Origin of the sequence: Niallia sp. Kr1, assembly GCF_050389805.1 — a bacterium.
Classification (GTDB): Bacteria; Bacillota; Bacilli; order Bacillales; family Cytobacillaceae; genus Bacillus_BD.
The window spans coordinates 682421-913106 of record NZ_CP130945.1 but is presented as its reverse complement, the minus strand read 5'-3'; the positions used below and the strand labels follow the sequence as shown (position 1 = coordinate 913106).

Below are 230686 nucleotides of genomic sequence, written 5' to 3'. Positions count from 1 at the left end.
TAATCCATGTTGATTCAACTGCTAACAATAGAATATCTTTTGATAAATCGGGTTGGATCAGCCCTTCTAACACTTGTTGGATTGTAGCCATCCCTCCAGAATGAACGAGATCATCACCCCAGTTTACTGCAAACAGACTCCATATAAAGATAAGGATAAAGACAAGAGTTAAAATGTTCTTCCGTTGTAGATCAAGTGTATGTTTAAGATTCATGAAGTTCCAACTCCTCAAGGGAATAAAGTTCTACAAGAATTGGATCCGTCACTTCATGAACGGGCAAATCGAAGAAAAGCTTGCCATTTTTAATGGCAATGATTCTGGTGAAATATTTCCGAGCATATTCCACTGAATGGAGGCTTGTGATTAATGTCTGGTTTTCTTCTTGGGTAAGCTTCGTTAGCATAAAAAGGATATCTTCAGCCCTGGCTGGGTCTAAAGAAGCAACCGGTTCATCAGCTAGAATGATTTCAGGTTTTTGCAAAAGCAGTCTTGCAAGTGCTACACGTTGCTGCTCTCCTCCAGATAGTTTTGACGTTTGTTCTGTTATTTTATCAGCAAGACCTACTTTCTCTAAAGCCTCACGTGCTGCTTGTTTTTCCTGTGGTATAATAAGCGACCAGAGAGATTTAAAAAATCCCCAGTCTGCTAAACGTCCAGCTAACACATTATGAATCACCGGAAGTTGACCAACAAGATCAAATTGTTGGCGAATCATTCCCACTTTTTTTGCCAATTCTTTACGATTAGTCAATTTGGACGCTGGGATGCCTGCAAGGGTGAGTTCTCCCTCATCTGGTTTAATCAATGTGGCAAATGTATTCAATAACGTCGTTTTTCCCGCACCACTTGGTCCAATTAAAGCAACCCTTTCCCCCTTTTTTATAGAAAAAGAAAGGGAAGATAAGGCTATCTTCCGCTCGTAAAATTTTGATAGATTTCTCATTTCTATCATATTCTGTGATGTCAATTTCTTCACCTTCTATTTAATAATCCCAATTTCCCTTGCTACATCTTCAATCGCTTTGTAATTTTCATTATTCGTTTCGATGAATTTTTCGGATTGGAATAATTCCATAATTTCTGGTTGGTTAGAACTGTTAACGGAAAGAATGGCATCTTTAATCTTTTCTTTCGTACCTTCTCCAAACTTTTCATCTACTTTATTAATGGTCCAGTTGTAGTCATAGTAACTTGGAGTGGTGTAGAATACGTTTACTTTACTTGTATCGACCTTTTTCTCCGCAACTGCTGATTCCCAAACCGATACATTCAAGGCACCCGCATCAAAAGAGCCTGATTCAACTAATTTATACGTTTTATCATGGGATCCAGAATAGTTTGGCTGTCCATCAAAGTCAGCTTCAGGGTCAATCCCTTCTTCCATTAAGAAATATCGCGGCATTAAGTGTCCAGATGTTGAACTTTCACTTCCAAACGTAAAACTTTTTCCCTTTAAATCTTTAAGGGACTGAATTCCTGTATCAGCACCCGCAATAAAAACAGAGTGAAATTCTTCATCCATCGGTCGTTGAGCAAAGGCTTCAGCTTCTGGTACTCTATTTCTCGCTTGCACACCTGTTAATCCCCCAAACCAAGCTAAATCGATCTCATTGCGTTCGAAGGCTGTAACAAGGGCTGAGTAATCAACAGATGGAACATATTCTGCTCTAACGCCTGTTTCTTCTGTAATATATTCTGCTAGTTTACTTAAGCTTCTATTTAAATCCGATGCATTTTGGTCAGGGATCGCGCCAATCTTTAACACTTGATCCGTGTTATCTGTTGCAGCATCTGATCCAGTTGAGTCTTCTGTTTTCTCATCGGTTCCCCCAGAGCAAGCTGCTAAAAAGAGAACGAATAAAGCAAAACTAATTGATAGTATTTTTTTCATATTTTCCTCCTACAATAAATAAACATGTATTAGTTAAGAATTATTAAATTATACTATAATAACCTATGTAAAAGATAAGGATTAACTATACATATTTCAGATAGTTCCTTCACTCTTTTATTCATTTTTTCGATACAAGCTTCATACCATTTATATGTAGGATTTAACTAAAAAGGCAAAAAAAAGAACGCTAGGGGAACTAGCGCTTCTAAAAATATTTATTAAAGGGGGTCAATTTCTATTCTTATCATAACGTATTTATATTTCATTCTTGTTACATTTCCGTTAAAACCTAATAAATTTTACCAAATTACAACAGGAAATAAGATCCCCTACGCCAAAAACTATAATTTGATTTTTAGCTCTTCCATTAATTCTTCGATATAATGTTGAGCACTTGATGCAGCAATACTTCCATCACCAGTTGCTGTTACGACTTGACGGAGCGTCTTATCGCGGATATCACCTGCTGCGAAAATACCTGGTACTTTTGTTTCCATTACTTCATTGGTAACGATATACCCATTCTCGTTTGTAATTCCTAGGTTTTCGAATGGTTTAGAAAGTGGATTCATTCCAATATAGATAAAGACACCATCTGCAGTAAGTTCTTGCTCTGAGCCGTCTTTTGTTGAAACAAGAGTGACGCTTCCAACCTTACCGTCATTTTCGTTGATTTGTTTTAATGTATGACTCCAAATGAAATCTACCTTTGGATTATCAAAAGCACGTTGTTGAAGAATTTTTTGTGCACGTAATTCATCTCGACGATGAACAATGGTCACCTTTTCAGCAAAGCGAGTTAAGTACACGCCTTCCTCAACAGCAGAGTCTCCACCGCCAATAACGAAAAGTTGTTTGTTCTTAAAGAACGCTCCATCACAAACGGCACAATACGAAACACCTCGGCCACCTAACTCTTTTTCACCAGGTACGCCAATTTTCTTGTATTCTGCACCAGTTGCAATAATAACCGCACGAGCTTTGTATTGTTTGGATCCGGCTACAACGGTTTTGTATTCTTTACCGTCAATGATTTCTTTAATATCACCATATGCATATTCGGCACCGAACTTCTTTGCATGTTCAAACATTTTTGTTGAAAGATCTGGTCCTAAAATGGATTCAAACCCTGGATAGTTTTCAATATCCTCTGTGTTCGCCATTTGTCCACCAGGAACTCCTCGTTCGATCATCAATGTAGATAAGTTAGCACGGGATGTATATACGGCAGCTGTCATTCCACCTGGACCTGCACCCGCGATAATTACATCATAAATTTTTTCTTCAGTCACGCCATTTTCACTCCTTCTGTTTTAGCGTGTTTCATCTTACATAATCAAATTCGCCTGCCGAATTTGCACCCGGATTTTTATCGAGCTTGCTCGATAAAATACATCTAAAAAATCCGAGGCATCCGCCGGAGGCTTAACTTCATTCAACCGGTGATTAAACCAAACTGAAATCTGAAAACCTTTATCCCTTTATCTCCCACTTATAGTAGTAGAAGGACCTCTGCTGAATGAAGTTAAAAAATAGGATATAGATAAAACAGCCATAATCTCTTTTTAGTATGACCTTTTATCCATATCCTATAAAAGAACGTTCTTTAAGTCCATCAATCTGCTCAATTAAAGATATTCATTAATTAACTTTACGTATTTCTGTAATGTCGAGGAAGAAAGTCCATACTGATGAGCTATCTGTTGCTGGGAACATTTTTCTCTTCTTAATTTTTTCCAAATATAATCCATAGCCGCTGCTAAGGCTTTTTCATTTTTAAGTGAAACCTTTGCCTTATTTAATTCGGTAAATACAGAAAACCATAGTAAATATAGGCTTGCTTCTACGGTACCAACAGGATGATGATATTGGTACAATAGTTGAGCTGTTTCGTGGGCCACAACCATTTGACCATCATCTGCTTGTTTATCCTTCACAAAGGATACGTATTGATTCTCTAGTTTAGAAAATTTTTTATTCTCACGAACTTCTGTCTTTGTAAGGATGGATTCCTTGTGATCCGATTTTGATAATAGAAAAACCGCAAATAATCTCTCTTCAATCAAATCACTTTCCAAATACTTCAAAATCCATGTATCATATTTCTCAAGTCCGTTTATATGTGCATTTTCGTTATTCCATGGCGCTAAATCCTTTTTTTGCGGATTGATTTGAAGGACCTTATCCCATAAGGAATGTGCCAGCTGTTCTCTACCTGTAAAGTAGGATGCATAGGAAAACCAATAATAAAAAGGACCATCCCCATTAAAACCTTGCTTATAAAGTTTATGAAACCAGCCATAGGCTGCTTCATATTCACCAATTAATGCAAAAGTGGCACCTAGTTTAAATTGATGTTCAGATGACATTGGCTTTACTTTTTTCAGAAGTGATGAGATTTCCTTCACCTCTTGAAAATCCTGCTGGAAGAAAGCAAATACAAGTTTGTTGCATACAGCATGTAGATTGCCTGGATTTTTCTCCATGACTTGATCCAACACGCCAGCTGCTTTTTCAATTTCTCCTAAATAAAAATAGGCTAAGGCTAAATTATTATAAGCTGACCAGTATTCGGGAAAATCTTTGATGACTGACTTTAATAGCTTAATTGCTTTTGAAAAATCGCCAGATTCAAGTAATTCTTTAGCCTGTTCCTGCTTCATAATTAAATCATCATGCTCATAGGAATCTTCGTCTAATACATCTTCTTCAAGTGTAAGAATTTCAAGAAGATCTTCTGCTTCATGGATAAAATCCCCATTCGGATCATTTTCTAAATAAATGGTTAAATGAGTATAAGCATCTTTAAAGTAGCCCATATGTGCATAGTTATTCGCAAGAAAGTAATGGCACTCGATCATTTCTTCATCAAGTTCTTCAAGTACTGAATGTAGGAGGTCATTCGATTGTTGAAATTCACCAATTTCTGTATAAATAATTGCCAACTGACACACAATCATCGGTTCACCCGGTTCTAGGTGCATGGCTCTTTTTAAATATTTAATCGCCTTTTGAAATTCACGACGTTGGAATGCTTTCAAGCCTAATGTGAAATAATATTCACCAGTAGGAATAAACGTCAGCAACTGTCCTTTTGTTTTAGCGTGAGCGTTTTTACTCATGAAACCCTCCATTTTATTTTCTTATTGTTCTCAACTAAACAATTATACCACAAATAAATGCTCTCCAAAAGACCATTCCTTGTATATTTGCTATGTTAAGAATTCAGATTGGCATTGGTGCTTACAGAATTATAATTGAATGAGGGCTGTGGTTAGATCGGGGCTTTAGTATTAGCTTTTACTTTTTACTGTCCTTCTGCTATCCATATTAGGTTGATTTTGGGATCAGAAGCTGGATTATTTCCTTTGCTGTCTGGATCAGACTCCCTTTCAGATTCCACAAAAATTGACACTCCAAAAGTTTCTTTTGGAGTGTCAGGCATAGTTTTTATTTTTCTTTTGTTAGATGTCGTTCTTCTAAAACCTTCAATATCTCTTTAAAGGGTAGGTCTTGTTCGCGTAGTAAAACCATAAGGTGATAGAGTAGATCAGAAGCTTCCCATTTTAGTTCTTCCTTGCTGCGATTTTTCGCTGCGATGACAACTTCGGTTGCTTCTTCCCCGACTTTTTTTAGGATCTTATCGACTCCTTGTTCAAATAAATAAGTCGTATAAGCTCCTTCTGGACGTTCTTTTTCACGTTGTGCGATTACTTCTTCAAGAGTAACCAAAATTTGATAATCAGATAAGTTTGCACTCATGCTTGCTGCACCTTCTTTGGAATAAATAGATTCATTGAAGCAACTAATTTCACCCGTATGACAGGCAGGTCCTGCTGGATTTACAAGGACGACGATGGCATCTCGATCACAATCAAGTTTCATTGAAATGATTTTTTGTGTATTCCCGCTTGTTGCTCCTTTATGCCACAACTCTTGACGAGAACGGCTGTAGAACCAAGTTTCACCCGACTCAATGGACTTTTCTAATGAAGTCCGGTTCATATACGCTAAGGTTAACACTTCTTTCGTCGAAGCATCTTGAACAATCGCTGGAATTAACCCTTTTTCATCAAATTTAACATCTTCTAGGTTCATCTTACATTCACACCTTTATCCCTTAGGTAGGACTTAACTTCATTGACTGAGGTTTCTTTATAATGAAAAATGGATGCTGCTAAAGCTGCGTCAGCCTTTCCTTCAACGAAAGCTTCTACAAAGTGTTCAGCATTACCGGCCCCACCTGAGGCAATCACAGGAACTGAAACGGCTTCACTTACTGCTTTTGTTAAAGGCAAATCAAATCCCTTTTTCTCACCGTCAGAATCCATGCTTGTTAGAAGAATTTCTCCAGCTCCTCGTTCAACCACTTCTTTTGCCCACGTAATAACCTCTTTATCAACAGGGGTGCGACCTCCATGGGTATACACACGCCATGACCCCAATTCCTCATCCCATTTTGCATCAATTGCCACGACAATACATTGGGAACCAAAAAAATCGGCTCCTTCTGTAATCAATTCAGGATTCATAACAGCTGCTGTATTTAATGATACCTTATCTGCACCAGCACGTAAAATTCGTTTCATATCTTCAAGTGAGTTGATCCCACCGCCAACCGTGAAAGGAATTGCAAGTTCTGAAGCAACTGACTTTACGACTTCTACCATTGTTTTTCGACCTTCATGGGAAGCAGAAATATCAAGAAATACAAGTTCATCTGCGCCTTGTTCATCATAAAAACGTGCTAATTCCACTGGATCCCCTGCATCACGAAGCTCCACAAATTGTACACCTTTAACAACACGTCCTTCTTTGACATCTAAACAAGGAATAATACGTTTTGTGATCATGATTCTCCCACCTTTTTCAATGCGTCTGCTACTGTGAAACGACCTTCATAAATGGCTTTTCCAACGATTGCTCCGCTAACCCCTTGAGAATCATACTCTTTTAGATTAACCAAATCTTCAAGGCTACTAACTCCACCAGAAGCAATCACATTTTTCCCTGTTTCGATCGCCATTTGTTTAACGGCTTCAATATTCGGACCAGTGAGCATACCATCTGTAGCAATATCGGTGAAAATAAACGTTTCACATCCAGCGTCTGCAAATCTTTTCCCTACCTCAATAGCTTTTGCTTCTGATGTGTTCAACCAACCATGTGTAGCTACGTAACCGTCCTTCGCATCAATGCCAATGGCAATTTGTTTTCCATACTTTTTGATCATATCAATCGCGAACTGGGGATTGGAGATGGCCATGCTGCCAATAATGACCCTCGTTACGCCATTTTGTAAGTAGTGAACAATATCTTCTTCAGTTCGGATGCCGCCACCGATTTGAACATTAACGTTTAGCTCTTTTGCTGCTTGAACGACAAATGTATCATTAACCCGTTTTCCATCTTTTGCACCATCCAAATCCACCATATGTATCCAACTTGCTCCCGCTTCTTTAAAGGACTTTGCCATATCAAAAGGAGAATCCCCATAAACCGTTTCTTTATTATAATCCCCTTGAATCAATCGAACACATTTTCCACCCCGCATATCGATCGCAGGATAAATTGTAAATGCCATCCTATCCACTCTCCTTCCATTGTGAAACATGGGGACGGTTCTCGTGTTCCATTTTTATAACACGGACCATACCCATGAATGATTTATTTTTCAAACAAGAACGCCGCTTGAAACATGAGAACCGTCCCTATGTTTCAAATTAATTTTGTAAAATTAGTAAGTAGCTTTACACCTAGTTTACTGCTTTTTTCCGGGTGAAATTGCATGCCATAGATGTTTTCTCGACCAACTACTGCTGGGACCTCTTCATAGTAAGATGATTTACCAATTAAAATTTCTTCATTGTCTGTTTGGACATAAAAAGAATGAACGAAATAAGCATAATCCTCTTCCAATTCTTTTGTGATTGGAGAGGGATTTACCCACTCTAGACGATTCCAGCCCATATGAGGCACTTTATATAATCCCTCGCTACCTGACTTGCCGGGAAAGCGAACGACACGTCCTGGTAAAAGACCTAATCCCTTTGAAAAACCACCTTCTTCACTTTCTTCAAAAAGAAGCTGCATTCCAAGACAAATGCCAAGGAGTGGTTTTCCTGTTTTTACATATTCATGAATAAAATCAGCCAATCCTGACTCATTAAGAAGAACCATCGCATCTTTAAAAGCACCAACACCTGGTAAAATCAACCCGTCCGCTTTTGCTAACTCGGTTGGTTCTTCAGAAATGAAATAAGGTACTTCTAAACGTTTCAATGCTTGACTCACACTGAATAGATTCCCCATTCCATAGTCTACAACACCAATCATTTATAGCATCCCCTTTGACGATGGAACCCCTTTAACCCGTGGATCAACGGTAGTGGCTTCATCAAGTGCTCTAGCCAATGCTTTAAAGATGGCCTCAATAATATGATGTGTGTTTTGCCCATAATGAACAATAACATGTAAATTCATTCTTGCTTCAACGGCTAATTTCCACAAGAACTCATGTACAAGTTCCGTATCAAAGGTTCCTACCTTTTGGCTTGGAAAATCCGCGCGCATTTCAAAATGGGGACGGTTGCTTAAATCAACGGCAACCGTTGCAAGGGTTTCATCCATTGGAATAGTTGCGGAGCCATATCGTTTAATCCCTTTTTTATCACCTAAAGCTTCTCTTAAAACATGTCCAAGGCAAATTCCGATATCTTCAGTTGTATGGTGATCATCAATTTCGATATCACCATTTGCATTCACTGTTAAATCAAATTGACCATGCTTGGCAAACAGATCCAGCATATGAGTTAAAAAAGGAACCCCTGTTTCTAAATCCGATACACCGGTTCCGTCTATATTTAATGACAGTTCAATATTGGTTTCATTCGTTTTTCTGCTAATAGAAGCCGATCTCGACATCATTCAACTCTCCTTTTTGAAACAAGGGACGGTTCTCCTTGTTTCATTATTACTAAAAATGTGTAATTCATTTATCAACATTTAATTTAACCATACAATGTGAAACAAGGAGAACCGTCCCCTTGTTTCACTTATTTTCCTCGAGATTCTATCGCTCTCGCATGGGCTTCAAGTCCCTCAAGTCGAGCAAATGCAGCAATTTTCGCACGGTTCTCGTTAAAAGCTTGCTCACTATACATGATTAGGCTTGATTTCTTTTGGAAATCATCAACATTTAATGGGCTTGAAAACCTTGCAGTCCCATTTGTAGGTAATACATGGTTAGGACCAGCAAAATAGTCGCCTACTGGTTCTGAGCTGTATCTTCCGATGAAGATGGCACCCGCATGGCGAATACGACCGACCTTTTCCATAGCATTTTCCATTATAATTTCAAGATGTTCAGGCGCCAATTTATTAACCGTTTCAATTGCCTCGTCTACTGATTCTGTAACATAAATAACCCCATAATCATTTATGGACTTTGAAGCAATCTCTTGACGCGGCAAGGTAGCTAATTGCTTCTCCACTTCTACTGCGACAGCCTCTGCTAAGCCATATGAAGGGGTAACAAGGACACTACATGCACGAGCATCATGCTCAGCCTGTGATAATAAATCTGCTGCTACTTCATTAGGGTAAGCTGTATCGTCAGCTAAAATAGCAATTTCACTTGGTCCGGCAATCATATCAATATCCACATCACCAAAGACTTCACGTTTTGCTAACGCAACAAAAATATTGCCTGGTCCAGTGATTTTATCAACGGACTGGATGGTTTCTGTTCCATAAGCTAGAGCAGCAATCGCCTGCGCTCCTCCAACCTTATAGATTTCCTTAACACCTGCTTCTTTAGCCGCTACCAATACACCTGCAGGTAGTTTCCCATCTTTTCCTGGTGGGGATACCATGACAATACGCTCTACACCAGCCACTTGAGCGGGAACCACATTCATCAATACAGATGAAGGATAGGCTGCTGTACCACCAGGTACATAAACCCCAACTGAATCAAGTGGAGTCACTTTTTGTCCTAACATTGTTCCGTTTTTGTCTGTTGTCATCCATGAGTTCCTAAGTTGTTTTTCATGGAAGAAGCGAATATTAACTGCTGCCTCTTTGATAATTTCAATGATCTCATCTGAAACTAGATTGTAAGCCTCTTCGATTTCTTCAGTCTGAACGACTAATGAATCTAATGACACTCCATCAAACTTTTCAGTATAGAGTTTTAGTGCTACATCGCCTTCATTTTTTACTTTTGTAATGATGTCTTTTACAATAGCTCGTTGATCTTCGGTCCCATTGTCTACAGATCTTTTTATTGAGATATCCTCAGTTACCTTTATGATTTTCACCGTTCTCATCCTAACCTTAGTAAATTCTATAATGTGAGCCTTTTGATTCGATTTTCTAGGGTTCCGAACGGTTCGGAACCCCTCTTCGAAAGCATTATGATCACATTCCGAAGGTTTCGAAACCCCCTTTCGAAAACTCTTTTATCCATTCCGAAGGTTTCGGAAGCCCCTTTTGAAGACACTAAAATATTTTTTGGACATGGTACCTGTCCCTTTGTCTCATTAAGCGATTGTTGACTTTGCTTCTAAAACCTTTGCAATCCGTTCAACAATGTCACTTATGCGTTCATCCTTCATGCGATAGCTAACTGGATTCACAATTAAACGAGATGTGATGTCAACGATCCGTTCATATTCGACTAAACCATTCTCAAGTAACGTACGTCCTGTTGAAACAATATCAACAATTCGATCAGCCAAGCCGATAATCGGAGCCAGTTCAATGGACCCGTTTAATTTAATAATTTCTACTTGTTCACCTTGTTCACGGAAGTAAGTCGATGCAACATTCGGATACTTTGTTGCAATTTTTGGGGCTACATCATTCATTTTTGTATTTGGTAAACCCGCAACTGCTAAATAACATTCGCTAATTTTTAAATCAAGTACTTCATATATGTCACGTTCTTCCTCTAGCATGACATCCTTCCCTGCAATTCCGAGGTCTGCAACACCGTGTTCCACATAGGTTGGGACATCCATAGGTTTGGCAAGGATAAAACGAAAATTTTCTTCTTCCACATCAATAATAAGTTTTCTTGAATCATCAAATTCTGGTGGCAGTTGAAAGCCTGCTTCTCGAAGCAATGCAGCAGCTTCTTCAAAAATCCGGCCTTTTGGCATAGCGATTGTTAACGGCTCCTTCATCGTGCTGACTCCTTCCCTGCTTTTCCAACTAGCATCATTACTTCTTCGTAAATTTGCGTACAAGCGTCAATGTTTTTGACACCATTGATATCTTGTAACACGACTTTATTTCCAGCTTTTCTGTTTTCGGCAGCTAATTTAAAGGCCTCTTTACGTCTCTCACCACTAAAAATAATGCATTTCACGGGTTCATGTTCTTCAACGTCTCCTAAAGCTTCTAAAAGTCGATCCAATCTAATGGCAAATCCTGTTGCACCAGCGTCTTTTCCAAATTGGCTCAAAAGGCGGTCATATCGTCCTCCACTTGCAATCGGAAATCCAACTTGATCGGCATATACTTCAAATAAAATCCCCGTATAATAACTCATATGACTAACTAGGGTTAAATCAAATTTCACCCTTTTACCGACTTCACCGTAATCTTTTAGAATTTCCCACAATTGTTTTAGATCTTGTAGCGCTTCAATTCCTTTATTATTTTCTAAAAGACGGGATGCTGATTCAATGACCTCTTCTCCCCCTCTTAAGCTTAAGAAATCAATTAAACGCTGTTTATCAATCGACGATAGTGGGAGCTGTTTCACATGTTCACGATATCCTACATAATTTTTTTCATATAAAAAGGTAGTTAACGTTTTTACCCGTTCTTCTGTACCTAATATATCAATAAAAAAATCCTGAATAAAGCCGATGTGTCCCACAGATAATTGAAAAGATTCTAGTCCAGTTTCCTCAAGTGTAGAGATGAGTAAAGCAATGCCCTCACCATCTGCGCTGATCGTTCCATCACCAATACATTCGACACCGATTTGCTCAAATTCGGCTGGTCGACCACCTTCTCTTTGTTGAGCCCGATAAACATTTGCACTGTAAGCAAGACGAAGCGGTAATTCTTCTTTTAACAATTTTGAAGCTGCAACCCTTGCAATTGGTGACGTCATATCAGGTCTTAACACAAGAGTATGTCCCTGCTGATCTAAAAGTTTAAAAAGCTGTTGTTCTAAAATCGCCGAAGCGGCACCAACGGTATCATAATATTCCAATGCAGGTGTCTCAATAAATTGATATCCCCATTTTTTCATTTCTTCGCTAATCAGAGAACGTGTACGATGTTTCATTTCATACAGTTCTGGTAATGTATCTCTCATTCCTAACGGTTTCTCAAACATAAATAAACGACTCATCTGGTAGAACACCTCTGTTCCTTTTTACTTTAGTTCGCTAATATGGTAGTAAGTTGAAGTTATTGTATCGCTCCTATTCTTCTTTGTCAAGGAAAAATAAAGAGTTGAATTCAACTATTCGAAAATTTCTATCATCTATATCCCTTTACTCTATTATACTATTCTTCATTGGAGTATAAAAAATGACAGTCACATGAAATGCAACTGTCATCTTTTTTCTTGATTAAATATTTCATTAACATCTTGACGAATCAATACCATTGGATTACCGCCTACAAAGGCACCTGGAGGGACATCGCGATTTACAAGGGTGCCAGCAGATACAACTGCACCATCTCCAATGGTCACCCCTGGCAGAATCGTGGAATTTGCCCCTATCATGACTTCATTGCCGATGATCACATCTCCAAGACGATACTCCTTTATTAGATATTCATGAGCCAATATCGTTGTATTGTATCCAATAACCGTATTTTTTCCGACTCTAATTTTTTCGGGAAACATAATATCAAGCATTACCATTAGACCGAAAGAGGTTTGTTCACCCACCTTCATCTTTAATAGATGTCGATAGAGCCAGTTTTTTAAACCAAGAAAAGGACTGTACCGAGCCAGCTGAATCACAATGAAATTCTTGATAACTTTCCAAAATGGCACGGTTTTATAGACATGCCATAATGAATTGGCTCCTTCCACAGGATAACGATCCGTTTTTCTCATTATTGTTTCACACCAACAATTGGTAAAATATCCGAAATATGTTCAAGCATATAATCTGGCTCAAACGAGCTCACAAACTCTCTTCCTTTAATCGACCAAGAAACACCAACTGTTTTCATCCCTGCATTTTTTCCAGCTAAAATATCAGAACCATTATCACCAATCATAATGGATTCACCTGGAGTCGAACCTAGCTCCTCAAGCGCTTTAAAAAGCGCTTCTGGATCTGGTTTCGGCTTTTCAATATGTTCAAATGCTACAATCGTATCAAAAAAGGAATCGATCTTTGTTAATTTCATTCCCATCATTGCTACATCGGACATTTTCGAAGTCACAATGGCCATTTTAAATCCTGATTCCTTTAACGTTTTCATCGTGTTATACACACCTGGAAATTCTGTGACGAGTGAATCATGTTCTGCTTTATTAAAAGTTCGATACACATCACACATCTCATCTACTTTATCAGGATTAAGAACCGAAAATGTATCTGTTAGCGTTGGTCCCAAAAATGGCAGTACGTCATTACGTTGATATTTGCCAGGAAAATATTGCTCTAACGTGTGAAGAAATGATTTAATAATCAGTTCATTTGTATCAATTAATGTACCGTCTAAATCAAATAATAAGGTTGTAATTTTATTGTCCATAGGTGACTTCCTTTCCCCTTGCAATTTCGCTTTTTTTCCATATAATGGCTACTGTTACGGTTAATAAGACCGCGATTCCTAGTCGGATGATGAAAAGTGGGAGAACAGGGATTCCCAACGGAACAAAGATAAGTGTGTCCTCAATGATAGCGTGGCATGCACCCAAGAAAATAAAGGCTATGGTCAAATCCTTCTTCGAAACCCCTTCCTCTCTTGCTGCTTGAATCATCACCCCGGCACCATAAGCTAGACCAAAAAACAATCCAGCTGTAAGGGTTGTTGACGTATTTTCACTCATTCCTAACGTACGAGTAATCGGGGACATTTTTTTCGAAAAAATACGAATAAAATCTTTATCCTTTAGAACTTGAATGAAAATCATAAGCGGGATAACAATCAATGCCAATTGAAGTACACCCATGAAAGCTTGTTGCAATGCATCAATTGAAATTGGGATCCACCCTGTAATAACCTCTGTCTGAGGAGAATTAGAGGTAAATCCAAATTTAGCTGGTTCTGCCCCTCCCTGCCAAACCAAATTTACGAGAATTCCAGAGAGGAACGCGAGTCCATATCGTACAAGTAGAACAATCCATAATTTCACGCCCACCTTTATGGCGACCCCACACTCAATTAACAAACTATGGGCAAACCCGAGCATCAGAGCAATCGTGAATACTTCTTTTACGGTTAAATCCAACGTTAAAATAGCACCAATTCCGGCATATAAATTGAGTACATTTCCTAGCACAAGTGGAATAGCCGCATCCCCTGATAAACCAAAAATCCCCATAAAGGGTGCAATCAAATCAATTATCCATGGTAGAACAGGTGTATGCTGTAACAATGCTATTATTAATGTAATTGGAAATATAACTTTCCCTAATAGCCAAGTTACTCTTAACCCATCTATAAGCCCCTTTTTAAAAGAAACCAGCATAACAATCCCCTTTTCGCATTGATGTCAAACCACCCTTTGTTTTTTCTTGTTGCTCTGGGCTTTTCTATCTACTAATTCTTTTTCTTTTTTTTCTTTGTTGTCTTAGATTTCTTCGGTGGAACTTCTTGATCTAGATAACGAATGTTCGCATAGCCCTTCACACGTCGATAAATGAGTACAGCTACTGCGCCAATAATGAGCATGACGGAAATCAGTTGTGCCATTCGAATACTTTCTGTTAGCATTAAGCTATCCGTTCTCAAGCCCTCGACATAGAAACGACCAATGGAATACCAAATTAGGTATGTAAGAAATAGCTCACCCTGACGTAAATTCACTCTTCTAAGTAAAAGTAATAAAATAAAACCAATTATATTCCAAATAGATTCATAAAGAAAAGTAGGATGATAATAAGTCCCATTTATATACATTTGGTTGATAATCCAATCAGGTAGAAATAACCCTTCCAAAAACTCTCGAGTAACTTCCCCACCATGTGCTTCCTGGTTCATAAAGTTTCCCCATCTTCCAATTGCCTGGCCTAAAATTAAACTCGGCGCTGCGATATCAGCAACTTTCCAAAAGGAAACACCCCGTTTTTTCGTGAACACGTAGGCTGTAATAACGGAACCAATTAAAGCCCCATGGATGGCAAGTCCACCCTTCCAGATGGCAATGATTTGTCCTGGATTTTGTGAGTAATAATCCCATTCAAAAATAACATAATAAGCGCGTGCTGATAGAATCGCAATTGGAATGGCCCATAATAACAGATCTGTAAATAAATCTTTTTCAAGTCCCCTTTTATCAGACTCCCTAATAACTAAATACAACCCTAATGCAATAGCAGCGCCAATAATGACTCCATACCAATGAATTTGGATGGGACCAAGCGATAGCGCAATAGGATCAAGTGGCTGAATATTCTCCTCCATTTCGACAACTCCTTTAACTGTTTGTACCCATTGGACTATACTGAATGAACAAAATATAGACATGACGTAAATCAATTTTAAAAAGAATATGAAAAATACCTTTACTTATTAACTTTCTGATTCATCCTGACCATGATCAACGATCACTTCATTCAGCCTTTCTGTAAAGTTTTCCGCAGCATTCATTCCCATTCGTTTTAAACGGAAATTCATGGCTGCCACTTCTAAAATAACAGCTAAATTTCGACCAGGTCTAACAGGTATAGTGATTTTTGTAATGTCTGTATCAATGATTTTAATTTTTTCCTCATCAAGCCCTAGGCGGTCATATTGTTTATGTTGATCCCAAATCTCTAGGTTGATGACAAGCGATATTTTTTTACTTGGAAGAACAGAGCCTGCCCCGAACAGAGTCATGACATCTATAATTCCTAGTCCTCGAATTTCTAGTAAATGCTCAATTAGCTCTGGTGCAGTACCGACCAAAGTATTTTCATCTTCTTGACGGATTTCAACACAATCATCTGCTACTAAGCGATGCCCACGCTTTACCAATTCCAAGGCGGTTTCACTTTTACCAACACCACTTTGCCCCATAATCAATACGCCTACGCCATACACGTCAACAAGAACACCATGAACAGCTGTTGTTGGAGCTAACTTACTTTCAAGAAAATTCGTAAGTAAGCCTGAAAACTTTGTTGTATTTTGTTTTGTTCGCATAACAGGTACGGATTCCCGCTCAGAGGCTTCAATCAATTCTTCTGGAACAGGCATCTCCCTAGAAATAATGATCCCAGGGGTTACATCGGTACAAAGCCTTTCCATTCGGTAAGCCCGATCTGGTTCTGATAATTTTGCCGCAAACGTTAATTCGGTTTTCCCAATCAATTGGATCCGATTTGCCGGGTAAAAATCAAAATAACCAGCAATCTCGATCCCTGGTCTTGATATATCACTCATCGTGATAGGGCGATTGATTCCCTCTTCCCCGCTAATTAAATCAAGGTTGAACTTCTCAATAATATCTTTCGTACGAACTTTAACCACAGTGTTCCTCCTTTTTTTCAGTAAGGTAAAGTGTCCTATATTAAAAAACTATAAAAAGTACATGGTAAAAGGAAAGTTCGAGTTTTATTTTATCATTTTTTCTGATTAAGATATACTCTCATACTTTTAAATTTGAAAACAATATAGAGATGAATCAAAAAAAGGGATCCAGCACTACCTTTTGACAGTAGTTTCCAGATCCCCATTAAATGAACCACTTATTTAATTTTGCTTTTTTGTAGGTGTCAATTGATTTTGGATAATGAGATTCACAATCGACATCATCACTGCTATTAAAAGAGCCATACCAAAACTTTCAATTTCAAAAGAGCTCCCCATAATACGATCCGTTAATAACAATGTTACCGCATTAATCACAAAAAGAAACAATCCTAGTGAAAGAATCGTAACAGGCAATGTTAGAATGATCAAGATGGGTTTGACAAAAATATTGAGTACAGACAGTACAAAGCTTGCTCCCAACGCAGCCCAAAAACCTTCAATATAAATGGAGTTTTCGAAAAAGCCAGCTAAAGCGATAAATAGAACAGCATTGATGACAATTCCCAGAAACCATCTCATCATAACCACCTCCCATTCTTTCATAAGGATTTATTCTATACCGCTTGATCGTCCTATTTTTTCTCCTATAATCTATGCTTTACGTACAGCAATAGAACCTGTTTTTGTTTCAGCAAATAATCGTAAAGGATGGGACGACTCTTGAATCGATTTAAAGCCAAGATTTTTTTGTATCAGCTCATTTTTCTCCTCAACAATTTGAATTCCATCTAAATCAACGGTGAAATTCCCTAGATTAGATTTTAAGTCTCCATTCACAGAATACGGTTCTGGAATGACACATTCAATCGCTCCAGTTGTCGTTGTTGCTTCCAACCATTCACAAGTAGCGCCTAGAATTTGAGCAGATATGTCCCCATTAAAGGATTGCAACTCCAGTTTACGAAAGTCTCCCTCCACTTGGATGCCACCATTTAGTGTTTCAGCTTCCAATTTTCCAATTTGACTTCCGATAAATTGAATGCCGCCGTTTGCCGTTTCTGCTTCTACTTCTTCACTTCGTATATGATCGATTGTGATTTTTCCAATTGCCGTTTTGATTTTCGTTTGTTTAACGTTTAACTCTTTCCCCTCAATTGAACCATTAAACATACGAATATCAAATTGATCATATTCTTGCTGTGGAATATAGACTTTTGCCTTTAGCTTGATGGACTTTTGACCAGTCGTAAAATATAGCCGCTGTCCTCGCACTTCAAAGGTAATTTCCTTTAAAAAGTATTCTTTGGCTTCTTCTTGGGATTCCCCTTTATACACTTGCGCTTCGCATTCTACACGAATATCCTTTTGATCCCATGGGATGATCGAAACATGACCATTTGCAATATCTATATCCATATACTTTATGTCAGCTTCAGTCTGTTGAAAAATATGAGAAACCTCTGCATGCTTTCCAAAATTCAAATCAAGATCAAATTCTTTTATCTTTTTAACCGCACTGTCTACAAAGTCAAAAAACTTCTCCTTTGTTGATTGAAACGTATCTTGAGATTTATACTCACTTTTTTGTTTTTGTTCCTCAGACTTTACCACTGTTGAAAGCTCTGTAACCCATTGTTCCTGCTTCTCTTCCATCGCTTTTGATGATTTATCTAATTCTTCTATTAACGTGAGAGCTTCATCAACCGTTAGCTTCCCTTGCTCGACCATTTTCAGGATTCGTTTACGTTCTTCTACCATTTTGCATTCCTCCCAGATAAAGTGAAGCTTCTCCAAGAAGCTTACTTCTTTTATGACATGAGAAATATCTTCCAAAGAACTATACGAATGGAACAATCAGTTAGTTTCAATTTTTTTACACATTCATCTGTTCTTTCATCCGGTTATAATCACGATCCAAAATGGGCTTTAAATACTTTCCAGTGTACGACCCTGGCACTTCTGCAACTTTTTCTGGTGTTCCAGTGGCTACAACATTTCCCCCTTTTGCACCACCTTCAGGACCTAAGTCAACGATATAATCAGCTGTTTTAATCACATCTAGATTATGCTCAATAACTAGTACCGTATCACCATTTTCTACAAGTCTTTTTAAAACAACCAGCAATCTAGAAATATCATCAACATGCAAACCCGTTGTCGGCTCGTCCAAGATATAGAAGGTTTTTCCGTTTGAGCGTCTTTGTAATTCTGCCGCCAATTTTACCCGCTGAGCCTCACCGCCAGATAAAGTGGTAGCAGATTGTCCAAGCGTAATGTATCCCAAACCGACATCAAATAAAGTCTGTAACTTCCTTTTAATTTTCGGGTGATTTTCAAAGAACGCCAAAGAATCTTCAACAGTCATATCTAAAATATCGGAAATACTTTTTCCTTTATATTTCACCTCAAGGGTTTCGCGATTATATCGTTTTCCATGGCAAACTTCGCAAGGAACATACACATCTGGTAAAAAGTGCATTTCGATTTTGATAATTCCATCCCCACGACAGGCTTCACAGCGTCCGCCTTTAACATTAAAACTAAAGCGACCTTTTTGATAACCACGTACCTTCGCTTCATTTGTTTTAGCAAAGACATCCCTTATATCATCAAAAACTCCAGTATAAGTAGCCGGATTAGATCTTGGCGTTCTGCCAATCGGAGCTTGGTCAATGCTAATGACCTTTTCTAAATGCTCTAATCCTGTAACAGAACGATGAGCCCCAGCAACTGTTCTCGCACGGTTTAGTTTATTTGCAAGCGTCTTTTGTAAAATTTCGTTTACGAGTGTACTTTTACCAGATCCTGAAACACCTGTTACGGCAATAAACATCCCTAAAGGAAATTTAACATTAATATTCTTTAAATTGTTTTCCTTTGCACCTTTTATCTCCACCCAGCGACCGTCTGATTTCTTTCTTTCAACTGGAAGCGGAATATACTTTTCCCCTGATAAATACTGACCTGTTAAAGAATTCGGATTTTCCATAACTTCTTCCGGTGTTCCAGCGGCAAGAATTTGACCTCCATGAACCCCTGCACCTGGTCCAATATCAATGAGATAATCAGCCGCCATCATGGTGTCTTCATCATGTTCTACAATAATTAATGTATTTCCAATATCCCGCATATTTTGTAGTGATTCAATGAGAAGATCATTATCGCGTTGATGAAGTCCAATAGATGGCTCATCTAAAATATACAGAACCCCCGTTAATCGCGAACCAATTTGCGTCGCCAAACGAATCCGCTGCGCTTCCCCTCCGGATAAGGTTCCTGCTGTACGACTTAATGTTAAATAATCCAACCCTACATTTACAAGGAAGCCAAGTCGCTGATTAATTTCACGAAGAATTAAACGAGCGATCTGCTCTTCTTTTTCAGATAAAGTAAGGGTATTGAAAAAGTTCAAAGCATCAATGATAGAAAGATCTGTTAATTCTCCAATATGCCTTCCATCCACTTTGACTGCCAGTGATTCTTTGCTTAACCGATGCCCTTTACAGGTCTTACACGCACGCTCAGTCATATATTTTTCCATTACCTCACGAATAAAATCGGAGCTTGAATCGCGATATCGACGTTCAATGTTACGAAGGACACCTTCGAACTCAACGAGATTTTCGCGCACTTGACCATAATCATTTTCATAATGGAAAAGAATTTTTTCTCCACCGGAACCATTTAAGATTTTATCCATTTGATGTTCTGGGAGATCCTTCACAGGAGTATCCATATCAATTCCATAGTGGGTACAAATGCATTCTAAAAGTTGTGGATAATATTGAGACATTTTCCCTTCCCATGGAACAATCGCATTCTGTCGTAATGTTACATCCCAATCTGGAATGACCAAGTTGATATCTACTTCTTTCTTTGCTCCGAGCCCATCACATTCTGGACAAGCCCCAAATGGATTGTTGAAAGAAAACATCCTTGGTTCAAGAGAGTTAATGGCAAAACCACAAATCGGACAGGAGTGATGTTCACTAAAAAGAAGTTCTTCTTGACCCATAACATCAATCATGACTCGTCCTTCACCAAGTTTTAAGGCTGATTCAAGGGAATCCGCAAGCCTTGATGCAACTCCTTCTTTGACAACGATACGGTCAATTACCACTTCGATATTGTGTTTTTTATTTTTATCGAGTTCAATGTCTTCCCCTAAATCATACATCTCTCCATCAACACGGACCCTCACATATCCCTGTTTTTTTATATCCTCTAGGACCTTTATATGAGCACCTTTTTTTCCTGAAATAACAGGAGATAGCACTTGAATTCTGGTCCTTTCAGGATATTCCATAATCCGATCAACCATTTGCTCGATCGTTTGTGAAGTGATTTCAATTCCATGAGTCGGACAAATCGGATGACCTACCCTTGAGAAGAGCAAACGTAAATAATCATATATTTCCGTTACCGTACCAACTGTTGATCGAGGGTTATTGCTTGTTGTCTTTTGATCAATGGCAATAGCTGGTGATAGACCCTCGATAAGATCCACATCCGGCTTATCCATTTGTCCAAGAAATTGTCTCGCATAGGCCGATAGGGATTCTACGTATCTTCGTTGCCCCTCTGCATAAATCGTATCAAACGCAAGGGAGGACTTTCCTGACCCGGAAAGTCCCGTTATGACAACAAGCTTATCTCTCGGAATTGTGACATCAATATTTTTTAAATTATGGGCTCTGGCACCCTTTATAACTAGCTTATCCATCGCCATGTGGTCGTCATCCTTCCGCTTTCAATTCTAATAATATATCACGAAGCTCTGCGGCTCGTTCGAAGTTCAAAGCTTTGGCCGCTTCCTTCATTTCGTTTTCCATTTCGGCAATTACCTTTTCGCGTTCTTTTTTCGGTAGTTTTGACAAATCTTCTGTTGGGTTGTATTGCTCTTGTTCCTCCGCTGCGTGTGTTGCACGGATGACCTCATGTATCTCCTTTACAATCGTCGTTGGTGTAATGCCATGTCTTTCATTGTACTCCTCTTGTATGGCGCGACGACGTTTTGTTTCTGAAATGGCTACTTCCATCGAATGCGTCATTTTATCAGCATACATAATAACACGTCCATTCGAATTACGTGCCGCCCGACCAATGGTTTGAATCAAAGAACGTTCAGAGCGTAAGAAGCCTTCTTTATCCGCATCTAGAATGGCTACTAAGGATACTTCGGGAATATCCAATCCTTCTCTTAAAAGATTGATTCCAATTAATACATCATACTTCCCTAACCGAAGATCTCGTATAATTTCTGTCCGTTCTAACGTTTTTACTTCAGAGTGAAGATATTGTACTTTGATGCCGATCTCCTTTAAATAATCAGTTAAGTCTTCTGACATCTTTTTCGTTAATGTTGTTACCAAGACACGCTCATTTTTTTCAATTCGTTCATTAATTTCACCAATTAAATCATCGATTTGTCCTTCAATTGGACGAACATCAATAATCGGATCAAGCAATCCAGTTGGACGAATAATTTGTTCAATAACGTCTGGTGCATGCTCCATTTCATAGGGACCAGGAGTGGCAGAAACATAAACAATTTGATTAATATGTTTTTCAAATTCCTCAAATTTTAATGGACGATTGTCTTTTGCTGAAGGCAAGCGGAAACCATAATCAACCAATACTTGCTTTCTCGCTTGGTCTCCGTTGTACATCCCGCGAACCTGTGGAATCGAAACGTGGGATTCATCGACAATCATCAGAAAATCCTTTGGAAAATAATCAAGCAATGTGTACGGTGTTGAGCCTGCTGTCCGTAACTCAAGATGACGGGAGTAGTTCTCAACTCCAGAACAAAATCCCATTTCCCTCATCATTTCTAAATCGTAGCGAGTCCTCTGTTCAAGACGTTGTGCCTCAAGGAGTTTTCCGTCTTCTCGAAGTTCTGAGAGTCTCTCTTCCAATTCCTTTTCAATATTGGCAATGGCTACTTTTAGTTTTTCCTCACGAGTAACGAAGTGGGATGCCGGATAGATGGCGACATGATCCCGGTCGCCGAGAATTTCGCCTGTCAGTGCATCCACTTCTCGAATTCGATCGATCTCGTCACCAAAGAATTCTACTCTAATGCAGTGCTCATCTCTTGATGCCGGAAGTATTTCCACGACATCGCCACGAACACGGAAGGTACCACGAATAAAGTTCAAATCATTTCGGTCATATTGGATGTCGACAAGTTTACGTAGAAGCTGATTTCGCTCCACTTCCATCCCGACTCTTAAAGATAGAACTTGCCTGCTATATTCTTCCGGCGAACCTAAACCATATATACAAGACACACTCGCAATAATAATGACATCATTTCGCTCAAATAATGACGAGGTGGCACTGTGTCTCAATTTATCAATTTCATCATTAATACTCGCATCCTTCTCAATAAAGGTATCTGTTTGAGGGACATAGGCTTCTGGTTGAAAATAATCATAGTAACTGACAAAATATTCAACAGCGTTATTGGGAAAAAATTCTTTAAACTCACTGTATAACTGACCAGCAAGAGTTTTATTATGAGCCAACACTAATGTTGGTTTATTAATTTGTTGAATGACATTTGAAACCGTAAAGGTTTTTCCTGTTCCTGTAGCACCGAGCAAGGTTTGATGTTTCTTTCCTTTTTTTATGCCATCCACAAGTTTTTCGATTGCTTGAGGCTGGTCCCCTTGTGGTGTATACTTTGATACTAATTGAAATTGGTTCTCCAAAATATTGCCTCCTATTCCTTTAAACAATCCCACTAATTTGTTAACCTTGTCCGTTCAATCATTATTCCCATTTTACCACAACTACTTCTACAATAGCCACAAGGATCCGAACATACATTCTTTTAATTTTAATGAATTTCGCAAAAAACTCAAAAAAACCTGTCATCCATTAAGCATTAAGACAGGTTTTCGATTTTGTTCATTTTACGTTTAATTTGGGTGGCGTACCAAAATCCAACCGTTAAAGATAAAGCATCGACAATAATTAGCCATAGGGTATCTGTGTAACCTTTATATGCGGACGCTGCGATTAACGCCACCGCTAGGAAAAGCGCAAGGACTCGGTTATAGGTAACTCTTGAAAAAAACACAACTAATAATCCTGGTAAAATAAGGGCTAATAAAAACTTCGTAAACAACCCCTCACCCTCTTCTTTCCATTCAACTTATTCATTATTCTGAGTAATTTATATTGTAAACCTCTATCAACTTAAAATAAAGTGATTAGTGTTTTCTTAAGCACAAAAATCATTGGCTATTATTTAAATCCTTCCGTCGAGTTTGTGTCCGGATACAATCCATGAGTTCGAGAAATTTCCATTAAAAAAACGAGAATCCGATCACTGAACTCTTTAACTTCATTCAACCAAGTTTAGAACCGCCACTGAAAAAGCTTACATTCATCTCGTACCTATCATCGTTAGAGACTTCTGCTGAAGAGAGTTACAGCAAGCCATGCACTTCATTATTTTAACTATATGTCGTATGTTTGCAATCATTATATTTCCCACACCAATTATCCCCAAGAATATTTACATTCCTCCTATTAATAATAAGAGAGAAAAGGGTTGTACCTATAGGAGGTTGAAATGGATCACTCTACATATAAAAAAGCCGAACGTGGTGCTTGGTTAAGTATTGGTTCTTATATACTTTTGTCGGGTATTAAAATTTCTGTGGGTCTAATCGGAAAGTCAGAAGCATTACAAGCTGATGGATTAAACAATTTAACAGATATCATTGCTTCAGTCGCAGTTTTAATTGGCTTAAAAATCGCGCAAAAGCCACCTGATGAAAATCATCGATACGGACATTCAAGAGCAGAAACCATCGCTTCGCTTGTCGCTGCTTTCATCATGATTACAGTCGGTATTCAGGTTATAATGGGCTCTGTTGAATCCGTACTAAATCCAAGTGAAACTAGTCCAAATATCATGACTGCCTTTGTAGCTTTTTTCTCTGCCATTTTTATGTATGGAATCTATCTATACAATTTAAAGTTATCTAAGAAAGTGAACAGTAAATCCCTGTACTCTGCAGCACAAGATAATCGTTCGGATGCTCTAGTTAGTATTGGCGCCATGATTGGAATTATTGGGGCTTATTTTGGAATTAGTTGGCTAGATCCTGCAGCCGCCTTTATTGTAGGGATCGTGATTTGCAAAACAGCTTGGGAAATCTTTAAGGATGCTGCACTTGATTTAACTGATGCCTTTGAAGTTGAAAAGTTAAAGGAGATTGAATCGACTATTCGTTCAACGCCTGGCGTGAAATTAGTAAAGGATATTAAGGCTAGATTACACGGGAACCAACCTATTGTCGATGCCACCATCTTTGTTGAACCTACCTTAACAGTTATAGAAGGTCACCAAATTGCTGAAAATGTGGAGGAACGTTTATCCCAAACCCATCAAATCAACCATTCCCATATTCATATTGAGCCTCAGGTAAATTAAATATAAATACATTTCATGTTGTGAACTAAAAAGTCAGGTCATTGTTGAACCTGACTTTTTTATTTCATTTTATAAATGTTTACCCCAGAACTGTCGTATGATTATTATATGTACCATATTCGTAGGGAGACTAGGTCCTTAACGATTCCCTTTGCGATTTCTAAAAGACGAAAGCCAGATTCATTTCAAAATCCAAATGGGAATATTTTGATCGGCTAAATCATGAGAGTGAATTTTGTTTTATAATAAGGTAGGTTCCATGATAGGAGGCGTAGATAAAATTGTCCACACAACAATATGCAGTAATAGGGTTAGGTCGATTCGGTACTACAGTAGCTGAAAAGTTATATGAGGCTGGACAAGAAGTTCTAGGCATTGACATAGAGGAAGGTAAAGTTGATGATGCTCTTCCTTATGTAACCCATGCGATCGTAGCCGATTCGACGGATGAAAAAGCCCTGACTTCTGTAGGTATTCGTAATTTTGAAACAGTCATCGTGTCGATAGGAGATGATATGCAATCAAGTATTTTAACCGTGTTAATCCTTAAAGAACTAGGCGTCAAAAAAGTAATTGCGAAGGCATTAAGCAAGAGACATGGGAAAGTCTTGAAAAAGGTCGGTGCGGATACCATTATCTATCCTGAAAGAGATATGGGTGAGCGGTTAGCCAACCTTCTTCTATCACCTAATACGTTAAATTATATTGAACTATCAAAAGAGTTTAATATAGAAGAAATTATGATTCCATCAAGTATGGTCGGAAAAAGTCTACGGCAAATAGATTTACGGGCGATATACAATATCAGTGTTATTGCTGTGGTACGAAATAAAGAAATTATTATCACTCCCTCCCCAGACGAAGTATTTCTTGAGGGGGATATCCTAGTAATGATTGGCAGGGCTGCAGATCTAACCAAATTTTCTCAATTATAATTTGGAATCTGCTAATCTACTCATTTGACAAATTGCAATTTAAAAAATGGAGCAGACTTTCATGAATACGGATCGGTTCGGACTGTGTTTGATCGTAAAGTTGAGCTTGTTTCCGTATACTGCTGGCTTTTGGAAAAGAATCGGTACAAAAGCTAGCAGTATTCCAAATCAAAACAGCTTTTTGTAAATGTCCTTAAGCTTCTTCCACTTGTCGTTTTTTGTTCTAAATTAAAAGGATTAATTCGGCTCTACGTGTACGTGAACATCATAAACTTTATTATCCTTTATTAGTTTATCTTCTACTTTTGTCGCAATATCGTGGGCACTTTTTATATCTAAATCAGAGTTTACTAGAATGACGACATCAACAACGACGTTATTTCCATAATTCCTCGCTTTAATGTCTTTAATTCCCTTCACTCCATATATGTTCTGAATTGTTTCTTCATACGTTTTGATTTCTTTTTCATCGAATCCATCTGTTAACGTATGGGTGGCATCATGGAAGATATCCCATGCGGTTTTACAAATAATAAAGCCGACGATTAAGGCCGCTAACGGATCAATCCATGGCAACTGAAACTGTGAACCTATAATTCCAACTGCGGCACCTATACTCACCCATGCATCCGATAAGTTATCCTTTGCAGCGGCCATGACAGACTGACTATTAATCTCAGTTGCAAGCGCTTTATTGTACCGATAAACAAAATACATAACAACAGCACAAAATAGACTGGTCCACACAGAAATGATATCTGGTGTTTTATGTACTCCATTAAAAATATTAGTGATGGCGTCAATAATAACCTGAATCCCAACCACCATCATAATAAAAGAAGCGATCAATGAAGCGATGTTTTCAGCCTTCCAATGACCATATGGATGATCATGATCAGCAGGTCGCTGGGATAATTTCAACCCAATTAATACAGCAACTGAAGAGATAATATCCGTAGCGTTATTTAAACCATCCGCTTTTAAAGCTTCTGAGCCTGAGAGAATTCCAACAGTTAATTTTAGGATAGACAAACAAATATAAGCGACAATGCTAATGATTGCTCCACGTTCGCCTCTTTTCAGATCTAAATACGCTTGTTCTTCCATCTATACCCCCACTTTTCCCCTCTGTTATCTTTATTATGGAGGATAACCTCCTAGTGGGTCTAGAGAAACCTTTTTACCTTTAGGGAACTTAGTGTGATCAAAGAAAAAATGTTTCCTAAAGGAAACATTCGTTTAATTCGATATTCACTTTTTATAGCATTCCCATTAAGCAGTGCATTTACCTTCTAAAAAATAGACGATTTCAGTGAATGAAATCGTCTTAGTCCTTGCAAATGTTTAGGTTGCTTTACTGTCACTCATTGCGCTGGTTGTTTGTACTCCAACCTTTTTTGTGAGAAAAAACGAAATGATTAACCCTGTAAATGCCATGATTCCCGCGACTATAAAAGCGGCATGAATTCCATCTAACATAGACGTTGCTTGATTTGTAGCTGCTGATCCTTTTCCCGATGTACTCATGACAGAGATTAGTATGGCCGTACCGATCGAACCGCCGACCATGCGAATGGTATTGGCCATAGCTGTTCCATGTGGGATTAATTCAAAAGACAATGCATTAATTCCCGATGTCATTAATGGAGTCATGAGTAACGAAATTCCTAGCATTTTAATTGAAAAAATAACGGTTATAAAGAGAATCGGCGTATCAATTCCAATATTCATATAAAGGATGGTAGCTGTTAACATGAATGTAAATCCAATAATAGCCATTCCTTTTGCGCCAAATTTATCAAACATTCTTCCAGCAATAGGTGACATAGCACCTGTAATGATGGCACCTGGTAATAGCATCATTCCAGATTGCAGCGCCGTACCTCCTCTAACATTTTGTACGTATAAAGGTAAAAGTGTTTCAATCCCAATCATTAAGGCAAACATAATGACAGACAAAATGGTAGTAATTGTAAATTCCTTTGATTGAAAAACTTTAAAATTGAGCATCGGATTTTCTAAGCGGTTCTGTCTGATGATAAAGAATACAAGAGTAACGGCACCGACCAAAATGGAAACAAATACAACAGGATTTCCCCATCCAACAGAACCTACCATACTGAACCCATACAACAATCCACCCCAACCGAAGGATGATAAAATAATGGAAAGGAAATCAACATTTACCTTTTTCTGATCGGTTACGTTCTTCATTAGAAAGAAGGCTAATATAAGGACCACTACTGTAATTGGGAAGACCGTATAAAACAAAAATCTCCAGGAAAAATGATCAATGATCCACCCACCTAATGTGGGTCCAATTGCTGGTGCAAACCCAATAACTAAACCACTCATTCCCATGGCTGCACCACGTCTTTCTGGTGGAAACACCGTCATCATGACCGTTTGCATTAATGGCATTAAAATTCCTGCTCCCATCGCCTGTATAACCCTTGCCACTAAAAGAATTTCAAAGCTTGGAGTAATAGCCCCGATAAGAGTGCCTAAGCTGAAAATACTGATTGCCGAAATTAAAAGAGCTTTGCTACTAAACTTTTCAATTAAAAACGCTGTAATCGGAATCATAATTCCATTCATTAACATGAATACGGTAGTCACCCATTGGGCCTGATTCGGATCAATTCCGAATTCCCCCATAATAGGTGGAATGGCGACAATTAACAACGTTTGGTTCAAAAGTGCTACGAATGAAGCAGCCAATAAAACACTCACAATAACAGTTCGATTAAAGGATTTTTCGTTCACGTTCCTACCCCTTTAGGAAAAAATGTATTACATTGCTGTAACTAATCTATCATGAATATTTCTATTTAGCTATTATTTTACTAAATATTAGTAAAAATCAGAAATATAGTTGGAAAGTACTTGATTTTCACAACATAAAAAAATGGACTACTCAGGTAGTCCATTATTAGTTCGTATTTATTTTTCATCCAAAACAAAAAGTATCCCTAGTTTAAAAGGGTCGCCTTCATAGAGAGCTCTTTGTACATAGCGAATTTGATCGTTGACATCAATAATCTCCATTTTACAATGGGCACGATTTTTTTCCAATGCCGTGTAGAATGAATCCTCACTATTCACTTGAATTCCATTCACCTTCATGACAAGTTCACCAACCCTAAGTCCCATCTTATCCGCTGGAGAATCGGGAATAACGCCAAGAATCATCACCCCTTGTTGTTTTCTTGAAAAGTAAAGCGGGCGATTCTCTTCTGAAAGACGTTGACGTAACGATAAGAATTCTCTAATAATGATGGCTAAAGCGACTACAATAATCGAAGCAAGTGGATACCAGTAGCCAATTAAAGATAATAAGGTTAAAATCACACCTAATGTGATGATTTTTTTACCAAATTTCTTCACCGCTAATTCTGGAAGCATGCTTTGAATTTGCTGAGCAAACCCAATCGCAAAGGGGACAAGGAAAATCGAATAACTTTCACTGCCGATTGAAAACACAGGCCACCATTCAAAAGGCGATGTAAGGATTTTGCTAGGGTATACTAAAAACACAGGTAAAAGCCAAACTCTTTTTACCTCATGAATTCCGACTCTAAGACCTCTTTTACTTTTGATTATTTTCGGCGATGTACCTTTGTTTCCATTTTTTAAAATAAAAATCCCTTCTGCAATGACCAATAAGCAAAGTAGAATGGCCATTGGTGGGAGAAGATTCAAATTCCATTCTGGTGTCCGACTTTGTATAAGAGGAAACTCCCAATTTTGACTCAGAAAGAAAAGAGTAGCAAAAAAAGCAAGACCCACGGTAAATACCGGTGTAAGCCAACGAATTTGTCTTGTAAAGCTTAAGATAAACGTAAATAGGGTTATAAAGATGATATACTCAATCGGTATAACAATTCCTACCACAACCATGATAATCGATAGGATCAATCCAATAACAAGCCCTATTGGAATCAATTGCTTCAGCTCATAATAGGCATTTTCGGCACGAACATGAAAATCCTCTCTTTCTCTCTTTACCCTTGAAACCCCAAGCACAGCAGCGAGAATAAAAGCATAATAAAATATCGGATGTAGGAATAATTTTCCAAATCCTTTCAATATCTCAAAAACCCATTCAAGAGTCAACCCTGCCACCAACCTCTATCCTTCAAATTCTTCCAATCCTTTAATCTACTTAAACTATTCTATCAAATTAATCGCAGTAAATGAAGGTAGAAGATGCAGAAAGGACGAATCAGAAAGGGTGACAGGCACCTTCCAGTAACTGGAAGGTACCTGTCACCCTTTTTTATTTTTGAGCTACGTATTTAATAGCTGCTTGTAGTTGGATGTCATTCTCTTCTTTTTTGAGTTCTTTGATGACGGCTTGTTCGAGTTTGGCGGCAGTTTTTTCATCTATTTTCCCATTGACCGCTAAATCATTTTCCTGTTGAAATGCTTTGACTGATGTTTCTGTACTATCACTAAAATAGCCGTCCGTTCTGCCTGGTTCATAGCCAAGCCCTTTTAAAATCATTTGAGCATTTTTCACTTGCTCATTATTCATATCCTTTTCAAGCGGCTCTGACAGTTGAATCGGATGCGTATGGAAAAGATCGGATTGACCTACCTCCACATCGGGTTTGATTCCTTTTTTGTGAATCCAGTTTCCATCTGGTGTCAGCCATTTGAATAGCGTTAACTTTATATTGCTGCCATCCCCCATCGGAACCGCCTGTTGTACAGTTCCTTTTCCAAAAGTGGTTTCGCCAATCAATGTATAGCCCTCCGCTTCTTGCAAGGCACCAGCTAAAATTTCAGAGGCAGAAGCACTTCCTTTATCAATTAACACAGCAACCGGATAGGGTTTTTCGTCCTTTAAAGATGTATAAAATGGATCACGCTCCCCATTTCGCTTTTCAATTTGTAAGTATGGTTTTTCATTTGAAACAAACTCTCTTAAAATATCCTCCACACTTTCCAAAAGTCCGCCTGGATTGCCTCGTACATCGACCACGAGCCCCTCGATATCTTTCTTTTCTAGCTCCTTCAACTGCTTTTTAAATTCAGAAGCGGTTTCTTTGGAAAATGAGGTGATCTCCATATAACCTACTTGCTTTCCATACTCCTCTTTTATCTCTGAAAACACCGTGATTTGTGGAATTTCATCCCGTTTGACATTAACCGAAATCGGAGCCTTTACCCCTTTTCTCGCAAGCTCCAGCTTGACGATTGTTCCTTTTTCACCACGTATTTTCATCGTGGTTTCATATAAATCAAGCCCATCAATGCTTTCCCCATTTATTTTTAAAATTTGATCGTTTGGTTTAATACCCGCTTTTTCTGCTGGTGAATCTTTTAATGGTGAAACAATGACAATTTTACCATCATTTACACTAATTTCGGCTCCAATTCCTTCAAATGAGGAATCCAATGCTTGGTTAAATTGTTCTGCCTTCTCCTTATTCATATAGACAGAATAGGGGTCATCCAGTGTTGTCAACATCCCCTGAATAGCTCCTTCAACCAACTGTTCTTCTTCTACTTCTTCAACATAATTCCCTTTAATGAGTTGGAAGGCTTGTACTACTTTTTCCATATGATTTTCATCCATTGCTACATCTAATGGAGGGGTAGCTTGTTCCTTCTCGGAAACTTCTCCATCATCAGGAAATACCCACGTAGTTGCCGCATATGATCCAGCTGCACCTGTTAACAAAGAACCTGTCATCAGTAGTGCGATCCATTTTCGGTTCATCCTCACATCTCCTTCTCTGTCTTTACTATGAACCTTGTCCGTATTTTGGCAGGAGGTTTAGACCCGTTATCAAAAAGCAAATCGTTTAAGCCATTTTCAGCACTTGTCCATATTTCTCCTAGTTCAATATATGCGACGCTTTATGAGATATGAGAATTTCATCTATTTTGAAAAGAATTTTTTCCATTAAAAAAAGGAAGAATTCCCTCTTCCTTTTAATCTATCAATCTATTATATTTTAAAAATTCACGACACTAGCTGGGTTTATTGCATTTGATTTTGCTGAGTTCCAACGTCCGTTATGAACTTCGAAATGCAAGTGTTGACCCGTTCCAATGCCTGTATTACCCATATATGCAATATACTGTCCTTGAGATACAGTTGTCATTGTACCTACTCCAAGGTTTCTTAAATGCGCGTAAAGTGTTTGATAGGTTTTACCATTGATTGAATGAGTGATGATGATTACATTTCCATAGCCACTCATTTGTCCAGAGTATGATACAACGCCATCAGCTGCAGCTACAACTGGGACAGTCCCTGATTTTGCAATATCTATTCCACTATGAAACTTCTTTGTCCCATAAACTGGATGGATACGATATCCAAAAGGTGATGTCACATAACCTTGTGTTGGGCGAATAAACGTACTTGATGAAGTCTTCACAATTTGGTTGTCATTGCTAGTTGTGCTGCTAGAAGTATTGCTAGCGGTGCTGCTCGATGCTACTTGACTTGATGAAGCTTCTTGCTCGCGTTTTTTCGCTTCCTCTTCTTGTTGTCTTTTCAATTCAGCTTGTTTTTCTAATTCAGCTTGTTTTTGTTTTTCCAATTCAATTGATTTTTGAATGGCTGCTTCTTGGTTTTGAACTATGTGCATTTCCTCTTCAGCACTTATTCGAACTTGTTCAGCTTCCGCTATTTCTTGATCAAGCATGGCCTTTAAATTACTTTGTTCTTGTTTTTGAACATCTAAGGTAGCCTTTAACGATTCTAGTTCTTTTTGCATTTTTTGTAATTCTACTAATTCATTTTCGATCGTTGCTTGTTTTTCTTCAAGCGCTAATTTATCCGCATTATGTTCTTTTATAAGCGTTTGGTCGGCTTCAATTATCGTTGTTACTGCTGAGATTCGATCGATAAAATCACTAAAACTTTTAGCACCGACTAGCACTTCAAGATAGCTAACAAATCCACCGCCTTCTTGGTAAGATCTAGCTCGCTCTTTTAGCAATTCATTCCGTGTTTCAATCCGAGTTTGAATCTCTTCTAACTCGATTTTCAACTGTTGAATCTCTTCATTTTTTTTATCAATTTGCTGATTTTTTTCAGCAATTTTAGTCGTTACATCGTTCATTTCAAGTTCGATTCGGTTGATTTCATCTATTACTTGGCTTCGCTCAGCTTCTTTTTGACCAATCTTTTCAGTGGTTTGATCGATTTGTTGATTCAGCTCAGTTTTTTGTCCACTGAGTTTCTCTTTTTGTTGTTCTAATTGATTGAGAGATTCCGCTGAAACGGGTCCACCCGCATAAAGAGAACCTAAACCTAGTGATGCTACCACAGACAATGTTACCAATCTTTTTTTCAATGGATCTTCTCCCCCTGCCTCATTTAAACTGTACATTTCGCTATTTTCATAGAGTATATCTATTAAAATGGAGAATACCAGTCAATTTTCATGTATATATGTATGTATTTAATTTCAAAAAGACTCTAGCACCAATGAAGAATCCCGATCTATTGGCACTAGATCCCTTCTTATATTTTTAAGAACTTACGAACAGACATTAAGCTTCCCCAAACTCCAATAACAGCACCCATTAAGAGTAGTAGACCTGAGATTTGGAAAACAAAAGGACCAAATGGAAGTAATTGTAGGAAATCTCCCGCAAGCTTTTCCGAGATAAAGTCATGAGAATAATAGTAGGTGATCGTAATGATAATAATTGGAACGATCGATCCTAACACCCCAAGGGAAAGACCTTCTAAGAAAAACGGCCAACGGATAAATCCATTTGTTGCCCCTACTAATTTCATAATCTCAATTTCTCTTCTTCTAGCAAAAATAGTAATTTTAATCGTATTTGAAATTAAAAACATTGCTGTGAACAAGAGTCCAATAATCAATATCGTCCCAATAATTCGACCTGTATTGGTCACTTCGAATATTTTCTCAACACTACCTTGTCCATATTTTACCTTTGAAGCGAAATCCATTTTTTCAATTTGCTTCGCGACAGACATAATGTCTTGCGGTTCTTTCGTTTTAACTACTAAAACGTCATTAAGAGGATTATCCTGCTCGAACATGGCAAAGGCTTCGCCTTCTTCACCCATACTGTTCATTAATTGATTCAGTTCTTCTTCCTTCGATGAATAAGCTACTGAATCTACTCGATCTAATTTTTGAATCTGATCCGCTAGTGCTTTTTGTTCCTCTTCTGCGGCAGCAACATCAATATGAACACGTATTTCAACATCGTTTTCGATATTGTTTGCCATATGATTTAAATTCATCATAATAACAAAGAAGACACCGACTAATAGCAAGGTAATCGTTACTGCACTGACGGATGCAAAAGTCATCCAGCCATTTCTCCCTAAACTTTTAAAACTTTCTCGTACATGCCGTCTAAGTGTCCTAGCCTTCATATCCGTATTCACCTCTCTGTTCATCACGGACAATCTGACCAGCCTCGATGGCAATAACCCGATGTTTAATGGTATTAACAATTTCTTTATTATGAGTGGCCATCAAGACCGTTGTCCCTCTTAAGTTGATTTCCTCAAAAATGCTCATAATATCCCAAGATGTATCAGGATCAAGGTTTCCCGTAGGCTCATCGGCAATCACTACTTTTGGTGAATTAACAATCGATCTCGCAATCGATACACGTTGCTGCTCTCCACCTGAAAGTTCATTTGGAAACATACGTGCTTTGTGCTTAATCCCAACAAGGTCTAGTGTTTGCATGACTTTCTTTTTGATTTGATCGGGATGCTCTTCAATTACTTCTAAAGCAAAAGCGACATTTTCGAAAACAGTAAGTGAGGGAAGTAACTTAAAGTCTTGGAAAATGACACCCATCTGACGTCTTAATAAAGGAACTTTATTTTCTTTTAATGTAGTTAATTCAATTCCGTTAATTTTAATATTACCTTTAGTGGGTACTTCTTCTCGATACATCATTTTTATAAAAGTGGACTTTCCAGCGCCACTTGGACCCACAACATAGACAAATTCGCCCGGTTCGATGTTTACACTAATTCCGTTTACTGCAACAACACCATTCGGGTATTTTTTATAAACATCCTGCATTTCTATCATGTTATCACCCAATGTATTTTGTGTTAGAAAAATAAATAAATCGTCCTCGACAAAATCCAACAATTTTTTTATTGTTTTCCACACTTCCCATTATAGCATCATATTTCGCTATGAAAACCTAAAAATATATTACAGTTTCTTTTCAATTTCGATAAAAATTGATTAAAACTGTCATATAACCTCTCTTACAAAAGGAATCTAGCATTCGTTAATTGTTCTAAATCTATATAATTGGTACTTAATTGGTATATTGGAAACTCTAGGGGGGAATTGAAGATTTTAAATATAGTGGGAAATTGTGGTTATACAAACTTTTCGATTAGTAGTAGAAGATGAGAAAAGAAAAATGACCCACTGATAGAACATTAGCGATCGTTCAGTGAGTCATATTATATTTATTTCTTTGTGGCTAACCACTGTGCTACAGCTGATGCCTCTTCACCTTGAATAAGTCCTGGTGGCATGGCTCCTTTTCCTTCTAGGATGGTTTTCTCAATTTCTTCCTGTGAAAGTCTTGAACCTACAGTATTAAGTTCTGGAAAATGCCCTTGTCCTTGTAATTCCACCCCATGACAAGAAGAGCATTTTTGTGTATAAATTTTTTCTGGATCGCCAGCAGAAACCGTATCCCCAGTGGCCTCCTCATTTCCTCCACATGCAGACAAAACGAGCACGGCACCCATCAACAATGTAACCCATTTTCCTCTCATCAAATCATCCCCTTTATAACTTCACACTTGCCTTATATTATACCATAATAATAATATTAAAACCCTTTTTAATATTCAAATTATTAAAGAGGTGACAGGCACCTTCCATAAAGTGGAAGGTACGCTGTCACCTCTTTGGTTTTATGAAATTCGCAAACGAAGATAGGCGTCGATAAATTCATCGATGTCTCCGTCCATGACGGCACCGATGTTTCCAGTTTCTGCATTTGTTCGATGATCTTTTACCATGGAATAAGGGTGGAAAACATAAGAACGGATTTGACTTCCCCAACCAATTTCTTTTTGTTCACCACGGATTTCTGCTAATTGCTCTTCTTTCTTTTCAACTTCTAATTGATAGAGCTTTGATTTTAACATTTTCATTGCGGTTTCACGGTTTTTAATCTGTGAACGCTCCGATTGACAAGCAACAACAACCCCTGTTGGAATATGGGTAATCCGGACAGCAGATTCCGTTTTATTAATATGCTGACCGCCTGCACCACTGGCGCGATACGTATCAACTTTTAAATCTTCTGAGCGTACTTCGATTTCAATATCATCATTAAATTCAGGCATGACATCACAGGAAACGAAAGAGGTATGGCGACGTCCTGATGAATCGAATGGTGAAATACGGACGAGGCGATGTACACCTTTTTCAGCCTTCAAATAGCCATAAGCATTATGACCTTTTATGGCAAGGGTAACACTTTTAATTCCCGCTTCATCTCCAGGTAAGTAATCCAGTGTTTCTACCTTAAATCCTTTTTTCTCTGCCCAGCGTTGGTACATCCTTAATAATAATGATCCCCAATCCTGTGATTCGGTTCCACCTGCACCTGGATGTAATTCCAATATCGCATTATTTTTATCATAAGGCTCACTTAAAAGAAGTTGAAGTTCAAATTGATTCAACCGAGCTGACAATGCAACCAATTCTGTTTCAAGGTCAGCACGTAAATCAGCATCATCCTCTTCCTTCACAAGCTCATACGTTATCTCCAAATTTTCATACTCATCGAATAGCTCTTTGAACTCGTTTACCTGATCTTTTAGTGCATTGGATTCGTTAATGACACTTTGTGCCTTTTGCTGGTCATTCCAGAATTCAGGCTGAAGCATAATATCATCGAGCTCAGCCATTCGGGCTTCTTTATTTTCTAAGTCAAAGAGACCCCCTAAAGTCAGCTAATTTCTTTGCCGTATTTTCTAACTCATGACGTATTTCTGCTAATTCCATTACTTAATCCCCTTCATTTATAAAATCGTATAAACATCAAATGAAACATGACCTGTTTCCTATATTAATAATATGAGTACTACATGATTCAGTCACTATTTGTCATCAAAGAAAAGGACAAAACAACGTTATTATTTTGTCCTATTTCTACATAAATTAATTTCCTGCCGCTCCATGGCAGTTTTTATACTTTTTCCCGCTTCCACATGGACATGGATCGTTACGTCCGATTTGAACTCGTTTCACAACCGGTTTTTTCTTTACTTGACCGCCGTCTTCTTTTGGGTTAACAGCCTGTCCTTTTGCCACTTCTTCACGTTGAAGGTTTTGGCGGATTTCCGCTTTCATGATGTATTTCGCAACATCATCTTCAATCGACTCTACCATGGCTTCAAACATAGCAAATCCTTCTTGTTGATATTCACGTAACGGATTAATTTGACCATATGCACGCAAATGAATCCCTTGACGAAGTTGATCCATCATATCAATGTGGTCCATCCATTTGGAATCAACCGCGCGTAAAACAATAACTTTTTCAAACTCACGCATTTGTTCTTCGCTTAGCTGTTCTTCTTTTGAATTGTAATTCTCCATTACTTTGACCATAATGATCTCAGTAATTTCTTCAGCACCTTTTCCACGAACATCTTCTACTGTGATTTCACCTTCATGGAGTAGATTTCCGTTGATATAATCCAGTAAGCTTTGATAATCGACTTGTTCTGGATCCCCCGCAACATGTGCTGCAACATTACGTGTTATGGATGATTGAATCATCGTTTCTACAATGCCTCGTAAATTCTCAGATTCTAAAACTTCATTACGCTGCGCATAAATGACTTCTCGTTGCTGACGAAGTACATCATCGTATTCTAATAAGCGTTTACGAGCATCAAAGTTGTTCCCTTCTACACGTCTTTGTGCAGATTCTACTGCTCTTGATACCATTTTACTCTGGATTGGCTGTGTATCATCCATTCCAAGTTTGCTCATCATATTTTTCATATTATCTGAGCCGAAACGTCGCATCAATTCATCTTCCATGGAAAGATAGAATTGTGTTACCCCTGGATCTCCTTGACGACCAGAACGCCCACGAAGCTGGTTATCGATTCGTCTACTTTCATGACGTTCCGTACCAATAACAGCAAGGCCACCTACTTCTTTTACCCCTTCGCCAAGCTTAATGTCTGTACCACGACCAGCCATATTTGTGGCGATAGTGACAGAGCCCTTTTTACCTGCTTCTGCAATAATCTCAGCTTCACGTTCATGGTTTTTCGCATTTAAAACATTATGACGAATACCCTTTTTTAGTAAATAATTCGATATGATCTCAGATGTTTCGATCGCGACTGTACCAACTAACACGGGTTGTCCATTTTTGTTACGTTCAGCTATGTCTTCAACTACAGCTCTGAATTTCCCATCCATGGTCGCATAAATTAAATCCGCTCTGTCGTCACGAGCAATTGGTTTATTAGTTGGAATCACGACGACACTCATATTATAGATATTACGAAATTCTTCTTCTTCTGTTTTGGCTGTTCCTGTCATACCAGACAATTTTTCATACATACGGAAATAGTTCTGGAACGTAATCGTTGCTAAGGTCATGCTTTCATTTTGAATCTCTACGGCTTCTTTTGCCTCAATGGCTTGGTGAAGACCGTCGCTAAAGCGGCGCCCTTTCATTAAACGACCTGTAAATTGGTCTACAATGACAATTTCTCCGTCTTGTACGACATAATCCACATCACGGTGCATACTAGAGTGAGCTTTAAGCGCCTGTGTGATATGGTGATTTAACGTAACATGACTAATGTCAAATAGGTTTTCAATCCCAAAAGCACGTTCTGCTTTCGTCATCCCTGATTCTGTTAATTGAACACCCTTTGTTTTTTCATCATACGTAAAGTCTTCATCTTTCGTTAACGTGTTGACAAAGGCATTGGCTTGTATATAAAGTTGAGTAGATTTTTGCGCTGAACCAGAAATAATCAATGGTGTACGAGCTTCATCGATTAAAATCGAGTCAACCTCATCAATGACGGCAAAATATAGTGGTCGTTGTACCTTCTGTTCCTTATAAAGAACCATGTTATCACGCAAATAATCAAAACCTAATTCATTGTTTGTACTGTATGTAATGTCACAAGCATACGCTTCTTGCTTTTCTTCTTTTGACAAACTGTTTACGTTCAATCCAACCGTTAAACCTAAAAAGGTATAGAGCTGTCCCATTTCACTAGCATCACGGCTTGCTAAATATTCATTCACCGTAACAACATGAACCCCTCTACCTGTCAATGCATTTAAATAGACGGGCATGGTTGAGGTTAAGGTTTTCCCTTCCCCTGTTTTCATTTCTGCAATATTTCCTTCATGCAAGGAAATACCCCCCATTAACTGAACAGGATATGGATACATTCCTAAAACCCGTTTAGCTCCTTCACGTACAACAGCGAAAGCTTCAATTAATAAATCATCTACCGTTTCACCGTTTTGGTATCGTGACTTAAATTCTTCTGTTTTGCCTCTGAGTTCATCGTCGGAAAGTTTCTCCATATCTGGGGCGAGAGCATCAATTTGCTCAGCCATTTTTGTCAGGCGTTTGATCTCCCGCTTATTTGGATCAAACACTTTACTTAAAATCCCCGCCATACAAACGCTCCTTTATTATGTTTCAAGTCTATTTTAATGACAATATTGTGAGTCTCATTTTTTCTAATTTATGAAAAAAGATTCGCTCATTTTGCTACATACCCTTATCGGGCAAAAGACAATTTTCCTTTATAATCATAACACTTCCACAAATCAGTGACAACTTGTTAGTTAAGTGGGTATAAAGAGTGGAGTGATTTATTGATGAGGTTAAACGGTTACAGTAAGATTGTTAAAAAGATACTAAAAACGCAGCCCCTTTTAATAAGAGCTGCGTCCTTTTTATTTCAGTATTTATTGTGCTTCAATTAGACCGTAACGTCCATCTTTACGCTTATAAACAACGTTTGTACGGTTTGTTTCAGCATTTGTGAAAACATAGAAGCTGTGTCCAAGCATATTCATTTGTAAAATAGCTTCTTCACTATCCATCGGTTTTAAGTCAAAGCTTTTTTGACGAACGACTTCTAAATCGTTTTCCTCTTCAACAGGTTCACCTGGTATGTCCGCTACATTATTAACAAATAGTTCATTAATTCCGCCTTTTTCACGAGCCTTACGGTTTACCTTTGTCTTATATTTTCGAATTTGACGTTCTAATTTATCAGTAATTAAATCAATGGCTGCATACATATCATTATTTACTTCCTCAGCACGTAATACTAAATGTGGCATTGGAATTGTTACTTCAACTTTAGCCCTTTTATCATTGTATGTTTTTAAATTTACATTGACGCTTGAATCAGGCGTTTCGGTAAAATAACGGTTTAACTTACTGATCTTTTTCTCAACATATTCTCTAATTGCTGGAGTTACCTCAATGTTTTCACCACGAATGTTGTAGTTCATAAGTGAACTCCTCCTTTTCTTTATTCAAACGGGATAAAAAGGATTAGATGAAGGTAATCCACCTTACCAATGGTGCAGCCTTATAAAATCCCGTTGTTTAACTTAAAAGCTTATAAGAATATATTTCTATTTTACCCTGGAAAACTCCTGCTAAATCATCAAAATTTTTCAAAATATGTCGAATTATTGACAATTATAAAGAGAGTTTATTTGCAGGGCCTTCTTTTTCCATGCTCTATTATTTCCTTTTATCATAAAATATACCATCTATTGTAGATAATGATTCATAAGGGTTGTTGTATTTCGCAGCTGATTTTTCCTGTTTTTTCAAGTTGTGCAAATCAAGTTGAATGGCTAGTTTTTCTTTAACTAGTAGGGCGTTTACCTTTTGATTCATTTCAATCAGTTTTTTTCCTAGTTCTTGATCCTCTTGAGAAAAAGGGGGTTCCATTTTATCCATGAAACCCTCTCTAAGTTCTAATAATGTTTGGATTTTGTTTATTTTTTGATCACGATTTTTATTGGTATCCTTTTCTAGTAACGTGAGTAATTCCACCGTCACTTGATAAAAATCCTTTACTGTACTCAAGCTTGTCCACCTTCAGCAAATTGTTTCTGGCGATTAAGTTGGATCACTTGCTTCCACGTATCACGGAACTCTGTTACCAATTCTTCCACTTCATCTAAAATAGCAGGATCATTCTTCGTATTTGCTTCAATTAAACGACGAAGCATATAGTCATACAAAGTCATCATATTTTGGGAAACAGGGATATCCATGTTTAAGGTAACCATAAACTCTTGAATAATTTTCTGCGCTTTAATTAAGTTTGTATTTTTCTCTTCTATATTCTTCTCTTGTATTGCTTTCTTAGCCATTTTTATAAATTTTAAGCAACCGTTATAAAGCATGAGCGTCAAATCTCCAGGTGATGCTGTGTTAACGGAGTTTTGCTGATAGGATTGATAAGGATTGGTAATTGCCATTGAATTTCTCCCTTTCTATAAAACCATATATATTACACTTTAGAAATTAAACATATTATTCATAATATAGGCTGACTGTTGGTTGGCTTGTTGGATCGCCTTTTCCATAGCGGTAAATTGTCTGTAGTATCGATCTTCCAGCTGAATCATCCGATCTTCAAAACGGTCGATTTGATTTTCCAAGTTTTTAAGTTGTCGTCCAATCGTAAATTGAGCACTGGTTGAGAAGCTTTTACCAGCCTTTTCTGTTATTATATCCATCGTTCTTCCAACCGTATCATAAAGCCGTTGAGCAATTCCTCTTTGTCCATTGGTTGTTCCTGTCGCGTTAAATAACTTTTCGACAGATAAGGGATCTTCTTCAATCGCTTTTTTAAGTTGAGCTTCATTGATCTCCAACTTCCCGCCTTCTAAATAGTTCGCGGTAGTTTTGATTCCGATTTTCGCTAACTGATTAAAAAGAGGACTGATATCCTCCGATTCAACACTACCGTAAAAATCAGTACGCATGGAACTGAGTAGGCTTGATAAAGCAGAATCCCGACGCAATAAACCACTTTTCGCCTTTTCTTCCCATTGTTCTTGCTGCTTATCTGATAAGGACTCTCGTTGTTCATCTGTAAGCGGTGCATAATCACGGAACCGTTCTTCCTGGATTTTCTTTTGGATTTTTCCAATGAGTTCATTGTACTTTTCGATAAACCCTTTTATATTTTCGAAAACGGCGTTTGAGTCGTTGTTGATGGCGATGGTGACGGGTGGTTCAGTTGCTTCAAATGTTTTATTTAATGTGAATGAAACACCGTTTATATCAAAGGTATTGGAAGTTCGATTTGTTTCTAGTCCATTAACAGTAAATATCGCATTTAACCCTTGTACCTTAGCCGCAGCATTTGGATCAAACTTTAACATACTAGTTATAAATAAGCCTGAAAATGTTGTATCTGTTTTATTTGGATCATTATTAAAATCACCAGTTTCATTACGAGTCATCGTCATCTGTCCAGTAACTGAATCATAGAACATATTGACTCCAACACTAGATGAATTCACTTGATTAATAACAGAATTAAGTGAATCACTTGCCGATACTAGAAAAGTATCATGACGGTCACCTTTTGATGTATCGGTATCAATCGAAAACGTTGTATATTTATGGTCATAGGTGACTTCAAAAGACATAGTTGTTTTAGAGTCTTTTTCTGGTCTCTCTAGGTTTTCATCTAAACTTATTTCCCCTGTAGCCTTGTTTAAAGTACCGTACGACTTTCCAGATCCGTCAGTTATTAAAAATAAGTTATTACCTAAATCATTTAGATTTAAATTAATTGGTTCTTCCTTTACTCCATCAATTGTCTTAATAAATTTAATGCCAACACTGTCGATTGCACCTTTGTTTAACTTTAATGTGTCCCCAGTGGTTGGTATATTAAGAGTATCAGTCCGTTCATTGGCAATATAATCAACCTTTACAACGCTATCTTTATTAAGAGTTTTACCAAAAGTAAGATTTCCACTTTGGTCTATTAGAACTTCTTTTTCTCCTAATGTTTTCGTTGCATCAGTGACAACCTTATAGCCAACTCCATTGACTTTCACACTCCAAGTACCTTGGGTGTTTGCTTTTATATTACTTAGTTCTGTTTCAACAGTATTTCCTCCATTTTTTACAGAGATAGACTTACTCATTACTGCTCCTGTTGTCTGCCATGCAAATCCTGTCGAATCTAACTTAGCTTGTTGATCAAACATGCTCTTATTTGGATCAAAGGAAGAATCATTATAAATACTACCACTGTTTACTAATGTCTCAGCTGATGCCAACTGTGTAACACTAGAAATCGAAAACGACGATAGCGCCGCCGCACTCGAAGCAGTCGCCGTTACCCTTGAATCGTCCGTCGTGGTTGTTGTACGTGTTCGATATCTTGTTGTTAATTTCATTTGTGTGAGTTCGCTTCGGAAATCAAGTAGAAGCGTGTTCATCTCACGATAATCATCACGTTGCCATTCCATGACTTGCTTTTCTTGCTTGAGTTTATCAAGCGGCATTCTTTTTATTTTCATCATATCTGAAACGATGGAGTCAATATCCATTCCACTCGCCAGACCGCTAATTCTTAGATTTGCCACTTCGGTTCACCTACCTTAAATCTTCTTATCGACCAACAATCCCACAAACTCCATCATATTTGCATACGTATCTAATAGCTTCTTAGATGGAATTTCCTTAATAACCTCTTGTGTTTTGTCGTCAACTACAGTGACATAGTAATCATTTAATTTATCATGAAGAACAAACTTAATCGAAGTGTTGACAGGGTTTAAAAAGTCATTCATCCCCTTAACAACTTCCTCCATCTTTTCCTTATCTACCTCATAGGAATTTCTAGACTGTTGTTGATCAGGCTTTGTTAGGGCTTCCTCAGACTCTCTCGCCGGAGTGACTTTTTCTACTGCTGTTACTTTTGCAAGATGGTTAAAATTTTGATTATGAACTCGCTCTATCATTATCAAACACGTCCTTTATGCAAATGTCTGCCTACTCTTTGTATCGACAGAAATATCAATATTTTAATAGTCATTTTGCATAAAAAAACGGCAAGCTTCTGCTCACCGTTGATTTAAACATATTGATCCCGTCCTGCCCAAAATCCAAAAACGATATTAATCATACCGACAATCATCATTGTAATAATCGGTACTGTCCATGTATGTGTAAAGTCATAAATCAAGCCAATTGCAATTGGACCGATTGCTGCCAAAACATATCCAACAGACTGGGCCATTCCTGATAAATCAGCTGCCTGTGTAGCAGTCTGACTGCGAAGACCCACGAGAGCCAAGGCCAGAGGGAAGGTTCCACCGAGACCGATCCCAATAAAAATAATACTAATGATCATTGCAACATCATTTGTTCCAAATAACAACAATGCACTAAAACCAGAAACCGTCGATAAACCCAGAACTGCAGCAAGTCCTTTTTGATTACGCAAGCGACCTGCAAGGACTGGAGCAATAAATCCAGCGGGTAACCCAATTAACTGAGTAAAAGAAAGCAGCCATCCAGCAGTTGTTATATTTGCGCCCAAACTTTGTAGAATTTCTGGTAGCCATGTAATCGTGACGTAAAACATTAAAGATTGACAACCCATGAAGAAGGCAATTTGCCAAGCAAGCGGTGAACGCCAAATCAATTTTTCACTTTTTGTTACAGCTTTTCTTTCAATTGCCTGGCTTTTCGACTTTTTCGTTAAATATATCCAAAGGATGATCGCAAAAACGACTGGAATCCCCCAAACAAATAGTGCGATTTGCCAACCAAGATTCAGTCCACTTGTTAATGGGACACTTATTCCTGAAGCGATCGAAGCCATAATTGACATAGCTGTGGAGTATACGCTCGTCATAAGACCAAATTTTAATGGATACTTATCTTTAATGACAACAGGTAATATAACATTACAAATGGCAATTCCACTGCCAATTAAAAAGGTACCGAAGAAAAGTAAAAAGGTAATGGCAATTGTACGGATCCCGATACCTGTAAGAATCAAGACCAACCCGAATAATAACGTTTTTTCATTTGTTAACCGATGAGCTAATTTCGGTGCAATAGGTGAGATCACAGCAAATGCAATTAATGGCAAACTCGTTAATAAACTAACACTCCAATACGCTAAACCTAGATCTTCTTGAATTAGGCTAACTACTGGGCCGATTGATGTAATCGCGGGTCTTAAATTAAAGGCTACAAAGATAATCCCTGCAATAAATAAATATGTATATAATGGTTTTGCTTTCACCATTGAACTTTGCGACAACACACTATCCCCTTTCAGAAAAAACCTCTTCTACTATAGCACATCGAATTTACTTTTTATAGAAAAACAGAAGCAGGGTGACAGGCACCTTCCAGAAACTGGAAGTCATCTTAATTGTGTTAATATTGTTAAAAATTAATAGACAAATTGTGTAGTTTATGTGTGTATCTATTGAACAAAGTTAAATTTAAAGGATAAATCTACCGTTTTTAATTGAAAATTTATAAGTAAATATCTATAGTTCAGCATCTCTATTTTTTCTCTTTATTCCCCTTTCCAATATTTGGGTGATATTCCTCACTGATGTAAACTCCCAAAAAGGGCTACTATTATAATAGTTAATAATGTGAAATTCATCACATTATTAATTTTTTATCAAACAAAAACAAACAACAACAGAAAGGATTGAGACAAAATGAAATTTGGTAAAAAAACAATGACAGTATCAATTGCCGTATCCTTAGCACTATTTTTAGGTGCATGTGGAAACGAAACGGAAACAGCTACCGAAGAAGTAAAAGAAGAAACAACTCAAACTGCTTCACAAGAAAAACCAGAAGCTCAAACTGAGGAAAAAACAGAAACAACGGAAACAGTTGCCATTCCAGGTCTTATTGCTGGAACCCCAATGAAAGATGGTACATATACATTAACAGAGAAAGAATATAAAAACGGATACAAGGTTAACTTTGAAATAAAAGTAAAAGACGGCAAAATCATTGAGTCCAATTATGATAATGTGAATGAAGAGGGCAAATCAAAAATGGAAGATGATGAGTACCAAAAAAATATGTCTGAAAAAACAGGCACAGGTCCTAAAGAATTCATCCCAGCATTTAACGAACAATTACTCGAAAAACAAAATGCAGGAGATCTAGAAGTTGTAACTGGTGCTACTCATTCTTTTGATAGTTTCATGAACTATACTCAGCAATTAATCCAGGCTGCTCAAAAAGGTGATACAACTCCAATCGAAATTGATAGTCAAGCCCCATTAAATGACGGTGAATATTCACTCACTGAAAAAAATGAGAAAAATGGATATAAGGTAAGCTTTACCATGACCGTAAAAGACGGCAAGATTACTGAGTCTAATTATGATAATATCAATGAAGCGGGTAAATCAAAGGTCGAAGATGAAGAATACCAAAAAAATATGTCTGATAAAACAGGAACAGGTCCTAAAGAGTTTATTCCAGCATTAAACGCAAACTTTGTTAAAGCACAAAGTGCGGGAGATGTTGAAGTAGTCACAGGTGCCACTCATTCTTGGCACACATTTAAAATTTATGCTGGTCAATTAATCAATGCCGCACAAAAAGGTGATACAACTCCAATTGAAGTAGATAACTTTATTTTTGAGAAAAAATAAGCATGTAACGGTGAAGCACCTTCCATTTTGGGGGGTGCTTCAATTTTTCATAAATAACATAAAATTGATTTTTCAATCCAATACATAAATTGAGTTTGAGGACTCTGCTTTTCGTATTCTTTCATTTTTAAATACAACTGGATTCCATCTGACACATCGTGCCATAGATCGGTAAAGACGAAATCAAATGTGCCTGGATTCATGTGATTTTTTGCAAATTCAAAAGCATCCGCCTTGATCACCTTAATCTTTTTACGATTTGAAAATTGCGGCAGGATATATTGATTAAATAACTGGATCACATCATCATTAATCTCGACAACCGTAACACTGTCAACGGCTTCCTTTTCTGAAACCATATAAGCATAGTACCCCATTCCAAGCCCAAAGGTTAGTACATGACCATGAGCCCGTTCAACTGCTTCTTTCATGGTTTCAATTTCATTCGGGGTAATTGTCATCCAGATTCGATTATTTTCTAAAATAGCTGGATATTCAAATTCCTCATCAAAAAATCCGATTTGTGGGATTTGTCTTCCCTCACTATTTTGAATAATGTCATCACACACAAACCCTTCATAAGGCATATATGTTTCATATTTTAATTCGCAGTTTCCTATTTTAACGGCTGGTACCCGAATGTTTTTATAATAAGGGTTGTTTTCATATTGATTTTTATTTAATTGATGGAACATATTCTTGAAATATTGGTTGAAGAATTCCTTATCCTTCCTGTTTTCCACAATATCAAGTCCAAAAGTAGCTGCTAAAATGACAGCAAAAGCATATTCCTTAGATACCCCATATTGAACTAAATCATCCACTTCATCCTTTTTGATAAGATCTGAAGCTTCATTCAAATAACGACTTAATAAAGCAAATAATTTATAATTATCTTCTTGTACTTCATGTTTCACCATTTCACCTATTTTCATAAACCTTATATTATGCTGTTCATTTTACCATATTTTGACGGGTGACAGGCACCTTCCAGAAACTGGAAGGTGCCTGTCACCCGTTTTGACTCATACTAATGTTGGTGATGTTAATGTTTTGTCAATCGAGTGATGAACTAAATGAGTTAGTCATTGAAGCTAAGAAGTGTGTGAAGCACGGAAAAGTTGCAGATTATATTCCTGAATTAGGGAAGGCGAATCCTAATGAATTATCAATCGCCATTTATTACCCGAATGGAAATTGTATATCTGCTGGAGATATCGAACGTAAAATTACGCTACAAAGTATTTCAAAGGTCATCAGTTTAGCGCTAGTACTCATGGATAGAGGCACTGACTATGTCTTTAAGCATGTTGGAATGGAGCCAACCGGTGACCCATTTAATTCAATCGCTCGCCTGGAAATGATGGATGTGGCGAAGCCATTGAATCCTATGATCAACGCAGGGGCATTGTCCGTAACCCATATGATTCAAGGAGAAGATGTAAAAGAGAGACTTCAGCGATTGCTTACCTTGATTCAAACAATGACAAATAACTTCGAGATTAACTATAACGAGAATGTAGCCCAATCTGAATTTGATACAGCCTATTTAAATAGATCTTTAGCTTATTTTTTAAAACAACATAGGATTATTGATGAAGATATTGAACAATTGCTCGACTTATACACCAAACAATGTGCAATTGAAATGAACTGTCTCGATTTAGCCAGAATTGGATTAGTATTTGCAATGGATGGTATAGATCCAGATAATGGCAAGCACATTCTTCCTGCTGATGTGGCTCGTATTTGCAAGACATTTATGGTCACATGTGGAATGTACAATGCCTCTGGAGAATTCGCTATCAAGATAGGCATTCCAGCTAAAAGTGGGGTTTCTGGGGGTATTATGGGAGCTGTGCCAGGGAAATTTGGAATCGGCATATTCGGACCCTCACTTGATCAGAAAGGGAATAGTATCGCAGGCATTAAATTATTAGAGTTATTATCGAAAAATTATCGACTTAGTATGTTTTAAGTTCTGCTATAAGAGTGTCGTTTCAATATACATCCTCATCTGTCATTAATAAATATTTATTCAGAATTAGAACTTTCATTTTTTTAGACGATCCTTACACCATTGTCTGACACCTGTCATGACACCATTGTCATATTTTGAGAAGTTTTGTCATATCTATTCCAATTTTGATTGAAATTTTGCATAATATTTGTTGTGTGTTTTAAACGGATATGATTAAAATTATAAGGGTGTATAATTATGCGTTTGAATTTAAATATTGATGAGTTAGAGTATCAAATTAATCGGATGAGAAAGAACTTAATTTTGATTGCATTGGAAACCGGCATAGATAGTGATGACACCCTTAGTTATAGTCAAAAGTTAGACAAGCTTATCGCCCAATATCAAAAAATACAGCTAGAAACGATCAATACCGATTCAAAACAAGCATATGACAATAACGGTTTAGCAAGTTCACATGAAAGCTAAACCGTTTTACATGATGATAAAGAATTAGGTAAAGTATCCTCCCACCACATTATAGAATGATCCACTGAGGACATAATTCGTCCAAAATTTGTTGATTGACTGACAATTAATGTTATCCCCTTTTCAGCAGCTGAAATCATTAGAATTCATTCATCATACCTATATTTTGTTATTAATGGTTTCATGATAGAAATCGATTAAAAACTCCTTTAGTATCTTTTCATAAAAACGAACCACTTTTTCCGAGAAAAATATTTAATCAATTTAACTAATACTTGATAGACCTACTGTTTACATTTACTGATTGTAAAACAGTGTATGAGGTTGATTTTCATCCATTGTCGCTTTATACAAGATGATATTGCCCGTTTTTGGTAGGGACGAATCGGATTGGACTTGATAATCTGCTCCTAGGGCGATTGTCCAAGCGGCTTTATTTCCCTTCATTAACACGACAGCAAGTGTTCCAAATTGCACCATGTTATCCCATTGAAAAGTTTCAGGGTTTCCATGATCGATTATTGTTATTCCATCCGAATTACCGATAACCTTTATATTGCTTCCTTTCCACAAACCATGTATTTCAGCGCCAACATAGTAATAAGATCTACCACCACCGCGATCACCATACGTCCCAATAAATTGATGAATGTTTTGATTCTTGTCTTTATAAGTAACTGCGGCAATATCATTCTCCAACCACTTTACTTTGAAATCACCATTTGTTTGGTAAGGCAACCTCTCTTTTGGTACAGCAAAAATACCATAATAAGATCGGTAGTAAACCGTATCACCTTGGGACCTGTTTTCTTTCATCACCAATAGATGGTTATAATCTGGAGAAATACTAATGATAGAATTGATTTCTTTGTTACTAGAAACAAGAAATATAGTATTTGCGGCAACCATAATTATTACAACAGAAGCCCCTATCCATTTTTCGTTTTTTTTGAGTTGAAGCAGGAGTAAAATGGAAGTAAACAAAAGCAAGACACAAAATAGGTTGATGATATAAAATAGTCGATGATCAATATACTCTATTCCCATCCGATTTTTTAGAAGGAAATAACCTATTTGTATAATGAATAGTCCTATTGCTCCTAAAAACAGCAGCCACCCAATCCAGCGAACCCACTTATTCTGCATTACCCGCTACCTCCTGCTGATACCCCCATGTTTTTCCATTATCCCTTGAAATAAATTTCCCTTTCACTTCTCCACCTTTATAGTCGCCGTTTGGTCCTTGGTTAAGTAATACAGCCAAATAATCGTCTTCTTGAAATGGAACTTCTGTAGCTGCAAAAATGCGCTTAAACTCCTCTGGGATCTGAAAAATAGCTTTTGTCCATGAGTTTCCACCATCTTGCGTAACGTAGAAATCAGGTTCCTCGGGATTAATGATTCCAAAAGATAAAAATCCAGTTTTATCATCAACAAACCCACCATCATAAATTAACCGAGTCACTCCTGAATTGTCCGCTTCCGACCAAGTTTGTCCACCATCATGAGTTAAAAAGACAGTTGAGTATTCTTGGGACATGGTTCTCCCTCCAGAAACAATCACATAACCGAAGTTCTTATTGAGAAAGTCAACTTTACGAAATCTTAGTGCCGCAAAGTTTTCCGTTATCACGGTTTTCTCCCATGTTTCTCCTTGATCAAAGGAATATGTTAATAAAAGTTGTTTTTGGTCCCAATCAGGTCCTTCCGTATATAAAAATGCGGCTATATCTTTAGTTAAAATATAACTATGTTCAATCAGTTCTTGTTTGTTTCCATTATATTCTCCTTCAAATAAAAGATCCTTTTTAACCGGAACGGTTACCCAAGTTTCACCATCGTCATATGTAATGTTTAATTCATCGTTTTGCAACGAATAGCCCATGTGATCGTTTACATAAATAGGCTGTAGTGGAACGGCAAGAGGGCGTTCATTCTCATTTTGCTGTATCTCAATCAATTCTTGAGTTGTTAGGGTTTTGGTTTGTTTTCCTAAAAAATACATAGCTATCATTAAGCAGAGGATCATGACACTACTTACGATTAAGATTGCTTTTTTCACTAGTACATCTCCTCAAATGGGTAAAGTTACTTCTATTATAAAACAAGGTCCGATACGAATGACATACCGAGTTCAACTCAATGTGAGCTTTTTTCGGACGCAATTTTTTACAGACAGCTAGTTTTTGCTAGGACTTTTACTAGGTTACAAAAAAATTCTTTACAGGAACCAAATAATATTGATCTTTTTTAAAATTTGTATCACGAATAATAAAATTTGGTTAAATGATTTGTAATATCATATAATTCGACATTTATTATGCTAATGTTTTTGTAATATATGTTCATAAGGTTTATGTAATTACGTATTTTATAAAACCTTAATAAGGAGGTATAGTTTATGGGTTTTTATGAAAAATTACCGACTGATCTACTTATCACTTTTTATTGCGAAATAATGAAAAAGATTGAAAAGGAAATATTGTCAAAAAATATGTACTATGAACTAGGCTTAATTATCTCGGTTGCAAATCGAAGGGGGATAAAATTGAACAAGCCAGAAGATTTTAAACAAGTGGTTAATCCAAAGATATTAAATGAATTTATTCAAACAGCATAATTCCTTAATAATTGCTCTTAAATAAAATGCCAATAACAACGACATAGATATGATTAGAAAGGGAGAAAAGGCAATGAATCAATACATTTGGAATGTATTTACAAAAACCGGTAGTGTACACATTTACTTACTTCTTAGGGAATTTGAAGAAATAGAATCTATATAATTTTCTTTGTACTACGTTCAATAACTCTTTTCTTAGTTATAAATGGAATGATACGAGAAAACCCCGGTTTTCCTATTAAGGAAAACTGGGATAAAATTGAACAAGATTGGAAATCTGAAATCGTTTATTTTAGTTATTAGATTATTTTTCGGTTACAGTTTTAACTCCAACTTTGTAACAACTTCTACATTTGAAGTCTGTGGAAACATATCAACCGGTTGAATATATTCGACCCCATACCTCTTTGATAAGACTTGAATATCTTTAGCTAAGGTTGAAGGATTGCATGATACATAAACGATTCTTTTTGGTTTTACCTTTAAAAGGGTGTTTAACAATTGTTCATCAAGTCCAGTTCTTGGGGGATCGACGATGACGACATCAGCAACCCATCCTTCTTTTGCCCATTTAGGTAACACTACTTCCGCTTTTCCAACTACGTATTTTGCATGGTTCATTCCGTGTCGTGAAGCATTCTTTTTTGCATCTTCAATTGATTCACGGATAACGTCCATGCCGCGTACTTCTGCTGCCTGATCGGCAACCCAAAGCCCAATTGTACCTACTCCGCAGTAGGCATCAACCACTTTTTCTTTACCTGTAAGTGCTGCCGCTTTTTTCGCTTCATTGTATAGCGTAACCGTTTGTTCTGGATTTAACTGAAAAAAGGTTCTTGCAGAAAGCTCAAAACTTAAATCCCCTAATGTTTCTTGAATAAAGTCATTTCCTTCTAAATTGAATGTTTCATTTCCAAAAATCAACGATGTTTTTTCACCATTGATGTTTTGCATGATTGACTTTACTTCAGGTAATCTTTTTTTAATTTCCTCTACAAACAATTCTTTTTTTGGTAGTTCCTTTTTTGCCGTAATCAAAACAATCTGCAATTCACCTGTCTGAACTCCTACTCTAGCAACAATCGTCCGAACAATCCCTTTTCTTGATTTCTCACTATAAATCGGGATTTGCAGCTTTTGAAGAATCTTTTTCACGGTTCCAACTGCTTTATTGGTTTTTGGATGTTGCACGACACATTGATCGATATTTATCAAATGATGAGAATTCATTCCGTACAAACCAGCCAAGATCTTTCCATCCTTCTGCCCTACCTGAAACTGGCTTTTGTTTCGGTAATTCCATGGATTTTCCATCCCGATCGTTTCGCGAATATCTAACCGATCTAATGGAAGTTTAGTGTGTCTTTCTAGCGATTGGATGACAATATCTCGCTTTTCTTTTAACTGCTGATCATAGTGAAGATGCTGGAGCTGACAGCCCCCGCATTCTTCGTACACAGGGCACTGTGGCTCAATTCGGAATTCCGATTTCTTACGGATCTTTTTAATCTTTGCTTCCGCAAATTTAGGATGGACCTTTGTGGCTTCAACCACAACTTCCTCACCTGGCAGTGCACCTGGAACAAATACAACCTGTTTTTTAAAATATCCGACTCCTTCCCCATTGATCCCGAGTCTTTTGATGGTTAATGGAAAGGTTTGGTTTATTTGTACTTTAGCCTTTTGATCATTTTGCATTCTTCATTTTTCTCCTTTTTCAATGCTTCTCCACAAATAAAGGGAGGCATAACTTAAATAAGGTTCCCAATCTTTTTTGTATTCTTCCATATCTGATACGCTAGGTTTATCCTTCAAATCAAAGTGTTTTTTTAATGCATTTTGGATCCCGATATCGGCAATCGGAAATAAGTTTTTACGACCTAAACCAAACATCAGAAAGTTTTGGACAGTCCACGGTCCGATACCTCGTAATTTTATCAATTCATCATGGATCTCTTGATTCGATTGATGTTTCATTTGATCAAAATCAAGTTCCCTCTTAGATACCTTTTCCGCAATCCCAATAAGATACTCAGCTTTACGACCGCTAAACTGTAATTTTCGAAGCTCGTCCACCGTCAAGTTTGCGACAATCTCAGGGGATGGATAAAACCAGACACCCTCCACTTCAAACCCATATGTTTTTACAAAGCGTTCCGTTAAACTATGCGCAAAGGCAGTATTCAATTGCTGATGGATGATACATTTTAACAAACATTGATAAGGACTAAAATCTAGCACAAGCGCTGTACCATAGTGTTCTTGGAATATCCTCTTTAGCGTCGTCTTCTGGAAATGAAGATAGATTTCCTCTAAATCCGTATCCCATTGAAAAATCTCACTTAATCTTTGGATGCCTAAATCATTTGTACCTGTAATGTCAAAAATAGGATTTTCCGTTGTTCCAACTGCACGAACGGTGGCAACATGTGGAGTTTTCTTATTATTGAGGGGAACTTTTACCGTTCTCTCTTGAAGATTAACACCATGAAGAGGATCTCTCATAAGCCGATCTAATACTGCATCAAAATGATAGGGTCCTGTAATTTGCAGTGTTTTCAAATTCATCACTTCTTACTATTTTTTCGTATTATAACATATATTACTGATTATTTTATAGGAGGATAAAACGAGTGGTTCAGTTTATTTCTAGCCTACATAGAAAAAGGGACAGTTTTATAGCTGCCCCCCTAATATGATTGATTACCCTTCTTTATTAAATAAACGCTCTAAAATCGGATCCTTATCGCTCTGCTCGCCTACTTGTAGATCATCCAGACTCTTAAACTTATAGCCATTCTTTTTCAAGTCTTTAATCACATCTTCTAAAGCATCTGCATTATCCTTTGATACGGTATGCAGAAGAATAATCGCACCTGGATGGATTCTTCCCATAATATTATCATAAGCATATTGGGCACCTTTTTGTTGATTTGTATACCAGTCAACATAGGCTAATGACCAAAAAGCATGGGTATATCCATGTTTTTTAGCAAGATCCATTGTTCTTTCACTAAAGACTCCTCGTGGGGGTCTAAGATATTTCATTTCTTTATTCCCTGTGATTTCCTCTGTTTTTTTACGTACTTTTTCTAGTTCTTCTACAACTTTTTCATCACTTACCTGTGTTAAGTCAGGATGACTCCACGAATGATTTCCAATGATATGACCCTCTTTTGCCATTCTTTCAACCAGGTCTGGCGCTGAGTCTAAATAATGTCCCGTCACGAAAAAAGTAGCTGGAACTTTTTCCTTTTTTAAAACATCGAGGATTTTATCTGTATAACCATTTTCATACCCGTTATCGAAGGTTAAATATATTTCCTTTTTATTCGGATCCCCTTTATAGAAAGCACCGTGTTTCTCTAAGATTTTATTCCATGTTTGTCCAGCATCGGGAGGAATTTCATCCTTTGCTCTCGGTATCCCCCAATGAATGGCTTGATTCGAATAGGTTTCTGCAGAGGCAAATGTTCCCGTTATAAAAAAAAGCAAACAAAGAACGATGGTTTTTTTGAAAAACTTCATTTTGAATTGACTCCTTTCTATATGTACTTATTTTAGCTTTGGAGTACAATTCAATTCGTAAATCTAATTGGCAAAAATAGGATTTGCTGCAGTCCCCTTATCGTGTTTTTAGTTGTCCGATGAAGATCCGTTGCTTCATTTTTTGATATGTTCGGTCTTCATCTGTGAAGTGCAGCCCCCTTATTTCACTTGTTCTACGATTTTGGAATTCATCCGGTGTATGAAGACCTTTTGACTTCACTAGTACCACGATTTTGGCCTTCATAGCAGTTGAAGACATAATTCAACGAAAAAATGTCCTTCATTAACCTGTAATGAAGGACATTTAAAAAGTTATTTAAAAACCGGATCTTTAAATTGAGCTAATTTTTCAAGAGAGGATTGGTCAACGTCTTTATGAAGACTGTTTCCATGGGAATCCATCGTGACAACGGCAGTAAAACCTTCTACGGTTAAATGCCACATAGCTTCTGGAATTCCAAATTGTGTTAAATCAACACCATCAACGGATTTAATACAATCTGCATAATATTGTGCTGCACCACCGATTGCGTTCAAATAAACACCGCCGTGTTCCTCTAACGCTTCTAATGTTTTGGGCCCCATACCACCTTTACCGATGACAGCACGTATCCCAAAGCGTTTCATAATATCTCCTTGATATGGCTCCTCACGAATACTGGTTGTTGGTCCTGCTGCTTTTACATGCCATTTGCCTTCATCATCTTTTAACATTACAGGACCACAGTGATAAATAATCTGTCCATTTAGGTCTACTGGGGAGTCATTTTCAGACAAATATTTATGAATTGCATCGCGTCCTGTATACATTCTTCCAGAAATTTTAACAACGTCTCCAACCTTTAATTGACGAATTTGTTCTTCGGTAATTGGCGCTTGTAATTCAACCACATTGACACTCTTTTCAGATGCTGCGGCTGTTTCCTTTTCTGCTTGTTCAACGCCAAAATCTATTTTCTCACCTTCTTGGTACATCCATTCTTTAATCGTTCCTGTTTCAACATTAACAGATACTCCTAAACGACGGAATGCCCAACAGTTATAAGCAACGGAAACAAAGAAGCTTGCTGGAATACGGTTCATGACACCCACTTTACATCCTAACAGTGTCGTTTCACCGCCGAACCCCATTGTACCAATTCCCAATTTATTGGCATTTTCCATTACATACTCTTCTAATTTACGCAGGTCTTCATTCGGATTTACATCATCAACAGAGCGGAAAAGTTGTTCTTTTGCTAAATCATATCCAGCGGAACGATCCCCGCCAATCCCGACTCCGATAAAGCCAGCGGAGCAACCTTGTCCTTGGGCTTGGTAAACAGAGTGCATAATACATTTACGAATTCCATCCAGATCACGACCAGCACGTCCTAAGCCTTCTAATTCACATGGGAGACTGTATTGAATGTTTTTATTTTCACATCCACCGCCTTTTAAAATTAAGCGGACTTCAATATCATCCTGTTCCCATTGTTCAAATTTAATAACCGGTGTGCCGCCCCCTAAATTATCTCCACTATTTTTCCCAGTTAGTGAATCTACAGAGTTTGGGCGAAGCTTCCCGTTTTTCGTAGCTTCGGCAATGGCATTATAGATCGCCTTTTTTAGTTGGATTTGATTTACGCCTACAGGAGTTTTGATTTTGAACGTTGGAAGACCTGTATCTTGACAAATAGGGGACACATTATCATCCGCCATTTTGATATTATTCGTAATCGTTCCAAGCGCCATTGCTGATCTCGTGCCCATATTTTCGTTTTCCTTAGCTGCTTTAATGGCTCTACGCACGTCTTTAGGAAGTTGTGTGGACGTTTCGACAATAAGCTCATACATACTCTCTTGAAATTTCTCAATATTCATCGGTTCTTTCTCCTCCCCATTTATGTAACCCTACTTTGTTTTTAGACTATTTAGACAGTTTTATTATACTAGCAAAATCACGATTTTAAAAGTCAAAGACATTACGATGGGCGGATGCCCTTGTACAGCTCATATATAGGAATGACTTGCGCAGAATGTGCATGTCATTGACGTTTAACATAAGGGCTTCAGCCCCTAGTAAAATCATTTCCTTGAGATAAAGGAAACTCAATGAGCACATAAGTGCGAATCGATATAGGAGCTAGGCGCTGGAGTTAACCATTAATCCAAGTTCAATTTACATAAAAAAGAGCCAATAAAGATTGACTCTTACACTTCACGGTGTTTAAATTCCTGAACTGTTGATTCTAATTCATCGACCATTTCAATTAATCGATCAATATCCTCAAGATCCGTTTCCTCTGGATCGATTGCATCTAAAGTTTCAAGAAACATATTTAATCGTTGTTTTAAAAAATTCACCTGCATGTTTTTATCAAGAATCGGACTACCCAAAAGTCACTCTCTCCTTTCAATATCGTATTCATCCTATCGAAAATTGACGAAGAAGGCAATACATTTTCACAGATCACTCTCTTCCCCTATTATCATTACCACAATGCTTAAACTTTTTTCATTGACACACCTAATAATTAATACAATAATGACTAGGGATAAACAGACATATGTATAAATAAATACGTTTGAAGGGAGATTGAAATGGTTTCTGAAAAAATGACATTAACACCACAGTACGACCCATGGGAAGCCTATATGGATGTTGAACAATTTGGAAAATTAACCTTATCTAATATAGAATTTACCACCACTTATTTGTGCAATATGAGATGTGAACACTGTGCGGTCGGAGATACCTTACAATCCAAAAATCCAGATGCATTACCAATCGATTTACTTATTAGTAGGCTAGATGAAATTCCACATTTACGTACATTAAGTATTACAGGGGGCGAACCTGTACTATCGCGCAAATCAGTCGAAAATTATGTTGTGCCATTGTTTAAGTATGCTCAGCAAAAAGGTGTTCGCACCCAAATAAATTCAAATTTAACTTTGGATTTAGAACGATACGAACCCATTCTACCGTATTTAGATGTCCTCCATATTTCTCACAACTGGGGTACTGAAGATGATTTTATTGAGGGTGGCTTTGCACGAATGACACAAAAGCCTTCTCGTGAACAACGGAGAAAACTATTTTACAAAATGATTGAAAATAGTAGGGCAATTGCTGAAATGGGAGTCCTCGTTTCCGCTGAAACGATGCTAAATAAACGTACAGTCCCTCATCTAGAACATATTCATAAACAGATTGTTCAAGAGATGAAATGCCAGCGCCATGAAATTCATCCGATGTATCCATCATCCTTTGCAGCTTCGCTAGAAACACTAAGCTTAGAAGAAATCCGAGCTTCTATTCATCATCTACTGGAGATTCGTGACCAAGATATATGGATGTTATTCGGTACACTTCCCTTCTATTCTTGCAGTGGAAACGAAGAAGATTTGCGGCTAATCAACAAGTTACGGGAAGCGAAGAATGTGACGGTACGCAATGATCCCGACGGTCGCTCTCGCTTAAATGTCAATATCTTCTCTGGCGATGTCATTGTTACGGATTTTAACAATACTCCGCCACTCGGAAATATTGTAACCGACCGACTCGTTGATGTATATGAGGAATGGATGCAGTCCAAGCTTGCCCAATCCTTAAATTGTCATTGCCCGAATGTTCAATGTCTGGGCCCTAATGTATTAGTAAAAAATCAATATTATTCAGATGTTAATTTTCAGGAAAAACAATCGATTTTATAAATAAAATGCACAGGAGGTCGGATTCTCTTGTGCATTTTTTATTAGTCATTTTGGACACGCTTATATAACATTCTCTCTTATTCTTTTCGAGATTTTTTAGCATGTCCTTATGAAAATCAGTTTCATTCTTTTTCTATACTTTTGGTCTTCATTACCCTTATGAAGACCAGTTTCAGTACTTCTCTATCCTAATTTGGTCTTCATTACCCTTATGAAGACCCATTTCAGTACTTCCTTATCCTCTTTTGGTCTTTACCCATCCAACCTTCTGACTATTTCCAACCGTTTTATTACTTACTCCCACCCAGTTTATTGTGGCTTCTCGCTTGCACTGAACCCAAAGGATACATGATCTTGAATTGGGATCCAGGCACTGATTCCTTGGGTTGTTACATTTTTAACTAAAATAGATTTTTTCCGACCTTTTAACAGGAGATAGACTTCCCCATAAGTAATTTTACCTTTTTCGTTAATCGCAGGGGCATATCCATGTAAATAACCGAGCATTTTTGGATTTACATTATAGACTTGATCTTTTTTTGTACCCGCTCCAATAATGGTTTCAAAGGCTAATGGCAAATTTGTCTTCTGCATCGCCTTCATCAGCATCATATCTTTCACTTGGTCTGTATTAGCCACCTTTGCCGTTAAACCACCACGTACGAGTTTTTGTACTTCTTGAACATAATGAATTTGATAAGCTGCATTTCCGCCACGATTATCGAAATAGTTTGTATTAATCCTTTGATATTCCCAATTCGGCGTGGTTTCAACCGATTCATAATTCAGTGGCCATTGTCCAAGGTAAACGATCGCCTTATATCCTAGAGCAAATGGGGTACTATTAACGGTTGTTTCATTTAGCATACGAATAAGTTCAGGATTATCTATTTTTATTTTAGAAGTGTCGATAAGGTCTTTTGTGAGATCACTTGGTTCCAATCTGGGCATATCATTCGTTGGATTTGGAAAAGTATTTTCCTTTGCTATGTTCATCACCGAATTTGGGACCGTAATCGTTTGTTTAGGTGGCTCCTCCTTTTTTTCAGGTTGCTTCTCTGCTTGGGCTAAAGGGAGAAAACTCATTGTAAACATAAGCCCAATAAGTAAATAAATAACCTTAATCTTCATAATGAACTCCTTTCAATCATACAGGTTAATTCTTCATCATATATTGTTTTCGTAGTTATGTAAGATTATCCATCTAAGAAAATAATTTATCATTTCTGAGCAACTTTCTTTTCTAATGAAGGATTCTGTGTTAATTTTAATAAAACTAATATAAGTAAAATTTTTGCTGTCACCCCCGGGTGGCAGCTTTCGTGCTTTTTAGGGGTAATGATTTTGATTCTTTTTCTCAATTAGAAAATTTAACACTATAGAAATGTTAGAAAAAAGGAGGAGTTGGATTGAATCCAGAAGTTCAAGTTTTAGAAGGAAAACAAGAGATAGCACAAGAAAAAGAAAATCTATGGACCAAACTCAAGGTGAATGGTGAATTAGTAGCTGCGATTCTCTGTGGTGTGTTTATTTTAGGAGGATGGTTATTAGCATATACCGAACGCCCGACCTTGTCGGCTCTTATCTATATTCTATCTTTTGTAATTGGGGGCTTTGCAAAGGCAAAAGAAGGGATTATCGATACCATTGAGAATAAACAATTAAATGTAGAAATTCTCATGATACTTGCGGCAATCGGTTCGGCCATTATTGGTTACTGGACAGAGGGAGCCATTTTGATTTTTATTTTTTCATTAAGTGGCGCTTTGGAAACCTATGCCATGAATAAAAGCACAAAAGAAATCTCTTCTCTAATGGATTTACAGCCTCAAGAAGCGCTATTGGTCACAAATGGAGTCGAGAAAATCGTTAATGTGTCTGACCTTAAAATAGGAGATCTTATTCTTATTAAACCAGGAGAAAGAATACCTTCAGATGGAAAAATTGTAAAAGGTACGACAACCATTGATGAAGCAGCGATCACAGGAGAGTCAATCCCTGTAACGAAAGGCATAGAAGAAGAAATATTTGCGGGAACTGTCAATTTAAATGGTTCCATTACGGTTGAAATCACAAAGCTTTCAGATCAAACCCTATTTCAAAAAATTATTGACTTAGTACAATCTGCTCAAAGTGAAAAATCTCCATCTCAGCTTTTTATAGAGCGGTTTGAAGGTAATTACGTTAAGTTTGTCTTAGTCGCAGTCGTACTCATGATGTTTCTACCTCATTTCTTACTGGGCTGGAGTTGGACAGAAACCTTTTACCGTGCGATGGTGTTGCTTGTTGTTGCATCCCCATGTGCGCTTGTAGCGTCGATCATGCCCGCAACTTTATCGGCCATCTCTAACGGGGCCAAACATGGAATCTTATTTAAAGGTGGGGTTCACTTAGAGAATTTGAATCATATCAAAGCGATCGCATTTGATAAAACAGGAACCTTAACAAAGGGGAAACCTGAAGTAACGGATGACTTGGTAGAAGAAGGGTTAGATCGGAACGAAGTACTACTTTATGTAGCCTCGATTGAAAGTCACTCGAATCACCCGCTAGCCAATGCGATTGTTCAATTTGTTAAAAATGATTTAAACGTAGAACTCATTCAACCTGAAGGAATAGAGGACGTTGCTGGTTGGGGAGTGAAAGCGACCATTGGAAATGATGAATGGAAAATCGGAAAGTCTGGCTTTGTTGGTTCAGAATTGGCGGAGCAATTTTCACAAGGAGCCTACAATAAACTTTCAAGCGAAGGAAAGACAACTGTATTTGTCCAGAAAAATGAAAAGATCATTGCCGTAATTGCCTTGAAGGATCAAGTCAGAGAAGAAACCAAGCAGGCGATTGATCAATTAAAAGCACAGGGGATCTATACGATCATGTTGACAGGAGATAGTTCGACTACAGCTCAGGCTATTTCTGCAGAATGTCATGTCGATGAATTTATTGCTGAATGCTTACCCGAGAACAAAGTCGATCATTTGAAAGCATTAAAAGAAAAATACGGCACCGTTGCCATGGTTGGGGATGGAATTAATGATGCCCCTGCACTTGCTACAGCTCATGTCGGAATTGCCATGGGTGGTGGAACAGATGTAGCGTTAGAAACGGCTGACGTTGTTTTAATGAAAAATGATCTTCCTAAAATTTCGGAAGCGATCCGACTTTCTCAACGTATGAATAAAATTGTTAAACAGAATGTTGTTTTTTCAATTAGTGTGATTACCCTACTCATATGCTCTAATTTCCTACAAGTAGTGGACCTACCTCTAGGAGTTATTGGTCACGAAGGAAGTACGATTTTAGTTATTTTAAATGGGTTAAGACTATTAAGGTCTTAAAAATAGATAAAAAGAGGTCGCCTTAAAGATATCAGCAATCTTCAAGGCGACCTCTTTTTTAGTGGTACCCGTTAGAACCGTTAGAAGATCCAGATGTTTTTTTACTTGATGGATTTTTACTCTTTTGTTGCTTTGTACCGCCGTCTTTTTTCGTATGTTTTGCCATTACAATCCCCTCCTGAAAAAATAATGGGCTTTTAACAGCCTATTTATATCTTTTACAATAGCGCCCTTTTTAGAGGAGGTAATTATAGGTTTTTAAGACAAACAGAGTCAGCAATCTTTCTTTTTATGAACGGTAAAATAAGCATTCACATCTCCGCCAATAATCATAATAAATCCAGAAATATAAAACCAGATCATTAAAACAATGATCGCTCCAATACTTCCATAGGTTACGGTATAATTGGCAAAGCGTTCCACGTAAAAAGAAAATGCATAAGAAGTAATGATCCAACCGATAGTCGCAAAAATAGCACCGGGGATGGCCGTCCGGCAGGAAAATCGTTTACTTGGTGCCAACCAGTATAGTGCGATTAATACGGCAAAAATAATCACCGAACTAACAATCAACCGTAATGTATTCCAAATCGTTAGAAACTCAGAGGAAAGTTCAAGCTGTGAAAACAGAACAATGCCTATGTGTTTTCCAAAGACAGGTAGTATTAAAGCAACAATAATCACTGCAATCATGGCGAGTGTTAATAAAATGGCCATGATGCGTTTCCTAAAAAAGGTTCGGTCTTCTTCCACATTATAGGATCGATTTATGACCTTTACGATCGCATTAATCCCATTTGAAGCGGACCAAAGGGTACCGATAATCCCTAAGGATAAAAGAGTATTGTTTTTTTTAGAAATTTCGATTAGATTCTTTTCGATGATTTCAATGGCACCGACTGGGGCAAAGTCGCGAACGGTTCCGAGTAAATCTTCTTGTGTAATGGGTAAATACGGGAATAAGGAAACAATCACGATGAGAAGCGGAAATAATGATAGCAGGAAGAAATAGGCTAACTGGGCCGGTATCCCGAAATAGTCATCTTCGTTAAATCTTTTCCAAAGATGCTTGAGAAATGCCATATACTAATATCAACCCCTTTATTAAAACACCTACTCTTTATCCTACGTGATTGTCCAAAAAATTATTTATCTCCTTTGAGATTGATCAATGTCAACGTCATAAGAATCTTCCAAAAAGGCATCCTTCGTTTCTTTTACAAAATCCGAAACTTTCGGAGTAGTCTCTTTTAGCTCGTCTATTTTTTCAGCAATGAACGAAACCTCTTCACTTACATCTTCAATCGTACGTCGAATTTTTCTCGTTGATTCTTTTAATTGATTTGCAGCTTCCTGAGGATGCTTTGCATAATAGGTTACTTTCCCTGTTGTCTTTTGGCAATAGTCGATCACATTTTTTCTTGTTTCTCGGTCAAACAAACTAATCGCACCACCCGCAATGGCCCCAAGTACGACACCTTTCCAAAATTTACTCATCCTTTACCTCCCTTAGTTCAATTCTTTTTTAATCTCTTTTAGAAGTCGAGAACAACCAGCTGTCACCAGTTCATAGGTCTCATCAAAATTGCCTGTATAATAAGGGTCTGGTACTTCTTTTTGGATTGAATCTTCCACGAAATCCATGAGTCTTCTAACCTTTACATGCGCTGGAATGTCACCCAGTTTTTGAATATTTGAGATGTTTTGGTCATCCATCCCGATAATATAATCAAATTGCCCAAGATCCTCAGACTTGATTTGACGCGCCAAAATTCCTTCATCCGATACGTTATACTTTTTCAAGATTTCTCTAGTCCCCTGATGTGGAGGGTTCCCGATGTGCCAATCTCCTGTTCCTGCTGAGTCAATTTTAATTTTTTCCTCTAATCCTTCTTTTTTAACTAAATCCCTGAAGATCGCCTCCGCCATTGGGGATCTACAAATATTTCCTAGACATACAAATAATACAGAAACCATGCTCTTTCCTCCCATTTATGTACTTCTTTTATCATATCGAAAAATAAGCGGTAAAACAAAAGTTTCCATCTCTCATTTAATTAGATTGACTTTTCAGATGGAACATGAAAAGATGGGAAAAACGATATTAATGGAGAGTAAAGGGTGGGGACGATGGACTTAGCACAAAAATCCGTTGAAAATGTTGAATTTATGATTGAAAAAATCAAAGAGAAACTAAAAGTCATGAACTTAGGGGCAATTAAACCTTCACATTTTGACGAAGACATGTACGAAGAATTACTTGATATCTATGAACTCGTGATGAAAAAAGATTCATTTAGCCTAAATGAAATGACGGCAATCGTAGAAGAACTAGGAAGTTTAAAGAAGTAATAAAAAGTGACAGGCACATTCCAAAAAATGGAAGGTGCCTGTCACTTTTTATGCTTCATCTTGATCCGTTAAGATAATCGGTCCGTTTTTGGTAATGGCAATGGTATGTTCATACTGGGCTGATAATTGTCCATCTTCAGTTCTAGCTGTCCATCCGTTGTTATCCATCTTCATACGGTAGGTTCCGATATTTACCATAGGCTCAATGGTAAAAACCATTCCTTCTTTAATTCGAGGTCCTTTTCCAGGAAGTCCGTAGTGTGGGACTTCAGGTTTTTCATGTATCGCTACACCGATCCCGTGACCGATAAAATCACGGACAACAGAAAAGCCTTCCCCTTCTACATACGTCTGAATCGCATGACCAATATCTCCAATTCGATTACCTACTTGTGCCTGTTCAATCCCAATGTATAAAGATTTATTCGTTACTTCTAATAATCTTTGTGCTGTATCTGATATTTGACCAACCGGATATGACCAAGCTGAGTCTGCCAAGGCTCCTTGATAATTGACAACCATATCAATGGTTACAATATCGCCTGTTTTTAATGGATCTTTTCTAGGAAATCCGTGGCAAATTTCATCATTTATACTTGCACAGGTAGCATATTTATATCCTTTATATCCCTTTTGTTCAGGTGTTGCCCCTACCTTTTTTAAGTATGAATCCACAAATTCTTCAATTTCCCATGTTGTTACCCCTGGTTTAATCATCTTAGATAATTGTTTATGTACGGATGCAAGGACTTTTCCCGCCTCTTTCATTTGTTCAATTTCTCTCTCTGATTTTAAAATAATCATATTTAAGCCTCTCTTCCACACATGTCAACTTATTTCTATTTTATACTCATTGTATGTTTTTTCAAGGGCTTAAGCAAAATCTCCTATTTATATAAAAGTAGTATCCTTTATGCATCATATTTCTGTTATAATATAAGAGTCATTTATCTTTTCATAAATAAAACAAGCATTCTTTCTCAAAAAGACTTATTATAGAATTAAACTATAAATTATAAAAAGAAGTGGTGAAGTAAATGATTGGTGATCGTGTTAAAAAATTGCGGCAGGAAAAAAAATTATCATTATCAGAGCTCGCCCTTAAAGCCGGTGTAGCTAAATCATACTTAAGTTCTCTGGAGAGAAATTTACAAACAAACCCCTCTATTCAATTTTTAGAAAAAATTGCTGCTGTACTTGGTGTCCCTGTTGATAATATTATTCTTGAACAACCTAACAAAGAGGAGTTAGACTCAGAATGGATGAAATTGGTTCAAGAGGCAATGGAGTCTGGAGTGTCTAAGGAGCAATTCAGAGAGTTCCTTGAATTCACCAAATGGAAAGAAAATCAACAAAACAATAATTCCAACTAATATTAGCTATTTTTGATCTACACGATAAGATCAATCATTCGATCCTGTTAACTTATTTTTCTGAAAATTAAGTTTGCAGGATTTTTTTATAGATAAAATTTATGCTTTCAGCTATCAGGTGCCATTATCTTCTTACTATTTTTTTGTAAAAATTGACGTATAACCTCTATTGAAAGTCCTAAATTCTTTGCATCCAAAAGAAGTTGAACCCATTCATGATCATATTGACTACCCGTATCTTGTATCTTCATTGGAAAAATCCCCCACATCGCTTAATAGTTCCATATTCACGGAACTTTTTTCCTTTATTTAATAAATTGAATGGTATGTCAATCATTATAACGTTCTATCCGTGGGAATATTGTCATTTTTTGAAAATTTAATAAAAAATTAATGTAAAATTTCATACTTTTCGGGTGAATTTCAATCGTTTTTGCTAAATTCTGTATTAACTGTGGCCCTTTCGTTCCTGTAGGACCTTAGTTTCGGGATGTTTAAACCATTCTGAATTCTTTCAAAGGTAATGGCATCAAACAAAGGATACTGAGTTAAATCTTGATTACACACAGGACATAGCCATTCCCCATTCTCAACACTGCTATAACTTGAACGATGGCAACGATCACAATTTTTCTGATAAATAGTACCCACCCTCTTCTCATGTGTCATAAAGAACATATCGTTCTATTTACAGAACATCTAATTGAATTTTAGTACAAACTATTTATTTGTTAAAGCACAATAATTCCTGAATTTACTATTAAAATAACAGGATTACAGATATTTCCTACGTTTTTCTTCAATTTCCTTACTATTTTGTTTTATATAATGAACGATGCAACATCCAATAATGAACGAAATCAATAAAAAAGCAAGTATCAAATAGCAATTAAGCTACTCAATACTTGCTTGAGAATTTTCTTCTATTTTGGGTTGGATCAAAATTTCAACCCGTCTATTTTGAGCTCTTCCTTCTGCTGTTTCGTTCGTTGCAATCGGCTGGAATTCACCGGAACCCTTGGCTGTAAATAATTCAGGCTTTAAATTAGGATTTTCAAGCAATACCTTCATAAAGTTAACTGCGCGCATTACACTTAATTCCCAATTGGAGGAGAATTGTGAGTTACGTATTGGAACATTGTCCGTATGTCCACTTATGATAATGGATCTAGGAACATCCATTTCAAGAATCTTTGAAATTTCACGTGCAATCGGCATATTTTCTGATTGTACTTGAGCACTCCCTGATGTGTACAAAATGTTATCACGTATTGTTAAGGAAAGTCCTTCGACCGTTAAAGCCGTATTCAATTGATCTCCAAGACCATTTTCTTGAACATAGGCATTGAGATGGTTCTGAATTTGGGCTAGCTTTTCTAATTCTGCTCTTTCTTCTTCTGATAAAGTAGAAGTTTTTTCATAATGCTCTTCTTGTGTTTCATCTGATTCTGGTAGTTCATCACTGGAACCTTTACTTCCTTCCGGTATGGGACTTGGATAATCAAACATTCCTGAACCACCCGTTAACTCAGCATTGAATGCATTTGAGATCGATTGAAACTTTTGCATATCAATGGAACTACTTGCAAAAAGAACGATGAATAAAGCTACTAGCAAGGTTAATAAGTCAGAGTAAGGAAGTAACCACGATTCATCTATATGCTCTTCATGCTTTCCTTTTTTACGCCGTTTACTCATTGCTATTCACACTGCCTTCAAGTATTTTCCTTTTCTCATTTGCTGGAAGGTAGGAAGCCAGTTTTTGTTCAATGATTCTCGGTGCCTCACCTTCTAGGATTGATAATACTCCCTCAATCATCATGTATTTATATTGTGATTCGATCCGAGATTTTTGTTTTAATTTGTTAGCAAATGGATGCCACAATACATAACCTGTAAAAATCCCCATCAACGTAGCAACGAAAGCCGCACTAATCGCATGTCCTAGTGATACCGTATCACTCATGTCCCCAAGAGCTGCAATTAAACCAATGACCGCTCCCAATACCCCTAAAGTGGGTGCATAAGTACCGGCTTGTGTAAAAATTTGCGCCCCTGCCTGGTGTCTTTCTTCCATGGCTTCAATTTCTTCCGAAAGAACATCTCGAATATAATCTGCACTTTGACCATCGACTGCCAAAGTTAGACCATTTTTTAAGAATGGATCATCAATTTCATTAATTCGAGACTCCAGAGCAAGTAATCCCTCTTTACGGGCTAATTGGGCCAATTCAGAAAACTGAAGAATTAAATCTGTATGTTTCATCATTTTCTGATCTGTAAAAAGGATTTTAAATAACTTTGGTACTCTTTTTAATTCAGACATTGGGAAAGCAATTGTGACAGCAGCTATCGTCCCCAAGATAATAATCATTATGGCAGCTGGATTTACAAGGACGGATATGTCCACCCCTTTTAAAACCATCCCAACTCCTACTGCAATCAAACCTAATATAATTCCAATAACCGATGCTATATCCATCTATGTATCACCCAGTTTCATTTAATAACAAAAAACATATTTTTTATTCGACACTATTTATTTCGACAAATTCGATACTTTCTTTAGTGCTTTTCAATAAAAAAAATAATGCCCTCTGGGGGAAGGGCATTATTTTCTTACGTTCTATTTTATATTAATTAGGGGGAGGGCATTTAAAACATCTTTTGTGAATGTTTTAACAATATTATTATAATATGTTTTTAATTATAAATCCATGAAAAATTGGTGAACTTTTTCACATTCTTTCTTTTCATTACACACTTGAATAATTGGACGAATGGAGCAAAAACTATGTAAGAAACTAGAAAGGAGTGGACAGATTTGGGTCGTGGAAAAGCGTTTGATCATAAGAAGAAAAATCACCCAGGTGAATTTCCAAAACATACATTAGTTGAAAGACGTACAACTGAAGCTCAAGAAGATGAGGAACTAATCGTCACCCAAGAGGCATTTAAAAATCGAATCGAAGAAGAATAAGCAAAAGGGACAGTCTATCAGCTGATCGTGTTAGACTGTCCCTTATTTTCTATTTTAGATTCAATTTTTTTAACGCATCAGCTAAAGCCGTATTTAGAGGCTCTTCTTGTTTATTTTGGGTTTTCATATATTTTGCGACATCTCGTTTTGAAACCTTTGTATTCTGTTCCTTTTTCTTTCTCTCATTAAAAGTAGAAAGTTTTTCACGATACCCACATTTACATGCAAAAGTTTGACCTTCCCCCTGTCCCCTTAGCTCTAGTTTTTTCTTACAATTTGGGCAACGGGCATTGGTGATTCGTGATACATTTTTACGATGACCGCATTCTCGATCCTGACAAACGAGCATTTTCCCTTTCTTGCCATTTACCTCTAACATAGGTTTGCCACATTCAGGACATTTCGTTCCTGTTATATTTTCATGTTTGTATTTTTGCGTACTATTTTTAATATCCATGACAATCGTTTTGGTATAGTTTTTCATGTCATTGATAAAGACCTGTTTATTTAATTTCCCTTTTGCAATAGCTTCAAGCTTTTGTTCCCAATCTGCCGTAAGGGCCGGTGACTTTAGATCTTCAGGGACTAAATCCAGGAGTTGCTTCCCTTTTGAGGTAAGAAAAATTTCTTTGCCTTTCTTTTCAATTAAGAAAGTATTGAAAAGTTTTTCAATAATATCTGCGCGAGTGGCAACCGTGCCTAGTCCACCTGTCTGTTGAAGAGTCTTCACTAAATCTTTATTTTCCCCTGACATGTATTTCGCTGGGTTTTCCATGGCTGATAATAAAGTTCCTTCATTAAATCGTGCCGGTGGCTTTGTTTCCCCTTTTGTTTGGGTTAAGGAGACAATCGTTAGTCCATCGCCTTTTTCAATCTGAGGCAACAGTTGTTCTTTTAATTCATCCTGCTGGTCCTCGTCCTCAAAACGATTTTCATATACTTCCTTCCAGCCATTCTTAAGAACAATTTTCCCCTTGGCAATAAACGTCTCTCCAGCAATATCCGCTTTAATAGTCGTTTGTTCAAATTCAAATGCTGGATACAAGACCGCTAAAAATCGTTTAACAACTAAGTCATAAATTTTACTTTCTTTATCAGAGAGCTTATTCAAATAGACGGTTTCTTCTGTTGGAATGATTGCATGGTGGTCCGATACTTTACTATCATCCACAAAAGATTTGTTGGCTTTGATCGGTTTTTGTAAAACTTTATGAGCGAGCATCTTATACGGTCCTGCTGCACAAGCCTGTAGCCGATCCTTTAATGTGTCAACAATATCACTTGATAAAAATCTAGAATCTGTTCTTGGATAGGTCAAGATTTTGTGCTGTTCATATAACTTTTGCATAATCGAAAGCGTTTCTTTTGCTGAATAACCAAAGGCTTTATTCGCCTCACGTTGTAGTTCCGTTAAGTCATAAAGCTGTGGCGCATAACTTCTCTTTAATTTCTTTTCCACCGAGACTACTTTGGCTTGCTTCTTATTTGTTTTTTCTACAATAGCGTCAACCTTTTCTTTTGAAAAAGTTCTTATATCATGGGACTTTGAATCCTGCCATGTGAGCGTTATATGCTGATCCGTTTGTGCCTTCACTCCATAAAAGGCTTTTGGTTTAAAGTTTCGGATTTCTTCCTCCCTCGCTGCAATCATGGACAGTGTGGGAGTTTGTACTCGTCCACAAGAAAGTTGAGCATTAAATTTACAGGTTAAAGCTCTTGTTGCATTTAAACCAACATACCAATCCGCCTCTGAACGCGCGACTGCCGAATGATATAAGTTTTCATAGTCTTTTCCATTTCTTAATTTTTGAAAGCCCTCTTTGATTGCTTTGTCCGTTACCGAGGAAATCCAAAGCCGCTTAATTGGTTTATTCACCTTTGCTTTGGCAATAATCCACCGAGCTACTAACTCTCCCTCACGAGCACTATCCGTGGCAATAATAATTTCACCAACATCTGAACGGAGTAATTGGCTTTTAACCGCATGGAACTGTTTACTTGTTTTTTTAATGACAACGAGCTTTAAATCAGTAGGCATCATTGGTAAATCTTCTATTTTCCACGTTTTATATTTATCATCATAGGTTTCAGGGTCAGCTAAGGTTACTAAATGCCCTAATGCCCATGTCACAATATATCGTTCTCCTTCAATAAAGCCATTGCCTTTTTTATGACAATTTAATACCCGAGCAATATCACGGGCCACAGAAGGTTTTTCCGCTAACACAACACTTTTTTTCATAAAAACATCCTTTCACAAAACCGTTAACTCTAAATATAGCATATTATTGTATGAATTTCAGAAGTGCTTCTTTCGACCTTTTTAAAATAAAATTGATTTTAATAATGGTTTGTATATTGCATCACAAGGTAATTTATGGGAGGATAATAATTAGGATAGTTTAGAGTTTAGTTTGACCGGAGGGTATGGAATGATCCAGTTGCATATTATTGTTTCTGGAAAAGTACAAAGCGTAGGCTATCGTTACTTTTCACAAATGAAAGCTGTTCAGTATGGAGTGACAGGATGGGCAAAGAATCTGTCAGATGGGTCCGTTGAAATTATGGCAAAAGGAGAGAAGGACGACCTTGACGCGTTTGTTGCAGATCTTAAGGTAGGAAACCCATTTTCCAAGATTGAACATATGGAAATTAAGGAAGTGGAAGAAACCGAGGATTTCCATTCCTTTACGATAAAATACTAAGCATTTTATAAAGGAAAGTGTAGATTACATAAATATAATCCTGTGAGGGAATAGTAGCCTCGCAGGATTTTATTTGATTTTTATCTATTTACCCTTCCGTCAGTCTGTGGTTTTCCCCGTTGACGGGATAAATATAATGCAAAAGGAGTGAAAGAAATGTGGTCTGAATTTAAAAAATTTGCCATGAAGGGGAACGTAATCGACTTGGCTGTCGGGGTTGTTATTGGAGGGGCTTTTGGGAAAATCGTTACATCCCTAGTGAATGATTTAATCATGCCACTTGTAGGATTACTTCTCGGCGGAGTTGACTTTTCAGGGTTATCCCATACATTTGGGGACGCCGAAATTAAATACGGAGCCTTTTTACAAACAGTCGTTGATTTCCTTATCATCGCCTTCTCCATCTTTCTCTTTATCCGATTTATAAATCGCTTTAAAAAGAAAAAGGAAGAAGAACAAGAAGCAGTAAAAACCGTAGACAAAACGGAAGAATTATTAACCGAAATTCGTGATCTATTAAAAGCTAAATAAGAGTAACCAATTTGGGGTGACAGGCACCTTCCAGAAACTGGAAGGTGCCTGTCACCCCATTTTTATTCCGCTCCGATTCTTTTTGCTTGTCTTTCACTGACTTTTCTACGATTTTTTCGTATTTCTAATCTCTCTTTAGCTGTTTCGTGTAAGTGGATTTCTTCTTCAGATTCCGGTATCACTTTTGGTACTTCTGTTGGATGACCCTTTTCATCAAGGGCAACAAAGGTAAGAAAGGAAATGGCGCAGATTTTTCGCTCACCTGAGGGGATATCTTCCCCGATCACCTTTACAAAAACCTCCATAGATGTTCGACCTGTAGAAGTCACAAAAGCTTCAAGACAAACCGATTGACCCTCTTTAATGGGAGATATAAAATCGACTGAATCACTTGATGCGGTTACGACTAATTTTCGCGCATGTCGCATCGCAGCAATCGCAGCAATATCATCAATATATGCCATTAACTTTCCACCAAACATCGTTCCAAACGAGTTCGTATCCGGAGGTAAAACAAGACTTGTTTTAACAGCCAATGATTCCTTACAATATCTAGCATTTTCCATATTCATTGCTCCTTTTGAAACGCTTCTCTTTTTAATATCATATCAGATTGAGCATAAAACAGAAATCATCCTAGGCTTTTGCTTGCTTTGCTGGATTCATAAAGTAGCTGACCCCGATCCTTTTACACACGACTACGTAGTGCAATAACATTAATAAAATCGCCTCTGCATTGATTCCAATAATGACCCCATCCATTCCGAAGCTGCTTTTCGATCCGAGGAAATAGATAATCGCAAATGCTACAATCGTTGACCATACCCCATGAATAAAGGCCTCTTTCATTAAACCAAGCCCAATTAAATAGGCTTGTAAAGGAAAGATAAAAAAGCGAAAAAGAAAACAAGGCCATAATAACTGTACATACCGTGCCGCATCTGGTGAGTGGAAAAAGATGGTCGTTAATGGCTCCGCAAAAAAGTAACAAATCACAACTGCTGGGACCCCATATCCCAAAGTGATCATCATGACTTGCTTTAGTAGTTTCTGAAGCTGAGCTGTATCTCGATCAGCTGCTGCCTTTGAAATGGTTGGAATCAACATCATCATAAAGGAATGCGCAATAAAGGCTGGAAATGTTCCGATTACCATTGCAATTCCAGCAACCATCCCAAATTGTTCGGTAGCTAGTTCCTTCCCAACTCCCGCATACATTAACGCAGTAGTAATAAGAAACGGTTCTAGTGCTGATGTAAAAGCATTAAAAACACGTAATGCAGTCGTTGGAACGGATACTTGCATTAAATTTTTCATGACTACTTTTCCATGCAGTCTTTTTGTAGGTTGATTTTTCAAGTATTGGTATTGAATCATAAATACATAGAATAAATAAAGGAACACAACGAGATCACTACCAATAAGTGTACAAAATGCCACTAAAACCGCTGCCTCTAATTCAAAATCAAACAGATTATATAAATATACTAATAATAGTAATTGAACAATTTTTCGTAAAAAGTTAGCTGTAGCAATCTTCCCCATTTGCGATCTTCCCATAAAATATCCTCTAGCAATGGAAGTAAACGAAATAATCGGAATGAGAATCAGTACAAGCCATCTAAACATAGGATGATAGTTATCAAAGACAGGGACGAATGGGATAATGATCGACACGAGTACCAACAGAACCGAGGTCATAATGATTGTCCATTTTAAAACATGGCTCAGCATACTGCGATGGATTCGTTTGTCTTTTTCAGCAATAAATTTTGAAATCGACACAGGCATTTCAAAGCTTGCAAGGAGAACAATAAGAAAAACCGTTGGTAAAATCGACATATACATGCCAAGACCCTTTTCTCCCAATTCCCGTGCCAATACCATATTTGTAATGAACTCCACGATTTCTCCGACAAAAGCTGCGATCACCAACAAAAGGGTTCCTTTAATAAATGTACTCATAAATTTCTCCTTTTCAGAAAAGCGGAAGCGCCTCGCCCAACGGTATATAAACTAACTTACACAAGTTGCTCAGACATCAACGTTCGCAATAAGACTTTTCTAATAGCTTCCGCTCTAAAGATCAGACTTTGCGTGACAGGACGTCGCGGTCTTTCGTCGATGTTCCTCTAAAAAACACGATGAACACGGATTGTGAATCAATGTTGACTTAATCGTTGCGGAGGAATGGGAAGTTTACTAGCCGCTAGGCGCTGGAGCTAGACAATTCTCAAATTTAAACAGGAATCTAAAAATTATATACACTACAACATATGAAACAAGCTTGGAAAATATTTATGAAAAAATAAGCGCCCGATGTGTAAAGGTGGAATTCCTTTACAAATCGGGCGCTAGAAGAAGTGGCACAATTATTTTTTCAACAAATCGTTCACTAATTGATTGAAGTCCTCTATTCGATTCGAACTACTTAAAAAAGACGGCTCGGTAATGCTAGATAATAAAATTTGTTTAATTTTTGGATCGTCTATTTCTTTTAAAACCCATTGACGACATTGAAATAAGAAATCAACATACTCCTGATATCTCGAATCATATTGTTCTGCTAAACTTTGTTTGATTTTTTTCGTTAAAGTCGGGCTCGCCCCTGAAGTTGAAACCGTTAATGTTAATTTTCCACGGTTTAACACAGCAGGTAAAATAAAGTCTGAATCCTCTGGTTGATCCACCAGTAATACAAGTTGTTGAGGAGATGCAGAATTTTTTACAGTCCGATTTACTTCTTGATCACTGGTTGCAGCAATGACAAGAAATGCTTCGTTGATATCCTCTGGTGAAAAAGACTTTTGCTTCCAATATAACTTCCCTGTTTGGACCGATTCTTTAAGATTGTCAGTGATTTCTGGGCTTACTAAAATGATATCGGCACCTGTATGGAGAAGGCCCCTTACTTTTCTTTCAGCAATTTTTCCCCCGCCAATGATGACTGCCCTTTTTCCTTTTAAATTGAGCTGAATCGGATAGTAGTCCATAGAATCACCTGCGTTTTAATTTGAAGACACTCTTCTATATTTTTTATCTTTGTCTTATTAAAGCACTCAAGAACTTTTTTCTGATTTTTAACTGTTTTTTGTCCTTGAGAAGCCCCATCATGGACTTTTTCCTGACTTTTTAACGCCTTTTGTCCTTGAGAAGCCCCATCATGGACTTTTTCCTGACTTTTTATCGCTTTTTGTCCTTGATAAGCCCTCATGGACTTTTTCCTGACTTTTTATCGCTTTTTGTCCTTGATAAGCCCTCATGGACTTTTTCCTAGCTTTTTAACACTTTTTGTCCTTGAGAAGCCCCATCATGGACTTTCCCCTAACTTTTTAACACTTTTTGTCCTTGAGAAGCCCTATCATGGACCCTTCAACAAGTGCTCAGCCACATCTTGTCCTTTAGCAAAAGCTCCATTCAGAGTGTGAACCTTTATCCTTGCACATTTAGAATGGCATCAATCAAAGCTTGTTTAGACGGATTTGCCGCTGTTCCATCCGGTTTCGTTCCATAGAATTGAACAGCTCTTTCTGTTTGTTCACCCATACAAATTACGTTGATTCCAGCCAAGTAATCAGATGGGAATAACTCCGTAACTTGTTCTTCCTCGAAAAACATTTTAACAGATTGAGAACTTGGAAAAACAATGGTATCTGGTTTCGCATCATCAAGAATTCGTTTGATCGTTGGCGTTAATGTTGTATCAATTTTATAATCACAAGTAATAAACGTGTGGCAGAACTCATATTGTTGTTCACCAATTCGACTGTCACCGATTACTAAAAGCTTGTCCCTATGTTCAAGATGATCTGCAATTTCACCGATCAATCCTTTATGTGCTAAAGCCTTGATCGTTTTCGTGGATAACCCATAGACCTGTCCAGTTATACTGCGAACATCAATTTCTTCTTTTACTAAAATTTGAAAGAATTCCTCTACGCTTTCAGCTGATGTAAATAAAATATCTTCGTAGTTAGACAGATTATTTAAAACGGAATCATCAATGGGTACTTCTTCGCTTTTCCATTTTGGAAATTCGATCACGTCAGCCCCCTGATCCATCAAGGCTTGCGCAAGACTGCTTGGTTGAACCCCTGTTCGGGCTAACAGTATTTGTCTGCCAAACAATGGCTTTTTCTCGAACCAATTGATCTGATTTCGAAGGGAGACAATATCGCCCACTAGCGTGATCGCCGGATTACTAAATCCATGCTCTACTACTAAATCAGCAATGGTCGAAAGAGTTCCTTCCAACGTTTTCTGTCTTCCAAATGTACCCCATTGGATTAAAGCCACTGGGGTGTCCGGTGACTTTCCATTTGCGATTAGATTATCACAGATATACGGAAGATTCCCAACTCCCATGTAAAAGGCAATTGTATCAATTCCGTTCGCTAAAGACTTCCAATCAAGGATTGGCTTTCCATCCTTTGATTTATTATGGGCCGTTACAACAGCAAATGTTTCTCCAAACTCTCGATGCGTAACCGGTATTCCTGCGTAAAGAGGTGCCGCAATTCCAGAGGTGATTCCAGGAATGATCTCAAACTCAATTTGCGCATTCGCTAATTCTAATGCTTCCTCACCAACTCGACCAAATACCCCTGGGTCACCGCCTTTTAGTCGAACTACTTTTTTTCCTTCTAATGCCTTTTCGACTAAAATCGAATTAATTTTCTCTTGTCGTAATGTATGTTTAAACGGCAGCTTTCCGCCATAAATAAATTCACAATGTGATGGAGCAAAATTAAGTAGTTTCGGATTCGCTAACCGATCAAATAAAATAACGTCCGCTTGTTTGATCGCTTCCAATCCTTTTACTGTAATCAGTCCAATATCCCCAGGACCTGCACCAACTAAAAATACTTTGCCATTCTCCATAAAGACATCCTTCCCAGCACCATTTTGGACAAGGGGATAGGTTCCTTGTCCCCTCCCCATATATCTTGCTCATTCGACATCAACATAGGACAAGGAACCTGTCCCTCTGTCCCATAATATCAGAAAAGAGCTGTTACGAGAACAGCTCAATTAATGGTTACATGTTAATGTATACTTTATTCTCTGACACTTCAATGGGATAGACCTTTACTTGCCCCTCATCAGGTGCTTGTACGTTCCCATCCATTAATGAGATTTTCCAATCATATACAGGACAGAAAATATACTCTCCGCTTACAAGTCCATCAACCAATGTTCCGCCCTTTGGGTGTGGACTACGATTCTCAACGGCTCTTACTTCTCCATTGCTTAAGCGAAATACGGCGATTTCCTCTTCACCGATTTTAAAGACCTGTCCGATTTTCTCTGGAAGCTCAGAATAATTAGCAAGCTGGATTCTACTGGTCGTCATTTTTACGCCGCTCCCTTCCATTCATTACTTTCCAACCATTTCTAATTCACGAACGGTGTAATATTTATCTTGAATTTCGTTACTTTCAATTGCTTCTTTCCATGGATCGCGATAGCGAGATAGGGTCGCATCCATCCGTTCGTTTAACTCTTTTCTTGTTTCTTCGTTAGATAAAACTTCTTTAATATGGTCAAGCCCTACTCTCTCAAGCCATTTAGATGTACGTTCTAAATAATTGGCAGTTTCACGATAGTATTGAAGATAGGCACCTGTTAATTCAATTGCTTCTTCATCATTCTTCACTTTCCCTAGTAAATCACCAGCACGCAGGTCGGTTCCACCGTTTCCGCCAACATATACTTCGTATCCATCATCAACACCCACAAAACCAATATCTTTGATACCAGATTCCGAACAGTTTCTCGGACAACCGGAAGCACTCATTTTTACTTTATGCGGTGTATCAAGACGTTCAAATTTCTTTTCTAGTTTAATTCCAAGCCCCATTGAATCTTGAGTTCCATAGCGACAGTACTGAGAGCCAACACACGTTTTCACGGTTCTTAATGTTTTCCCATATGCATAGCCTGATGGCATATCAAGATCTTCCCAAACAGCAGGTAAATCTTCTTTTTTGACTCCAAACAAGCCAATACGTTGTCCGCCTGTTAACTTGACTAAAGGAACGTCATATTTTTCAGCGACTCTGGCAATTGTTTTTAAATCTTGTGCGGTTGTCACACCACCATACATTCTAGGTAGGACCGTATACGTACCATCTTTTTGGATATTCGCATGCATTTTTTCATTAACAAGGCGAGAATCACGGTCATCTTGATATTGATCCATATGAATCATGCCAAGGTAATAGTTCAACGCAGGACGACACTTTGAACATCCTTCTTCATTTTTCCAGCCTAAAACGTTCATCACTTCTTTAACAATCGTTAATCCTTTTTCTTTGATTTCAGCTACCACTTCATCCCGGCTTAACGGTGTACAGCCACAAACGGATTCTTTTTGGTCTGCTCCGTTATATTCATCACCAAGAGTATAGGATATGATATTAGAAATCATCGATTTACAACGTCCACAAGAACGTCCAGCATTGGTACAGCTTCCCACTTCATCAACGGTTGTTAGACCGTTTTCTTTAATTGCATTTACTATCGATCCCTTTGATACTCCGTTACATCCACATACTAAATCTTCGTCATCCATGGAAGCAACATCATTTGTTGCACCAGCCTCACAACCAGAAGATAAAATTGAAACACTTGTCATTCCACTCACATCTTCTTTTTTCCGCATCATACTAAATAATCTTGTACTGTCTGAAGTATCACCGAAGAGAACGACACCAGCTACTTGTTTATCGCGAATTAAAACTTTCTTATAAACGCCATCAAATTCATTGTGAACTTTAATCGCCTTCATGAAAGGATCATCCATGATATCCCCTGCAGAATACATATCAACTCCAGATACCTTCAGTTGTGTCGCGACTACTGATCCTTCGTATGGATCAGGCATTTTCCCTGCTAAGAAGGCAGCCAATACTTTGCCTTGTTCATATAAAGGAGCGACTAATCCGTACACATTTCCGCGGTGCTCTGCACATTCACCTACTGCATAGACATTAGGTACGCTCGTTTCAAGGAAGTCATTAACAACAATCGCACGGTTGACCTCAAGCCCACCATCCTTAGCAACTCCAATATTGGCTCTAACTCCGACAGCCATCACGACTAAATCCGTTTCAACCTCGGTTCCATCTTTGAAACGAATCCCTGTGACTCGGGTCTCACCTAGTATTTCTTCCGTATCTTTCTCCATTAAAAACTCCATACCCTGAGCTTCTAATTCTTTTTGAAGCATTTTCGAACCAGTTGGATCTAGTTGTTTTTCCATTAAATATGGCAGTAAGTGAACAACCTTTACTTCCATTCCTAAATTCAATAGGCCACGTGCTGCTTCAAGTCCTAAAAGTCCACCTCCGATAACGACTGCCCTTTTGTACTCTTTTGAAGATTCAATCATATATTCGCAGTCTTGAATATTACGGAAGCCTGTTACCCCTTCTTTGTCATGGCCCTTAAACGGAATAATAAAGGAACGGGAACCGCTTGCAAAAATACATTCATCATATTCTGTTACTCTACCTGTATTCGAAATGACGACTCTCTTTTCAGTGTCTATTTTAACGATTTCTTCTCCAGCAAATAATTCAATCTGGTTTTCTTTATACCAATCCCAATCATTGATAACAATATCTTGGACCGACGTATCTCCTTGTAAGACAGTCGATAATTGAATCCGATTATAGTTCGGATGAGGCTCATTTCCAAAAACCGTGATATCATACATATCTGGTGCTAACTTTAACAATTCTTCAAGTGTGCGAATTCCAGCCATACCGTTACCAATCATCACTAATTTCTTTTTGCCCATGTGAAAGCCTCCTATTTATTTTAACTATCATATCTGAGCTGCTCTATGTCTATATAGTAGAATTTCATTCAATATAAAAGTGTGAACTTCTTCACACTTGGGGGATGTTTCAAAAAGCTGACAAGAATTGGACATAGAAAAGACAAAATTAGTGAATTGTTTCACATAAAATAGTGTCAGCCCTCCAAATAGACAATTTTAGAGTTTGTCCATTTGCAGTCTGACACTTTAATGATTTACTTTTTTACTCATGTCACACACTAGCCTAAACGCTCTTTGCAAAATTGAATCCATTCTCTTGTTGCATAAGAAAGATAGCCATCTTTCCTCCAGGCAATGCCTATCTGCCAGTGGACTTCTTGATCGACAATAGGTATTACTTTTATCCCTTTATGAGCTAAATTTAATTTCGTTAAATTACTTTGTGGCAGGATGCTTACTCCCAAATTAGATGAAACCAACTCAAGGATAAATTTCCATTGCGACGTTTCACATACAATATTAGGTTCGAAACCTATCCTTTCACACTCCTGTAAGATAAAGCGGCGAACAGCAAATCCTTCGTGAAAAATAATGAATCTTTCCTTCTTTAATTCCTCCCATGCTACGATTTCTTTGCTAGCAAGGGGGTGTTGATCATGAACTAAGAGGCGAAGGTCTCCTTTTAAAAACGGGATAAAATCGATAGGTTCTTCATTCACTGGTACCTCTAAAACAATTAAATCTAATTCTCCATTATATAAAGATTTTTTTAAATTCGCTTCCCCATCCTCGACGAAACGAATTGTAATATTTGGATATTTTTCATAGAAGTCAGATACAATGTTGGTAAGAATGTCAGTTCCAACTGAGGAAAAAATCCCCATATTGACTGAGCCCTTATTAGCATTTTTGATATCATCAAGCTCTTGATAGAAATGCCGATACAACTGTGAAATTTTTTCACCATATCGAAAAAGTAATTTCCCAGTATCGGTTAGTTCCAACTTTCTTGTTGTCCGTATTAATAACTGTACAGCTAATTCTTTCTCTAAATCTTTTACAACGTTACTTATCGTAGGTTGAGAAACATACAAATGTTCAGCTGCTTTGGAAAACCCCCCTTGTTTGACTACTTCTGTAAAATATTGAATTTGTCTACTGTCCATTCTTTCCCCTTCATTTTCTTCATTTATAAGTTTTGCAAATATATTATATTTAAAATATCTATTTTTATTATATTCACATAACAAATATAATAAACACACAAGTACAAAGGATCAAGCAGTCGTGCATTGATATTTAGATAGGGTAATTATCTTGAATTAAGTATAAATTAATTCGAGAATTATTATTTGGAGTTTTTATGCAAGTGGACAGTAATAAAGGGGAGAATAATCAAATTAAAATGAATAACAAGTGACAGTGTTTATTCAAAATAAGTTCGGGAGGAAATTTATATGGAAATTATACAAGTCATTGGAATATTACTTGCTATTGCGGTGATCATCTTTACTGCAATGAAGGGATTTAATATTCTAATTGTTGCACCAATTGCATCCATTATTGTTATATTAACAAACCAAATGGATTTTTTCTCTTCCCTTATCGGGACGGAAAATTCTTATATGACGGGGCTAGCAGGATTTATCATTAATTTCTTTGCTGTCTTTATGTTAGGAGCTATTTTAGCAAAGTATATTGATGTGAGTGGGGCAGCACAATCAATCGCACAAAAGATACTAGAAAAGACAGGTACAAATAAACCCTTTCCAGTTTTACTAGCCCTTTTTATTATTACTGCTGTCTTAACTTATGGCGGACTTAGCTTATTTGTCGTTGTCTTTGTACTTGTTCCATTGGCAAAGCCTTTATTTAAACAATTAAATATCGCATGGAATTTAATTGCGATTCCAATCATGCTTGGTTTAGGTACGTTTACGATGACGATGCTGCCTGCAGCACCTTCCATTCAAAACGTTGTACCAACAGCCTATCTTGGTACAACCCTTACCGCAGCACCACTTTTAGGAATCATTGGCACAGCGGTTTCGATTGCCTTTGGTCTTTGGTATATGAAATTAATGTTAAATAAAAGTATAGCAAATGGGGAAACCTTCGCTGATTATGACATAAGTGATACAAGTGCTGAGGTTAAAAAAGAGATTCCTTCCTTTTTCATCAGTATTCTACCAATTGTTTTACTAATCATTATTATTTTAATTGGTAGTAGCTTAGAAATACCAAATATCATATTAATTGCCTTAACGGTTTCCGTTATTGTTTCAGCGATTTTCTTTAACAAATATATCCCAAGCCAAAAAAAGGTTATCAATGAAGGTGCAAGCAGCTCGATTATGCCTGTCTTTTTAACTTCATCAACCGTAGCTTTTGGTGTTGTAATTACATTGGCACCAGGATTTAAGTATATCTCTGACTTTATATTAGGAATTCCGGGTGATCCACTAATCAGTTTATCCATTGCTTCCGCAGCTTTTGGCGCTATTACTGGTTCCGCTTCAGGTTCATTAGGAATTGTTATGGAAGCCTTCGCTGAAAATTATTTAGCCATGGGAATTAATCCTGAGGTTATCCATAGAGTAGCAACAGTTTCTTCCGCTGTATTTACTGTTATGCCTCACACAGGTGTTGTTCTAACCTTTTTTGCATTAACAGGTCTGAATCATAAAAATGGCTTTAAATATCAATTCATTGCCATGACCGGTGCTAATTTATTAGCCTTAATCGCAGTATTAATTGCTGCCATTATTCTATATTAATTGTTCAGGATATTGGAGAACTAGTACTCTTCCCTCAGCATCATTTTAGCCTATCTTTTTAGCTTTTTGAGGACATTTTTTAGAGTGAAGAACTAGCTTCTTCTTTAATCCTGTATATTTTTTCTTTATATTTTTTAAAGTACCTATTTCAGAGATTTTGTCAAAGTTATCCATTGTAAAATGAAAACAATGTCTATGATAGAAAGTATTAGAGTTATCAATAATGATGTTATTTTCATCTTCAATTAGAGTGTGACAGATCGTACAACATTTTTTCATTTAATCACATACTTTCATTTAGAATTATAAAACCTATAGTTTGTGATGATATTCACATATAAGAACTATCTTTATAGTAACATGTTGTGAATTTATGCACAATATATTTTTTGTAAATAAATCTTACAAATATGTGAACATTTGAAGACAATAATTTAAGGCTTTTCTTTTAATAATAGAGTGATTAATAGATGGTTAACTAATATAACTTATAGGTATAACAAATATATTCTATTAAATATATATATTTTTCAAATATATTTTTTACTACTATAATCATGATATTAACAGAATATTTTTCTTGTAAATAGATTTCATGAAAAGTATTTACAGTCTTAAGAACGTTTTGAATCTATACTGTAATGGAATTCTTATCGTTCAAGACATTATTTTCAAAACAATGTGGTTGACTGGAAAGGATTCCCTTTCTAATCAAAAAGCTCTCCATAATCAAAGAGCAATCAATATCCATTTCAAGGAGGTTAAAAGGAATGACAAAATCTTTACGTGAGCAAGTGATTGGTACATGGGAGTTAGTGTCTTACCAAACAACAGATAAGGATGGAAATGTTGTATATCCTTTAGGCGAGGATGCAAAAGGATTCATCATGTATAACCCTGATGGTTATATGTCTGCACAACTTATGGCGACTGGACGCCCCGCTTATCAATCTGGTGACTTGCATGCAGGAACACAAGAGGAAATGGCCACAGCAGCACATGGTTATCTGGCTTATTCTGGTCGTTTTGAAGTGGATGAGGAGAAACAAAAATTGACCCATCACATGGAAGTTAGTATGAACCCCACTTGGCTTGGGCAATCCCAGCCTCGCATTGCAAAAATTGATGGTGATGTCGTTGTTATTTTTAATGGACTTAAACCAGAAGATAAACTGACATGGAAACGTGTTGAAAAAAATCTTTAATTCTAGACAAAAATTATAAACTAAAGGAGCATGAATGATGGAAAAAGAACGTACAGTCATCGTAACCGGTGCAGCTCAAGGAATTGGCTATGCAATTGCAGAAGCTTTTATCAATAATGGAGATTTTGTGGCTATCTTTGATCTCAATGAAGAGGCTGCCAAAAGCGCCGCAGAAAAATTAGGAAATGCAAAAGGCTATAAAGTAAATGTCGCCGATGAAGAAAGTGTTAAATCTGCAGTCGAACAAGTTGTTGCAGAACGAGGATCAGTTGATGTTCTTGTTAATAATGCGGGTCTTCAATTTATTTCCCCTGTTGAAGATTTCCCAGAAGAAAAATGGGATTTAGTTGTAGGTGTTATATTAAAAGGAACATTCCTAATGACAAAACATGTTCTTCCTTCTATGAAGAAACAAAAATATGGTCGTATTATAACGATTTCTTCAGGACACGGCAGAAGACCTGATCAATATAAATCGGCTTATGTAGCTGCAAAACATGCTCAAATTGGTTTTACAAACGTAGTCGCAATGGAAAATGCACAAAATGGGATTACGGCAAATTCAATATTACCTGGACCTACACGTACAGCATTAATTGAAAAACAATTACCAGAACTTGCAGCAAAAGATGGATCAACTGTAGAAGAAGCATTAAATCACCACATCTTAGGTGCTCAATGGATGAAACGTTTGCTTGAGCCTTCAGAAATTGCAGCAACTGCACTATTTTTAGCTTCAGACGGCGCAGCAGCCATTACAGGCGAAGCACTTGGTGTTACTGGCGGAGAATAATAGTCTTTCATCAGCAGATGAATTTTTTATCAAAACTGGATAGAGAATGTAGCAAGGAAGATTGTCTATCATAAAAAGGTGTCAGACACTACAAAAAGACATTTGAAATCATTTGTCCATTTGCGGTGTACTGACTTATTTTGTTAATGAATGCTTAAAGGCATAAATCACTGCTTGAGTACGGTCCTGCACTTGCAGTTTGCTGAGGATATTACTAACATGAGTTTTGACCGTTTTTAATGAGATAAATAATTCATCCGCGATCTCTTGATTGCTTTTTCCTTGTGTCATCAAAAGAAGGATTTCCATTTCTCTTCCTGTCAACTCTTCATGTAGTTCATGCTGATTTTTTCGCCTCATTCTGCTCATCATTTTCCCTGTTACCTCAGGTTCCAAAATGGATTGTCCCTGATAAGTAGAGCGGACCGCTTGAGCAATTTCACTAGCCTTTGATGTTTTCAACATATAGCTAGTCGCACCTGCTTCAAGAGCCGGGTACACTTTGTCATCATCTAAAAAGCTTGTAACAATAATGATTTTCGCTTCTGGCCACTGCTCAATAATTCTTCTTGTCGCTTCAATACCATCCATTTCCTTCATCACTAAGTCCATCAAAATAATATCTGGTTTAAGGGATAGAGCCATATCAACTGCTATTTTCCCGTCATCCGCTTCCCCTACCACTACAATATCAGGCTGTGCAGAAAGATAGGCCGAAACTCCGATGCGTACCATTTCATGATCATCCACAAATAATACTTTAATCATCCATCTCACCTTCATTTACAACAGGTATTTTTACTTCTAATCGTGTGCCTTTTTGCTTAAGCGAAATAATTTTTAAATTGCCACCAATTTCGACGGCTCTTTCATGCATATTTTGTAAGCCATAGGAACCCGCTTTTTGTTCATCGACATCAAAGCCAATCCCGTCATCTGATACTCGTAAAATAATAAATCCGTCCCGTTTAATCAAAAGTACCTCTAAAGTACTCGCTTTTGAATGACGCAATGTATTGGATACCGATTCTTGTAAAATACGAAACAAATGGTCTTCGATGCCTTTTTCAACTGGAAACTCTTCTGTTTTCCATTTAATATCCATCGTTACCTTTTGTCGAAGTTCAATTAATAATTCCTCGATTCCTTCTTGCAGCGTTTTCCCTTTTAATGCAACTGGGCGTAAATGTAAGAGCAAGGCACGCATTTCTAGTTGGGATTGATGAATCATTTCCTCAACGATTTTCAGTTGCTTTGCTTCCAAATCATTTGAAGCAGGCGTCTCGTTGATCGCCGACATCATCATCGATGCGGCAAATAACTGTTGACTGACCGAATCATGAAGTTCACGCGCCAATCGGTTTCGTTCTTGAAAAATAATTTCCTGCATGAGTTTCTCTTGATCCTGAGCTGCTTCTGTTGCCAGGCGCTGAGATAACTTCGCTTGTTCGATAATTTGCTTTTGAATCTTACTCATTCGGTTTGAGATGGTTTGAATTTCTGGTAAAGACGAACTTGTTATATCTAATGGTCTTCCTTCTTCCAATTGATGAAGCCCATCGTCTACCACTTGAAGTTCTTTTTTCCAAAAATGACCTGAGAAAAATCCAAATAAAATCCCAATGACCATACTTACACTGGGTACAAGGATAATAAAGGGGATGTCTAGTACATTTTGTTCCCAAAGATCACTGTAATGAAACAGTGGATAAACATACAATGTCCCAATTAATACGAATACAAACACAATAATGGCAATTACGGCTCCGAAAATAATTTGTCGTGAAACGATATTCATACTCGCTTCACCTCAATATCTCCGACTAACATCGAAGTAAATACTTTCACCTTTTGATCAGCTTGTTCATATTGAGCCGTTTCAACTTTCACTTGACGATTCATCGCTTGTGACTCGTAAAAATCAAGAATTTTTGCAGAGCCATAAATAGCGGAATGATTTACACTTACCTCTACATCATAAGGAATGAGAATGGTTACCTTTCCAATCACATTTCGGATAAATGTGATAGTCTCACCTTTCGGCAGTACGGTGTAACTAAAGTCAATGACCGTATCTCCCATACCACCTTGAATATTCACATCTTTCCATTCATAAACATGTTCGGGAGTTTTTTGCCCTCCAAAAAAGTAATTTTGTAAAAGAGGTTTCTCCTTTACAATGGTTTCCTTTTCTATAGTCGATTCTTCCGGCTGTTTTATAATCGGATGGATCGTTGTTGGATTTTGTTTTCTAGAACCAAATTGGACAATAAATACACAAAGAAGTGCGACGAAAAAGAAGCGAATGGATAACATATTAAATGCATTAATCACTAAGAATACAAGACCTGCCCAATAGAGGAATTTCCCCGTTTTTTTCGGCATCCGTTTTCTTCCTACAAAGACCATTCCTGTTGCCACAATAAGAGAGAAAATAAGCCCTCGATTGAAAAAAAACACATCAAGTATAAGAAAAAATGCGCCTATTAATAGGATCCAGCTGACATAATCCGTTTTTAATTTATTTAACAATCGTCTAGTCCTCCCTTCTTGTTGTAACAGGATAGTTGAAAAGTGGAAGCGCCTTATTTTATCCCTGACAGGCATACGACGGGCGCTGACAGAAGTCGCGTTCTTTACCTTCCGAAGCAAATTAACTAAACCTACTAGGGCTGGCGCTGGAGCGAGACTTAAATAAGGACAGAGGGAAAGGTTCCTTTACCCTACCATCAAAAGTGGGACACGGTACCTTTCCCCATGTCCCCATACCCTTTTAAGAATAACAGTTTACGTTAGGAAATTGAACTTGTTTCGTCCATTTTTACAGAATTTTGTTTTTCTAACATGGCAATTCTTGCATCAATCGTGTTCTGATAATAGGAACTGTTCACCTGTTGTTCTAAACGATCCAAGTAAGATTCAATTTCTTGAAATCTTGAGTAGGATTTACTGCTATAGGTTTGATTATCAAGTACTGTATTCATTTTATTTTGGGCGCGTGTAACATTTTCACGACCCATTAATTCCAAACGGCGGATATTCATGTCTTTTAGCTTATGCTTCATTTCTTCATATTTTTGCTCTAAGTCTACTAATTGATGATTGGCTTGTGTTAATAATTCTTGTAATTTGATTGTACGTTCTTCATATTGATGCTGCTCAGTAAGTGCAAACTGATGAAGTTCTGTCTCCTCTGCTGATAACGCAATTTCCGCTTGTTTTTTACGTTTTGCTGATAGCTCTACTGCTTGATTATATTCCCTTGTAAATTCATCCTTCAAACGATACTGTCTTTCTAAAAGCTTACGAACCTTTTCCGTTTCTAGTTCACATTCACGTAGGTATTGATTCAGCAAAGCGATCGGATTTTTTTGCTCCTTTTGATCTAGAACCCCGTGTAAATCAGCTAATATCGTATTTTTTAATCTTGTAAATAAATTTGTCATGTTTTTCTCTCCTTTATTAAATAGTGGGGCATAGGACAGGTTCCTTGCCCCCAATGGAAATATATTAATTTTTCCTCTTTACTGGTAGGTAGGACCAGGCACATGTCCCTTCTTCCCATTAGTATTTGTGTAACTCTGACCATTGTTTTTCAAAATTTACGAATGGATCGTCTGATTCAACAATCGTTTCTTTCGGTTTGTTCCATTTTTTATATACGACATACAAAACATAAATCGCTACTACACCTAGTATGGCTGGAACATTTGCAGCCAGTGACATGATCGCAATAAATCCAATGAATCCCCAGCCTACCTTTGCCAGAACTGAATTTGTTTTTATAAAGCCTTTGAAGGCAAAGTAAAAAATAGCTAAACTAATCACCAATCCGATCATTGGTCCTAAATTATGAAGCAGCACAATTGCTGCAATTCCTCCTAATACAAGCAACCCAAATTTTTTCATTTTTTGTTGCCTCCTTTCTTGATTTCATCTTACCTTTTTCATGTTTTTTCTATAACGAACTGGAAATGTATTTTGAAGTCAGACTTAAGACGGAGATATAAATAAAACGGAGAAAATAATAAAGAACAAGAGATTAAATCCCTTGTTCTTTGTGCGCTACTGTTCTTCTTTCGCTTCTCTATATGCACCTTTTGTATTCAACCCTGCTCTGCTTATATTGACATCTACACTCACATTAATTTGTGCTTCTTTAAACGCCTCATCCCAATGGTTTTGAATTTCTTTAAAGTTTTTATAGTCTTGACGACTGATAACTTCACCAAAACCAAAAATATCGATACCATATTTCTTTTGTACCTTTTCAATGGTCCCACTAATCTGCTTTTGTAAATATTCTTCAGCTGTCTTTTGGAAATCCTGATACGTTTCTTTCTTATCCAAGGGTTTACTACATTGACTCGTATTTACATAGCTTTCCACATGTATATTCATATCTATATTTGGTTTTTCATCATCGAGATGACCTTTTAGCTTTGTATTCGAATTTTTTACCCTAATTGCAAAAAAGTCATCCTTATCCCCCTCCTCACAAGGGATTGAAATAATCGTCTTTTGAAGCTTGTCCTGAGTCCACAAATAATTTCTCGTTTCCTCTAGTGACAATGCCCCAACAAGCTTATCGTCGTGGAATACAGCCATAGAATCAATAACAACAATAGCATCTAATTCTGGCTTTGTTATATTGTCTAAGCTATTACCTTTTTCAGGGTTACCTTTAATCTTAACCTGAGCTAGAACTGGATGTCGACCTGGGGACATCATAGCTCTTAAAAAGTCATTAAGACGAACATCCGGATCTCCACCCCATAATTCTGCTGCCGTTTCCAACTGAACCTTTAATTTTAATGCTGAGGATTTCTGAATCGTATAAAGAACCTTCAATACATCGGCGGCTTTTCCTTCCTTTGCAACGATAAAATTAAAATCATCACGAATTTCCCGAGTCCGTTCAAGAAAATCCAAAAAGTCAAGTGCTCCTTTTTCAGCTACCTCTTTGCTAATGACCAAGGTTTTCATATGAGAATAAATTAAATTTCTCGAAACTCCCACATTCATTTTATGAGATAGTTCACCAATTGTTTTCCCTTCCAATGAAAAGATAATAGTTGGAGCGTTACCCACTGTTGTTTGTTCATTTAATTCAGCTGCATTAATCGCCTCTATCGTTAACACATAGGGTGCATTTTTTCCAATGTCGATTGCCATACCTGTGACGACCGAGAGATTAGATAATTCGCGTTGGTCCCAACAACCTGTTAAAAACAAACATAAAAACATGTTGAGAAAGAGTGTTTTTTTTCTCATCCTTTATTCCTCCTCAGCATATCAGGGGGTGTCGGTGAACCCATTGTTTCGTTTTTTGGTTGGTCAAGCGTACGCAAATAAGTGGGTCTTCTGTTCAATGCCCAATACGGCATACGGAAGATGACATCTCGCTGATTTTTGAGAGAAAATGGGGCAATTGGGGCTAAATAAGGTACTCCGAAAGACCGTAATGAGGCTAAATGAGCCACCATAACAATTAACCCAAGTAAAACCCCATATAAACCCAAAAAAGCAGCAATAGGAACTAGGATTAATCTTAAGATTCTTGTAGCAGCTGATAAACTATACACAGGTGCTACAAAGTTAGCAGTGGCCGTAATAGCTACAATTATGACCATGATATTCGAAATAATTCCTGCTTGAGCTGCTGCCTGTCCAATCACAAGGGCACCCACAATCGATACTGTCTGTCCGACCGCCCTTGGCATACGGATCCCAGCTTCCCGCAGAATTTCAAACACCAATTCCATAAGTAAAACTTCTACGACAGCAGGAAATGGAACCCCCTCACGTTGAGCAATAATATTTAATAATAGATAGGTAGGAATAAGCTCCTGATGATAAGTCAATACCCCAACATAAGCTGAAGGTACAATTAATACAATCAAAAAAGATAGATAGCGAATGACTCGTAAAAAACTAGACATGACAAAATGATTATAATAATCTTCGGATGATGTGAAAAAGTCGGTAAATACTGCCGGTACAATCAAAACAAATGGGGAACCATCAACAATGATGCAGATCTTCCCCTCAATCAAATGAGCAGCTGTTGTATCTGGACGTTCTGTATTTAATGCCAACGGAAAAACAGAACTGGATTTATCACTGATTAATTCTTCAATATTTCCTGATTCGAAAATTGCTGATACTTTAATTTTATTCAGTCTTTTTCTTACTTCTTCAATGATGGATTCATTCGCAATTCCATCCATATACCCTATCGCTACCTTTGTTTTTGTATCTTTTCCAAGGGTAAACTCCTCAAAACGAAGCTTTGAATTTCTAATTCTTCTCCTTATTAAAGACTGGTTTGTGACATAACCTTCAATAAAGCCATCTTTCGGACCACGAATCACAGTCTGAGTCGATGGCTCTTCTATGGATCGAGTATTCTCAATAGGAATATTAATGCTAATAAATTTGGGAAACGTTTTGATAGCCATGATAATGTTACCGTTTAACATATGATTTATAACATCATCATCCGTTTGGATAAATTGATACCTTCCTCCACCAAATAAATCATTACAAAGGTTTTCCATTTCCTCTTCCGACTGTGGATCTAAAGACGTTTTCTGATTTCCAAACGAGGTTTCTTTATTAAAGAACATTTTCTGCAATTCTCTAAGCTCAATAACACTTTCTAAATAAAAGATGATGCTATCTACTTCTGCTATCTTAACTTTTTCTGTCTTTAAGTCTGATGTGTTCCCTAAGGCATTAGTGATGATTTTATTTAATTCATCTATCGAATGTTTATTCATTGTTTTTAACTGAGTATCGTTAAGCTCATTCGATGGACCAGAAATACTTGAATGATTTTCCTGTGTTTGCCGCTTCGGTTTTGTGAACCTATCCTTTTTCCTATGTATGGTAACAAGCGGCTTTTTTGAGTTCATGACTGCACCCCCTTTTTTTGTTTCTGATCTTGCTGACTAGACGGGTTCCTTCGCTTCTTTATCATTAACATGATAAAGATCACGAATGGAATAACTAGCTGCATGGGAGGGTGAAAAATATTCGTTGTAAAGCGCAGCCCCTCTTCCATATGCTCTGCAAAATCAAGGGAGATAACATTTGAAGCTGCCGATACCACCATAGCAATCGGCAGGGCAAAGAATTTATAAGGGACTCGGAATATATATTGAAGGCCTATTAAACCACAATATAGAAAAATAGTGACTTTCCCTAAAGCACTGAGTAACATGAGGAAAACAACAAGCGCTTCAATTCGTTCAATAAACTCGCCTAAGGCAATTCGTCTAGATGCAGTCAATAAAGGAAAAGCCTTATTATGCATCATGTCCGGACCAATCGTAATCAAAATTAAAAACATAATAATGGTTAAAAAGATGCCTCCAATCAAAATCGCTAACAACACTGTTCCTTTACAACGATCAAATTTGCCCACATTTGGAAGAATCATCGTCAAGACAATGAGCTCACCAAACGGAAATGTGAGTAAAGTTGGAAATAACGCCTTTAAAACCGGTGTAAATCCATCTCCTAAAACGGGTAACAGATAATTAAAATCTACTAATCCACTAGCAAATAAAAAAATCACGAACAAAAAAAGAAACAAAAACAAATAAGGTAAAAAAATCTCTGTCACTCGTGCAAAGACTTCAAACCCTAAATAAATCATGTATGCGATCACAAGTAAAAAAGTAACGGAAATCATTTCAATTGGTGTGATTGGCAAGATGGCAACGGTAATTAGTTCAGAAAAATCCCGTGTTACCCGAGAAGATTGATATAAAAAATAAATGATATATACCATACCCAAACCAATGGCTATAGGACGAGAAAAACAATACTCCATGATTTCAAATAAGTTTGAACCTGGACGAAGTGCGACCAATTGAAAATAAAAAAGACCTAACCCTACTCCAAATAAAGTTGCCAAAAACACAGCAATCCATGCATCTCGTTCGGCTTCTATCCCAATCCCGACAATAAGTGCACTTCCTAGTAATAAAATAAATATTAATGAAAATAATTGGGTTGTTGAAATATTCTCTTTAACCATGTACAACCATTCCTCTAAGAAATCATTGGTATAAACATAAGACTAGGATTGTTCCTCCATTTCAAGACTTTTAGACTTTTTCTGTATTTTCTTTCTGCGGACATCCGTTACAATACTCCACCCTAATGCAAAAAGGACGGTAAATAATAAGATATAGCGGTCTGCCGTTCCTTGAGATTGAAAGACCATAAAAAAGGCCTCCATATAACCATATTCAAATAAAATCAAATCCACTATAAGCATTAATTGACCCAACAAAATAAATACAAGTATGAACGCAAATGTTACCATTTGTCCCCCTCATCATCTTCTTCGTAGAAATGACCCTATTACTCTTAGCATTTCAAAATATAGTGTTTTTATCCTTTTTTCGGAAAAACGATACGTATACAATTTTTCCAAATAGGAAAATTATCCATAGGTTTACTTAAACAAGGAGGAATTTTTTGGTCAATTCACCTGAGGAAATGCCGACATTTCCAGAACCCTATTGGCGTGAAGTATCCTTACCTGAATTTGAGAAGGAACGAAAAATATAAAGGTCGATGTCGCCATTGTTGGTGGAGGGATTGCTGGAATTACAGCTGGTTAGTTATTGCAGAAGGCTGGTTTACAAGTAAGCGTCTATACCCTCTTGAGCTGTGAATATGATTCCCGTTTCAGCCATGATGGAAATGTTGTAGAAGGAGCACGAAAAAGAAGCTAAGTGGGTAAGATATGGATGTATTGGGGTCATCCATTTTGAAATAAATTTTAGTGTTGCTATTTATTTATGGTCATATTGAGTTTGAAAGTATAGATTTTTAACTAATAGTGGATTTTGCAAATTTTCAAGCCCGAAAAAAGAGATACCCAGTAACCTGCCCTGAGCATCTCCTTACATACAAAATTAGTCTATTGTTTCCGTTGCTTGTCTTTCCTTACTACCTGTTGTAAACTCTACTAATTCTTCACTTGTTCTTTGTTCTCTTTTCTTGTTTTTATTACGTTGTGCATTCGCATTCCCGCGTTTTGTTCTACCCATGTCAAATACACTCCTTAATCATATTCGCCCGCTGATTTTGCGCTCGAATTTTGATCGAGTTCGATCAATTCCATTAAAAATCCGAGGTATCCGCCGGACGCTTAACTGCATTCAGCCAAAGGTTGCACTCCACTAAATTGGATCGCTTTAGTTTTAACGTAGAGGTACACTGCTGAATGCACTTGAATGACTTACAGTAGGTAGTATGCATTTCCTTATCTCGCTTTATTCTGAAGCGAAAATTACCTTTTTTTAGAAAAGGTCTGTTTAGGGTCAACGATTTCTTCGCCATGGAATCGTTTAATCTCAGCTGAAAACCCTAATTCCTTCGCAAATTTCTTTAATTCTCTTTCCTCACGCTCTGTTACTAAGGAAATCACAGTACCACTTGCGCCAAATCTTCCCGTTCTTCCAGAGCGATGAACATATTGATTGATATCTTTTGGAAAATCATGATGAACCACATGAGTTATCGCTTCGATGTCAAGCCCTCTCGCTGCGACATCGGTTGCAATTAGCATCGGAGTTTTTCCATCTCGAAACTCTCGAATTGATTTCTGACGGTCCATTTTATTCATGTCACTATGAAGCGTACTTACATTAATTTGTTTGAATTGCAGTTTTTCCGCTAGCACAGTTAAGTTTCCAATATCCTTTACAAATACAAGAGCTTTTACTTTTTCAAGACGAGATATTTTTTCAATTAGTTTGATTTTATCCCGCTGCTCACTTAGAAAATAAATATGATTCACAGTATCAGCTTTAATGGTTTCATCTTTCTCAACCTTAATAACTTCAGCCTCTTTTGTGAGTTCATTTGCGATATGAATAACCTGTTCTGGTAAGGTTGCAGAAAATAAAACCACTTGCCGCTCACTTAAAGTCGATTTTACAATTTGTTTAATATTCTCAATATGTTCTGGTACTAGCAACTGATCCCCTTCATCAAGGACGACAGTCTTCACTTCATGCATTTTTAATTTCTTTTGTTTAATGAGTTCTAAAACCCGTCCAGGTGTTCCGATGACAATTTGTGGATGTTTCTTTAGTTTCTCAAGTTGTCTTTTCACATTGGCTCCACCGATAAAAGAAGCCCCACGAATTCCGCTGCCTTCCGACCATTTTTGCATTTCATTTAAAATTTGCATGACCAATTCTTGTGATGAAGCTAAAATGACCGCTTGAACCGATTTCTTTTCAGGATCAATTTTATTTAAAACTGGCAACAAATAAGCAAGTGTTTTTCCAGTACCAGTAGGAGATTGTGCAATCACATCTTTATTTTCTACAATTGCTGGGATGGCATAAGATTGGATCGTTGTAGGCGAATGAAACCCTGCCTTTTCCCATACTTGTCCAATAAATGGCTTAAGCTCTTTAATTATTTTTTGATTTTCAGTCATTCCGTTCTCCTTCTAAAAAAGTTCAATTCTCTTCATTATACTATTATGTTTCTTTTTTAAAAAGCTAACACGCATTGATGTTTAAATAAAGACAAAAAAGGACCCACCTTAAGGGGAGGTCCTTTTTTGTCTTTATTTAATTCTTTTTATTTCATTATCATCTTGCTTTTGCTCAGGTTTATCATCATCGTCTACTAGATCTTTGGCAGAACGTTTAAATTCTTTTAACGTAGAACCAACCGCTCTTCCTAGTTCTGGTAACTTCTTCGGTCCGAAAATAATTAACGCTAAGACGATAATTAAAATTAATCCGGGAACCCCAATATTGGATAGCATAATATCCCTCCATTTCGGTTTAGGGTGCTACAAGAGTGAATGACGATTAAAATCCTGTAATCGCAACTACGCTTGGTCTTGGCATGTTGTCACCTTTACGGTGTGGCCACATGCTTGTAGGATTTTTAGCATCTTTTGTGTTTTCACCTGGATGCTGTACCGCTAAGAATAATGTTGTTTCGTCTGGAGTGAAGCAAGGTCCTGTCATTTCAGCTTCTACTGGACCTGAAGCAAATTGGAATGCTTCTCCGATTTCATCTTCTTTTACATTTTTGTGAGCAACCGTTGGGATTACAAACAATCCGTTATTTTTGAAATGCTTATGGATACCTTTATTTAAGCTACTTGAAGAAATATCTGTAACCGTCCAAAGGTTTGCATTGCTATCAAATGTTAAGTTATCAGGGGCACTAAAGCCACTTTGTTTACCACCAGCAGCAAAGATTTCAAAATCGAATGTTAATGAACCAAGGTCATTATTGTCTTCGATGAATCTTGTGATATGTCCATGGAAGTTACCATGTCTGTCATTGTTTGTATGTGCAATGAAGATCGTTTTATCAAATGGAGAGATTTCAACGTCTTCTGGACGGTCTGTTGGTGTTCCACCAAGCAAGATTGAAGCTTCATCTGCATAGACAAGTACATCTGCTTGTGTTTGATATTTAGCTTCAAGGTCTGCCTTACCTTTAATTGCTGCCTTTACATTTTCAATTGTCATGGCAACCCATTCGCCCTTCTTCATGTTTGCCACATAAAGAGTTCCTTCTTCTAATAAGTCACTATTAGCAGTACCGCGAGATTCAACATATTTATTTTTACTAATAAACTTATACACACATGCGTCTTTAACGTCATCTCCCATGTATACAGCTACACGACCATCATTTGTAAGACCCATCGCCGCATTTTCATGGTGGAAACGACCTAATGCTGTATGCTTACGTACTTTGAAGTTTGGATCAAACGGATCAATTTCGACGATCCAGCCGTAGTGATTTTCATTTAAACCAGCTGCTTCACAAGTAGATTCATAGTTTTCTTCTGCTGAAAGAACTGTATTCCAAAGAGTTAAACCACCAGAGCAGTTTGCAAATGTACCTTGTACATTTGTTGCATTTGCCATGGCTTTTGAACCTTTAGCTGGACCTGTTAAAGCGAAATCTGATAAACCAGTTACACGGCGGGCATATTTAGAATCTGTAACCATTTTCCAGCCGCCTTTTCGATCACCTTTCACCTCAATAATCGAGCCACCTTGGACATATAACATTTCTTCAATTTGTTTTGCTGTATATTTACCGTCTGCACCAGCAGGTTTGCCTTGAACAAACATATCACTAGAATACTCATGGTTTACCCATAATAACCCATGGTTAGATCCATCGATTGGTAAATATTGAGTGAAGTCACAGTTAAATCCGAAAGTGTCTCCAGCTTCGTTAATTTTATCTCCGTATGCAGCTACTACTTCATATTTATATCCTTTTGGAAGAACGATATCATCTGCATCAGATGGTTGAATTGGTTTAAAGTTTAAACCAGAAACTTTTTTATTAAATCCGAAAAGATTATTAGCAGCATCTCTACCTTTTGCTTCTACTTTTGGAGCTAGTCCACCAAGACCTGTAGATGCAACGGTTAAAGCTGCAGCACCTGTACCTACATATGTTAAAAATTTACGACGATTAATATCTCCCATTAAAAGATTCCCTCTTTTCATTTGTTTTCTAACGTTTGCCTAATGCAAATATTAATAAACAAATGTTAAGAAAGTGTCGTATAGAAATTAAGAGATTCTAAATAAATGTATATATTTTTACATAATTATTAATTTTTCGTCAAAAACTACAACCATTGACCTAATCACGTTCCGTAAGAATGAATAAATACCTATATATCATAAAGGACATTCTTCCTCCTCTTTTTATTCAATATTTCGATCTTTTAACTGGTAAATATTAATAGAACTTCCGACACCTCCATAATAGATGGGTAAATTGGGTTAGATTCTATTTTAGAATCACTATATTATCTGCATCATAGAATTGTCGAAGCCTTTCAACCGTTTTCGACCATTCAAAACTTAAACTAGAATCTTCTACTATAAGTTCATTTTCTTTGCTGTTTAATGATAGATTAGTGTTCCAGCTCTACAAAAAGGAGACCCTAACAGAAATTGCTGTTAGGGTCTCCCATCTAAGATTTTTAAACCGAAATATTATTACTGCGTGCTTGTAATTTTTCTTCCGCTCGAAGCTTTTTGAAGGATCTTGTTTCAGCAACAACGACTCCAGATAATAGTGCTAATCCGATTAAGTTTGGAATAGCCATTAATCCATTGAAAATATCAGCAATTGTCCAAACTAAGCCTAAATTCATCCCAGCACCGACTAGAACGGTTGTCACATAAACAATACGATAAACGGTAATGGATTTAGTACCAAACAAGTATTCAAAACATTTTTCACCATAATAAGCCCAACCTAGAACCGTTGAATATGCAAAGAAAATGATGCCGATGGTGACAATCCAACCGCCTCCAGGAAGCATTGAATTGAATGTTTGTGTTGTTAGTGCAGCACCTGTTAAATCTCCATTGCCAATATAGAGTCCACCCATAACGAGCGTAATCCCTGTGATTGAACAAACAATTATCGTATCTAAGAAAGTTCCTGTCATTGAAATTAAAGCTTGGCGTCCAGGATGATCTGTCTTTGCTGCAGCTGCTGCAATTGGTGCTGAACCCATACCAGCCTCATTTGAGAAAACACCACGAGCAACCCCCCAACGGATAACCGCACCAATAGCGCCACCTGCTACTGCTTGACCTGTAAATGCATCAGTAAAAATAAGCCCCAATGCATGTGGAAGTAAATCTACATTCATAACGATAATAACTAATCCACCTAAAATATAAAAAATGGCCATAATCGGTACAAAAATAGAAGTAACTCTTCCGATACTCTTAATTCCACCTAAAATAACTAATGCTGTAAAAACAGTTAAAATAACACCTGTAATCCAAGGATTGATCCCCATGCTCTCTTGAACAGCTGCTGCTACGGAGTTAGACTGAACAGAGCTTCCAATTCCAAAGGCCGCTACTGAACCGAATAAAGCGAATAACACAGCCAGCCATTTCCAGCCAAGGCCTTTTTCAATGTAGTACATCGGTCCACCAGCCATTTGGCCATTTTTATTCACACGGTACTTTACAGCTAGTATGGCTTCCGCATACTTTGTTGCCATTCCCACAAGAGCTGTAATCCACATCCAAAATACAGCACCAGGACCTCCGAGTACAACCGCAGTTGCAACCCCAGCAATATTACCCGTTCCAATCGTAGCAGCTAATGCCGTCATTAAGGATTGGAAATGAGAAATATCTCCTTCAGAAGTCTTGTCTTGTTTTTTTGAAAAGGCAAGTTTTAACGCGTATGGCAAACTACTAAATTGATAAAAGCCTAAACGAATCGTTAATAAAAGTCCTGTTCCTACGATTAAAATGAGTGTTGGTGGTCCCCATACAACACCACTTAACCAATTTAAAAAATCAGTCATGCAATTCACCAGCCCTTCTTCTTAAATAATATAAAATAACTAATCTGCCATTACGGCAGTAAAACAACTACTTAAAATAGCCTATCCTATTGTATGAATATTCCATCTACTTTTATTATACATTTTTCCGGAAAATATAAAAACATTTTAAACGCTTACATATGTTGTATAACAGTATAATATCTACCAAATTAAATATATAACAGAATCAGATTAACGTCAATATATTATTTAAATTTTTTATCCATTTTAAATTATCAATAAATTATTTTGATATAATTACTTTCCCTCCTTCTTTCTCGTTTATTTTTAAAAGAGAAAAGCAGTTTCCTTGATTTTCATTTTGATTGGTCTATGATTATTAATAAGTCTCTATATACAATTTACATTTATGAAAGAAGTGTTACTCACATGTTAGACCATCGAATTGCAAAACGTAATTTAAGAATTATGTGGTTTGCAAACTTTTTTGTTGGTTCAAGTATGACGATGATTCTTCCCTTTATTTCCTTATATATCGCTTCATTTGGAAACTACTCAGATGCTTATATTCAACAATGGGCCGGTTTATGTTTTGCGATCACGTTTTTAACCGCCTTTATCTTTGCACCGATATGGGGGAGAATTGGTGATAAGTATGGACGGAAAAAGATTCTTATTTTCTCAGGGACGGGACTTGCAACCTCCCTATTTTTAATGGGTTTTGTTACATCTGTTTGGGAGTTATTTTTGTTAAGGTTTTTTAGTGGCATCTTTACTGGTTTTATCCCAACTTCTCAAGCTTATATTTCAACACAAACACCGAAGGAAGTTGCTGGGCGAGCGCTTGGCACCCTGCAAACAGGGAATATTACAGGTAGTCTAATGGGTCCGCTTTTCGGAGGAATGCTAGCAGATGCGGTAGGATTCTCAACTACATTTAAATTGACCTCTTTTCTCATCTTAATTTCAGCTACTCTCGTTTTTACAACAAAGGAATTTAAGCTGGGCTCAAAAAATGAGTTAAAGAAAAAGTACTCAAGAATTGAAGTAATCAAGCGCATCATTCATAACCCTATCATGATTACTGTACTTCTCCTATCTACATTAATTCAAGTCGCTAATTTTAGTATTCAACCGATTTTAGCATTATTTGTTAACGAGCTTCATGGGGATGCGAATCTCGCATTTTTCTCAGGCATGGCCTTTTCTGCCGCAGGGTTAGGAAGCTTATTAATGGCAAAAAGATGGGGTGGTTTAGGTGACCGTTTTGGGTATGTCAAAATTCTGATTATCCTTTTATTCGCCGCTGGGATCATTTATTTACCAGGTGCCTTTATTACAGAGTATTGGCAGCTTTTGCTCATTCGTTTTTTGTTAGGAATCACAATGGGTGGACTGATTCCGCTTCGGGTGGCCTATATTCGTCAAGAAGCTCCGATTGCCATTCAAGGGGAAGTTCTCGGTTATAATACCAGTCTTCAATTTCTAGGTAATCTAATTGGACCTTCAATGGGCGGAATGATTTCAGGGTATTTTGGCTTCTCATCTGTTTTCTTAACAACCAGTCTTTTGTTGGTATTAGGTGGTTTTATCTTATTAACTTCCGTTCATCATCAGATGAAAAAGATCAAGGAATCAGTAAAGTTCGGTTAAATTAGGCATTGCAAAAAAGAGTCGGATGATCATCCGACTCTTTTTCTGCTTCTATATTTCCTCATTAAAATGTTTCATGATGCTATGTTAACAAAAATTGTTTATTACACAAGAAAAAATATAGTATACTAGTATACAAAAGTAATCCTGTAAGCGTTAACAGATATGACATGAAATGATGGAGGAACTAATACCATGCTACATTTTAAAAAAACCTCAAGAAATCAAGAGCAGCTTGATGAGCAAAATAGGATCATCCAAGAATTAGAAAAAATATACGAATTAAACGCAAACTATGGTGTTTCCAACCATTCTGCTTATTTACAGGGAGACACAGAATTAGTACGTGGTATAAACAAGCTATTAGAATTGAAAAATGATCAAGTAAGGGAGCTGTTTCTATTAAACAGTGAGCTTATTGAATATGTCACAAATATGACTTATGTAAAAGATATGGTTGATCATATTTCTATTCAAAAAAATTCTATTCAGGAGATAACTGCAACAAGTGAAGAGATGAGTGCTTCTAGTGAGGAAATTGCTAATTATGTACAGCATTCACTTAGTAAAACAAAAAATACAATTGATTTATCTGAAAACATCCTTAATAAAATCAATACCTCTTTTTCCTATATCAATGATTCCTTTCAAAGTATGGGAAAGGTCCAAACCAATATGCAATTTGTCGTAGAACAAACAAGAGAAATTGATAAGGTAGTCAATATCATTAAAAGTGTGGCTGAAAAAACAAATCTTCTTTCATTAAATGCAAGTATTGAAGCAGCTAGATCAGGAGATGCCGGTAGAGGATTTGCAGTTGTAGCAAATGAAATAAAGAAACTTGCACAGAATACAAAGGAATCGGTCGATTTTATCAATAATATGTTCGTTCATTTACGTGAGGAAATTGATCAATCCAATGAAAAGCTTAATGAGGCAATAAGTGTCTTTTCGTTTGGAAAAGAGCAATCTTCTGAAGCGATCAGTTCTATTGATCAAATTAAAGAATTATTAAAAGATATGAATTCCACTTTTGAAAATATTTCTGCTAATGCGGAAGAACAAACGGCGGCAACCCAAGAAGCATCAGCTCGCATAAGTGAAATTAATGAACACACAAGCGTATTAAATGATATCGTATTAAAAACAGGTCAAGGAATCTATTCTATAAGTTCTATCGCTGAACATGCACGAAAAACAGCACTACCTTTTTTCAAAGATTTCAAAGGAAACCAAATGCTTATCCCTGTTGCTTCTGAACATTTATTATGGAGATGGAAAGCCTATAATGCTGTATGCGGCTTTGAAACAATAGACGAAGAGAATATTCAAAGCCATGAAATGTGTACTTTTGGAAGGTTTGTCTCAACTCACGATGTTCCATCGGACATGAAGAAATTAATAGAGCCTCATAGGAAAATTCATACGCTCACAAAAGCGATTGTTCACGATGTTAATCACGGAGACCGAAGTTCAATTACGGATTATTTGAAAGAGCTCGACATAGCTACAGAAGAGTTTATCAAAGGTATTAAACAAGCACTATAGTAAAATCTTCTTTCGATTTAAATAAAAAGACTCTCTATCTTTTATGGCTTGTTCTCCCATCCTTGTCCGAATATACCATTATTCGGACAAGACTTAAATTCATTTTACTCTAATGGGAAACGAACAAACACTTATTAAGACTTTTTAAACTTCAAGCGGTTGTTGTTTTAGATAAGAAAGTGATTGTTCTTGATATAGATGTAGGAAATCTTCAATGACCGCACTTGCCGTTGGAAGCTTCCCTGCACCTGGACCTAACAAGGTGATATTTCCAACAATGTCGGCATCAATCGAAACCGCATTTTGCACCCCTTCAACACTATAAAATGGATGGTCATTTGATATAAGCACTGGCTCAACATTACACGTAATCACATCACCTTGTTTTTCTAACTTTGCAATGTGTTTATATTTTAATCCTAAAGAGGTTGCATGATTGATGTCTTCAATTTTAATCTGAGAAATTCCTTTACGAACTGTATGTTCTGGTTTGGGAACTTCGCCAAAAACAACATGGCTTAAGACGAGTGCCTTAAAATAGGCATCGAATCCCTCCACATCATTTGTTGGATCTGCTTCCGCGTACCCACTTTCTTGAGCCGTCTTTAATACTTCTTCAAAAGAAAGACCTTTTTCCCTCATATTTGTCAAAATAAAGTTTGACGTCCCATTTATAACTCCTTCAACTTTTGTAATTCTATTTATATTCAATAGTTTGCGAAGAGTTTGAATAACTGGGATCCCTCCACCAACCGTTGCCTCGAATCCAATCGATACGTGATGTTTTCTCGCTAATTCCATTAATTCTTTACCGTGATGAGCAAACATTTCTTTATTGGCTGTAATGACATGGCAGCCTTTTTCAATGGCCTTTCTCACATATGTAAAACCAGGTTCTACACCTACGATTGCGTCAATCACAACATCTGCTTTTTCCAATTGAAGGTCTTCAAATTGGTCAGTTAATAAAATCGTTTCATCCTGAATGGTGTGCTTGTTTACATTTCGCACTAGGACAGCTGTTACTTTCACAGGTTTCCCTAATGCAAATTGTAAGCGTTCTTGGTGTGTATGAATGGTTTCAAGTACGCCTTTTCCTACTGTGCCTAGACCTAACAATGCGACATGAATAGCTGACATGAACCATCTTCCTCTCCTCGTTTATATAAGCTTTACTATTTTTGTTTACAAAAAGACCTCTTCAACAAATAAGAAGAGGTCTTTTTAACATATCTATGTTATTCCTCCTCTTATCTTTCAGAATTACTTCTGCAGAAATTAGCACCTTTTCAAGGGTCACTTGATGGTTGCCGGGCTTCATTGGGTCTGTCCCTCCGCCACTCTGGATAAGAGTATTCGAATATTATTTATAATTAATAATTTAATTATATCGGAAATTAGAATTATTACAAGAATTAAGCTAATACTTTAGCAAAGAATTCATTGTATAATGCTTGAACCGCTCTTTTTTCATCATGAGCTTTCACACCAAACATCATGCTTACTTCAGAAGAACCTTGGTTAATCATATCAATATTGATTCCTTCCTGTGCTAACGCTTTTGAGGCTCTAGATGTCGTTCCAACATTATGTCGCATTCCTTCTCCAACGACCATAATCAACGCAAGATGACGTTCAATGGTTACTTCATCTGCGTGTAGTTCATCTTTAATTCGTTGTAAGACTTCTGCTTCTGTTTCCTCATTTAATTGATGCTCTCGTAAAATAACGGTCATATCATCAATGCCTGATGGGATGTGCTCATAGCTCATGCCGTAATCTTCAAGAATTTGTAATAACTTACGCCCAAAGCCAATTTCGCGATTCATCATATATTTACTTATATAGATACTACAGAAGCCGTCATCACTAGCAATCCCAATAACTGGACCATTTTTATTTTCGCGATTGTTAACGATTCGCGTTCCTGGTGCAGATGGATTATTGGTATTCTTCACATTCACTGGAATGCCAGCACGAAAAGCAGGGATCAAAGCCTCGTCATGGAAAACAGAGAACCCAGCATAGGATAGCTCGCGCATTTCACGATAGGTTAACTCACTAATTTCCTTCGGTTGCTTTACAATACTTGGATTAACAGAATAAACGGCATCCACATCTGTGAAGTTCTCATATAAGTCCGCCTTTACACCATTGGCTAGAATTGAACCTGTAATATCTGAACCACTTCGTGAGAACGTCAGAACAGAACCGTCTTTGCTATAGCCAAAGAATCCTGGAACGATTAAAATGCCGCTTCGATCACGCAAACGATATAAATTTTCATAAGACTCTGGGAGAACTTGAGCATTTCCAGGCTCATTTGTTACAAACAGGCCAGCTTCTTTCGGATTCACATAATGAGCTTCTTTTCCACGTGCATTAAAAAAGGCCGCAACTAATTTTGCATTATTATCCTCACCCGCTGCTTTTAGGGCTTCTATATATAAAGTAGGCTCGCTTTTATCTCCGTTAATGAGATCGATTAAGTTCTTGCGAATTTTATCAATGATCTCTTCATTAAGAGTTAATTCTTTAGCAATTTGAGCATACCGTTCAACAACTGCCTCTAATTCCTGCTGTACAGATTCCCCTTTTAAAGATTTCTCACCCATCGTAATGAGAAGGTCCGTTACTTTTATATCATCTCCATGTCGCTTACCTGGTGCTGAAACGACAATTACTTTTCGTTCAGGATCTGACAAAACGATTTGATATACTTTTTCTAATTGCTTACCCGACGCTAAGGAACTCCCACCAAATTTTGCTACTTTCATTTCGTCATCTCCCACATAGATTTTATTTTTCGTAGAAATTTATTTTTCTATTATCCACTCTTTTCATAAAAATTGCAATACATAATTCCATCTATTGTGGACAAATGTTTTTTATAAAAGGACATTGTAAAATAATTGAGAAAAAAGGTAGAATATTGTCGATTATTTTACCATATCATCTGGACGATGGTCGAGGAAATTTTGATAAGCAAATCCCTTAACTTCATCTTCCTTGAAATAACGTAATAATTTTTCAATCACGTTTTGGCTTTTAGACGCATCTTCTAAATCTTTAACATAAAAGGAAATTCCGTCAAAGTCTGAACCAAGACCAATCTGTTTTTTGCCTCCTAATGAACAAAAATGATCAATATGAGCAATTAAGTCGTCAATCGATGCGGAACCCTCATCTCTAATAAATTTAGGGTAATAGACGACATGAATCATCCCGCCTTTCTTAAACATGGCCCTTGCCTGTTCATCGGTTAAATTCCTTGGATGGTTACAAAGTTTATGTGCATTAGAGTGACTCGCGATTGGAAACTTTGCTAATTCCATCACATCCCAGAAGGATTTTTCACATAAATGGGAAACATCGGTAAGAAGGTGATGTTCATTATTCCAACGAACAATTTCCTTACCAAATACCGTTAGACCCCCACCTCTTGGTTCTTCGGCGCCATCTGCTGCGAGGTTCGCATGATTCCACGTTAGACCAATGGATCTTACTCCTAACTGATAAAGGATATTGAGTTTTTTCAAATCGTTTCCAATTGCCTCAACTCCTTCAAGGGTCAACATGGTTCCGATTTCACCATCTTTTAACGTATCGAAATCACTCCATCGTTTTATTTGCTTCATCTCAGGATTTTTTCCGAGGATTTCATCGTAGAAATAATGAACTTGTTCAAGTGCCACCTGGAACTTTTGATCAGAAGGTACGTCTGGTTCAATGAAGATTGCAAAGCATTGAACCTTTACTTTCCCTTTTTTTAATCGTTCCTTGTTTGTATGCAATTCAGGAGAATTCGCGAAAGAAAGTGTTCCTTTGGCTTCCTGGAGCTTTAGTAATGCGTCGCAATGTAGATCAATAATATTCATCAGTTGCCTCCCTATTTCAAATAACCGTTGATTGCCGACGTTTTTTCAAATCACCTTCATTATATTCTTTATTTTCCATCTCGACATTATCCTATTTCATTCATTATTTCTTGTATAAATAATCGATGTAGCCTCTTCGTTACCTTACCTGGGATTCCTGGACCAATTTTTACATTGTCCACTTTAACAATTGGAATAATCTCACCCGTAGTATTCGTGATAAAGACTTCGTCCGCATCTAGTAATTGATTTTTAGTAAACGACTTTTCTATGGAGTGGATATCATGCTTTTTACAGATTTGGATGACAACCCCACGTGTTACACCTTCTAAAATCCTCTTCGATAATGGAGTTGTATAGACGATACCATTTTTTACGATAAACACATTGGAACTAGAGCCTTCTGTTACCCATTCATCACGGTATAAAATCGCTTCAAAACAACCTTTTTCATTTGCCTTTTGTCTCGCTAATACATTCGGGAGAAGATTTAATGATTTAATGTAGCAGTTGGCCCAGCGTTCATCCTCATGAAAAATGACGTTTACCCCATTTTCATATAGGGCTGGATCTAGTGGAGTGATTTCTTTCACTGTCATTGAAATGGAGACTGGGACATCAGGAAAGATATGATTTCGTGTTGCTATCCCACGTGTAATCTGAAGATACACCGTACATTCTAAAAGCCCTGAAACTTTGATGGTATGAAGGATTAAGTCTATAAAATAGGATTTGTCATTTTCTAACGGAAGGTTAATGGCATTTGCACTATTGAACAATCGTTCGACATGCTCGTTCAACTTGAAAGGTTTGCCTTTATAAACACGAATCATCTCATAAACCCCGTCACCAAATTGATGACCTCTTTCTTCAATCGGAATCACTGGTTCGTCTAATGGAATATATTTACCATTAAAAAAGCCTAATCCCATTAAAATCTCCTCCTTCTCCATAATTTTATCTATGTAATGGCCCATTTATAATTGAAAGAAATACCACCATTATGTATATGGACAAATTAATGAAAAAGAACTTCGATATGAGATGTGACATAATGATTATGAATGATTAAGGTCAAGTTTCTCGATAGGATTCTCTTTTAGTAAAGAGAATTGACCGAAGTTTAGTGGAATTGAACCCAATCGAGGCTTATTTGAACCAAAATCCACCTTAATTGAACCAACAAGCTTTTTCACACATAAAAAACCCCGTTCTCAATTTTTGAGAACGGGATTAACGGCGAATCTACACATGCATTTTACTTTCTTTTTGGTTTAACCACTCATTCTGACGAAGTTTGACTTCAAAGAATGTAAGTGGATCACGATAGTATTCAGGGTTTGTTCTCATGAGCTTTAATTCTTCCTTCATGGAGTCAATTTCCTCGTTAGACTCCTCAACAGTCTTTTTCAAGATTGCTAACGGACTTCTAAAGAAAATCGCTACGTCGCGATCAAGCGACTTCTCAAATAATTCAAACTGCTGGAAGAACTTATTTGCAATAATGTTCGCAACTTCAACATAATCCTCAGATTCGATTAACTGTTTATATTTGTTATACAGCTTGGTTTTATTTTGACCAAGGCCACCGAGCAACTTCCCAGCGCTTTTTAGTAAAAATTGTGCGGGTGTTGAACGCATAAAGATATTCATATTTTCCCAGTGGATTCCGCTTGTCATCCGATCCGCATCTCTACGCCAATCATCGAGAACTTTAAAATCACATTCCAGCTTTAATTTTTCTTCTCCATAAAGTTCATTAAAGCTATCAGCCATTTCATTTATCGAAGATTGAACTTCATTAAAGATATTTGTACAGTCTTCAATCCAATTTTGAATAAACCCGTAATATTGCGGTAAAGCCGCATTTTCTAAGTAATTTAATACTTTTCGATTCATTTCATCATTTAATTCTTTATATAGATTCCCAAAATCACTATCTTCATTTATATATTCAGTCGAACCTTTTAGCAGATCTGGAATATGTTCCAGTAATTCTTTTCTCATGGCATCCTTCACATTGTTGTAGGATCTCGTCATGATACGAATCTTTTCAATTTCTTGATCTCCTACTTGATGGACCGCACCGCTCACTTTCGTCACCATGGCTTCATTCCATTTAATGCTATCCACTAACGAATTTTCTTTATCGATTCGTTGATTAATTAAATAAGAAATAATCATACGGATGTAATAAAGTAGATTAGTTGTTCTACCTAGAAGTCTTTCGCGCTTTTTAAATCCATCATTTAAAAAGTGACTTAGATCTCTCAGTTGGCTGTGTCGGTCATAATGTGGTGAGTAAGCAAATAGTTGAGCATTTTCAACATATGGACGAATTTTTGCCGCCGTATTACTAATGAGAATTCCAGCCTCTCTCTCGTCATACACAGAATCCATTTTATTTAATAGAAAATGAACTGGAGTATTCGGCTTTCTTTCGGTAATCTGCTTTAAGACTTCGATTTCCCTCTCATTTAATGGATTGTTTGCATTTAATACAAACAAAATTCCATCGGCTAAATGCACATGCTCTAAACAATCATCATTGTTATTAAAATCAGGTGTATGAATCAAGGAAATGTCATTTCGATTTAAAAAGTCATTTTCCAACTTAACATGATAAGAGCATTGGTATCGGAAGGATGGTTGCTCTTCCACTTGCTCAACTTGTAAAACTTCTGTTTCTGAAATTTCGTCAATTTCATCATGGTCGTTTGCGCTAAGCATGACCAATGATGGCTGATTTTCTGGTAGAACCTCTCCATTGATGACAGAATTGACAAAGGATGATTTGCCACTTTCATAGCTACCAACGAGTAAAAGCTGGTACTCTTCTATATCCATTAGAGAAGTCAGCATCCACTTAAGCGTTTGGGATGCTTGTAATTGCTGTTTACTTGCCCATGTTAAAATATCCTGAGCCAACTCGATTACGGTTTCAGTACTAGTAGTAGACTGTTCAAGATCTACTAAGTAATTTTCAGCTTTATAAACGGTTGCTGCTTCAATAGAACCATTGAAGATTTCCTCCCAAGAGAGAATCGCAGCCGAAACAGCCAGTACTCTAGAAGGATCACAGATTTTCAGCCAACTCTTTAATAATGGCGGAATAACCGTTTCTACTTCTTTCACTAAATAGTCGCCATTGATTAAAGCCAAATAAGAAGTCTCATACAATCTCGTTAATTCGCTCCATGCCTCAACGTTGTTCGATTCTAGGCTCGAAATTACTCCATTAATGACAAACACCCAATCCATGTGTTTCGGTGTTTCTATATAATTGTCCCAAAGGGCTGCCGCCAATTCTTCAAATCGTTCAGGATCCAATGTGGCGAGCAAGTTTATCCCTTTCGCAAAATAAACAGGCTCTTTGATAACGGTATGTCCTTTTTTTGCATACTGAATTAACGTATCAAACCATTTGACAGACTCTAACCTCGCTGCTTCATTCAGAGCTAATTCGATTGCACTTGACCAATCTTGTTGTTTTTCAAAATAGGCCTTTGCCACCATCGTAACGTTTGGATAATCAGGATTCATCGCAACCGTTTGTTTGATTTTTTGACTAGCGAGATCAAACTTATCACGTTCGATATAGAGAGAGAATAGTTGTAGATAAATCTCTGTTTTAAGTGTTAAATCCGTTGTATCTACACTGTGATACGTATCCTCTGCCATCGGTAGTAAACCTAACTCAAAATAAGCATCCGCAATATTTTTCTTCGCCCAGTCCTCTAATTTACCTTGAACACTTTGCCATTTAAAAATAGCCGTCTCAAAGTCCTTATAATCAAAATATATTTCTCCTTGGGCAAATCGAATCGCTGATAACTCTGGGATGTCTTTTTTAGATTCTTCCATAAAAGCCTCACCAAAGTATTGAATGGGCTCCTTTTCGGATTGTTCATCTAATAATGTTTCATAGTATATTTTTTTGATTAATTTCTCTTCATTCACTATTATCGTCCCCCAAGTAAAATTCACGCTACTATATATATGTAAATATTACTTCCTTCACTACTTCTTTTCCTTTATTTTAGTATAATATAAAAACACATTATGACGAACCATGTCGTTATGCTCACTTTCCCCTTTATCTGTCGGGCATTTAGACCCTTTTGTTCCGTCATAGCTGACAGTGAGCCTCCCGAACTTAAAATGCTAAAAAGTAACCTGTTTAAGGGTTGGCATCAACTACCAGTAAAGTTCCAGAAAATGAATAAAGACTAAAAAAGGCTTTGTGACAGTATTCTGCTACCCTTACTAACCAAAAGTGGAAAACTACCACTAATGAGCATTTCACTTTATTGTACCATTTTTGAGAATACTAGTTTAGTACGATTCGTTTTGTATAATGTCAACATATTTATGCTATTCAGGTTGTTTGATAATAGAACTGGTTATAATAATAAAATATATCTTAAATTGGTTTTAGTGTTGCTTTTAAATTTGCTATAATGGTGGTTAAGAACTGTACATAAAAGAAAGGCTGATTTCAGGGATGGAAAATAATTCGTCAAATTTTATTAAGACTATTATAAAAGAAGATTTAGAAACAGGAAAACATAATAAGATCGTTACCCGTTTTCCTCCTGAACCAAATGGCTATTTGCACATCGGTCATGCAAAGTCAATTGTAATTAACTTTGGACTAGCAGATGATTTTAAAGGAAAGACCAATCTTCGTTTTGATGACACCAATCCTACAAAAGAGGATCAAGAATATGTTGACTCTATTAAAGAAGATGTGAAGTGGCTCGGGTATGATTGGGATAATCTTTTTTATGCTTCCAATTATTTTGATGAAATGTATGATCGAGCTGTTTTGCTTATTAAAAAAGGGCTTGCTTATGTAGATGATTTAACAGCTGAACAAATTCGTGAATTCCGAGGTACTTTAACAGAGCCTGGAAAAGAAAGTCCTTATCGCAATCGTTCAGTAGAAGAGAATCTCGACCTTTTTGAACGGATGAAAAATGGTGAATTTGATAACGGCAGCAAGGTGCTACGTGCCAAAATTGATATGACTTCACCAAATTTAAACATGAGGGACCCGGTTATTTACCGTATTGCTCATGCCTCTCACCATAATACAGGAGATAAATGGTGTATTTATCCAATGTATGACTTTGCGCACCCATTAGAAGATGCTATTGAAGGAGTAACACACTCCATCTGTACAACTGAATTTGAAGATCATCGTCCACTTTATGACTGGGTCGTGGAAAATTGTGAAATGGAGAGTACGCCAAGACAATATGAATTTGGTCGCTTAAATTTAACCAATACTGTAATGAGTAAGCGAAAGCTCAAATTGCTTGTCGATGAAGGGTATGTTGATGGCTGGGATGACCCACGTATGCCAACCATTTCTGGTTTGAGACGCCGCGGTTACACACCTGAAGCAATTGTGAATTTTGTTAAAGAAACAGGTGTTTCAAAAACGTCTGGTATAGCCGATTCTGCGATGTTGGAGCACTTTGTTCGTGAGGATTTAAAATTAAAGGCTCCACGAACAATGGGAATCCTTCGTCCTTTAAAGGTTGTCATTACGAACTACCCAGAGGGTCAGGTCGAAATGCTTGATGCAGAAATTAACCCAGAAAATCCAGAAATGGGTACTAGACAAATTCCATTTTCACGAGAAATTTATATTGAGCAAGAGGACTTCATGGAAAATCCTCCGAAGAAATATTTCCGTCTTTTCCCTGGGAATGAGGTGCGTTTAAAACACGCCTATTTCATCAAATGTGAAGACGTCATCAAAGACAGCGAAGGTAATGTCGTTGAAATCCGTTGTACGTATGATCCTGAAACGAAGAGCGGTACAGGATTTACTGGGCGTAAGGTAAAAGGAACGATTCACTGGGTGGAAGCTAGCCAAGCGATACCAGCAGAGTTTCGTTTATACGAACCATTAATTCTAGACGAGGAATTAGCCGCTGCTGAAGAAGCTGGCGAGGAAACGACTTTCCTTGATCATGTGAATAAAAATTCTTTAGAGATTATTCAAGGTTTTGTGGAACCAAATATGAAAGATGTCAAACCACAAGACAAGTTCCAATTTTTCCGTCATGGCTATTTTAGTGTGGATCCAAAACTAACAACTACGGAAAAACCTGTCTTTAATTTGGTTGTTTCGTTGAAGAGTTCGTTTAAACTATAATTTTGATGTGACCTGATTCGATGAATCAGGTCTTTTTTTGTGGTTTTTAGGGTGAAAATAGGGATTGGTTCAAGAGAGGAGGATTTGGGTTCAATCCTATGCTGTTTTGGTTCAATTCCATGCTATTTTGGTTCAATTAGACCTTGATTTGGTTCAATTCTTTCAAAAGGAGGTTTTAAGAAACTATTCATTTCATAAAAGTTGTTATTTTTTCATACTTTGTTCATAAAATACGAGAGGATTTAATCAATTTTTCTAGAAATTATTCTAAAAATACAAAAAGAGGTGCAAACACACATGGAAAATGAAAGAAAACCACCATTGCGGCTACTTCAAGAGGAAGCCTTAGCAAGAAGATTACCAAAAAATCATCCGACACTCTCTAAAATCCAAAATAGTATTGCGAAAAGACGGGCAGGATATCGTGGTGAATTAAATACGGACTATCATCTGACCTTTCTACCACATAATCGCTACACCATTGTCCGAGATCTTTCTCTAACCAATCAATACTCCTTTCAAATTGATACTTTATTACTATCTCCCCAAATCATTTTTATCCTAGAAACCAAAAATATATATGGTGAATTATTTTTTGACAAATATTCAAATCAATTAATTCGAACGATTGAAGGTCACGAAGATGGGTTTACAAATCCTCGTGAACAGGCTGAACGTCAATCCTATCAATTTCAGAATTGGTTAAAAAGGTTTAGATTCCCAACAATTCCAATTGAATATTTTGCTACAATCAGCTACCCACAAAGTATCATGAAAACAAATGATGAAAAACTCTTTGAACGTGTGTTTCACACAGAACATATCGTTAAGAAAATCCTTCAGATGGAACAAAAATATTCCACACCAGTCACTGACAATAAAACCATACGTAAACTCTATAAAAAACTCTTAATGGAAAATAATCCCGAAAAAATGGATGTACTCTCCAAGTGGGGGATATCTCCTGACGAAATGATTCGAGGCGTTCAATGTCCTGAATGTGAGCAATTTCCAATGAAAAGAATCCACGGTGTCTGGTTTTGTACTTACTGTATGAATCAATCAAAAAAGGCGCATATTCAAGCAGTACAGGATTATTTCTTACTATTTAATTCTCCACTAACAAATAAAACATGTAGAGAATTTCTCCTTTTATCCTCAAGAAGAACCACTGTCCAAATTCTAAATTCGATGAATCTCATCAAAAATGGAACAACTAAAACTATATCCTATTCTGAAAACCGCTAAAACAGCTTGTGCATCAGGTATTCTTGGACTTCCAGTCTTCATACATTAAAATTATGGAGGTGGAAAGCTTTGAGAAAATGGCTGCTTGTTCCTGTTTTATTCCTCGCATTCATCCTTTCCGGTTGTTTCAGTGACCCCGTTCAAGAAGATCTTCTTGTTTATTTAAATGAAGACCTTGCTGAAATTTCCCATTTGGAAAATGAAGCGATCTCCGCTTACGAGAGCGTCACAGGTGCCAATTACACTGATGACTATATTCTCTATGAAACGATGCTGCTAGATGTCATCCCTACTTACCGGGATTTTCTTAACGAACTAGAGGCCATTACAGTCAAAACGGATGAAATACGAGAAGCTCATGAAATGTATATCGAAGCTGTTAATCTGCAAAACGATGCTTTTATAAAAATAGTGACAGCTTTAGAGGAGTATGACCGTGGCAAAATCGAAGAAGCGAATCAAATGTTAAGTGATGCCCGAAAGCTTATTCGTGATTACAACTATAAAATTGAAAGTTTAGCAGAAAAACATAATGTGGAATTATCCGATCCTGTTGATGGAGATGTACTTTAATCAAAAAAGGCTTAGAACCCTATAAATGTTCTAAGCCTTTTTCTAATCCTCGTCTTTGATATCACGATCTTCTGGAATTGGTTCACTATAATATTCTTGTAAAAACTCTTTATATTTCTCCATCTGACGTAAGTGCGTAGTAAATTGTTCTTTACTAAGAAGATATTCCCCTTTTCCATCAGGTACAGCGCGAATTTTTCCTTGTAAAATAAGCTTTTGGATCGTAGACTCTGGCAATGATAAATACTCAGCTGTTTCTTTCACTGTTAAATACATGGATACCCTCCACTAAACTTGATGCGACTCAATCGTTTTAATTTTCGTCATAAAATAATAATATTTATAAGCTACCACAACGATTAAAAGGATTTTTACCCAGATACTGTCTAAAATAAAAAATGGGATTGCAATCATTGCATCTGCGGTTAACAAGATGGTCCATTTCTGTTTTCTCGTCATAGCCCGATCCCTAACAAAATCTTCTAGGTATTTTTTATATAAATTCGTCCCTTTAAACCATCGATCAAATTTTTCGGACCCTTTTACAAAACAAAATGCTGCAAGGAGGAATAAGGGTGTAGTTGGCAATATCGGTAAAACAATTCCAATTATCCCCAATCCTACACATAAAAGTCCGATTAGTATGTAAACCCAGTTGATGATTGTTTTAATTTCTATTCTCTCCCCTCAAATTGATTGATTTTATACACTTCATTATAACGATTATACTAAAAAAAGTCCGTGAACAAAATTACACCAAATATAACGAAAAAGCAAGCAGGTTTACCTGCGTATAACAGGTAATCCTACTTGCTTTTCTATATGAACCCCTTTAAATAAACGATTTCCCCATCCCTAAGGAAATTATTTAGAAGCTACTGCGTTTTTCTCTTTAGCTAATTGAGCAGCAACGTCAATGATCATATCTTCTTGTCCGCCGACTACTTTGCGGTTACCAAGTTCGATTAAGATATCACGAGAGTCAACGCCGAATCTTTCAGCAGCACGTTTTGCGTGAAGCGCAAAGCTTGAGTATACGCCAGCATAACCAAGAGTTAAGCTGTCACGAGTGATTTCTTGTGGTACTTGTAGGATTGGTGCAACGATATCTTCGGCAACATCCATAATTTTAAAGAGATCTACACCCGTTTTGATTCCTAAACGTTCACAAACAGCGATAAGAACTTCCGTTTGAGTGTTACCCGCACCAGCACCTAGGCAACGAACACTACCATCAATACGAGTAGCACCGGCTTTAATAGCCGCTAGAGTGTTAGCCATCGCTAATGATAAGTTATTGTGGCCGTGGAAACCAATGTTTACATCTAAAGATTCTTTAAGAGCATGGATACGCTCAGTTACTTGATCTGGTACTAAGTAACCAGCAGAGTCAACTACGTATACAGAATCTGCTCCATAGCTTTCCATTAATTTCGCTTGTTCTACTAATTTTTCAACAGGAGCCATATGTGACATCATTAGGAATCCAACTGTTTCCATTCCTAATTCCTTTGCATAAGCAATATGTTGTGGAGCAACGTCAGCTTCTGTTACGTGAGTTGCAACACGAACCATTTTTGCACCTAGGTCCGCAGCTTGCTTTAATTCAGTTAATGTACCGATTCCTGGTAATAATAGAGCAGCAATTTTAGATTTCCCTTCAACCGCATCAACAGCTGCCTCAATTAATTCCATTTCGTCTGTTAATGAACGACCATACTGTAAAGAAGAACCTGCTAAACCGTCTCCGTGTGATACTTCAATGTAAGGAACGTTTGCATCAGCTAAGCCTTTAGCAATGTTTCTTACTTGTTCAACTGTATATTGGTGTTTAACCGCATGGCTTCCGTCACGTAATGCAACCTCTGTAATTAGAATATCTCTTTCATTTGTCATGTCTTATTTTCCCCTTTCTACAGCTTAAACTGTTTCTTTCTTAGCGTTTTTTGCAAACTCTTCAGCAACACGTACAGCAGCAGATGTCATGATATCAAGGTTACCTGAGTATTTAGGTAGGTAGTCACCAGCACCTTCGATTTCAATGAATACTGTTACTTTGTTTCCGTCAAAAATTGGTTCTGTACGTAAGTGATATCCTGGAACATAAGATTGAACTACTTTTTCCATTTCTAAAATGGATTCACGAATCTTTGCTTCGTCCATTTTTCCTTCTTCAACAAGTGCATAAACAGTGTCACGCATCATGATTGGTGGTTCAGCAGGGTTTAAGATAATAATTGCTTTCCCTTTCTTAGCTCCACCAACTACTTCAATTGCTTTAGAAGTTGTTTCTGTAAACTCATCAATATTTGCACGAGTACCAGGACCAGCACTTTTACTAGAAATAGTCGCAACGATTTCTGCATATTCAACTGGTGCTACTTTGTTGATCGCATGAACCATTGGAATAGTTGCCTGACCACCACAAGTGATCATATTGATATTGTCTTTATCTAAATGCTCTTCAATGTTTACTGCTGGAGATACATATGGTCCAACCGCAGCAGGTGTTAAGTCAATCATCTTGATTCCGCGTTCTTGCGCTACTTTATTGTTATAAAGATGTGCTTTTGCACTTGTTGCATCAAAAATGATGTCTGCTTCTAAGTTAGGATCTGCTAGGAATCCATCAATCCCAGTGTCAACGCCAGCGTAACCAGCTTCTCTTGCACGGCGTAAACCATCTGATTCAGGATCAATTCCAATAACCGCCGTTAATTCTAAGTATTCAGATCTACCTAATTTAATCATTAAGTCTGTACCAATATTACCTGAGCCAACAATTGCAGCTTTTAATTTTGCCAAAGTAATTCTCCTCCTAAATGTTCATATTTGATATCTTAATATGTTCTCATTAACGAGAATGAGGAACATCTTTGTAGCCTAACTTGCTAGAAATCTCTAAAGCAGCCTTTTTAACCCCATCAATGACAACCGGAAGTCTTTCTTCGGTTACTCTCATCTTCGGTGAAGCACAGCTAATCGAGGCGATCGCTTCTCCTTTGAAATTAAAGATTGGTGCGGCTACACACTTGAGACCGATTTCAATTTCCTCATCATCGACTGAATAACCAGTCAACTTAATTGATTCTAATTGTCGTTTAATCTCGTCCTTATCGGTGATCGTAAATTCTGTGAACGATTCCAATGGAACGGTATCTAGGATTCTATCAACCTCTTGCTCGGTTTGATAGGCAAGGATTGCCTTTCCCACTCCTGTACAATGAATCGGAGCTCTTTTTCCTACATGAGAATAGATCCTTAACGTTTGAGGTCCTTCTTCTTTTGCTACATAAATTAGTTCATCTTGTTGACGAACGACTAAGTGAACGGTTTCTTTTAGTTCTTCCACTAAATCCTTAATAACTGGGAGTGCAATATCCACAATATCAAGTTGTTCACTAATGTGATGACCTAGTTCAAATAATCGCAAACCTAATTTATATTTTAGGTTTTCAGGATTTTGTTGAAGGTATCCTCTGTGTTCAAGTGTTTTGATGAGTCCATGCGCAGTACTTTTTGAAATTTGAAGTTGCGCACTTATTTCTTTTACACTAAGTTCCGGACCATAGCGTAAAAATAACTCTAGGATATCAGCAGCTCTTTCTACGGATTGAATAAAACGTTCTGCCACGTCTGATCTCCTCTTTTGTTCGACATTATCGAATGTCGTTCGTATTTTTTAACTACACTTATATAATACCACTTTTATCTGTTTCGTCAATAAATTTTTATTTATCAGAAAGTTGATATATCGAAAAAATATTAAATAAAAGGCTGTTTCTAAAAACAAGCGTTTGTAAAAATGCTCTATCTTGTAGGGATCATCGAAACCCTTTCTCGAAACAGAAATTTTATTAACACTTGTTGAAACAGCCTTTTGATTAAAATTGTTGTATTATTTTTTTTGCTACGTTTTCTCCGTTTTCAATGCAATCCGGTATTCCAACTCCGTAATAAGAGGCTCCAGCCAACAAAATTCCAGGATAGCTTTCTTCCATAATCCCCTCCAAATTTCGAACGGTTGCTGGATGGGTAATTAAATAATTCGGCATGAGGTCCGTCCAATTTGTCACAACACTTACACTTGGTTCCATATTAATACCTAAACTTTTTTTCAAATCAACTTGGACAACCTGAAGCAATTCTTGCTCTGATAAATCCTTTAATGCACCAAAATAGGGATTGCTGCTTTTGTAAAATAACCGTACTAGTAGATTCCCTGAAGGCGAAGTGTGTTTCCACTTTCGACTTGTCCACGTACAGGCATCGCAAAAAACATCCTCACTCTTTGGTGTGATAAAACCAGTCCCGTTTAACGGGAGGATCTCATCCGAAACCTCGAAACCTATGTAAATGCTAATCATCGAACTATTTTTTAAATGGGAGAATTCTTCAATTAAAGCTGGATCCTGGAAAAAACGTTGTGACACTGTATGTGGAACACTTAAGATAATTTGATCCGACTCTATTGATTCTCCATTCTCGAAAGTGACACTATATTGATGATCCGTTTTTACAATATCACTGACTTTGGCGTTGGTCTTAATTTCTACATCTTCAAGCTTTTCTTTATATCCTTCAATCAATGAATGTAAACCATTTTTAAACGACAGAAATCGGTTGGTGCCATCGCTTTGATATTGATCCTTGTTTTCATGAAATCCTTTTATAATACTCCCATACTTCTCTTTATATTCTAAAAGATAGGGGAGGGTAGATTCAATCGTTAAATCCTGAAGATCTCCAGAATAAACACCCGAAAGGACCGGCGCAATTTGTTTCTCCACTAATTCTTTTCCTAAAAAATGTTCGAGAAATTCACCGACTGAGTCTTTTTTTGTAAATTTTTCATTCTTTGTGTAGAAATCCTTGAGAGCTTCTACTTTCCCTTCATTTGAAACAAGTGTACTCTTCGCCAAAGATTCAATACTCGCGGGAATTCCAAAGACAGAATCTTTTGGAATCGATTTCAATTCACCATCCGTAAAAAGATAAGATTGACCTGCATCATTATAGACGATCTCTGATTCCAGCCCTAGATCTTTAATAATGGGCATTTCTTTAATCTTACGGGTTACGATCGAATCAGCTCCTGTTTCCATCAAAAAGCTTCCCTCTTTTACTGTGCGGATTTTTCCACCAAGATGTGGCTCAGCTTCCGCAAGAATTAACCGAACATCTGCTCCATGTTCTTTTTTCCATTTTTGTAGGGTATACATCGCAGACAATCCAGTAATGCCACCGCCAACAACAAGTATCGTACGCACCCTAATCCCCCTCTACAACTCAATTACATTCATGAATAAAGTGTAACATACTTTTTTAAAATAAAGAGTGGTCTGACCCTATCAGGGACGCCCTTCGTCCCTGATAGGTGTCAGCGTACTATGTCAAATAGGAATTTTTGATTTTTATGCATAGGGAACACACCCTATGCATATTTTTTACAAAATTTTCCATAGGCAACTGACAGAAAACGCTATAAATGAATCTCTCATCTCGGATCTGAAAAAGAATCTTACCTTGCTTCAATTCTGCATGGATGCAACCTGGTTAGTTCAAACCCGTTATTAACGTACAATTCGCATTTACAGGACAAGGTAAATCATGCTGTCACTCGAGGTCGATTCGCCTCCGGCACCAATGTCGATTTTCCCTCGATCCCAGAAGAGAGATTCATTATTTTTTAACTTTAAGCGGCTAATACAATATTTAAATAAGTATTCATTTTGGTATAAAGTAATTTTTTCTTCACTTCATTAAACACTCGGTAGTCTGATTGTTTTGATTCATATGGCTTCCGATTTTTTAACATTGAAAAAGCAATTCTAATAAATTTGTTTCCCAAGGCTATAAACGCTTTTCGGGCATGTTTGCCCTTTGCTTTGAGCTTCTCATAATATGGTCGCAAGTCCTTATTGTGCTGCGCTAAACATTTACCTACTGTATAAACCATAAAGCGTAAATGCCTATTGCCCTGTTTAGAAATACGTCCATAATATCCTTGAGTTCCACCGGATTGAATTATTATTGGATTCGTTCCTGCTTTCTTTATAAGTTGTCCAGCGTTGTCATATTGAGAAATGTCACCTAATTCACTATAAAACTCAGCTGCTGTGACTACACCGATTCCTGGGACCGTTAATAAGAGCCTCCCATCAGTCTGAAGAAGTTCCTTTTCAATTTCCTTTTCGATAAGTTTTATATTTCCATTCAACCGTTTTAAATCTTGTATAGCTAACCGAAGAAGAAGCAATTCAGCCGAAACATCCTCTACCTGTTTTATAATTGAATTTCTAGCCACATAAAAAAGTTTTTGGATATGAGTTTCTTTTATTCTCAGCTTTTTTTCCTTAACAATCTCCCAAACTTTTTTCTCGCCTTGTTCTAACAAACTTGATGGATGTGGAAAATGTTCTATAAAAAATAAAGAAGATTGCCCCCAAAAGTCACTGAATATGAGTTTTTTCTTAGGTTTATTGTTCTCAATCTCCACAAACCCTTGAAAGTCTCTCCAAATGTGATCCATTAGCGTTCTAATCTGTATTCTAACTAAGGCACGTTTTTGAACCTCTCTTCTTCTTGCCCTAGTAAGTTTCATTAATTTACGATATGAACCTTCTGGAAGCTTATTTTCCATTCCTTTATTTTGAATTAAAGCATGGGCAATTGCATACAGATCCAAGTCATCTGTCTTACTCCAATTTAATGCACTGGCACGTTCCTCATATGTAGTAGCTGGGTTTATGATGGTAACTCCATAACCTCTTTTTCCTAACTCGTATACGATATCTTCATAGTAATGTGCTGTGGATTCCACTCCAATAAAAATTCGTTCTGCTTGAATTTCACTACGAGCTTCCTCTATTTTGGAACATAATAATTTCAATCCATCTTGATTAACTCCAAAGAAAAACGGCTTCTCCAATACATCCCCAAAGTAATTACATAATAAAGCCTTTTGAAAGAATTTAGCTGCATCAATGGCTACTATCAATACTTTTTCTAAATCAATGCCTCTTAATTGAGAACTAAATTGACTACCTTTCTTTCCTTGTATATTATTAATATTGTTATATTTTTTTAACCCCATCTACTTCATCCTCCATTTCGGAATATAAGATTGAGGTTTTCTGTCAGGTGCCTCTATTTTATAACATGAAGTATCTGGGGTCTTTTTTAATTTTCCGAAAGGAAAAACCTTTCGACATTATTATCTAATACACCAGGCACCTTCCATAAATTACCATCCCTTTTATTTCCATGCGGAGATATCGAGTTGTTGATTTTTATTAAATAGGCTCGGATAGATAAGGTATCCGAGAATAATGGCGGTAATGGATGCTGCCGACATAATGAGAAAAACAATTAACAGCTGGAATCGAACCGCTTGAATTGGGTCCGCCCCTGCAATAATTTGACCACTCATCATGCCAGGAAGCTGTACGAGACCGATCGTTTTCTGACTTTCAATCGTTGGAATTAGACTGGACTTGATCGATTGCTTCAAGATTGGATGAATAGCCTGTTTCACCGTACCTCCCAACGATAAGACGAGTTGGATTTCCTCTTTTCTCATCTCGACTTCTCCTTTAAGCCTATTTAAAAATAAATTCGCAATCACCATTGAATTTCCGATAATCATTCCGCTAATCGAAATGATATAAGACGGTTCAGGTGGAATAATGTCTAAACTTAATAAAAATCCTTGAGTAATGATTTCAACAATCGTAATCGTAATAAAAATTTTGCTAAACAAACCCGGGATTCCTTTCCCGCGCTTAGCCGCATTTTTTGCCGCAACAAAAATCATCACTAGAACCATGAGAATAACCGCAAACGGATTATCGAACCCAAATACGATTTTTAAAATATAACCGACAATCAGTAATTGAATCGTCGCCCGAATACTCGCAATCAAGAGATCGCGCCCTAGTCCTAACTTATAGGCATTGGAAAGAACTAAGGAAATAATCACAAAAACAAAACTTAGTAAAATCGCAGTAAGACTCATATATGTACCTTCTTCATTTCTAAAAATTCCTTTGTGAGCTCGTCGGATGGCTGACTAAAAAATTGTGATGTAGGTGCTGCTTCAATTAATCTACCGTCCATTAACAACCAAGTTTGATCTCCTACACGCTGGGCCTGAGAAAGGTCATGGGTTACCCAAAGGATCGTGGTGTTTCTTTCTCTGTTAATGCGCAAAATTAATTCTTCAACTTCATGGGCTGATATGGAATCCAGTGCAGATGTGACCTCATCTAACAATAGAATAGCCGGTTCATTCACTAGTGTTCGAGCCAGTGACAGTCTTTGCTTTTGCCCACCCGAAAGTTCTTTTGCTTCTCTTGATAAAAGATCAGCTGATAGTCCAACGTAATCCATATATTTTTGAGGATCTTCAAGCGATGTTCCTCTCAAAGTAGCCGGTAGCGATAAATTTTCAAGTGCTGTTCCCTGCATCATAGGCGCAGCCTGAAAAGCAATCCCTACTTTACGTCGAAGCTCTTGAATATCCCATTCTCTAATTTCCTTACCTTGAATACGAATCTCTCCCTCGTCAGGAGTTCGCAGCAAATTGCATAGCGAGATTAGCGTACTTTTTCCAGATCCTGAGGGTCCGATTAACGTTAAAATAGACCCTTTCTCAACGCTTCCACTGATTCCGTTCAGCACTTGAAGCGTTTCACCTTGTTGTTCAAACGTTTTTCCGACGTCGATAAATTCAATCTCTGGTGTTGTATTTTCCGATATCATCATTACTCTCTCTCTTCTCTTCTCTTTTCTTTTCTTTTATCATGCCCGATTCAATCTATCGTTTTTCATTGTCCGGGTGGGGAATTTTTTTCTAAAAAAGCATGAATACGCTCTGCTGCAGCCATTAATTTTTCAGCACGTTGAACAATCGCCATTCGTACATATCCCTCACCTTGAGCACCAAACGCATCTCCTGGCACTACCGCAACCCCTGCTTTTTCGATTAACTCAAAAGCGAATTCACGTGATTTCCAGCCAGCTGGGATCTTCGCCCAAACAAACATCGTTGCAGGTGACTTGTCCACCTTCCAACCTGCCTTTTCTAGACCCGACAGCAAAGCATTCCGTCGTTTTTCATACTCTATCACCTGTTCTGCTAAAACGTGATAATCCGAAGTTAATGCAGCCACAGCAGCCATCTGAATCGGATAAAATACTCCATAATCAATGTTGGATTTAAATGAAGCCAAAATACGGAGGACGTCCTTGTTCCCAACTGCAAATCCAATCCGGCATCCAGCCATATTAAAGGTTTTCGATAGCGAATTAAATTCAATCCCAACTTCTTTGGCACCCTCAATCGACATAAAGCTCAACTGAGGATTTTGATCCCAAATCAGCTCAGAGTAGGCAAAATCATGTACCACTAGTATGTGATGTTTTTTAGCAAATGCGACAACTTCCTCAAAAAATTCTTCATTTGCTAATGCTGTTACAGGATTGCCTGGATAACTGATGATCATCATCTTTGCTTTTTCTACTATTTCTTCAGGAATCTCATCTAATTTCGGTAAAAATTGATTTTCTGCGAGTAGCGGCATAGGATAAATGTTTCCACCTGCAATTTGAACTCCCTGTTCATAGATTGGATACCCTGGGTCTGGAACAAGAACATAATCACCTGGATCAATCATGGCCGTTGCCAAGTGGGCTAGCCCGTCTTGTGAACCCATCAACTGCAAGACTTCACCGTCAGGATTTAGCTCAACCCGGTATCTTTGTTTGTAAAAATGCTGTACAGCTCTATTAAACTCATCAATTCCTTTTAATGTATAACCATATTTAGTCGTATCTTTACTATATTTTACAAGAGTATCAATCACATAGCTTGGAGGCTCCATGTCAGGGCTCCCCACACTTAAATCAATGACATCCATCCCTGTACTTAAAGCTTCGTTCTTTCTATTTGCTAATTCGGTAAAAATACTAGTCGCCATATTCTCGACTTTTTTTGAAGCTAAAAATTTCATATCCTTCTACCTCATTTCTTGATGTTCGTGAAGTTTTGTGCATTCTTACAAAAATTTTACCATAATTAATGGAATTAGAAATTTTTAATTTAATCGTCTCCTCACTAATTTTGTTGACAACGGAGTAAAAACTCTAGTATAATTTATCTTGAATTAATAATATTTTAATTAAGATTAATTAACGAAGCGAACTTTATTATATAAGGAGAGAGTTATATGTTAAGAAAAATTGACCATCGTCAAATGGGAAAAAGTAATCAAGGTTGGCTGCAAAGCATTTTTCATTTTTCATTTGCGGAGTATTATAACCCTGAAAATATTAATTTTGGTGTGTTACGAGTGATTAACGACGACCAAATTGCACCCGGGACAGGATTTGGCACCCATCCGCACCGAGATATGGAAATCATCTCCTATGTGGTTGACGGTACGTTGACACATGCGGACAGCATGGGTAACCAAAGAGCGGTTTCACGTGGACATATTCAATATATGAGTGCAGGAACTGGTGTGCTTCATAGTGAACACAATCGCACTACAGACCCATTAAGAATGTTACAGATTTGGATTTTCCCAGACAAGCAAGGATATACCCCTAATTATGGAGATTTCCTATTTGATTGGGAAGAAAGACAAAATAACTGGCTTCATATGGTATCAAATAAAAGCGGAAATGCTCCAGTAAAGATTAATCAAGATGTGAACTTTTATTCTCTTGAACTTGAAAAAGGAAAAGAAATCGACTTCCCGGTTAGTCCTGGTCGTCAAGCCTACCTCGTGCAAATTGAAGGAAAATCAACGATTAACGATCTTTCATTAGAAGCTAGGGATGCTTTGGAAACTGTCGAAGAATCTATTGAGATTAAAGCGGATGAAACTTCTCACTTTTTAGTGATTGAAATGCAGAAAGAAGCTTAGAATTTGCTATATTAAAAGGGAACAACCCCGCAGGTTCGTTCCCTTTTTTCTAGTAATCTTATTTAAACCACTAAATTTACTTATACTAAATCCGGCGCCTCTTCAATAAATCTCTTTGATACCAATGATTGGGTTCGATTAATATGGTAAGTTAGATAAAAATACCTTTCGGTTGTGAAATTCTCGAGGGTATACATATTAATTTGTTTCATTTTCGCATGTTCTTTTGCTGCAATTTCAGACATAATCGAAACCCCGATCCCCTCTATTACAAACTGAATCACACTTTCACTACTATCTGCATATGCAACTACATTCAACTTTTCTTTTGTTAGTTGATTCTGTTTGAGATAACGCTCCACCATGGCATTTGTTCCCGAATTTGAATTTCGCATAATGATTGGATATTCCATAACATCGTTTAGTTGAATAGGGCTTGATAACTCCATTTCCTTCGGAGTGATTAATACCAATTGTTCTTTCAAGAGAGGAATAAACCGCAGCTTATCATTTGCATATTTTTCACCTAAAATTCCAAAATCTACAGTTCCATTTAGTACCATTTCAGATACACCTTTTGAAGATGTCTGTTCTATGTAAAATGTTACCTCATGATTTTCTTTTCTAAAATTCTTAACCATTCTTGGAATCATAAATTGTCCTGGGACCGAACTAGCGGCAATCCGTATATTGCCTTTCATATTCCTCATGCCCTCATTCAAATCAAGCAATGCTTCATCTTTTAATTGCAATAATTTCTGCGCCCATTTATATAAACGTTCCCCGTACGGTGTTAGGATACTTTCACGACCAACACGATCAAAAAGAGTCATTCCTAAGGATTTTTCTAGTGAATGAATATGAGAGCTTACCGTTGATTGGCTTAAGTAAATATCATCTGCTGCTTTCGAAAAACTTTTATGTTCGACGACTTTCGTAAAAATATAGAGTTGATGTAAATCCATTATTTGTCATACCCCTCAAATGAATAGGTCGCTCATCCCCAAAGATTAGATAATATCCTATCGTAATTATAGATTTATTGTATAGAATATTACCTTTAAATTCAAATTGAACATGCATAGTGAATCTTCCCTTACCATATAGTCTGATGAAGATACCCATTTAAAGGGAAACTTCCATTAATGGGGAGTGAAGACAGATAAAAAGAGGCGATGATCATGTATTATCAGCAAGCTCTTCCATTTCATCGGACTAATCAGCATGCTCGAGCTAATACTTTAACCGTTACAGGTGAGGGGATTATTCTGGTTAGACCTGACCAAGCAAAAATTACCCTTGGAATCGTAACACAAAACATGGATGTTCAGAGGGCACAGAAAGAAAATGCCTCCATTTCCAACACCGTTATTAATGCATTGAAGGAACTAGGCATTGATGCTTCCGACATTCGAACTGCTCAATATACGATATATCCTCGTTATGACTATGTAGAAGGAAAATCGATCTTAAGAGGATATGAAGTCGAACACTTTCTAGAGGTACTTGTTAAAAACCTCGACCTGATTGGAAGTGTATACGAAACCGCTATTCGCAATGGGGTAAATCGAAGCGGCAGCATTCAATTGATGGTATCAAATCAAGAATTATTCTATCAAGAAGCTTTAAAAAGAGCTCTCCAAAATGCACTTGAAAAAGCAAGCGTAATCTCACAAACGATTGGTGTCAGATTAAATAGAATCCCGCTTAAAATAACCGAGCAAAGTCAACCACAGGAAAGAATAACTAGAGTTCTAGCTGCACAATCCCAATCCTTACAAGCACAAGAAGTACCACCCATCCAAACAGGAGAAAATACCATCCAAGCAAATGTCCATGTTGTATACGCATACGATTGAAGTAATACCAAAAAATGTAAGGTGCCTGGCACCTTACATTTTTTTACAATTTTTTAATGAATCTTTTGACCTACCCTTTTCGTAGAGTAATAGTATGAATATGTTCAAGGAGGTTTGTGAATGGGAAATATTTTTATATTTTCGTTGATAGCCGGTTTGGCATCAACATTATTACTAATTCCTTTTACACCTAAACAGGAAAAGTCTGGTGAAAAAGGAAAGTCAACTTCGAAGATTGGATTACTCATCTCTACCGCTATTATCTTCATTTTATTCTTTTTTGGTTTCTATTATTTAACGAGTTTAGATCAGAACTTTACGTCATTATGGATTTTTGCCGTTATTGTTACTGCATTTGGGGCATTTCTATCAACTGGAAAAGAAAGAATGATTAAAGCAGTCCTTTGTTTAGCAAGTCTAGTCATGAGCATTTACTTCCTTACTGCTTTTATTTTTAACGCGGATGAAAAATATCAAATCGCGAGCATGACGGAAAAAACAGAAATTGAAATGTTTGATGAGAAAGAAACTCCCGCTAGTGTACCCCCACAATTTGCTCGTAATAAAATGAAAAAAGCTTTCGGACAAGTTCCGAATACGAGTTATTATGAACTGGGCAACTTGCAGATTCAAAAAGTGAATGGGGAATTTGTTTATATTGCTCCTGTTGAATTCTCAGGATTTTTCAAATGGCTCAACGGGGATGTAACGCCTGGTTATTTTACAATTAGTGCAACTGACTCCACCGCAAATCCAAAATTTATTAAAGAAGAGATGGCGTATACCCCATCCTCTTACTTTAATAAAAAATTAGAACGGCATATGCGTTTACAATTTCCAAAGTTTATCTTTTATGGGGAGCCACAATTAGAGATTGATGAAGATGGAAAACCTTATTATATTCGTTCTTATGGTGACTTTATTTCAGCTCGAAACGGATTTGAAGTGAAAGGGATTGTAATGGTAGACCCCAAAAATGGTGCTACGCAGAAGTTTAATTTAGCTGATGTACCTGATTTTATTGACGGAGCTGTATCACCTGAAGCCGTTAGTTTACAAAACAGTTATTTTGGAAACTATATACATGGTTTTTGGAATAGCAAATTTGGAAAATCAGATGTCAAACTACCATCAGATGAAGGAACTGAAGCAAACGTCAGTCCGATTTTTGACGAAAATGGAGTCATGTACTATTTCACAGATTTCACAAGTCCTAAAGAAGGTGTCGATTCGATGCTTGGTTATTCATTAACCAATTCACGAACAGGAGAAGCAACTTATTATACAGGAAATTTACAAGAATCATATATGGATTCCCAAGGTGCATTAGATATTATTGAGAAAAAATTCATTGAGAAAAAATGGGAAGGAAAAATGCCGATTCTTTATAACTTCTATGGGGAAGCGAGCTGGCTGACTCCTGTATTGGATGCTAATGGATTTTTGCAAAACTATTTCATTGTATCGGCGGCCAATCCAGAAATATCTGCCTTTGCAGGAACGCCAAACGAGGCCTTAAGACAATATAAAACCGTTCTACAACGTGGTGGTGGAACGGTCGATGGTAGCTCAAAGGCTGAAGAAAAAGAAGTAAGCGGCACAGTAGTCCGTGTCTACAAGGAAAAGTCTGGTGATTTTACACTCATTTCATTTTTGCTAGATAGCGGTCAAAACTTTATTGTTTCTTCTGAAAAAGTACCATTGGCGATTTATTTACTTCCGGGTGATGTAGTGAATATGACTTACATGGACACAGGAGAACAATTTTTACCAGCAAATGAAATAGCGATTCAAGATTTAGAATAGGGATTTGAAAGGATGAAACTCGGTTTTGAGATTCATCCTTTTTTCTATACTACCTGTTACCCAATTAATGGATATTTTTATCTACATACTTTCCATACGCTGGAACAGCGATTGTATGAAACTCATTAACAAGTTTTTCTAAACTATTGGTCAGTAGGTCACCCTCCATTGGCAGACCATGCCCCGTTACGGCAACAGATGGTTTTAAAGCTGCGAGACTTTTAACCGATTGGTATGATGCATCCCAATCAGGGGTCAGATATCTTGGTGGTCCACTGATTTCCTGCTCTTGAGTGAATACATTGTATAGATTCTCCTGTTTAACTGTAACAAAGGCATCTCCTACAATTAAGGCCCGGTCTCTTTCCCTGAAAAATGATACATGACCAGGAGAATGACCTGGAGTATGCACCCAACGAAATTCCTTCATAAAAGGAACTTGTCCATCAGATGGTAAGGCTTGTACCCTATCCGATAAGTTAATCGGTTCATTTGGGAAATAGGATGATAACTTGGCAACAAGACCTCCTTCTACCGTAGGATCTGGTTCAGGATAACTCTTTTCTCCCCGTAGGTAAGGTAATTCAAGTTCATGTGCATATACAGGGACATTCCAATGATTTACAAGTTCAATAATCCCGCCAACATGATCAAAATGTCCATGGGTTAAGATGATGGCTTTCGGACGGCTGCCCGATCCGAATCGATCTTCAGTTACCGCCAAAATTTCCTCTGCAGATCCTGGCATACCCGCATCCACAAGAACAAATTCCTTTGATTCTGGAGTACCAACTAAACAAAAATTTACAATTTGGACCGTATAAGAGTATAAATCTGGTAAAACTTCTAACCCTAAACCACTGTTAATCGAAGTAGTTGGGATAAATTTATAGTCACTGCCATAAGAAAGTTCTTTATCCATTGAAATTTCCTTTCTCTTTTGTATTCGCAGTTTATAGCCTTTTTCAAACCGTAACGAATTATTCTAAAAAATATTTACCGACAATCTGAATAAATTCAAAACACCTTCTCAAACTAATTTCAGAAACCATCAAGGAGGCTCATCCAGTTGAACACATGCTTTTACTGTTCTAATGAAACCGAAGAAAACCAAACACATTTCGTAAGCTTTCATATATCCAACGAAGAAAGAGAAGAAAAACTTTGCAAAGAATGCTACCAAGAATGGCTACAGGGAACAAAAGGCTAAAAAAATAAAAAGAGGTGACAGGCACCTTCCAGTTTCTGGAAGGCGCCTGTCACCTCAATATTTAATGTTTATCTCGATGCGTGACTTTTTCTTGCCAAATATGAGTGATGGCAAGGATTGGATGATAAAGAAGCATCCATGGTCCTGAAAATCTCATAACAACCTTGATCTTTTCGCGATAATCTGCTTTATAGCAGTGGACAGGGCAGTAGGAACAGAAGGATTTTTCTTCTCCAAATTGACAAAACGATAGTCTTTTCATTGCATAATCATTTAAATCCTGACACTCACTGCAGAGTCCATTTCGGTGATGATGGTTTTTACGACAGTAAACCTGAATCATTTTGGAAACGGTTTCTTTTTCCTTCTGAATTCTGGGCCCATTATTTAATTCTCTCTTGCTTTTATTTGGTCTATCAACAGTAGTAGTTATTGTCATCTTTATCCACCCCTTTTTCAATAATCAAATTCTCCCGCCGACTTTGCACCCGAATTTTTTTCGAGATCGCTCGAAAAAATACAGAAGAATTGCAAGGCTCGCCGGAGTCTTAACTTCATTCAACCATGGTTTTTCACCACTGAATGATAAAACCTTTTGGCATTCTATCCACTCTTATAAATGTGGAGATCTTCTGTTGAACAAAGTTAAAACCAATTGGATGTTATCAGATATTATCTAAAGCTTAGCACAGATTTTTCTCACCTGAATTGATATAAATCACACTAAATTCTACTTTGTTCACAAATAAAAGGTGCCAGGCACACCATCCATTTTCTGGAGGTTCCTAGCACCTTAACTGTTGTTTGCGAATGGCTATGTTGTCCCTTAAGAAGGCCATATTTTGCGGAGCTGGCAAGCTCAATTGCCAAAACGTAGTCCCTAATATCTGATACTCATCCATTAATTTATATTTTTCAACATAGCTTCTAATATCCTCGAACCAAACGATATGCTCGGTTGAATCTTCCCAATATCGATACCAAGGGGATTGTGCAACGGCATCATATTGAATCATTGAGCCTCTCATTATGGCTTGATTTTGTGCACCTTGTATCGATAATGCTTTAGTTTTATAATCGGGCACAGTTTTGTCATATCCATAAAATGCTAGTGCCATTTGTAACTTATTGGGACGAATAAGGGTCAGCGCATAACGAAGAACATCTTCCACCCACCAAATCGGAGCAATCGGATCAGGTGGACCTGTTGGATAACCATAATCAATCGTCATTACAGCAACAATATCTGCTGTTTGCCCAATTTCCCTATAATCATAAGCCCCTACAATACGATTGGTAGGAAGATCTTCACTTTTGGCATGAACATTTACATGTAAAATCTGTTCACCCAAAGCCAATTTTAAATCTCTTAGAAACTGATTAAACTCATTTCTCCTTTCTGGAGGTATAAATTCAAAGTCTATACTGACCCCTGCATACCCTCGACCTCTGACTAAGGTCACCAGACTTGTGATTAAACGATTTCGATACGTGGGATTTGCAAGAATACGATCGATTAATTCTGGGCTAAATTCTCCATTCCTAAAATTTCGTATCATTAATAATGGGATAACATTTAAACGCTTACTTCTCTCAACAATTTCCTGATCTCTTAAGAAGACATAGGCATATCCTTCTTCTGTTACTGAAAAAGCGGCCACCGCAATATAGGTTAGTTCATTGGCTAGGAGATTAAATGTGGATAAGAATGCTTCAGGATTATACGGTTCAATAAAACCAAGTGTTGTCAGGGGCAATTGAACAGGTGAGGGAATAATCAACCTTTGTCCGATCATTAATTGATTAGGGCGAATTCCTGGATTTGCTTTTAAAATCCTTCCTAGGTTTGTCTGATAACGTCGTGCTAAGGACCATAATTCATCACCTGCTTTGACTCTGTAATATCGAGGAAAGGTAGATGTTTGATAATTTGGGATATATAATGAAAGTCCAGGTACAATGGATTGTATAGATAAAAGCCCATTATCTCGAACGATAATCGGGATTAAGGCACCATATCGATTAGAAATCGACCATAGAGATTCCCCGCGACTTACTACATGGATAACCATATTTATCTCCCTTTTCTTGAAGGCTTCCTATTAACATATCCCACCTTCATTTTTCACTGATGTTTAAATATATGAATATGCACTTAGAAATATAAATAAAATTGGATTTTGCAAAATATGAAACATTAGAAACGCTTCATTAGATTCTAATCATTTACAAACCATTAATATCTTTATATAGAATTAAAATCTCTTTAATAAATAAGTCTATTAAAATAGCAATTTTTCCTACTTCCACTGCAATTTAATATACTTAACACTATGTTTATGTTACTATTGTCGGTTATTTCGCCCCTAACATCTCTTTTTATTACATTAAATCTCATTCTTTTTTCCTATTTTTCAATATTATGAAAAAATTACACATAGTTAACAGACGTTTTAGAATTCTTTGCTAACTTTATAAGTAGAGTTTGCTACGGAATCGGCATCCTCAAATATCTTATAACGGAGGTTTTTCATAGGTATGAGTAATAAAGGGATGGACAGACGGAATTTCTTGAAAGTTGGCGGCATGAGCACATTGGCTCTAACACTTGGTACTACTGGACTTTTTTCACTATCAAATGCATCAAAAGGCTTAGCAGCCGGAAATACTACGAATCCTACTAGTGGATTTGGTGGTTATGGTCCTCTAGTAAAGGATCCAAACGGAATTCTAGATCTACCAAAAGGCTTCCACTACAAAATGATTTCAAGTGCAGGAGATATCATGCCTAACGGTGACAAGGTTCCTCGTATGCATGACGGTATGGCAGCATTCAAAGGGGAAAAAGGTACAACGATTCTTGTAAGAAACCATGAAAATAGTACAAACTCCGACCTTCCTGTAAATGGTAAAAATCCATGGAGCACTGGAGCAGCTGGTGGTACTACGACTCTAATCGTTGGACCTAATAGAGAACTTATCGATCATTATGTATCAAGCTCAGGTACAATCCGTAACTGTGCTGGCGGAGCCACAACATGGGGCACTTGGTTAACAATGGAAGAAACTCGTAATATGGGACATGGCTTCGTATTTGAAGTGAATCCACTTGATCCTGAAAACGAAATGTCTAGAACTCCAATCCGTGATATGGGATACTTCTCTCATGAAGCTGGACATGTTGATCCATCCACAGGTATTTGGTACTTAACAGAAGATGCGAGCCCAAGTTTCCTTTATCGTTTTACTCCAAATGACCGTAGCCAAACACTCGGTTCCCTTCAAAAAGGTGGTACATTAGAGGCATTAGCGATTGATGAGTTACCATCAGGTAAAGCAAGTCAATTCTATAATGGTCAAAAGTTTGGCGTAGTATGGAAAAAAGTAAATCCAGAGCGTGCCCAACAAGATGCAAAAGATCTTGGCTGTATCCAATTTAGCCGCTTAGAAGGTGCTTATTTCTCTGAAGGAACTTTCTGGTTTGATGATACAAATGCAGGTGAAAAACGACTTGGTCGTGTTTATCGCTACACTCCAGCAACAAACACATTAGAACTTTTCTATGAATCTACTGATAAAAATGATTTACAAGCACCTGATAATATTACCATTACCCCTTGGGGAGACCTTTGGGTTGCAGAAGACGGCGGCAACGACCGTATTATTGGTCTTACTCCAGAAGGAGAAACGTATATTTTTGCAGCAAACAAATTAAACGGTTCAGAATTTGCTGGTCCTACCTTCTCACCAGACGGTAATACCTTCTTTGTCAATATGCAAACTCCTGGTATAACGTTTGCGATTTGGGGACCTTTTGCGCGTAAAAATTCAGCTCGTAGACGTGCCATGAACGTTGCTCAACCACCAGCAAATTATGGTCCAGATGTATCGGACAAGCTTGCGGCATTTGCCCAAGAACAAGGAATGTCCATGCTTGAAGCAGCTGCTTTAGAGCGTCACGGTATGCCAATCCTTTAATTTAAACACAAAGAAGGAAGGAGTCCACCCCTTCCTTCTTTGTCTCTGAAAAATCTTCAGAGGATTTACAACCCCAATTATATATCTACTTACTGAATCAACGGATAAAGCCACGGCAAGATCAGACTCGTAAAAATAGCTGCAAGTCCCATCGCCATACTCGAAACGGCTCCTTCAACCGGTCCCTCTCTTACCGCTTGACTTGTTCCAATTACATGGGATACTGTACCAATTCCAAGTCCACGGGATAATGGGTCCTTTATTTTCAAGATTGATAGAAGGGTGGGTCCCAATACTGCCCCTACAATACCTGCAATAATAACAAAGGCTGAAGCCAAGGCTGGGTCTCCATTAATGATTAAAACGACCTCAATGGCCACAGGAGTGGTCACCGCTTTAACCCCTGCGGCTGCCTGAATCTCCTCTGACAAACTAAATGCCTTCGACAGCCAAACTGCAGAGATAATCGTTGAAAGAGTTCCAATCATTAAACCGAACAAAGCGGGAACGATTCTCTCTAAAATCACGTTTCGATTATGATACATGGGCACTGCAAGGGCAACGGTAGCCGGACCCAAAAGAAGAGTCATCCATTCTTTCGCTTGAGAATATTGTTCATACGTAATATCAAATGTTAGCAAGATCCCAATAATCACCAAACTAGCCGTTAAGACAGGAGTGGTGAGCGGTGAAACCAATCGTACCGATAAATATTTTGCACCTAAGTAAACAATGATGGTAATGATGATACTAACGATTGTCAGACTGTCCACGCTTTGCTCCTGCCTTTCCAGTTAAAACTTGGGTTAGTCCTGATGTCACAATAAGTCCGATCACAGTGCTTCCAACAATCATAACCAGCAACTGAACCCCGCTTGTTCTGATTAATTGCCCATAATTCATTAATCCAACTGCAAAGGGTATGAAGAAAAATGCAAGATGCTTATTCAAAAACGATGTTGCTTTTTCAATGTATGAAACTTTTAATACACCTGATAATAGAAGTAAAAATAACAAAATCATCCCAAACACACTACCAGGGATCGGTAAATGTACTAAATTCACAAACCACTGGGAAGCAGCATAAATAAGGCAAATTAGACCTAATTGACACAAGAATAGTACTATATTTTTCATAAAAACATCCCTTTCAAACTTCCGCTATTCCTATTTTAAAACTATATTCGAAATTTATGACGAAAAGGAAAAAGAACCTATTAATTATAGTAGGTTCTTTTGATTATATTATATCATATGGATCGTACAAGCTGTTTATTAGATAATCGTATACCAAATCTTTCTATTAATGCTTGTTTGTTAGCACTTCAGCGTCAGTTGCCCACTCATTACATCGACTCTTGCAGTGCTTGTTGCAGATTGCCTTTGTATTCGGGAAGACCATTAATACCTATTCCTGAATTTATAAAATCCTTTACAATTTCAGCTCGCAAACCCGTAATAATGGTTTTACATCCCATCATTGCAATTCCCTCAATGATTTCATTAAATTTCCGAACGATTTCTTTTCCCATTGGTGCGATACCTGATAAATCAATAATGAGTGTTTTGATTTGACTATTTTCAATCGCTATTAATATCTTATCTTGCATCGTAACAATTCGTATTTCATCAATCTCACCCGTCAAAGGGAGAATGTTCGTTTCACTATTAATCGGGATAATGGGAACAGATAATTGCTCCACCATTTTTCTCTGTTGCTCTAACAATTCATCTTTATACCTTGAGTAGCTGATGAAAAAGTAGGACATAAATTGATCAATTAATTTGTTGATCCTTTTTTCCATTGAATAAAAGATAACTCGATCAACCTCTGATTGATTAAGTTTGTCAAAGTTATATAAAAAATCCCATAACGTTCTACGAATGGCTTGAATCCACTCTAGCTTGAATGCCACTGATAAGGAGTGTTTGGACCAAGCTACTCCTTCTTCTTTCGCAAAGGAGATTAACTCATGTTCACGTTCTTCCACAACTAACAAAACTAGTTTATGGGCGTTTTTCAGGAGATTAATATTCCCAACCTTATGTATATCTTCTATTTTATCTCTTACATTGGTCGCTTCTTCTAATAAGTTTTCTTCAAATATACAACGGTTTCTTAATAAAAAGTCTTTGATCGAGTAGTTATCTTCATATTCTAGATTCAACTCTCTTACTCCTTGTTTAATGAGTTGTTTTTTGACAGGAATTTCAATTGTAAACACAGTACCTTGTCCTTCTTTACTATTCACAAAGATCTCTCCGCCGTGCTGGTAGATGGTTGAGTAAACCTGTGTCAACCCAAGCCCGGTACCTGTATTTTTCGTTGTAAAAAAAGGCGTCCCTAATTGTGAAAGCTTTTCTGGTGGTATTCCAACCCCTGTATCTTTAATCGTAACCACTATATGTTGACCTTGTTTTTTATGAGAAACGCTTAAGGTTCCGACCCCATTCATAGATTCAAAAGCATTTTTAATCAGATTAAAAAATGCCTTTTTATAGAGATTTTTCTTTCCTGTAATCGTTGTATCTGTGTCATTAAAATCTGTTAAAACCTTTACATTATACATTTGATCTTGAAATAAATTAAGAATGGACTCCAGCTCCACTGCCAAATTAATCGTTTGGTATTCCTCGTGTTCTGAATCAGGCTTAGAAACTTGTAATAAATTATTCAGCGTAATCAGCGCATTATCTAATTCTGCTTGTGCAATACCAATATACTCATGTTTTTCTTCTTGCTCTAATAGTTGTAGGAACCCTTTTACTGCAGTTAAGGGGTTTTTAACCTCATGAGCGATTCCCGCTGCTATTTGTCCAACTGACGCTAATTGGCTCAAATGAGTATCATTTTCCCTTTCTTCATGAACATGTAGATCCAGCTTCATCGCAGTCTCCCTTCTTAGATTTATTCTTAATCTAATATTATTACAAAAAATCACAATATGTTCAATTATTAAAATATTTTACTACAAAAACAAATGGCTGTCACACCTTATACTGTAATGATTTGGTTACATTTTGATGACATGACTATAATCCTATTTTTGTCCAATGAAATAAAGAACCCGGATCTGTCTTTCGACCTGGTGCATACTCATCATGTCCGACAATATGCAGACGATCCTTTGATACAGAGGGGTTTCTGCTAACGATATCTCCAATTAAACGGGTGAGCGATTGATACTGAGCTTCTGTATAGCCAATCTCACTCTGATGAATGGACTCGTAAACGGTATCCGTCATCATCGTCCTCATTTCTTCTTTTGTTCCAATGGCAAGCAGTTCAATTCCAATCGAATATTGATTCAATGTATTCATGTACTGCGGAAATGAGGGGAGATTTCCTTTTCCCGCATGATACGCCACTCTATTTTCCGGAACTAAGTCATAAATCTCTCCATTTCTTCCAATCATATAGTGGGCTGATACTCCATAATCAACAAAAATCCTCCTTATTTCTTGTACTCCATAAGGACTCTTTGGATTGTTAACAGCATTACTTGTAAAATGAATCACAATATGGGTGATCGGAGTGGACCGTGGTTCGGAATTTTCTTCTGGTAAAAAGGCATCAATCGTTGCAATATTAGCATTGGATTTTGGAGAATAAACTGGTTTTGCAGGTTCCTTTACCGTTTCAGGTTCTGCTGGTTTAGGCTGAACGGTCTCTGACTTTGTTACCACTTGCTCATTCTCAACGGGTGGTTCGGGTTCAACGCTCTCCTCTTCGCTTTTGATCGGTTGGGTGAATTCTCCCTGTTCGGTAGGTTGAACGCTCTCTAATTCTTTTGCCGGCACTGATACAGATGGAGTCGATGGCACATTTTGAATATGATTTTCCGTCTCTTGGACTACAGTATCAGCGGTTTGAACGATTACCGCTTGTTTCACTACTTGATGTTCTTCCTCTTGTTTCATCATTTCCTGATTGAATACAAACGTCGCTATTATAAATAATAGGATAATTGGCGTAACTATTTTCACAAACCTCAAACGTTTTACCCCCTTCTTAATACCTATAAAGTTAGTTTAATATAATGATTTATCACTAACAAGAGGCTTAATAAAAGAGATAAAGAAAAATAAAATATGGACGTAATCATTGACACAAAGTATTTTCAAGTAAAAAATGAATATCTAAAAATACCTTTCTCCACTTTTTCCTCACGATACAGACACCAAAACAACCCTTCCTGTATACACTGAGAGAAAAGAGATGAAGTGGTGATCATGATGTTTCTTGAATTAACCCTTTACTTTTTAATAGGAATAACTTGTTTATTCTTTTTAAAATTTCGCTCCATAAATGAATGGGTAAAAGCAATTTTGTTGGTTATTTTTTGGCCGTTTTATATTCTGTTGAAATATGTGGAATGCGTGAACTCTGTCAAAAATGAAGAACAACTTGGGGATGAGTCTTAATAGGCAAAATAAAAAAGACGGAGTGTACTGACCGCAGTCATACACTTCGTCTTTTTTAAATGGCTTTCCTTATTAACTTTCCTACAAAATAAAGCAGGATTCCAATTATTAAATTCCAATAAACAGGGATGACAAGATGAGTTCCGAAATCTGGGATAAACCAAAAGATGACAAAAAATAAACCAACTGACAGAACTCCATATAACCAATACGAAAGAAATTCAACGACTTTGTTTACTTTTCTAAAACAAAGCCAACGAAAATAACTGATTATGGCATACAATAAGATAAAAGATATAAAAATTGAAAATAACCCTTCAATGAATAAAGAACCGATATAAATATCCCTTGTCAGCCCACCAAAATTAAATGCGTAATAGCCAATTACTTCAAACAGTCCCGTAAAAAATGAACTGAAAGCCAAAAAGTAGACGATGATCATAGCAAAAGTAAGTGTTCTTTTCTTCGTAATTAATGAAGGAAGTTCTCCAATGATTTCATCAATAATCGGTCTTGGATTTTCGCCAAAAACTTGTTCTGCTGTTTTCCCCTCATCTTGCGCTTCTAATAAATGATCTAATAACTCAGTAAGGATTTCCTCTGTTTCTTGCTCCGACTTATTGCTCGCAAATCGAATGTATATAAGCATATCTTCATAATAGCGCAAATTCTCTTTTGCAAGATGTTCCCGCTTCTGATTATTTTCTTCTATTAACTTCTTTGCTTCCATCTGTTCTATCCCCCTTTAATAAACGATCAACCGGCTGTTTCAATTCTTCCCATTCGTTTTTGAATTCCTCTAATGATGTTTCTCCTGCTTTCGTTAGAAAATAATATTTGCGATTTGGACCTGTTGGAGAGGGCCTCATCTCCCCCCTGATTAATTTTTCCTTCTGAAGTCTTAATAAAATGGGATAAATCGTTCCTTCACTGACAACTAGACCAAATTCCTGAAGTTTCATCGATAACTCATATCCATATACTGACTGTCGTGAAATAATGGCAAGAATGCACCCCTCTAAGATGCCTTTTAACAATTGTGTTCGATGGGACATATTCTTCACCTCCATTGTAAAACACGATCATTTACTTAAAGGTACAATACCTTGTAAAACAAGATAGCTTCCCAAAAAATAATTACCTTGTAAAACAAGATAGTTTAAAAACGATTTACCGTATAATTTAACATATTAATCATAGCAAGTTCACAGCTACTTTGCAATACATAATAGCTAAATAAAAAAAAGAGTCCTATAAAGACTCACCCGCACTATTTTACAAGTCGTAAATGTTTAATTCGTTTCTTTTCTGCACTAACTTCTAAAAAGGCAGCTCCGCCCATCAAAACCAATGTGATACAAAAAATAAAGAAGGCTGTACCAAAAGAAACACTTAAACTTAATACATAAAAGATGAATAGTGAAAATAGCGAAGAAAATAGTAATCCGTTCATTTCATCCACCCCTTTTTAATAAAGTGACCGATAATTGTTACAACTTTTTAATAGTTTTTTGAACAAATTGTGAACTTTATTTGTCTATATTGTAAACCCAATTAAAAAGAAAGTAAAGAAAGAGTTTTTAGAAAAATTGGTTATTTTTAATAGAGTAAAAAACACTTACTTTTAATATGATCTCAACTCTGGTGATTTAAATCACAATAAAAATAATGTGGTTTATTATACTAATATTATCTAGATTCGAAAGGGGATTTTTCGTATGCAAGGATGTCCTAGTAGTTTAATTGGTAACGGTCCCGTTACGCTTTCAGAAGGTTTATCACTGTTAGTTTCTGAACACGGTCCTCTCCGTAAGCAATTGGAGGCACTTTTTTCTTTCTGTAATCAGGTAAAAACAACAAAAGAAAAAGAAACTTCTTTTAACGATTTGATCAAAGAAGTTACTGAGTTCTCAAGTAATCTTGAATTTCATTCTGCTCGGGAAGAGGATATTTTATTCCGTATGATGGAAGTCTACCTTGGCAAAGAGGGTGGACCGATTGCGGTGATGGAATATGAACATGAACAGGCTAAAGGGTATATTAATACCTTTTTATCGAATGCTGAAAATCGTACTCAATCAGAAGAAGAGATGATCCAGAATGCAGGTCTAATCATTGACGCTTATCATACCTTATTAGATCACTTTATGAAAGAGGAGCAGGTTTTATATCCGTTTGCGGAGAAATTGTTTACAGCAGAAGAAAAGGAACTTTTGAACGAAAAGGTTTCGACAAAAAGCCATTAATCTTAGAGGTTGTTTCTATATTGAAACAACCCCTTTTTCATGTATTTAGGTTCTGATTTTAAAACTTAGTTTCTTCTCATTTTCACTGAGGAAGGACGACCCTAGCACAAGGATTCCACCGATTATTTGTAAGATGCCCATACTCTCTCCTAAAAATAAAAAAGAAAAAATAACTGCTGAAATTGGATCGATATAACTAAAAACGGCAATCGTTTGACCTTTAAGCTCTTTAATTGCACCAAAATATAAGAAATAAGCAAATCCTGTATGAATAATTCCTACTATTAGAATCAAGACGAGAGATTGAGAGTTTAAACCTGAGAACGCCAACCCCTCTTTTATGTAAACATATGGTGCCAATACGAGCGATGCCATCATTAATTGAATTAATGTGGTTTCAAACCCAGATAAATGTTTAATAAATTTATTCATTAAAATGACACCCGCATAAAGGATGGCTGCTAACAGTCCATATAAGACACCGACTGTATGATTGTAAGAACCATCAAGACCATTCCCTCCATTATTCACGACCAAAATTAACCCAGCCATCGCTAAAAATAAACTAATGATTTTTACCGGTGTCAGCTTTTCTTTTAAAATAAAAGGAGCTAAAACCAATACAATCACTGGGGCAAAATAATAACTGATCGTGGCATTTGAAATAGTCGTATATCGATAGGCTTCAAATAAAAAGATCCAGTTAAATCCTAACGCTGCTCCAGAAAAAAGTAATAGAATAATATTCGCTTTTACCGCTGATAAAGAGGGCTTTTGCTTGATTAATAAGCTGAAGGCTAATAAAAAGATACTTCCAATGACGCCTCTTAAAAGAGCAATTTCACTAGATGATAAATGAATATTTTTTACAAATAACCCAATGCTTCCAAATATCAGCATCGCCGATATGAGTTTTACCTGACCTTTCATGATGTTCCCCCTACTTATGTACGTTGTTTACTAGTATTATAGCGGAAATGAATAGTAACGGAAGGAAATCTTTTCGGCGCCCTAACAAATGCAGGACTTCGATCGGTGGATAAAGGACCTTTTTATATTGATTTTTGATAAAAAGTCCATGAGTGCAGCTCTCATGGACTTTTTTGGCTATTTTCCTAATATATTGTCCTTGAGAGAGGCTCTCATGGAGTTTTTTACTGTTTTTCCCATTATATTGTCCTTGAGAGGATGTCTCATGGACTTTTTTAGTGAATTTCTAGTTATCTAGTCATTGAAAAGTAAAAGGAGAGACAAACTACCTGTCCCTCCTCTGTTTCATTAACGAACATCATCTAAAGATTTGACTACTGTATGGGCAATAGGCTTCCATTCTACATCACTGAACAAAGCTACAACTGAAATTGGGATATACGTAAACATAAATAGCGGAAATGTGAACATATATGCGATTTTTTTCCAGCTGGAACAATGGATAAATTTCCATTCTGTCACCGTTGTGATAGAGCCTAGCAAAAACAAGATCCCATAATACCAAGCCACAGACTTCAACATTGCAATGGACGTAATTTCAATCATTTCTTTTCCACCAAAAAAGTCTAAGATGCCTGCCGTGAAGAAAAATCCGTTAACCAAAATGCTTATAAAAGAAATCAGCATGGCTGGCATAATGGTCATCGTCATATCAAAACAAGAAAAACGATTTTTTTGTTTTCCCCGAAAAATACCCGCTACCAAATCCTTGCCATACTTACCAAAGACCTGATAAAATCCTTTTGCCCAGCGTAGCCTCTGATTCCAAGACTGTTTGAAGGTAACAGGTTGCTCATCATAGAATATCGCATTTTTACAATAACCAAATTTTTCACCTTTAATGATCTGCGAAACTGAAAACTCAATATCTTCAGTGAGAAGATGGTGGATCCACCCTCCATTGTCTTTAATCACGTTAGCATGAACGAGAAACCCCGTTCCTGAAATTGCACAACTTGATTTTAATTCCATTCTTGGTAAATTCAAATATTCTGCTTCATGTAAAAACCAAAGGGCATAGCCTGCTGAAATCCAGTTTTGGTCATAATTTTTAGAGTTACGGTAGCTTGTAACCACTCGATACCCTTGATTGAAGGTTTTGTTCATTTCAGCTATATAATTTTCATCTAATAGATTATCAGCATCAAAAACAAAAAAGCCATCATATTTTTGGGCAGAGTATTCATCTCCAATAATCTTAATCATATAGTCCAGGGCATAGCCCTTTCCTACTTGGACCTTATTAAATCGCTCTCTCACAATCGCTCCCGCTTTCCGTGCAACAGAAGCTGTTTGATCCGTGCAATTGTCTGCAATAACAAAAATATCAATCAAATCTTTAGGATAGTTCTGGTTATTTATGCTTTTTATCAACTGACCGATTACCAATTCTTCATTACGAGCTGCAATTAAGACGGCATATTTGTTTAAATGGACATCCCTTGATTCAGCTTTTTTCTTCCTTTTAGCCTTAAATGCTACAAACATGTACAAGAATTGATAGGAATACATCAAGGCAAATAATACGAACATAGCAAAATTAAAATATTCTATAAAAGTCGATAGTTCCAATTCCAAGCAGATTCCCCCACGAAAACATATTGTTATTTATTCTCTTGCTCCTACTTTCCGTAATTCCCCTAACTCGATTAAGGCTTGCAAAGTTTCGCTCCCAACTGATTAAACAAGCAAATAGATGCCGCCCTCCTAATTAGACTAATTTTTTAGAGCACCAATAGGAACTAAAGATTTCTATATCCCTTAAAAATTAAGTATATTACCCAATTTCAAACTAGAGATTAACGCTAAGTAAAGTTTTAGTAAAGTTAAAAACATTCTAAAATTAATGTGCTAATTGGCTCATAAAAAAAAGACCCCATAAGGGTCTTTCAACAACATTACCTATTTATGAGGCATTTTCAAATTGACTATTATATAATTCAGCATAGAATCCGTCTTTTGATAGTAATTCTTCATGATTACCGGTTTCGATGATATCCCCATCTTTCATGACAAGGATCAAGTCTGCGTTCTTAATCGTAGATAATCGATGGGCTATCACAAACGACGTTTTACCAATAGTTAATTTGTCCATAGCCTGCTGGATCAATAATTCTGTTCGAGTATCAACGGAGCTTGTGGCTTCATCTAAAATTAATAACGGAGCATTATCGATCATCGCTCGTGCTATCGTAATTAATTGTTTCTGACCTGTGGATAAATTAGCATGATCATCTAGCATCGTATCATATCCATTAGGCAGCGTCTGGATAAAATGATGCAACCCGACCGCCTTACACGCTTTTTCCACTTCTTCTTCAGTCACATTTTCATTTGAAAAAACGATATTCTCTCGAATGGAGCCTTCAAACAGCCATGTATCTTGTAGCACCATACAGAATAATTCATGGACATTTTCGCGAGTTAACCTACTAATTGGAGTGCCGTCAATTGTAATTTCTCCACTATTTAACTCATAAAAGCGCATCAATAAATTCACTAACGTGGTTTTACCTGCACCTGTTGGACCTACAATCGCTACCTTTTGACCCGCCTTGGCTTTTGCATTAAAGTTTTTAATAATAAGCCGATCTTCATTATAACCAAACTGAACATTCTTAAATTCTACTTCCCCTTTTACATTCTCTAACCGGACTGACTTTTCGCTTTCATCTTCTAATTCTTTTTCTGCTAAAAATTCAAATACCCGTTCACTAGCAGCTGCGGTTGATTGTAAATTGGTTGCTGCCTGTGCAAGTTGGGATAGCGGCTGCGTGAATAGGCGAATATAAACCATAAATGCCACAATGGTACCGATTGTAATGCTTCCATTTGTGACAAGTATGGCCCCCACGACGCAGATGGCCACATAGCCAAAATTACCGATAAACTGCATGACAGGCATCATCAGCCCTGACATGAACTGCGATTTCCACGCATTTTCATAAAGTCTCTGATTCATTCCATGAAAAACATCTTTCGCGTCTTTCTCACCGTTATAAACCTTCACAACATGATGACCAGAGTACACTTCTTCAATATGCCCATTGATCAATCCTAACTCTTTTTGTTGGGCACCAAAATATTTTTGCGAGTGTTTCATGATAAAGGTCATTAACGAAAAACCAACCATAGTGGTCAAAATTCCAGTAAGCGCCATAATCCAGTTTGTATAGAACATCATAATTATCGCACCGACAAAGGTGGCAACCGAGGTAACGAGCATACCAAGGCTGTTATTTAACGTTTGACCGATGGTGTCGACATCATTGGTGACACGACTAAGGACGTTCCCGTAACTTGTTGAATCAAAATATTTTAAAGGAATTTTATTTATTTTTATTGAAATATCCTTGCGCATTTTTTTCGTAATTCGCTGTGTAACCGTCGCCATGATAAAACCTTGAATATAGTTGAATAATAGACCGGACCCATATAGAACGGCTAAAAGAATCCCCACTCTTTTTACTCCATCTAAATCAACTTCAGCCATCATGCCTTCTTGAATGATGTCTGTAATTTTACTCAATTGATCCGGACCAATGACATTTAAAGCAGCACCAGCAAATGCAAGCACCAAAGCAATCACAATAACAGGAAGGTAGCTCCGACAGTATGCTAAAAGTTGTTTCATCGTTTTGCTGAAATCATTTGCCTTTTGAGCAGGTACCATTCCATGTGGACCCTGATGTTGAGTAGATACTTTTTCTTCCTGTTTACCCATTTGCTAGCTCCTCCTTCGAAAGCTGGGAATAGGCAATTTCTTGATACGTTTGACAGCTTTCCATTAATTCATCATGTGTACCGTTACCGACCACTTCCCCGTCCTCTAAAACGAGAATCCGATCGGCATCTTTAATGGTACCAATCCGTTGTGCAACGATAAAGGTTGTTGCATCCTTTGTTTCTTTTTTCAGTGCTGAACGCAAAATACGATCTGTTTTATAATCAAGAGCCGAGAAGGAGTCATCAAAAATGTAGATCTCTGGTTGACGAAATATCGCACGAGCTATTGATAGTCTTTGCTTTTGCCCACCTGAAACATTACTTCCTCCTTGAGATATATGTGCTTCATACTGTCCTTCCATTTTTTCAACAAACTCGGTCCCTTGTGCTATTTCGATTGCTTTTTTAATCCTATTTTCAGATACTTTGCCTCTACTTTGATCACCGTAGGCTACATTAGTTTCGACGGTTCCACTAAACAAAACAGCCTTCTGAGGAACATATCCAATTTTGCTATGCAATGCTTCCTGTGAATAATCCTTTACATTTACCCCATCTATCAAAACCTCCCCTTCCGTTACGTCATAAAAACGAGGAATCAAGTTGATTACACTTGTTTTTCCGCTACCTGTTGAGCCAATAAAAGCAACGGTTTCACCTTTTTTTGCTTTAAAATTAATATTGTGTAAGATTGGTGCCTCTGCATCTGGATATTTAAAGCTGACATGACGAAATTCTACTTCACCCACTACATCCTTTTTACCATTCGTTGCGGTGCCGTCCATAATTGTCGACCTCGTTTCCAGTACCTCTAACACACGCTTAGCGGAAACTGCTGCTCTAGGCATCATAATGAATATCATACTGACCATCATAAAAGCCATGACTACTTGTACCGCATAAGAAGAGAAAACAACCATATCTGAAAACAATCCAATCCGAGCTGATAGGTCCGCTTCATTGATTAAATACGCTCCAATCCAATAAATCGCTACGCTAAGCCCCGACATGATGAACGTCATTCCCGGTCCAAAAATGGCTAGCATTCGATTGGCAAAAAGATTGGTTTTCGTTAAGTCATCATTGGCCTTTTCAAACTTCTCCTCTTGGTACCTCTCTGAATTATATGCCCGTATCACACGCAATCCTGAAAGATGTTCCCGAGTTACCCGATTTAAATTATCAGTCAAGCGCTGGATACTTTGGAACTTTGGCATGACTAAAAGAATAATAGCAGAGAGCATCACTACCAGTACTGCTACCGCGCCTCCAGTTGCGGCCGTCCACTGCCAGCTTTTCCCGGAGATTTTCAAAATCGCCCAAACCGCTAAAATCGGGGCTTTAATAATTAACTGCATTCCCATCGCAACAATCATTTGAATTTGTGTGATATCATTTGTAGATCGAGTAATTAAACTGGAGGTTGAAAAACCATTCATTTCTTCCATCGAGAACGATAACGTTTTATCGAATACCATTCCTCGTAAGCGCATGGATAATCCAGCTGCTACTTTTGCGGCAAAAAAACCAACGATAACCGCAGCCACCATACTTCCAATCGCGCATAACAGCATGAATAGTCCGGGAATCATGAGTTCCGAGCTTTTTGTCCCTTCCGTTTGAATTAATGTCGTAATCTCAGCCATGTAATCCGGTAATTTCAAATCTAACCAAACCTGTATCACAATAAAAACAACACTAAAGAGAACGAATAACCACTCATTCCTTTTTAAATACTTGAAAATTTTCAGCATACTATTTCCCCTTTACACCTATATGCTTTCGGCAACTTATCTTACAGTGTAAGATATATGTTCAAAATGTAAGCAGTCCAATGGAGCTGCGTCATTTAGAAATTAAGATATGATTTTTTTTACTAAACGGACAAATTCAACTACTTCCTTCTCATCCAGTTTCTTAAGAGCCTTCGTCATACGTTCAATCCCTTGATGCTGCTTATCGAGAACCAGCCTTTTCCCTTCCTCTGTGATAAAAACATTCACTCTACGCTTATCCTCTGGGTCTGTTCGCCGAATAATCAATTCTTTCTTCTCCAGACTTTTGAGTGCTGTGGCGATCCGCCCAGTACTAACGGATAATCCGTCACTTAAATCCCCAGAAGTGATCCCATCTTTATTAAAACTTAAAAAAACAAGAATCCCCATTTCCCCTCGTGTAAATTCTCTTGGTTCTTCCATCGGGATTTTAGGGCATCTTGCCATGCTATCAAATAAATCCTCTGCCAATTGTTTATAATCCAAGAAGTCCACCTCTTTATTTATCTTATACTGTAAGATATTAATTTATTTACAGTGGATCTGTCAAGCAGAACGAAGGGGTGAGCGCTTCATTTCCATTAAAAATAGACCTCTGTTTTGGAGAGGTCTAATCTCATATTATTGTAGGATTAAAAAAGACTGCATTCCTAACGAAAGCAGCTTTTTTATCGTTCTATTTAGATATTGGGTGAATTAATAGGTAAATAGAGTTATTCACTTTATTAATAGATGGGACGAATTTCTTTCGGCATTAAATTTCTATCGATAAATAAATAGGGGTTTCTACCATTTTTTCAATCCTAATAATTTTTCCCCTAATTCAGTTAGTTCAGCTGTAGAGTATTTCTCCTGTTCCCAATTACGAGGATCTCCCGGGAAAGCATCTCCTTTTGGCGTAATTCGATCTCTCCAAGAAGCAATTCGTTCCTCGCGAAGTAGTTCGTTGTCCTCTTGAGCTGGAAACATAGAAATATATTGTGCAATTCTCGGTTTATCAGAGTGGTTTGGACGAATTCCATGCGGCTGCATAGAATTAAAAATTAATAAGTCCCCTGCTTTTTGAATGATTTTTGTTGGCTCATAACCAGTCGTGTCTGGATGATAAGGGTCCCGATCCTTAGGTTGGGTTTTTACCCATTCTGGAAAGTCACGATATAATTCTGGGATACACTGGAATCCTCCCATATCTGCCGTCGTATCTACCAATGATAAAATCCCCTGGACGTTTTGTGGAAGTGGATCTTGGCTCGTATCAATATCCCAATGAATAAAGCCAGCAGATCCATTATTCGGCATATTTAAGTTACAACGATCAATTGTAACCCAAAGTTTTTTCGTTCCCCAAATGTCCACAAAAGCATCATAAACACGCTGATACATTCGGTTATCCCATAAATATTGATGATTATATAATTCTACCATTCCTGTCCCTTGGAGTTCTTTCATTTTCATTTCAGTTCGCGGCGCAGCATTCCAAGTAGAAGGATCATTAGGATTTTTTTCCTCAAACTCCCAAATCAGATCTCGTAGACGGTCAGTATGGCCTTGAGGAACAGCATTCCGAATAATCACATATCCATTTTCCTTCCAAAACTTCCAATCCTCTTCACTTAGTACACGTAGGGGTTCATTATTTGGTCGATTATTAAGTGATTGGGTGATTTTCAGTGCATCATGATTCCCCTTGTTTTTTACTTCTGTATTCATACATTCATACTCCCTTTCTTATATTTTTCAGCATTTCGAAAAGGCTTACAATTTTACAAAAAAATATTTTAATAAACCAGTTTTAAGGAAAGAAAAATCCCCATTCACTTTTACCTTTTATAATTTTCTGGTTATTTAAATAATAATATTTACACAGTTTTTATACAATTAACTATGGTGCTGAGTTTACAAAAAAACTATAATATATTGCTCTAAATAATATCCAGGATAGCTACTACAATATTCAATTGGTTATTCTGTTGCAGGTTTTAAAAACTGCACTAAAAAAAACATATGTATAATTCATAATGAATCACTTGTTTAGATTCCATTCCCTAAATAAGAAAATACAACTATATATAGATATGAAATAAAAAAAGCTCCTTTCGCAATGAAAGCAGCCCTATTTAAAGTAACTATCACATATTAGGGGTGGCTAATAGGATAATTAACTTTCTAAAGAATATATGAATTGTTGGTTGTCTTTATATAAGTGAGGACAAGATATAGATTAATCTAAGTTAGACGATACTAATATACTATTTAGTAGTTACTAAAACTATTAACAAATGTGCTAAGATAGCTAATGAAAATATACTATATTGCTGTTTATTAAAAGTATGCACTTAAAACTTACTTAATAGCTCAATAAAAAAGACTTCCAAAGTAGTTGACCACTCTAGGTATCGTTCTAAGAAAACTTTTTTCTTTCCCAAAAAACGCTACCTTTCCCTTTTTAATTAGGATCGGTAGCCCGTTAAAAAATTACTTTATTAATTCAAATGGAACCTCATAATTTTTTTCAACTTCTTCGCCTTTTGCAGCCTTTATAGCCACTTCAACTGCTTTTTTCCCTTGCTCTTCAGCATTTTGGAAGATCGTTGCAACCATCTCCCCATCCTTTACTGCTTTTTGTGCATCGTCAATTCCATCAATACCAACGATTGGAATTTTAATGTTTTTATCTTTTAATGCATTTAATGCACCAAGAGCCATTTCATCATTTTGCCCGATAACGGCATCAATCTTATCACCATATTTTTGAATCCAGTTTTCCATTAAACTCATCGCTTCAGAGCGAGACCAGTTGGCTGTTTGCTCATCCAGAACCTTAATATCCGGGTATTTTTCCAACACTTCGTAAATCCCTTCACGTCTTTCAATTTGGGCAGAGATTCCAATTGGTCCTTCAAATATAACGACGTTTCCTTTCCCATCTAGTGCTTCTGCAATTTCTTCGGCAGCCATTCTTCCACCTTCCACATCAGGAGAACCTACGTAAGAGGTTAGCTTTTCAGCCGTTAAAGAAGCAGTAACACCGATAACCGGGGTTCCTGAGTCCACGATTTGATTAACAGTACTATTTAAGGCTTCTGCATCAAGTGCGTTTACTACAATCGCATCTACATTTTGATTTTTTAATGTATCAAGCTGTGTAATAACTGTATTAATATCATAATTCCCGTCCATTACGACTAAATCAACACCTTGATCCTCTGCTGCTTTTTCCATGGCATCACCAAGTTTTGCAATGTATTCGGTTTCTAAACCAGAGGCTTGAAAGCCAATTGTAATCTTCTCATCATCACTACCTTGGTCACCGCTAGTTTCTGAGGCACCTGAACTACATCCTGCAATGATCATCATGGTTGAAGCTAGAATCAACCCTTTCATTGCAAATCTTCCTAATACCTTCTTTTTCATACCAAATTCCCCCTCTTAAGCTCTTTTTCTATCTAACATAACAGCAAGGACAATAATCGCCCCTTTTACTACTTGTTGCCAATAAGATGATACTCCTAAAAGATCCAAACCATTATTAATGACGCCAATGATTAATGCACCAATAATGGAACCCCAAAGTCTACCTTTTCCACCATTTAAACTGGTTCCACCAATCACAACTGCTGCAATCGCATCCAGTTCATATGCTGTTCCGGCTTGTGGTAGACCTGCAGAGACACGAGAAGTAAGTATTATTCCTGCTAATCCTGCAAGTAAACCCATGATGCTGTACACCCAAATTAACGAACGTTCTACTTTAATACCTGAAATTCTGGCGGCATTTTCACTGCCTCCAATCGCATATACATAACGACCAAATCTAGTTTGGTAAAGAATAATACTAAATAAGATAAAAACTGCTATTGTAATCCAAACGGCTATTGGAATTGCTAAGAACTTGGCTCCACCAATTAATAGGAATGGTTCACTCAAGTTAGAAATTGGCCGTCCATCACCGTAAATAAAGGTAAATCCCCTAGCAATAGCCATCATACCTAATGTTACAATGAATGGAGTCACTTTAAATTTTGCAATCACTACACCATTTATAAACCCTAATAAAAGACCTGATCCTAATCCTAAAAAAATTGCAAAAACGATATTATTTTCTCCACCTGTAACAAATGAGGCAGCAACAATCCCAGAAAAGGCCAATATTGATCCGACCGATAAATCGATCCCTTTTGTTAAAATGACATAGGTCATTCCAATGGCCAAAATAGCGTTAATCGAAACTTGACGTAGAAGGTTAATAATATTTTCGGTATTCAAAAAACTCGGCGTTAAAAGAGAAATAGTAATTACGATTACAAGTAATGCCCACACTACTCCAAATTCCGAAAAAGATTGTTTGAGTTTATTTAATCCATTTGAATTCATCTTTTTTCCAGTATCCATTTGAACTTTTGTATCAAAATTTGCATTCGTCATTTCATTCACCTCCAGTTTAATAACTTGTTGCTAAACTTAAAATTTTTTCTTGAGTTGCTTCTTCTCTTTTTAATTCTCCCTTTAAAGCCCCTTCTTGAAATACGAGCACACGGTCACTCATTCCCAAAACTTCTGGCATTTCAGAGGAAATCATTATAATGGAAAGACCGTCTTTTACTAATTCAGACATTAATTGATAGATTTCCTTCTTTGCCCCAATATCTATACCTCTAGTTGGTTCGTCTAAAATTAAAATATCTGGTTTCATCAATAACCATTTAGCGAGGACTACTTTCTGTTGATTTCCTCCACTTAAACTTTCTACCTTTTGCTCCGAAGAGTTTGCTTTAATTTTCAATCTGCCATATAAGTCTAATACCTTTTTCTTTTCTTGTTTCTTTTTTATAAAACCCATGGATGTAAGTTTCTTTAAAAAAGACATTGAAATATTTTTTGAGATAGATAACGGAAGAAACAGACCTTCATCCTTCCTATCTTCAGTAACAAACGCAATTTTCTTATTGATCGCATCCAATGGTGAATGAATTTGGACTTTTTCACCTTTTATAAAAATTTCTCCCTTATCGAGTTTACGAACTCCAAAAATCGCTTCAGCAATCTCGGTTCTCCCTGCCCCCATTAATCCAGTTAATCCAAGAATTTCCCCTTCTTTTAAATCAAAACTTACATCATTAAATGCTCCATTAGAGGTCAGACCTCGAACGCTCAGTACATGGTTGTCTATCTGTGGAATATCCAGTTTTGGGTATATTTCTGTCAATTCACGGCCAACCATCAACTTAATGAGCGAGTCATACTCTAATTCTATCGCTGGTTTTGTCGTAATATAATAACCATCTCTAAAAATCGTAATTTCATCTGAGATTCTATAAATCTCGTCCATTTTATGAGATATATAGATGATCGATTTTCCTTTGCTTTTTAATAGATCAATAAACTCAAACAGTCTTTCAACTTCTCTGTTCGAAATAGCAGATGTTGGTTCATCCATGATGATGACTTTTGAGTCGTAGGATAAGGCCTTTACAATTTCTACTAGTTGCATACCTGCAACACTTAAAGACTTCATCTTTGTTCTAGGATTAATGGTTATATTAAGTTCCCTTAATAATATTTCAGCATCCTCATAAAGCTTTTTATAGTTAACGAGATTGGCTTTATTGACTGGCTCTCTTCCTAGAAAGATATTCTCTCCCACTGTCATTTCCATAACAGGACTAAGTTCCTGGTGAATCATTGCGATTCCATGATTTAAGGCATCCTGTGGATTGTTCAGGGAAATCTTTTTCTCATCTAAGAAGATCTCACCATGATCTTGTTTGTGAATTCCAGCAAGAATTTTCATTAAAGTAGATTTACCAGCACCATTTTCACCCATCAAAGCGTGAACGGTTCCCTTTTGTATTTTTAATGAAACACCGTGTAATACTTCAATACCATAAAAGGATTTTGAAATGTTCTTCATTTCAACTAAAATATTGTCCACTCATGTCACCCCTTGTAACCGTTTTCTATCCAAACTCCTCATCCTCTTCCCTTAATTCCTTTTAGTTGAACATTAAATTAAGGATGGGGTAAATTCGAGAATATTATTTTTCCTAGGATCTGTAGCTCTTCCTAACTATATTTTTTAAATGTCAGCGTTTACCTTTATTTACTTTTCGTATAATTTAGATTATTTAAATAATACTATTAAGATAGAATTAAATATATTAATTATCGTGCTATATTCTTTAAAAAACTATAGTATCTTGCTGTTTGGTATTGTTATGTGGGATCCATTGAAACAACACTAGCTCTGTTTTCCTACTTTTCACACATAAGGGCTCTTAAATTCATTTAAAAAACAAGATTTTTATTATAATATTATTACTAAAGTGAGATTCAAAATATTGTTTCATTTCATTAGCATCTTGCTTTTGATTTAAAAGAAAACTTAACTATCGTGCTATCAAGGGCTCATAAATTTAGGGGAGGAGAATGTTTATGGATACCACTAGTTATTTTGAACAACCATTAAAATTTAATAAGCTGCCAGTACTTGCCTATGCTGGGCAAGTCAGTAAGAATCCAAACTGGAATTTTCCTAGTCATAAGCATGATAATTTTTGTGAAATTATTTATATCCGTGACGGGGAAGGAACATTTGTGATTAATAATGTTCGGTATACAGCAAAAGAAGGAGATATACTTATTTATAACCCTGGAATTATCCATGAGGAATACTCAAATCCTTCTAATCCGCTCGAGACTTACTTTTGCGGTATTTCAGATGTCTCCATTGATTCATTAAATCAGCTTTGTATTATTCCCCATAAATATGAACCAGTGATTCGAAAAAATAAATATTCAGAACTAATCGAAACTTATTTTTCAACGATCTTGGAAGAATCTTCTCTGCGAGATCCTAACTACCAACTGATTTGCCAAGGCTTACTTACTTCATCTATTGCTTTAATTCAAAGGGCCATTAAATCCCAAATTGTTAAAAGTGATGGTCCCGATTCAAATCAACTAGCTTTTCGAATCAAAGAATACATTGACAAGAACTTTAAGAAAAATATAAAGCTTGAGGACATAGCAGATGAGTTCTTTGTCAATAAGTATTATTTATCTCATGTTTTTAAGGAACACATGCATATTTCACCAATTAACTACTTAATTAGCCGGCGTATGGGAGAAGCCAAAAATATGTTGGTTTCAACAGAACTAAAAGTAGGAGAAATTGCTAGAATTTTAGGTTATGACAATCCAAATTACTTTTCATTACTATTCAAAAAAACGACTGGTGAAACACCTCGACAATTTAAAGAAAATCATAAAAAGAATCTTTTTTATAATTAGGCTCTGCAAGGGAATATAAAAAGGACTTCTAACTGGAAGTCCTTTTCTATAAATACTATTGTTTTATTAATTACAGCAAGCCTACCATCTCAAGCCCGTACTGAATTCCATTATTATCTACTGATTTGGTCACATATTTTGCGACAGATTTGAGATGGTCTCCCGCATTTCCCATAGCCACACTGTTATAGATCGACGAGAGCATTTCTACATCATTTGGACCGTCACCGAATGCAAATTGTCTTTCTTTTGGGAACCCAAGCTTTTTAATAATCTGTTCGATTCCTTTTGCTTTGGAACCCCCCTTTGGTAAAACATCTACTGAAACAGGATGCCATCTGACAAAGTCAAAATCCTGATACTTCTCCTGATAATAGACTTCTTCTCCTTCAGCGCAAAATACCATCGATTGATACAATTCACGATCTTGATAGTATAGCGGGTCATGCGTAGGGAACTGCTCTATTTTTAAGGTGTTGATACTTTCATGAATATAGGGGTGCTCAGGTACATTTGCCTTCATATCTTCATGGTCCATAAAGAGAACAGGATGGTTATGGTTAAGAGCATCTTCTGTTAGTGTTTCAAGGGCAGGAATGTTTAGTGGGTTGGTATATAAAACTTCTCCATTTAGTACAACATATTGCCCGTTATAGCTAACATATGTATCAATATCTAATTCTGCACGTAAGTTTGCATACATAAATGGAGCACGCCCCGTTGCAATTGCCACAATATGCCCATTTTCTTTCAGTTTATAGATCGCTTCTTTTGTAGACTTGGGTAATTCCTTTTCATCATTTAACAACGTTCCATCTATATCAAAAAAAATGATACTTTGATCAGTCATTATATACCTTCTTTCTCATCTATGATGTCTTGACTTATTTTCTATTTTAATATTAATGATGAGTTTAAACTACAAGGAATGTCAACAACTTCAAATATAGTTTAGTTAGGCTCTAATTGAACTTTCCAAACGGACTTGGTTCTTGTTTGATCTCTTATTTTTGTCTGTTTGTGCGTTTCTATCGGACTCGATTACCGACTTTTCCCTTATTCTTGTCCGTTTGAGCTGCTCTATCGGACTCGATTACTGCTTCATCTCTTATTCTTGTCCGTTTGAACCGTTCTATCGGACCCAGTTACTGCTTCATCTTTTATTCTTGTCCGTTTGTGCCGCTCTATCGGACTCGATTACTGCTTCATCTCTTATTCTTGTCCGTTTGAACCGCTCTATCGGACTCGATTACTGCTTTATCTTTCTATCCTGTCCGTTTGAACCGCTCTATCGGACTCAATTACTGCTTCATCTCTTATTTTTGTCCGTTTAAACGGCTCTATCGGACTCAATTACTGCTTCATCTCTTATTTTTGTCCGTTTGAGCCGTTCTTTCGGACTCGGTTACTGCTTTATCTTTCTTTCCTGTCCGTTTGAACCGCTCTATCGGACTTGATTACCGCCTTTTCCCTTATTCTTGTCCGTTTGAGCCGTTCTATCGGACTCAGTTACTGCTTCATCTTTTATTCTTGTCCGTTTGAACCGCTCTATCGGACTCGATTACTGCTTCATCTCTTATTCTTGTCCGTTTGAGCCGCTCTATCGGACTCGATTACTGCTTCATCTCTTATTCTTGTCCGTTTGAGCGGTTCTATCGGACTCGGTTACTGCTTTATCTTCTATTCTTGTCCGTTTAAAGCCTTTATCAAGACTCTAGACAAAACCTTTTTCCATTCATATCCAAATATCGACCGGTCACGGACTCTGACTCACTTTACCCAATCATATCATTATTAAAGGCATGGTTAATAGCATCTTGTACTTTTTGGTTATTCATTTGTGCCTTTACATACCTTTTCGTTACATTGACATCTTTATGACCCGCTAAACGTGCGACCGTTTCTACATCGACTCCATTATCAATTAATCTTTGACAGAAGGTATGACGTAATTTTTGTGGGGTAACTTTATATTTTTTCACCATGTATTGCACGGCTCGTTCCGTTAATCGTTCTCCGGTTTGGCTGGATACAAATACCGCTTCATGTGGATGTGAATCCAGGTATGTTTGTAAATATTCTCTCACATCTTTGGAAAGAGGGATCACTCTAGTATCTTCACCTTTCTCAACGGTTAATTCATGATTTTCAAAATCAATATGGGATCGATCCAAATGACAAAGTTCAGATACTCGGATACCTGTATGAAGGAGGACGTAGACAATCGCAATATTGCGAGGATTGCCGTCTTCTTTAACCTCTTTCAATAATTGAGAGTATTCCATAGCTGATAATGTCTCAATATGATTATTTTTTTCAACAGGCTGCAGGTCTAACCCAAATGTTAGCTCGGGCTTCCCTAAGTATTTAGCAAAAGTCCTAATGACACCAACGGTTTTGTCAATCGTTGTTATACTTTTTTGCTGATCCTCTAAATAATCAATATAGGATTGGATGTCAACTTTTTTTAACAAGTTTATCCCTGTCCCTCTCCCTTGAAGCCACTCATGATATTTTTCCAATTCTCGTCTATACGTTTTAATCGTATTCGGGGATTTTTTCTGTTCATGTAACCAATCACAAAAATCTTTAATCAGCGGAATAGCTTCAATAGAATGTTTTTTCAATGTCGAAACCTCCAATTAGGATAATATCGTTTGAGAAGTACCTTCCACGAACTTACCTTTATTATAATGTTTCGACAATTAATTGCAACTAAAACATCAGAAATACAGAAACTGAAAAAGAGCCTTTCCAATGGAGAGGCTCTTACAGTTATTCTTATTCATCTTTATCATCATTCGATTCTTTAGCAAACTCTGTTTGAAAGGCAGGATCTAAACTTGTTCTTTTCCTAGCACCTGCTGGCATTCTAGATTTAATACGGTAATGCATAGCTAAATAAATTAGGCAAAAGAAAGCGATCATTACGAGTCCTGCTATTAATCCTACACTTTGTCCTGGGATAAAAGGCATACATAATAAAACGATAATCATGCTGATTAACGTAATCCAAGAGGTGTATGGGAAGCCAGGCATTTGACATTTACCATCTGGTGGACAGCCTTTTCTTTGCCGAAATCGTATATGAGAAGCCATAATAATGACATAGGTAAAGATTAGTGAAAACCCACCGGTTGCGACTAACACGAGGTAAACCCTTGGAAAAAATAACCCAAACCCCAGTCCGGCAAGGGTAGCCAATCCTGAAAACAAAATCCCCCGATATGGTACATCTCTTGTATCCTTCAACCACCTCGGCGCATATCCCTCATCTGTGAGCGATCGAAGCATTCTTCCTAATCCAAAAAGGGAGGCCAACATCGCTGATAAAATAGCTAAGATAAGAACCATATTTAGAGCCTCTCCAGCCCAGCCAATTCCCCATCTCTCAAGTGAGGCGACCATCGGACTGATATTTTCATTTAGCGATGCAGTGGGAATTAAAGGCAATAAGACTACTGCATATACCACATACAATCCAACGAGAGAAAAAACGGTATAACGGATCGCTTTTGGTATCGTTTCTTTTGGATTTTCTGCTTCGGATGCAGCCAATCCAATGATTTCAAAACCGGCATAGGCAAAAACAATGAGTAACATACTTCCTGCTAACCCACTAAACCCTTGAGGCATAAAAGGTTCATTGGCTAGTTCTCCTAGTCCAACGGGTCTTGCGTCTGGAAGTAAACCGAAAATTAAAACCAATGCCGTAATAATGAAGAAAATAATCGCCAAGATTTTTACTCCAGAAAGCCAACTTTGTAATGTCCCTAACTTATCGACTCCCAGTAAATTTACTAGGGTTACCGCTACGATGATCGTAGTCCCCACAATAGGGATTGAAAGATTAGGAAACCATCCTTTTAGGAGGATAGGAATGGCAGTTGCTTCACTTGACATAGATAGTACAAGTCCTGTCCAGTACAGCCACCCTACAACAAAACCTGCTCCAGGACCCAATTCCTGGGTCGCAAAGGTACTAAAAGATCCCGATGATGGGTTAGCAACTGTCATTTCCGAAAGAGCGTATAAGGTAAAAAAGACGAGCACGCCTGCCAAAATATAAGAGATGACGATGGAAGGTCCAGCGGCATGAATAGCTACTGACGAGCCCAGAAAAAAAGAACCTCCGACGACACTCCCTAACGCCATCAGCGCTAATTGCCACGCTGTCAATCCTTTACGTTTTGATTGCATATTCTTTCTCCTATACTCAAAATTTTTGTTATCAGATTTATTATTTTCTGTCACTTTGAAAAAGATTCAATAGAGAAAAACAATACGTTTATTTCTCACTAAAATAGGGAACAACCCCCTATCTTTTGGCATAGGATGACTCTGACGAAAAGGAAAGGATTGAGAAAATGAATCACTTACCTAGTTATCCATATTTTTATTATGCTCACACACCATCTTTTTATCGATCAAATGCAGGAACGATGCCTGACACGTTACTTGAAAGAATCAAGGGTGAGGCTGGTGCTATTAGATTGTTTAGTACTTTAGTTGAGCTGGCTCCAAATCAAGCTCAAAGAAATCGTTTATTGGAAGTATTAAAAGATGAACAAGAGCATTTGCAACAGTTAACAAACCAATATATCGGAATCACTGGAAGCCATCCATATTACGAAGTTGAAGAGGTCCCTTTCACTACATTTCTAGAAGGGATCCAAAGGGCTTTTGAATTGAAATGTAATCACTATGAAGAATATCGGAATGATTATTTATTTACACAGCCCTCACCGATTCGAGATCTCTTTTTGCTAAATTTCAATGATGAGGCCAAGCATGTTCAAGAATTAGAAAATTTACGATTAAGTCGAAATGAAGAAACTTCAGATTATGGGATGCAACCATTTGTAGTGAATATTGAGGAAGCGACGAAGCTAAACAACGCCTTTCGTAGGGCACTATGGACTGGGAGGCATTTCCAAGTTACATTAATGAGACTAAAAGTAGGAGAAGATATTGGATTAGAAATGCATCCAGATGTAGATCAATTTTTAAGAATTGAACAAGGACAAGGGATCGTCCAAATGGGAGATCGTGAAGATCAATTGAGTTTTCAAAGAGAGGTTTTTGACGACTATGCCATCATAATTCCTGCTGGTAAATGGCATAATTTAACGAATACTGGTAATGTTCCACTTAAACTTTATTCGATTTATGCACCACCAGAACACCCCTTTGGTACCGTGCATGAAACGAAAGCTGAAGCAATGGCTGCTCAGCATGCGCATCATGGAGGATCCTTTTCTTACTAAATATCTCGCTTTATAAAACTTATTTCCATGCAAAAGGGCACTGAGGATCAGTGCCCGAATGGTTTTATTTTAAAATACCAAAGACTCTCCAGCAGAAGCTTTCGCCTTGAATGCATCAAGTTCGCATACTTGTGCTAGAAGTTCATCTCCTCGTTGCGACAAGCTTGGGCAGTTTGGTTTGCCACAGCATGGGCAGCGACCTTCCATAACAGCGACAAGCATTACTTTTGTTTTATTATTTTCTTCTTTACAGAATAAACGTACATTGGATTGATGATGTCCAAAGTTGAGGACAAGCTGGTATGTACGTTTCTCCACATCTGGATTTTCAACTTTTGCATCTAACACTGTTAACATTTAATCACCTCTACCGAAATTACAGCGAAAAACAATTTTTCACTTAATGAACATTGTATAATAAGAAGCTGGTAAAATCATTGGAAACTTTTTATTAAAAAAGGAAAGTTAAATCCATCAAGGTTGAAAAACCTATTCATCCTCTAAAAGCTCTCTCAAAAACCGTTCACGGTTTTGTAAAAAATATTTCGTGATTTGATAATGGTCCGTCCTTTCATAATCAATTTCCTGAATCACACCACCATCAAAACTCAAGATCGTAGCTCCTGGATATCCGAGGAGAATGGGCGAGTGGGTCGCCAATATAAATTGACAGTCTTCCTCTGTTACTAAATCATGAATGATTCTCATAAAAGTTAACTGTCGCTGTGGTGATAATGCGGCCTCTGGTTCATCTAGCAAGTATAGAGCTCGTCCATTAAACCGATTTAAAAAAAGGGATAAAAAGGATTCACCATGAGATTGCTCATGCAAGGAGCGACCACCATAAGCCCCAGTGGCATCCACTTCATCAACATGTGAGGCAAATTGATGAAAAGACTCCGCTCTCATAAAAAAACCATTTGAAATCTTTGGCATCCATGATAAACGGATATATTCACCAAGATCTGATTGAGAAGCTGGTGTATCATAATAGTTATTTCGCCCACCACCTGCTGTATTAAATCCACACTGGGCTGCGATGGCTTCTAACAGAGTGGATTTCCCCGTTCCATTTTCCCCTACAAAAAAGGTTACCTTATTTGTAAGATTTAATTCATGAAGATTTTTGATACTAGGAATGGAAAATGGATATTGTTGAAAAGATGGAATTCGATCATGTTTTAGTTGTATTCTCTTTAAAAACATTGCACATCACCTACCTACTCAAACTCTCTCCATTATTACCAAGACTGAAGGAGAATCGGACATCAAAAGGCTCGGGCAACACCCCGCCCAAACTTTTATGAAAATAAATCCATCAAACGATCCCAAAAACCCTTTTCTTTCTCTTCTACTTTTGTTTCAGTTTCTCCTTTTTCCTTTAACGTGATCTCTGCTGTTTTCATCACAAATTGAACAGAATTGATCACTTCGTTATTTTTTGGGGAAACAAATGAAACAGGTTTAAATTCGGATTTATCAAATTCACTTATGAGTTTATCGATTTCCTCTTGCATTTGAGCAGGTAAATTATTCGTTGAGCTATACAAGGTATCTGTTCCGTCATGAAGCTCTAATACACCCGTTTTCAACTGACCTGTACCCTCTGACAATTCAACTATACCGGAATGCAATTGACCATAGCTATCAGCACGGGGATTCTACTTTTCAAAAAAGAGTCATGCACATTGTCCATGAAATCACCTTTAAAAAATGGATGTCCCTCACCCATAACGATGAGGAAATCTTTCAATATATTAGTATCTTTGTTGTGAGTGGAAGTATACAGGTGATCAGAAGCTGGCTTGATCAAGGAATGGATAAATCTCCACAAGAGATGGCAGTAATTATTAACAACTTTGCAAACAAGGGACTCTCCTTTTTGCGTTAGGCTCTATTAAACTTGGCTTTTCACTTCCATTTCAAAACCAATAAATAGTAGAAAAAATCAACATTAACCTTTAACACAGTTTTTCGTTAAAACAAGATAATCGTTATAAAATGAACCCCTGACTCGGTTTGAGCAGGGGTGTTTTGTTTAATTATTTGAATTATCGCAATTTTATATATCACGATAATAATTGTTCCATAACAGAGAGATTCATGATAAACTATTTCTACAAAAGTCCATTGGAGTAAAACAATTGTACATTCTAGATAAACTTCATAAGAAAAATCAGGGGGAAATATAATCATGAAAAGCTTATTACTCAAATGGAACCAAATTAGTCTGGTCAAACGAATTCTTGTTGGTCTTATTATTGGTATTTTATTAGCTGTAACCATTCCAGACTCAGCAGCGTGGATATCCATTTTTGGTTCGTTATTTGTTGGGGCCTTAAAGGCTGTAGCCCCATTACTAGTTTTATTCTTAGTTATGAGTGCGATCGCTAAACATAAAAGTGGGAAAAAGACAAATATAAAAACCATTGTCATCTTATATGCAATCGCTACTTTTTCTGCGGGGCTCATAGCCGTAATTGCCAGCTTTATTTTTCCAATTACACTCACTCTTACAACAGGGGCGGAGGATGTAGCTCCACCAAGTGGAATTGTAGAGGTACTTCAAACGATTCTTTTTAATCTGGTTGCCAATCCAGTCGACGCTCTCATCAACGCAAATTATATTGGAATCTTAGCGTGGGCATTAGTTCTTGGTGTTGCGTTAAAAAAGGCAGCAGATTCAACAAAAGATCTGATTTCCAATTTTTCAGATGCGATTACAGAAATCGTAAAATGGGTTATTAGTTTTGCACCAATTGGTATCATGGGACTTGTTTTTGATGCGATCTCAACAAGCGGGCTTTCCGCCTTACTTGACTATGGAACATTACTCTTGCTTTTACTTGGATGTTTCTTCTTTATTGCATTAGTCATAAATCCATTAATTGTCTATCTTTATATTCGTAAAAACCCATATCCACTTGTTTTTAAGACGTTAAGAGTTAGTGGTTTAACCGCGTTCTTTACACGTAGTTCGGCAGCAAATATTCCTGTTAATATGCGTTTATGTGAAGAATTAGGGTTAGATAAAAATACGTATTCTGTGTCCATTCCTTTAGGCGGAACAGTCAATATGGCAGGAGCAGCCGTTACCATTTCTATCTTAACTCTTGCAGCCGTTAATACGCTTGGAATTGAAGTTGATTTTGCTACTGCTCTTATCCTTTCAGTCTTATCTGCTGTATCTGCAGCTGGGGCTTCTGGCGTTTCAGGCGGATCGTTATTATTAATTCCACTTGCTTGTAGCTTATTTGGAATTTCAAATGATATTGCGATGCAAGTCGTAGGGGTTGGATTCATCATCGGAGTCCTTCAAGATTCTTTTGAAACAGCACTTAACTCATCTTCTGACGTACTGTTCACAGCAACAGCAGAATATGCTAGAAAGCGTAAAGAAGGTCAAGACTTTACCATTAATACAAAAAATGCAATATAATCTATAAAAAAGGGTGCCAGGCACCTTCCTTAAATTGGAAGATGCCTGGCACCTGTTTTATTTTACCTGTAACATTTCATTCACTCGTTGTTCGATCTCTTCGTAAGAGGTATCTAGGGATAGTGCTAGTTCATTAAATAATATATTTTGAGTGGTTTGAAGTAGTTTTCGATCTTGGTCATAGATTCTCTTTCCACCCATCTTTAATTCAGCATTTTTTCGAATCAAGGTGTTTACAATTTTAGCGATTTCATTACGATCTCCACTGTGAACGAGGTCTGCGTATTCTTTATTTCGTTGTCTAGAATCTTCTATCCATTCTATCCCAGGCTGATTAAACGTCTGTAAAACCATTTCTGCTTCTTCCCCATTCATGGTTCTAAGCATCAGCACTTTATCGTTATCAACTGGGGTGCTGATTTTTAAATTTGTATCAGCAAGAGGATGTAATATATAATAAGTCCTCGTAATACCTGCTATCGTTTGATCACAGATATCATCAATTTCACATAAACCATGTTCCGAATAGATAATCGTATCTCCAATATTAAACATTGCATGTCTCCCTATATGTTTGAATTATCATTCTAATTTTAATTATAGGTCAACCCCTTAACTTTTGTCAACTTAATTGACATTTCAACTTTCTTTATTATATCATTTTAAAAAAAGCGAAAGAAGTGAGTCGTTTGAACTCTAAATATCAGGATTTAGATTTAGTCGATCTTTTAAGTGAACGTCATTATCGACTTAGAAGCTTAACGGAAAAATTATGGAATGATCATAGCGATATTTATATTTCTAATTCTGAATGGTTTATTATGGCGAGAACGTATAAGCAGAAACCGACAATCGCATATGTATCGAAACATGTAGATATATCCCGGCAAGCCACACATAAATTTATTAAAAGCCTTGAAGCAAAAGGGCTTATTGAGGTTCAGAATGTAGAATCAAATAAGAAAGAAAAATGTTTGCGCTTAACCCCATTAGGTGAAGAATGTTATGAAAAAAATGAAGACTTAAAAGCAGATTTGGAAAAACAAATACGAGAAAAAATCGGGAATGAACACTATTCTCTTCTCAAAGAGATTCTCTCATTAGATTGGGGATTAGTAAACGAATAATCGGGACAGAGGGACAGGTCCTTGTCCCTCCCTCTGTTGCTCTATACATCTAGATTTTGAACATATAAAGCATTTTCCTCAATAAACTGACGACGTGGTGCTACTTTTTCCCCCATTAACATGACGACTGTTTCTTCAGCGACTCTTGCATCATCAATGGTAACCTGTAGGAGCGTTCTTGTTTCTGGGTTCATCGTTGTCTCCCATAATTGCTTAGGATTCATTTCACCAAGACCTTTATAACGCTGAATATTTGGTTTTGGAGAAGCTGGTAATGAAGCCTTGATTCTCTCTAATTGGGTATCATTATAAGCGTATTGGATATTTTTCCCTTGCTGCACCTTATATAATGGTGGTTGAGCACAATAAATATATCCCTTTTCAATGGCTTCAGGCATAAATCGATAAAAGAAAGTCAGCATAAGTGTCCGAATATGAGCTCCGTCTACATCCGCATCGGTCATAATGACAATTTTATGGTATCTTGCCTTCTCAATATTAAACTCTTCTCCAATTCCAGTCCCAAATGCCTTGATGATCGTTCCAATTTCTGCATTATGAAGCGCTCGGTCGACCTGGACCTTTTCAACGTTAAGAATTTTCCCTCTTAGTGGCAAAATCGCCTGAAAATGTCGGTCACGCCCTTGTTTTGCAGATCCTCCCGCAGAGTTCCCCTCTACGATAAAGAGCTCAGAGATTTCCGGGTCTTTTGAAGTACAATCCGCTAACTTTCCTGGTAAAGTAGAAATTTCTAATGCATTTTTTCTTCTTGTCAGTTCACGTGCTTTTTTTGCTGCTAAACGTGCTCTTGTTGCGGTTAAGCTTTTATTAACAATTTCCTTTGCAATACTAGGATTTTCCAAAAGATAGGTTTCAAGTTTTTCAGATAGGATGGAATCGGTAATAGATCTAACTTCAGAGTTTCCTAGTTTCGTTTTCGTCTGTCCCTCAAATTGAGGATTCTGATGCTTAATCGATATAATCGCTGTTAATCCTTCTCGAACATCATCACCTGAGAAATGAGGGTCATTTTCTTTTAATAATCCGCTCTTCTTCCCATATTCATTCATCAACTTGGTTAGTGCAGATTTAAATCCCGACTCATGGGTTCCCCCTTCATGAGTGTGGATATTATTAACGAATGAGTATAGTTGACCATCATATCCCTTATTATATTGCATGGCTACCTCAACAATAACCCCATTGCGACTGCCTTCTACATAGATAGGCGGTTCATGAAGAGGCTCTTTCGTTCGGTTTAAATATTCAACATAAGACTGTATGCCACCTTCATAGTGGAATTCTTGCTTTCTACCTTCATCGCGCTTGTCTTCAATCGACATACGAATTCCTTTGTTTAAAAAAGCGAGCTCTTGAAGCCGCTCTGCTAATATATTGTAGTCATATTCAATCGTATCGGTAAAAATTTCCGGATCTGGTACAAAATGAATGATGGTTCCAGTACGATCGGTTTTATTATCAATAACTTGTAAATCCGTTACTGGGACCCCTCTTGAAAATTTTTGATAGTGGATATTTCCTTCTCGATGGACATATACTTCTAAAGTGGTTGAAAGGGCATTAACGACTGAGGCACCTACACCGTGCAAACCACCTGACACTTTATAACCGCCGCCACCAAATTTTCCTCCTGCATGAAGAACCGTTAAAATAACTTCAACTGCAGGTCTTCCTTCCTTTTCATGCATTCCAACTGGAATTCCACGACCATTATCCGTAACTGTAATACTATGATCCTCTTCAATCACAACATTAATTTCATCACAATACCCAGCCAGTGCCTCATCAACACTGTTGTCAACAATTTCCCATACTAAATGGTGAAGTCCTCTAGAGGACGTTGAGCCAATATACATACCAGGGCGCTTACGAACCGCTTCTAACCCTTCTAATACTTGTATTTGGCTGGCATCATAGGTGTCTTCCCGCCGCAAATCGTGTTCTTCTAACGCCATTCGATCACCTTCATTTTTCAAATGTGTATGAACTTCCTTACTATTTCTCTTAAAAAGGCATACAAAGATAACAGTTTAATTATATAACAAATACCGCTATTTGTCAACCTAGTTGACATTACTAGAAGAAACAGAGGGACGGTTCTCCTGTTCCACTACGAGTGCGCCAGCAATAAAAAAGAAACCAGCTTGACTAACGTACAGTCAATGCGGTTTATTGTTCAGAAAATTCTATTTAGTCTTGATCCAAAATTCTCTTTTCTAATTCCTCAATTCTTTTTTCTAACTTTTTATTTTTATCCATTTCTTTCTTGCATCACAAATATGAATGCACTTGAAGCCAAAAAAAAGCAATCCATCCCATTTTCTGTCTCCTCCTTAAACCTAATTCCTTTCCTTACTCAGGCGAGTTTTCATTTTTCTATTTATCTATTTTCCTATTCTTTGCAATGTCCTCTATAGAGGATGCAGAGTAAGTAGTGATACCTTGATTGTCTAACTGAGCAATGTGATACATGGCTTGTGCAACGGTTTTGGCCTCAATGCCAAAGTGACTTTTCCAAGAGTCTTTAAGGAAAAACGATAGACCTCGAAAAATTTTGCTTGCCGTATACTCTCCTAATCGAAATTCTGATCGATTTCCAAGTAAAAGAGACGGGCGAATAATAGAAATTCTCTTAAATGGGATGTCTTTTACCTTTTCCTCGAGGATTCCTTTCATCTTAGAATACGGTATTCTAGAATTTGAATGGGCATTCATCGAACTTATGAGTAAAAAATGGGTGGCACCGTTTTGTTGAGCCATTTTAGCGATCTTCAAGGGATAATCAACATCTACTTTATACATGGCCTCCCTCGTCTTTGCCTTTTTAATGGTAGTGCCTAAACAGCAGAAAACATCATCGACTTTAAATGGTTCTTGATCTTCTCCTAATTTGTCAAAATCAGTGATAACTTCCACTAATTTTGGATGTTTTTTGCCAAGTGGTCTTCTCACCAGTGCTTGAACTCTCTCATATTCAGCTTGCTCTAAGAGGATATGAAGTAGTTCATTTCCAACTAGACCACTGGCACCGGCGATTAGTGCTGTTTTTCCTTTCATATGTTAACCACCTCCAACATGTAGACTTTGTTTAATAAATCTCTCGTATAAAAGAAAAATGCTCAGAAAGTTCCCTTTCATTGATCGAGATCCGAACGGTTAAATCTTCTGTCCGCAATACAAATTCTTTCACTCCAATATATTCTGACTCCGCTATTAAGTAAAACTGTGTTCCCCTTTTATAGTCACGAAACTTCTTTTTTAGCTTATAAACTTTCATAATGCTTACCTCATGTATGTAATTGGATTATTTCATCATTACAATCATACCTCATAACTCCGTCAAAATTGAAACATCGCAACCTCACTTTTATTGTTTTTTACGATTAGGTTCCTTTGTTAACTGGATGAGACAAGGTACCTTCAATTGGATGAGTACAAAATCATTCACGAGAAATATAATACTTTAATAGACAATCATTGATTTGCAAAAAAATTCTAATTATTATCCAACGATAAAGGAGAAGCAACCAAATGAATGTACCAAATCACCTTGATTCATTTCAAAAAACGGACCCCCATTCAAAAGGACGACATCAATCATCCTCAATTTTTCTATTGATCGGAATTATTTCTATTGCGATTAACTTAAGAGCGCCTTTAACTTCTGTAGGTCCCTTAATAGATGTGATACGTGATCATCTGCATCTATCAAATACGTTAGCAGGGATGATAACCACGCTCCCATTACTCTCATTCGGTATTTTTTCATTGTTTGTTCCAAAATTAAGTCAACGATTTGGAATGGAACAGATTCTTTTTTATGCGATTATATTGTTAACCATAGGTGTGATTCTTCGTTCTACATCTGGTATCTCAAGTTTATATATCGGCACAACAATCCTTGGATTGGCAATTGCCGTTTGTAATGTGTTGCTGCCTAGTATGATTAAAGGGGAATATCCTCAACAGATCGGACTTATGACAGGCATCTATTCAGTTACTATGAATCTAATGGGTGCAATAGCATCAGGGGTTAGTATCCCTATTGCGATGGGCTTAGGGTTAGGCTGGCAAGGTGCTTTAGGAATATGGGCGATACTGAGCTTTGTGGCCATTTTGGTTTGGCTACCTCAATTTAAAAAAAGTTCTACTAAAACACTTAGACTCCACCAAAAACCAGCAGGTAGAAGAATGAAATTATGGCGATCTTCACTGGCTTGGCAGGTCACCTTTTTTATGGGGCTTCAATCCATGATCTTTTATGTACTTATCGCTTGGCTTCCTGAAATCCTAAAACAACAAGGTATGGGTTCAGATCAGGCAGGGTGGTACTTATCCATCATGCAACTGGCTGTACTCCCTGTTACATTTATTGCGCCGATCCTAGCAGGACGTATGTCCGATCAACGTCTATTGGTCACCTTGATGTCCGGAAGTTTACTAATAGGGCTCCTTGGATTACTTTTAGGAAGCCTAAATTTTATCGTATTGTGGGTCGTTCTTCTCGGAATTGGAAGCGGACTTTCTTTTAGTCTAGCCATGACCTTTTTCAGCTTACGTACAGAAAATGCCTCTCAAGCTGCAGAATTATCTGGAATGGCACAATCTGTCGGATATTTTCTTGCTGCAGTGGGACCGACACTATTCGGATTTTTATATGATCTAACTGGTAGGTCAATTCCGCTTTTACTATTGTTAGGTGTAACAATTGTACTCTTTATTGTTGGTTTTGGGGCTGGTAGAAACCAAGTGATTAGCTCTAGTAAAAAATAAATGAGCATAATAAAAAACAGCTCAATGGGAAAATAGATCTTACCCATCGAGCTGTTTTTTCATTAGATTATTTTATATACTGGGATGGTTTTACGTTCAAAAATATAGGGAAAAATGGGAACCGTTCCTGCTATTTCAATAAATCACTTAACGATCTCGTTGCCATTATTACATATCTGCTTAGTTCTTTTTCTCTTTGCGGGCTGACTCTTGAGGTTGGACCAACGATACTGATTGAATATTTAACTTTTCCAGTCTGTGTAAAGACTGGAGCTGCAATAGACGACGTACCTTCCAGAAATTCATCCTTACCATAAGCGTAACCTCTTTTCTATATAGTTGATAGGTTTTCCATAAATGAAATGGGTTCGGTGATCGTATAGTTTGTATATGTGTCCAAGCCCGCTTCGATTACTCTATTAATCTCAGGTTGACTTCCATAAGCTAAAATAACTCTACCTGTGGTAGTTGCATGAATCGGATTTTGTTTTCCCTCGTACGAATACATATACGTATAGTTTGGGCTTTCTATTTTTTGTAAGTAAACCACATGGTCATGATTAATTGTTGCTAGATGTGCCGCTTCTCCTGTGTTTAGAACTAATTTTTCTAACACAGGAAGAGAATATTGACAAATATCATAATAAGAATGGATCATTTTTTCGAATGCGAGAATAGAAGCAGCTAAACGAAATTTCTTTGTTTTTGAATCCCTAGCTAGAAACCCTTCTTCCATTAATGCTCGCGTTAAGCGATGAATCGTACTATACCCAACCCCCATTTTATCTGCTAACTCACTTAATGTATATTCCGGTTCTTCCATATTAAATAAGTATAAGAGTCGGAGAGCGTTTCCTAATGAAGACTTTTTCTCTTTCACCTTCGTTTCCATACCTACATCCTTTCAATATTTTGTTCTATTCTACAAATTACCTAGCTGTACTGAAATTGATATATCCTAGTAAAGAAGATATCTCCTCTGCAGTTTTTACTACTAAATCTACCATTTCCGTAATAGATTTATCCATCATTCTCTGCTTTGGGCCAATTAAAGTAATGGCTGAGACAACTGATTCTGAATAATCTCTAATAGGTGCTGCAATGCTAATAACATCATCATGCATCTCATCAATACAGATACTATAACCCCTTTCCTTTATTTCAAGTAATTGACTTTTGAGTATTCCAGGTTCTGTTAGACTATTAGGTCCCATTTTAGGCATTCCATATTTTAAAATATCATCTACCATTTTCTCCGGAATATGGGCAAGCAAGATTTTTCCTGAACTCGAACAAAAAGCTGGATTTCCCTTACCGATATCGCCACGTATTTGAAAATATTCTTTACAAACCTGTTTCAAAATATAAATAACTCTAGCACCTTCTAATACAGAGACAACCGCACTTTCTCCTGACTTCTCCACTAGCTTTTGAAACGGTTCTAATGCTACCCGCTGTATTTCCATATGATATTTGATCAATCCTGAAAGATTTAATAACGAAAATCCTAAACGGTATTTGACTCCTATTTTCTCTAGATAACCTTCTTGACAGAGCGTCTCTAATAATCGACTAACTGAACTTTTGGGGAGATCCAAGTTCTTAGCAATTTCGGTTGTACCCATGACCGTCTTTTTTGTTGTTTTAAATAGATTTAATATTTTTAGTCCATTTTGTACAGATTGCAATATGGGTTGCGCTTCTTTAGAGGACATTTCAACCACTCCATTATTTTTAAAAATTTTAATAAAAGTTCCACATACAAGAAAAATGTCATTTTATTCAGAATATTCTTATTATAACATAGCAGATGAAAACGAATACAATTATACAAGTATAGATACTAAACGGTATGGTATGTTCTGCTCTTCTATTCTTTCCTAATTAATTTGGCAGATGAGTCTTTATGTTCATATTCCCACTATTAAAAATATATGTATTCCATATTTTACATATATTTACTAGTTTCTCTAGGAGGTGATCAAAGCGTAAAGTTAATCACTTTATGTATATATTTTATGAGATTTAGATCATTAAATAAAGTAAATATATGAAAACAGGGGGCTATTCTATGAAAAAAAGTACTAGTAAAATTCTTTTGTCGTTATTATCCATTTTTACACTTCTTGTGTTTACAGCGTGTTCAAGCTCAGAATCCAACGGAGCTGAAGGCTCAGACTCTCTTCAATTTAAAATGGGGCATATGAATTCTCCAGATCATGTTCAAGATAAGGATTCCATGAAACCATTTAGTGAAGAAGTAGCCAAAATTACAGAAGGTCGTGTTAATTTTGATATTTATCCAGGAGGAGCATTAGGGGGTCCTAAAGAAACGTATGACAACATTGCAACGGGAATTATGGATGCTGGTTGGGGGTTACAGGGATATAATGCTGGTAAATTTCCTGTACACTCTGTTCTAAACTTACCATTCTTAACGGACGGTAACGGTGCAGAATTAAGTGTTGTCGCTCAAAAGTTATATGATGAATTCCCAGAAATTCAAGAAGAATATTCAGATGTTAAATTACTATGGGCTCACTCTGCAGATCCATTTATGATTGTGACTAAAGATAAACCAGTTAGATCATTTGAAGATGTTAAGGGCTTAAAGCTAAGAACTCCTTCTGTTGAAGGTGGAGAAATGATTAAATCTTGGGGGGCTACACCCGTTTCTCTTCCAGCCCCAGAAATCTATGACGCTATGCAAAAAGGTGTTATAGATGGAGGTGTTCTACCAATTGCTGCCATTAAAGACTTTAATCTATTCGATGTAGTAGATTACGTAACATTGGGTAATTTCAATACCACGCTGTATTATGTAGCAATGAATAAAGATAGTTGGAATAAAATTTCACCGGAAGATCAAAAATTGATTGAAGAACTAATTGGCGTTCCAGCTGCAGAACAAGCTGGTGTAGCATTCGATAAACAAAAAGAAGAGGCTGAAAAGGAAGCGAAAGCAAATGGTACAGAATTTATCAGCTTAACTGATAAAGATATCCAAAAGTTTAAAGATGCTTCCGAAGTAGTAACAGAGCAATGGATTAAGAATATCGAAGAAAAAGGGATTGATGGTCAAAAGATTTATGACCGCACAGTTGAATTAATAAAAGAAAAATAGTCACTAGCATTCTATGCTTTTCCTACGTGACGGTTGCTCATAAATCGTCACGTAGAAACATTATTTTACACCTATTCAATTTTATTTGGAAAGGACTGACAACATGATTCAAAAAAAATTAGATGATAAAGCGTTTCAACTTTTAAAAGAAAAAATAGATCAAGGTTTATATCCACAATGGGTGTTAACAGATCCTGATATTTTTGATATCGAACAAGAGAAAATCTTTGGGCATGCATGGCAATTTCTTGCTCATGAATCCGAGTTAAACGAATCTGGAAGCTATGTGACAAGATGGATGGTTAACGATCCTGTTATGGTTTTAAAAAATCGTGACGGAGAAATTAAGGCTTTCCTAAACTCTTGCACCCATCGTGGTACAATGCTTTGTACAGCAGATCGTGGCAACAAGAAATCATTTACTTGTCCCTATCACGGTTGGAGCTTTAACCTTGATGGTGAACTTATTGGAATTGTAGCCGGCAACAAAGTGTACGGTGAGGAAATGGATAAGAGTCAGTGGGGGCTTAGAGAAATTCCTCGGATTGAGTCCTATCAAGGAATGATTTTCGGAAATCTAGACAAAAATGCCGAGTCATTAGAAGACTATCTTGGTGAAATGAAATGGTATTTAGATCTAATGTTGGGACGAAGTGACGAAGGTATGGAAGTTAGAGGACTCCCGCAACGTTGGGTTGCTAAAGCTAACTGGAAGGCTACTGCGGAAAACTTTGCAGCCGATCCCTATCATGTGCAAACCACCCACCGTTCAACAGTTGAAATGGGAATCTCTCCAGAAGATCCATTATATGCTGGATATGGTCATCAAGTCGTGTTAGAGAACGGGCACGGTATTAATGTGATTACTTCAAAAACAGGGAAAGCCCGTGTGCCATTTCAAGGTACACCTGAATCTATGTGGCCGATGTTCAAAAAGAATTTAACACCTGAACAATTCGATGTTCAATCAAGAGTAACGGTTTTTGTCGGAGGGATTTATCCAAATTTATCCTTCGTCAGCCCGCTTCATGGAACGGAAGGACATTTGCACAATTACTTAAACTTCCGTATGTGGCGTCCGATCGGACCTGATCAAGTTGAGGTTTGGTGCTGGTTTATGATTGATAAGTCTGCACCTGAGGAATATAAAGAAGCTGCCTACCGTGGCTATCTAGGTTCATTTGGACCGAGCGGCACGTTAGAAATGGATGATACCGAAAACTGGGCTCGGATTGTTGAAGCAAGTAAAGGGCTTATGGCACGTGACAAAGAATTAAGTTATAACAGCATTAGTAATTATTTAATGGGATTCAATCGGATTGAGCCCGACCCAAACTTTCCTGGCCCAGGTAAAGCTTATCCTACTACTTACATTGATGCGATAGCAAGAAGCATGCATGAACAATGGTATAAATACATGTCAGATGATCTAAAGATAAAGGAGGGATCCGTATGACATCGGTAACTCAACCTAGCAACGTTGAACTTTATCTTGAGATAACCAATCTATTAAATCAAGAAGCTTACTATTTAGATAACGGGATGTATAAAGAATGGCTTGAGCTGCTGACAGACGATCTTAATTATCTTATGCCTCTTAGGGAAACGGTTGAAGGTGTCGGTGTCAACAACATTGCGAAGGATACCCAGTTTTTCAACGAAACAAAAACCGCCTTAGTAACTAGAGTAAATCGTCTCTACACAAAATCAGCTTGGGTAGAAAATCCGGCAACAAGACAACGGCATTTTATTTCAAATATAATGATCGAAGGGACAGACCATCCTAATGAATATAAAGTAACAAGTTATTTTCACTTTATGCGTAATCGCGGTTCCCATCATGAAATTGAACAACTCTTTGGTCAACGTCATGATCTTATCCGCAAAACAGATTCGGGATGGAAAATTGCCAAAAGGACAATCATTCCAGATCAAGCTGTATTAACCACTATGAATCTAAGTATGTTTTTATAATAAACAAATAAAAAGAAGTTAATCAGTTTATATGACTTAACTTCTTTTTGCTTTTTTACTGAAATCAGCTAACACCACTATTCAATCCCCTCTGTATTTAACTCTCATTTATCGAAACTGTATCATTTCCTTCCTGAACGGATTCTCCATGTCCTGGTCCAAAAAAATTCAGGAGAACAACACCGACAACAATTAAAATAATCCCTACCGTACTGGCCACATTAACTTTTTCTTTCCAGATTAATACAGAAATGATTGTCGTACAGATAATGCCCAATCCGGACCATATAGCATAGGCTGTATTTAACGGGATAGTTTTTAAGGATAAAGATAAAAAGAAAAAACAACTTATAAAGGCAACAATGACGCCAATTGTAGGGTAGAGTTTGGTAAAACCCTCTGAGGCCTTTAATAAAGAAGTCCCGATTAGCTCCAGTATAATAGCGATTACTAAATATAAATAAGACAATATCACGAGCCCTCCTTGAAGTACCAGTACCAGCATGTAAACTTTATTAAGGCGAGCATTTCTACTCTATCGCAAAAATGCATCTCCTCCATCTTTATTGAAATAATAGGCCTACTATGTTTTAGAAATGTTTTTGTTAATAAACAATATCATAACACCCAAAAAAGTCAGCTACCATATCCCTTTACATACAAGAACCAGTCTAAATTTTCATTTAAATACTGTAACACGCAGAATAGTCCACTTTATTAATAATAGGCAAAAGTGTCTGATTCCACTAATTTTGTAATCCGTGGTTACCAGACACTTTTTATTATTTTTCGATTTCTCCCTACACTAGAGTTTTAGTACCCCTTAAAAACTGATAGATATGCTTAGTACTCAACATTTTTACATTTCTAATAAGCTGATCAGATTTACTACAGACGGATAATTTATAATCCTCTGCAATATCTATCTGCTTAAAATAATAGTCTTCCATAATACCGATTCCTATAATTTTCCCATTTATTTTCCTAATTGAAAATGAATCGATCGGATGAAACAGTCCTTGCCCCAAAGCTTTCACATAACTCTCTTTTAACGTCCACAGATCATAGAAGTAATCTAGTTTTTCCTCAGACACAGTAATACGATTCAAATCCCTTTTTTCTATCTCAGAAAAACTGTTCATAATGCTGTTTATATTAATTGGCTTTACCTTTTCGATATCAATCCCAATCTCTTGGTAATCAGTAGCACACACCACCCACTCATCCGTATGTGAGACATTAAAATGAAATTGACGATGGGAGGTTATAAAGGGTTTTCCGTAATGATTACGCTCAATCGAAATTTCCCCGTTTGGAATTTCCAATTTATCTTTGATGCAATATCTGATCATGAGTCGTCCGATCAAATATCTGACCGCGTCTTGATAGTGGTGATACTTATAAACCTTTTGTTTTTCCTTTTCGGAAATCAATTCCAACATATGATTGAATTGTTCCTGATGTACATTTTGAATTTGGTTAATCCCATAAATTTCCATCAACTCATTCCCACCATTTCACGTTAGCTCCATTTTATTATGAATGTCTGACTAAATGATTGTTTATGCGACGATCATTCTTACTATTATCATCCTTTACGAGTTCTTCTAAAAAAGAATGATAAGTTTCAAATAATCTATAGATTTCTTGATCGGAGAATAGTGTTTCTCGATAATTGATTGATAAATTACATGAATGATCATCAACATTAACAAAAAATGACAGGGAATATTTAGCATGATCAACAGGCAGGTCAATTATCTCTACTTCGAAATTAGTTGCTTGATATTCTTTATCAAAATTCTGTAATTGAAAAAGGGTTTGGAAGATCGGCTGGTCACTATGATCGTTACTACTGACAACATCCTGTATCATATTGGAAAAAGGATAGTCCTTATTTTGCTGTATGTTTAAGTAACTGTCCTTTACTCTTGATAAAAACTGGTCAAAGCTCTCAGTTGTTTCGATTTTCATCCGAATAGGTAGTGTATTGACAAAACTCCCAATACTCTCTTCAATTCCAAAATGATGCCTGCCAGAATCCGCAAAGCCAACAATTAAATCTTCTTGTTTTGTAATGCGGTTTAGAAGTATAAAATAGGCAGCCAATAAAACGACAAAAAGTGTCGTATGTTTTGATTTTGCTAGTTCCTTCAAATCATGGATTAAAGAAATATCCATTTCAAATTCCATTGTTCTTCCTCTTGAATTCATTGATTGGCCATTACCAATATTCAATTCGTGTAATGGAGGTTTTAAATAATCTAGCCAAAATTTTCTCTGTTTTTGATATCCTTTACTGTTTTTAAAATCCTTTTGGCTTTTAAGATAATCGTAATTACTTACACTGATTTCTGGCAGTTTCTTCCCTTCATAATAAAACCATATATCTCTAAATAATTTATTCATCGATACACCATCGCCAATCATATGATGCATGTTGATAAATAACACAAAGTCTTGACTATTTTTAATTTCAATGAAGTGGATCGTATATAATAATTCTCCTAATAACTCAAAAGGTATAGTCAACTCCTGCAATTTTGCCATCAGTTCCTCTTCTTTTACTGTCCAAAAATGTAAAGGTAACTCTGATTGCTTGTTGTATTCCTGATATAGATTTGATCCTTCAGCTATAAAAACGGTCTTTAAAATAGAATGTCGTTCCATTACTTTTTTACAAGCATCGATCATTTCTTTTCTACATAAGGTTCCTTTAATTCTAAGTGCCATTGGTGTGTTATACACAATCGAGTCACGATCAAATAATGAAGCTACAAACATGCTTTTTTGTTGTTCAGTCGCTTCAATCTTTGTGAATGTTTGCGAATTTTCCTGATTTTTATTTATTTCCTCAGACTCTACTTGATTTTGCTGATAAAATCGGATTCTATTTTCCATCTTTTCAATGGTTGGATATTTGTAAATATCTAATAATTGTAGATCTCTTACTACTTTTCTTTTTAGAATTTGAAGAACGTTCATGGCTTTAATGGAATCTATACCTAGAGAAAAGAAATTTTGATTGATACCAAGTGATTGAACCCCTAGTTCTTTTTTCCAAATATCTGTCAGTTGTTTCTGAATTTCTGATTCTGGTACTCGAATCTCGTCTTCATTCACGGCATTTTGCAACGGATGGGGTAATTTTTTTCGATCGATCTTGCCGTTATCCGTTAATGGAAACTCCTCTAATTCTGTTATAAAACTAGGAATCATATAACTCGGTAGTTTATCACTTAAGTGAGCAAATAAAAGCTCAAGATCATAATGGTTTTCCGGAATAACATAAGCACAGAGCAAGGTGTTCTCCTGTTGATCGTTAAAAACCATAACAATCGATTCTTTAACCAATTGACTATTCAATATCATATGATTGATTTCTGCTAACTCTACCCGATTCCCTCTTATTTTAACTTGGTCATCATTTCTACCTGTAAATTCAATATTTCCATCGTCCGTCCATTTGCCACGATCGCCCGTCAAATACATTCTTTGACTAGAATCAAAGAGATGTGGTAGAAAGACCTCATTTGTTAAAGATTCCTGATTAAGGTACCCCCTCGCCAATGATTCACCAGCAATATAGAGATCTCCTTCAACCCCAATTGGCTGCAATTGTTTCGATTCATTTAAAATAAATACATCACAATGATCGATAGGCTTTCCGATCGGGATATTCATACAAGGCTGATCAACCAAATAACTTGTTGCAACGACCGCATTTTCGGAAGGACCATAATTGTTAATTAACTGGTATCTTTGTGGTTTAAATCTTGATAGCTTCCCTCCACCTGTTAATAAGTATTTTAACGATGTATTATTCTCATTCATAAAAGACTCACAGACAGGGGTTGGAAGAAAAGCAATATCGATATCCTGTTCTTCAAAATATTGATTTAATTTTTGCAAATCTAACTTAATGTCTTCAGGAATGAGATGTATCTCGGCCCCACTTAACAAATAAGGGAATAGCTCCCAGACAGATGCATCAAAACCAACATTCGCATATTTGATTGTCTTTGTTTGTTCTGTAATTTGGAACTCTTGTATATGCCAGCTACATAAATTCAAAAGCGAATGATGCTCAATCATGACGCCTTTTGGCAAGCCTGTCGATCCGGATGTATAAATCACGTAGGCTAGCTGATTCTCTTGAATCTCGATAAAGTTACTAAGTATAGGATCTATTGTTGAATCCACTACCATCAAATCCTCAAAGCTTTTACATGTTACATGATCTTCTAGTATCTCTAAATTATATAAATCTGAAATTACAAGCCTTGCGGAGCTATTTTCAATCATATACTCTATACGATCCTTTGGTGTATCTGGATCAATTGGGAGATAGGCCTGTCCATTTAATAAGATCGCTAAATAGGTCGCAACTGATTCTATCCTTGCTTTACTAATTACCGCTACAATCTCATCCTTTTTCAAGCTCTGCTGTCTTAGGTTACATGAAATAACCTTCGTTACCTCGTATAACTCTTGATAAGTGAAGATTGTTGATCCCTCTACTAACGCAACTTCATTGCCAAACTGACTTACAATCGTTTCGAATTGTTCCCGAAATGACTTTTTACCAAACAGATTTTCTCTTTTCTTTCCTTTACTAAAATTAAATAACTGTGCTTTTTCCACATCGCTAATCATGTTCATCTGTCCAATTTTTTGATTAGGCTCTTCTGCAATTGTTTTAATTAATTGTAAAAAGTGATTTCCAAATCGATGGATGGTTGATTCTTTATAAAGATTAGTACGATAGTTAATAAATAGAGTAATATCTTCACTAGACTCCTCAATATCAAAACTTAAGTCAAATTTTGCTGTCGTCGTTGGAATCTCTAGCTTTTTCCACTCTGTATTCTCCAAAGAAACGATATCTTTTTGTTCTTTGAAATAAGAAAAGCTAACATCAAATAACGGATTATGACTTACATCTCGATGCTCAAGATTCTCTTTTACCATCGTTTCATAAAGTTGATCATTACTCTCCAATGTGTATAGCATCCTATTCTGTATTTGTTGAACTAACCATTCAAATTCTGCATCTGAAGTAATGGATATCTTTAATGGAACAGTATTCACAAACATTCCTAAGCTTTTGTAGGAATCTTCATTCTTTCTTCCCGCAGTAAAGACACCAACCATAAATTCATTTTGCTGCGTATATTTATAAAGTTGGGTAGAAAGGATACTTAAGAAAATATTATATAAAGTCAAATGTTTCTTTTTTGCTAGCCTTCTGATTTTCTGAGCCGTTTCCTTTGGCAGTTTAAAAGAAAGAGCTGCCCCTTCAAAATCTTGAATAGGGGTCCTTAAATAATCAGTAAATAGATTGAGTACAGGATATGTGTCTTTCTCCCCTTCTTGGACTTCACAGATTTCTTCTTTTCTAGAATGAGTATCCTTATTTTCCGAAAAGGAATGAAATTGAACAGCTTGATACTCAGGATCTTCACCTTTATAGTATGAAAATAATTCTTTCATAAATATATGGGTAGAATATCCATCAATAATGCTGTGATGGGCATCAAAAATAACAAGAAACTCTCCCGTTATTGTAGATTTGACCATTTCAAACCTAAATAATGATCCTCCATCGATTTGGAAAGGTCTTTGCAATGTTTTGATAAGCTGTCCAATCGATCCATGATCCCACGGCAGTTCTTGATACATGATTGGAATCGACTGTTGATCTAACACCTTGAGTACTAATGTCTCTTCGTTAAAATAAAACCTTGTTCTCAAAAGCTCATGTCTTTGTACTAATCGATCCATTGCCTTTTGCATTCTCTGAATATCTAAATCTCCTGTTACTCTATAAGCCCATGTTACATTGTAAACAACCGATTCTGGGTACATTAAAGAAAGCATATATAAATTTCTTTGCTTGGAATTAACAGGGTAGAAGATCTCTTTATTCACTTTTTTATGTGTGACTTTTTCAGGTTTTGGCTGATCATCATTATTTCCAAACAATAATTGAATCGTCGGTCTGCTAAATAATTCTCCGATGCTCCATTTCCTTTTAAATGCATGATTCATAGCAGAGATGATTTTCATCCCTGTTAAGGAATCTCCACCTAAATGAAAGAAATCATCTGTGATTCCAACCCGCTTGACTCCCAATACTTGTTGCCATATTTCACAAGCCTCTTGTTCTATATTCGTTCTTGGTGCTACGAAGTTATCTTGAAATTCTTTATTAACATTCACAAACTCTTTATCTAGCTCTTGGTAATCCACTTTACCATTGGCTGTTAACGGAATCCTGCTGACAGGAATCCAATGAGTTGGAATCATATAATGCGGCAATTGTTCTTCTGCAAAAGTTTTGATTTGATTACTTGTAAGGTCATGACCAACGAAATAACAAACAATTTGTTTATGCTCATTCTCCTTCTTAACCACAATTACTAGATGTTCCATATTTGGGTGTTTACCTAGAATATTCTCAATTTCCTTTGGCTCTATTCGGTAACCTCTTATTTTGACTTGATCATCTTTTCTGCCGAAAAACTCAACTTCACCTTTTTCATTCCACCTGCCTAAATCGCCGGTACGATACATCTTATCTGTTAATTCAAACGGATTGTTTACGAATTTTTCCTTCGTCAACTCTTCATCATTTATATACCCTAGTCCCGTTCCATTTCCAGCTATATAAATTTCTCCTATTGCTCCAACAGGTAAGACATTCATTCCCTCATCTAAAATATAGATGGCTGTTTCTGAGATGGGCTTACCAATCGGTATGTTCCCACTTTGTTCAGTTTGAATGGGATATGCGGCAGCAAAGGTCGTACATTCAGTTGGTCCATAGCCATTCACCATTTGCAAATCTGGACAGGCCTTTTTTACTTTATTAATAAAGTGGACGGATAATACGTCCCCACCTACAAGCAAGGTACTTAATGGTGTAAATACAGATTCATTTTGCTGAGCTAACTCATTAAATAAAGGAGATGTTAGCCACATAGCAGTAATGTGATGTTCCTTAATCAGCCGCTCCAATTTTACTACATCCAAAATCTCTTCTTTCTCGGTTAAACGCAGTGAACCACCATTTAATAGAGTTCCCCAAATTTCTAATGTAGACGCATCAAATGCGATACTACTCGTTTGTAAAAAGGTCTGATGTTCATCTAGGCTCATAAAGGTTTGCTCTTTAACAAGACGAAGAATATTTTGATGCTTAATGCTAACCCCTTTTGGTTTGCCAGTCGTTCCAGATGTAAAGAGAATATAAGCGATTTCTTCACCTGGATGTTCCAATTCTTTCGGTAATTCAACTGGCTCATACTCCATAATCGAAAGGACCATTTGTTCCTGGTAATCCAGTAATGTAATATCCTGAAAGAGCTCTTGTTTGGACTCTATTAATTCATCCGTAATAATCACTTGAATATTGCTTTTTTCAATCATATACCGGACCCGCTTGTCAGGATACTCCATCTCAATGGGTACATATCTTCCCCCAGCTTTAAGAATGGCCAGCATACAAATGATCTGCTTCATTTTATTCTTCATGTAAATTCCAGTACTAGTTCTCAGTTGAACCTTATTACGGTGTAGTTGTCCCGCTAAATGATCACTTAACCGATCTAACTGTCTATAAGTAATGTTTTGATCACGATAACTTAATGCCGTCTTATCAGGGAATTTACTTACCATGTTTTTGAAGGTAAGTATGAGACTTTCATTTTCCCTGTTTTTTAGTTGAATAGGATTATACTCCTCTAAAATCATTTTTTCTTCTTCTGGAGTGATGATTTTGAGTTTCCTAATTGGCAGATTCCAGTTTTTTAGAACTTCTTTTATTAAAGTCACATACCCTTTAAGGATGGATTGAATGGTTGTCTCTTTATATTTGTTCACATTGTATTCCATTCTAACCTGGATTCCATCTTGTTCAACTGTACAGTATATTGTAAGATCGAACTTCGCATCCGCTTCATCTAAATAAACGGGAATTCTTTGTAGCTTTCCAGAATTAAAACTATGATTAGTCCGATCCTCAAACACAAATAACATCGAACATACTGAATGTTTTCCTTCATTATTTCTAGATCTCAGAAGCTGATTCAAGTGTTCAAACTGATAGTCTTCATGTTTCAATACATCGATCATCATACTTCTGAACTCATTTAAATAGCTTACATAATTCTTTTCCTGACTTGGATTCGAACGAATAAGTAAGGTGTTTACAAACATTCCCATTGTTCTTAGAAGGTTAGGATGATTTCGGTTAGATGACACGGTCCCAATTGTAATATCTTCTTGATGTAAATATTTCGCAGTCCAAATATGAAATACACTAAATAAAAACATGTTGAGACTTACTTCATTGCTTTTCCCAAATTGAACGATTTGATCATATAACGGTTGGTCAATTCGAATAGAGCAATATTTCCCTTTACTGACTGCTGGAGAATCATTACCATCATAATCCGTAGGGATCCCCGTATATTGATAATCCTCTAGTGTAGTCAGCCAAAATTGTTCATTCTTAGTATGTTCTGATGTCTGAACACCTTTTAGCTGCTCATTTGTATAATCAACATATTGATAATCAATGGGTCCTAATTCTTTACGATTTAATAAGGCATCTAATTCTTCCATGAATAGTTGGATTGACTCGCCATCCATAATAATATGATGAAAATCAAGGAGTAAAAAGTTACTCACTGGATGGACCATCAATTTTATTCTGAATAAACAATCATTTGTTAAATCATAGGGTTGTTTTAATAGATTCAATTCTCCTAATACATCTTGTTCTTCTATAGAATCTGCTTGTTTTACGATCCATTTAAAATCGATTTGCTCATGAATCTTTTGAATAATATTTCCACTTTCCATATAGAAGTTCGTACGCAGGCTTTCGTGTCTTGAAATAATAGTAAATAGAGCCGTTTCAATTTCCTGCAATGGGATACTAGAATCCACTTTAATGATTTCTTGGATATGGTATGCCTCAGTTTGATTTTCTTGTAAATATTGAACGAAAATTCGCTGTTGTTGTGATGATGCAGGAAATTGTAACTGCGGTGACACTTTCTCCAATTTATCCACTTTCATTATATTTTCATTTTCAATATACTGAGCTAATTCACGGATGGTTGGATATTCTAATATTGCCCTAGGCGAGAATGAAACATTTAGCTCCTTTTGGATCATACTTGTTAATTTAATAATATCTAATGAACTTCCACCCATTTTGAAGAAGTGTTGATCCACCCCAATTTCATGAAGGTTGAGAACCTCTTTATAGAGTTCAACTAATTCTTGTTGCAAGGCTGTTTCAGGTTTTGTCAAAGAATGTAAATTCCCCTCAGATATCAAAACATCCATAATACCTGGCAATTCTTTATAATTAATTTTCCCATTTGATGTAATCGGGAATGCTTTCAACTCTAAAATGACTTGAGGAATCATATATTCTGCAAGGTTTTTCCGCAAGTATTGATTTAATTGATCGTGTTGAAAGGTTTCCTTTTTATTTGGAATAACATACGCACATAAAATATCATTTCCGGCTGCATTCTTTTTCACTTGAACAACAGCATCTTGTACGGTTGGATGCTTCAATATTCGATTCGTAACCTCTCCTAATTCAATTCGGTAGCCATTTAACTTAATCTGGTTATCCGACCGACCAATAAACAATAAATTTCCATCATCTAAACTCTTTACTAAATCACCTGATTTATAAAGGATACTGCCATCCACTAAAAAAGATTTCTTAAAATGCTTGCTTGTTTCTCTTCTATTATTGATATAGCCTAAACCAACACCAGGTCCACCAATATAAAGCTCTCCGATTATATTAGGCGGGAGAGGATGTCCATCAGGATCCAATACATATACCTTTGTATTTGGCAAAGGCATACCAATTGGAACACTATCATGAATAAGCGGGCTGTTGCGATTGATCTGATAAACCGTTGTATCAACCGTGCATTCGCTAGGACCATAAACATTGGTTAACGTAAAATTCGGATAAGCAGAGCGTGCCATGATTTCTTTTGCAAGGGCTGCTGTCAGAATTTCGCCGCCGATAATCATTTCTTTGACTGGAATCCAGTCTTGATCACCCATTTGTTGCAAAATCAAACTGACCAAGGTTGGTGTTCCATCAGTAAGATCAACCTGATACTCAGTGAAAATTTCAAGTAACCTAGTAGGGTTAACCCGATCCTCATTTGTCGGAATAATGAGCTGATGTCCATTTAATAAAGCCATATATATTTGTTTAACGGAAGCATCAAACATAAAAGAGGCTACCACACAAATATTCAGTCGTTCGTCTTCATAGCGCTTCAAGATCGTTTCCTGTAAACCATTCATTAAATGTAAGACATTACGATGACTAATCATAACCCCTTTAGGAGCTCCCGTACTTCCCGACGTATAAATGATATAAGCTAAATCCTCTGGATTTATATCTGGCGCTTTATAAAGTTTCGCCTGTTTTTCACATTCTTCTTTACTCATGCGAATTGGTAAGCATTGATAGTTATTGCCATCATTAAGTTTTTCTATTAAACTTTCATCATCCAGTAACAGGAACGAAACCTGACTGTCCTTTAAATATTGTTTTGCCCGCTCTAATGAAAAATCTGAATCAATTAGAAGATAAGCAGCACCTGCTTTTAATACGCCTAGCATAGCGGCAAGGATGGTATTATTCCGGGAACTAATAATTCCTACTATTTCATTACCCTGTATATCATTCATCAGTAATTGATTTGCAAGGGCTGAGCCCCATTGATCAAGCTCACCGTAACTAAGCTTTTGATTGCCATCATTTAATGCGATAGCGTCATGATAGATATTAGCTGTTTTCACAAATCGATCGACAATTGTTTCATGATTTTCTTCAGTTTCTAAATCAGTTTTTAAAAGTTGACGTTCAGAGTAATCCAATAGAGAAATATCTCGAATCCGAACTTTCTGGTTAGATGCTAGCTGATTAACAATATGCTGAAAACAATCTAGTAAAGTCGTAATCTCATTAATTGTATACGTGTTCGAATTGTAAGATACATCTATATCCAAAGTGGTATTTTTCATTGGTGTTAGGGAGATACTCAAATGATAATTGGAATGTCCCTTGTATTGAATATCGATTATTTCTAAGCCTGATATTATCTCACCATTGGATAGCAATTCATCAGATAAAGGATAATTTTCAAATGCTACAATTTGATGTATTCTATTTTGCTTTGAGCCTTGGTAGTCTTGGAGTACTCCCATTGGTGATTCCAGCATATAGGTCATTAATTGACTGATATGCTGGAACAACTCCCCTACTCTTTGATTTTTATCTACTTGAACACATAATGGAAGCGTTAATATAAACATTCCCACCGCATCATCAATATGTTCGACCTCTGGGGACCGACCTGAAAATACTGAGCCAAATATGACTTGATTGGACTGATTCACTTTTGATAAAACGATAGCCCAAACAGTATTTACAAAAGTACTAATACTGACTCCAAATGTCTTTGCCAATTCTTTTACCTTTTCGTAAAAATTGTCTGATGTCTGAATTCTGTGTTTACCTTCATGGAACTGATTTTCATTAAGATCATTTCTTCTTGTACCCATAACAGGTTCTTGCAAAAACTGTCCAAAATATGCTTTCCAATCAAATCCTGCCTGATGCCTTTGTGCCTTTTTTAGCCAATGATTATAGTCACTTACATTAAATTCTTCTGTTTCTTGAATGAATTCATCTCTTTGCAACTTTCCATAAAAGGACCATAAATCCTTCACAATAATGGCTAAACTCCAACCATCTAGAATAATATGATGGAACGTGATGATCAATTCGAATTGCTCATGCTTCGTTTTTACCACTCTAAAATGGATAAGTGCATGATGAGAATCAATGTCAATCCATTTTTTATCTTGTATCATGAATTGATTGACCTGCTGTTCATGATCAAGGGAGTCACTCGTCACTTCTGAATACTCAAACTCAACCGTTTTTTTCGCAAAAATCACTTGAACAGGATTTTCTAAATTCTTATATAGAATTTTGCTCCGAAGTGAATCATATTTATCTATTAGCGTTTGACAACTCTTTTTCATCGTCGGAATATCCAACTCTCCACGAATCGTATAACGTAATTGCTGGATATATGCAGAATTATTCTCATTCAAAATAGACTCAATTAAGATACCTTTTTGACCAAAGTTTAATAGCCTTATATCTTTTACATTCTTCTTATTCATTAAAATCTTACCCCTTTTGCTAAAATCAAAAGTTTCATGCGAAAGAATCCTCTACTCTAATGCAGCATATATTTGATCTAAGGTACTTTGATCAATTCCATCAGCAGACAAATCACTCGGTGTTAATTCCCGTACTTCATGGTTACAACAATAATGAATAATACGTTTTAGATTAGAAACATATTCTAAAGCAATCTCATCGATCCAAGCTTCTGTAAATTGTTCTGTACTGTAATCTAGATAAATAACAAATTTTTTATTTTTAACTTCAATCGTCATATCAATCGTTGGTCTTATAAACCATCCTGTAAATTCATCCCCTGCAGAGTAAGGTGATAAAGAAAAGAGGTCATTGTTTATATCATCTTCTAACTGTCCCAGATAATTTAAACAAATGGTATGTTCACTTTCTGAAGCAAAACCTAATTCGTTTAAATGTGCTTGAGACAAAAGTTTATAATCTGATCCTTTACGAATGTTTTCTTTATTTTCTTTAACAAACATACTTAAATCATTATTATTTTCTTTAGAAAGATAGACAGGATAAATATTTGTAAACCATCCGATTGTATGGGATAAATTTAGGTCTAATTGAACATGATCTCGGCCATGCGCTTCTAGATAAATAGGAACCTCATCATTCATTGTATATTTTCCAAAGGTCATGCCTAATGCCATCGTTAAGATATCTAACACACGGGTATTAAAAGCTTGATGAGCCCTATAGAGCAAATGATTACTTTCTTCTTCGTTTAAATAGACTACTTTTTGGCGACTCGAATAGGCATAATGACGTCTTTGTCTTGATTGAACCGGTAAAATTAGACTAGACTTTTCTTCTGCTTTTTGTAGTTCTTTTAGAATCTTTCTATTGTCCTGGTAAAAAGAACCTAGAACTTCTGCATACTTTTGATAACTGTCCGTTTTTTCATCTAATACGATTTCTCGGTCAGCTAATTGTTGTTGGATTGCAGTTGTTAAATCCACTATTAATATTCTCCATGACACATAATCAATGACCAGATGATGTGCAATGAGTAGAAGATGATCTTCTTCTTGATCATGGAATAAAACGATGTTCACAAGATTCCCCGTTTTTAAATCTAAACTTCTTTGGAATTTATTCGCTTCTGCTAGAATAAATGATTCAGCATCCGTCCTATTGGCTAGATCGAATTCCATAAATTGATACTTTCCTGATTCTTGAATTTCTTGAGCATCTAATTGTTGATCAAAATCAAAAGTGGCTCTTAGCATATCATGTTGTTCAATTATGACATCAAAGGCACGGCAAATTAGTTCCTTACTTAAGCGAGTCTTCGTACGTAAAAACATAGACTGGTTAAAATGGTTCTGCTCGTTAGGTACTTGATTTAAAAACCAATGTTGGATGGGTGTTAATTCAACCTCTCCTGTAATCTTTTTTTGATCAAATCCTTCATTCAAATATTTGATATAAAAAGAGAGATTTTTAATCGTACGATGTTTGAGAATGCTAGATACATCCATATCGATCATTAATTTTCTTAGCCGATAGCTTAATTGGATTGCTTTTATCGAATCTCCACCAAGGTCGAAGAAATCATCGGTAATCCCAACCTGTTTGATCCCAAGGACATCTTGCCATATTTCTGTAATTTTACTTTCTTCCTCTGTTCTTGGGGCCACGTAACCTTCCTGCATTTCTTCTACTTCGACTTTCATTCGATTAAATATTTTTTCTAGTTCCCTCTCATCTACTTTTCCATTAACCGTTAATGGAATCTTAGGAATAGAAATCCAATGTACAGGAATCATGTATTGCGGTACTTTAGTAGCTAAATAATCATGTAATCCTTTACTGCTCGTATTTAACCCCACATAATAACAGACTATTTTCTTTTTACTCTGGGAATTAATAATTCGGATGACAGCTTGTGAAACTTGCGGATGCTCATTCACTACTTTTTCGATTTCCTTAAGTTCAATACGGTAACCTCTAATTTTCACCTGATGATCCTGCCTACCAAAAAATTCAATCTCCCCTTTCTCGTTCCATCTACCAAGATCTCCCGTTTTATAGATCGTACCTGGGAGCCCAAAAGGATTAGGGAGGAATTTTTCCATCGTTTGTTTGTTATCCTTTATATATCCAAGTCCATTTCCATTCCCACCAATATAAATTTCTCCAACCGCCCCAATAGGTAATAAGTTCTTAGATTCATCTAAAATATAGATTGATGTTTCAGGTATTGGTTTCCCAATCGGAACCTGTAGAGTATGTTCAGTATGGATTGTATAAGTAGTGGCCAATGTGGTCGCTTCCGTTGGACCATATCCGTTAATCATCTGTAAATCTGGGCAATTTCGTCGAACACGATTAACAAAGTTAACTGATAATGTATCTCCCCCGATAATAAGGGTTTTCAGTGGTCTAAAAATCTTTGGATTCTGCCCAGCTAATTCATTGAACAATGGAGTCGTAAGCCACATACTTGTCACATTTGATTCTTTTATCATTTTTTCCATTCTATAAATATCCAAAATATCGTCTTTATCGGTTAATTGTAAAGTTCCTCCGTTTAAGAGCGATCCCCAAATCTCTAGTGTAGAAACATCGAAAACAATATTGCATGTTTGTAAAAAAGTCTGGTGTTCATCTAGCTTCATAAATGTTTCACCTTTGACCAATCGGAGTATATTTTTATGCTTAATACAGACTCCTTTTGGCTGGCCAGTTGTTCCTGAAGTAAAGAGAATATAAGCCAGTTCTTCTCCAGGTTGTTCTGTGATCTTAAAGGGAACCTTGTCTTTAGTCATTTTTTGAATAAACTGAACGGGTCCTGTGTAATCAAAGACCTTTACATCCTTACTTATGAATATATGGTTATTTCCTTCATCTGAAATAACGCTTCGCATGCCACTCTTCTCAAGCATATACTTGATACGCTGTTCAGGATATTCCTGGTCGATAGGTACGTAATTGCCACCCACTTTTAGAATAGCAAGCATGGAAATAATTTGCTTCATTCTATTTTTTAAAAAGATCCCGGCACTTGTTCCCTGACTAACGTGAAGATCTTGCAATTGAATCGCTATTCGATCACTAACTTCGTCCAACTCACGATAAGTTAAATCTACACCTTGATATTTTAAAGCCACCTTATCGGGATACTTGGCTACTATTTCTTTGAATGCAGGGATCATGCTCATCTGTTTCATTTCTTTTATGCGGGTTGGATTAAATTTTTCCAGGATAATCCTTTCCTCTTCAGGTGAAGTGATTTTTAAACTTCCTAAAGGTTGACTGCTGTCTTGAATCATTTCATTCAATAACTGAAAAAATCCCTTTAGTAATTGTTGAATTGTTGTTTCTCTAAATTTGTCCCCGTTATATTCCATACTGAACTGCAGCGTTCCCTCATTCATATTGACTACAAAGGCCAAATCGTACATGGTCTGTGGAACATTGATATTTAAACGTTGCACCTTTTTCCCATTAATTTTAAATGGAGCAGGTTCCATATTTTCCATAATAAAGATTGTGTCAAATAAAGGATGTATGCTGTCTGTATTAGAAAAATCAATTAGTTTCAGCATGTCTTCAAATTGAAAATTTTGATGGTTTAACATCTCATTAATCGTTAATTGTTCATCCTTTAAGTGCTGTATAACTGTTTTTTCAGCTGGAATATTCACAACAAACGGAAGAGTATTTACAAACATACCGATGATATCCTCAAACTCAGCGTGTACTCGACCAGCTGAAACGGTACCAATCAAAAATTGATTTTGTCGATAAACCTTTCTCAATAGAATCCCATAAGCATTTAGTAGAAATGAAAATAGAGTCATTTTATTTTTTTTACAGAAGGTCTCTATCTCTTGTTGTGTAGTCGGCTGTATATTAATTGATTCTATTTTTTTAAATCCGTAACTTTGATTTGATTTTATATCTTCTATTAATTGCAGTCGATTTACACCATTTGTTAAATATTTTTCCCAAAAAGATTGATTTTCTTGATAATTGCTAGAGTTTTGATATTGATTTTGCCAATCAACATAATGAATATATTGAAACTCATTTGGCTCACTTTCAATTCCTTGATGATTGTAATAATCGGAAAGTTGATGAAAGAATAAAGATTCTGAATAACCATCAAATATTAGATGATGAAAATCAAACAAAAGAAGTGTCTGATCCTCCTGTATGTCACAGCATTCCACTCTTAGTAAAGGACCCTTTTCTAGGTCAAAGGGTTGTATAAACTCGTCTAATTTTTGTCCAATCTCATCCAGTTTTTTCAAACTAGTCTGTTTGATAAAGACTGACATATCCTGATTGACTTTTTGGAAAACCTTTTGATCTATCATGAAAAATGTTGACCTTAATGTTTCATGTTCTGCCAAAATTTGGTTTAATGCTGTTTGCAACTTGCTCCTATCTACTTTTCCCTTTAATAGAAAGGCATAGGGAATATTATAGTTCGTTTGACCTTTCATCAAATGGTTTGCAGCATAAACTCTTTTTTGTGGAGCAGAAAGCTGATAACGATCATTTGCACTCTGCCCTTTTAGGAGGATTCCTTGCTTTTTCGGAGCTGCAATATGTATGAACTCAATGAGTTGTTGGATCTTTGAATGGGAATAAAAGTCATTAATGGAAATTCTGACACCAAAAATTCGTTCAATTGCATTGATTACAGAATTGACCTGTAATGAGTTACCTCCTAAATGAAAAAAATCATCCTCCATACTGATCTCGGTTGTCCGTAAATGGTCTTGAAAAATTGCGAGTAACTTTTTTTCATCCTCTGTTAAGTTTAACTCAGAAGGGACTTCTTCATGATTCATCTTTTCTAATTGCTTTATATCAATTTTCCCATTACTATTTAGTGGAAAGTTTAGAACTTGTTTTATTCGTCCTGGAATCGCATAATTAGGAAGATAAAGGCTTAAAAATTCTCTTACTTCTTTACTTGTAATTTTTCTATTGCTTTGTAGATAAGCAATTAAGGTTTTATTTTCAAGTAGATCGGATCCAACCACAACTTTGGCTTCTGTAACATCAGGAATATTACGAATAAATCCTTCGATTTCTTCCATTTCGATCCGAAATCCCCTTATCTTCACTTGTTTATCTACTCTACCGTAAAAGCGGATATTTCCATCCATAAGAACTTCTACAATATCACCCGTTTTATAAACCACTTCTTCCATATGGGGTCCATTTAAAAACCGAGATTGGTTTAATTCCTCTCGATTCATATAGCCTCTAGTTAAGCCTTGCCCACCTACACAGAGTTCTCCTTTCTCTCCAAAAGGCAAAAGGTGATTTTCCTCATTAACTACGTAAATAGCACAGTGATCAACCGGTCTTCCAATCGGGATACTGGACCGATTATGATCATGTTCTACATGATAACTTGTACATAAAGCAGTATTTTCCGTGGGACCATATGCATTAATAAGTTTTAAATGCGGGCAGGCTTCTAGAACTTTTTTTGAGCTTTGTACAGATAAGATATCTCCTGCAACAAAAAGGGTTGTAATACTATGAAAAATCGCAGGATTTTGTCGTGCTAATTCCGAAAAGAGTGCTGATGATAGATACATTTCTGTAATCTTTTCACCTTCAATCATTCTCCTCATGACATCCGCATCTAATAAATCCTTTTTTTCTGTCATGACTAAAGTCATTTCATTAAGAAGTCCTCCCCACATTTCAAAAACAGACACATCGAAGGTAAAGGAACTAGTTTGTAAAAAGCAACCTTTTTTTGTGATAGGGAGGGAACTGTTATTTTTAACTAATGGCAAGATGCCTTTATGTGGAATCATCACTCCCTTTGGTTCACCTGTTGTTCCTGAAGTGAACATGATATAAGCTAAATCCTCTGGAGAATTGACATTGTCTACATTCTCTTCTGACTCTAATACCGTTTCCTCAAATTCTATAACTGGAACGTTTGCTGGAAGTAAGCCTCCATCATCATAATCGTTAATCATAATGAGACTAGCATTAGCTATATCCAACATTTTCTTAATTCTGTGGATTGGAAATTCCCGATCTAAAGGTAAATAGGTATATCCTGCCTTCAATATTCCAATGATGCTAACGATATAAGAAATATCAAAATTCATATAGATGGCAATAATGGATTCCTTTGCAAACTCGCGCTTTCTTAGAGCATGCGCTACCTGATTTGCTCGTCTATTTAATTGATCATAAGTAAGAACTACTGAATTCTTTTTAACCGCAATATGATGAGGATGTTTTCTAACTTGCTCTTCAAAATATTCATGTACTACTCTTATTTCTGGGCTTTTAATATGATATTGATTTAATTCATCATATTGACTTAAAATATTTTGATTATAGGTAATACTACCTCTTACATCACGTTGTATCATAATATCCTCCTAAACAAGCTCTTCAAAATTTCACATAAAAAGAGCCTATACATTCACAAGTGTTTCTTTTTGCAATGTTTTTTCGATGATAGAAGCAATTTTTTCGACATCATCAAAGATAAAAAAATGATTTCCATTAAAATGATGAACATAATTGACTCCAGTCGTTAATTCCTGCCATGCATAACAATCATCTAATGTCATACTCGGATCTTGAGTTCCGGTCATTGAGGTGATATTGATATTTAAAAGAGGTAAATTCTTATTAAATTCATAGCGATCAACAGCAATAAAATCTGATCTCATAATCGGAATAAATATGTTCGAAAGATTAGGATCCTCAAATACTAAAGATGTGTTCACTAAACCATAGGCTAATACTCTTTGCTTGAACTCCTCCAAAGTTAAATCAGCAATTCCTTCCTTTTCCGTACGGCGTTGTGGTGGTTTACACCCAGTGAAAAAGGCATGACTTGGTTTTATCTTAATTCCCTCGTCACTTAACAATTGTTGAATCAGTTCGAATGCAATTAATCCACCCATACTGTGTCCCCAAATTGCATAGGTTGAACAATCCTCTAGTTCCTCTATGATCTGCGGATAAACACTATCCACCATGTCACTAATGGAATAAACGAGATCCTCCTTGAAGCGGACACCACGCCCCGGTAGTTCTAAAGGAATTAACTGAATATGATCGGAAAATAGTTTGATAAACTTTAAATAATTTGTTCCGGATGATCCCGCATAAGGTAAACAAAAGACTTTAATCATATGTATACGTAAAATAGAATTACGTATTTCACCTCTTTTCATGTAAAGTGTAAATCTTACAATTGGTTCATGATGAAGCTGGCAACCTTTAACACTACACCGACAAAAATACTCATTAGTAAAAAGGTAGTAATCGGGATGAGAATAATTGTACTTTTATGACTTAACCAAATATCCCCAACCAAAGAAAATAATTTAGTATATTTAAAGATATACATAAACAAACCTGATAAAAATAGGATGGCTCCGATTTGCATACATATCTTTGAAATGAAAATTAAATAATTCAAGTCGTCACCCCTGATCCTTAAAAAATTAAGTCAATTGTGCCCAACAGGATGTTTCGTCAAAAACATATTGAGGAACGGAACAAATTCTGCTTGGTGTGTTATGAAATAATGGTTGAAAAGGAATCGTTACGCCCTGGCTGTACAATCTTCCTAATTCATTCAAATTATCATCAGCTAATTCCTGTTGTGCTTTAAACTCATCCATTTTTCTTAAACTTGTAGATTTTTTAACTAAACCTGATCCATAGTAGACTTGATGATTAGGAGAAGAGTCATTAGCAAATTGAATCAGTTTGTCTAATAATTCTTCCTTCGAATTTGCTACAATCGCTAATCGATAGGGGAAGTAATGTTCTCTTCCTGTTAAAGTCGTAAAACAAATATCCTGTAACGATTCATGTGTTTCTGGAAGAAACTGAATCCACTTTTGAATCGTACTTCTTAAAGAGTATTCTGATCTTGCACTTAAAACCCACAGTTGCGGACGATCTACACTACTTCTAGACTTCTCCAATTCGGGTGCTTCTTGATAGATTAAAGCTACATTTAACCCTCCGAAACTAGTAGAAACCGTTAATGCACAGCGTTGTTCTCCCTCTTCTGTTTCCCAGTTTCGGGAGAGATCATTAATATAAAAAGGAGTATTCGTTAAATTAACGAGTTTGCTCGGTCTATCATATTTATATACTGGTGGAATCGTACTGTTTTTTAAGCTCATTAATGCTTTAATCCCACTAAATATACCAGCCGCTGCTTGTGTATAACCGATATTGGCGCTGACAGTACCTAATGCACTATATTGCTTTTGATTGGTAAATTTCTTAAAGGCATTGCTTATCCCAGAAATCTCCAGTGCCTCTTCTAGTTTTTCGGCATATCCTTCCCCTTCAACATATTGAATATTTTTTACATGAACCTTGGCATCCTGTAAACCCTTTATGATTAGATCCGTAATGTCTTCTGCACTATTCTTATTAAAGTCACCGTTCAAACCGTTATTACTTTGGCTTCCACCTTTCAAAATTCCGTGTATTTGATCTCCATCACGAATCGCTGCTTTTAATGACTTAAGCATGATCATCCCTGCACCTTCGCCAAGATAACATCCTCCGGGATTCTCACCGTATCCCTTCGTAATAATGGTATTGTCATGATTAAAGACCCAGTCCAGACTTATCCGATTAGATGGAACTAATAAAATACTCACTCCACCAGCAAGTGCCATTTCGCATTCTCCATATTTAATCGCATGACATGCATTTAAAATGGCTGTTGAAGAAGAGGTACAGGCATTATCAATTGTTAAGGATGGACCCTTCAAGTCAAAAACATGAGAAATTCTAGCAGCAAAACCACTTGTCCAGTTTAAAAGTAAAGCTTCAAAATTATCAGCTCCAAAATAGGCAAGATAGTGAATCAACAGCGATGAAGTAAAATTATGACCTACATACACACCAACGCTTTTGTTATTTAGCCGTTTTTCACCTAAATAGCCAGCATCTTCTAACGTTCGAAAAGCGACTCTAAGCATCATCCGCTGCGCTGGATCCATTAAAGAAGCATCCTCTTTAGATAAATTGAACATGCTGTAATCAAGTTGATCAAGATCACGGAAGAAAGAGCCCTTATGATACAGACTCTCATCTTCGCCACCCTCCCGATAAATCATGCCTTTCACCAAATCGATGCGCTCTCTTGGGCACATTGAAATCAATGTTTCCTTATTAAGGATCATTGACCAGAAATCTTCATAGTTATCAGATTGAGGGGTTTTACACCCCATTCCGATTACAGCTACTTCATCCTCTGTTTGCTCTAAATAGTGTTTATAAATTTCTTTGCCTAGTTCTTTATCTATTTTTTTCTCCTTAACCAAGTTGGAAATATACATCAACATATCTTGAGAATTAGTCATGATTCCCTCCGTCCGAAAAATTATTTGACTGTTTTAGGTGAAAAAGCAACGACTATTTGTCCAATCATAAAGAAAACAACCGTAAAAGCTAAAAGAATCCCTACATTTGGAAGGAGTTCCATTAAATTGCTCCCTTCAAATAATTTCCTAGCTCCTTCTACTAACCAGGTAGTAGGAACAAATAAACTAACTTGCTGTAAGGACTCAGGCATGATGCTACGATCCCATAAACTTCCACCTAACATACTCATAGGAATGACCAGAACACCTATGATTGCATTGGCTTGCTTAGACGTTCTACAAAAACTTGTTACAGCAATTCCAAGTGCTACTCCACTTAATGAGAATGCAAAAAATAAAATAAGCAACTCTAGTAAATATGGACTTAGATCAATGTCAATAATATAGCCCATCACCATCAGTAATAAGACGATTTGAATAATCGAGACAAGAAAATAGCTGATTAGATGTTGAAAATGGTAGTTAAAACTTGAAATTGGAGAAGTCAAACATCTTTGGTACATATTCGAATCTTTATCCTTAATAATTAAAGTCGTTGAAAATGTCATCATGAGTAATATACATAGAGCTAAAACCCCAACAGATAAACTTAAGGTTCCGATATTGTTACTTTCTTCATTGATGTTTACATTTTCTACATCTACAAATCCCTCATTATATGTATCTAAAGCATTGTAAAAGTCATTCTCATTGCTCGTTACTTTTCCCAGATGGATAGAACTACTGAGGAAACTCTCAATATTAAGTTTCACCGGGATTGAAATGTTAGATTCCTTAATACTGTAGCCTTTAATAGAGGCTTCCTCCCCATCAACTAATGAATCAGTAAGACCCTTCTCGATCAGTATTCCATAATCAACCTCGCTGTTTAATACAGCATCCTTCATTTCTTCTTCGTTATATGGATGAACCTCAGCCATTTCACGAATATTTCCCTTTAATAATTCTGTATACTCGGTTTGATCCAAATCTACAACCGCTACCCGAAATGTATTAGATGAGACCGTTCCTTGAATCAACATACCTAATAAAATGACTGGCAGGATAATAAACCAAACCCAGTTCAATTTGTTTTTAAATAACCTTTTAAAATTATTTTTTACAATTACCATGCTGTTCTTCTCCTTCCTATAATAAGAGCTAATATCAAAATAATTAGGATATAGATGAAAATATAGGCAAGAGACATATTTACACTTCCAGAACCATAAATATTGTTAAATAAAGCATTTTGCAGGTAATAATTAGGCATCACTTTTTCAATTCCCATGAAGCTCCCACCTATAAAGCCTCCAGATAAGAAAGTCATAACGGGTACTAAAATCGTTAAAACTCCTCCAACCTTTTCAGGATCGTCAACGAGTAAACAAACAAGGATACCTAAGCCACAACCAAGAATAGCCCCGAGGAGAATAATCGATAAGACAAACATTGGATCATCACCCAAATTAGCACCAAATGCATATTTGCTTATGGCAGCAACAATCGTCCCCTGAATAAATACAATTACGACAGACGCTGCTAATTTCGATAGCAAGACGGTTGACGACCGAAGTGGTGCAGTTCGAATTCTTCTCCCCATTTCACCTTTGAGATTGTTTTCAAATTCTTTTGCACTAACAGCCGTTCCATACATCAATACCATAACGAGAATGGTCACAACGTAAAAATCAATGGCCTGCGGTAGATTTCCCTCGACCGTAATCGGCTGTTCATCCACTAAATCAACCATTTCATAGGAAGGATTTGTTGGATCATACTCTAAAGAGGTAAATACCGTATTTAACCCAGAGATATAAGACTCAAGAATTTGATTAACAATGGTCACCTTATAATCAGACTCATTAATGCTCATGATTTCCACACTATTTTTCTCGGAATCTTCTAATTTCTGTGAGTAATCTTTGTTAATATAAACAAGAACATCTTGATTCCCTTCATTTACTTCACTTTTAGCATCCTCTAAATTATCATTTTTTGTTAAATGGAGGAAATCGACAAATTCATCATCCTCGAGGAATTCAATGATTTTATCCCCGGTTTCGCCATCGTCCTCATTTGTTACAACCACTTGAATATCCCCAATATTCGTAGGTGCAAAAGCAGCGCTTAATGCACTACCCAATATCATGATTAAAATAATAGGGAAGAGGATATAGCTCAAAATCGATTTAAAATCCCTAAGATTGCCGATCATTGTATACTTTAATATCGATAGAAATTTCAATTTTAAGCCACCTCCTAATCTCTTAATTTCTTCCCTGTTAATGTAAGGAATACATGCTCTAATGTTGGTTGAACGACGTTAATCGTTTCAAAACGAATACCGAATTGATTTAGTAATTCGATGATTCTTTGTAAATTTTCACTCCCTTTTTGTGAAAAGACCGTAATGTTATTCGCATCCTCAAGATGATAATCTCTAATTCCCTTAATCTCTTTTAAGCCTTCTAATACCTTTTCATCTTCCAAGTGATGAATGGATATCTTAATAATGTCCTCTGAATGAACTTGGTCTATCAGTTCTTCCACTGTACCTTCTGCCACTAATTGTCCAAGGTCTACAATTCCAACTCGAGAACTGATTTTTTGTACCTCTTCCATATAATGTGAGGTGTAGATAATCGTCATTCCTTCATTATTTAAGGTTTGTACAGATTCAAGAATATAATTTCGTGATTGTGGGTCTACCCCTACAGTCGGTTCATCCATGATTAAGATTTTAGGACGATTTACAATCGCCATTGCAATATTTAATCTACGTTTCATCCCACCAGAGAAATTTCCCGGTTTTTCCTTTCTGCGATCCCAAAGATTAACAAAATCAAATGCCTCTTTCACTCTATCTTTTAATTCTTTCCCCCTTAATCCATATAGTTCACCCATAAATTTACAATTTTCATAGGCACTTAACTCTGGAATGACAGCAATATCCTGGGGAACGACTCCAATTTGTTTTTTGGCTGCAATTGGATGTTTACTAAAATCAATGTTGTTAATTAAAATATTTCCTTCATCCATTTTGACGAGTCCAGTTATACAATTTATTAAAGTGGTTTTTCCAGCACCATTCGGGCCCAGTAAACCATAAATTTCGCCTTCATTAATATTTAACGAAAAATGATTTAACGCCGTATTTTGTTTATACCTTTTTGTAACCTCAGCAACTTGAATCATATTCATATTTAACGCTGTATTTTGTTTATACTCTTTTGTAACTTCAGCAACCTGAATCATATTCATATGTATCCTTTCATGTTTAGGAATTTTTCATAAATGTACGAAAAACAATCTACCAGACGAAACCAATATTTGAAAAAGAAGCCTTTCTGATTCTGTTAGATCACCCAGTATAACCTCAGAAAGGCATCTTTTCTGACTATGCACAAGAAATTAATAATTGATTACCGATACAAAACCGTTATGGACATGTATTCCACATTCTAAATTAAATAAGAGAATAGAAAGGGTCATCTGTTGTATTGGATTCTTCTGCTTGAATTTGATCGATATGGCTTGCTAATTCATGTACGGAGTTGTACGCAAAGATATCAGCAACATCAATTAGTCCTTTATAACGTTCGTCGATAAATTTAAACATATGGGTAATAATGATAGAATCAGCACCCATGTCACTAATTCGATCATAGATATCAATGACTGGTGATCCCAATACCATTCCAAAGATTTTTCCCACGACTAATTCTGTTTCTGAAAACTCATCTTCTCTTTTTCCGATTAGTTTTATATCGGAGATTTTTAATTCCGAGTTAGAATCCTTCATCATTACTTTATTTCTGGTACTCTCTAATCGACTTTGTATTTTGGAATGAAGTTTGATTTCGTTGTCTATTCCTAATACAGCTGCCATTTCATAATTAAAATCACCTGTAACAACATTTGAAACACCATAATGAATTAACTCTTCTAGAATTTCTCCTGCCTTTTCATTCGAAACAGATGAGAATAAGGCACCTTCTGCATCTAAGTTATTGTCAACAGTCATCCCAACCTCTGACCAGCCTGACCAATTGATTGCAATGGTTTGTTTCCCTAATTGATTCCTTGCTTTTGCAAATGAATCTAAGTAAGAATTGGCTGAACTGTAATCACTCTGACCAGGAGCACCTGTTAATGCAGTCATAGAGGACGCTAGTACAAAGAAGTCTAATGGATCCTCTTTTGTTAATTCATGTAAAATCCATGTCCCATTATATTTTGGCGTTAACACACCCGTAAATCTCTCCAAATCTTTATTCATGATGTAGCCGTCGCCTGCAACTCCGGCACAATGAAAGATACCTGAAATCGGACCATGTTTGTCTTTCAATTCATTTACAATACCTGCCATTTGATCATAATTAGAGACATCTGCTGCATAGTATACAACCTCAGCACCTAATTCTTTGATTTCTTCAATCGCTTGTAATTTCTGAGCGGATTTTGGAGTATCATCATTTAACTCACTTCGTCCAATCAAGGCTATAGTGGCGTTACCCTTAGATGCTAGGTACTTGGCAAAGTATAGACCCATTCCCCCTGCTCCACCTGTAATCACATAGACATGCTTATCTTTTACCGTTAATTGATCTTTTCCGATTTCCTCCAATGAGAACTGCGCTAACTCTTCTTCATAGAAAGTGTTTTTTCTAACCCCTAATTTAAAACTATTTTCTTCTTCAAAGATCTTATCTAATACGACTGATACATCAGATTCAGTATCCATATCGATTAATTTCGTGTTGATATTTGGATATTCAAAATGAATACATTTAGCAAACCCTAATAAAGCATTATTATGCGGATAAATCTCATGATCGGTTGAAACAATTTGATCTGCATTTTCAGTTAACACAATGAACTCAATCGAATCATTAATTCTTTGATTTGCTAGAGCTTTTGTAAGTAAAAAGGCACTGACTGTTCCTTTTAATTGACTTTGCTGTAATTCTTCATAAGTTTTCGGGGTCCCCTGTTTTGTAATCGACGATAAATGAAAGATATAGCGAATGTTCTTATCTTTGATTTGTTCTATAAGCTGCTGATAACTATCCTCTGTGCCATCGATTACATAGGCATTTTCATCCAATTGTTTCGTTTGATCACCAAATGAAACGCTGTAGACCGTTCTTTCAATTTTTTCAAACTTATTTCTAATCTGATGGTTGTAATCTTTGTCATCCTCAATGATCAGAACATTCCCAGGTTTGATTTTTGCTTTGCGTTGATCTGTTTCTTCTTGCTTTTGTTCCACCCAATTTAGATGATAATAATTACTTGTCGATCCGATAAAATCTTCAATTCTAGAAACCCGTTTCATTGTATACTCTTCAATTTTTGCACAAACTTCTCCATCTTCATTAAAGAGTAAAAAGTCAAAGGTTAACGTTTCATTATTAGATTCATTTTTATTCAAGAATGTTGCAGCGCTGACTACTTTACTTGTAAGTGGCGCATAGTATTTAAGTGATTTATAGCTTAATGGTAAATGCATTCCATGACCATAACTGAAAGTTCCGTAGTTATTTAAGGCATTATCTAAAACAGATGCATGGATTTGGAATTCATCAAAATCTGCTGAATACTTTTCATCCAGTTCTACATATAAAACAACCTGATCGTTTCCTTTGTAGCAATTATTGACAATGTCCCAGCGTTCCCCAAAACTTGCTGCTTTCTTTTGTTCTTCACGATCAATATAATCTGCTAGGTATTCGAAATTCTTTTCTTCATTTGCTAAAATATCATCTACCGTAATCGTAACTGGCTCTTCAGCACTCTCATCAATAGGAAGCACCGTACATTCCGTGTGTAACTGCCAATTGCTATCCAATTCATCGCCTACTCGGCTACAGATCTGGATCTGAATGGAATTCATTTTTTTATTGACAATAATTTGAGCTTCTTTTTCCTCATCTGGTTCAACCGTTAAAGGTGCGTAGAAGATAATATTTTTAAATTCCAATTTGTCTTCATTAAAATAACGTTTTGCCACTCTTCTATAGATTTCTGGATAAGACGCACCTGGAAGCATAAATTTAGCAAAGATACTGTGCTCCTCTAACATCCAATAATCAGATACCTTTAAATTCATTGTGTATACATCTTGATTAATCGTTTGGAATACGAGCTCTTTAATAAAGAAATCATCGATTTTCACTGGATAGTGTGATTCATTTTTTATGGAAGTGTCTCTAGGATTTCCCCAGAAATGAGTTCGATCAAATTGATAAGTTGGTAAACTTACCTTTTGAATATCCCAATTTTGATAGAATGCTTCCCAATCAATTTTGGCGCCTCTACTATATGCCTTGGCAAGTTCCACTAATAAATTATGATTTCCAGTAGATGCTTCATCATAGAGTGCTAGTTTTTGATTCATTTGTTCACTTAATTCGATTCTTTCTTGGGACCCGATTTCATTTGAACCTTTATTTTCTTTCCGGTCGCTGACAATTTTATAATATCCATAGTAAACATCCGTTTCATTTAGTTCCTCAACTGAGAGACCATTCAATCTGTGAATCTTTTCCTTTAGGTCCTCCAATGAATGGGTTACGATGGCTAGACAGTATTCAAAATGGTTTCTACCTGTATTAGCGGTATAGCAGACATCATTTAAGTTTAACTGGGGGTCCTTTTGGAAAAATTCATCCAATGCTCTAATATTATTTTTCAGTACTTCCTCAGTTTTCGCAGAAACCGTAAACAACTGTGGCTTTTCTGGTTTTTCTTTTACTTCTGCTTCATATTCTTCGATCACAACATGACAGTTTGTTCCACTAAAACCAAAGGCATTGATACCGGCTCTTCTCTTTCCGTTAACGGGAAGCCACTCTTTTTGGGAATCGACCATAAAAAGTGGTCCTTCTACAAAATTGATATGTGGATTCGGAACCTCAAAGTGAATAGAACGATATAACTTTTTATTTTCAAGTGAATAGATTGATTTAATAAGTCCAGCAACACCAGATGCTCCAACTGTATGACCAATATTGGTTTTAACCGTTCCAATTCCACAAAATTGCTTTTTATCTGTATATCGTTTGAAGGCGTTCGTTAAACTTCTTGTTTCGATTGGATCTCCTAGATTTGTACCCGTACCGTGAGCCTCAATGTATCCGATTGTTTCTGGATCAATCCTGGCATCTTCCCATGCTTTACAATATACATCCTCTTGGGCTTCTGGATTTGGGGCAGTAATTCCATTTGATGCACCATCATTGTTAATCGCAGAACCTTTAATAACGGCATAAATATGATCTCTATCCTCAATGGCCTTATTTAGTGGTTTCAGTAGGACAGCGCCTACTCCTTCCCCAAAAATGGTACCTGTAGAAAATTTATCAAAGGAACGGACTTCGTTATTATCTGATTGAACACTTGATACTACCCCATCAGAATCTTTATTTGGACTTTGTGAAGTACTACCAATCGCAACACCGCCTGCAATGGCCATGTCACATTCCTTATTTCTTAAAGACTGTACCGCATTATGAACAGCCACTAATCCAGATGAGCATGCCGTATCTACCACCATAGCAGGTCCTCTTAGGTTATAAATATAACTAAGTCTGCTAGCTACGATCCCTTCCCATGTACCTGTATATAACATGGGATCACTTTCAACCAACCAACGGTAAAAAGTAGAACTTGTATTATCCTTCCCAACAAAAATTCCAGTATTTGAATTTTTGATTTTATCTCCACCATATCCGGCATCTTCAACTGCGGCTGCAGCTGTTTCGAGAAAGACCCTCTGTACAGGATCCATATATTTTGCTTCTCTAGGAGGAATTCCAAAATACTGTGCATCAAACTTGTCTACATCCTCTATATAACCTGCTCTAAAATCATTGGGTTCCGTTTCTTCAATTTCTTTACCTGTAAAGAACTTATGGACATATGGATTGGTTTCAACAGGTGCCAAATATTCTTCTCTTTCTTCTGCAAATGTGATTAGGCAGTCTTCTTCATTGAGGATATTCTCAAAGAACTCATATTTATTATTGGATTTAGAGAATTTACATTCCATGCCAATAACGGCAATATCTCGATTGCTATTATCTTTTAATTCAATTAATAATTCTTTTCCTTTTTCTGGTGTCATTCGTTTATGAGCGATTTCATCTAATATATAACTTTTTATTTTATCCATAGTTCCTCCTAGAAGATATCTTTATAAGATCCTTTTTTTTATACCTTCATTCCCCTAACAAGAATTAAATTTTGTTTAATACGTCTTCTATTGATAGATTTCCCTGTGACAAATCTGACAACAAATGGTCTAGTTCATCATCACTCTTTACTTCAGATGAACGGGTTTCCTTTGTTGTATTCTTCTTCTTTTGAATTTCCTGATAAATCTTTTTCGCCATTAATTCCACGCTGGAATAGGAAAAAATATCGGTAATATCAACCATGTTTCCAAATTGGTCATTAATTTCGTTTAATAGATAGGTAGCTAAAATAGAATCTCCATTTATTTCAAAGAATTTTTCTTCAATTGTTAGATTCTCAATTCCGAGTACTCTTATCCACAATTTCAAAAGCTGACTTTCAATCTGTTTTAAAGAATAGTCTTCTACATTTCCAACTTCATCTTTTGTTGATGAGTTTGAATGTTGTTTTACTGGTAAGGATTTAGGGTGATTCCTTTGAAATGCATAAGGGATTCTTTCTTGTTCCCATAGAACTGAATTTACCTTACCGACGATTACGACTGGTTGATCCTGTTGTAAGGCATAGGAAAAATAACGAGCTCCTTCTTGATTGGTAATCGGTTGTATTAAACTACTCTCCTCTTTAAAACCTGCTCTATAGGCCATTCCGGTTTCTTTCCAAGTCGGCCAAATAATCGATACATATTTGGTTGGACTTTTAAAGGATCGGTCTATACAGTACAGATTTAAAAACTCATTTGCTGTTGCATAGTCACATTGGCCAATTGAACCAAACAATGCAGCAGCTGAAGAACAGGTGACAAAAAAGTCCAGAGATTGTTTCTTTAATAAATGCTCTAAAATCAATGTACCGTTGACTTTTGCAGAAAGAACTTCATCAAATCGTTCGACACTCTTAAAGGTAAGAATCTCTCCACTTGGAATACCTGATGCATGAATGACACCATCTATTCGATCAAACTGCTGATAAATGTCTGCCATTACATCGATCATATTCTCTTCATTGGAAATATCACCGGCGAAATAATAAACTTCTGCTCCTTGTTTCCTTATAGCTTGAAGAGCCAAATTCACTTTTGGGTCTTCATGAACGATCAATTCATGCTGATTTGTTACAGGATATCGCGTTCTTCCTAATAGGATAATTTTCGCAGGTGCCTGTTCTCCAATATACTGCGCTAGAGTTAGACCAATTCCTCCTAATCCACCTGTGACTAAATAAACACCTTGTGATTGAATATTCGTGTCTACTGAGGATGAATGTGATCGAATTGGATGATTTGCAAAAACCTCTTTGTATAATTTTTCTTTTCGTATCCCTACCACTAATTCATGACACTTTCTATGAATTTCATTCCATATGGTTTCAAAATCAGAATCATCATAGTCTATGAATTTAAAGGTGTTAGTAGGTAGCTCCATTTTAAGAGATTTAATTAATCCTCTTAACGATCCGGAAAAATAATTAGCCCGCTTTTCTTCCTTTAATATAGGAAATGCCTCATTACTTAAAATTGTCACAGAAAGCGGATTGTCTCGTTTAAAGGATGAAATGACTTTCATCAATTGGAAGAAGTGAGTGTGCACACGTTCTGACATGCCCTTGTCAAACCCTTTATTCTCATAGACATCCTCATCTGGTAGGTAAATCAAGTGATTAAAATCGTGTTGGTGCCTCGTTAAAATGGCATTTAGGTCGTTGGCGTTGGGACCATCTACATATGAATAGTAATTTCGAGAGTTCTTAGACAATTGCTCATTTTTCCCATTTAAATCGATAATGATCGAATTGGTTAGATCCTTGTTACTTTTCATTAATTTCTGAATAAAGGAGTTATTTCGATTGGTGACAAAAAGCATTCTACTTAGATCGAGTTGATTCTCTTGATCATGCTGTAAATCGGATATGACTTCCCAAGAGATTTGACTAGTAAACAATTCATTTTTATTCTTGTTCATCATTTGATCAAGATCTACTTTTTTCACTACGTAATCCGTTACTTTGACCAGGACTTTTCCTGTTTCTGACAGAATCATAATATTTAATTTAGCAATATCTCGATCAACGGACGTTTTTTGAATTTCTGCATAACTATACATTCTTGCTTCCAGCTGCGAATAATATGTAATGTTTCCGTATTTCCACGGGAGAAACACCCCGTCGGCAATCATACTATTTGCAAAGTTTAAGGCCGCATCCAATAAAGCAGGGTAAAGTTGATAATCTCGTATTTCTGAATCAAGTTCTTTCGGTGCCTCGATTCTAGAAAGATATTGATCTTGACCTGAGAAAATCTCTTTTGTAACCTGCCACCTATAACTGGTTTGGATTTTTCCAAATAAATAAACTTCCGGTGTAATTCTTTTCATATTTGGCAATGAATGGATTAATTCATTTACGTCCACCAAAGGCTCGTCCATTTGATCATGATCGGTAAATGAACCAGAACAATGATTTATTTTTTCTCCTTTACTCGTTTGACTCATCATATAAAATTCATATTTGCCTTGAAATTCTTTTACGTTGATTTGTAAGGGTATATCGTGTTCGTCCTCAGCAAAAAGCCCTTTATCCAGTGTGAAATTTTCTATTTGGACCTTTTGAATTCCATAGTATTTCCTTGCAATCTGAGAAACGATTTCTGTATAGGCTGTTCCAACGAGTAGGAACTGTTCGTTAACCCTATGCTCTCCTAGCTCCCATTGTCGGTGAATATTTAGGCCAAGTTCGTAAACATCCGATTCAATGGTCTTAATCAATAGGGACGGCACCAATTGATTGAATTCTTGATCGTCTTGCTCTCTCTTCTTCTCTTCAATCCAGCATCTTTTCCTTTTGAAAGGATATAATGGTAGTTTCACTCTATTTAGATGATGTTCGCTTTCATACAGTGCGCTCCATGGGATGTTTGCACCTTGTATATAGGATTTACAAATTTCAATATTATTTGTTGTCTCAACCTGATTTCTTTCCACTAAAAGTTCCCGGTTACTTATTAATGAAGAAACTTTTCCTGAAAATACTCTTTTATGTTTAAAATTCGGATTTTTTATTGTCTCATTTAATAAGGTAAGAACCTCTTCTTTATGATTAAAAATAATGGCAATACGATAGTCATAATGAGCTCTTCCTATTTGAGAAGTGTAACAATAATGAATAATATCCTTTTCATCACATTCTTTTAAGAAAGCATAATGCTGCTTTGACAGTTCCATTAAGGAATCCAAATTTTTAGCAGAGTATACGAGTATTTTTTCATTTGGTGCATCGACCGGCTCTTTTATCTGCTTATGTTCGCCAATAACGACATGAACATTGGTACCACTTAAACCAAATGAACTAATTCCTCCATAGATTGTTTTTTCATGATCCCTTAAATCAATATCATGATCCGCTACATATACGGGTGACTGAATAAAATTCAACTCTTTATTAGGAGATTGAAAGAATAAGTTTTTTGGATATTTATGATTATTAATGGCATAAACAGCTTTAAATAACCCTAACAACCCTGAAACACTGTCCGTATGACCAACATTGGTCTTGACTGTACCGATTGCGCAAAATTGTTTATCTGACGTAAACTGTTGAAAACTAGAGGTAAGAGCCTCTATTTCCACTACATCCCCTAATTTAGTTGCTGTTCCATGTGCTTCAATAAAGCGCAATTCCCGTGGATGTATATTTGCATCCCGCCATGCGTTAATAAGTAGAGACTTCTGTGCATCAGCATTTGGAGCGGTTATGCCTACTGATTTTCCATCCTGGTTGACAGCCGATCCTTTGATGACACCATAAATATGGTCGTGATCTGCAAGTGCAAGCTTATAATCTTTAAGTAAGAACGTAATTACTCCTTCACCAATTCCTGTTCCATCAGATTCCTGATCGAATGTCCTTGTAAATCCATCTTTGGAGTCTACACCTAAACCACTCAAATTCTTTAAGGGTGCCACGATATTCAGATTAACGGCACCAACCAGCGCCATGTCACATTCATGGTTTTGAATGGCCTTTTTAGCGAGATGTATAGCTGCCAACGATGAAGAACACGCTGTATCGATCACATAGCTAGGGCCTTTTAAATCTAGTGTGTAGCTAATTCTACTTGATAGAATGGAATTTAGATTTCCTGGTATTGCAAGATTATTCAAACTAGGATCCTTTTTTTGGATTAAATCAAAATAATCATCCTGATTCTTTAAACTATTGCCAATGTAAACACCTGTATTTGACCCTTTAAAATTATTGGGATCATATCCAGCGTCCTCAATTGCATGAATCGTTGACTCTAATAATAATCTCTGTCTTGGATCCATCACTGTAGCTTCTAGTTTTGTCATTTTAAAAAACTCAAAGTCAAATTCGTCTATATTTTGTAAATATGCTCCATTTACAAAAGAGATATTGGTCCTATCTTTTTGGTGTAAAGTACAATACGCATCCTCTACATCCTGTTTACGCTCTTCAGGCAGTTCTCTAATTGAAGTATTTCCAGCTACTAAATCATTCCAGAATTCCTCCAAATTAGGGTGGCCTCCAATTTGACCAGCGATTCCAATAATGGCAATGTCCCGGCTGTTTGTTTCAGCTAACTCTTCCGAATCTTTAATGAATTCTTCAATATCCTCTTGAATGGGATGATTGAACAACCATTCCCTTTTTATTTCCAATATCTCACCTCCTAGAAAAAGAAAAAGAATGTATTAGATTACTTGTACTTGACGCTCTCTACTCACCTTAATTAATGTGTCATTTTCTAATTGTTTGTATCTCATTTCTCTTTCACTTTGTGGGGTTTCTTTATTATCAAAAATCATCTCAAGTAGCTGTATGCATTTAGACAGTTCCTCTACGGTTGGTTCTTCATTGCCAGCTTCATATTTATCATAAATTCTGCGAATTTCCTTATATGGAAGTACAACTCCTTTTTGATAAGCATCAGAGTTAAAGTTGCGATTTTGGGTACTAACAGCAATGCCGAGAATTCTTCCAATAAAGAACACTTTATTAAATAATTTTTTCTCATTGATTTCATCTAAGAAATGATCCTGATCTTCAGGAACATCAATACATTTCACTAAAACACTAGGCTTATTTAAACGATTAATCATGGATCCTAAAACGGAACCTGGTCCCATTTCAAGGAAATACGGTATCTCCTCTTGGTCAAGCATATAATCAACAGCTTTTGTCCATTGAATTGGAGCAGTGATTTGCTCTGTCAATAAATCCCTTAAACTATCCCCCTTTTGATAAGGAAGACCTGTTACACCGCAAATTACCTTATGTTTCATTTCATGAAAAGTATAGTTACTTAATTCTTCATAAAATGCTTCCGCAGCACTTTTCATATAAGGACTATGAAAAGGCACACTATTTCTTAATGGAATAACAATAGCACCTTTTGCTCTAAGCTCTTTTCCTGCTTCATCAATATCCTTTTTTAAACCTGAAATAACGGTTTGTTCTCTTGTGTTATAATTTGAAATAACGATATCTTTTCCGTTGCTTTGAAACTCATTACAGAAATTCTCTATTTCTTCGACCGTTAACCCTGATACAGCAGCCATTGCACCTTCTCCAATAACTCCGCTCACCTTTTGCATAAATTGTCCTCTTTTATGAACCATTTGAACCGCATCAGATAAGGTAATGGCTCCAGCTGCAGTTAACGCACTAAACTCCCCTAGAGAATGACCTGCTAAAATTTCTGGAACAAGATTTAATCGTTGTAAGTAAGTTCTGTAAAAAGCAAGGCTAGTAGTAAGAATCGCCGGCTGAACATTTTCTGTTCGTGAAAGTTGTTCTTTGTCCCCCTTAAAGATGATGTCGCTTAATGAATAACCTAGACTTTCATCTGCTTCTTGATAAACTAAGCGAGCCTCTTCAAAATTGTCATATAAAGTCTTTCCCATCCCGATATATTGTGCACCTTGTCCTGGCATTAAAATAGCTATTTTATTATTCATCAGTTTCCTCCTAGTTTTCTTGTGCTATGGCAGATGTTAAATTACGTAAACCAGTCATGATATTCCCAATCTTTTCTAGTTTAAATTTATGGCTATCATAATATAGTCTTATCACCGGATCCCTTTCATCCTCTGAAATGACTAAAATGAGATGATAGTACTGAGTTAAATTGATGATTTGTTTTTCATCTTTTGTCACAATCGTTCTAATCTGACGATGATTGAAAGTGTCATTACCAAAGGCTGCAAGAAGATTCTCATCTACTTTTTGATCATTATTTGATTTCATCTTTTGAACTTCTTTGGTAAACTCTATAATTTGTTCCGTTTTGGGGATAAATGGCACCTGGATGTCTTTCAAATAATAAGGATGATTTCTCTCCATATAAAATAGATTGATAGAACCTGAGTCTTTCATCATATCTAGTAGAAAAATATAAAAAGCAGTTATAACAGTTGAAAATTCCATTCCTCTATAGTGGGAATTCAATTCCTGATAGGAATTTTCATCTATCCAAAACTCTATTGATTTAAAATTGATTGATTGCTTTGGATACTCTAAAAACATATCCTTTTTCAAGGTAATCATAAGTTTGTTTACGACCGATTGATCCGCTAGATTATTTAAAAATTTAGCTAAGCCTTTGATCGTCGAATGGGTAAATAAATCACTAATCTTTATGTTTTTCCCGTATTTTTCTTTGAGATTTTGATAGACTTCTAACAGTAATAGAGAGTTTCCACCACATGAAAAGAAATCATCTTCAAGTCCAAAATCGTCACTATCCAATACACGTTTCCACAACAAATACAGATCTGACTCAGTATTCATACTCATATTTTTTTGCTCATCCTTACCATCTTTATATTGTTTCAATTGATTCATATCAATTTTCCCTCGATCATTTAGAGGAAAGTGATCTAATTGGATCAATTGACTAGGGATCATGTATGTTGGTAAAACATGATGTAAATAGTCTCGCATTTGTCTTCGATCTATACTTTCACTGATATAGTACAAGACTAATTTCTTTTTACCCTTTACTTCTTTGACTATTACAATCGCATCCTTTACTTCATCCTTTGCTTGTGCAATGGCTTCAATTTCTTTAAGCTCGATGCGATATCCATTGATTTTGTATTGTCGATCCTTCCTCCCTAGAAATTCAATATTCCCATCTGGGCGAATACGCCCCCAATCCCCTGTACAATAAAGCTTTTCACCTTGTTTATAAGGATGATCAATAAATTTTTCCTTTGTTAGAACTTCATTATTGATATAGCCAATTGCTAATCCATCACCACCTAAATGTATTTCTCCTTCCTCTCCCATTGGAACAGGATTTTTTTCTTCGTTCAAAATATATACCGTTGTATTATTAATGGGTTTTCCAATAGGAATAGTACCTTTTGGGTATGTTTCGATCTCATAGGTGATAGAAAAGGTTGTATTTTCTGTAGGTCCATAGCCATTGATGATCCTAACGTTTGGATTGTTCTCCATTAACAGGGCAACATGCTTTTCAGAAAGTGCATCTCCACCAATAAGTAAGTACGTTAATGGTTAAAAAGAGTGGGGTCTTGTTTAACCAATTGATTGAATAATGGTGCGGTTAACCACATAATTGTGATTTGATTTACACTAATTTTTTCTCTTAAAACCGCTGAATCTAAAATTTCCTTCTTATCGCTCAAATACAATGCTGCCCCATTTAATAACGCTCCCCAAATCTCAAATGTTGAGGCATCAAAAACAAAGGTGCTGGTCTGTAATAACCGATCCGTTGGAAGAATGTCAATGTAATTCGTATTTTTTACTAAGCGAATAATTCCTTTTTGCCTAATAAGAATCCCTTTTGGTTTACCTGTAGTTCCAGATGTATACATGATATATGCAGGTGTTTCTCCCGTAATCGATTCGTCACTCGTATCACTCAGTTCATTAATTTCGAATTCTCTAGAATCATTACAATTTACAATCACCATATCCTGGGAATCTTTTAAATGCTCTATCTCTTCGTCGATTATCAAGAACTTCGCCTTAGCATCTTCTAAAATATAATGAATTCTTTCCTCAGGATAATTTGGATCAATTGGAAGATATATGGCACCAATTTTGACAATAGCCAGCATAGAAACAATTTGTTCTACCTTATTTCCAATTAAGATCCCTATCACATCGTGTTTGCTGGCACCTTGTTCAATTAGTGCCTGCGACAACTGTCGCACCTTCCAATCCAATTGCTCATAAGTCCATGATTTACTGTGATATACTAGTATCTTTTTTTGCGAATTATGATTCATTTGTTCCTGAAATAGGTAGTATAAATTCTTCTCTTTCGGATAATCAACGCTTGTTCTATTTATTTCCTCCATTTGTATATCTAAACCTTTTGTAGTTATTGAAAACCATTCTTTTATAGGAGTACTTGGGTTTGTTAAGCCCATTTCTATGAATTTATTGAGTGTATACTTGATTTTATTTACTTGATTTTCCATCCATTCATTCATCCGGTATTGCAGTTTGAACCTAATTTGCCCCTCGCTTATCAATGCTGCCATCGAGATTGAAAATTTAGAAATACTAAAATCAATCGTACAAGGTTTTACTTCCATTTGATTATTCTGAATATAGAAACCTGACGAGTCATCATGTTGAACATCAAAAGTAATGTCAAACAAAGGATTTTCATTGGCTTTTCGACCATTATTTAATTTTTCTACTAACATTTCAAACGGATAATTTTGATTTTCAATGGCATCTAATAATACATTTTTCGTTTGTTGTAAAAGATCTTCAAAAGTATTGTTTTCTTCTACATTCAAATAAACGGGCATCACATTGACAAGCATACCGATTACATCCTTATATTCCATTCGGTTTCTTCCTGAAAATGGCACACCGATCCTTTGTTCGTTGTTACTTGTTAGTTTCATGATACTTACATAAAAACATGTGAACAAAAACATCATCTCCGTATATTCGTTTTTACGAAGATACTCTTTCATTTGTTTTACAATATTCCCATCAAGTACCCATTCTATTTCTTTTCCAATTGGTTCATGGTTCGCTTTCTTCTGGATTGGATATGAAGACAGCCACCGGCTTTCTTTCTGCTGCGTTAAATATTGTAACCAATATGACTCATGCTTTTTGAAATTATCGGACTTAAGGTACTTCTGCTGAAGTTCAGAAATATCCTTATACTGATACTCAACATCATGAATCGCTTTTCCTTCATATAAGCTAAAAAGTTCATTTATTAATAGATTGACAGAATAGCCATCAATTACGATATGATGCATGTCCATTAATAGGTAGTGCACATGATCACGAACACAAATAAGCGTGACATTTACTAAAATATCTTTTTCTAAATCAAATTGGGTTAAATTCTCTTTGATTAACTGTTCAATTTTAGACTCTTCACCTATTCGCTCTTTCATTTCTAAAGTCACATTTTCATGAATAATTTGATAGATTTGTTTATCTTGATAAAGAAAATTCGTACGTAATGCTTCGTGACGATCTAGCACTTTATTAATGGCTTCTAACAAAAATGATTTATTTAGCTCTCCCTCTAACTTTAGGATCAGTGGGATATTGTAATTTGTACCTACTTCACTAAATTTACTTGCTAGGAAAACCCGTTTTTGAGCTGAACTCGCAGGATATTTCGTTTTAGTAGTTGGTTTCTTAACGATTTGTTCTAATCTTTCTGATCGTTTGTAACCGATCAACTCTACTATTTTTTTCACAGTTGGATGGCTAAAGATTTCTCGCAACGAAATTTGTTTTTGATATTTCTTATTTATTTCATTAATGAGCAATGCAATTTTCAAAGAATCAAAACCCATTTCAAAAAGATTTGATTCCATTGAAATCTTCTCGCTTTGATTTCCAACTCTAGACACCATGTCAATAATCTCGTTTTCTAATCGACTTCCGTTTTTAAAAGCATCCTGGTCAACACGTTCTGTCAATGTATCGAGGATTTCTGTCTTTTCACGTAGCTTTTGCATGTCAATTTTCCCACGATCGTTTAAAGGAAATTGATTAAGCTGTATGATTTGGCTTGGAACCATGTATCTTGGTAATACATAATTCAAGTAATCCAGCATTTGTTTTCGATCTAAACTCTCACTGATATAGTACAAGGTGAGATGTTTCTTGTTTCCCTCTTCTTTTACAGTTATAACCGCATCCGTTATTGCTTCATTCTTTTTAGCAATGGTTTCAATTTCCTTTAATTCGACGCGGTATCCATTGATTTTAAACTGCCGGTCTTTTCTTTCCAGAAATTCAATATTTCCATCGCCCCGTACACGACCCCAATCACCAGTACAGTAGAGTTTCTCTCCTACCTTAAAAGGATGATCAATAAATTTTTCATTTGTTAAGCTTACATTATTGATGTAACCAACAGCTAATCCATCACCGCCCAAACAAATTTCTCCTTCTTCTCCTGGGGCTACAGGCCTTTTCTCTTCATCTAAAATATAGACTTCCGTATTATTAATAGGTTTCCCTATAGGAATAATCCCTTTTGGTGGTGAAGAAATCTCATAGGTAATGGAAAAGGTCGTATTTTCTGTAGGACCATACCCATTAATAACCTTGAGATTTGAATGGTAATCAAATAAACGTTGGATATGTTTCTCAGAAAGTGTGTCTCCACCTACGATTAAATAATGTAGTGTTCGAAATAAAGTTGGGTCTAGTTCAATTAACTGATTAAACAAGGGTGCTGTCATCCACATAGTGGTGATTTGATTTTTGTGTATTCTTTCTTTTAAGAGAACAGGATCTAAAATTTCTTCCTTATCACTTAAATACAACGTGGCGCCATTTAATAATGCGCCCCAAATCTCAAACGTAGAAGCATCAAAAACAAAGGTGCTCGTTTGTAAAAAGCGGTCAGTGGTGAGGATCTTGATGTAGTTAGGATTTTTAACTAAGCGAATGATTCCCTTTTGCCTTATTAAAATCCCTTTGGGCTTTCCTGTTGTACCTGACGTATACATAATATACGCCGGTGATTCTTTTGTAATTGAATAGTCGTCCTTCATGTCTGACAATGTGTAGGTATTCTTTTCGACCCTTAGACAATGAATGCTAGGAATGGTAGCGTGATATTTTACGTGTTCTTCGTCTTGATCGATAATGATTGCTTTTGCCTTCGCATGCTCTACCATAAATTCGATTCTATCTACAGGGTATTCTGGATCGATTGGTAAGTAAATAGCCCCTATTTTGACAATAGATAATATTGAAACGATTTGTTCCACTTTATGTCCTACTAAAATAGCTACAACGTCATTTTTGGTGATCCCTTGTTCCACAAGGGTTTGCGCTAACTTTTGCGCTTTCCAATCTAGTTGTTCATAGGTCCAACTTTCTTCATGATAGACTAATGCATTCTTATCTGGAAATTGATTCTTTTGTTCTCGAAATAAGCTGTAAAGATCGGTGTTCTTTGTATAATCAGGTTCCCTTTTAGCAAAATCTAAATCATTTTCTTTTTGTCTTGATTTTACCGCTTGATTAGAATGACTTATGTTCGTTAAGTTATTAATCCTTTCCAGATCGCTCAAAACTATAAAACCTCCTTAGAGATTATTATGTATTTATAGATAGCTATCCAAAACTATAGCCATTCGCAATTATCTACAAAAACCTTCAAATTATTCTATATTTACATTATAGGAATATAGTATGAAATAACGGTAAATCAATTAAGTTTTATTTGTAAATTCCGTAAATTGTCTATATCTAAGTGATTATAATGGATTTGACGGATAGTCTAATTTTTTTATCAATCACTTAACCTGAACCTTCAAATTTAGTAGTTTCCACTTCTAACAAATTAAGAATGCTTTTCATTTTTCTAATTTCTTCTTTTTTTAATCGAATATAATAGTGCATTGGCGGTACAAGAGTCCATACAAACGAACCAGGGATAAGTATGAAGGTCATACTTCCTCTTTTCTCTCCAATCTCAATCGTAACCTTTTCAAAATCCAAACTAGAGATTAAGTCAAGTAATGCTTGATTATTATTTAAATTCTTTAGAAACTGACGATTTACCCCATGGTCTTGTTTCCAACCCTTTTTCGAAAAATCTAGATTAATTTTCACACGATCCCTGTTATCTAAATTTGTTGAAAAATCATACCTAATGACTAATTTATAAATACGACTAAACCAACTTTTTTCACATTTATATTCAATGTTCCAATCCTTTCCATGTTCTTGACAATGGAATGACAAGTTTCGAATTCGAGAAACAGGTAAAGTAAAAGAATGAATAATCTCTTTAAATACATATCTTGCTCTTTGTTCAACATTTAAACCAAACCCCATTATAAAACACGTCTTTCTAGGGTTTCTGTTCCCATTTCATCATTAAAATCTGATGTAATTTGCTCCAAAGGAACTGGGGTAAACATACTTAATTTTTTTACTTTTAACCAAACCCAGGCATATAAAACAATAACAGCAATAATCGTTCCAGCTATACTATATATTTGTAATTTTTTTGTCGTTTCTGGTGTAATCGTCATAATCATATAGGCACATGCTATAATCCCAATGATTTGCGGCGCTGGATAAAAAGGTGTTTTAAAAGGACGTTTAGCTTTTGGATACCTCTTCCTTAAAATGATGACATCTAACTGAGTAATAATGTAAGACATTAGCCAAGTTACAGATGCAACAGAAATTAATGTCGTAATTAATTCAATATTGATGCTTAAAAGAAATGGTATGCACAATAGAGCAAAAACAAATAGAATGCCTGCCCATGGCGTACGAAATTTAGGATGCAAATAAGTAAATATCTTTGGCAACAATCCTTCTCGTCCTAATCCATAAAGCATCCGTGGTACAGCCGCTAAATGAGAATTAATCGAACTCGCACTTGCAATGATCGTTATTAACACCATTAAAATTAATCCTATTTCACCAAACATAGCGGTTGCCCCTTCAACCTGTGGCGACTCTACCTGAGAAAGAGTGTCAAGTGGTACGTAGCGAGTGATCGCAAGACCGAAAAGAGCATCCGCAACAAAAATCGTTAACAAGCCAAAAATCATCGCTTTTGGAATGTTTTTGGAAGGATTTTTTATTTCCTCAGCCATCGGAGCTACATACTCAATTCCGATAAATAGCCATATTCCCAAAGCAATACTTTGAAAAACAAAGCTCCAACCATTTGGATTAAATACTGTATCTACCGTTTCATTAATCGTCCCGATTTCGAATAATCCGAATAACCCCATCACTGTTGTCATCACCATTAAACTGCATGTTACGATAATTTGAACAGCACTAAATACATGTATTCCTATTAAATTAATGATTAAAAATAAAATGAGGAGCCCAATTGCGGCAATAGTCCCATTAAAATTTGGAAATAATATTTCTGTTGCTAAACCTGCAGTAATCGATTCTAATGCGCCTGCAGAAGATACTAAAACCATATACCCTGATAAAACAACCACAATCGCCATAAACCTTCCCATTGCAACCAAGGTATAATCTCCAACCATTCCCGCTCCAGGAATAAATGAGGAGAGTTCTGCATATGAAAACGAAACCAACATACTAACGATCATAGCTATAAATGCGGCAACTACAAAGACTGGTCCTACTAGTCCCATGCTGTTTCCTAAGGAGACCATTGTTGTCCCGGCCACAACTAGACCAGTAGCTGTTGAGAATGCCCCCCAAAATCCCATGCTTCTATTAAATTTTGACATTTCATCCTTCCTTTCTTTCAAGAATTTTTAAATTTTACAGTACTTTTATCATGCGTAAACTTTCCCGTTTATCGGTTTTCCAAAATCAAGAATAGCACTTATTGACTGGAATAACTTGCAAAATTCGACACTTTTACTTAATATTTAAAATCTTACAATCACTTTACAATTTTTACACAAATTTAAATTATCTAAAAAAAACGTCGGTTTAGAGTTGAGTCAACAAAAAAAATAGAATGGTATACCATTCTAAACATATTCTTACAAAAAAAAAGGAGAATCTATATTCAGACGAATAGTAGATTCTCCTAAAGTGAAGAGGCAGGGTCATTTGTCACTTCATATTTAACCTGTCCTATTTCTTCAATTAAAAAACAAATAAATGTGCAATAACCACGATTACAGGTAAAGTGATAATTGTTCTTTGTAAGAAAATAATCACCAATTCTAAGAAGTTTAACGGGATATTTGAACGAAGGATCAAAATCCCAACCTCAGACATGTAGATTAATTGGGTCAAAGAGAGCGCCGCAACAACAAAACGGGTTAATTCACTTTCAATGCCACTTCCAATTACTGACGGTAAAAACATATCCGCAAATCCAATTAGAACCGTTTTCGATGCAGCCGCGGCTTCCGGCAATTGCATCCATTCTAATATAGGCACAAACGGGTAAGAAATAATTTGGAAGATTGATGTGTATTCAGCAATAATTAATGCAGCTGCCCCTAAACTCATCACAAGCGGGATTAATCCTAACCAAATATCCAAAACCGTTTCGACTCCATTTTTAAACAACTTACCTGCATTAGGGGCTGTCTTTGCCTTTTTAAGGGCCTGTTCCCATCCCCACTGTAAATTAGAAACCCCTTCTGGGATCGTTTCATCAATCTTTTGTCCTACCGGCTCATAATACGTATCCGGTTTCCTTGATAGTGGTGGTATTCTCGGCATGATGATGGCTGCTACAACACAAGCAACCGATACTGTTAAGTAAAAAGGAATAAACAAATGCCCGAGTCCAACTACATTGGCTACTACCAAGCTGAAGGCAATTGAAGCGATTGAAAAAGTCGTAGCAATAACTGCTGCTTCTCTTTTTGTATAATAACCTTCATCATATTGTTTTGTTGTTACAAGCACACCAACTGGGCCTGCTCCCATCCATGAAGCTAAACAGTCAATAGAAGAACGTCCAGGTAACTTAAACAATGGTCGCATGATCTTTTGAACCAATGCACCAATAAATTCCATTAAGCCAAACTCTACTAATAATGGGAGTAGAATTCCTGCAAAGAGAAACCAAGTTAGTAAAACTGGAGCTAAATCATAGAGAACCACTCCACCTGTATTTCTTGACCAAATAAATTCCGGACCTACCTCAAGAATAGTCATAATCCCTACTGCAAACCCGATTACTCGTGCTGAAATGCCCCAAATTCCAACATTGAATAACCCTTTTAGAAATTTATTTTCCATAATAAAATGTGGCTTTACTAATTTTGTTAAAATAGACACACCTACAGATAATCCTAATATAAAAACGATAAAAGCAGGAATATGTTCACTAAATACATTCTTTAAAAGGGAAGCGAAAATACCTACCCCTATTGTTACTTCTCCATTAAACTTAACAGGTGTTAAAAATAATAGTACCCCGATTAAAGAGGGAATAATAAATTTTAAATAACCTGATGAACTCGACGATACGTCTTCCTGCCCAACTTCTACCTCTATTTTTGCTTCTGCCATTGTTTTTCCCTCCTTTTATAAATCTTTTCTAGACACTCGCAGACTCTAGCAATCCTAATTCAATTTCATATTCCGTAATGGCTTCTTCAAGCAAGCCTATTCCCAAATCCAAATGTTCTTGATCGACTGTTAAAGGGGGCATCATGCGGATAACCTCGCCTTTATTGCCGCTTAAATACAAGATAAGTCCCTTTTCAAGACACTTCTCAAGAATATTCATTAATCCTTCCCCATTCGGTTCCCCTGTTTGCGGCTGGATGATTTCAATTCCTAGCATCAACCCAATTCCACGGACAGTGCCAATAACCTGGTGTTTATCTTTTACTTCTTTTAGTTTAGTTAAGGCATACTCACCCAAATCTCGAGCATTCTCAACTAAGCCTTCTTCTTTTAACACATCAATGGTTGCACATGCAGCTGCACAGGCAATGGGATTTCCTCCAAACGTTGTACTATGGCTGCCCACTGTCCATTGCTCCATCAATTCTTTTGATGCAACTGTTGCACTAAGAGGCAGTCCGCTCGCAATCCCTTTGGCGATCGCCATAATATCAGGATGTACACCAAATCGAGTTGCCGCAAACCAGTCACCCGTACGTCCAAAACCTGTTTGCACTTCATCATAGATTAATAAAATACCATGCTGATCACAGATTTCACGAATCTTTTGTAACCAAGCTTTTGGTGGAACAACATAACCACCTTCTCCAAGAACAGGCTCTAATATAACGGCCGCCACTTCATCTGGGGACACTTGGTGATTAAATAAAAGTTCGAAGTCCTTTTCAACATGTTCTGCCCAATAATCTTCAGGATCCATTCCTTCAGGTGTTTCATGAACCCGTGCATATGGAAGCTGATATGTCATCCCTGCCCCAACTGGCAGGCTTCTTCTATATTTACTTTTAGAAGTCGTTAAACTTAAGGCTCCCATCGTTCTTCCATGGAAACCACCAAGAAAGGAAACGACATAATTTCTCTTTGTAACATGGCGCGCTAGCTTCACAGCCCCTTCAATGGCCTCCGCCCCGCTGTTTCCAAAGAAAAAACAATTTAATGATTCCGGTAAAATGGTTCTTAGTTTTTTCGCTAATTCCAAAATAGATTCATAGTTGATAATCCCAATCGGACCATGAACGAGCTTGTCCACTTGTTCTTTAATTGCTTCCACTACTCTTGGGTGGCGATGCCCCGTATTTTCAGTGGCAATTCCTGATGTAAAATCTAAATATTTTTTTCCATCGATCCCTATATAATAAAGCCCCTCCGACTTCACAACTGGCAGATTCGGAAAATCTTTAGCCATGGTCGGTGCAAGCAAACCTTCTTCATTAATCGTATTCCAATCGATCATTTCTACCTCTCCTACTCATTACTCTGAATAAATATGAAATGATTATTCCATACGATGTATATTTAATCAAATTCAATCCATAAGTAATTTTAATAGTAAAAAGGAGGATTTCGTATTGTTAATTCCCAATATTTGGCTAATAAAACACTAGTAGATAGGAAACATACTCAAAACAAAGACAAATACCAATAAACACGTTTACTGAACTATTAAAAGAATTTATGCATCATTATGGATTTGTTTGTATATTTATTAGATAGGATTTCCACCTATTACCAAAACCAATATATCAAGAAGACGTATGTTGTTTATGCTATAATAATTTTATTTCTGAAGGAATCACGTCTATTCACTTTTAGGTTGGACGTTATTAGAAGGAAGTTGACGCTATGGAATTACGTAATTTGAAAACCTTTAAAGTGGTTGCAGAGGAATTGAATTTGACGAAGGCAGCGAAATCTTTAGGCTATACCCAACCTACCCTCACCTTGCAAATTCAAGCTCTCGAAAAAGAGCTGAATCATACACTTTTAACGAGAATTGGAAAAAAGACGTTGTTAACGACTGCTGGAAAAAGACTCAAGATTCACGTGGACCAACTTTTTTCTCTTATTGAGGAAATGGAAAGAGATATGGAAGAATTACATGGACCTTCAGGAGTTTTAACTATTGCGGCCTCTGAGTATTATTGTTCACAGCAGTTGTCCCCCATGATTAAATCCTATATGGATATGTACCCGGAAGTGCGAGTAAATCTATTACCACTGAACAGTATGCATGGGATTCAAAGTGTGAAGGATCATGTAGCGGACATTGCGATTATAGCAAGTGACTGCCATGAAGTGGATATGAAACAGACCTTTTTAGAGGAAGAAAAGACACTTCTTGTCGTTTCATCTGAGATTAGTAAAAACAAATCATTAGAAGAAGTTTTTCTCCAATATCCATTTATCTCCTACGACAAGGACTGCAGTTTCAGTAATATTATTGACCGCTATTTTAAAAGTAACGATCTTCAACCCCAATCCATGATTGTCGTTGGCGGCAGTGACGAAACGATAAAAAGAGCTGTCTTAAACGGCACTGGATATGCCATTTTAGGGGAAAATATAATTAAAAATGAACTAGATAATGGGTCTATCACTGTTCTTCAACCCGTATCCGAATCGATCATCACATCCATGATCAATTTAAAAGTCCGTTCCGCAGAGCCCAATATTCAAACAATTACCGAATTTATTCAAGGAGCTTGGTGACAGTTCCGCAACACACAGGCACCTTCCAGTTTTTGGAAGGTGCCTGTCACTTTATATTTGGAAAATAAGACTAAAAAGCGTTCACGGATTTCGTATTTAAAGATCTTATTAAGAATCAGTAAACTCAATATTACGAATAATAAAATTATACTATTATAGATATAGTTCTTAAGTAATATGGGAGGTTACTGCTAAATTGTTTAAAAGGTTATTCATCTTATTGTTAGTTGTTCATTTAGTCATTTTTGGAGGAATACCAGCTAGTGCACAAACAGAGATCAAAATAGAAGATAAACAAGTTGATATTCAAGAAGAAAACCAACAGATGGATGTCATTGTAGATCAGAAACAACAGATTGATATAGGCGAAGAGTCGGATAACATTATTCAAAATCAGGAAGTAACTGGAGAACAGGAGCAAACAGCATCTAATCAAAAAAATGAGCCTAACTCTACCAACATAGAACAGTCCGTGGAGGTCCATGCAGAACAATCACAATCTGGAGCTAGTGCCGAGAAGATTGATGCGGAACAAGAACAAACTATATTAGTAGAATATAGTCAATCTCCTAATAAGGAACAGGGAAACGAACAAAACCAGGAAAGCTCCATTAAAACAAATCAACATCAATCTATTTATTCTAATCATGAAACGGATGCTGTTAAACAGTCTATGAAAACTGAAATTAAGTCACACCAAAAGGTTGAAACAAACTTAGATGAGAGTCAAAGTAAGAATAGGCATGGAGTAAATATTAAAAGTAACCTAGAACAAAATTCGGAAACAAGCGGTGATGCAGAGGTTCATCAAAAACAAAGGATTGAGGCAGTTACAGATAATGGAGAATTGGAAGAAGAAAAAGTAAGGATCAAAGCAATCGCTGAGAATGGGATAAATATTGTCAAAAAGGTATCTCATTTTGTCGTTACAATTTTCCAATCGATTATCGTCAACGACGAAGAAATAGATACACATGAAGAAGAATACATCCTTGAATCTCAACTCCCGGTCCAAAAATCACAAGAATATCGAAAAGAATTTGATTGGGGAATTCTTTCGATATTAAATAATGTAACGGTTCATCCATCAGTAGAACAAGGTTTACAAACGACTCTGAAAAGTAACATTGAACTAGATCACTTTATAGAAGATAGTAGACAATCCAATGATGTTGAAGAGCCAATTGCTGAAGAGCCACCAGCGCCTGATATAGAAAGCCCTACAATGGATAACCCAGAAACAAAAGATCCGAATCATCCTAGCGAAATAAAGCCTGAAAAAGAAGTTTCTCAAAACCCTATACTGGGAGAATCCAGAAGTCCCAACAACGGAGTGGACTATAAAGGAAATCGAGTTCCTATTCAAAAGAAAGTTCTTAAAGAACCAAGAAAAATCGGAAAGCCAGTAAACGCAAATAGAAAACAGCAGAACGCTCAAACTAGCTTAATCCAATTTTTCATCGACCGTGATAATGACGGGGTACCAAATCATCTAGAAATAAACAAATTTAAAACTGATCCATTTAAAGAAGATACAGATGATGATGGATTGTCTGATGAATTTGAAATCAAGTATCATTCCCCTACAAGTTTTTATTTTACATTTGAATGTATGGAATATGATTGGATAGATTTTATTCCACCATCCGACCAAGAGACTGTAGTAGTTGAGGATGTTGAGGATTGGAAGAAAATGAGATTAAGTCCATTGCATCATGATGGAGATCATAATAAAATCATCGATGAACTCGAGGATTATGATGGTGATGGAATCTCTAATAGAGAGGAACAATCGCTCGGAACAAACCCTTATATCCATAATGAAACCGGAGGGTATGTTGGTCCAACAGGACTAGAGTTAGCTGAAATTATAGAACAGGCACAAAAGGGTTGTTAATCGTTTAAAAGCCAGAACAGAATGATCCTCTAAAGATACTTAGAAGTTCATTCTGTTCTTTTTTCTATAGAAAAATCCACTGATAAATATATTCAAAAGACAATAGAATATCCGAGTATAGTATTCTGATAATATGTAAAAATAGGAAAAATTAGATAAAAACATTGCCAAATCATTAAATATTCTGATATTATAATAACGTTGCCACCGTGCAAACGATTTCATATTATCTAGTTTCTTTATAAGGGAATGGGAGAGAGTTATTTTAATTTAGTTTCACCAATGAATTGACGAATTGACCAAAAAACAAAGGGGGAGAATTCTATGCATACAACAACAAATGCGGAACAAATGCTTGAACAAACTAAGTTTAACAAGTTTCATGGTATGTTGCTTTTCTGGGGAGCCATTTTAATGCTGTTTGATGGATATGACTTAGTCGTCTACGGGGCCGTCGTACCTACGATTATCGATGAATGGGGAATTTCCACTGTTGAGGCGGGAATGTATGGCAGTTATGCTTTATTTGGAATGATGTTTGGGGCATTCATATTTGGAACATTAGCTGATAAATTAGGAAGAAAGAAAATTATCTTAATCTGTGTATCGATTTTTAGTTTATTTATGCTTTTCTCAGGCTTAGCCCCAACACCTGAATTGTTTGGGGTTTTTCGATTCATTACTGGTTTAGGTTTGGGTGGAATGATGCCTAATGTTATCGGTTTAATCAGTGAGTATTCACCAAAAGGTTTACGCAGTCGTATGATTGCAACCATTATGGCTGGCTATTCCATCGGTGGCGTGGTCGCTGCACTATTAAGTATGGTTCTTATCTCAAAATTTGGCTGGGAGTCTGTTTTCTTCTTTGGCGCACTTCCAATCTTGTTCATACCTTTCCTAATGAAATCGCTACCAGAATCAATCGGAACATTAGTTGCGAAAAATGATCATAAAGGCATCCAAAATATCCTTGTTAAGTTAAATCCAAACTATAAACCAAAGATGAATGAAACTTTTGTATTGAATAAGTCAAAGGAAACCTCATCACCCGTTAAAAATCTATTCACTGAAAACAGAGCTCTTTTAACCGTGATGATCTGGTTAACCTATGGGATGTCACTCCTTATGCTTTATGGGCTAAATACATGGTTGCCTAAATTTATGACGGAAGCTGGCTTCCCTCTTGGTTCAAGTTTAAGCTTCCTTCTCGCCCTAAATGTCGGGGCTACAGTTGGTGCCATTCTAATGGGTTGGGTAGCTGACCGCTGGGGTGTTGGAAAGGCACTAATCCTATTCTTTTTAATCGCCTTTGCGACAATAACTAGTCTTGGTTTTGCCAAGAATATGATTCTATTATATGTTCTAGTGGCCATTGCAGGAGCCGCAACCGTTGGTACTCAAAATCTAACACACTCTTATACTTCACAATTTTATCCAGTGACAATGCGATCCACTGCACTCGGATGGGCCTTAGGTATAGGGCGGATTGGTGGAATTATGGGACCTACAATTGGAGGAATTTTACTTACTTCTGGTTTAACCTTACAGTTGAACTTCCTAGTCTTTGCTATACCAGGAATCATCGCCGCATTAGCAGTTTTTATTGCTAATCAACAAGGGAAAAAGGTTAATACCAATGAACAGCCTTTAAAGGCGAAGGCAAATTAATTTTGGATACTAAATACTCATTTTAAAAGGGGATTAAGTGAATTACACTCACTCTCCCCTTTTTGATTTCTAACGATAAACAGCCTTAAATCTTTTACCTCTCGATAAGAGATGAAAATTGAAAGGCATGTACTTGGACCATTTGGTTTTGAATTGAAGGTCCGCCTTCAATGGCTGCTTGGAAATGATAGATGGCTGTTGTGTTGCTTTGAGATTGTAGTAGACGTGCTGAGTTCTTTGTTGTTGTAGTTTGTTCGATAATCCCTGAGCCTTCAGTCGTTTGTTTAAGTTCAGTTGACCTGTTGTTTAGTTCACTATCTACATCAAGATTCATTTCACTTTTTTGGGAAGCAGTCGCTGCCCCTTTAGAATAACCGTTTTGAAGTTGATAGCTTTTTACATGAATAGAATCTTTTTGCATTGAACTGATAGAACCTCTCATTTCACTTCTCCGTTCGTCCATTCTATCTTGTTGAATTTCTATCATTCTTTCCCAACCACTATTTGATTGTTCCACTTGAATAGAGGATTGATTCCATTCACTTGCTTCACTTTGGGTTGCGCCAAAACCAACACTTAAAGCTGAAGCGATGATGAAGGATCCGACTACTTTTTTAAACATCACTAAAACCTCCTAGGTATGTAAAGTTGAAAGAGAAAGCTCCATCCAGCAAGTACTAGATGGAGCCTAACCTAGTATTAACCTAACCTTATCAGTTTGCAGATTGCCCTTGAATTACTGTAAAGCTTGAAGATTGAGATTGGCTAACGTTATCGCCTTCTGATACAGCGTTTTGAGTTGTTGTAACATCAGAGAATTGTCTTTGTTTGGCTTTTCCTTTAGATGTTTGAGATTGAGTTTTATCATTGATACTTGTTTGAGTAACCACATTGTTTTCACCAGTAGAAGAAGATGTTTGATCAGTGACTACTGAAGAATTTTGAGCTTGTGCATCTCCAGATCCTGATTGAACCTGTGTTACCGTGTTTGAGTTTTCTTGAACTCCTGCATTATTTGTACCAGCATTATTTGTTACTTGTGTTGTTTCATTTGATGAACCTTGGTATTGGTCAGATCCAGCGTCACCAACTTGAATTTGCTCTGTAATAGACTCTGCATCCTGGGATACATTCTTATTTGCACCTTCAACTGTTGCGCCTTGTTCAACAGAAATAGCTGAATCTTGATCTTGAATACTTCCTTCAAAGCCTGTTTGATCCTGGGCAACATCATTGTAATTATATTGTACAGCTACAGTGTTTCCACTATCTGCAACAACTAATTGTGTACTTTCTGTATCAATATTTTGGTCTTGTGTTGTATCAGTAGCACCAAATTGATTTTGCTCTCCATAATTAACTGAATCTTGAACCGCATTTACGTTGTCACCTGTTACAGATGCACCCTGGCCGTTTGTAATGCTAGAACCTTGGTTTTGAACAGCTTCATCTGCACCAAATTGATCTTGATATAGTCCACCAAAACCATTTTGTGTAAGTTCACTATCGTTACCAGCCAGCGCTCCACTTTGTTCTGAAACATTTGCTGAATCTTGAGATTGATAAGCACCCAACATTCCTTCTTGGGTTTGAATACTATCAGTTTCAACGTCTTCAACAATGTAGTTTCCATTTCCCTCTACAGTAGCCCCTTGTCCGGTTGTATTAGTAGTAGTTTGGTTTTGGTGAGCATTTTCAATTGTCCCTGTTTGATTTTGGTTATTGTAATTGTAAGAATATTGGTCAGCATCGTTTTCATTTCCAATAACTCCAGCCATTTGCTCTGAAAGATTATCGGCAAGTTGGTTTTGAGTCATACTATTACCGTCAGCACCTTGATTTTGAGTGGTGCCATTGTAGATGTCTTGGTAAGGATAGTTTCCTTCTCCAGCTATTTGTTGGTTTTGGATATTCGTATCATATGATCCTTGAAGTTGATCAATTAAATCTCCATCTGCATTTTGGTTAGCATCTGTATCGTTATACGCAAATTGATCTTGTGTATTTAAGTTACCGCCAATGCCTTGGTTTTGTTGATTATATTTATAGGAATCTTGAATTTGGCTTAGACGTGAGCCGATACCCGCTTTAATTTGATCAATTTCACTGTAAATATCTTGTACTTGGCTATTGCTTGTCCCATTAGTATTTTGAAGTTGGCCATTTTCTCCGAAAGATAATTGATCCTGAATAATTTCGTTTCCATTACCTGTTTGCTCTTGTAGTTCCACCATATCAACTGCTTGATCTTGGTCATTCTCAACGTTATTGCCTGCTTGTTCTAATGTGGAAAAACTATCAGATGCTTGTGTTTGTGCTAGTAAATCACCTGTTGCATTTGATCTTTGTTCTGCCCATAGAGAAAGACGTTGTTTTTGAGTAGCCTTTTTGTCTTGGATATTTTGTAATACACTTGCAAAATCATTGTCTGCTTGGTCTTGATTAATATAAGAGCCTTTACTCACTCGATCTTGGAAACTATACCTAGTCGTTTCTTGATCTTGCTCTGCAGCAAAAGCTGAAGTGGACGCAAATAATGTTCCCGCAACTAATCCAGCACTGACAATTTTCTTCATGTTAAGTACATTTCTAACTTCTTTAAATTTCTTATCCATCCCTACATATACCTCCAATTATTTATAGTTCTTTTGCACGATTAGTGTACACCCAATTTGAAATAGTATGAAAATCTGAAATTTCGATATATTCTTGCTAAAATTTGTCTTTTACTCAATTTTTCTTCAATTTACTCCATCTTTCTTCACTAGTTCGATTTAACAATTCTTAACCAGACTTCATATCTAATCAACTGTTTTTACAAACTTGCTAATATTTTTACGGTGAGTTTATTATCAACTCTTTTAATTAAGATTCTATTAATAGTTATTGAACTTAGGTGAATTAAATGGGTATATATTACTGCAACAGCAGTAATATATACCCATTTTTTTTATGAACAATTTATAAACCTTTATATTTTTTGTAAGTGCATTCTTACATCGAAATATTCTGATTAATCTCAACATGGTTGAACCAGCTCATATTTTTCTATTTTTTTGTATGATTCATACTAAAGTATCGACTCATAGGTAAATAAAAAAACGACAGGCAATAAATTATTCCTGTCGTTTTTTCTATCAAATTGAGTCGATTTCATTAAAATAAAGCCGATATCCTTTTGGATTTTCCTTTTGATCCGTAACCATTAGCTTTCCTTCATATAAGGTTTTTCCCGAATTTAGATCACCGATTAACAGTATATGTTCGCTATTTACCGCTGAAATGATATAGATTTTTTCATTCATGATTTTAATAAATGGCGGATTTTCGTTATTTATACTATGTTTAGAATCAAACGTCTGTTTTCCACCCCATTCTTCTTTTTCAAAATCATATTGACTGACTTCAATTCCCGCATCTGTTACGGTATACGTATAGATGGAAGATTGCTCAATGGAGGCCGCATGAAGTGATTCCATCATTTCTTCTGGAATCTCCCATTGTTTTACTTCGTTCTTTTCAATATTGTAAACAAGCACTTCACTTTTAACGACTTTTGCCTCTCCGTCATGGCTAACAGCATATCCATCACGATAAACTTCCTCTGCTTCATATGTGTCTAATTTAATCACATAATATTTCTGTGGATTTATTGTGGAATGCAAGTCATTGAAAATAGTCATATCTGTCCAACCGTTATCTACCACTTCAGTGGAGACAATCTCGTCATTTCCAACGATTTGTTTTTCTGTCATATCAAAGCTGTATAGCTTTAAATCAGATCCACCTTCTGTCCGATCTCCTCGGACAACTAACTTTAGCTCATTCCCGATTACGACAACATCATCCATATTCATCCAATTATACTTTTCCAAAAAGGGGATGTCTGCCTGAATAGATACTGTTTCCTCTGAATTCTTATTTAAAATATCAATATCAAATTGGACATCACGATCAGAAAAGTCATGGAAATCCCCTTTGAAACTGGCATAAACTAATACATTTTCATCTTCATAAAAGTTATTAGGTACCAATTCTTTGCCCCGCATAAATGTTTTATGTTCCTTAATCAACTCATTAAAAATCGGGGAATGAATAGCTGGGGAGAGCTGTTCAAGAAAAGAGCGATCATACGGATTGACCGTTTCTTCTGTTGTAATTTGTAATGGCTGGTACATATGCCCGACTGCGTAATCACCGTAAAAGATAAGATCTTTTAGTTCCTCTTCATTGCCTATTACTTTCTCAAACTCAATACCTATCCCTACTTTTTTAGCCGAGCTAGCCTGTGTGTAATAAGCTCCAATCACAACAACCGTGATAAGACTTATCATCATTAATTTCCAGTAACGTTTCATTTTACCATCTCCCTCCCATCAAACTCTTATTTTATTTTTGATTAAATAATTTCCCAACCAAAGTGCTACTGTTATAAGGAGTAAAACTAGGATCACTTCCATGACAAACAGTTCGATTGGGTAGAAATAGTAACGAAGAATAAAAGCATCTACTAATAACGGAATTAAAAAGATGAAAAATGCTAAAGCACAATAAATAATTCCATAAATGAGCCCTTTTAACCGAAATGACCGTTCAAATAGAATCGCTGTAAAGACCGTTAATACCGCTGTGATTCCAATTCCATAAATAAGTACAAATTCAAAAAAGGAACGTGGAATAATAAGACTTAAAATCACATTACTACTAATGATTTCAAAAACAGAAGAATCTGAACGAAACTCGTTTGGAACGATCCATTTCAGTACTTGTCCTTCCATGAGCAATAATAATATCTGTAGTGCTACTAGACCAAAAACATATAATAAAATCGTTGTTAATTTTGATAAATATACATTCATTCGATCAGTTGGTAACATTAATAATCGATAAATAAAGGTGTTTTTCCCAAGCCAATCCCGATACCAAATAAAAAAGACATAAAAGAGTAACGCAGCGATACAAAGAGCAATCGGACCGCCAAACCATA

General features: G+C 36.6%; 187 protein-coding genes, 1 pseudogene and 1 riboswitch (2 of these 189 cut by a window edge). Of the genes and pseudogenes, 39 read left to right on the top strand and 149 right to left on the bottom strand.

Annotated features, from left to right (window positions below; genetic code table 11):
• The 23 genes from Q5760_RS04420 to Q5760_RS04310 form a co-directional block, all read right to left on the bottom strand.
• Positions 1–214 carry the 5' end (the start) of a PhnE/PtxC family ABC transporter permease gene (locus Q5760_RS04420; protein WP_428911038.1) on the bottom strand. The gene continues 1415 nt to the left of window position 1, outside the view, so the window shows 214 of its 1629 coding nt (coding positions 1–214); its start codon is at positions 212–214; the stop codon falls past the left edge of the window.
• On the bottom strand, positions 204–977 hold the full coding sequence (locus Q5760_RS04415; protein ID WP_428911037.1) for a phosphonate ABC transporter ATP-binding protein: 774 nt from the start codon (positions 975–977) through the stop codon (positions 204–206). Before Q5760_RS04415 ends, Q5760_RS04420 begins: the two co-directional genes overlap by 11 nt.
• Before the next feature lie 3 nt (positions 978–980).
• The gene (locus tag Q5760_RS04410; RefSeq protein ID WP_428911036.1) at positions 981–1892 is read right to left on the bottom strand and encodes a putative selenate ABC transporter substrate-binding protein; all 912 of its coding nucleotides are present in this window, start codon (positions 1890–1892) and stop codon (positions 981–983) included.
• A gap of 344 nt (positions 1893–2236) precedes the next feature.
• Entirely contained in the window at positions 2237–3187 is a 951-nt protein-coding gene (trxB, locus tag Q5760_RS04405; RefSeq protein WP_428911035.1) for a thioredoxin-disulfide reductase, read from the bottom strand.
• A 336-nt stretch (positions 3188–3523) separates the two neighbouring features.
• A complete protein-coding gene (locus tag Q5760_RS04400; RefSeq protein WP_428911034.1) occupies positions 3524–5017 on the bottom strand; it encodes a tetratricopeptide repeat protein in 1494 nt (497 codons plus the stop codon).
• Between the two features lie 328 nt (positions 5018–5345).
• Entirely contained in the window at positions 5346–5993 is a 648-nt protein-coding gene (hisIE, locus tag Q5760_RS04395) for a bifunctional phosphoribosyl-AMP cyclohydrolase/phosphoribosyl-ATP diphosphatase HisIE (protein ID WP_428911033.1), read from the bottom strand.
• Positions 5990–6748 carry an imidazole glycerol phosphate synthase subunit HisF gene (gene hisF / locus Q5760_RS04390; RefSeq protein ID WP_428911032.1) on the bottom strand — a complete coding sequence of 253 codons (759 nt, stop codon included), beginning with the start codon at positions 6746–6748 and terminating at the stop codon, positions 5990–5992. Before hisF ends, hisIE begins: the two co-directional genes overlap by 4 nt.
• Positions 6745–7479: a 1-(5-phosphoribosyl)-5-[(5-phosphoribosylamino)methylideneamino]imidazole-4-carboxamide isomerase gene (gene hisA, locus Q5760_RS04385; protein WP_428911031.1), complete on the bottom strand. Its 735-nt coding sequence runs from the start codon at positions 7477–7479 to the stop codon at positions 6745–6747. The genes hisF and hisA overlap by 4 nt, the downstream gene beginning before the upstream one ends.
• 134 nt (positions 7480–7613) lie before the next feature.
• Positions 7614–8231 (bottom strand): imidazole glycerol phosphate synthase subunit HisH, encoded by a 618-nt coding sequence (gene hisH, locus Q5760_RS04380; protein ID WP_428911030.1) that lies wholly within the window; start codon positions 8229–8231, stop codon positions 7614–7616.
• Positions 8232–8819, bottom strand: coding sequence for an imidazoleglycerol-phosphate dehydratase HisB (gene hisB / locus Q5760_RS04375; RefSeq protein ID WP_428911029.1), 588 nt, complete (start codon positions 8817–8819; stop codon positions 8232–8234).
• 131 nt (positions 8820–8950) lie between these two features.
• The gene (gene hisD / locus Q5760_RS04370; RefSeq protein WP_428911028.1) at positions 8951–10216 is read right to left on the bottom strand and encodes a histidinol dehydrogenase; all 1266 of its coding nucleotides are present in this window, start codon (positions 10214–10216) and stop codon (positions 8951–8953) included.
• Between the two features lie 222 nt (positions 10217–10438).
• Positions 10439–11083 (bottom strand): ATP phosphoribosyltransferase, encoded by a 645-nt coding sequence (gene hisG / locus Q5760_RS04365; RefSeq protein ID WP_428911027.1) that lies wholly within the window; start codon positions 11081–11083, stop codon positions 10439–10441.
• On the bottom strand, positions 11080–12267 hold the full coding sequence (locus Q5760_RS04360) for an ATP phosphoribosyltransferase regulatory subunit (RefSeq protein ID WP_428911026.1): 1188 nt from the start codon (positions 12265–12267) through the stop codon (positions 11080–11082). Before Q5760_RS04360 ends, hisG begins: the two co-directional genes overlap by 4 nt.
• A 207-nt stretch (positions 12268–12474) precedes the next feature.
• On the bottom strand, positions 12475–12987 hold the full coding sequence (locus tag Q5760_RS04355; protein ID WP_428911025.1) for an acyltransferase: 513 nt from the start codon (positions 12985–12987) through the stop codon (positions 12475–12477).
• Positions 12987–13637: a pyrophosphatase PpaX gene (ppaX, locus tag Q5760_RS04350; RefSeq protein WP_428911024.1), complete on the bottom strand. Its 651-nt coding sequence runs from the start codon at positions 13635–13637 to the stop codon at positions 12987–12989. Before ppaX ends, Q5760_RS04355 begins: the two co-directional genes overlap by 1 nt.
• Positions 13627–14577: a nucleoside recognition domain-containing protein gene (locus Q5760_RS04345; protein ID WP_428911023.1), complete on the bottom strand. Its 951-nt coding sequence runs from the start codon at positions 14575–14577 to the stop codon at positions 13627–13629. Before Q5760_RS04345 ends, ppaX begins: the two co-directional genes overlap by 11 nt.
• Positions 14578–14648: 71 nt before the next feature.
• On the bottom strand, positions 14649–15512 hold the full coding sequence (gene lgt, locus Q5760_RS04340; RefSeq protein WP_428911022.1) for a prolipoprotein diacylglyceryl transferase: 864 nt from the start codon (positions 15510–15512) through the stop codon (positions 14649–14651).
• A gap of 108 nt (positions 15513–15620) precedes the next feature.
• A complete protein-coding gene (hprK, locus tag Q5760_RS04335; protein ID WP_428911021.1) occupies positions 15621–16562 on the bottom strand; it encodes an HPr(Ser) kinase/phosphatase in 942 nt (313 codons plus the stop codon).
• Between the two features lie 222 nt (positions 16563–16784).
• Entirely contained in the window at positions 16785–17144 is a 360-nt protein-coding gene (locus tag Q5760_RS04330; RefSeq protein WP_428911020.1) for a phage holin family protein, read from the bottom strand.
• A 72-nt stretch (positions 17145–17216) separates the two neighbouring features.
• Positions 17217–18323: a DUF4097 family beta strand repeat-containing protein gene (locus Q5760_RS04325; RefSeq protein WP_428911019.1), complete on the bottom strand. Its 1107-nt coding sequence runs from the start codon at positions 18321–18323 to the stop codon at positions 17217–17219.
• Between the two features lie 115 nt (positions 18324–18438).
• Positions 18439–21294 carry an excinuclease ABC subunit UvrA gene (gene uvrA / locus Q5760_RS04320; RefSeq protein WP_428911018.1) on the bottom strand — a complete coding sequence of 952 codons (2856 nt, stop codon included), beginning with the start codon at positions 21292–21294 and terminating at the stop codon, positions 18439–18441.
• A gap of 7 nt (positions 21295–21301) precedes the next feature.
• Complete coding sequence (gene uvrB, locus Q5760_RS04315) at positions 21302–23281, bottom strand: excinuclease ABC subunit UvrB (RefSeq protein WP_428911017.1); 1980 nt, start codon at positions 23279–23281, stop codon at positions 21302–21304.
• A gap of 176 nt (positions 23282–23457) precedes the next feature.
• Entirely contained in the window at positions 23458–23700 is a 243-nt protein-coding gene (locus Q5760_RS04310) for a CsbA family protein (RefSeq protein ID WP_428911016.1), read from the bottom strand.
• A gap of 450 nt (positions 23701–24150) precedes the next feature.
• On the opposite strand from Q5760_RS04310, the gene Q5760_RS04305 reads away from it, so the two are divergent.
• Together Q5760_RS04305 and Q5760_RS04300 are read left to right on the top strand one after the other, a co-directional pair.
• Positions 24151–25017 (top strand): cation diffusion facilitator family transporter, encoded by an 867-nt coding sequence (locus Q5760_RS04305; RefSeq protein WP_428911015.1) that lies wholly within the window; start codon positions 24151–24153, stop codon positions 25015–25017.
• 281 nt (positions 25018–25298) lie between these two features.
• Complete coding sequence (locus Q5760_RS04300; protein ID WP_428911014.1) at positions 25299–25952, top strand: potassium channel family protein; 654 nt, start codon at positions 25299–25301, stop codon at positions 25950–25952.
• A gap of 237 nt (positions 25953–26189) precedes the next feature.
• Here the strand turns inward: Q5760_RS04300 and Q5760_RS04295 are convergent, their stop codons facing one another.
• From Q5760_RS04295 to Q5760_RS04220, 16 genes are all read right to left on the bottom strand, one after another.
• A complete protein-coding gene (locus Q5760_RS04295; protein WP_428911013.1) occupies positions 26190–27059 on the bottom strand; it encodes a cation diffusion facilitator family transporter in 870 nt (289 codons plus the stop codon).
• A 237-nt stretch (positions 27060–27296) separates the two neighbouring features.
• Positions 27297–28718 (bottom strand): DHA2 family efflux MFS transporter permease subunit, encoded by a 1422-nt coding sequence (locus tag Q5760_RS04290; protein ID WP_428911012.1) that lies wholly within the window; start codon positions 28716–28718, stop codon positions 27297–27299.
• Between the two features lie 177 nt (positions 28719–28895).
• The gene (locus Q5760_RS04285; RefSeq protein ID WP_428911011.1) at positions 28896–30068 is read right to left on the bottom strand and encodes a PDZ domain-containing protein; all 1173 of its coding nucleotides are present in this window, start codon (positions 30066–30068) and stop codon (positions 28896–28898) included.
• A 163-nt stretch (positions 30069–30231) separates the two neighbouring features.
• Positions 30232–31680, bottom strand: a complete 1449-nt coding sequence (locus Q5760_RS04280) for a S41 family peptidase (RefSeq protein WP_428911010.1) — start codon at positions 31678–31680, stop codon at positions 30232–30234.
• 238 nt (positions 31681–31918) lie between these two features.
• A complete protein-coding gene (locus Q5760_RS04275; protein WP_428911009.1) occupies positions 31919–33271 on the bottom strand; it encodes a murein hydrolase activator EnvC family protein in 1353 nt (450 codons plus the stop codon).
• 170 nt (positions 33272–33441) lie between these two features.
• Positions 33442–34335 (bottom strand): permease-like cell division protein FtsX, encoded by an 894-nt coding sequence (gene ftsX, locus Q5760_RS04270; protein WP_428911008.1) that lies wholly within the window; start codon positions 34333–34335, stop codon positions 33442–33444.
• Positions 34325–35011 (bottom strand): cell division ATP-binding protein FtsE, encoded by a 687-nt coding sequence (gene ftsE / locus Q5760_RS04265; RefSeq protein ID WP_428912492.1) that lies wholly within the window; start codon positions 35009–35011, stop codon positions 34325–34327. The genes ftsX and ftsE overlap by 11 nt, the downstream gene beginning before the upstream one ends.
• A 395-nt stretch (positions 35012–35406) precedes the next feature.
• The gene (gene cccB / locus Q5760_RS04260; protein WP_428911007.1) at positions 35407–35721 is read right to left on the bottom strand and encodes a cytochrome c551; all 315 of its coding nucleotides are present in this window, start codon (positions 35719–35721) and stop codon (positions 35407–35409) included.
• Positions 35722–35862: 141 nt separating this feature from the next.
• Positions 35863–36964 (bottom strand): peptide chain release factor 2 gene (prfB, locus tag Q5760_RS04255; RefSeq protein ID WP_428911006.1). Its coding sequence is split into 2 segments (ribosomal slippage): positions 35863–36891 and positions 36893–36964, totalling 1101 coding nucleotides; the frame shifts between segments, so codons are not numbered across the junction.
• Between the two features lie 156 nt (positions 36965–37120).
• A complete protein-coding gene (gene secA / locus Q5760_RS04250; protein ID WP_428911005.1) occupies positions 37121–39631 on the bottom strand; it encodes a preprotein translocase subunit SecA in 2511 nt (836 codons plus the stop codon).
• Between the two features lie 294 nt (positions 39632–39925).
• Entirely contained in the window at positions 39926–40480 is a 555-nt protein-coding gene (gene hpf, locus Q5760_RS04245; protein ID WP_428911004.1) for a ribosome hibernation-promoting factor, HPF/YfiA family, read from the bottom strand.
• Between the two features lie 238 nt (positions 40481–40718).
• On the bottom strand, positions 40719–41069 hold the full coding sequence (locus Q5760_RS04240) for a flagellar protein FliT (protein ID WP_428911003.1): 351 nt from the start codon (positions 41067–41069) through the stop codon (positions 40719–40721).
• Positions 41066–41467 carry a flagellar export chaperone FliS gene (fliS, locus tag Q5760_RS04235; RefSeq protein ID WP_428911002.1) on the bottom strand — a complete coding sequence of 134 codons (402 nt, stop codon included), beginning with the start codon at positions 41465–41467 and terminating at the stop codon, positions 41066–41068. Before fliS ends, Q5760_RS04240 begins: the two co-directional genes overlap by 4 nt.
• 39 nt (positions 41468–41506) lie before the next feature.
• Positions 41507–43600 (bottom strand): flagellar filament capping protein FliD, encoded by a 2094-nt coding sequence (fliD, locus tag Q5760_RS04230; protein ID WP_428911001.1) that lies wholly within the window; start codon positions 43598–43600, stop codon positions 41507–41509.
• 15 nt (positions 43601–43615) lie between these two features.
• On the bottom strand, positions 43616–43978 hold the full coding sequence (gene flaG / locus Q5760_RS04225; protein WP_428911000.1) for a flagellar protein FlaG: 363 nt from the start codon (positions 43976–43978) through the stop codon (positions 43616–43618).
• A gap of 113 nt (positions 43979–44091) precedes the next feature.
• On the bottom strand, positions 44092–45294 hold the full coding sequence (locus Q5760_RS04220) for a CynX/NimT family MFS transporter (protein WP_428910999.1): 1203 nt from the start codon (positions 45292–45294) through the stop codon (positions 44092–44094).
• A gap of 412 nt (positions 45295–45706) precedes the next feature.
• Between Q5760_RS04220 and pplA the strand changes: the two genes are divergently transcribed.
• Entirely contained in the window at positions 45707–46663 is a 957-nt protein-coding gene (gene pplA / locus Q5760_RS04215; RefSeq protein ID WP_428910998.1) for an extracellular electron transfer flavoprotein PplA, read from the top strand.
• Between the two features lie 47 nt (positions 46664–46710).
• Here pplA and Q5760_RS04210 read toward each other — a convergent pair whose 3' ends face one another.
• Positions 46711–47598, bottom strand: coding sequence for a hypothetical protein (locus Q5760_RS04210; protein WP_428910997.1), 888 nt, complete (start codon positions 47596–47598; stop codon positions 46711–46713).
• Positions 47599–47711: 113 nt separating this feature from the next.
• Here Q5760_RS04210 and glsA point away from each other — a divergent pair, with 113 nt between their 5' ends.
• Both glsA and Q5760_RS04200 read left to right on the top strand, forming a co-directional pair.
• Positions 47712–48641, top strand: coding sequence for a glutaminase A (gene glsA / locus Q5760_RS04205; RefSeq protein ID WP_428912491.1), 930 nt, complete (start codon positions 47712–47714; stop codon positions 48639–48641).
• A 240-nt stretch (positions 48642–48881) separates the two neighbouring features.
• The gene (locus tag Q5760_RS04200) at positions 48882–49112 is read left to right on the top strand and encodes a Spo0E family sporulation regulatory protein-aspartic acid phosphatase (protein ID WP_428910996.1); all 231 of its coding nucleotides are present in this window, start codon (positions 48882–48884) and stop codon (positions 49110–49112) included.
• Positions 49113–49409: 297 nt separating this feature from the next.
• Here the strand turns inward: Q5760_RS04200 and Q5760_RS04195 are convergent, their stop codons facing one another.
• On the bottom strand, positions 49410–50258 hold the full coding sequence (locus Q5760_RS04195; RefSeq protein ID WP_428910995.1) for a hypothetical protein: 849 nt from the start codon (positions 50256–50258) through the stop codon (positions 49410–49412).
• Positions 50248–51174 (bottom strand): WD40/YVTN/BNR-like repeat-containing protein, encoded by a 927-nt coding sequence (locus Q5760_RS04190; protein WP_428910994.1) that lies wholly within the window; start codon positions 51172–51174, stop codon positions 50248–50250. Before Q5760_RS04190 ends, Q5760_RS04195 begins: the two co-directional genes overlap by 11 nt.
• 339 nt (positions 51175–51513) lie before the next feature.
• On the opposite strand from Q5760_RS04190, the gene Q5760_RS04185 reads away from it, so the two are divergent.
• Both Q5760_RS04185 and Q5760_RS04180 read left to right on the top strand, forming a co-directional pair.
• A complete protein-coding gene (locus tag Q5760_RS04185; protein WP_428910993.1) occupies positions 51514–51732 on the top strand; it encodes a hypothetical protein in 219 nt (72 codons plus the stop codon).
• A gap of 49 nt (positions 51733–51781) precedes the next feature.
• Positions 51782–51898 carry a YqzL family protein gene (locus tag Q5760_RS04180; protein ID WP_428910992.1) on the top strand — a complete coding sequence of 39 codons (117 nt, stop codon included), beginning with the start codon at positions 51782–51784 and terminating at the stop codon, positions 51896–51898.
• Between the two features lie 152 nt (positions 51899–52050).
• Here the strand turns inward: Q5760_RS04180 and rlmD are convergent, their stop codons facing one another.
• The 6 genes from rlmD to Q5760_RS04150 all read right to left on the bottom strand — a co-directional run bounded on the left by rlmD (position 52051) and on the right by Q5760_RS04150 (position 57663).
• Positions 52051–53433, bottom strand: a complete 1383-nt coding sequence (rlmD, locus tag Q5760_RS04175; RefSeq protein WP_428910991.1) for a 23S rRNA (uracil(1939)-C(5))-methyltransferase RlmD — start codon at positions 53431–53433, stop codon at positions 52051–52053.
• 3 nt (positions 53434–53436) lie between these two features.
• Positions 53437–54240: a DNA-3-methyladenine glycosylase family protein gene (locus Q5760_RS04170; RefSeq protein WP_428912490.1), complete on the bottom strand. Its 804-nt coding sequence runs from the start codon at positions 54238–54240 to the stop codon at positions 53437–53439.
• A gap of 198 nt (positions 54241–54438) precedes the next feature.
• On the bottom strand, positions 54439–55263 hold the full coding sequence (gene pdaA, locus Q5760_RS04165) for a delta-lactam-biosynthetic de-N-acetylase (protein ID WP_428910990.1): 825 nt from the start codon (positions 55261–55263) through the stop codon (positions 54439–54441).
• Positions 55264–55360: 97 nt separating this feature from the next.
• Positions 55361–55543, bottom strand: a complete 183-nt coding sequence (locus Q5760_RS04160) for a hypothetical protein (RefSeq protein ID WP_428910989.1) — start codon at positions 55541–55543, stop codon at positions 55361–55363.
• Between the two features lie 53 nt (positions 55544–55596).
• Positions 55597–57147: a fumarate hydratase gene (locus Q5760_RS04155; RefSeq protein WP_428910988.1), complete on the bottom strand. Its 1551-nt coding sequence runs from the start codon at positions 57145–57147 to the stop codon at positions 55597–55599.
• A gap of 330 nt (positions 57148–57477) precedes the next feature.
• The gene (locus Q5760_RS04150; RefSeq protein WP_428910987.1) at positions 57478–57663 is read right to left on the bottom strand and encodes an SE1561 family protein; all 186 of its coding nucleotides are present in this window, start codon (positions 57661–57663) and stop codon (positions 57478–57480) included.
• Between the two features lie 204 nt (positions 57664–57867).
• Between Q5760_RS04150 and yfkAB the strand changes: the two genes are divergently transcribed.
• Complete coding sequence (yfkAB, locus tag Q5760_RS04145; protein ID WP_428910986.1) at positions 57868–58983, top strand: radical SAM/CxCxxxxC motif protein YfkAB; 1116 nt, start codon at positions 57868–57870, stop codon at positions 58981–58983.
• A 309-nt stretch (positions 58984–59292) separates the two neighbouring features.
• On the opposite strand, the gene Q5760_RS04140 is transcribed toward yfkAB, so the two are convergent.
• Positions 59293–60114 carry a YfkD family protein gene (locus Q5760_RS04140; RefSeq protein ID WP_428910985.1) on the bottom strand — a complete coding sequence of 274 codons (822 nt, stop codon included), beginning with the start codon at positions 60112–60114 and terminating at the stop codon, positions 59293–59295.
• Between the two features lie 278 nt (positions 60115–60392).
• Between Q5760_RS04140 and Q5760_RS04135 the strand changes: the two genes are divergently transcribed.
• Complete coding sequence (locus Q5760_RS04135) at positions 60393–62321, top strand: heavy metal translocating P-type ATPase (RefSeq protein ID WP_428910984.1); 1929 nt, start codon at positions 60393–60395, stop codon at positions 62319–62321.
• A 273-nt stretch (positions 62322–62594) separates the two neighbouring features.
• Here Q5760_RS04135 and Q5760_RS04130 read toward each other — a convergent pair whose 3' ends face one another.
• The 3 genes from Q5760_RS04130 to Q5760_RS04120 form a co-directional block, all read right to left on the bottom strand.
• Entirely contained in the window at positions 62595–63404 is an 810-nt protein-coding gene (locus Q5760_RS04130; protein WP_428910983.1) for a YihY/virulence factor BrkB family protein, read from the bottom strand.
• A gap of 66 nt (positions 63405–63470) precedes the next feature.
• Entirely contained in the window at positions 63471–63818 is a 348-nt protein-coding gene (locus Q5760_RS04125) for a YtxH domain-containing protein (protein WP_428910982.1), read from the bottom strand.
• A gap of 12 nt (positions 63819–63830) precedes the next feature.
• On the bottom strand, positions 63831–64298 hold the full coding sequence (locus Q5760_RS04120) for a low molecular weight protein-tyrosine-phosphatase (RefSeq protein WP_428910981.1): 468 nt from the start codon (positions 64296–64298) through the stop codon (positions 63831–63833).
• A 153-nt stretch (positions 64299–64451) separates the two neighbouring features.
• Here Q5760_RS04120 and Q5760_RS04115 point away from each other — a divergent pair, with 153 nt between their 5' ends.
• Positions 64452–64673, top strand: a complete 222-nt coding sequence (locus Q5760_RS04115; RefSeq protein WP_428910980.1) for a DUF1128 domain-containing protein — start codon at positions 64452–64454, stop codon at positions 64671–64673.
• A gap of 48 nt (positions 64674–64721) precedes the next feature.
• On the opposite strand, the gene map is transcribed toward Q5760_RS04115, so the two are convergent.
• Positions 64722–65477 (bottom strand): type I methionyl aminopeptidase, encoded by a 756-nt coding sequence (map, locus tag Q5760_RS04110; RefSeq protein ID WP_428910979.1) that lies wholly within the window; start codon positions 65475–65477, stop codon positions 64722–64724.
• Positions 65478–65710: 233 nt separating this feature from the next.
• Here map and Q5760_RS04105 point away from each other — a divergent pair, with 233 nt between their 5' ends.
• Positions 65711–66046, top strand: a complete 336-nt coding sequence (locus Q5760_RS04105) for a helix-turn-helix domain-containing protein (RefSeq protein ID WP_428910978.1) — start codon at positions 65711–65713, stop codon at positions 66044–66046.
• Between the two features lie 107 nt (positions 66047–66153).
• Here the strand turns inward: Q5760_RS04105 and Q5760_RS04100 are convergent, their stop codons facing one another.
• From Q5760_RS04100 to motA, 3 genes are all read right to left on the bottom strand, one after another.
• On the bottom strand, positions 66154–66297 hold the full coding sequence (locus Q5760_RS04100) for an anti-repressor SinI family protein (RefSeq protein WP_428910977.1): 144 nt from the start codon (positions 66295–66297) through the stop codon (positions 66154–66156).
• A gap of 643 nt (positions 66298–66940) precedes the next feature.
• The gene (gene motB, locus Q5760_RS04095) at positions 66941–67744 is read right to left on the bottom strand and encodes a flagellar motor protein MotB (RefSeq protein ID WP_428910976.1); all 804 of its coding nucleotides are present in this window, start codon (positions 67742–67744) and stop codon (positions 66941–66943) included.
• On the bottom strand, positions 67737–68528 hold the full coding sequence (motA, locus tag Q5760_RS04090) for a flagellar motor stator protein MotA (RefSeq protein WP_428910975.1): 792 nt from the start codon (positions 68526–68528) through the stop codon (positions 67737–67739). Before motA ends, motB begins: the two co-directional genes overlap by 8 nt.
• A 342-nt stretch (positions 68529–68870) precedes the next feature.
• Here motA and Q5760_RS04085 point away from each other — a divergent pair, with 342 nt between their 5' ends.
• Positions 68871–69026: a hypothetical protein gene (locus tag Q5760_RS04085; protein ID WP_428910974.1), complete on the top strand. Its 156-nt coding sequence runs from the start codon at positions 68871–68873 to the stop codon at positions 69024–69026.
• A gap of 49 nt (positions 69027–69075) precedes the next feature.
• Here the strand turns inward: Q5760_RS04085 and Q5760_RS04080 are convergent, their stop codons facing one another.
• Complete coding sequence (locus Q5760_RS04080) at positions 69076–71268, bottom strand: DNA topoisomerase III (RefSeq protein WP_428910973.1); 2193 nt, start codon at positions 71266–71268, stop codon at positions 69076–69078.
• Between the two features lie 190 nt (positions 71269–71458).
• Here Q5760_RS04080 and Q5760_RS04075 point away from each other — a divergent pair, with 190 nt between their 5' ends.
• A complete protein-coding gene (locus Q5760_RS04075; protein WP_428910972.1) occupies positions 71459–71731 on the top strand; it encodes an acylphosphatase in 273 nt (90 codons plus the stop codon).
• A gap of 156 nt (positions 71732–71887) precedes the next feature.
• Positions 71888–72262 carry a large conductance mechanosensitive channel protein MscL gene (gene mscL / locus Q5760_RS04070; RefSeq protein ID WP_428910971.1) on the top strand — a complete coding sequence of 125 codons (375 nt, stop codon included), beginning with the start codon at positions 71888–71890 and terminating at the stop codon, positions 72260–72262.
• A gap of 62 nt (positions 72263–72324) precedes the next feature.
• Here the strand turns inward: mscL and Q5760_RS04065 are convergent, their stop codons facing one another.
• The 8 genes from Q5760_RS04065 to Q5760_RS04030 all read right to left on the bottom strand — a co-directional run bounded on the left by Q5760_RS04065 (position 72325) and on the right by Q5760_RS04030 (position 81214).
• Positions 72325–72828 carry an acyl-CoA thioesterase gene (locus Q5760_RS04065; RefSeq protein WP_428910970.1) on the bottom strand — a complete coding sequence of 168 codons (504 nt, stop codon included), beginning with the start codon at positions 72826–72828 and terminating at the stop codon, positions 72325–72327.
• Positions 72829–72898: 70 nt separating this feature from the next.
• A complete protein-coding gene (locus tag Q5760_RS04060; protein ID WP_428910969.1) occupies positions 72899–74227 on the bottom strand; it encodes an oligosaccharide flippase family protein in 1329 nt (442 codons plus the stop codon).
• A 407-nt stretch (positions 74228–74634) separates the two neighbouring features.
• Positions 74635–75255: an NAD(P)-binding protein gene (locus tag Q5760_RS04055; RefSeq protein ID WP_428910968.1), complete on the bottom strand. Its 621-nt coding sequence runs from the start codon at positions 75253–75255 to the stop codon at positions 74635–74637.
• Positions 75225–75476 (bottom strand): hypothetical protein, encoded by a 252-nt coding sequence (locus Q5760_RS04050; RefSeq protein WP_428910967.1) that lies wholly within the window; start codon positions 75474–75476, stop codon positions 75225–75227. The genes Q5760_RS04055 and Q5760_RS04050 overlap by 31 nt, the downstream gene beginning before the upstream one ends.
• Before the next feature lie 218 nt (positions 75477–75694).
• The gene (gene cobA, locus Q5760_RS04045; protein WP_428910966.1) at positions 75695–77203 is read right to left on the bottom strand and encodes a uroporphyrinogen-III C-methyltransferase; all 1509 of its coding nucleotides are present in this window, start codon (positions 77201–77203) and stop codon (positions 75695–75697) included.
• Positions 77204–77300: 97 nt separating this feature from the next.
• Entirely contained in the window at positions 77301–77615 is a 315-nt protein-coding gene (nirD, locus tag Q5760_RS04040; RefSeq protein ID WP_428910965.1) for a nitrite reductase small subunit NirD, read from the bottom strand.
• Between the two features lie 24 nt (positions 77616–77639).
• A complete protein-coding gene (nirB, locus tag Q5760_RS04035) occupies positions 77640–80066 on the bottom strand; it encodes a nitrite reductase large subunit NirB (protein WP_428910964.1) in 2427 nt (808 codons plus the stop codon).
• Between the two features lie 260 nt (positions 80067–80326).
• A complete protein-coding gene (locus tag Q5760_RS04030) occupies positions 80327–81214 on the bottom strand; it encodes a LysR family transcriptional regulator (protein WP_428910963.1) in 888 nt (295 codons plus the stop codon).
• Between the two features lie 291 nt (positions 81215–81505).
• Between Q5760_RS04030 and Q5760_RS04025 the strand changes: the two genes are divergently transcribed.
• The 3 genes from Q5760_RS04025 to Q5760_RS04015 all read left to right on the top strand — a co-directional run bounded on the left by Q5760_RS04025 (position 81506) and on the right by Q5760_RS04015 (position 84823).
• Positions 81506–82825: a GntP family permease gene (locus Q5760_RS04025; RefSeq protein ID WP_428910962.1), complete on the top strand. Its 1320-nt coding sequence runs from the start codon at positions 81506–81508 to the stop codon at positions 82823–82825.
• 770 nt (positions 82826–83595) lie between these two features.
• Positions 83596–84030 (top strand): lipocalin-like domain-containing protein, encoded by a 435-nt coding sequence (locus Q5760_RS04020; RefSeq protein ID WP_428910961.1) that lies wholly within the window; start codon positions 83596–83598, stop codon positions 84028–84030.
• A gap of 37 nt (positions 84031–84067) precedes the next feature.
• Positions 84068–84823 (top strand): 3-hydroxybutyrate dehydrogenase, encoded by a 756-nt coding sequence (locus Q5760_RS04015; RefSeq protein WP_428910960.1) that lies wholly within the window; start codon positions 84068–84070, stop codon positions 84821–84823.
• 135 nt (positions 84824–84958) lie between these two features.
• Here Q5760_RS04015 and Q5760_RS04010 read toward each other — a convergent pair whose 3' ends face one another.
• The 14 genes from Q5760_RS04010 to Q5760_RS03945 form a co-directional block, all read right to left on the bottom strand.
• Positions 84959–85591 (bottom strand): response regulator, encoded by a 633-nt coding sequence (locus tag Q5760_RS04010; protein ID WP_428910959.1) that lies wholly within the window; start codon positions 85589–85591, stop codon positions 84959–84961.
• Entirely contained in the window at positions 85584–86621 is a 1038-nt protein-coding gene (locus tag Q5760_RS04005; RefSeq protein WP_428910958.1) for a sensor histidine kinase, read from the bottom strand. The genes Q5760_RS04010 and Q5760_RS04005 overlap by 8 nt, the downstream gene beginning before the upstream one ends.
• Positions 86618–87355, bottom strand: a complete 738-nt coding sequence (gene liaF, locus Q5760_RS04000; protein ID WP_428910957.1) for a cell wall-active antibiotics response protein LiaF — start codon at positions 87353–87355, stop codon at positions 86618–86620. Before liaF ends, Q5760_RS04005 begins: the two co-directional genes overlap by 4 nt.
• Positions 87356–87615: 260 nt before the next feature.
• Entirely contained in the window at positions 87616–88269 is a 654-nt protein-coding gene (locus tag Q5760_RS03995; RefSeq protein WP_428910956.1) for a PspA/IM30 family protein, read from the bottom strand.
• A gap of 118 nt (positions 88270–88387) precedes the next feature.
• Positions 88388–88732 (bottom strand): flagellar basal body rod protein, encoded by a 345-nt coding sequence (locus Q5760_RS03990; protein ID WP_428910955.1) that lies wholly within the window; start codon positions 88730–88732, stop codon positions 88388–88390.
• Positions 88733–88888: 156 nt separating this feature from the next.
• Complete coding sequence (locus Q5760_RS03985) at positions 88889–90097, bottom strand: Ger(x)C family spore germination protein (RefSeq protein ID WP_428910954.1); 1209 nt, start codon at positions 90095–90097, stop codon at positions 88889–88891.
• On the bottom strand, positions 90094–91740 hold the full coding sequence (locus Q5760_RS03980) for a spore germination protein (RefSeq protein WP_428910953.1): 1647 nt from the start codon (positions 91738–91740) through the stop codon (positions 90094–90096). Before Q5760_RS03980 ends, Q5760_RS03985 begins: the two co-directional genes overlap by 4 nt.
• Positions 91737–92870 carry a GerAB/ArcD/ProY family transporter gene (locus tag Q5760_RS03975; RefSeq protein WP_428910952.1) on the bottom strand — a complete coding sequence of 378 codons (1134 nt, stop codon included), beginning with the start codon at positions 92868–92870 and terminating at the stop codon, positions 91737–91739. Before Q5760_RS03975 ends, Q5760_RS03980 begins: the two co-directional genes overlap by 4 nt.
• 42 nt (positions 92871–92912) lie before the next feature.
• Positions 92913–93161: a hypothetical protein gene (locus tag Q5760_RS03970; RefSeq protein WP_428910951.1), complete on the bottom strand. Its 249-nt coding sequence runs from the start codon at positions 93159–93161 to the stop codon at positions 92913–92915.
• Between the two features lie 598 nt (positions 93162–93759).
• On the bottom strand, positions 93760–93894 hold the full coding sequence (locus tag Q5760_RS03965) for a hypothetical protein (RefSeq protein WP_338471755.1): 135 nt from the start codon (positions 93892–93894) through the stop codon (positions 93760–93762).
• Positions 93895–94136: 242 nt separating this feature from the next.
• Complete coding sequence (locus Q5760_RS03960) at positions 94137–95297, bottom strand: DEAD/DEAH box helicase (protein WP_428910950.1); 1161 nt, start codon at positions 95295–95297, stop codon at positions 94137–94139.
• A 132-nt stretch (positions 95298–95429) separates the two neighbouring features.
• Positions 95430–95633: a twin-arginine translocase TatA/TatE family subunit gene (locus Q5760_RS03955; RefSeq protein WP_428910949.1), complete on the bottom strand. Its 204-nt coding sequence runs from the start codon at positions 95631–95633 to the stop codon at positions 95430–95432.
• 46 nt (positions 95634–95679) lie between these two features.
• On the bottom strand, positions 95680–97335 hold the full coding sequence (locus tag Q5760_RS03950) for a PhoX family protein (RefSeq protein ID WP_428910948.1): 1656 nt from the start codon (positions 97333–97335) through the stop codon (positions 95680–95682).
• A gap of 506 nt (positions 97336–97841) precedes the next feature.
• Positions 97842–99197: an alanine/glycine:cation symporter family protein gene (locus tag Q5760_RS03945; protein ID WP_428910947.1), complete on the bottom strand. Its 1356-nt coding sequence runs from the start codon at positions 99195–99197 to the stop codon at positions 97842–97844.
• A 411-nt stretch (positions 99198–99608) separates the two neighbouring features.
• Between Q5760_RS03945 and Q5760_RS03940 the strand changes: the two genes are divergently transcribed.
• Together Q5760_RS03940 and Q5760_RS03935 are read left to right on the top strand one after the other, a co-directional pair.
• Positions 99609–100832 (top strand): MFS transporter, encoded by a 1224-nt coding sequence (locus tag Q5760_RS03940; RefSeq protein WP_428910946.1) that lies wholly within the window; start codon positions 99609–99611, stop codon positions 100830–100832.
• Between the two features lie 195 nt (positions 100833–101027).
• A complete protein-coding gene (locus Q5760_RS03935) occupies positions 101028–102380 on the top strand; it encodes a methyl-accepting chemotaxis protein (protein ID WP_428910945.1) in 1353 nt (450 codons plus the stop codon).
• Between the two features lie 144 nt (positions 102381–102524).
• On the opposite strand, the gene Q5760_RS03930 is transcribed toward Q5760_RS03935, so the two are convergent.
• From Q5760_RS03930 to Q5760_RS03910, 5 genes are all read right to left on the bottom strand, one after another.
• Positions 102525–103520 carry a homoserine dehydrogenase gene (locus Q5760_RS03930; RefSeq protein ID WP_428910944.1) on the bottom strand — a complete coding sequence of 332 codons (996 nt, stop codon included), beginning with the start codon at positions 103518–103520 and terminating at the stop codon, positions 102525–102527.
• A gap of 107 nt (positions 103521–103627) precedes the next feature.
• Positions 103628–103733: riboswitch (SAM riboswitch) on the bottom strand.
• Between the two features lie 62 nt (positions 103734–103795).
• Positions 103796–105157, bottom strand: coding sequence for an aspartate kinase (locus Q5760_RS03925; RefSeq protein ID WP_428910943.1), 1362 nt, complete (start codon positions 105155–105157; stop codon positions 103796–103798).
• Between the two features lie 162 nt (positions 105158–105319).
• On the bottom strand, positions 105320–106258 hold the full coding sequence (locus Q5760_RS03920) for a dipeptidase (RefSeq protein WP_428910942.1): 939 nt from the start codon (positions 106256–106258) through the stop codon (positions 105320–105322).
• 86 nt (positions 106259–106344) lie between these two features.
• Positions 106345–107190 carry a D-amino-acid transaminase gene (gene dat, locus Q5760_RS03915; RefSeq protein ID WP_428910941.1) on the bottom strand — a complete coding sequence of 282 codons (846 nt, stop codon included), beginning with the start codon at positions 107188–107190 and terminating at the stop codon, positions 106345–106347.
• A 313-nt stretch (positions 107191–107503) separates the two neighbouring features.
• Positions 107504–110218, bottom strand: coding sequence for a GTP-binding protein (locus Q5760_RS03910; RefSeq protein WP_428910940.1), 2715 nt, complete (start codon positions 110216–110218; stop codon positions 107504–107506).
• 544 nt (positions 110219–110762) lie between these two features.
• On the opposite strand from Q5760_RS03910, the gene Q5760_RS03905 reads away from it, so the two are divergent.
• From Q5760_RS03905 to Q5760_RS03895, 3 genes are all read left to right on the top strand, one after another.
• Entirely contained in the window at positions 110763–112427 is a 1665-nt protein-coding gene (locus Q5760_RS03905) for a glutamine--tRNA ligase/YqeY domain fusion protein (RefSeq protein WP_428910939.1), read from the top strand.
• A 297-nt stretch (positions 112428–112724) separates the two neighbouring features.
• A complete protein-coding gene (locus Q5760_RS03900) occupies positions 112725–113675 on the top strand; it encodes a nuclease-related domain-containing protein (protein ID WP_428910938.1) in 951 nt (316 codons plus the stop codon).
• A gap of 69 nt (positions 113676–113744) precedes the next feature.
• On the top strand, positions 113745–114248 hold the full coding sequence (locus tag Q5760_RS03895; RefSeq protein ID WP_428910937.1) for a hypothetical protein: 504 nt from the start codon (positions 113745–113747) through the stop codon (positions 114246–114248).
• A gap of 42 nt (positions 114249–114290) precedes the next feature.
• Here Q5760_RS03895 and Q5760_RS03890 read toward each other — a convergent pair whose 3' ends face one another.
• The 10 genes from Q5760_RS03890 to Q5760_RS03845 all read right to left on the bottom strand — a co-directional run bounded on the left by Q5760_RS03890 (position 114291) and on the right by Q5760_RS03845 (position 124261).
• Complete coding sequence (locus tag Q5760_RS03890) at positions 114291–114524, bottom strand: excisionase family DNA-binding protein (protein WP_428910936.1); 234 nt, start codon at positions 114522–114524, stop codon at positions 114291–114293.
• Positions 114525–114536: 12 nt separating this feature from the next.
• Positions 114537–114893, bottom strand: a complete 357-nt coding sequence (locus Q5760_RS03885) for a YbaN family protein (protein ID WP_428912489.1) — start codon at positions 114891–114893, stop codon at positions 114537–114539.
• Between the two features lie 219 nt (positions 114894–115112).
• On the bottom strand, positions 115113–116144 hold the full coding sequence (gene dmpG / locus Q5760_RS03880; RefSeq protein WP_428910935.1) for a 4-hydroxy-2-oxovalerate aldolase: 1032 nt from the start codon (positions 116142–116144) through the stop codon (positions 115113–115115).
• 24 nt (positions 116145–116168) lie between these two features.
• A complete protein-coding gene (locus tag Q5760_RS03875) occupies positions 116169–117053 on the bottom strand; it encodes an acetaldehyde dehydrogenase (acetylating) (RefSeq protein ID WP_428910934.1) in 885 nt (294 codons plus the stop codon).
• A 49-nt stretch (positions 117054–117102) separates the two neighbouring features.
• Entirely contained in the window at positions 117103–117882 is a 780-nt protein-coding gene (locus tag Q5760_RS03870; protein WP_428910933.1) for an IclR family transcriptional regulator, read from the bottom strand.
• Between the two features lie 250 nt (positions 117883–118132).
• Positions 118133–119518 carry a protoporphyrinogen oxidase gene (gene hemG, locus Q5760_RS03865; RefSeq protein WP_428910932.1) on the bottom strand — a complete coding sequence of 462 codons (1386 nt, stop codon included), beginning with the start codon at positions 119516–119518 and terminating at the stop codon, positions 118133–118135.
• A gap of 425 nt (positions 119519–119943) precedes the next feature.
• Positions 119944–121344 carry an IS110 family transposase gene (locus Q5760_RS03860; RefSeq protein WP_428910931.1) on the bottom strand — a complete coding sequence of 467 codons (1401 nt, stop codon included), beginning with the start codon at positions 121342–121344 and terminating at the stop codon, positions 119944–119946.
• A 162-nt stretch (positions 121345–121506) separates the two neighbouring features.
• Entirely contained in the window at positions 121507–122265 is a 759-nt protein-coding gene (locus tag Q5760_RS03855; protein WP_428910930.1) for an ABC transporter permease, read from the bottom strand.
• Positions 122262–123014 carry a phosphate ABC transporter ATP-binding protein gene (locus Q5760_RS03850; RefSeq protein WP_428910929.1) on the bottom strand — a complete coding sequence of 251 codons (753 nt, stop codon included), beginning with the start codon at positions 123012–123014 and terminating at the stop codon, positions 122262–122264. The genes Q5760_RS03855 and Q5760_RS03850 overlap by 4 nt, the downstream gene beginning before the upstream one ends.
• A 62-nt stretch (positions 123015–123076) precedes the next feature.
• Positions 123077–124261 (bottom strand): LL-diaminopimelate aminotransferase, encoded by a 1185-nt coding sequence (locus Q5760_RS03845; RefSeq protein ID WP_428910928.1) that lies wholly within the window; start codon positions 124259–124261, stop codon positions 123077–123079.
• A gap of 216 nt (positions 124262–124477) precedes the next feature.
• Between Q5760_RS03845 and Q5760_RS03840 the strand changes: the two genes are divergently transcribed.
• On the top strand, positions 124478–125179 hold the full coding sequence (locus tag Q5760_RS03840; RefSeq protein ID WP_428910927.1) for a pirin family protein: 702 nt from the start codon (positions 124478–124480) through the stop codon (positions 125177–125179).
• A gap of 80 nt (positions 125180–125259) precedes the next feature.
• Here Q5760_RS03840 and Q5760_RS03835 read toward each other — a convergent pair whose 3' ends face one another.
• The gene (locus Q5760_RS03835; protein WP_428910926.1) at positions 125260–126144 is read right to left on the bottom strand and encodes a selenium metabolism-associated LysR family transcriptional regulator; all 885 of its coding nucleotides are present in this window, start codon (positions 126142–126144) and stop codon (positions 125260–125262) included.
• Between the two features lie 216 nt (positions 126145–126360).
• On the opposite strand from Q5760_RS03835, the gene Q5760_RS03830 reads away from it, so the two are divergent.
• Together Q5760_RS03830 and Q5760_RS03825 are read left to right on the top strand one after the other, a co-directional pair.
• Positions 126361–127038 carry an SIMPL domain-containing protein gene (locus Q5760_RS03830; protein ID WP_428910925.1) on the top strand — a complete coding sequence of 226 codons (678 nt, stop codon included), beginning with the start codon at positions 126361–126363 and terminating at the stop codon, positions 127036–127038.
• Positions 127039–127158: 120 nt separating this feature from the next.
• Positions 127159–128844, top strand: coding sequence for a hypothetical protein (locus Q5760_RS03825; protein ID WP_428910924.1), 1686 nt, complete (start codon positions 127159–127161; stop codon positions 128842–128844).
• A gap of 64 nt (positions 128845–128908) precedes the next feature.
• Here the strand turns inward: Q5760_RS03825 and Q5760_RS03820 are convergent, their stop codons facing one another.
• From Q5760_RS03820 to Q5760_RS03810, 3 genes are all read right to left on the bottom strand, one after another.
• Positions 128909–129766 (bottom strand): MBL fold metallo-hydrolase, encoded by an 858-nt coding sequence (locus tag Q5760_RS03820; RefSeq protein ID WP_428910923.1) that lies wholly within the window; start codon positions 129764–129766, stop codon positions 128909–128911.
• 349 nt (positions 129767–130115) lie between these two features.
• Positions 130116–130493, bottom strand: coding sequence for a nitrous oxide-stimulated promoter family protein (locus tag Q5760_RS03815; protein WP_428910922.1), 378 nt, complete (start codon positions 130491–130493; stop codon positions 130116–130118).
• A gap of 346 nt (positions 130494–130839) precedes the next feature.
• Positions 130840–132126 carry a glycosyl hydrolase family 18 protein gene (locus Q5760_RS03810; protein WP_428910921.1) on the bottom strand — a complete coding sequence of 429 codons (1287 nt, stop codon included), beginning with the start codon at positions 132124–132126 and terminating at the stop codon, positions 130840–130842.
• Positions 132127–132592: 466 nt separating this feature from the next.
• Between Q5760_RS03810 and Q5760_RS03805 the strand changes: the two genes are divergently transcribed.
• Positions 132593–134032: an alkaline phosphatase PhoX gene (locus Q5760_RS03805; RefSeq protein ID WP_428910920.1), complete on the top strand. Its 1440-nt coding sequence runs from the start codon at positions 132593–132595 to the stop codon at positions 134030–134032.
• 89 nt (positions 134033–134121) lie between these two features.
• Here the strand turns inward: Q5760_RS03805 and Q5760_RS03800 are convergent, their stop codons facing one another.
• The 7 genes from Q5760_RS03800 to Q5760_RS03770 all read right to left on the bottom strand — a co-directional run bounded on the left by Q5760_RS03800 (position 134122) and on the right by Q5760_RS03770 (position 139910).
• Positions 134122–134805 (bottom strand): LrgB family protein, encoded by a 684-nt coding sequence (locus Q5760_RS03800; RefSeq protein ID WP_428910919.1) that lies wholly within the window; start codon positions 134803–134805, stop codon positions 134122–134124.
• Entirely contained in the window at positions 134783–135169 is a 387-nt protein-coding gene (locus Q5760_RS03795) for a CidA/LrgA family protein (RefSeq protein WP_428910918.1), read from the bottom strand. Before Q5760_RS03795 ends, Q5760_RS03800 begins: the two co-directional genes overlap by 23 nt.
• A 209-nt stretch (positions 135170–135378) precedes the next feature.
• Entirely contained in the window at positions 135379–136920 is a 1542-nt protein-coding gene (locus Q5760_RS03790; RefSeq protein ID WP_428910917.1) for an ATP-binding protein, read from the bottom strand.
• Positions 136921–137065: 145 nt separating this feature from the next.
• Positions 137066–138019, bottom strand: a complete 954-nt coding sequence (locus Q5760_RS03785; RefSeq protein ID WP_428912488.1) for an N-acetylmuramoyl-L-alanine amidase — start codon at positions 138017–138019, stop codon at positions 137066–137068.
• 493 nt (positions 138020–138512) lie between these two features.
• The gene (locus Q5760_RS03780; RefSeq protein WP_428910916.1) at positions 138513–139187 is read right to left on the bottom strand and encodes a DUF1129 family protein; all 675 of its coding nucleotides are present in this window, start codon (positions 139185–139187) and stop codon (positions 138513–138515) included.
• Positions 139156–139512 (bottom strand): PadR family transcriptional regulator, encoded by a 357-nt coding sequence (locus Q5760_RS03775; protein WP_428910915.1) that lies wholly within the window; start codon positions 139510–139512, stop codon positions 139156–139158. Before Q5760_RS03775 ends, Q5760_RS03780 begins: the two co-directional genes overlap by 32 nt.
• A 215-nt stretch (positions 139513–139727) precedes the next feature.
• Positions 139728–139910 (bottom strand): hypothetical protein, encoded by a 183-nt coding sequence (locus Q5760_RS03770; protein WP_428910914.1) that lies wholly within the window; start codon positions 139908–139910, stop codon positions 139728–139730.
• 265 nt (positions 139911–140175) lie between these two features.
• Between Q5760_RS03770 and Q5760_RS03765 the strand changes: the two genes are divergently transcribed.
• Positions 140176–140703: a hemerythrin domain-containing protein gene (locus Q5760_RS03765; protein ID WP_428910913.1), complete on the top strand. Its 528-nt coding sequence runs from the start codon at positions 140176–140178 to the stop codon at positions 140701–140703.
• 45 nt (positions 140704–140748) lie between these two features.
• On the opposite strand, the gene Q5760_RS03760 is transcribed toward Q5760_RS03765, so the two are convergent.
• The 9 genes from Q5760_RS03760 to Q5760_RS03720 form a co-directional block, all read right to left on the bottom strand.
• Entirely contained in the window at positions 140749–141633 is an 885-nt protein-coding gene (locus Q5760_RS03760; protein ID WP_428910912.1) for a DMT family transporter, read from the bottom strand.
• Between the two features lie 348 nt (positions 141634–141981).
• A complete protein-coding gene (locus Q5760_RS03755) occupies positions 141982–143271 on the bottom strand; it encodes a glycosyltransferase family 2 protein (RefSeq protein WP_428910911.1) in 1290 nt (429 codons plus the stop codon).
• A 328-nt stretch (positions 143272–143599) separates the two neighbouring features.
• Positions 143600–145417, bottom strand: coding sequence for an ABC transporter ATP-binding protein (locus Q5760_RS03750; RefSeq protein ID WP_428910910.1), 1818 nt, complete (start codon positions 145415–145417; stop codon positions 143600–143602).
• Entirely contained in the window at positions 145410–147173 is a 1764-nt protein-coding gene (locus Q5760_RS03745) for an ABC transporter ATP-binding protein (RefSeq protein WP_428910909.1), read from the bottom strand. Before Q5760_RS03745 ends, Q5760_RS03750 begins: the two co-directional genes overlap by 8 nt.
• 102 nt (positions 147174–147275) lie before the next feature.
• Positions 147276–147689, bottom strand: a complete 414-nt coding sequence (locus Q5760_RS03740; RefSeq protein WP_428910908.1) for a MarR family winged helix-turn-helix transcriptional regulator — start codon at positions 147687–147689, stop codon at positions 147276–147278.
• A 291-nt stretch (positions 147690–147980) separates the two neighbouring features.
• Complete coding sequence (locus Q5760_RS03735; RefSeq protein ID WP_428910907.1) at positions 147981–148904, bottom strand: phytanoyl-CoA dioxygenase family protein; 924 nt, start codon at positions 148902–148904, stop codon at positions 147981–147983.
• A 765-nt stretch (positions 148905–149669) separates the two neighbouring features.
• Positions 149670–150608 (bottom strand): substrate-binding domain-containing protein, encoded by a 939-nt coding sequence (locus Q5760_RS03730; protein ID WP_428910906.1) that lies wholly within the window; start codon positions 150606–150608, stop codon positions 149670–149672.
• A gap of 15 nt (positions 150609–150623) precedes the next feature.
• Entirely contained in the window at positions 150624–151619 is a 996-nt protein-coding gene (locus Q5760_RS03725; protein WP_428910905.1) for an ABC transporter permease, read from the bottom strand.
• Positions 151620–151635: 16 nt separating this feature from the next.
• Positions 151636–153126, bottom strand: a complete 1491-nt coding sequence (locus tag Q5760_RS03720; protein ID WP_428910904.1) for a sugar ABC transporter ATP-binding protein — start codon at positions 153124–153126, stop codon at positions 151636–151638.
• A gap of 500 nt (positions 153127–153626) precedes the next feature.
• Here Q5760_RS03720 and Q5760_RS03715 point away from each other — a divergent pair, with 500 nt between their 5' ends.
• Positions 153627–154484 (top strand): AraC family transcriptional regulator, encoded by an 858-nt coding sequence (locus Q5760_RS03715; RefSeq protein ID WP_428910903.1) that lies wholly within the window; start codon positions 153627–153629, stop codon positions 154482–154484.
• Between the two features lie 70 nt (positions 154485–154554).
• Here Q5760_RS03715 and Q5760_RS03710 read toward each other — a convergent pair whose 3' ends face one another.
• The 3 genes from Q5760_RS03710 to Q5760_RS03700 all read right to left on the bottom strand — a co-directional run bounded on the left by Q5760_RS03710 (position 154555) and on the right by Q5760_RS03700 (position 158684).
• Positions 154555–155334, bottom strand: a complete 780-nt coding sequence (locus Q5760_RS03710; protein ID WP_428910902.1) for a Cof-type HAD-IIB family hydrolase — start codon at positions 155332–155334, stop codon at positions 154555–154557.
• Positions 155335–156259: 925 nt separating this feature from the next.
• Complete coding sequence (locus tag Q5760_RS03705; RefSeq protein ID WP_428910901.1) at positions 156260–157111, bottom strand: tyrosine-type recombinase/integrase; 852 nt, start codon at positions 157109–157111, stop codon at positions 156260–156262.
• Between the two features lie 154 nt (positions 157112–157265).
• Positions 157266–158684, bottom strand: coding sequence for an amino acid permease (locus tag Q5760_RS03700; protein WP_428910900.1), 1419 nt, complete (start codon positions 158682–158684; stop codon positions 157266–157268).
• A gap of 167 nt (positions 158685–158851) precedes the next feature.
• Here Q5760_RS03700 and Q5760_RS03695 point away from each other — a divergent pair, with 167 nt between their 5' ends.
• Entirely contained in the window at positions 158852–159751 is a 900-nt protein-coding gene (locus Q5760_RS03695; RefSeq protein ID WP_428910899.1) for a cupin domain-containing protein, read from the top strand.
• 69 nt (positions 159752–159820) lie between these two features.
• Here Q5760_RS03695 and Q5760_RS03690 read toward each other — a convergent pair whose 3' ends face one another.
• The 3 genes from Q5760_RS03690 to Q5760_RS03680 form a co-directional block, all read right to left on the bottom strand.
• A complete protein-coding gene (locus tag Q5760_RS03690) occupies positions 159821–160108 on the bottom strand; it encodes a hypothetical protein (protein ID WP_428910898.1) in 288 nt (95 codons plus the stop codon).
• Positions 160109–160240: 132 nt separating this feature from the next.
• Positions 160241–160957: an AAA family ATPase gene (locus Q5760_RS03685; RefSeq protein WP_428910897.1), complete on the bottom strand. Its 717-nt coding sequence runs from the start codon at positions 160955–160957 to the stop codon at positions 160241–160243.
• 95 nt (positions 160958–161052) lie between these two features.
• A complete protein-coding gene (locus Q5760_RS03680; protein ID WP_428910896.1) occupies positions 161053–161385 on the bottom strand; it encodes a hypothetical protein in 333 nt (110 codons plus the stop codon).
• Between the two features lie 47 nt (positions 161386–161432).
• Between Q5760_RS03680 and Q5760_RS03675 the strand changes: the two genes are divergently transcribed.
• Together Q5760_RS03675 and sstT are read left to right on the top strand one after the other, a co-directional pair.
• A complete protein-coding gene (locus tag Q5760_RS03675; RefSeq protein ID WP_428910895.1) occupies positions 161433–161642 on the top strand; it encodes a TetR-like C-terminal domain-containing protein in 210 nt (69 codons plus the stop codon).
• A gap of 303 nt (positions 161643–161945) precedes the next feature.
• Positions 161946–163190 (top strand): serine/threonine transporter SstT, encoded by a 1245-nt coding sequence (sstT, locus tag Q5760_RS03670; protein ID WP_428910894.1) that lies wholly within the window; start codon positions 161946–161948, stop codon positions 163188–163190.
• A gap of 57 nt (positions 163191–163247) precedes the next feature.
• On the opposite strand, the gene Q5760_RS03665 is transcribed toward sstT, so the two are convergent.
• The gene (locus tag Q5760_RS03665; RefSeq protein WP_428910893.1) at positions 163248–163745 is read right to left on the bottom strand and encodes a CarD family transcriptional regulator; all 498 of its coding nucleotides are present in this window, start codon (positions 163743–163745) and stop codon (positions 163248–163250) included.
• A 134-nt stretch (positions 163746–163879) separates the two neighbouring features.
• Here Q5760_RS03665 and Q5760_RS03660 point away from each other — a divergent pair, with 134 nt between their 5' ends.
• A complete protein-coding gene (locus tag Q5760_RS03660; RefSeq protein WP_428910892.1) occupies positions 163880–164317 on the top strand; it encodes a MarR family winged helix-turn-helix transcriptional regulator in 438 nt (145 codons plus the stop codon).
• 41 nt (positions 164318–164358) lie between these two features.
• On the opposite strand, the gene gyrB is transcribed toward Q5760_RS03660, so the two are convergent.
• From gyrB to Q5760_RS03645, 3 genes are all read right to left on the bottom strand, one after another.
• Positions 164359–166293, bottom strand: coding sequence for a DNA topoisomerase (ATP-hydrolyzing) subunit B (gyrB, locus tag Q5760_RS03655; protein WP_428912487.1), 1935 nt, complete (start codon positions 166291–166293; stop codon positions 164359–164361).
• Between the two features lie 421 nt (positions 166294–166714).
• A complete protein-coding gene (locus Q5760_RS03650; RefSeq protein ID WP_428910891.1) occupies positions 166715–167395 on the bottom strand; it encodes an oxidoreductase in 681 nt (226 codons plus the stop codon).
• 31 nt (positions 167396–167426) lie between these two features.
• On the bottom strand, positions 167427–167615 hold the full coding sequence (locus tag Q5760_RS03645; protein WP_428910890.1) for a hypothetical protein: 189 nt from the start codon (positions 167613–167615) through the stop codon (positions 167427–167429).
• Between the two features lie 254 nt (positions 167616–167869).
• On the opposite strand from Q5760_RS03645, the gene Q5760_RS03640 reads away from it, so the two are divergent.
• Positions 167870–169111, top strand: coding sequence for a CynX/NimT family MFS transporter (locus Q5760_RS03640; RefSeq protein WP_428910889.1), 1242 nt, complete (start codon positions 167870–167872; stop codon positions 169109–169111).
• 130 nt (positions 169112–169241) lie between these two features.
• Here the strand turns inward: Q5760_RS03640 and Q5760_RS03635 are convergent.
• Together Q5760_RS03635 and Q5760_RS03630 are read right to left on the bottom strand one after the other, a co-directional pair.
• A pseudogene (locus Q5760_RS03635) lies at positions 169242–170003 on the bottom strand (IclR family transcriptional regulator).
• 37 nt (positions 170004–170040) lie between these two features.
• Positions 170041–170799, bottom strand: a complete 759-nt coding sequence (locus Q5760_RS03630) for an IclR family transcriptional regulator (protein ID WP_428910888.1) — start codon at positions 170797–170799, stop codon at positions 170041–170043.
• 383 nt (positions 170800–171182) lie between these two features.
• On the opposite strand from Q5760_RS03630, the gene Q5760_RS03625 reads away from it, so the two are divergent.
• The 3 genes from Q5760_RS03625 (at position 171183) to Q5760_RS03615 (ending at position 174209) form a co-directional block, all read left to right on the top strand.
• Positions 171183–172235, top strand: a complete 1053-nt coding sequence (locus Q5760_RS03625) for a TRAP transporter substrate-binding protein (RefSeq protein WP_428910887.1) — start codon at positions 171183–171185, stop codon at positions 172233–172235.
• A 103-nt stretch (positions 172236–172338) separates the two neighbouring features.
• Positions 172339–173691, top strand: coding sequence for an aromatic ring-hydroxylating oxygenase subunit alpha (locus Q5760_RS03620; protein WP_428910886.1), 1353 nt, complete (start codon positions 172339–172341; stop codon positions 173689–173691).
• The gene (locus Q5760_RS03615) at positions 173688–174209 is read left to right on the top strand and encodes an aromatic-ring-hydroxylating dioxygenase subunit beta (RefSeq protein ID WP_428910885.1); all 522 of its coding nucleotides are present in this window, start codon (positions 173688–173690) and stop codon (positions 174207–174209) included. The genes Q5760_RS03620 and Q5760_RS03615 overlap by 4 nt, the downstream gene beginning before the upstream one ends.
• Positions 174210–174306: 97 nt before the next feature.
• Here the strand turns inward: Q5760_RS03615 and Q5760_RS03610 are convergent, their stop codons facing one another.
• The 19 genes from Q5760_RS03610 to Q5760_RS03520 form a co-directional block, all read right to left on the bottom strand.
• Positions 174307–174678 carry a DMT family transporter gene (locus tag Q5760_RS03610; RefSeq protein WP_428910884.1) on the bottom strand — a complete coding sequence of 124 codons (372 nt, stop codon included), beginning with the start codon at positions 174676–174678 and terminating at the stop codon, positions 174307–174309.
• Positions 174679–175009: 331 nt separating this feature from the next.
• On the bottom strand, positions 175010–175708 hold the full coding sequence (locus tag Q5760_RS03605) for a 4'-phosphopantetheinyl transferase family protein (RefSeq protein WP_428912486.1): 699 nt from the start codon (positions 175706–175708) through the stop codon (positions 175010–175012).
• 37 nt (positions 175709–175745) lie between these two features.
• Positions 175746–186461: an amino acid adenylation domain-containing protein gene (locus Q5760_RS03600; protein ID WP_428910883.1), complete on the bottom strand. Its 10716-nt coding sequence runs from the start codon at positions 186459–186461 to the stop codon at positions 175746–175748.
• A 51-nt stretch (positions 186462–186512) separates the two neighbouring features.
• A complete protein-coding gene (locus Q5760_RS03595) occupies positions 186513–192854 on the bottom strand; it encodes an amino acid adenylation domain-containing protein (RefSeq protein ID WP_428910882.1) in 6342 nt (2113 codons plus the stop codon).
• Positions 192855–192899: 45 nt separating this feature from the next.
• On the bottom strand, positions 192900–193628 hold the full coding sequence (locus tag Q5760_RS03590; protein WP_428910881.1) for a thioesterase II family protein: 729 nt from the start codon (positions 193626–193628) through the stop codon (positions 192900–192902).
• A 56-nt stretch (positions 193629–193684) separates the two neighbouring features.
• Complete coding sequence (locus Q5760_RS03585; protein ID WP_428910880.1) at positions 193685–193918, bottom strand: DUF2905 family protein; 234 nt, start codon at positions 193916–193918, stop codon at positions 193685–193687.
• A 25-nt stretch (positions 193919–193943) separates the two neighbouring features.
• Positions 193944–195833 (bottom strand): beta-ketoacyl synthase N-terminal-like domain-containing protein, encoded by a 1890-nt coding sequence (locus Q5760_RS03580; protein ID WP_428910879.1) that lies wholly within the window; start codon positions 195831–195833, stop codon positions 193944–193946.
• 20 nt (positions 195834–195853) lie between these two features.
• Positions 195854–196966: an ABC transporter permease gene (locus Q5760_RS03575; RefSeq protein ID WP_428910878.1), complete on the bottom strand. Its 1113-nt coding sequence runs from the start codon at positions 196964–196966 to the stop codon at positions 195854–195856.
• Positions 196960–198081, bottom strand: coding sequence for an ABC transporter permease (locus Q5760_RS03570; RefSeq protein WP_428910877.1), 1122 nt, complete (start codon positions 198079–198081; stop codon positions 196960–196962). The genes Q5760_RS03575 and Q5760_RS03570 overlap by 7 nt, the downstream gene beginning before the upstream one ends.
• 14 nt (positions 198082–198095) lie before the next feature.
• A complete protein-coding gene (locus tag Q5760_RS03565; RefSeq protein WP_428912485.1) occupies positions 198096–199037 on the bottom strand; it encodes an ABC transporter ATP-binding protein in 942 nt (313 codons plus the stop codon).
• A gap of 265 nt (positions 199038–199302) precedes the next feature.
• The gene (locus tag Q5760_RS03560; protein WP_428910876.1) at positions 199303–204012 is read right to left on the bottom strand and encodes an SDR family NAD(P)-dependent oxidoreductase; all 4710 of its coding nucleotides are present in this window, start codon (positions 204010–204012) and stop codon (positions 199303–199305) included.
• A 64-nt stretch (positions 204013–204076) separates the two neighbouring features.
• Complete coding sequence (locus Q5760_RS03555; protein ID WP_428910875.1) at positions 204077–208711, bottom strand: SDR family NAD(P)-dependent oxidoreductase; 4635 nt, start codon at positions 208709–208711, stop codon at positions 204077–204079.
• Positions 208712–208744: 33 nt separating this feature from the next.
• The gene (fabD, locus tag Q5760_RS03550; RefSeq protein WP_428910874.1) at positions 208745–210010 is read right to left on the bottom strand and encodes an ACP S-malonyltransferase; all 1266 of its coding nucleotides are present in this window, start codon (positions 210008–210010) and stop codon (positions 208745–208747) included.
• 10 nt (positions 210011–210020) lie between these two features.
• On the bottom strand, positions 210021–211514 hold the full coding sequence (locus tag Q5760_RS03545) for a non-ribosomal peptide synthetase (protein ID WP_428910873.1): 1494 nt from the start codon (positions 211512–211514) through the stop codon (positions 210021–210023).
• A 53-nt stretch (positions 211515–211567) separates the two neighbouring features.
• Complete coding sequence (locus Q5760_RS03540) at positions 211568–215605, bottom strand: amino acid adenylation domain-containing protein (protein WP_428910872.1); 4038 nt, start codon at positions 215603–215605, stop codon at positions 211568–211570.
• Positions 215606–215834: 229 nt separating this feature from the next.
• Positions 215835–216374 carry a DUF3156 family protein gene (locus tag Q5760_RS03535; protein WP_428910871.1) on the bottom strand — a complete coding sequence of 180 codons (540 nt, stop codon included), beginning with the start codon at positions 216372–216374 and terminating at the stop codon, positions 215835–215837.
• The gene (locus tag Q5760_RS03530) at positions 216374–217771 is read right to left on the bottom strand and encodes an APC family permease (RefSeq protein ID WP_428910870.1); all 1398 of its coding nucleotides are present in this window, start codon (positions 217769–217771) and stop codon (positions 216374–216376) included. Before Q5760_RS03530 ends, Q5760_RS03535 begins: the two co-directional genes overlap by 1 nt.
• Positions 217772–218138: 367 nt before the next feature.
• Positions 218139–219524, bottom strand: a complete 1386-nt coding sequence (locus tag Q5760_RS03525) for a YjiH family protein (RefSeq protein WP_428910869.1) — start codon at positions 219522–219524, stop codon at positions 218139–218141.
• A gap of 28 nt (positions 219525–219552) precedes the next feature.
• Positions 219553–220878, bottom strand: coding sequence for an aspartate aminotransferase family protein (locus tag Q5760_RS03520; RefSeq protein ID WP_428910868.1), 1326 nt, complete (start codon positions 220876–220878; stop codon positions 219553–219555).
• 389 nt (positions 220879–221267) lie between these two features.
• On the opposite strand from Q5760_RS03520, the gene Q5760_RS03515 reads away from it, so the two are divergent.
• From Q5760_RS03515 to Q5760_RS03505, 3 genes are all read left to right on the top strand, one after another.
• On the top strand, positions 221268–222134 hold the full coding sequence (locus Q5760_RS03515; protein ID WP_428910867.1) for a LysR family transcriptional regulator: 867 nt from the start codon (positions 221268–221270) through the stop codon (positions 222132–222134).
• A 196-nt stretch (positions 222135–222330) separates the two neighbouring features.
• Positions 222331–224031: a hypothetical protein gene (locus Q5760_RS03510; protein WP_428910866.1), complete on the top strand. Its 1701-nt coding sequence runs from the start codon at positions 222331–222333 to the stop codon at positions 224029–224031.
• Between the two features lie 324 nt (positions 224032–224355).
• Positions 224356–225699: an MFS transporter gene (locus Q5760_RS03505; protein ID WP_428910865.1), complete on the top strand. Its 1344-nt coding sequence runs from the start codon at positions 224356–224358 to the stop codon at positions 225697–225699.
• A 94-nt stretch (positions 225700–225793) separates the two neighbouring features.
• Here the strand turns inward: Q5760_RS03505 and Q5760_RS03500 are convergent, their stop codons facing one another.
• The 4 genes from Q5760_RS03500 to Q5760_RS03485 all read right to left on the bottom strand — a co-directional run.
• Complete coding sequence (locus Q5760_RS03500; RefSeq protein WP_428910864.1) at positions 225794–226321, bottom strand: hypothetical protein; 528 nt, start codon at positions 226319–226321, stop codon at positions 225794–225796.
• A 91-nt stretch (positions 226322–226412) separates the two neighbouring features.
• Positions 226413–228314 (bottom strand): hypothetical protein, encoded by a 1902-nt coding sequence (locus Q5760_RS03495; RefSeq protein ID WP_428910863.1) that lies wholly within the window; start codon positions 228312–228314, stop codon positions 226413–226415.
• A gap of 522 nt (positions 228315–228836) precedes the next feature.
• A complete protein-coding gene (locus Q5760_RS03490; RefSeq protein ID WP_428910862.1) occupies positions 228837–230057 on the bottom strand; it encodes a hypothetical protein in 1221 nt (406 codons plus the stop codon).
• Between the two features lie 18 nt (positions 230058–230075).
• Positions 230076–230686, bottom strand: the 3' portion of a protein-coding gene (locus Q5760_RS03485) for a hypothetical protein (RefSeq protein WP_428910861.1). The gene runs 223 nt beyond the window's last position; the window shows 611 of its 834 coding nt (coding positions 224–834); its start codon lies off the right edge, out of view; the stop codon is at positions 230076–230078.

Excerpts from the sequence above, each read along its gene's own strand:
- Q5760_RS03760 (WP_428910912.1), bottom strand. The coding sequence starts at position 141,633 with ATGAAAGGTCAGGTAAAACTCATATCGGCGATGCTGATATTTGGAAGC.
- Q5760_RS03845 (WP_428910928.1), bottom strand. The coding sequence starts at position 124,261 with ATGAAATTTTTAGCTTCAAAAAAAGTCGAGAATATGGCGACTAGTATT.
- Q5760_RS03750 (WP_428910910.1), bottom strand. The coding sequence starts at position 145,417 with ATGGGTAAACAGGAAGAAAAAGTATCTACTCAACATCAGGGTCCACAT.
- hpf (WP_428911004.1), bottom strand. The coding sequence starts at position 40,480 with ATGAACTACAACATTCGTGGTGAAAACATTGAGGTAACTCCAGCAATT.
- Q5760_RS03765 (WP_428910913.1), top strand. The coding sequence starts at position 140,176 with ATGCAAGGATGTCCTAGTAGTTTAATTGGTAACGGTCCCGTTACGCTT.
- Q5760_RS03745 (WP_428910909.1), bottom strand. The coding sequence starts at position 147,173 with ATGCTGAAAATTTTCAAGTATTTAAAAAGGAATGAGTGGTTATTCGTT.
- Q5760_RS03715 (WP_428910903.1), top strand. The coding sequence starts at position 153,627 with ATGGATACCACTAGTTATTTTGAACAACCATTAAAATTTAATAAGCTG.
- Q5760_RS03795 (WP_428910918.1), bottom strand. The coding sequence starts at position 135,169 with ATGAAAAATATAGTACTATTCTTGTGTCAATTAGGTCTAATTTGCCTT.
- Q5760_RS03825 (WP_428910924.1), top strand. The coding sequence starts at position 127,159 with ATGGGAAATATTTTTATATTTTCGTTGATAGCCGGTTTGGCATCAACA.
- Q5760_RS03945 (WP_428910947.1), bottom strand. The coding sequence starts at position 99,197 with ATGACTGATTTTTTAAATTGGTTAAGTGGTGTTGTATGGGGACCACCA.
- secA (WP_428911005.1), bottom strand. The coding sequence starts at position 39,631 with ATGGCGGGGATTTTAAGTAAAGTGTTTGATCCAAATAAGCGGGAGATC.
- Q5760_RS04060 (WP_428910969.1), bottom strand. The coding sequence starts at position 74,227 with ATGAGTACATTTATTAAAGGAACCCTTTTGTTGGTGATCGCAGCTTTT.
- Q5760_RS04055 (WP_428910968.1), bottom strand. The coding sequence starts at position 75,255 with ATGGACTACTATCCGATTCAGCTCAATTTAAAAGGAAAAAGGGCAGTC.
- yfkAB (WP_428910986.1), top strand. The coding sequence starts at position 57,868 with ATGGTTTCTGAAAAAATGACATTAACACCACAGTACGACCCATGGGAA.
- Q5760_RS03645 (WP_428910890.1), bottom strand. The coding sequence starts at position 167,615 with ATGAAAGTTTATAAGCTAAAAAAGAAGTTTCGTGACTATAAAAGGGGA.
- ftsX (WP_428911008.1), bottom strand. The coding sequence starts at position 34,335 with ATGAAGGCTAGGACACTTAGACGGCATGTACGAGAAAGTTTTAAAAGT.
- Q5760_RS03490 (WP_428910862.1), bottom strand. The coding sequence starts at position 230,057 with ATGAAACGTTACTGGAAATTAATGATGATAAGTCTTATCACGGTTGTT.
- Q5760_RS03980 (WP_428910953.1), bottom strand. The coding sequence starts at position 91,740 with ATGAACTCAAAAAAGCCGCTTGTTACCATACATAGGAAAAAGGATAGG.
- gyrB (WP_428912487.1), bottom strand. The coding sequence starts at position 166,293 with ATGGCGTTAGAAGAACACGATTTGCGGCGGGAAGACACCTATGATGCC.
- Q5760_RS04100 (WP_428910977.1), bottom strand. The coding sequence starts at position 66,297 with ATGAAGATACAAGATACGGGTAGTCAATATGATCATGAATGGGTTCAA.
- Q5760_RS03515 (WP_428910867.1), top strand. The coding sequence starts at position 221,268 with ATGGAATTACGTAATTTGAAAACCTTTAAAGTGGTTGCAGAGGAATTG.
- Q5760_RS03900 (WP_428910938.1), top strand. The coding sequence starts at position 112,725 with ATGGAAAATGAAAGAAAACCACCATTGCGGCTACTTCAAGAGGAAGCC.
- Q5760_RS03500 (WP_428910864.1), bottom strand. The coding sequence starts at position 226,321 with ATGTTTAAAAAAGTAGTCGGATCCTTCATCATCGCTTCAGCTTTAAGT.
- Q5760_RS03990 (WP_428910955.1), bottom strand. The coding sequence starts at position 88,732 with ATGAAAAAATTTGGGTTGCTTGTATTAGGAGGAATTGCAGCAATTGTG.
- Q5760_RS03790 (WP_428910917.1), bottom strand. The coding sequence starts at position 136,920 with ATGAAGCTGGATCTACATGTTCATGAAGAAAGGGAAAATGATACTCAT.
- Q5760_RS03595 (WP_428910882.1), bottom strand. The coding sequence starts at position 192,854 with ATGATACAACGTGATGTAAGAGGTAGTATTACCTATAATCAAAATATT.
- Q5760_RS03580 (WP_428910879.1), bottom strand. The coding sequence starts at position 195,833 with ATGACTAATTCTCAAGATATGTTGATGTATATTTCCAACTTGGTTAAG.
- Q5760_RS03600 (WP_428910883.1), bottom strand. The coding sequence starts at position 186,461 with ATGAATAAGAAGAATGTAAAAGATATAAGGCTATTAAACTTTGGTCAA.
- Q5760_RS03975 (WP_428910952.1), bottom strand. The coding sequence starts at position 92,870 with ATGGTTAAAGAGAATATTTCAACAACCCAATTATTTTCATTAATATTT.
- Q5760_RS04195 (WP_428910995.1), bottom strand. The coding sequence starts at position 50,258 with ATGCAGAATAAGTGGGTTCGCTGGATTGGGTGGCTGCTGTTTTTAGGA.
- Q5760_RS03565 (WP_428912485.1), bottom strand. The coding sequence starts at position 199,037 with ATGAATATGATTCAAGTTGCTGAGGTTACAAAAAGGTATAAACAAAAT.
- Q5760_RS04065 (WP_428910970.1), bottom strand. The coding sequence starts at position 72,828 with ATGGAAAATGCTAGATATTGTAAGGAATCATTGGCTGTTAAAACAAGT.
- ppaX (WP_428911024.1), bottom strand. The coding sequence starts at position 13,637 with ATGGACAATAAAATTACAACCTTATTATTTGATTTAGACGGTACATTA.
- hisA (WP_428911031.1), bottom strand. The coding sequence starts at position 7,479 with ATGGCATTTACAATTTATCCTGCGATCGATATGCGGGGTGGAAAATGT.
- Q5760_RS03495 (WP_428910863.1), bottom strand. The coding sequence starts at position 228,314 with ATGGATAAGAAATTTAAAGAAGTTAGAAATGTACTTAACATGAAGAAA.
- ftsE (WP_428912492.1), bottom strand. The coding sequence starts at position 35,011 with ATGATAGAAATGCAGGATGTTTATAAAAAATACCCGAATGGTGTTGTT.
- Q5760_RS03920 (WP_428910942.1), bottom strand. The coding sequence starts at position 106,258 with ATGAATATTATTGATCTACATTGCGACGCATTACTAAAGCTCCAGGAA.
- lgt (WP_428911022.1), bottom strand. The coding sequence starts at position 15,512 with ATGGAGGAGAATATTCAGCCACTTGATCCTATTGCGCTATCGCTTGGT.
- Q5760_RS04410 (WP_428911036.1), bottom strand. The coding sequence starts at position 1,892 with ATGAAAAAAATACTATCAATTAGTTTTGCTTTATTCGTTCTCTTTTTA.
- Q5760_RS04185 (WP_428910993.1), top strand. The coding sequence starts at position 51,514 with ATGGGTTTTTATGAAAAATTACCGACTGATCTACTTATCACTTTTTAT.
- uvrA (WP_428911018.1), bottom strand. The coding sequence starts at position 21,294 with ATGGCGATGGATAAGCTAGTTATAAAGGGTGCCAGAGCCCATAATTTA.
- Q5760_RS03995 (WP_428910956.1), bottom strand. The coding sequence starts at position 88,269 with ATGACAAATTTATTTACAAGATTAAAAAATACGATATTAGCTGATTTA.
- Q5760_RS03545 (WP_428910873.1), bottom strand. The coding sequence starts at position 211,514 with ATGGAGAACAATCCAAACGTTAGGATCATCAATGGCTATGGACCTACA.
- Q5760_RS04015 (WP_428910960.1), top strand. The coding sequence starts at position 84,068 with ATGGAAAAAGAACGTACAGTCATCGTAACCGGTGCAGCTCAAGGAATT.
- Q5760_RS04125 (WP_428910982.1), bottom strand. The coding sequence starts at position 63,818 with ATGAGTAAATTTTGGAAAGGTGTCGTACTTGGGGCCATTGCGGGTGGT.
- Q5760_RS04360 (WP_428911026.1), bottom strand. The coding sequence starts at position 12,267 with ATGAGTCGTTTATTTATGTTTGAGAAACCGTTAGGAATGAGAGATACA.
- Q5760_RS04180 (WP_428910992.1), top strand. The coding sequence starts at position 51,782 with ATGATTAGAAAGGGAGAAAAGGCAATGAATCAATACATTTGGAATGTA.
- Q5760_RS03710 (WP_428910902.1), bottom strand. The coding sequence starts at position 155,334 with ATGACTGATCAAAGTATCATTTTTTTTGATATAGATGGAACGTTGTTA.
- Q5760_RS04010 (WP_428910959.1), bottom strand. The coding sequence starts at position 85,591 with ATGATTAAAGTATTATTTGTGGATGATCATGAAATGGTACGCATCGGA.
- Q5760_RS04130 (WP_428910983.1), bottom strand. The coding sequence starts at position 63,404 with ATGGCATTTCTCAAGCATCTTTGGAAAAGATTTAACGAAGATGACTAT.
- Q5760_RS03505 (WP_428910865.1), top strand. The coding sequence starts at position 224,356 with ATGCATACAACAACAAATGCGGAACAAATGCTTGAACAAACTAAGTTT.
- Q5760_RS03940 (WP_428910946.1), top strand. The coding sequence starts at position 99,609 with ATGTTAGACCATCGAATTGCAAAACGTAATTTAAGAATTATGTGGTTT.
- hisIE (WP_428911033.1), bottom strand. The coding sequence starts at position 5,993 with ATGAACCTAGAAGATGTTAAATTTGATGAAAAAGGGTTAATTCCAGCG.
- Q5760_RS03590 (WP_428910881.1), bottom strand. The coding sequence starts at position 193,628 with ATGATTAAAGTCTTTTGTTTACCTTATGCGGGATCATCCGGAACAAAT.
- Q5760_RS04105 (WP_428910978.1), top strand. The coding sequence starts at position 65,711 with ATGATTGGTGATCGTGTTAAAAAATTGCGGCAGGAAAAAAAATTATCA.
- Q5760_RS03930 (WP_428910944.1), bottom strand. The coding sequence starts at position 103,520 with ATGTCAGCTATTCATGTCGCATTGTTAGGTCTAGGCACAGTAGGAAAA.
- Q5760_RS03855 (WP_428910930.1), bottom strand. The coding sequence starts at position 122,265 with ATGAGTCTTACTGCGATTTTACTAAGTTTTGTTTTTGTGATTATTTCC.
- Q5760_RS03615 (WP_428910885.1), top strand. The coding sequence starts at position 173,688 with ATGACATCGGTAACTCAACCTAGCAACGTTGAACTTTATCTTGAGATA.
- Q5760_RS04155 (WP_428910988.1), bottom strand. The coding sequence starts at position 57,147 with ATGAATATTGAGAAATTTCAAGAGAGTATGTATGAGCTTATTGTCGAA.
- Q5760_RS04325 (WP_428911019.1), bottom strand. The coding sequence starts at position 18,323 with ATGGTAGAAGAACGTAAACGAATCCTGAAAATGGTCGAGCAAGGGAAG.
- Q5760_RS03890 (WP_428910936.1), bottom strand. The coding sequence starts at position 114,524 with ATGTATTTAACAGTGAAAGAAACAGCTGAGTATTTATCATTGCCAGAG.
- Q5760_RS03950 (WP_428910948.1), bottom strand. The coding sequence starts at position 97,335 with ATGGGAGATATTAATCGTCGTAAATTTTTAACATATGTAGGTACAGGT.
- Q5760_RS03530 (WP_428910870.1), bottom strand. The coding sequence starts at position 217,771 with ATGTCAAAATTTAATAGAAGCATGGGATTTTGGGGGGCATTCTCAACA.
- pdaA (WP_428910990.1), bottom strand. The coding sequence starts at position 55,263 with ATGAAGTTTTTCAAAAAAACCATCGTTCTTTGTTTGCTTTTTTTTATA.
- Q5760_RS03640 (WP_428910889.1), top strand. The coding sequence starts at position 167,870 with ATGAATGTACCAAATCACCTTGATTCATTTCAAAAAACGGACCCCCAT.
- Q5760_RS04030 (WP_428910963.1), bottom strand. The coding sequence starts at position 81,214 with ATGGACAGTAGACAAATTCAATATTTTACAGAAGTAGTCAAACAAGGG.
- Q5760_RS03575 (WP_428910878.1), bottom strand. The coding sequence starts at position 196,966 with ATGGTAATTGTAAAAAATAATTTTAAAAGGTTATTTAAAAACAAATTG.
- Q5760_RS04120 (WP_428910981.1), bottom strand. The coding sequence starts at position 64,298 with ATGGTTTCTGTATTATTTGTATGTCTAGGAAATATTTGTAGATCCCCA.
- Q5760_RS03730 (WP_428910906.1), bottom strand. The coding sequence starts at position 150,608 with ATGAAAAAGAAGGTATTAGGAAGATTTGCAATGAAAGGGTTGATTCTA.
- Q5760_RS03700 (WP_428910900.1), bottom strand. The coding sequence starts at position 158,684 with ATGCAATCAAAACGTAAAGGATTGACAGCGTGGCAATTAGCGCTGATG.
- Q5760_RS04005 (WP_428910958.1), bottom strand. The coding sequence starts at position 86,621 with ATGAATATCGTTTCACGACAAATTATTTTCGGAGCCGTAATTGCCATT.
- Q5760_RS03520 (WP_428910868.1), bottom strand. The coding sequence starts at position 220,878 with ATGATCGATTGGAATACGATTAATGAAGAAGGTTTGCTTGCACCGACC.
- Q5760_RS03605 (WP_428912486.1), bottom strand. The coding sequence starts at position 175,708 with ATGGAAATTTATGGGATTAACCAAATTCAAAATGTACATCAGGAACAA.
- Q5760_RS03770 (WP_428910914.1), bottom strand. The coding sequence starts at position 139,910 with ATGAACGGATTACTATTTTCTTCGCTATTTTCACTATTCATCTTTTAT.
- Q5760_RS03690 (WP_428910898.1), bottom strand. The coding sequence starts at position 160,108 with ATGTTAACAGTGTTAGATGCAAAAGTTGAAAATCCAGATGTGGAGAAA.
- Q5760_RS04400 (WP_428911034.1), bottom strand. The coding sequence starts at position 5,017 with ATGAGTAAAAACGCTCACGCTAAAACAAAAGGACAGTTGCTGACGTTT.
- motA (WP_428910975.1), bottom strand. The coding sequence starts at position 68,528 with ATGGATATAGCATCGGTTATTGGAATTATATTAGGTTTGATTGCAGTA.
- fliS (WP_428911002.1), bottom strand. The coding sequence starts at position 41,467 with ATGGCAATTACCAATCCTTATCAATCCTATCAGCAAAACTCCGTTAAC.
- Q5760_RS04355 (WP_428911025.1), bottom strand. The coding sequence starts at position 12,987 with ATGAGAAAAACGGATCGTTATCCTGTGGAAGGAGCCAATTCATTATGG.
- Q5760_RS04025 (WP_428910962.1), top strand. The coding sequence starts at position 81,506 with ATGGAAATTATACAAGTCATTGGAATATTACTTGCTATTGCGGTGATC.
- Q5760_RS03970 (WP_428910951.1), bottom strand. The coding sequence starts at position 93,161 with ATGGTAACATTTGCGTTCATACTTGTATTTATTTTGTTGGGTCAATTA.
- Q5760_RS03535 (WP_428910871.1), bottom strand. The coding sequence starts at position 216,374 with ATGGGGTTTGGTTTAAATGTTGAACAAAGAGCAAGATATGTATTTAAA.
- Q5760_RS04075 (WP_428910972.1), top strand. The coding sequence starts at position 71,459 with ATGATCCAGTTGCATATTATTGTTTCTGGAAAAGTACAAAGCGTAGGC.
- Q5760_RS03625 (WP_428910887.1), top strand. The coding sequence starts at position 171,183 with ATGAAAAAAAGTACTAGTAAAATTCTTTTGTCGTTATTATCCATTTTT.
- Q5760_RS03620 (WP_428910886.1), top strand. The coding sequence starts at position 172,339 with ATGATTCAAAAAAAATTAGATGATAAAGCGTTTCAACTTTTAAAAGAA.
- Q5760_RS03665 (WP_428910893.1), bottom strand. The coding sequence starts at position 163,745 with ATGTTTAATATTGGAGATACGATTATCTATTCGGAACATGGTTTATGT.
- Q5760_RS03840 (WP_428910927.1), top strand. The coding sequence starts at position 124,478 with ATGTTAAGAAAAATTGACCATCGTCAAATGGGAAAAAGTAATCAAGGT.
- Q5760_RS03810 (WP_428910921.1), bottom strand. The coding sequence starts at position 132,126 with ATGGTTATCCATGTAGTAAGTCGCGGGGAATCTCTATGGTCGATTTCT.
- hisB (WP_428911029.1), bottom strand. The coding sequence starts at position 8,819 with ATGTCGAGATCGGCTTCTATTAGCAGAAAAACGAATGAAACCAATATT.
- Q5760_RS03675 (WP_428910895.1), top strand. The coding sequence starts at position 161,433 with ATGCACATTGTCCATGAAATCACCTTTAAAAAATGGATGTCCCTCACC.
- cccB (WP_428911007.1), bottom strand. The coding sequence starts at position 35,721 with ATGAGAGGAAAATGGGTTACATTGTTGATGGGTGCCGTGCTCGTTTTG.
- dmpG (WP_428910935.1), bottom strand. The coding sequence starts at position 116,144 with ATGACAAATGAAAGAGATATTCTAATTACAGAGGTTGCATTACGTGAC.
- Q5760_RS03780 (WP_428910916.1), bottom strand. The coding sequence starts at position 139,187 with ATGGAAGCAAAGAAGTTAATAGAAGAAAATAATCAGAAGCGGGAACAT.
- Q5760_RS04140 (WP_428910985.1), bottom strand. The coding sequence starts at position 60,114 with ATGAAGATTAAGGTTATTTATTTACTTATTGGGCTTATGTTTACAATG.
- hisG (WP_428911027.1), bottom strand. The coding sequence starts at position 11,083 with ATGAAGGAGCCGTTAACAATCGCTATGCCAAAAGGCCGGATTTTTGAA.
- mscL (WP_428910971.1), top strand. The coding sequence starts at position 71,888 with ATGTGGTCTGAATTTAAAAAATTTGCCATGAAGGGGAACGTAATCGAC.
- Q5760_RS04080 (WP_428910973.1), bottom strand. The coding sequence starts at position 71,268 with ATGAAAAAAAGTGTTGTGTTAGCGGAAAAACCTTCTGTGGCCCGTGAT.
- motB (WP_428910976.1), bottom strand. The coding sequence starts at position 67,744 with ATGAGTAAACGGCGTAAAAAAGGAAAGCATGAAGAGCATATAGATGAA.
- Q5760_RS03820 (WP_428910923.1), bottom strand. The coding sequence starts at position 129,766 with ATGGATAAAGAACTTTCTTATGGCAGTGACTATAAATTTATCCCAACT.
- dat (WP_428910941.1), bottom strand. The coding sequence starts at position 107,190 with ATGGGATTAGGCTTTTTTAATGGTAAATATATTCCATTAGACGAACCA.
- glsA (WP_428912491.1), top strand. The coding sequence starts at position 47,712 with ATGTTTTGTCAATCGAGTGATGAACTAAATGAGTTAGTCATTGAAGCT.
- Q5760_RS03725 (WP_428910905.1), bottom strand. The coding sequence starts at position 151,619 with ATGACGAATGCAAATTTTGATACAAAAGTTCAAATGGATACTGGAAAA.
- Q5760_RS03850 (WP_428910929.1), bottom strand. The coding sequence starts at position 123,014 with ATGATGATATCGGAAAATACAACACCAGAGATTGAATTTATCGACGTC.
- hisH (WP_428911030.1), bottom strand. The coding sequence starts at position 8,231 with ATGATTGGTGTTGTAGACTATGGAATGGGGAATCTATTCAGTGTGAGT.
- Q5760_RS04200 (WP_428910996.1), top strand. The coding sequence starts at position 48,882 with ATGCGTTTGAATTTAAATATTGATGAGTTAGAGTATCAAATTAATCGG.
- Q5760_RS03985 (WP_428910954.1), bottom strand. The coding sequence starts at position 90,097 with ATGAGAAAAAAAACACTCTTTCTCAACATGTTTTTATGTTTGTTTTTA.
- Q5760_RS04050 (WP_428910967.1), bottom strand. The coding sequence starts at position 75,476 with ATGAGGGCTTATCAAGGACAAAAAGCGATAAAAAGTCAGGAAAAAGTC.
- Q5760_RS04210 (WP_428910997.1), bottom strand. The coding sequence starts at position 47,598 with ATGAAAATAGGTGAAATGGTGAAACATGAAGTACAAGAAGATAATTAT.
- Q5760_RS04170 (WP_428912490.1), bottom strand. The coding sequence starts at position 54,240 with ATGAGAGATCCTCTTCATGGTGTTAATCTTCAAGAGAGAACGGTAAAA.
- rlmD (WP_428910991.1), bottom strand. The coding sequence starts at position 53,433 with ATGCAAAATGATCAAAAGGCTAAAGTACAAATAAACCAAACCTTTCCA.
- Q5760_RS03860 (WP_428910931.1), bottom strand. The coding sequence starts at position 121,344 with ATGGGGTTAAAAAAATATAACAATATTAATAATATACAAGGAAAGAAA.
- Q5760_RS04295 (WP_428911013.1), bottom strand. The coding sequence starts at position 27,059 with ATGGAAGAACAAGCGTATTTAGATCTGAAAAGAGGCGAACGTGGAGCA.
- map (WP_428910979.1), bottom strand. The coding sequence starts at position 65,477 with ATGATTATTTTAAAATCAGAGAGAGAAATTGAACAAATGAAAGAGGCG.
- Q5760_RS04160 (WP_428910989.1), bottom strand. The coding sequence starts at position 55,543 with ATGTCTTCAACTGCTATGAAGGCCAAAATCGTGGTACTAGTGAAGTCA.
- Q5760_RS04115 (WP_428910980.1), top strand. The coding sequence starts at position 64,452 with ATGGACTTAGCACAAAAATCCGTTGAAAATGTTGAATTTATGATTGAA.
- Q5760_RS03735 (WP_428910907.1), bottom strand. The coding sequence starts at position 148,904 with ATGAATACAGAAGTAAAAAACAAGGGGAATCATGATGCACTGAAAATC.
- Q5760_RS03960 (WP_428910950.1), bottom strand. The coding sequence starts at position 95,297 with ATGACTGAAAATCAAAAAATAATTAAAGAGCTTAAGCCATTTATTGGA.
- Q5760_RS03685 (WP_428910897.1), bottom strand. The coding sequence starts at position 160,957 with ATGTTTTTAAAGAGAATACAACTAAAACATGATCGAATTCCATCTTTT.
- sstT (WP_428910894.1), top strand. The coding sequence starts at position 161,946 with ATGAAAAGCTTATTACTCAAATGGAACCAAATTAGTCTGGTCAAACGA.
- Q5760_RS03805 (WP_428910920.1), top strand. The coding sequence starts at position 132,593 with ATGAGTAATAAAGGGATGGACAGACGGAATTTCTTGAAAGTTGGCGGC.
- Q5760_RS03560 (WP_428910876.1), bottom strand. The coding sequence starts at position 204,012 with ATGGATAAAATAAAAAGTTATATATTAGATGAAATCGCTCATAAACGA.
- Q5760_RS04020 (WP_428910961.1), top strand. The coding sequence starts at position 83,596 with ATGACAAAATCTTTACGTGAGCAAGTGATTGGTACATGGGAGTTAGTG.
- Q5760_RS03935 (WP_428910945.1), top strand. The coding sequence starts at position 101,028 with ATGCTACATTTTAAAAAAACCTCAAGAAATCAAGAGCAGCTTGATGAG.
- Q5760_RS03925 (WP_428910943.1), bottom strand. The coding sequence starts at position 105,157 with ATGAAAGTAGCAAAATTTGGTGGGAGTTCCTTAGCGTCGGGTAAGCAA.
- Q5760_RS03905 (WP_428910939.1), top strand. The coding sequence starts at position 110,763 with ATGGAAAATAATTCGTCAAATTTTATTAAGACTATTATAAAAGAAGAT.
- hisF (WP_428911032.1), bottom strand. The coding sequence starts at position 6,748 with ATGATCACAAAACGTATTATTCCTTGTTTAGATGTCAAAGAAGGACGT.
- fabD (WP_428910874.1), bottom strand. The coding sequence starts at position 210,010 with ATGAATAATAAAATAGCTATTTTAATGCCAGGACAAGGTGCACAATAT.
- Q5760_RS03775 (WP_428910915.1), bottom strand. The coding sequence starts at position 139,512 with ATGTCCCATCGAACACAATTGTTAAAAGGCATCTTAGAGGGGTGCATT.
- Q5760_RS03815 (WP_428910922.1), bottom strand. The coding sequence starts at position 130,493 with ATGACAATAACTACTACTGTTGATAGACCAAATAAAAGCAAGAGAGAA.
- pplA (WP_428910998.1), top strand. The coding sequence starts at position 45,707 with ATGAAATTTGGTAAAAAAACAATGACAGTATCAATTGCCGTATCCTTA.
- Q5760_RS04305 (WP_428911015.1), top strand. The coding sequence starts at position 24,151 with ATGGATCACTCTACATATAAAAAAGCCGAACGTGGTGCTTGGTTAAGT.
- nirB (WP_428910964.1), bottom strand. The coding sequence starts at position 80,066 with ATGGGCAAAAAGAAATTAGTGATGATTGGTAACGGTATGGCTGGAATT.
- Q5760_RS03835 (WP_428910926.1), bottom strand. The coding sequence starts at position 126,144 with ATGGATTTACATCAACTCTATATTTTTACGAAAGTCGTCGAACATAAA.
- Q5760_RS03525 (WP_428910869.1), bottom strand. The coding sequence starts at position 219,524 with ATGGCAGAAGCAAAAATAGAGGTAGAAGTTGGGCAGGAAGACGTATCG.
- Q5760_RS03830 (WP_428910925.1), top strand. The coding sequence starts at position 126,361 with ATGTATTATCAGCAAGCTCTTCCATTTCATCGGACTAATCAGCATGCT.
- cobA (WP_428910966.1), bottom strand. The coding sequence starts at position 77,203 with ATGGGGAGGGGACAAGGAACCTATCCCCTTGTCCAAAATGGTGCTGGG.
- Q5760_RS03650 (WP_428910891.1), bottom strand. The coding sequence starts at position 167,395 with ATGAAAGGAAAAACAGCACTAATCGCCGGTGCCAGTGGTCTAGTTGGA.
- Q5760_RS04330 (WP_428911020.1), bottom strand. The coding sequence starts at position 17,144 with ATGAGATGGTTTCTGGGAATTGTCATCAATGCTGTTCTATTTATCGCT.
- Q5760_RS03965 (WP_338471755.1), bottom strand. The coding sequence starts at position 93,894 with ATGGGTAGAACAAAACGCGGGAATGCGAATGCACAACGTAATAAAAAC.
- Q5760_RS03955 (WP_428910949.1), bottom strand. The coding sequence starts at position 95,633 with ATGCTATCCAATATTGGGGTTCCCGGATTAATTTTAATTATCGTCTTA.
- Q5760_RS04345 (WP_428911023.1), bottom strand. The coding sequence starts at position 14,577 with ATGCTGGTTTCTTTTAAAAAGGGGCTTATAGATGGGTTAAGAGTAACT.
- nirD (WP_428910965.1), bottom strand. The coding sequence starts at position 77,615 with ATGACGACCAGTAGAATCCAGCTTGCTAATTATTCTGAGCTTCCAGAG.
- Q5760_RS04280 (WP_428911010.1), bottom strand. The coding sequence starts at position 31,680 with ATGAACCGAAAATGGATCGCACTACTGATGACAGGTTCTTTGTTAACA.
- flaG (WP_428911000.1), bottom strand. The coding sequence starts at position 43,978 with ATGATAGAGCGAGTTCATAATCAAAATTTTAACCATCTTGCAAAAGTA.
- Q5760_RS03695 (WP_428910899.1), top strand. The coding sequence starts at position 158,852 with ATGAATCACTTACCTAGTTATCCATATTTTTATTATGCTCACACACCA.